This is a genomic window from Sphingobacterium sp. G1-14, from assembly GCF_002196555.1.
GTDB lineage: Bacteria > Bacteroidota > Bacteroidia > Sphingobacteriales > Sphingobacteriaceae > Sphingobacterium > Sphingobacterium siyangense.
Genome location: NZ_CP021381.1, coordinates 5072365 through 5303050, shown reverse-complemented (window position 1 = coordinate 5303050; position 230686 = coordinate 5072365). Strand labels below are relative to the sequence as shown.

Sequence of the window (230686 nt, the reverse complement as noted above, 5' to 3'; positions counted from 1 at the left end):
ATCTTAATATTATGGAGAGTATCAAGCCCTTTGCACGTAGGATTATGATGGAGCGGCTCTCTCCAGAGGCAATCTTCAAAAAAGGAAAACATAAAGTTGAATCTTTTGCGCGCGATGTCGAAAAACTTCCTGAAGATATGCGCGCCCTTGTGCGCTTATTTCGAACAGGAAATTTTACACTCAACCATCGATTGATCAGTGCGCGATCTTTTAATGCTATTTTACGCAAGGGGGTCAATCGTATTGTCATCGGAATTATGTTTATGTCACTCAATTTACTAGGTGGGATGATTATTGTCGCACGCGTAGAACCACAGTGGTGGGGAATTCCCATTTTTGCCTGGATATGCCTTGGCTCAGCATGGGTCTTTGCCATATATTTATTTGTTGCTATGATCCGAGCAAAGGACAACGATTAACCGGGGTTAGAACGCATTTTCAGCCATGATGATTGGCTATGCATACATACACGCTATAAAATAAAAAATAAAAAGATATGGAAATCAATCTAAATGGGAAAAAAGCCCTGATCGGAGCGAGCTCTGCTGGTATAGGTGCAGGTATTGCCCAAGTGCTTGCCTCATGTGGCGTATCTGTAACATTGGCTTCCCGACAGGAGGAAAAGCTACAACGTACATGTGAAGGTCTTGATACCTCCAAAGGACAGGTGCACCAATATATCGTAGTGGACTACAATGATCACGAAGCATACAAAAAGCAGATAACACATTATTTTGAGTCGAATAAGGTGGATATTTTAATCAACAATTCGAATGGGCCTCAAGCAGGAACCATAGACCAAAAAAATCTGGCGGATTACCAGCATGCTTTTGAACTCTTATTTCAAAATCACTGTTACACGACCTCATGTGCGCTGCCTTATATGTTGGCAAATCGATACGGACGTATTATTAATGTGTCTTCTTCAACTGTGAAAGAACCGGTATCTAATTTAGTGTTGTCTAATACGATCCGTACAGCATTGCTTAGCTGGAGTAAATCGCTGGCAACGGATGTCGCTAAAGAAGGGGTGACGGTCAATAGCATCTTGACAGGCCTTTTTGATACGGACCGTATCCAGTCGCTAACCAACCTTGACGCTCAACGTATGGGTATATCCTACGAGGAAGCGCTACAATTGCGGTTGAAACAGGTTCCTGCGCAGCGTCTGGGTAAACCTGAAGAATACGGTTATCTCGTCGCTTTCCTTTGCTCCGAATATGCAAGTTATCTGACTGGAGCCAATATTCCTCTGGACGGCGGGATGTTAAAAGGCTTATAAAAAATGAGTTGCTCAATTACGTCAGGTCAAAGCCCTTGATTTGAGCATTCCATAGCTGATTGCTGTAGCCAGAGCTCGGTATAAAATTGCATAAAAAGGGGTGTCCAATCTGTTTGGACACCCCTTAATGTTAGTGTGATTTATTATTTTCAATTAGTTCAACACCAATTCGGTGTTGACAATGATGTCGACATCAGAAGCAACCGCTTCTACACCTGAAGGTAATTTATCATTGTATTTCATGCCGAAATCCTGACGGTTAATTTTTGTTTTAGCTGTAAATCCAGCACGTGTTTTTCCCCAAGGATCCGTAATGATTCCGCCATTTTGAGTCACATCGAAAGTTACTTTTTTCGTTACATCACGAATAGTCAAATCTGCTATCATAATATATTTTCCTTTTACTTTCGCATTTTTAAAACTGATAGACTTTAATGTCATTTTAGGGAATTTTTCCGCAGCAAAGAAATCATCGGTCTTCAAATGATTGTCACGGGCAGCTATACGTGTATCGATGCTGTTGACGTCGATAGAAAAATTAACTTTAGCATTGTTAAAGCCTGTTCCTGTTGCAGTTTCAACTGTACCTTCTACCTTTGTGAATTCACCATCAACAAAGCTGATTCCAAGGTGTTTTACATCGAATCTTGCATTTGTATGCGCAGGGTCTGCAGACCATTTTACTTGTGCTACAGCAACATTAACCATTAATACTGCTACAGCCAAAATTTGGAAAAATTTATTCATGTGTTTTCTTTTTATTTATCTAACCTTCAAAAGTTCAAAATGTTTGTTTGAACAAGCTTCTGCAAAGGTGGGATAAACTAACAACGAAAAAATTGATGTAGGTCAAGAATTTCGATTCGGCTTTAATATTTGTCTTTTTAGACGGCTTAAAAACTCTTGCGTGACGCCAAGATAGGATGCTAATTGCATATTGGAGATCCGCGGATAGATTTTAGGATACCTTTTGATGAAATCCAGATACCGCTCTTGTGCTGTAAAACCTATGCTCGAGATAATACGGTGCTGCGATGCTATTTGGGCACGTTGGGCCATTATCCTGGAGAGTTTCTCAAAGATTGGATGATCTTCGTAAAGTTTGTCTTTATTTTTTTTTGACAGTGTAAGTACCACAGCGTTTTCCAAAGCTTGGATATTTTGAAGCGCTGGCTCCTGATAATTAAAGCTGGCAATATCGCCGATCCACCAATCTTCAATTGCAAACTGTAGAATGTGTTCGATCCCATCCGCGGTGACATAGAATGATTTAAATAAACCGCTGATCACGTATGCTTCATGGTGGCACACCTCTCCGGCCCGGAGAAAGTATTCTTTTTTCTTTATTTTCCTTACCTGATAACGTGAAACGATGTCATTCAGTTCTTCCTCAGTGACATCAATGCGTTGTTTTACAAATTCCTTGAATTGTTCCATTTGGCTGTAAAATACGAAATTTTGCAATGCTAATTTAACAAGCTGTTTGATTCCTGTCAATCCTAAGTTAAAATAATTCAGTTGCTGGCTATTGCTTTTATTCAATTTGATCAAAACAGTGATGAAATCAACATTTTGGTGTAATATTTGACTGGATATTGCCGTAATTCAAATAGTTTCATCAATAATTGGTATCTTCTGTAGGATTTAAAATAATTTGATTGCTAAAACTATAAATATATCTCATGAAGTTTGTTGCACCCAATACTCTGGAAAACGATAAGGTTGTATTACGAATCATAGAACCAGCGGATTTTGATACGCTATATCAAGTTGCCAGAGATCCCTTGATCTGGGAACAGCATCCCAATAAGGACCGCTGGAAGGAAGATGTTTTTCGCCAATTTTTTGAAGGCGCCTTAGCAAGTAAGTCTGCTTATCTGATCTTGGATAAGGAAAGTGGTGCCTGCATCGGTAGTACGCGGTATTATGGCCTTGATGAGGCGGAAAAATCGATTTTTGTTGGGTATACGTTTTATGCCCGTGCATATTGGGGTGCAGGCATCAATCCATTGGTCAAAGAGATGATGTTTGATTTTGCCTTCAATTTTGTGGATCGAATTTACCTGCATGTGGGGGCTGAAAATTATCGTTCTCAGACAGCAGTTGAGCGCTTGGGCGCAATTAAAGTGGCTGAAAAGATGGTCAGCTATGTGAACGAACCTGAACGTAAAAATTTTGAATACGCACTGGAAAAATCGGCCTGGCGGCGAATCAAGAGATAAAGCCTTATTATCCCTTGATTCCGCTGAGTATACTGCCTATAATGACTGTTAATACAATCAATGTGATAATAATGTAAAGCCTGTCCTTCTCGATGACAAACCCAAATAACGAGCCGATCACGCGTACAATAGGGGTGCAAATCAATAGAAGTACACCTAACTGTATAACCTGTGGAATATTTCGGCTAAAGGCCCCGGTAATAATTCCGGTAATTGTTGTGTTGGAATTCCCCTCACCGACAAAATCTCTGTAATTCGGTACGGTATCCTGTCCATGAACAATGAGGTAGAAGATACCGCCAAGGATAAGAATAGAGGAGGCGAGTATAACGCCAATACGTAAAATTTGCCCTACCAAAAGTGAGATGTCCTTGTCTCCCCAATAGTGTTTCGAAAATACTTGTTTCATTTTGAGTAGTTATGTCCTTCATCGTCTAGCGGAAGGACGTTACAAACCTAAAATTCTAAATCGTGTAAACTACCGTTTTTAGAATTTATGCTGGAATCCGTTGAAGATCATTTCCAAGGCCACCAATGTAATGGCGACGGCGAAAATAATGCGTAAAGTCTTCGGATTCATGCGTTTTAAGAGCTTGGATCCGGTAATGGCGCCGCATAATACGCCTAGGATAACTGGAAAAGCAATACCTGGATCCATATAGCCTCTTTGTAAATAGACCACTGCAGAAGCCGCTGCGGTGACACCGATCATAAAGTTGCTTGTTGTGGTACTGACTTTAAATGGAATTTTCATCATGCTGTCCATTGCTAGTACTTTAAGGGAACCGGAACCAATGCCCAATAATCCAGAAAGTATTCCTGCAACCCCCATCAAAGAGAAGCCTCCGGCTATGTTGGTAAGTTTGTATGGAATTAATTTGCCATCAGCAGGATAGGTACTGTTCAGCTTCAATTTTTCTGCCAGGACCGAACCGCCGGAAAGTGCGTGTTCGTTTTTCTTACGTACCGTCATAGCCGCAGAGAAGATAAGTACAACACCAAAGATGATTGCAATGGTATTCGTAGGCATATAAATGGCAATAACAGCGCCGATCACTGCTCCAATGGTAGTTGCAATTTCAAGAAACATCCCGAGCCGGATGTTGGTGATGCCTTCCTTGACGTAGGCTGTAGCTGCACCGGATGAAGTCGCTATGGAAGCCAGCAAGGCAGCTCCAATGGCATAACGGATGTCGACATGAAACAGCAGAGTCAATAAAGGGATGACAACGACCCCTCCGCCTAAGCCTGTCAGAGATCCTAAGAGTCCTGCTACAAAAGCACCCAGGAGAAGGATGATTGTAAAGGTGAGAATAGTCATAAATATTTGTTTGTTTGTGTGATCCAAAAAGCAGCTTCCGCTTAATGGAAGGTAATTTGTTGTAAACTTAAGGGCTTTTTATTGTTTTTGAAATTTTTAAGCCGGAATAGATACAAATGTTACATCAAAAGTATCATCAAAAAAATGATACTGCCCTGCCGCTTCTCAGCGTGGGGCAGTATCGATGACCTTTTAATGGTCTAAGTATATCGTATATAAAATATGGACAACATTATTCAGCGATTGTTTGTTGTACCTTTTCTTTTCTGTTGAAGATATCGTAGATGATTGGAAATACCAACAACGTTAATATCGTCGCTGAGATTAGTCCGCCAATGATGACGATCGCCAAAGGTTTTTGTGATTCCGAACCTATACCGGTCGATAATGCAGCCGGCAATAATCCGATGGAAGCCATTAGAGCTGTCATGACCACAGGTCGTGTTCGCGATTTTACACCTTTATAAATTGATTGGTCATTGGGTAGACCTTCCTTCTTGTTCTGATGGAATTCCGAGATCAGGATAACTCCATTCTGGATACATATCCCGAATAATGCAATCATACCTACTCCAGCCGAAATTCCAAAATTCATACCTGTAACGTGTAAGGCAATAATTCCACCGATAAGTGCAAAAGGAACGTTGGCCAATACGAGCAGCGAATCCTTGATATTCCCGAATAGAATAAACAATAGGAAGAAGATGACGATCAAACTGATTGGTACCACCTGTGCTAAACGGTGTGTAGCACGCTGCTGATTTTCAAATTGTCCAGTCCAGCCAATGGAATATCCTTCCGGAAGCTTAATTTTACTTACTTTTTGTTGTGCTTCAGCAATGGTGCTTCCTAAGTCACGGTCGCGGATGGAAAATTTGATGCCGATATAGCGTTTGATGTTGTCGCGATAGATAAAAGCAGCACCATTATCTTTTTCAATGGTCGCGATACTTTTCAAAGGGATTAATGTACCATCACCACATGGAACCATCAGCTGTGCAATATCTTTTTCTGTTTTCCGATATTCGGGTGCATAGCGTAGGCGAATGTTAAATTTGCGTTCACCATCGTACAAAATGGAAGCGGTCTTTCCGCCGAAGGCCATTTCGAGTACCGCCTGTGCATCTGCCGGTAGAACGTTGAAAGCTGCCATACGGGTCCGGTCCAATACCACACTCACTTCGGGCTGACCAATATTGAGAATAATACCAGGTTCTTTAATGCCTTGAATACCTTTGACCTGTGCATAAACTTCTTTCGCCAGGCGGTCTAAGGTTGCGAGGTTATCGCCAAAGATCTTGATGCCGTTTTCGGCTTTGAAACCAGCAACTGCTTCGGCAACATTATCCGAAATAGGCTGTGAATAGTTATAGGTAATACCCTGAAATTGTTTGAGTTTATGGTCCATCTCTTCGATCAGCTGATCCATGGTGATTTTACGGGTCCATTCCTCTTTAGGTTTTAGGGCCACAGCAAACTGAACAAAGCCAAAGCCATTGGGGTCGGTACCATCGTTGCTCCGTCCTGTTTGCGACAGTACGCCGGTGACTTCAGGAAAGGTTTCCAAAGTACTCTTTAACAGTTTGGTTGTTTTAACCGATTCACGTAAAGAAGTGCTCATAGGCATCTCGGCAGTAACCCAAAGAGACCCTTCATTTAATGTCGGTAAAAATTCTGTTCCTAAAAATTTTGCAGAAAATAAGACTGCAGCTAGTAAAGTAATCGCAACGATCATACTCAGACGCTTGTTTCGGAATGTAAATCCAAAACCCTTGGCGACAATTCTATTCCAGAATTCAACAAATGGATTGTGTCTTTCTTTCACATTTTTATTGAGCAGAATATGCGATAAAGCGGGAACGAGTGTCAAGGTAAACAGTAATGCACCCAGTAAAGCAAAACCCAGGGTAAAGGCCAGTGGAGAGAACATTTTTCCTTCTACTTTTTGGAAGGAGAATATGGGCATCAATGAGGTGATGATAATCAGCTTGGAGAAAAAGATTGCTTTCCCCAAGCCTGTTCCTGTCTGTTTGATCCAACCTGCTTTGGCCATTTTGTTGAATTTCTCCATGCCCAGCTTATGGGCTTGGTGGTCCAACATGACAAATATCCCTTCAACCATGACGACTGCACCGTCGATGATAATACCAAAGTCTACAGCGCCTAGAGAAAGCAAGTTGGCACTCATGCCTGCTAGTTTAAGGCATAGAAAGGCAAAAAGTAATGCGAGCGGTATGATAATGGAAACGATGACCGTAGTGCGCCAATCTGCCATAAAAAGCAATACCATTAAGGTGACGAGCACAATACCCTCAATTAAGTTATGCATAACGGTATGGGTCGTGAAATCCATGAGATTGTCACGGTCATAGAAGGTTTGCATTTTGACATCCTTGGGAAGGATTTTGTTGTTAAGCTCGTCTATTTTCGCTTTTACAGCAGTTAAAACCTCTCTTGGATTTTCGCCTTTCCGCATTACGATGGTTCCTGCTACCACATCATCATTTTTACCAAAACCGGCTTGGCCCACGCGGGGCATCGCGCTTTCTCTTACTTCGGCTACATTTTTAACAAAGACAGGATTTCCTTTTTGGTTGATTACAGTGATGTTTTCGATATCATTGATTGAGTTGACCAAACCAATACCGCGTACGACGTAGGACTGGCCACTTTTTTCGATGACATCTCCACCGACATTCAGGTTACTTTTGCTGACAGCATCAAATACCTGCAAAGGGGTCAGATTAAATTTGTCTAGTTTGATAGGGTCAGTACTGATTTCGTAAACCAAATCCTGTCCGCCAAAAACGTTGATATCTGCTACACCTGGAACACCGCGTAAAGCGCGGTCAATGACCCAGGTCTGCAAAGTAAGGAGGTCGCGTGAATTACGTTGATCGCTATGTAATGTATAACGGAATATCTCTCCTGTAGGGCCATAAGGGGGCTGTACTTCAGGGTCGACATTGTCGGGCAAGCTTACAGATCGCATGAGGTTGTTGACCTGGTTGCGGGCAAAAGTGTCGTCAACACCATCATCAAAGATGATTTTAACAATGGAGAGGCCAAACATGGTGGTGCTCCGTATACTTGTTCTCTTTTGAACTGGACTCATGCCTAGTTCGATTGGTGTCGTTACAAAACGTTCGACTTCCTCGGCACTTCTTCCATTCCATTGGGTAATGATGGTTATTTGTGTATTGGTTACATCAGGAAATGCCTCAATAGGCATGCTTTTAAAGCTAATGAAACCAGCAATAGCCAAAATACCGACCCAAATAAAGGTAAATGCTTTATTTTTAATGGAAAAGGCAATGATATTTTTAATGAATTTGTTCATTCGTGTAAATGCTAAGACGGATTAATTATTCAGTGCTCTATAGATCAAAAGTTTATTGTTGACAACAACTTTTTCACCTTCCTGTAGTCCCGTAGCCATATAGGTTGTTCCTTCGTTTTGTTTGATCGGCAGTATTTCGCGAATCTTAATATCATTTTGGGATTTATAGATTAATACGAAATATTTGTTTTGATCGAAAATAACCGCATCAGAAGGAACTGCGAGTGCTTCCGTATTGGAGCGATGCAATACTTTAATGGTCGCTTTACTATCCGGAATAAGTAAACCATCCTTATTGTCTAGCACCACCCGTGCCTGCATTGAATTCGTCTGCGGATCGATGATCTTAAAGATTTTATCGATACTGCCCTGGAATTTTTTGTCCGGGTAGCTCAGGGTAGACACCATAGCGGGCATACCCATACTAATCTTGTCGATATCCGTTTCGTTGACATTAAGAATTGCCCATACATCTTTTGTATTGGCCACATCAAAGATGTTGTCGCTGCGGTCACTACGCAACTGCATGTCCTTATTGATGTTCTTTTGGACGATGTAACCATCGATTGGAGATACGACCGAATAAATATTGCCTGTACGGACATTGTAAATCTGACTGACAGCCTCTGAACGGCGTAGCTGCTCTTTGGCTTTGGTTAATTGTCCTTTTGCCTCCAGCATGTCTTTATCTGTGCTCAATTTTCCGTTATACATATCTTCAGCTACACGGTAGTTTTTCTCGGCGAGTAATACATCGGTTTTGGCATCCGAAAGATCCTTTTGTATACCAGCGACTTCCGTACTTCTGATTGTTGCCAATACCTGACCTTTATGGACATAATCACCCAAAGAAACATTCACGGAGACAACATTCCCTCCAACGAGTGGGAAAATATCGATGTAATTGTTTTGATCGGCCGATATCTTTCCAAAAAAGTTGAGTTCTTCGGTCACATTTTCTTTTTTTACCGTAGCAAAACTTGTCGATTTAAGCATCGTCTCACTAATTTCGAAACCTTTGACAATGGTTGCATTATCTGTTTCTTTATGATTTTGGCAAGAGTAAAGTAGCACTATTGCCACAGTGGCTATAAGAAATTTTTTAGTTGACATGAGTTGAATTGAATAGAGAAGTTTGAGCCAGGTAGTTTAATTGTTCGGCGTTGAGAATAATTTCCTTTTTCATATCGTATAACTTAAGAATAGATATGCGATAGCTGTCCATAAAATCAGTGAACTCAACTAAAGAAATATTCCCTTTTTTAAAATTATTGAATATGCCATCATAGACCACAGCGATGTTGTGAAGGTCGTCTGAAGTAATGGTAAAATATTGATTATATTGATTTTCCCATGACTGATAGTTGGAACGGATCTGTGACTCCAATAGCTGCCGTTGGACTTCAATATTTTTCTTTGCCTCTTCTTCGGCGTATTTCGCTTTGATAACATTTCCTTTATTTTGTTTCCACAACGGGATCGGAATGGCGGCTGTAACATTGACTTCATTGTGGAATACCCCCCCGTTCTGGCTGTAGGAAAGGCCAAGGTTAATATCAGGTGTATTTAAAGACTGTTGCCATTTTGTAAATAACTGTGAGCTTTCAGCAGTCTTTAAGGCAAATTGATAATCGGCATTGTTTTCCAAGGCCAATTGATAGATTTTGTCCAAAGGCATTGTTGGTTTTACGGCAAGTTCCTGATCTGCTTCTCGATCTGTTAACTTCGGTAATACATCTTCCTGACTGGAAATAAGCACACGTAATTGCTGCTGTAGATTGATGCTATTATTGATCGCTGTCGTTTTTTCGTTGTTGAGATCGATGGCCATTGTTTGAAGACGAACTTGATCTTTCAAAGAAACGTTCCCCTTTTTTCCTTGCTCTTTATAAGCTGCAAGCAGATTATTTAGGTAATCCAACTGAATTTTAATATCTGCCAACTTATGTTGCTCAAAGTAAAGAGAATAGAAGGTTGTACGCAGTTGCGCGCGAAGGCTCGCCAGTAATTGACTGAACTGCAACTTAGCAAGTTCAACATTTGATTTGGCAAATTCCACTTCATTCTTCTTTTTTCCACCGAGATAAATCAATTGGGATACGCTTGCTTCCTTGGATTGACCAATATGAAATGTTTGTTTGTTCTGTGGGTCATAGGCATTGGCAGACAGCTGCAACTGTGGTAGATCCCATATTTTGGCCTGTATAACGTCAGCCTCTGCTTGGCTGATGTCATATTGTTGCGCGAGCAAGGAGAGGTTACTTTTGATAAAGGCTTCTTCGCATTCCTGCAGGGTCATCTGTTGTCCCAAGATCTCACTTTGCTTAGTCCCAAATGTACTTTCATGAATGCTCGTATAAACAGCTTGTGGTGGTTTTTGTTGAGCAAAAGTCATGCTATTGAAAAGCAATAAAAATATAAGGGGTGTCTTTGTCATATGTTTCAAATCTTATGTAACAAAATAACTGGTCTAAGATTAAAGACCCCTTAATAAATGCTTAAAAAAAGCTTAAAAAAGCATGTTTGTCAGATGGGTGGATAGGTATTAATGGGTATAGTAAATATATGTTCTTGTTGCTAAGAGACTTGACATAGTCTGTCTAAATCAGGTAACTATACTTCGCGGTTAGGAAACAATTTAAATAATAATACAAAAGTATGCGTAGATTGTTTTAGATCTGCCTGATATGCTATTGTTGCTTGATGCGATTGCATGATACGCTGAACGATACGTAGCCCTAAGCCTGATCCTGTTGTTTCATTTGCATTTTCACCGCGGCTGAACGCATCAAAAATCCGCTTTTGGTCGATTGTACTTAAAGCCGGGCCAGTATTGCTGACAAGTACCTTGAGTTCGAAGGTTGATTCTAGAATCATCACTTTTACCTCCCTGGTATCGGAGTAGAGCGCGGCATTTTTAAATAAATTCACAAAAGCAATTTCAATCAATTGTGCGGAACAGAAAATACTAAGTTTTGGATCTTCGATCCCACCAATTGAAAAATCCAGTTGCAGGTCGGGGAATACCTTGGCTACTTTTTCATAGGCCATAAAGATAATTTCATCGATCCGCTCTTCCTTATAGGTCATTTTCAAACGCTCGGAGTCGAACTTTGAAAGTAACATCAGCGAATCGGTTACCTCCGAAAGATGTAAGGTTTCCTTGGATATGTTACGTAAAACCTGCTTTACGTCTTCACTCAGCTGATTTTGATGATAAAGGTTCTCCAGCTGAAAGGACATTCGGGCAAGCGGTGTTCGCAGCTCGTGGGAGGCGCTGGAATTAAATTCTTTCTGCGATTCGAAAGCAGCCGAAAGTCGCAGCAGCATGGTATTAAATGCTCGGGTTAGTACAGCAATCTCATCGGTATGACCGGTATACTCGACGGGTTTGGTAAGTTTACTAGCATTAATCTGCGTAATATTATCTTTTAATTTATCGAGTGGGATCAATAGGCGCTGGATGAGGTTATAACTAAATATCCAGACCAGAACAGCGCTCAGGACAAATAATATCGTTAGGACGAGCGCTAGATGGTCCATTTTTTCATTTCCGGAGTAATCCTGTGCTTTTACGATAATATAATAAGGTAAACCGTTGATGCGATAATATTTGGCCAGTGTTTCATATTGGTCCTGATAGTAGAAGATCTGTTTTTCCTGATTTAGCCGATTGACAATCGAAGCATTCCAGGTAATGGTCTGATCCTTTACGGTACTGAAGACGAGCTGTTTGTTTTTGTCAAGGATGATAACATCTTCATAGAAAAGGCCATCTTCGTCATCGTGAAAATAGTTTTTGTAAGACTGGCGGTTGAAATAGGGGTTACTGGCGATATAATGGGAAATATTGTCCAATTTATCAATCAGTCGCTGGCGAAATTGATCTTTCCGAAAATCGAAACTAGCATAGTAGATAATCAACATCGCCATACCGAAAAGGACGGAGAATGCAATGCTAAAGCTAATCGCTATTTTCTTCTTTAAATTCATTTTTCTGCCGATAGGTAATAACCAAAGCCAGGTCTTGTATGGATCAGTTTATTCTCAAAGTTTTTATCAATCTTCTTACGCAAAAAGTTGATATAAACTTCAATTGTATTCTGTGTTGTCTGAAATTGATTTTGCCATACTTCCTCCGATATATGTTGCTTGGACAGGGGGCGGCCCTTTGCCTGTGCTAAGATAAGCAGCAGCTGAAATTCCTTTTGAGTAAGATTAATTTCTTCATTTGCACGTAATACACGGGCCTCATCAGGATAAATGATCAGATCATCGACTACCAGTGTTTTTGTTTCATTGCTTTCGCTATGTTGTTGCCGACGCAATAGGGAATAGATGCGCATCAGCAATTCATCTAAGACGAAAGGTTTAACCAAATAGTCATCAGCAGCCCGTAGAAATGCCTCCTTTTTATCATCTATATCATCGTATGCCGAGAGAATAATAATTGGTGTAAAGGCGTCATGGCTTCTTATCTTTTTACAGATTTCCAATCCATTGATTTTGGGGACATTGATGTCCAATAGATAAAAACCATATTTCTTCTGGTGTGTTTTGGCCAAAAAATCGATTCCATCAAAGGCTTGATCACAGGTAAAGCCCTGGCTTAATAGAAAAGATCGGATCTCTTTAGAGAGTACCTTGTCGTCTTCGAGCAGCAAAATGTCCACCATATTTATATCTGTTGTCTTTTCGTAAAAATAAACAAATTTTTGTCATCCAATCAAAGAGATGTTTTCTTCGTACTTAATTTGGTAACATAAGATTTACACGAAGAAATATGAAACAAAAAGAAATCTAAGTAGATTCAAATCGAAATTATAAATAAGTGTTATGGAAACCAGAAGAGAATTCTTACGAAAGACCCTACTATTTTCAGGAGCAGCAGGTATTGCCAGCTTCATGCCCGCATCGATCCAGAAAGCCTTTGCCATAGACCCTGACCCAGGAAGTAGTTTTTTAGATGCCGAACATATCGTCATCCTGATGCAGGAGAACCGATCCTTTGATCATACGCTAGGTAGTCTTTCGGGAGTTCGGGGTTTCAATGATCCACGTTCGATACGTTTACCGAACGGTTTACCCGTATGGTATCAAACGGATAAAGAGGGAAAAACGTATGCTCCTTTCCGATTAAACCTGAAGGAAAGTAAAGTGACCTGGATGGGTTCTCTTCCACATAGTCGTGCAAGCCAGGTGGATGCCTTTAACCAAGGTCGTTACGATCATTGGCTGTTATCGAAGCAATCAGGGAATAAACAATATGCGGCTATGCCCTTAACATTGGGGTATTTTACACGCGAAGATTTGCCTTTTCATTACGCCTTAGCGGATGCTTTTACAGTATGTGATCAGAATTTTTGCTCGGGTATGACCAGCACTACGCCTAACCGTTCCTTTTTCTGGACGGGTAAGATTACAGAGATGAAAGATGGTCTGCAAAAAGCGAATATTCGGAATGATGACTTTGGCTATGGTAAAATGACCTGGGAAACTTTTCCGGAATTGCTTGAAAAGAATGGCATTAACTGGCGTTTTTATCAAAATGAGACAAGCTGTGGCGGCGGGTTTTCCGGACAGGAAAGGGCATGGCTATCCAATTTTGGGTGTAATCTGCTGGAGTTTTTTCAGGCTTATCAAGTTAAATTTAAGGAGAACTATATCAAAAGCCTAGAAACACAGGTTCGGGATTTGCCCATGCAGATTTCCAAGTTGGAAGAGAAGTCTCCTTCTTCCGAAGAACAAGCCGAAAAGATACGCGCTGATATTCGCAAAAAAAGTGAGGCACTTGAGCGAGCGGAGACCGAACTAAAGGAATTCAATCCAAACAATTATAAAAAGCTAAGTGATTTTACGAAATCATTAAATGAGCGGGCGTTTACGGTAAACAAAGGGGACAACAATTACAGGTCGCTTGATACGTTACATTTTAAGGCACAGGGGAAAAAAGCTGCGCTGGAAGTCCCAAAAGGCGATATTCTTTATCAATTTCGCAAAGACGTTGATACTGGTAAATTGCCTGAGGTATCCTGGTTGGCCGGCCCACAGAATTTCTCGGACCACCCGAGTGCGCCCTGGTATGGAGCTTGGTATGTATCTGAAGTTTTAGATATCTTAACAAAGAACCCTGAGGTTTGGAAAAAAACTATTTTTATCATTACCTATGATGAAAACGATGGTTACTATGATCATGTTAAACCTTTCCTTGTACCTGATTTAAAGAAGAAAGATACAGGGGCATGTTCTCCTGGGATCGATACGGAGGTGGAGATGGTTCGTTTAGAAAATGAGCTAAAACAGGGGATTCCTAAAAAACAGGCACGCGAAGGGGCTGTGGGCCTAGGTTTTCGTGTTCCCATGTATATTGCGTCGCCTTGGTCACGAGGTGGTAAGGTCTGCTCTCAGGTATTTGATCATACGTCTACTTTGCAATTTTTGGAATCTTTCTTTAACAAAAAGCTGAACAAGAATATGCATTTGGAAAACATCAGTGCATGGCGTAGAACAATCTGTGGTGATTTGACAACCGCTTTTACACCTTTTACTCAGCAAAAGGAACAACTCCCTTTTCTTGATAGGAATCAGTATATCGAAACGATATACAATGCGCAGTTCAAAGATGATCCGCGAGGCTTTGTTGAGGTCAAAGATCCTGATCTCGCGACTAAAAACGGATGGATTCCGGGATTTGACCGAATACAGGAGCGGGGGATTCGTAAATCTTTGCCATTGCCTTATGCGCATGATGCGGTGGGCTTTGTGAAAGACGGCGTGTTTCATCTAACGATGACTGTAGACAGCAAGTTTTTCGGAAAAAGGACCGCAGGTACAGCCTTCAACGTTTATAGTCCGTTGGAATATCGTGATGAACAGGGGCAAAGTGAAACTTACCGTAATTGGAATTTTGCGGTGAAGGCCGGTGATCGTTTGGCATATCAGTGGGACCTGGCACGATTTGAAGGAGATCGCTATGCGTTTGAATTGCACGGTCCAAATGGTTTTTATCGAAAATTTTCTGGACAAAAAGGAACAGCAGCACTAGAGGCTACCGTTTCTCCGGAACTGAAAGCGCTAACTCAGGCAGCGACAGGGAAATTGCAGCTGAGACTCAGGAACAAGAGTGACCAGCGGGTAACGGTAGTTGTCGAGAGCCTTAGCTATGGAAAATATGCCATAACGAAAGAAATAGCTCCTGCCGAAGAAGTTCCATTGATCCTGGATGTTGAAAGTCAAGGAAATTGGTATGATATTGCTGTACGAATCAAGGGAGACAGCAGTTTCGTCATTCAGCTCGCAGGGCGATTGGAAACAGGTGTTGAGTGTACAACTGATCCATTATTAGCATAATCTGTACTGTTTCAGCAAGGATGGCGGTCAATTCTTATTGAATGGGTTCCCTGCTGTTGCTATATATCTATCAATAGTATCCGCTTGACCTTATTTACACGCGAACAAATAAGGTCTCCGGATAGTTTGTTTCTATATAACGACGAAGATACAACTCCGTATCAGTACTTATGGTGCAGTCTTTATGAACGGGGAATGTATTGTAAACCAAGGTATGTAGATTGATCTTGCGCCTGGTGATCGCTTCCAGACTAAGTAAGGTATGATTGATACTCCCTAATTTTCCAGAGGTGACAAAAATAAGTGGATACTGCATTTCTTGGATGTAATCGATAATCAGATAATCTTCTCTTAATGGAACCATCAATCCACCTGCACCCTCAATAAGAACAGCGTCGTAGCGTTGGCTTAATGTTAAGCTAGCCTGTCTGATCTTTTTAAAGTCAATTTCACGATTATCGAGACGTGCTGCTAGATGAGGGGAGGCGGGGTAGGTGAAAATCTCCGGCATCGTAATTTTCTGGTGATCTTCTGCTGTTAATGGGATTTCCATGAGTTGGCGATGGAGGACGATGTCTTCAGAAATAGTTGTATTTCCAGTTTGTACAAGCTTTTGGGTAATGGTGCGTATACCGCTTGTATTCCATTTTTTCGCGAGGAGGCCAGTCGCATAACTTTTTCCGATCCCGGTATCTATGCCGGAAACAAAATAGATATTTTCATTCATCGCTGTATTTCTTTTGTAGGTTGTTCGATTGTTTGTAATTCGAGTGCTCAGCTGTTATTTTTTTGCAATAATATAGATGGGATGGTAGGTTAGGGATACGCCCTCTTCTGTCCCATAGTGCGATGTATACTTATCACAGAAAGCCCGAAGTTTGCCTTTTGTCCACCGGTGATTTTTTATTCCCGTTACCCCTGTTTGTTTCAGGTGAACAAGAACTTGTAGTGGGCTTTCAAAGTTCAGTTTCAAATGTTCTTCTTGTGCAACGAGGATCTTATAATTCAACGCTAAAAGTTCTGCGATAAGTTCCGATTTGGATCGATAGGTTAGTCCAACATGTGCCGTTGCATTGACCTCGTGCATATTGTCATGTCCAAAAGTGCTGAAGGCAAGGATACCGGAATCCGGAAGGGATCCATAACAGCTTTCAAAGAAAGCGCGAGGATTGTTGAACCACTGAATCGTAGAACAGGACGCGATTAGATTGATGTCTTTGGGAAAAGCATGAGTTTCTGCATCAGCACAGATGAACGTGTGCGACGATGTCAAAATATCCATTACTTGGGGCATCATTTCTGGACAGATATCATTTAAAACCATTTTTTTTGGTTTGATATGCTGTAAGATTAACCGCGAAAAAAGCCCTGTTCCACAGCCAATTTCCAATACTTTTTGTGGTCTTAGCTGTATGTTCTCCTGCATCAACCTGATCATTTTTTTTGCTATTTCGTATTGGGCGATCGCTGCCGACTGATAGTTAGATGCCGCTTTAGCGAAACGGGACCTAATCCTTTGTTTGTCCATCATGATGATCATCTTAAAAGGTGCTTAAATAATTGTTCGGGATAATGAGTAGCATCGATTATCGTATATGCAGTACCGGGCCAGGCGCATTTTTGATTCTCTAAGTTGAAGATTCGATCTTCTTTGCCAATATATATCTGATGCCATTGGAATGCTGCTGCTGATTTTGCACCAGCTGTTTTTTCAATCGCGATGAGCTCTGAACGGAGGTCTTCGATGTCGCGTTGGGGGGCTCTTTCAAGAAAGTAGTTAAAAAGGGCCTTGGAACCACACATGCGTAATCTGAATTTTTCCAACGTTTTATTGCTCAGTGTATCCAATGTTCCTTTAAATAACTGGCTAGGAATTCCTTTTTCGTCATCTATTGGAAATGGTGTTCCATTGATTGCAGTACATGTGCTGATGGGGTAATTGCTGTTTTGAAGTTCGGGCAGTACCATTGATGCCGCCCATACCCCCATAGACCAGGCGAAAACCTCAATTTCCTGGTAACCTGCCAGTAGACTTTTGTCTAACAGTAAATCCGAATAACTATGGGCAACAATAAGATCTTTGCCGACTGGGGAATAGTGCAAAAAAGGATGTTCATCCATGCCCCAGCCTGCAAAGAATAACAGTAGTTTTTCGTTGGATTTTACCTGAAGATGCTGCCCTGGCAAGTTATCGACCGGAGTGACTCTTTTAGGAGCGATTCTTTTAAGTATCATAAGCTTGCTGCGAGTTGTTTGATCATGGACGATGTCATTGTTGCTGTCAATGAAATTCGGATTCTTGACGTTCCTTCTGGTACTGTGGGCGGGCGTATGGGAAGCACGTAAAATCCCTTTCGCTGCAGGTCTTCTGCTTTCAGTACCGTTTCCTTGTTATTACCGATAATGACCGGTAGAATATGACTCTCTGACGGACAATTAAAGCCTTTGGCAATTATGTGCTGTTTGAGCAATAGGCTATTTTTGTGCAGCTGTTGGCGCCGGTCTGTAAAGTCACTTAAGCGTTCCAAAATAAACACAGTCCATAATAGATTGATTGGAGGCAACGCTGTTGTAAAAAGTAGTGTACGTGCCTTATTGATCAAATAATTTCGGATTGGTTCCTTACATAGCAGGTAGCCACCAACCGATGCTAAAGCTTTTCCGAAAGTGCCTGTCAGGAAATCAATATCGGCAATACATTGCTGTTCTTCTGCGCAACCAAGTCCCTGTATTCCGCGTACCCCTACGGCGTGAGCTTCATCGACATAAAGTAAGGTATTGGGGAAACGTTGTTTTAGACTGACCAGATAGTTGAGGTCCGTGCAATCACCATCCATGCTAAAAATACTTTCTGTAACGATGATGACGCATGTGAAGCGATGGGCATATTTTGTCAATAATTGCGTTAAGTGCGTATAATCGGAATGCCGGTACCTGTAGCAGGCTGCATTGGATAGTCGGATGCCATCAATTAGGCTTGCGTGCACACCCTTATCGGCGAGAATTAATGTCTGTGTATCACAAACTGCAGGAAGTATGCCTACATTCATGTGGTAGCCGCTGTTAAAGACCAATGCACTCTCCGTACCGAACATTCGGCACAGCTTTGTTTCCAATTGCGTATAGCGTGCATGGTTTCCTGTGAGTAGACGCGAAGAGGAAGCGCTGAATACAGCATTATCCTTTGTCACCGAGTTTAGGAATTCTTGACGAAGTATCTGATCTGTCGCAAGTCCAAGATAATCGTTCGATGAGAGGTTGTAATGCTCTTTAACATGCTCCTGTGCTGTGTTATCCTGTTGTGTGATAAGGAGAAGTTTTCGTTTATTCCCTTGTTTTTCAAGGGCGAATAATTCATCTTCAATGCGCTGGATTAGACTATTTTCAATCATTGGACTGTGCTGATTACGGCTAGCAATGCCTGTGTTAACTTGTGAAGCTCACCTTCATTTATGATAAAAGGGGGCATGATATAAATCAGTTTTCCGAATGGCCTTACCCAAATTCCCTCTTCGATAAACCGCTGTTGTATGCTGGAGAGATCGACGGAGTTTTTCATCTCGATGACTGCAATTGCACCTAGAATTCTGAGCTCCTCGACTTGGGGCAGCGCTGTTGCAGCGCTAAGTTCCCGTCTCAATTGTTCTTCGATTAACGTTACTTTCGCTTTCCAGTCCGTTGCCAATAGTAATTTGATGGAAGCGTGGGCTACTGCGCAAGCCAAGGGGTTTGCCATAAAAGTTGGCCCGTGCATAAACGTACCTGGTGTACCGTTGGAGATTGTATTCGCAACATGATCTGAGGTGATCACGGCGGATAGCGTCATGTAGCCACCGGTCAAGGCTTTGCCGATACACATGATATCGGGCACTATTCCGGCATGCTCCCAGGCAAAGAGCTTGCCCGTGCGCCCAAATCCGGTAGCAATCTCATCAAAGATTAAAAGAAGTTGATTTTCTTTGCAGAGATGTGCTGCCTGACGCAAGTACTCCGGATGGTAAAAACGCATGCCACCGGCTCCCTGGACGATAGGTTCAAGGATGAGAGCGGCCAATTCGTCCTTGTGTGAGCAGATCAGGTCTGCCAAGGGTTGGATGTCATTGGCATCCCATTCTTGCTCAAACGCTATTTTTGGGGCAGGGGCAAAATAGCGTTTGGGTAAAGCATTGTCAAAGATGCGGTGCATGCCAGTAATGGGGTCACAGACCGACATCGCGTTCCAGGTATCACCATGGTACCCCGAACGAATCGTGACAAAGTTTTTCTTATTGGTCTTTTTTTGTGAGACCCAGTATTGAATAGCCATTTTAAGTGCAACTTCTACCGCAACAGAACCCGAATCGGCATAAAATATTTTGTTGAGTGAAGTAGGGGTGATGTCAAGTAGTATTTTACCGAGAGCAATTGCTGGTTCGTGCGTAAGTCCACCAAACATCATGTGTGACATGCTGCTGAGCTGTGCTGTGACCGCAGCGTTAAGGACGGGGTGATTGTAACCATGGATGGCGCACCACCAAGAGGACATACCATCTATAAGCTGCTGTCCATTTTCCAACTCGATTATACAACCATCTGCCCGTTTAACCTTGTAGGCAGGTAAGGGATTTGTCATGGTGGTATACGGATGCCATAGATGCTTTTTATCAAAATCATCGATAAGGTCGTGATGGTTGATTTCTTCTCTTTCCATGATGGTCTGCCGAATTATTTTTGTTATTTGTTTTGCTGCTTAGCGATATTGCGCTGGATTTTATGTTCGGGTCTTGACCATTTTGGTCTTTCACCAAGATCATGGTAATGCGCCATCTCAGTTGCGATGGTTTCGGGTTGATTTTTTTTCTCGAATGGCTGTTGTGGCACCAAACCTAATGTTTTAAACATGTCCATGTCTTCATTGACATCGGGATTGGGCGTGGTGAGGAGTTTGTCGCCTGAGAAAATCGAGTTAGCTCCTGCGAAAAAGCATAAAGCTTGCCCTTCTTTACTCATGTTGGTACGTCCTGCAGAAAGGCGAACTTGTGTGGTGGGCAATAAAATTCGGGCTGTAGCCACCATGCGTACCATTTCCCATATCGAAACTGTTTCCATGACTTCCATTGGAGTACCGCTTACAGGAACGAGCGCATTGATCGGTACCGATTCGGGTTGTGGAATGAGTGAAGCAAGTGTGATCAACATCGCGGCACGGTCGTCTATACTTTCTCCCATTCCAATAATACCACCACTACATACGGTTATGTTTGTTTTACGTACATTTTCGATCGTTTGAAGGCGATCATCATAGCTTCTGGTCGAGATAATTTCCTTATAGTAATCGGCAGAGGAATCGAGGTTGTGGTTGTAGGCGTATAGTCCAGCTTCTGAAAGGCGTTGTGCTTGGTTTTCGGTCAGCATTCCTAGCGTGCAGCAGACTTCCATGTCAAGTCTATTCAGTGTTCGGACCATATCAAGTACATGGTCAAACTCAGGGCCATCTTTAACATTGCGCCAGGCGGCCCCCATACAGATCCTTGAGCTACCTCCAGCTTTGGCTGCCAGTGCCTGCTCTGTTACCTGCTCTAAGCTCATCAAGCCTTCCGCTTTTACATTCGTATGGTAACGTGCAGCCTGGGGACAATAGGCACAGTCTTCGGGGCACCCACCTGTTTTTATTGATATCAATGTGGACACTTGTACTTTGTTGGGGTCGTGATATTTCCGATGTATTGATGCCGCATCATAAAGCAGGTCCATTATTGGTTTGTTGTATAAAGCGACAACTTCTTCCTGCGTCCATTTTGGTTTTGTTTCCATATTAATGCTAAGTTTTTATGCTAAAATCAAATCTATTTTACTTAATGACCATTCGGATTTCGTAATTCAATGCGATTATTTTTTCATGATGATTGCAAAGATTATAGTTTAAATGATAACTTTGGTAGTCCGAAATAAACATAATGAGTAGTCCGGTTAGTATAGGTTTTCATTCCATTATTAAGATAGATCGCCGGAAGGAAGATGCCATCTATCTACAGATCGTTTATCAATTTATCCATGCTGTCAAGCGAAATCTATTGGAAGAAGGGGATCTGTTGCCCGGAAGCCGGAAAATTGCTGAAGAACTGAACGTGCACCGAAAAACCATTGTAGCCGCTTTAGCGGAATTGCAGGAACAGGGCTGGGTGAAAATTTTGGCTAATCGCGGGACTTTTGTGAAAAATCCCGAGCTTATCGGTACTTCCGGGTCGGCGATTGAAGCATTTAGACAGCCACCTGATTTTGCACCTTACTTTTTTAGAAAGGAACTCATATTGGATATGCCTATTTCAGAGGTTCCCGAAAGGTACTATTTTACGGATGGAACACCGGATTATAATGTCATTGGAGCGGAGGAACTGGTGCGTTTTTATGCATCCATGGTGAAACGGAAAAAGAAAAGTGATGATTTTCCGACGACGACTGAAGGAAATTTGTTTTTTAGGGATCAGTTAAGCTATTATCTGAATTTAACAAGAGGGTTTCATCTTTCCCGGAATTTCGTGTTGCCGATTGCCAGCCGGGAACAGATTTTTTCAATTTTATCCCGATTATTGATCCGGCCCGACGATATTGTATTGGTAGAAAATTTAAGTTATTTTTTACCTAACATGATCTTTAGTCAAGCTGGGGCCAAGCTAAAAACCATTCCCGTAGATGCGGAGGGGATGATTGTAGATAAGATCGGAGACCAATTTAGACCCGGAGAAATCAGGTGTGTTTACCTCAATACCAGGTGTCAGTATCCAACGACGGTTAACCTTTCCGAGCGAAGGAAAATTCAACTGTTACAGTTGGCCGAGCAGTATAACTTTATCATTATTGAGGATGATGTGGATTTTGAGTCTTCCTTTTTTAAGGAGAAAGGTGAATCACTTTTCCGGAAAAATGGCGGCAACCGTGTGATTTATACAGGTGCTTTCGGTAGTTTCTTTGACCCTGGTTTCCAAATGAATTTTTTGATCGCACCTCAGGATCTGTTGGAAGAGGGAAAAAAGTATTTGAACATCTTCGGAAAGCCGAATTTTATGATCGAGAAGACATTGGGCGAGATTATCCACCAGGGTGATATCTTTCGGTATCAGCGTAAATTTCAGAAAACAATTGCAGAGCGAAAAGAATTGTTTGCACAATTGCTGTTACGGCATTTTGAAGATAAAATCAGATTTGACGTCCCGGCTTCGGGACTGGCTTTTTGGATACAGTTTAATACAGTTGTTTCGCTGACAGCCTTGCAGGAGAAAGTGCGGTCGCAGGGACTGTTGTTGCCGAGTAATTGCCTTTATCAAAATAAAACGGTCACTGCATTGCGGTTGGGGTTTGCTCATCTTGACGAACAAAGTATGGTGGCGGCAATTTCTTTGTTGCGTGCAGCTTATGCCGATTTGGTCGAAAATATCGACTAGCTGCTTTGCAGTATATGGGTCAATTTGTTTTTGGCTTCTTGGTGGGGACCACAGAAATCCACAAAGTATCTGTGCTGCCATTGTTTACTTTTGGTAGCCTGTTTGTTTGTTGGGATGCTCCAATCTGGATAAATACGGAATCCGCGTTTGCCCATTTGAGAACCCGCTGTGAGGATTGTATGTTCAACTAACGCCTGTTTTGGAAAGACAAATAGGCCGCAATGCTGTTCCTGTTCAACCGAAATAAGATAATAATCGAAATGATCATCTGCAGTAAAAGGTATGGTCTGGCCATCGGTGTTGCGTTTCCAGAGTGCAACGAATAATCCTACTTTTTTTGGTGTTATCTTGGCCTTTCTAAATTTGAAGTGTTTGTTGCCCAGTTGAAAATTAACACCATAATAGGCCCTACCTGTTTGATCTTGTGATAGGTTAGAGCAATGGAGCATAAGTATGCTTTCGAGTTGATCTATCGCTTTCCTGATCATATGATCGGCGATCTGTGGGGTTGCCTGATCGTTAAGATTCATGTTGGGGGGTATAGATTAACTGAACAACTCCCGATTTGAATGTGACGCTTTGAACAAGTTTTAGGGATAGTCGTTCAGGTAAGTTTTCGAATAAAGGCTTGCCACTTCCCAGGGCAATAGGGTGAACGGAAATGCGATAGACGTCAACAAGGTTAGCTTGAATGAATGTTTTAATTAGACGCGCTCCACCATATAGCCAAATATCCTTTCCGGGCTGTGCTTTTATTTCCTGAACTTGTTTTGCGATGTCAGTCTGGATGAAAGTAGCGTTTTCATCTTGCCTTGCCTGACTAGAAAAAACATATTTTTTCTTCGCATGGACATTTTTCCAAAGATTTATTTCTGTTTCATCGGCCGTAGCGTGCGGCTGGAAATTACCCCAGGCATCATAGCTCACGCGGCCATAAAAGATGGTATCGATCGAAGCCAAAAAGCCATCGAAATCCATGTCATCATCCATAATACACCAGTCAACCTCTCCCTGTGAACCCTCAATAAAGCCATCTAGGGTCATGGCCAGATCCAATATTATCTTTCTCATGTGTGTGTTATTTGCTTTAAACCTGTTGCTTGTGTTCCCGTAAAATAGGAGCTGGGTTAGCTCAATATCGGATTGTCAGGATAACATAAAGATAGGGAAATAATAAGTTTTGGCCAAATTGGTGAAGAACGGAGCAAAGAAAAAGCCCAGCAAAGAATGTCTGGGCTTTGAGATTATATAAGGGGAATAATACTTGCTAAAAAAGTGAAGACCTAGTCTTCATCGGTGATAATATCATCACCATCTAATTCGAAACCTTCACCAAGGAAGGTATTCTCTAGTTCGAATAAATCTGAATCTTTAATCATTTTACTATTTTTTTGATATTCAAAGTTATCACCCTTATTTAAGCTAATCGTCAATATAAAATGAAGTTTGTGTTAAGCGATATTGTTATATTTTTTTGAGTACAACATCTAATTTTTCTGCCTGGATGATTCGGCTGAAAAACTCTTTTAAATCAAAATACTCTTCCGGCATAAACAAGGGTTTGTTTAATTGTGTTGCAGATTCTATTATCAGAACGTCCGGTGTTGTATTATTGATTTTGAAGATATACCGTGCCGCACGTTCAGGAAGAGCCATACTGATATTTTTTAACTTTCCTTCCGTTGGATATGCATAGCCTTTTGGTAGTTTGATTTCAATGTAGCACTCTTCTTGGACTAAAGAACCAAAGTCGATTGGGTAATTCCGCTCCGTTAGGTTGAAGGGGTTCTTGGACATTTTGGTGTCAATATAAGGATTGAATAGAAGTTGGTCATTTTGTAGGGTTGCAAAATTCTTAATCTCAATTTCAAACTCCTCCGTTAGTGGTTTGTCAAGAGATTCCCGATTCGATACTTTAAAACTGTTGATTTTGATGCGATTGTTTTCTTCATCTATTTTTTCATAGAATTCTTCTTCAGAATTACTTCCTTGAAGGCGCTCACGCATTTTGGAAGCGCCATAACCGTTACGTGAGGTAATCCATTTTCCTTTTAATGCACCATCTTCCGACAGTTCACCATAGAAGAAATTACTATAACTAGATGAAAGATTTGCCTCGAGTTTTACCCAGTCAGATTCGCCTTCGAGGGGAATTGATCTTCCCTGAAAATTGACACATTTCATCGGGATATTTCCAAACATCTCATAGGGAGAGGTTGCATCGAGCAGGTAGTAGTTTTCACCTATTTTTACCCGGGCAATAACGTGATTGAACTCTGATATCGCTGGTGCATAGAGTCCTGCATAGCCATTCTCACGTGTCGATAAAATAACAGGGATGGCATCTAGCTTCGCATAACGTAGGGCATTGACCAGTCCAAGGTTAATATCGGCGCTATTGCCTGTTCTTTTTTCGATGGCTTCTTTGATATTTTTTGCGTAGATTGAATGGCGGTTATTCCATTTTATTTGTTTCTGAAAATAGGTATACAGCCGTACCGCTTTTTCCAGATCATCTTTTGAATCCTGCAAGACGGGTTCTATGAATTCCTTCAGTGCCGTTTTTCGCTTTACTTGTCCACCAAAACTTTCGTCCTGTACGAGTTTATCCCTGACATTTTCCCACGTGAGCGAGAAGTCTTTTGTCGGTCCCATTGGAATGCTGTACCGACCAAGTTCGAAGAAAATGATTGATCTAAAATTTTTAGAAGAAGTCATGTAATCTTCGGTATGGAAAGCCGGGATATTTTCCATGGTATAAATGGTTTTATTGCCTAAGACTTCTCCAACTTGAGAATTTAGCCCCGTGTTGTAATTTTCAACCTTTCGGTCACTGACGGCTAATCCCCCCTTTAAATTGGCTTTATAATGAAAAACTTCGGGAATACGGGTGACGTATTGGCTATAAAGTTTCGGGAGATCTTCCTGAAATTCCCAAGCATTTAGGTTAAAGATAAATGGAGATTCTGTACGGTAACGGTATTCAATAATTGTACCTTCTTGGACCTGCGGAATGGCCGCTTTTGTTACCGCATAGTTTTCTGAGGCGTTTTCGTTAAAAATATTCGCTTTCGTCATCTCTGTTTCCACGACCTTATCACCGACGAGGTGATAGGATGCTCCCTTGATGTCCATAAGGACTTCGCGTTCGTTCCCACTTTTATATAAAGGGATGCTGAAATTAGCGTAATCATAAGCTTCCTTATTTAATATTTTAATGCGGACGTGTCTGAAAAATTGAACAACCGGACCTTTGTTTTTATCATAACTAACTTCGGCTGATCCATATTCACGTAAGACAAAGGCATTTGCTGCTGTATCTATTTTGTCAACAGTAATGGCAAAATCTTCCTTTTTTATTTTACCGAACGAAAAATCTTGTGCTTGTAGGGATATACCACTAAGCAAGAGGAGGCCAGTGAAAAAACTTTTCATAAAAAATGACTGTATGGTTAAGAATTATAACACTAAAGTATGAAATAATTTTAAATCCAAACCCTTATAAATAAAATTGATTGAAAAGATAAATGGATCGATAAATTTCGACTGCTTATTTGTCCAGATAGCGAGATAAACTTGTGTTGTAGTTTGATGAGATGCGTAAAGATAGCGTATTTACAAGGTGAATTCGAAGCTTAACGTGACATAGCGGTAGTCTTCGCCTCTCCATTTTGATCCCGAAAGTAGGATTTCTTTGGCTTTGGCATCGAGGTAATCATTTGCACTTTGGAGAACGCTGATATTTGTTGGGAATCCATCTTTATCGATATAGAAGCTTAAACGGACAGTGCCCTCATAACGGCTTTTAGCTGTTTTTTTCTTGATGTAATTGTTGAACGATCTCCAGCCCCAGATCGGTTCGGCACTTTTTGATTTGCGTGAAGACATCGTTGTGACGACGACTTCATCAAGTGTGGCGCCGGAAGGTTGCAGTTTGATCGTTGTATTTTTGCTGCGACGCATATTCAATGCAACCGAGTTGTAGCCCAGCGCCATGATGTCGACGAGTGAATCCATTGTACTGGCTTGGATGGTCGCTTGTCCCTGTGCGTCGGTATTCGTAGCAAACTTGCTATTGGGTTGAATGATTGTCACTCCCGAAATAGGTAAGCCTGTCTCTTTGTCCCGAATCGTAAGTTGTAGCGGTGTACCTTGTTGTTGTGGGATCGAAATACCTGGAGCCCTGCCTGCAAGTGCATTGTTTAAACTTGAGGTTCCTCGAATCATAATCGTTTGGGAAGCATCTTTTTTCTTTGCCATTGGCGCATAACCGATAACAATTGTACTGTCTGTAGGTCTTAATCCAAATACAGGGCGATTATTATTGAGACCTTCCTTCATTTCTTCCAGTGATTTTACACGTAGGGAGGGTTCCTGGGATAAAACGGTCACCTCTTCCAGTGGGTGCTGTTCATGAAGCCGCGGTCTGTTATTATCTGCTAATTGTGGCGAATGATCTTGAGATCCTATTTTTGATGCAATATCATCTGAAGGAATGATAGAATCTGCTGCTGTAACCTTTGTTTTGGGTTTTTCCTGTGTAACACTTACTTCAGCGGTACGCCTCGCTTCGGATGAATTTTTGTCCTGTTGACGGTAAAGAAGAAGACCAACCCCCAACACGATCACTGCTGCTGCAGCGATGCTAAGTCTCTTCCAATCAAAGACCTTTATTTTAGCGGAATTGTCTTTTTCAATACGTTGCGCAATTTGGTTGTTGATTGTTGTAATTACGGTTTTATTCTGATCCATTTCAATACCTATAAGAATATCCGCCAACATGGGGTCACGTTGCGCCTCCCGTTCAAGCGCATACATCTCCGTAGGAGATAGTTCGCCGTTGACGTATTTCTTTAAGTATGCTATGTCGTAATTACTGTTGCTCATTCCAAGCCTCCATGCAATTTTTTAAATTCCGTTTTCCATTCTGAATATAGCTTTTTACTTCGTTCAAGCTATAACCGGTAGATTCACTAATCTCTTTGTAACATTTTTCTTCCAAAAAGAAGAGTCTAACCGACTGTTGCTGTTTGTCTGGCAATTTTCCCAGACAGCCTTCCATGGCTGTTAGCTGTTCTTCTTTTTCATCATATTGTTCATACTGATGCATGTCTCCCGGAAATTTCACAAATTCATCCAAAGAAATTTGAGTTTTGTTCTTTTGAGACCTCAAATACATCAGACAATGGTTCTTGCTTAATACATAAAGCCACCTTGGGAAGTCCTTGATTTCTTGTTTGTTGACTTTGTATATTAATTCTTCAAAGATATTCATGACAGCATCTTTACTCAATTCGGAATCTTGGAGATACCGTAAGCAAACATAGTATACCATCTCCGTATGTCGTTGGTATAGATCACCCAATACCTGGAGCTCCTTAGACTCCTGGTAGTGCAGCAAGAGCTCGTGGTCTTGTGCTGTATCTATTTTTGACGACTTGAATGCGAACATTTTATTGGTTAAAAATATTTTTTTTTTCTGGTTTATGGAAATTTAATATTTGAGGCATCCCTTGGCAAAAATGTAAAAGATATGAGAGCAATACTTTTTGTAATAGGCTTGTTGCTATCCTTAGGCGGATATGCCAAGCAAGGATATGAGGTTAGGGGGAAGGTTGTCGATGCGAATACAGGAATGGCAATTGTGGGGGTACAGGTGAACAATGCTGCAACCAAAGCACATGTGCAGACCGATGACAAGGGAAACTATCGTATTCAAGTCCTTGATGGTAAAAACATCTTGATTTTTAGTTATATCGGATATCTTGAGCAGCGGATAGCGGTCAACCATCGGTCAAAGGTTGATGTGGCGTTGGTGCAGCAAAATAATGCGCTGGATGAGGTTGTGGTGACCGGATATGAGCACAAGGCGAAGCGTCAGACGGCATCGGTGATGAATGTTAATGCAGCTTTGTCTGGGCAAGTATCGGGTTTGTATATTAGAGGAACGGCGTATGTGCCTAATCAGAACCAAGAATCTTATCAAAAGTTGAAGGAAAATAGCTTTATCAATCCACGTAAAGAGCCTTTATCGACCTTTGCAGCCGATGTTGATGCTGCTTCCTATAGTAATGTGCGTCGATTTATCAATTCGGGAACTCTGCCTGAAAAAGACGCAGTACGGGTTGAAGAGATGATCAATTACTTTCAGTATCAAGTGGCTGGACCTAAAAATGGTGAACCTGTAAATATCGTCACCGAATTGACGAAGGCACCCTGGAATACAACGCATCAGCTCATGCGCGTCACGTTAAAGGCGAAAGATATTCCGACGGAGAATCTTAAAGCTTCCAATTTGGTGTTTTTGATCGATGTGTCGGGATCAATGATGGGACCGGGGCGTCTACCTTTGGTGAAAGCTTCGCTGAAAATGTTGGTCGATCAGCTTCGTGCTGTGGACCATGTAGCCATTGTAACCTATGCTGGATCGGCAGGGGTAAAACTGGAGAGTACGCCCGGTGATGAAAAGATGAAAATAAAATCGGCTATTGAGGAGCTGGAAGCCGGTGGAAGTACCGCCGGTGCTGCAGGAATTAAGAAGGCTTATGAAATTGCGAAGCAACAATTTATCAAAGGAGGAAACAACCGGATCATTTTGGCTAGTGACGGCGATTTCAATGTTGGGGAGAGTAGTGACGAATCGATGGAAGAATTAATTTCCAAAGAAAGTAAATCGGGGGTTTTCCTCACAGTATTGGGGTATGGCATGGGAAATCTGAAGGACAGTAAGATGGAAATCCTTGCCGACAAAGGGCATGGGAATTATGCCTATATAGACAATATTTCTGAAGCACGAAAAGCGATGGTAACCGAATTTGGGGGAACTTTGTTTACCGTTGCTAAAGATGTCAAGATTCAGGTCGAATTTAATCCCAGTTATGTGCAGGCATACCGTTTAGTGGGATACGAAAACCGCTTGCTGGAGGCTGAGGATTTTAATAATGATCAAAAGATGGGTGGTGACATGGGCGTAGGACATGTGGTGACAGCCTTATATGAAATTGTACCCGTCGGTGTAGCGTCGGGGGGGATCGGGACGGTAGATCCCTTAAAATATCAACAGCAAGCGGATCAGGCAGCCGGACGGAGAAATGCTGAACTGGCAACAGTTAAATTTCGGTATAAGGAGCCTGAACGGGAGAAAAGCAAGTTGCAGCAAAAGGTGGTTGGAACTTCTGTTACGGAATTGAACAGTGTGAGTGAAGATTTACGATTCGTAACTGCGGTAGCGGAACTAGGTCTATTACTTCGTGATTCTGATTTTAAGCAAAAGGCCAATTTTGATCAGCTCATAGCGCGAGCAAAAGCTTCTAAAGGCAAAGATGAGGAAGGTTATCGTGCTGAATTTATCCGTATTGCAGAAAATGCCCGGGATTTATCGAGATCGAAAGAATAAATAAAAATGACTAAATAAGGATTTTCTGTAGCAGCAATCGAAATGCTGCTGCTGGAAATAGTTTAGTTTGTGGAACAATAGCCAAAAAAGTAAATAAAATCTATATTTTTAGGTCATCAATAAAAGGAACGTATTTTGCTTCTGCTGATTGTCGTTACGTGATATTTGGTAAGTAAGTACAATCCGAGCGATAGGTTGTTGCGGTGTATGGAAATAAAAAATGCTAGATAAATGAAGAATTTTTTCTTGTGCTTTCTTTTGGCTATTGGTATTACAGTACCATCGGTAGCCCAAAATGCGAGCTTGAATAAACAACAGACCATGGCTTATATTAATAAGCTATATAAGGTTGCTTACCATTATAAGGATACAAAAATTGATACGGTGACAGTAGACGGGAAAGTGTTAACAGTCTTTCTTTCCAGTGGCCAGCATTTTCGAAGTGATATTGCCAAATCAGATGTACTTGTCATCGCAAGAGTAAAATCAGGTTATCAAATTCGATTTAAGTCCTCGCCAAGTACGGATGAAATTTTATGGGCAATCCAGACGGAAGAAGATGCCAAACGTCTGAAAAATGCGTTGGAGCATCTGATTAAAATCGTAAAAACCGAAAAAAAGACCGATCCTTTTGGTAGTTAAGTCATATAGCCGAGCTGATCCGATCGGTAATAGAATGTTCGGCAAGGTATGAGCTTGCCGAACTGAATAGAGAAAGTAGTAGGGCTTGCACATGGATATGTGTTGAGGATTGCTGAGGGGGTAACCAAATGCCTACTAGATATAAAGACGATTGGCTTCATGGCCGAAATTGATGTGGCTGTTGAAACCATCGATTGTAAATCACATCGTTTATACTAATTTAAGGTGTTTACATAAATTCAGGGTTAAAATGTTGTTATCTTATTGTAATTAAGTGTGTTGTGTACTTGTTTTCGAGTGACCTTATTTCTCCTTTTGATGAATTTATTTCCCAGGAGCACCTTCATCCTCTTTCCAAGCTTATATTTCCGAGATAGCTGCTATTCATGCTTCGATTAGTCCCGTCAGCTGCAATAAAACCTAGATATAGATGATATGTATCACTTTGGGTTAGGTTCGGTATTTGAATAGATTCTTGTAAATCCATAATGTAATTATTAAGTAAAACACCTTGTGAAGCGTTTATTGGATTCTCAGGAATGAGAAGTACCAAGGTTCGGAAATCTGTCAGATCTTCATGCAAGAGTTTTTCGGAGTTTTTAAGTTCCCAAGTGATATGGATAGTTTCGTTCAACAATTGAAATGTTGCCCCTGTAATCTCTTCGTCCAACCCTCGGCTTAGGGCAATCTTTTCATAATCGATATGAAAACCTTCATCGTCTTTTTGCATGGCATGGTGAAGGTTGTAGGACATTGCAGCATTATAAGCTGTCATATTCTTGGTGTAGGTTGAAAAGCCGAGCCGTATGACTTTCGTGTAAGGGCTTAAGAATTGTTGCATAAGTCCAAATTTGTTTCGGTTGTTTACTTCCTTTTCAGAAAGTGCTCTTTTTTTATTCACTCTCGGAAGAGATCTAACATAATTGATCTCTTTCCACTTACAAAAAACTACTGGTCCCACTTTGCCTGAGGGAGGACCGTTTACACCCTGTGTTACATTTGCCATAATATCAAATTAAATGTGTAGGGCTACTAACACAGAACGAATAGATAAGTTTAGTTTAATACATGGAATAATTGTAAATAACATGTTACATGATAGGGGACTAATAGGCAGTTAAGACGGCTTTATCCGAATGAGGTCCCTATAAGGTCCCTATAAAGTCCCTATCAAATCCCTTTTAGAGAATTATTTTTTTGAGATGAGATCGCTTGTTGCTTACTTAATGGTTTGCACAAAAAAAGCAGATCCGAGGAGTGATCTGCTTTGACTGATATATATTAGAAGTTGGCTGCTGCGTTAACCTAGTAGTACGGTAAATAGTGGGATCACATATTTTGGGGCCCGTTCGTTTTGTTACAGCTTTTGGAAATATTTTTAGAGCTTATTATGGTTATTGGTAGGTAGGGGCATTCTACCTAACATGTTAGATGTCTGCGAAAAAATCCTTATTTTTACCGATAAAATCACATCGAATTGACACATCAGGAAAAGTCGAGCCAGATTAGGAGGGAAATAAATCTTTCCTATCAACAGCTTAAAGGAATGTACCCCATCTTAAAAAGTCAGAACAGTATCGGAATGGCCATATTTGCACTAGCGATCCTGGCCATTGTTGTTGTATCGATAGCTTGGTCTCGCGCTCTTGTTCCGGCTTGGCTTATGATTGTCAGTAATGCCTTTTTTATGGGTGTTTTACATGAAATAGAACATGATCTGATTCATTGGCTTTATTTTAAAAGACAAAAAGTGGTTCATCATTTTATGCTTTTTAGTGTATGGATATTACGCCCACTGACTGTCAATCCCTGGATACGCAGGACCTTGCATCATCATCATCATAAATTTTCGGGTACATTACATGATGTTGAGGAACGCAGTGTGACGAATGGCGAGCAGTGGTCGATCAAACGTTTGGTAACAACGGCCGATGTTGTATTGGGCGGGCTCTTTCGGCTGCATCGTATGTTTAATGATATGGACAAAGAGGTGAAAAATGGGAATCTAAAATTGGAGACTTCTTCAAAACTAAAACGGATTATGTTTTTAAGCATTGTTCCAGTGACTATTTTTGCACATGTGATCTTATATTTCTTCTTTGCAGACCTATTATTTGATTGGTTAAGAGTGGTTTTTGGAGTGAATTTGAGTTTTCCACACTATGTTGATAACATGTTGATAAGTTTGCGTTGGATCATTTATGTTATTCTATTACCAAACTTATTACGCCAATTTTGTTTACATTTTATTACGTCAAACATGCATTATTTTGGCGATGTCGAAGCTGGAAATGTTATTGAGCAAACGCAGGTATTGACAGTTTGGTGGACTTTTCCGATGCAATTGTTTTGTTTCTTTTTTGGCTGGACACATAGCATCCATCATTTTGTTGTCAATGAAACATTTTACGTACGTCATATGGGTCGTAAGAAAGCACAAGAAATCTTACGGAAGTATGGGGTTCGTTTTAATGATTTGGGAACATTTAGAAGGGCAAACCGTTTTCGTGAACTTTCCAACAAAAAAGTTTAATAATTTTTTTACCTTTTTTTACGATAGGTTTTATAGTTACCGTGCTGCTGATAGACAAGAGTTCCTTCTTCACAATAGTTTGATAGGTAAACAGAGAATTTATTGCTTTGGCTCTTGTCAATACCCAATTGGACCAATACCTCCGAAACACGTCGTGCTGAGTAGAAAAAATCCGAATGATAGACGAGGTCATCCAGTTTTTTGCTTAGCGTGATTCTTTCCTGTGCATCGGGAGGTAGGGAGTAAGGAGAATTAAAGACAATATCATGCTGAAAAAATATCGTTGGTTGAATTTCCAGGCTACGACATAGGGTTAAAAAATTTGTGAGCGTTAAGTCTTTTCCCTTTTCTATGCCATTGAGTGTTCCTGTTGAAATGCCCGTTAGATGGGATAGATCCCGCAATGAATAATATAGATCATTTCGTTTCGCGCGAAAGCGTAAACCAATTGTTTCCAGTAATGCTTTGTCTTCATCCGTCATACAACGAATTGAATGACAATTTGCGCAAAATATAGTTTATTATTTTATTTAAAAATTTGTGTTTGTTGTTTTTTGTTTTATATTTGTTTTAACAGATATTTTTAATCTGGAATAAGGTATGTTTCGTGAAAGTCTATATTGGTTTAAATATCGGATAGGAATAAATCTTTCTCTCGATTAGTAAATAGACTCTACGTCACCGTCCTGTGTAAAATAACCAAAATGATCATTCATCATATAAACATGGGCAAATGAAAAACAAAATAATTTAAGAGCATAGTGTCATTTGGCCTGGCTTCGGTTTCCAAGAATCCGTCAAGTTCCACCGGAGCTAAGGTAAATGGCATAGCACGTCAGCACGATGGCCAGTTCTATGGTCAGTTTCTACCAGATCGTGTATGGCGAAACAAGTCGGCTTGCCCAGCTTCGGTTTCCAAGAATCCGTCAAGTTCCGCCGGAGCTGTGGTGAGTTGCATATTATCGTCCACTCATAAAATAATAAATCAGATAAAATACGATCAATACACAGACTGCGATGATAAGTGTACGTTTTAAATTTCGTCCAGCGGGTTCATCATCTTTTTCCTCAATGGCAACCTCAGGTAATTTCTCCTCCTGTTTTTGGTCGTTATGCTCGGGGATGTCATATTTATTTTCCATGATTCAATTTGTTTGTTATCATAAGTAGAACAGCGGTGGACTGTAAATCGTTGAGTTAGGCCAATTTTTAATTCATATAAAAGACCTGTTTTGTGGCACTGAGCGCGCGATGTGAATAAATAAAACGGTAAAGCATTGTGTTTTTTCGAGTATTTGCATACATTGCGGCTATATTTAACGCGATAAACCTAAACAACCTGTAAACGCTGCGTTTACAAATAATTTTGCGTTGAACGAAGTCTATAATAAATAATTGAGCACTAAATGAAAAGAAGAACTCTTATCGGAACATTGGTAGCTGGATGTATGATGTTGGCTGTTAATCCAACATTTGCACAACAGAAAGCTGCAAAAAAGGAAATTGGTCTACAGTTATATTCTGTACGTGAAGAAATCGGGAAAAACCCGAATTTCGACCAGATTCTACAAAAGATCTCAGCATTGGGTTATACAGGAGTAGAAGCCGCTGGATACAAGGATGGTAAATTATATAACCTGAGCCCACAAGAGTTTAAGGCAAAAGTAGAAAAAGCTGGAATGAAAGTAATTTCATCACACGCAACGAAGACTTTATCAGAAAAGGAGCTTGCCTCTGGAGATTTTACGGAATCGCTAAAATGGTGGGACGAATGTATTGCTACACATAAGGCAGCGGGAATGAAATATATTGTTACGCCGTGGATGGATGTGCCTAAAACACTTAAGGATCTGGAAACGCAATGTCGCTACCTTGATGCTGTGGGTGCGAAATGCCGTCAGCAAGGAATCGTATACGGATACCACAACCACTCGCATGAGTTTAGAAAAGTGGAAGATAAAGTGATGTACGATTATATGATAGAGCATACAAATCCTGAGCATGTATTTTTTGAGATGGATGTGTATTGGGCCGTAATGGGACAAGTTAGTCCTGTTGATTATTTCAATAAATATGCCGGCAGATTCAAGGCTTTGCACATTAAGGATCATCGTGAGATTGGTCAAAGTGGTATGGTCGGTTTTGATGCAATTTTTAACAATTCAAAAGTTGCTGGCCTGCAATATATTTTTGTTGAGCTGGAAGAAACACGTAACGATATTTACACCGGTTTACAACAAAGCATTGATTATCTAAAAAAAGCTTCTTTTGTAAAGGCTAGCTACTTAAAATAGCCCGAAATCGGGAGAAAATTGACCCAGTTGAGACAATTCTCCGTTTGATAGATTTATTATTTTTCGTTAACTTGAATGTAATAAAAAGGGATTTTTTATTGAATTAAATTAGACCATATGAAACGGATTATTGTTGCCACAGACTATGCTGAAGAGGCCGAACATGCCTTAAAGTTTATTATGGAAGTTTTCGCAGGAAAAGAATACGAGCTCGTTTTATTTTCTCTTCAAAATCCTTCCATCCATGCGATGAACGCTCGACTTTCTCCCGATTCTATGTTCAAGATTTTTGAACATCAAAGTAAGGTTTTACGACGTAAAGCCGAGGCTATTACTGCCGAAAGTGGTGTTTTGACTATTCCTTATCTGGCAGCAGGCTTGTTTTATGATCAGATTACCAAGTGCATCCATGAGACGAATGCCGATTTGTTGGTGATGGGAATGGCCAAACGTTCCTTTGACCAAGATATGCTTGGCAATACGACCACGGCAGCCATTAGTAAGTTAAAAATACCAATCCTTTCAGTTCCGCTTGGCGCAAAATTTACGGGTTTGGAGCATATTCTTTTTGCCTGTGATATTGTTCGTGGTGTGCAAAAGGAAATTCTTGAAAAAGTAAAGGATTTTGCAGCTGAATTTGATGCGGTATTAGAGGTTCTCAACATTCGTAAGACAGTGGAGCAGCTAAATGAGGAAAAAGGAAAAGAAACACGGGAAACCATCAACGACGTGATGGGAATCGTAAGTTATTACTACAAAAATGTAACGTCCAATGAGGTCGTAAAAGCTATCCGGGACGAGGTAAAAGAAAGCAGTACGGATCTGTTGGTTATGATCCCCTATAGGTACGGTTTTTGGAGCTCATTGACCCATCGAAGTAAGACGCGTATGATGGCCTCGGGGCTGGATGTTCCTTTGCTGACAATCTCGATCTAATTCTTTTTAACTATAAAAGCCCAGGTGAGCTGAGATCAACTGGGCTTTATCTTGATTGTACTTATTGAAATAGCGGGAGTATCTTATCCCAAATTTGCTGGTAGGCTTTATTGTTCCGGACGATTCCCTTATCTTCATCATAATAATTAGGTGCGTCAAAACTCCCGCCTTTACGCCTTTGTATTGAAAATATATTTAGAACTATTTTTGATCTTTTAGCTTGTAAAGGGCTGATCAGGAAGTTGAAAATTAATTTTTCTCCTTCTTTATTGCTTAGGAGATTATTGTTTTCAAGATATGTACTGGTTTGAATAAATCCCGAAGGCCGATCGAGCTGTACAATAAAATAACCACCATCCTGAAGCACTTGTATTATCTTGCTGTATGCCGAATCACTTGCGATCGGGATAGTTTTAGTACGGTCTGGATTTTGTGCCAACAGGGGGCTGGAAAAAATAAATACATAAGCAATCAACATCAAGGAGAATTGGATTAAATGTTTCATATTACCGAATTATAGATCTTATCAAGTTAATACTTTAATTTAACAATTTTATTTTTGGCGACAGCTTAGGTAGTCATGCTATTATTTAATTCGTATACCTAATATTTTTAGACTACGTTCTTCCTGATCTAAGGTTGCTATATTGGGTAGGTTAGCCCATTCCGTGAAACCCATTTTTTCAAATAATGCAATGCTTGGAAGATTGTGTGCAAAGATAAATCCCAATAAGGTATGTACGCCTAAATCTGGAGCTTTATCAATGCAGTACTGGAGAATCTGTTTACCCAGGCCTCGACCACGCTGCTGTTCATCCAAATAGATACTGATTTCTACTGTTGCGTCATAAGCTGGACGACCATAGAAAGATTGAAAACTTACCCAACCAAGTATCTGGTTATTTTCATCTTCTATCAGCCACAGAGGTCTTTTCGAAGCGTTATGTTCGTCAAACCATTTTTGTCTACTGGTAACAGATACCGGGGCAGTGTCTGCAGTAACCATGCGGGAGGCTATTGTAGAGTTGTATATTTCTACTATGCGTGGTAAATCATGTTGTGCTGCGTCGCGAAATTTTAATTGATTCATGGTTTGTACTGTTTAATTGTTGTTTGGACGACTCTGATATGCTGCCCGAAGATAGCTTGTGTTGCGAATAGCAAGCAGATAAAAAGAATGAATTTCATGGCGATCGGCTATGTATTAAATCTGTTTTTGTCAAACTTAGATAAATTGCTTTTTATATGCAATACAATTACCCTTCATAAAGGTAACAATTCATACATGTGAGACATTTCTTGTTGTGCTTCTGGCTGGTTTATATCGATCACAGGGGTAAATTACACGATTTCTGTGTTTTATGAGTAAAATTTACACTAATTTGAACAAATATTTCACTATATAGTGTTATTTTTTTCTCATCTTAGATCATTCAACGAAGAGACATCAGCGTTATTGATGATAGATCTTAGCGAAATAGCTTGTCTTTTCGTTTAGTTATACAGGAACTTTTCTAAGCAGGAATTTTTCACCGAGTTCCGGTCGCCATAAAATCACTAAAAAATTAGCTAAGAAGGATCTAGGGAAGAGATTGGCTAGCAGCTATGCTGTTAGCTACTTTTTTGAATACAACGAATCAATTATGAACGCATTGCAAGCTGTACCTAAAATCCGAATCCGTTCAATGGATGTTATGCGTGGTTTCACGCTGTTCTTGATGCTATTTGTCAATGACTTGTTTATTCCAGGTGTACCTAAATGGCTGGTTCATTCGGAAGCAGAAGAGGACGGAATGGGATTGGCGGATTGGGTATTTCCGGGATTTCTTTTTATGGTTGGAATGGCAGTGCCTTATGCTGTTGCGGCCAGGGAAAAGATGGGTTCATCGACAAAGGTCATTTTTGTTCATATTCTGTTCAGAACATTGAGTTTATTGCTTATTGGTGTATTGATATTGAATGGTTCGCGAGTTGATCCACAGCTGACGGGGATGTCACATTTGTTGTGGTTGGCACTGCTATATGTATTCGTTTTTCTGATTTGGAATCATTATCCGAAGGACATGCAATATCAGTCCATTTATAAGGGGCTGCGTGCAGTTGGTATCATGGGGATCATTTATCTCCTGTATATTTTCAAAGCGTCGGATGGAAAAGGCTTGGAAGTAGGGTGGTGGGGGATTTTAGGGCTGATTGGATGGGGATATTTTGCCGCGGCTTCTATTTTCTTATTGAGCAGGGGAAAGATAATTGTGGTTGTATGTGGTTGGTTGGTGTTTTTGGTACTCAATATGCTGAGCCAAATGGGATTTAAAGTTGAATTCCCTGGTGCCGGAAGATATTTACATGTTCTTCTAGCTGGCAATATACCCTGTATTGTGCTGTCCGGAACAACCATAGGGATGCTTATGAAACGTTATGCGGCAAATCCGCGGATATTGTTGCGTTTTTTGCTGATTATTGGTTTGATTTGGCTAGTTGCAGGTTTTGTATTGCGTTTTTGGTTTATTTTATCCAAAATCCATGGTACGCCGAGCTGGGCATTGGTTTGTTGCGGGATTAGCGTATTGCTTTTGATACCACTTTATTATTTCATTGATGTGAAAGGCTACCATCGCGGGATAAGATTGTTTGAGGAGGCCGGAAAGAACTCATTAACGACCTATCTTGCTCCTGATCTGATCTACTTTGTCTGTTGGGGTTTTCATCTTCCACTGTTCTTTTATAAGCAATCGGATTATATGAGCTTAGCTATTGCCGGTTCATTGTTTTGGGCTTTAGCCATGTTGTGGTATGCAATCTTGCTAAAGAAGCTACATATTTATCTGAAACTTTAGTTAGCGAGTAAGCATCAAATGTGAATGCTTTACGGATTATATTTTAGGACGATCAATATCATCTAGAAACAAAATAAGAAGCTATTATGGAATGTAAATTGAAATCAATATTTAGTCAGACCTTCACTGTTCTGTTATTGACTTTATTGTTGTATCCTAGTGTAAGTTGTGCACGAGCGAAAAACAAAAAAGTTGTTATCGCCTATGTCACTTCCTGGTCTAAAGTGATGCCTGATCCGACTTATCTGACGCATATCAATTATGCTTTTGCACATGTCAGCGACAGCTTTGACGGCCTACGTATAGATAATGAATCCAGATTGAAGGCTATTACGGATCTTAAGAAAACACATCCACATCTCAAGGTATTGCTGTCCGTTGGCGGCTGGGGAAGCGGTCGGTTTAGCGAAATGGCTGCTAATGAATCTAATCGGCAAAAGTTTGCCAAAGACTGCTGGCGTGTGATGAGGGAGTTTAATCTTGATGGTATTGATATCGACTGGGAATATCCAACGAATTCTTCTGCAGGGATCTCGTCTTCTTTAGCGGATACGGAGAATTTCACCTTGCTCATGCACGATATCCGCAAGGCTATTGGTAAGAAGAAACTGTTGACTTTGGCTTCTGTTGCGAACGGTAAGTATATTGCTTTTGACAAGATTAAGAATGATGTGGATTTTGTGAATATTATGACTTATGATTCGGGTCATCCGCCTTATCATCACGCGAGTTTGCACCGTTCACCTTTATCTGGACATACAACTTGTGTGGAGGCCGTTAAGGCTCATATCGAAGGCGGTATGCCTGTTGAAAAATTGGTGCTGGGAATTCCATTCTATGGTCGAGGTAATAAAACTGAAGTCAAGGGTTTTATCGATTATAAAGATCTGCTTTCACTTCAGGGCTTTGAGCAGAAATGGGACGATGAGGCTAAAGCGCATTATCTTGTCAACGATAAAGGGGATTTTGTACTGACTTATGAAACGCCAGAATCGATTGCACTTAAATGCGATTATGTACACACGACAGGACTACTCGGTGCGATGTACTGGGAATATGCGGGAGATACAGCAGGAGGTGTCTTACGGGATGCCGTCTACAAAGGTATTCTAGAATAAACAAAAAAGCCTAACTCACGTTAGGCTTTTTTGTTTGTGGAGCTGGAGAGATTCGAACTCTCGTCCAGTCATGGTACTGTATACGCTTTCTACATGTTTAGCTTCTCTTTAATTGTCGAGCGAGGGAAGGTGAGTCGCTTACCTATACCGTACGCCGTAGTTGCTGTTTCTCACAAGTGCTTAGCAACATCACACTTGCCAGTTCTATTGTTCGATGCCCCGAATGTTAAACCAAAGAACAGGATCTAACGGGACAAATAGCTATGTTAAGTCTAACTTAAGCAGCTAAGGCGTAGTTTTCTTCGCCAGTTATAATTCTGAAAGTTCAGATTAAAGTGCTCTACTAACAACGCACTACATGCTTACATAACCGTCTCCATCCTGTCAATTCCGGTCAACCCCAATTATGTCTTACAAAGGTACTATTTTTTTGCTTAATCAGCAAGATGTGTCGTGTTCTGACCTAATGTCTCGCTATTTGGTTGGAAACAAATGAGATAGTTTCTGTATTTGCCTGATGAAAGCATGAGAATGGCAAAAGTTCATGATAGCGTCCAAACCAGAGGTACATTCAAATAACTGTTTGCACCTAATTGTTTGCACAGAAATTTATCGGTGAACAACAAAGTTATGGTTGAAAAAAAGCTGGATATAAAATCCAGCTTTTTTATTATTTGATCAATCCAATTATTTGATCAATCCAGCTCTTTTCAACAAAGGTTCTACCGAAGGTTCTTGTCCGCGGAAACGTTTGTAAAGGACCATTGGATGTTCGGTACCACCTTTTGAAAGTATATTATCCTTGAATTTGGCCGCGATCTCCTTGTTGAAGATGCCGTTTTGTTTAAAGTAGTCAAATGCATCGGCATCCAGTACTTCGGCCCATTTGTAGCTGTAATAGCCCGAAGAATAACCGCCATTGAAAATATGGGAGAAGGCTGTGCTCATGGCATTTTCCTTGACATCAGGATAGAGTTTTGTCGAGGCAAACTGTTCATCTTCGAATGCTTTCAGATCCGAGATCGCGGTTGGATCCTGTCCATGCCAGCCCATATCCAATAGACCAAAGCTCAATTGGCGCATTGTTGCCATACCCTCAAGAAATGAAGCGCTTTCGCGGATCTTTTCGACAAGTTCAATCGGGATCACTTCGCCAGTTTCATAGTGTTTGGCAAATAGCTCAAGAGCTTCTTTTTCGTAGCACCAGTTTTCCATCACTTGACTCGGTAGCTCGACAAAATCCCAATATACAGAGGTTCCAGATAGTGTAGGATAAGTGCTATCAGCCAACATACCATGTAGGGCATGTCCAAATTCGTGAAATAATGTGGTCACTTCCTGAAAGGTCAACAGCGAAGGTTTTGAAGCTGTAGGACGCGTAAAATTGCAAACAATGGAGACATGCGGACGTTCTTGTTTACCCTGTTGAATGTACTGTGGTTTGAAAGAGGTCATCCAGGCCCCATTTCTCTTTCCTTTACGCGGGAAGAAATCGGCATAGAAGATAGCGACTAATTCACCGTTGTCTTTACTGACCTCAAATGTTTGTACTTCTTCGTGGTAGGTATCTATTGTATCAACTGCCTTGAAGTTGATGCCAAACAAGCGATGGGCTACTTCAAATGCACCTTGTAAGACATTTTCAAGTTTGAAATAAGGTTTGAGCTTTTCATCGTCCAGATTAAAGCGTTCTTGTTTCAGCTTTTCGGCATAATAGGCGCCATCCCATTTTTCCAATTGGTCTATGCCATGCATATTTTTTGCAAATTGGGATAATTCTGCAAATTCTTTCACTGCTGCTGGTTTCGCTTTTCCAAGTAGGTCGTTTAGGAATTCGGTGACTTTGCTTGGATTTTGTGCCATACGTTCGGCAAGGACAAAGTCTGCATGGGTGGCGTATCCTAATAATTTGGCCCGTTCGAAGCGAAGTTTTACAATTTTAAGGACATTGTCCACGTTGTTGTGCTCGTTGTCCTGAAAAGCTTTACGGCCTGCGGCGAGGGTAATTTCTTTGCGAAGTTCTCGATTGTCGGCATAAGTGACAAAAGGAAGATAGCTCGGGAAATCCAGAGTAAAAAGCCAGCCTTCTTTTTCGTTGGCTTTAGCCAAAGCATGTGCAGCTTCTACAGCACCCTCTGGAAGTCCGGCAAGATCTTTTTCGTCTGTTACCAACAGCTGATAGGCATTGGTTTCGGCCAGGACATTCTCCCCGAATTTCAATTTTAAAAGTGATAGCTCGGCATCTATTTCGCGGAGCTTTTCTTTCTGTTCATCATTTAAAAGTGCGCCGTTGCGTACAAAATCCTTATAGGATTTTTCCAATAAGGTGGTTTGCTCTGCCGTCAATGTCAGTTGATCCTTCTGATCGTATACAGCCTTAACCCTTTTGAAAAGATCGAAATTTAAGGTGATATCATTGCCTAAAGCAGATAGTTTTGGGGCGACGTCCTGTGCGATCTTTTCGAGATCAGCATTGGTTTCAGCGGAATGGAGATTGAAAAAGATATTGGACAAACGATCTAGTGTCTGTCCAGAGTAGGACATAGCAGCGATGGTATTGTCGAAAGTTGCCGTTTCGGGATTGTTGACGATAGCATCGACTTCATCTTTTGTCTTCTGAATAGCTTCATCAAATGCGGGAATATAATCTTCGTTTTTTATCTGTGAAAACGGAGCCGTGTCGTGCTGCGTTTTAAATTTTTCTGTTAAAATACTCATAGGAGTAAATGTAATAAATATTTATTTCAAGCGATAACATCTGCTTAAATTATGGGGCTGAGATGATATTTGACCGAATAGGCGTTTAGACTGCGCCGAAAATTTAGGAGGAAAATTAGAACTGCATAAAAAAAGAGCTCAGAGGAGCTCTTTTTTATATTTGGATAAGAGATTAGGCCAGTTTTCCTAATGCTTCTTTGATTCTTTTTAAAGCTTCGATCAAACTTTCGTCTGAGGCTGCATAAGACAAGCGGATGTAATTGTCGTTACCGAATGAATCTCCACCTACTGTAGCTACGTGACCAACATTCAATAAGTACAATGCCAAATCAGATGAGTTTTTAATGACATTACCATCTTGGTCTTTTTTACCAAAGAACGAAGAGATTTCTGGGAAGAAATAGAATGCACCCTCTGGAAGATTTGTTCTTACGCCAGGGATTTCAGTCAATAGATCGTATACCAATTGGCGACGACGAGCGAAAGCTTCTTTCATTTTGTTGACAGATTCTAATCCTTGTTCATAAGCGACGATACCCGCACGTTGAGAAATTGAACATGTACCTGAGGTTGTCTGTCCTTGTAATTTATCATTCGCGGCAGCAATGGTTTTGTTGGCAGCGATATAACCTAAACGCCATCCCGTCATTGCAAATGCTTTTGAAAAGCCATTGATGATAATTACTCTATCTTTGATGCTTTCAAATTGTGCGATGGATTCGTGTTTGTCTACAAAATTGATATGTTCGTAGATTTCATCGGATAAGATAAATACCTGTGGATGTTTTTCGAAAACTTCAGCTAATGCAGCCAATTCATCTTTGCTGTAAACTGTTCCTGTGGGGTTGTTTGGCGAAGAGAACATAAACAATTTGGTTTTTGGTGTAATTGCCGCTTCCAATTGTGCTGGTGTAATCTTAAAGTTATTGTCGATCTCTGTATTGATAAATACCGATTTTCCTTCCGCTAAAACGACCATTTCGGAGTATGATACCCAATATGGTGTTGGGATAATTACCTCATCACCCGGGTTGATCAAAGTCAAAATTACATTAGACAGGGATTGTTTCGCACCTGTAGAAACAACAATTTGAGAAATATCATAATCTAAATTGTTTTCTGTCTTCAACTTGTTTACAATTGCCTGGCGCAATTCAGGGTATCCCGGTACCGGCGAATAACGCGTCCAGTTTTCATCTAGGGCTTTCTTCGCTGCATCTTTTACATGCTCAGGGGTGTTGAAATCAGGTTCACCTACGCTAAGGCTAATTACATTAACGCCTTTTGCTGCTAATTCGCGGCCCAACTTGGTCATTTTAAGTGTAGCCGATTCGGACAAATTATTTATCCTGTCTGATAAGTATGATGATGTGCTCATGGTAAGACAAAGATATTATATACGTTGCAAATAATCTTCTTTATTTTTGAGAATTTACAAAGAAAAGTAGCTCTTTTATTGAGCTTTTTTAATAAAAGGGCTGTTGAAGCGATTTAGCACAGTTATTTAATTGATCCCTGACGTTGGATGTTCAAAACTAATCGTTCTGATTTGTCGTTATATCTTTACCTTTGCGCTCACAAAAATGCTGGCTAGTCCTCATTTCATCATTAGCTCATAGAAGGTTTCATATAGAAGATAAGCATCATGTCAAGACAAAGAAGATTGGTTTTATTATCGCTTTTTACGGGAATAGGTTTGATGATTGTGAAGTTTTTTGCCTACTTTTTAACGGACTCCAGTGCAATCTTTACAGATGCGGCAGAGAGTATCGTTAATGTGATTGCTTCGGGTTTTGCATTTTATAGTATTTATCTTTCGGCGCAGCCTAAGGATGAGAATCATCCCTACGGGCATGGTAAAGTGGAATTCTTTTCGGTGTTTTTAGAAGGTGGACTTATTTTTATTGCTGGCGCCATTATCTTAGCCAAGGCTTGTTACAATCTTTTCTTTCCTGCAGCGTTAACACACCTTGAACAAGGGATTTATCTGATCGGTATTACATCTGTGATAAATTTTGCAGTAGGATTCTATATCATGAAGCGTGGACGTGCATTGGGGTCTATTACCTTGGTGGCGGATGGAAAACATCTGCAGGTAGATGCCTATAGTACGGTCGGATTGATACTGGGTTTATTATTGATGAGACTGACAGGTTTCCAATGGATCGATGTGGTCATTTCAATTGTACTGGGGCTTTTTATCCTCTTCAATGGTTATAAGCTACTTCGCCAATCGATCGGTGGATTGATGGATGAATCGGATACAGCGCTCGTACAGGATGTCGTCGAAATCTTGGAGCGCAATCGGAAAGATGAATGGATTGATGTTCATAATCTTCGTGTACAGCGCTATGGGAACGAACTCCATGTAGATTGCCATCTCACACTACCCCGTTACCTTGACTTGATCCAGGTGCATGATGAAATTTCTGCTGTAGATAAGATTGTCAATAAGGAAATGTCGGTACGGACCGAATTTTTCGTTCATGCGGATCCTTGTCTTCCACAGTGCTGCCAATATTGTCAGGTCGGCAATTGTCCAATTCGTTCGGAGCAATTTCGGGAACGAATTTCTTGGGACACAGACAATGTTACACGAAATCAGAAACATTTTTTATATGCTATTGCTGAATAGCGAATGCAGTTTCTACCGTTCTTAACAGGAATAGTGTCTAGTCTGATTTCTTCGCGTATAGTAAACTAAAAAAAAGCTAGTTTATATAAATATATATAAAAAAAGGTATCTTTGCCTTTTAGCAAAAGAGTTTAAAAATCCTATATGAAGCACATTCGTAATTTCTGTATTATTGCGCATATTGACCATGGCAAAAGTACTTTGGCAGACCGCCTTTTAGAGTATACCAATACCATCAGTCAGCGTGAGGCACAGGCACAATTACTTGATAATATGGATTTGGAACGTGAACGTGGTATTACGATCAAGAGTCACGCCATCCAAATGAATTATAAAAGAGATGGTCAAGAATATATCTTGAACCTGATTGATACCCCGGGACACGTGGATTTTTCTTATGAGGTGTCGCGTTCAATTGCTGCCTGCGAGGGCGCTTTATTGATCGTTGATGCATCTCAAGGTATTCAGGCGCAAACGATTTCAAATTTATATCTAGCGTTGGAACATGATTTGGAAATCATCCCAATTCTTAACAAAATGGACCTTCCTGGTGCTATGCCGGAAGAAGTCAAAGATCAGATTGTGGATTTGATCGGTGGTGACCGCAATGCGATTATTCCTGCATCTGGTAAAACAGGTCTTGGTGTTCCAGATATTTTGGAAGCTATTGTGGACCGTATTCCACATCCAGTGGGTGATCCTGATGGACCTTTGCAAGCCTTGATTTTTGACTCTGTTTTCAACTCATTCCGTGGTATCATGGCTTATTTTAAAGTTGAAAATGGTGAAATCCGCAAAGGCGACCGCGTGAAATTTGTTGCTACTGGGAAAGAATATTTTGCCGATGAAATTGGTACACTGAAGTTGAATCAAGTACCCAAAGAAGTCATTAAGACCGGTGATGTAGGTTATATTATCTCTGGTATCAAGGAGGCACGTGAAGTGAAAGTAGGAGATACCATTACGCATAAAGATCGTCCTTGTTCTGAGGCTATCCAAGGGTTTGAAGAGGTGAAACCGATGGTCTTTGCGGGTATTTATCCTGTAGATACGGAGGATTACGAGGAGTTGCGTGAATCGATGCACCGTTTGCAGCTAAACGATGCTTCTTTGGTGTTTGAACCAGAGTCGTCGGCAGCCTTGGGTTTCGGTTTCCGTTGTGGTTTCTTGGGTATGCTTCACATGGAGATTATTCAAGAGCGCCTAGAGCGCGAGTTTGATATGACGGTGATCACGACAGTTCCCAACGTATCCTATAAGGCCTATTTGACCAAAGATAAAGAGGAAGTGATCGTACATAATCCTTCAGATCTACCGGATCCAAGTAAATTGGATTCAATCGAAGAGCCATATATCAAAGCTAATATTATTACGAAATCGGATTTCGTTGGACCAATTATGTCACTTTGTATCCAGAAACGCGGTACGATCATGAACCAGCATTATTTGACTTCAGATCGTGTTGAATTGGTTTTTGAAATGCCAATGGGAGAAATTGTATTTGACTTTTATGATAAATTGAAAACAATCTCTAAAGGATACGCTTCATTTGATTACCACCAGATTGGTTATCGCAAGTCAGATTTGGTAAAACTGGATATTCGATTGAACGATGAACCTGTAGATGCCTTATCATCGTTGATACATCGGAGCAACGCGTATGATTTTGGTAAAAAGATCTGTGAAAAACTAAAAGAACTATTACCACGTCAACAATTTGAAATTCGTATCCAGGCGTCAATCGGTGCAAAGATTATTGCCCGGGAGACGATCTCAGCTTTACGTAAAGATGTTACGGCAAAATGTTATGGTGGTGATATCTCCCGGAAGCGTAAGCTTTTGGAAAAACAAAAGAAAGGTAAGAAACGCATGCGTCAGGTTGGGAACGTAGAGATTCCGCAATCTGCATTTATGGCGGTATTGAAATTAGATTAATCAAAATAACACAATAATAAAGGAGCTCTTGGGCTCCTTTTAAATACAATAAAATCTCCTAAACATGAATCTATTAGATGGTAAACTAGTTTCCGAAAAAATTAAAGAGCAAATTGCGTTAGATGCGGCTGAATTTACTACACAGACTGGTCGTAAGCCTCATCTGGTTGCTATCCTTGTGGGGAATGATGGTGGTAGCGAAACCTATGTAGCTAGCAAAATGCGCAACTGTCAACTGGTTGGCTTTGAATCAACAAACATTCGTTATGATGAAAACATAACAGAGGATGAATTGATCGCTAAGGTCAAAGAAATCAATCAGGATGAGTCTATCGATGGTTTGATTGTGCAGTTGCCTTTACCAAAACATATTGATCCGGATAAAGTTACCGAAGCAATTGATTACCGCAAAGATGTGGATGGTTTCCATCCGATCAACCTCGGACGTATGCAACGTAATCTTCCTTGTTTTATTCCAGCTACGCCATATGGTATTATGTTGATGTTGGATTATTATAAGATCGATACAGCAGGCAAGCACGCCGTAGTGGTTGGAAGAAGCAATATCGTAGGATCGCCAATGAGTATCTTACTGGCTCGTAATTCCAATCCAGGTAATTGTACTGTGACATTAACACATAGTCGCACAAAAGACCTTAAAACAGAGGTTTTGCGTGGTGATATCGTTGTTGCGGCAATCGGGAAGAAAAATTTTGTTACAGCAGACATGGTTAAAGATGGGGCAGTAGTAATTGATGTCGGTATTAATAGAGAAACTTCTACAGCAACGAAATCTGGTTTTAAGCTATATGGGGATGTTGATTTTGAAAATGTTGCTCCTAAAGCATCCTGGATTACACCTGTACCGGGGGGGGTTGGTTTAATGACGATCGTCGGTTTGTTGAAAAATACACTGGAAGCTGCGAAAGGAACGATCTATCCGAAGCAATAATTTTGTCTATTTGGCATAGAAGTTGTAAATTGATGTATGCGTGCTCTGATGGGCCGTTGAAAACTACACTCATAAATCAATTTATAATGAAGAAAATTGCACTTTTAGCAGTCGTAGCAGGAGCATTGGTCATGTCTTCTTGCAACAATTCGGAGAAAAAAGACACTACAGCGACAGATTCGGCAAAAACAGTCGGTGAGCATGTAGATGCCGCAATCGCAGATTTAAAAAATGCGGAAGAAAATGCTCGTTTGAAAGCAGAACAAGCGAAAAAGGATTTGGATGAAGCTATCGCGAAAGGCGATAAAGCCGCTGAAGAAAAAGCTCGCGTTGCCTCTGAAGAAGCCAATACTGCCTGGGAAAAAACAAAAGATGCATTGCGTAATGCTGGAGAGGATGTAAAAGAGGGATTGAAAGACGCAAAAGATGCGACAGTGGATGCGACAAACACGGCTGTTGATAAAACAAAAGATGCTGCAAAAAATGTCGCTGAAGGTACGAAGAAAGTTGCAAATGATGTTGCTACCGGAACCAAGGAGGCTGCTAAAGATGTAAAAGATGCTTCCAAAAAAGTAGGTGACGATATTAGTCGGAAAGCTAAAAATGTAGGTGAAGCGTTGAAAAATTAGTTGACGTATTTCATTTGAACGATAGGGAAGGGGAGCACTTTTTTGAGTGCCCCCCTTTTTTATATCACATCTTTATATCATTGACTTAAATAGGTTTATTGGTAATAATCCCATAACAATTTGGAAAGCTTACGGGTAAGTTCCTCTGCTTCATTTGTTTTACCCCAGCTTTTGTCTACATTGTTCTTGGTGAAAATACTGAAAACGTAATCTCCTTTCGGCGCATTGACCAAAATGACCTCATTGCGTACGTCATCTAAAGAACCTGTTTTTGAAGCTGTTTTGACAGTGGATGGGATTTGCGATAGCCCTCTTTCATCATAGAACATGTTGCCCATAAAACGATACATCTGATCCGAAGATTTTGGGGATACAACTTTGCCTTGTCGGATCAGTGTGACCAAGTCGGCCATCTCTTTCGGTGTAGTCTGGCCCCAACCATATCTTTCCCAATCTGGCTTCCGTCCCTCTGTCTGCGAGTTGACACGCGTCTGGGCCAGTTGAAGATCGCTCATTAATTTATTGATCGCGACACCTCCTCCCGCAAGTTTTTGATTCCAAATGCTGGTTACATTATCACTATAAGATAGCATAAGCGCAACCAAGGTTTTCAGATCAACTTGTGTACTGTCCTTAAAAAATTGCATCAGCCCTGAGCCGCCATATCGTTGACTAGCACGGTAGAGCAGTTGCTGATCAAGTTGTAGTTCACCTTTTTCAATTTTATCAAAGATGCCGACTAAAATGGGTATTTTGACAATGCTTGCCGTCGGGAAAATGCTGTCGCCCTGGATGTTGACTTCTTTGTTTTTTTTGAGATGGTGTACATAAATGCCGACATCGCCTTGAAAACCCTGAATCAGCTGTTTAATCTGTGATTCGAGTTTTTTATCGGTAGTGGCTTTTTGACCAAAGGATGTTAATGATAAGAATAGTAACGCAAATGATAGGAATATTTTGTGCATTGTGAAGATATAATATATGTTAAATGTGGTGGATAATAGTTATTTTTATTGTTTATAGGGCTTAAGTTATGAAATATCCATGATTCGTACGCACAGACATCGATGAAAAATAAACTGGATATTCTAGCACGGACATTGAATGACTGATTTTTGACTATGAAATTATTTATGATTTTGATCGGTTGTAAACCGAAAAATAGACGGACAGAACAGCATGACATTTTCTTTGGTATTGGTAATGAGCTCAAGGATTTTGTCGATCCCATTAAAGATTTTTGGCCAGAGGCTGACGGTAAAATTCACATTGATGCGTACCGTATTGTCCATAAGATTGGGGAATATGAGATCAAGGTTACTGAAAGGGGGAATGAACAGGCTATTGATTCGGAATTGAAGTTGTTTTTTGTCAATTTAGGTGGCTACAAACCGAATGAATTTGACGAGTTCCATTACAAAGAACTTATTGTAGCATCTAGTTTGGCCAAGGCGACTGAAAAGGCAAAACGCACTGTTTTTTGGAAGCACCACAGTTCGGCACATATCGATGATAAGTACGGTTTGGATGTTGATGATATTTATGAGATAGAAGATTTGCTATTACCTCATGATAAAGAGCTGTATAGTATTCAAATTACGCCAAAGATCGGTCTAGAAGAAGATACCATTGCGAATGGATATTTTAAACTGAATGCGCTGTAATAAGAATGTGTTATTGGATTTCTTAAACATAAAAAAGGCTTCTTTATTAAGAAGCCTTTTTTATGTTTAACCAACCTTTTGTTGGTTCTGATGTTGTTTTCTAATGACACTATGTTTTTTGCCGTATACAAAGTAAATCAATAAGCCTATAGCAAGCCAGACGGCTAAACGCTCCCAGCTTTCAATTGGCAATGAAGCCATCATTAAAATACAGACCAAGATACCCATGATTGGAACGAAAGGAACCAATGGTGTTTTAAATGGGCGTTCCAAATTAGGATCTGTTTTACGCAGTACTAGAATACCTACACATACGAGAGTGAAGGCAAATAGGGTACCAATACTTACCATATGGCCAAGGTCAGAAACTGGAACGAAACCTGCGAATATACTTACAAATACCATGAAAATAGCATTTGTTTTCCAAGGAGTCTGTCTTTTGGATAAGTCTGAAAATATCTTTGGAAGCAAACCATCTTTACTCATCGAATAAAATACGCGGCTCTGACCAAGTAACATCACGAGAATAACTGAAGTGTATCCTGCAATAATCGTAATAATCAACGCTGTATTTAAGAAATGATATCCAGTTTTTGCAAAAGCTGTCGCAACAGGTTTTGCGTCACCTTTGAACATCGTATAGTTTTCGATGCCTGTCATTACGTAAGAGAATAAAACGTACAAAAGTGTACAGATTATTAACGAGCCGATGATACCGATTGGCATACCTTTTTTTGGATCTTTCGCTTCCTGGGCAGCTGTACTCACTGCGTCAAAGCCGATGAATGCAAAAAAGACAACCCCAGCAGCGCGCAATACACCACTGATACCAAAGTGACCGAAGTCATCACTCTTTAAAAATGACCAGAAGCTTTGTTGTCCACTTTTTACAAGCTCTTCACCTGCATTTACAGGGATAAATGGATCGTGGTTTGCAGGATTGATAAAGCTCCATCCCAAGGCGATAAAAATCAATACAACACCGACTTTTAGGATAACCAATATATTGTTTACACGGGATGATTCCTGTGTACCACGCATGAGCAATAGCGACAGTAAACAAACAATAATGATAGCAGGTAAGTTGACCACTCCACCTTCCCAAGGGCCTTTGAGTAGGGTATCGGGGAGCTGGATATGGAATATCATCAGGAGCTGGTTGAAATATTGGGACCAGCTGACGGCTACTGTAGCTCCTGCCAGTGCGTATTCTAGGACGAGATCCCAGCCGATAATCCAGGCGACAAATTCACCCATTGTGGCGTAGGAATATGTGTAAGCACTTCCGGCAACAGGAATCATAGAGGCAAATTCGGCATAACAAAGACCTGCGAACCCACAGCCTACTGCTGCGATAATGAAAGATAGGATAACAGCTGGCCCTGCATTTTCAGCAGCAGCAATCCCTGTTAGGGAGAAAAGTCCTGCCCCAATGATGGCCCCGACCCCGAGGGCGATAAGGCCCGAGCTGGACAGTGTCCTCTTTAGCGTGTGTTCTCCATTTTCATTTGCTTCAGCAATGAGTTGAGGAATCGATTTTTTAAATAGCATAGGATTAATTCTTTACGATTATTTAGCTTTTCAATTGTTTAATTAATGTCAAATATAAATGATCTCAATGAAAAAAGGGAAGATTGCTCCTCCCTTTTGTAATAAAATCTGAATCAAATGCTTGTTTGGGTACTAATACGCTGCTGTAAAGCGTTTATTGAGGAATTGTTTGTTCTCAATTTCGTCTGCTATTGCTACAGCAAGATCCTCTACTGATAATCTAGAACGACCTTCCTGATCAAATACGGGAGCATCAAGGCCTGTGCGGTATTTTCCGGTACGTGTTCCACCAGCATGGGAATTCATTTCTATAGCGGGACTAAACATGGTCCAGGTAAGTTGATCTTCTTTCTGGATGGTATTCAGATAATCTGCTGCAGCTAATGCCCCAGGTTTAATTTCTTTGGGAAAATCCGGTGAATCGACCAGTCTATTTCCATCAATCAATAAACTTCCTGCACCACCAATAACAATGAAACGATTGATACCGGCATCTTTAACAGCCTGTTGGATGGCCAATGCACCTTTTGTAAAATCCTCATAAAGATTAGGGTTGGTCCATCCGGCATTAAAAGCTGAAACAACAACATCAACACCTTTTAGGGCAGAAACCAATTGATTATTATCATTGATATCTACTTGGAGTTTGGTTACTTTTTCACTCGATGGAATATTTTCGATGTGGCGGGCGATGGCGACTACGTCATAGTTACGGTCTACCAATTCTTTTACGAGATGAGATCCTACGTATCCTGTGGATCCAATTACTGCTACTTTCATGCTTCCTTTAATTAAATGTTTTGCTAAAATCAGCCAGGGTTATCTTTTCCAAACGCTGTACAATATCAGTGTCGACTTCCTGATACAGATCCTGGAGTTTGGAGTTGATATTTTTGCCAACAACACAGGCAGGATTGGGACTGTTAAATTTCCCGCCGAAATCGGTTTGCTTGGTGCTGATATAAATATCAGCCAAGGTAATCGTTGGATTCTCGGGATTTATACGAATACCGCCGCCCTTACCTTCTTTACTCGTTAGTAAAGATGCTGTTTTGAGAGATGCAATTTCTTTGCGAACCACACTTGCATTGACTTGGATGCTTGACGCAATATATTCAGAAGAAAGCCATTGATTTGACTCTTCTAACTGTGCCAGAACCATAATGTGTAATGCTGTTGCGAACCTCAAGTTGTGTAACATCCTCTGCTGATTTTTCTAAATTATAACACAAAGTAACAGAAAAGGTTTTAAACTGAAATAAAAATTATTACAGTTTAAAACCTTCTGACAATCACGTGATAAAAGTGTTTGTTTTTTATTTTTTCTCGTTAAATTTTTTATAGCTATCCATGATATAGACTTTCAGAGTCTCTTGGCTGCTGTTTTGAATAAATTTATAGGAAGGTCTAAATCTTTCCTTAAACAGGGCTAGATCCGAACCATTGAGCGGAGTCAATTCTTTGATCAGATTTTCGGTGAATTTGCGATCAACTGCTCTTTTCTCACGTTCATCGACTAAGAGTTTATAATTTGAACGTGCTTGTTTTCCCTCTTTGCTAAATATACGGCTTGGAGAAATTCGTACTCCGCCGCGGTTTTGACTTGCGTCGGAATACTTTCCTAAAGTCTTCTCGCGCTGGATTTCAGCAGCAAGTCTACTGTCTGTCATCCTTTCTACGACAACTTCACTGAGTTCGATAACATTATTCATTCTGTTCAAATAGATTCTGCGTAAGCTCGTATCATAAATGAAAACAGTATCTTGTTCATATCCCACAGCCTTGATTAACAAAAGGTCGTTAACATTGGCGTCAATTGCAAAGGAGCCATCTCTATTGGTCTGTACTTCAGCCTTGGTTCTTAAATTTTGAATTTGTGCAGCCTCAATTTTCTCACCGCTGACAAGTTCCATAATAATCCCCTTGGTTTTTTCCTGTGCAACAAGATGTCCACTCATTAGTGTAATAAGTAAGCAGCTTAGAATCGTTTGTAAGATTTTCATGTGAATAAATATAGTTATGTATTTTCAATCTATGAATGAACAGGGTATTTGCCGTTTTGTTTACGCCGTACGTTCATGATCGTTCTCTAGCCAAAAATAACGAATAGATTTTGAAAATCTGCTAATTTGCTTTCCACGAATTATTGTCTGGGTTCTTGTCCGGCATGACCATGTCAGGATCTAACTGTACAGATTGCAGTGGCTCTGTGGTCGGAATTTTAAATTGCCATACGTCGTTTCTTTCCCAGATTTCCACTGGTAGTTTTTTTCGAATCTTCTTGCCCGATACGGTTGTAGCTTCAACAATAACTGGCATCGGTAATTTTTCGAGATTTTCCACGGTGACAAGTGCGCCAAATTTTGGCTCGTTGTTGACATAGGATACTGATTTTATACCTTGGTCCATTTGCCAGTTGTTGACAAACCACCCGCGCCAGAACCAGTTTAGGTTTTCACCAGCACCATTTTCAATGGCTTTGAAGAAATCCTCCGGAGTAGGGTGTTTGTAAGCCCATTCTTGGATATACTTTTTAAAGGCGTAATCGAAACGTTCAGGACCGATGATTTCGTTTCGCAATAATTTCAGTCCATAAGCTGGCTTATAGTAGACCAAAGCACCAATATTACGTTCTTTCATGTTTTGCGGGGTACTCATGATCGGTTCAAGATTACGGGCAGTAAAGATGTACGATCTGCTCGCCTGATTACGGTAATATTCGCCATTGTTGAATTCTTTTGTTGCGAGTTCGTTAATAAATGTATTGAACCCTTCATCCATCCAGCCATATTCACGTTCGTTGGATGCGACAATCATTGGGAACCAATTGTGACCAAACTCGTGGTTGGTAACACCCCAAAGAGATCCTGCTTTGGCCTGATTGCCACAGAACGACAAAGCTGGATATTCCATTCCACCGACATTGGAGGCTACATTGACCGCTACAGGGTAAGGATACTCAAACCAGCTTTTTGAATAGATTTCAATTGCAGCTTTGGTGTATTCTGTCGAGCGTTCCCAGGCATTGTTACTGTTACTTTCAATTGGATAGGCAGACAAAGCGAGGGATTTTTTTCCACTCGGTAGATTGATCTTCGCGCCATCTAATATAAATGCCGTAGAGGATGCCCAAGCAATGTCTTGCGCATTATTAAGTTGATATTTCCAGGTTAAGGTTTTCTTGTCAGGCCTGGAGTTTTTTGCGTTAACTTCTTCGGCGGAGCGGATGATCACGGTTTCGTCGCTGCGTTGTGCCTGTTGATATCGCTTGAGTTGTTCAGCTGTAAATACTTCCTGTGGGTTTAACAATTCGCCACCCAATACAACCATGTGGTTTGCCGGAGTAGTGATCTCAACCTGGTAATTTCCGAATTCACGATAGAATTCTCCCGGCCCTGTATAAGGAAGGGTATTCCAACCTCTAATGTCGTCATAGACACACAGTCTTGGGAACCATTGTGCAATGGCATAGATTTTTCCGTTTTTTGTGTCAAGTATACCTGTACGGTCCGCACCGTATTTAGGAACTGTGTATTGGTATTTAATCTTAAAAGTTATTTTTCCGCCCTTGCTCTTTAACGCAGCAGGAAGTCGAAGCTGCATGCGGGTATCGTTAATAATATGTTCGATCGTATTTCCGTTTACATCCGTAACAGATTGTATCTGATATCCACCATCAAAAGTTGAGTTGCCATCACCGTAACGGCTGTTGGTCAAGGGGGAGATCAATTGACCGCGGCCATGTTGTGAAAACATATTTTGATCTAATTGTAACCACAGATAGTTCATATTGTCTGGACTATTGTTGCTATAGGTAATCTCGACAGATCCTGTAATTTGATCATTTTGATCGTTCAGGGAAGCCTGAATTTTATAGTCGGCTGCATTTTGCCAGTAGGCAGGGCCCGGTTTTCCGGCTGCGGAACGATATTCATTGCCATTATTTTTAAAAAACAAGGGTGCAAAGGCCTCTGTATAGCTGTAATTGGATGTTTTCTCCTGTGCAAAGGCTGGGTAAGCATAGCTCAACGCAACAAGGCTTAAAGAAGCCAGTGCAATTCTTTTCATCATACGTCTACTTAAATTATGTTTATTTGCTCCAATATACAATGAAAAGTACATTGAGCCAAAAAAAACGCAAACGACGTTTTATAATAAAAGGGATAGAAAGTGACCTTAAAGGTTTATTTTGGATAATTGGAGGCTTTTTAGAACCTCCATTCCGGGAAGCATTGTGGAACTATTTTAAATTTGTTACGTACTCTGCTTCATTAAAACCGAGTAATATACCTTTGTTGTATTCAATAACAGGACGTTTAATCATACTTGTATTTTCCTGAAGTACTTTATTGGCACTATCACTGTCAATGACTTGCTCTTGAGTTTCCGGAGATAACTTTTTCCATGTAGTTCCCTTTTTATTCACTAGAGCCTGCCAGTCTACTTGTTTTTCCCATTCTTTTAATTTATCCACACTGACGCCTTCTTTTTTGAAGTCATGAAATTGAAAGGGAACATTATTGTCTTCCAACCATGTAAGTGCTTTTTTTACTGTGTTACAATTTTTGATACCGTATACCTGTAGCATAATAGTGACAATTTGGTGAATCCAAATTTAATCAATCCCGATACAATTTTTAAAATAATTCATATTTCTATGGTGTCTTATCTGTGATTTAAGGATAATTGTGGATATTTTGTTGTCAATGCCATTGAAAAAAGGAGTAATCGGAAGTTCCTATTCAATTGAACAATCAGGGTTTTATGATTTGTTAACATTCTATATCCCATGTGAAATGATAGTGTATTTAGTACACTATAAAAATTAGGAAGTAATAATAATTTTTAATAATTTAGTAGCTTCAAGTTTAATGAAAGATTAAAATAAATCAATAACAGAAATATGAGCCTAAAAGATTTTAAAGGTGTATTGACAGGAGATCAAGTACAAGAGTTGTTTGAGGTTGCGAAGAAACATAAGTTTGCTTTGCCTGCGGTAAACATTATCGGAACAAACTCTATCAATGCGGTTATGGAAACTGCGAAAGCAGTAAATTCTCCTGTAATTATTCAATTGTCAAATGGTGGAGCGCAATTCTACGCTGGTAAAACCTTGAACAACGATAATTTACAAGCTTGCGTATTGGGAGCGGTATCTGCAGCACAACATGTTCATTTATTAGCTGAGCATTATGGTGTAGCAGTTATTCTGCATACAGATCACGCAGCTAAGAAACTTTTACCTTGGATCGACGGTTTGTTGGACGCTGGCGAGAAATTCTTTGCGCAACATGGAAAACCATTGTTCTCTTCTCACATGTTGGATTTATCGGAAGAGCCAATTGAAGAAAATATTGAGATTTCCGCTAAATACTTAGCGCGTATGAAACCACTTGGTATGACAGTGGAGATCGAGCTGGGTGTTACAGGTGGTGAAGAAGACGGTGTTGACAACTCGGATGTGGATAGCTCAAAACTGTATACCCAACCAGAAGAGGTTGCCTACGCTTTTGAAGAATTGTCTAAAGTATCTGACAAATTTACAGTGGCAGCTGCATTTGGTAATGTTCATGGTGTTTACAAACCAGGTAATGTGAAATTGCAACCAGTTATATTACATAATTCTCAAGAATATATTCGTGAGAAATATAATCTTACTGCTGAGAAGCCCGTAAACTTCGTATTCCACGGTGGTTCTGGTTCTTCTCCGGAAGAAATTGCAGAAGCGATTTCATACGGTGCGATCAAAATGAACATTGATACGGATATGCAATGGGCTTTCTGGGATGGTGTAAGAGCTTATGAAGCGAAAAACCATGATTATTTGCAAGGTCAGATCGGTAATCCAGAAGGAGCTGATTCTCCAAATAAAAAATATTACGATCCACGCGTTTGGTTACGTAAAGGTGAAGAAACGTTTGTTGCTCGTCTGAAAGAAGCATTCGCTGATTTGAATGCAGTAGACGTTAATAGCAAACTATAAGCATAGGTTGAAAAAATAGATCATAAAGGCGCCCTTAGATAGGGCGCCTTTTTTATGTCAAAATAGGTTAAAAATATTGTTCTTAATAGGAATTGGCTTATTTTTTGACGAACTACAATAAAAAGTCAAGTAAATATGAAATTTTTAGGAGTCAGTGTAATTCTTTTATTAATTGCCCAAATGGGGTTTGGGCAGGTGAAGCAAAATGTTGGCGATTTTTCTTCGGTTGTAGCGACGGACAAGATTCAGGTGGAGCTGATTAAATCCGACGAGTCCTTGGTGACGTTTGAAGGACAGAACCATGAGAATGTTAAGGTCGTCAACACAAATGGATCGTTGGTTTTGAAAATGAATACGTTGAATATGCTGCAAGGGGGGAATATCTCTGTGAAGGTATATTACAAGAGTTTGAACAATGTAGAAGCAAAAAAAGGAGCCAAGGTATTTGCAACTACAAATAATCCAGTTGCTGCTGACCACTTAAAAGTTTATGCTTCAGAAGGTGGTCTGGTCGATCTCTATACAGCGGTAAAAACAGCTGAAATTAAAGTGACCTCAGGGGCTACAATCGCTTTGTATGGAAAGGCAAATAAACAGGAGATCATTTCAAACTTTGGCGGCAAATATGAAGGAAAAGATTTTAAGACGAGTATCACGACGGTCACTGTGAATGGTGGCGGTAAAGCAGATGTTTATGTTACTGATTCCATCGAAACCAAAACACGTGGTGGCGGTGTCATTGATGTCTATGGAAAACCAGAACAACGTGTAGAAAAGAAAATGGCCGGAGGAACAGTCAACTTTAAATAAGTAAACTGTCTTGGATTTGTCAATTTTAGTGCGAGTTCATTTTAGTTGATTTTATAGAAAAGAGTGGAAATTTGAGGTAATAGATGAAATAAAAAGGGTTTAGCTTGATTGGGGTAATGATTATTGTTTAACCTTTTTATTAAAAAGGTCAGTTATTTTGTTTTTCTCATCAGAAACCTTCTTCATTTGTGCTTAAAATACTTATTTTTGTGAGGGAATAATAAAAATAGTATTATGGCAAAGCGTAATTATGTTTCAAATTCTACGGAATCTACGCGCATGTTCAAGAATGACTTTTTAGAGTCTTTGACGAAAGTGCATTGGAGTGTACCTTTGATTTTCTATGTACCCGTGGTTGTTTTCTTTTCGTATAAAGCGCTAGTTTGGGGAGACATTTCCTTTTTAACCTACATTGGGTATTTTATTTTTGGTTTAGCTTTTTGGACTGCTTTTGAATATGCGTTACATCGTTGGGTGTTTCATTTTCATCCGACATCGGAATGGGGAAAGCGAATCGCTTTTATTTTCCATGGTGTGCATCATGATTACCCAAGAGACCGTATGCGTTTGGTGATGCCGTTGTCAGCGAGTATTCCACTAGCTCTTTTGGTCTATCTTGGTTTTACATTGTTTTTTTCGAATGAGTTTATCTTAGCCTGTTTTTTCTCAGGTTTTATGGTTGGGTATTTGATCTATGACGAATGTCATTATGCGATGCACCATGCTAATTTTAAAAGCGGTATTTTCAAACGGATCAAGCAGCACCATATGTTGCACCATTATTCTGATCCAGAAAAGGGTTTTGGAGTGAGTTCATCCTTATGGGATGAAATTTTACGCTCAGGTTTCGAAGAAAAGGAATCCAAAAAAGATTCTACTTCCTTAAAGGAAGAAAAAGCATAAATTGAATCACATCAACTAAAAAAGCCCTGGAAGTTTCCAAGGGCTTTTTTTATGGATTAATTTTTCTTTTTATTTAACAATGCCATCAAGTAGATTTTGTAGACTAACTTTAGATCAATGGTTTCTTGTTGGGGTTGGCGTGCAGATATTCCAGTTTGAACTGAAACATTTGGGCCATTTTCTGCGCACGCCATTTGGCTTCTTCGGCCTTTTGTCCACTGTATAAGCCATCTACTGTTGCTTCGAATAATTTGAGCCATTGACCAAAATGTTGCGCATCAATGGGTAAATTAATATGAGGTGGAAAGGGGCTGCCAAAATAACGATGTTCATCCAGTAGGATAGTCTGCCAGAAACTATACATCTTTTCAAGATGCATTGCCCAATTGTCTTGGATTCTTTCTTTAAAAATAGGTCCGAGCAAAGTATCGTTACGTATCGTCGTATAAAATTGATCTACTAATACTTTAATGTCATCGAGTGTTTGAATATCTTGTTTCATCGCGTATGATCTAAGCTCATGAATAAAGACCTATAGCTGAATCAAAAGCTTCTTCATGATGTTTATCTAGATTAAATGTAGTGACATTTATGGAGAATCGCATCACTTGGATGTAAAGATGTCTCGTTGAAATATTGTAATTCTCTTTTATTGTCAGTAAATTGACTCAATACTAAGGGAAAAACATATGGGAAAATACGTTCTTTTAATCCTATTATCGATGGGATTTTATGCTGTTGAGGCGCAGGTTACAACAATTTCGATCAATAAGGAAAATTTTCAATCTTCTGGTTTTCCATTTAAGGGGAAGCGTGTGTTACAAGTGGAACGCATTCAAACTCCAAAAGAAGATAATTATATAGTGTTTTCAAAAGAGGAACGGGGTGCCGATCCCGACAAACTTTATGTACAACAATTTCAGCAGATCGAAGGAATGTGGCAGCTTGTGGCTGATGAATTGATATCCGAAGAAGGGATCGTTACGTCGATTTGGGAATCTCGAAAGGCATTTTTTGATGCCGATAAGGATGGTAAATTGGATGCATTATTTATCTATTCAAGGCATCCCAAGGATGACCTAAAAAAGCAGCTTAGCTGTATTGGTCTAGTTCTTTATAAGAATAAGTTTTACCGTCTCCGTGCGGAGGAAGTAGATGGTTATAGTCAAACAACGTTTTCCGATAATTATGCGTCCCTACCGGTTGAGGTAAAAGAAAATGTGGAACGTTATTGGAACAATCTGGATAAAAGATAATTTACCGTACTGGGCTGGAATCTACCGAAAGATCGATCATACGACCTTTCGGTAAACTTGTTACTGTCTATTTTCATCAGATAGAAATCATTCCCATGTTTTTTGATGACAATAATTGATTTTACCTATGAAAAGCTCGTTCAATAGGTTGTTACAATGTATGGATAGGGCATCGCTCAAATCAATGTTACTGGATTATAGCGAGCAATTGCTTTTCTTCTTCGATTTGCGTTTTACTGATCACATAACGTGCGATATGTTGGCCCTTCATTTGATCTATCGTCTGAATAATATCTTTTGTGCGCGCTTCTTTGCTAGGCTTGATCAGTACAATCATGTCCTTTGTATTGGGCATAGTGCTTATCTTAGCTTTTAACTGTGCAATAACGCCTGAGAGCCCTTTCTCGATATCTACCGGTACTTTTGAAGAGCTGATCGGTTTTTTGAAATCCCCATGATACCACATGAATTTTCCTTCGCCAAGAATGAGCGTCGCCGTGCGGTTTTCATCAATAAGAACCGAACTTTCTACATCTGATTTACTTTTGTCCGGCATGGCGATATCCATTGCAGATGGTTTATTTAATGTTGTGGTCAACATAAAGAATGTAATGAGAAGAAATGCGAGGTCTACCATGGCTGTTAAATCTACTTTAGGAGCCATTTTTCTGCTTCTTATTTTTTTCTTTCCCGTTTCTTGCGTTTTTTGGTTTAATTCTGCCATGATCGTCATTTTTAGGTTAACACGTTGTTGTTACTCACTATTATGATGTCAGAGAAGAATGGATTCCACAGTATTTTTTTTAAAACTGCGGTTTTTCTCAAGTATTTTCTGTGTTTTTTTCTTAATTGTTGATAATCAGTTTTTTTACGTTATGTTTTAGTTTGTTCGTTGTTTATCCGATTTGACCAATTCACTGGTCATTTTGTCCTTTCAATCAATTTAGGGCGCTTGCTAGGCTGTAGAAGTTTTTCTAATGGTGTGCAAAAAAGCCCTTCAATGCTGAAAGGCTTTTCTTGCGGAGTGGTGGGTAAGTTACTTAGCAACCGCCTTGGCTAGGGATGCGTTTATAAATTATTTTGTTATCTCTTTGTACATAGTCGCCCGCTACTATTGGGTACGAATACTTAGGTGCGTACATGACACTACGACCTTTTATCGTTATTTTGTCGTTTACCTTCAGACTTTTCAATTGTTGAAATTCATTAGAATTTTCCAGACCAAAACTTAGAATATAGTCTTCACGATTAATCCTAACCATTACTCCGAAACCTAACTGTGCACCTAGTGGAAGGTAAAGAGAAGTTACAACCGCCTCTATGTCGGTAGAATTCTTTATTTGATTCTTTATTTTCCCAGCATTGTCAAGTACTTTTATCCCTCCGGAAGATTCTTTCCATTTTTTGAATTTTATACCATTGGGGCTCGCTTCCCATTTATTTATTTCGGCGGTCATTTCAGTAGGAGTGCGTGAATTCGGGGCCGTTTTTTTTAAGGTTTCATTTTTGATTTCGCGATTGGCAAAGGCCAAGCCGCTTCCTATAGCGAGCGGTAAAACCAATACGTAGATAATTTTTTTCATATTTTTAAAAGTTTAATGAACATTAGATTTATCCCAGTAAATTAGATCCGTTCAAACTTTTTTTCTCGTATCTGTTTTAGAGTGATGTAACAAAATTACTTTTATGATACTTATATAGAGGTGTTTAGATTGTAAATAGTGATGTAATCTTTGTAAATAAATTGTAAATCGTATGTCTGAAAGCCGAAATATTTTCTCAGGGAACCGCAAGTACTTGTATGGCGGCATAATACTCTTGTTTATTGCGATGGCCTTTGTTGCTTTTGATATGACTGGCACAGACGATTTTGATAGCGCTAGGAGGGAAGTTTTGCTTAGGAGGATAGGAGATGAACTGCTTACGCAGTCGGGAGACAGTAGATCAAGGGTACTTCCGGTAGAAAAGATTCAAGAAAATGAATATCGGATCAGGTTTGAGAATGAAATCACCTTTAAACCAGACTCATTGGTGAGTACTATTCAGCGGCTGTTGGTCAATGATCCTCTTGCCCGTGATTATGTCGTTAATGTACTCAACTGTGGCAATTCGAGTGTAGCTTATGGATATGCTATTTCCCATAATAAAAAAGATGATATTATTGCTTGTAGAGGTAGAGTGCAACCTAAAGGATGTTACATGATCAATATTAAATTTAAACCGAGCGGGATAAATACAGCAGCGAATAACTATTTTCTTGGTATCGTGTTGTTTTTAGCATTTGCTGGATTCTTTTTTTTGAAATCGGATCGGAGGCGAAGCATTGTGTTAGACGATCAAAATAACAGTATTTTAACCTTTGGGGCCGTTTTGTTTAATCCGCAGGAGCGAGAAATGATCATTAATGAAAACACCATAGATCTCACTGGAACGGAAACCCGTTTGTTACATATTTTCGCCTTGTCTCCTAACCAAACGATAGCGCGAACACGGCTGCAAAAAGAAATTTGGGAAGATGAGGGAATTATTGTTGGACGCAGTTTAGATATGTTTATATCAAAACTTAGAAAAAAATTGGAGTTTGATCCGAATATCAAAATTACGGTTATACGTGGTAAAGGATATAAACTTGAGGTAAGTTCTTAAGAAGAGTAAGGAGATAAATTTGGCTAAAATGCAAAAAGCCTTTCATTTCTGAAAGGCTTTTTCTGCGGAGAGTGAGGGATTCGAACCCCCGAACCTGTGACAGTTAACGGTTTTCAAGACCGCCGCATTCGACCACTCTGCCAACTCTCCGCGACAAAAGTAGAAATTTTGTGTAGAATTACAAAACTTATTTTACATTTTTCTTTGTTTAAAAGCAGTTTTAGCACTCTTAAATAGAAATGTAGCTGAATACCAGTTGGTTATTTTTAGGGGTTGACCATCTTCCGATGTCATATTGGAGATAGCGGACTCTGCCCTGGACGATATGTCCGCTTTAGATGGGATCATAATCTTGTTTTAGGTTATTTATTGCAATTAAAAATGTAATCATGAACGTATTCTTAAGGAGCAAACATGATCCGATTTTTCAATTCCCGAACTGTCGTTCTAACTCCTGTAATTCAAAAATAACTTCGTTGATTGATCGGTCAATTTTAGCGAGTTGTCTTTTACCCAGATAAAAGTAGGAAAATAGAATCCAGCTATAGGTTGGAAGGTAAGTCAGTAAATAATAGTGGAAACTAGCACCCGCTAGGATTTCCCGAAGATAGATCGAGATCGCTATACCGAGAAGTAGATGATAAATCGGCATATTCCAATGAATTCTTTTCTTTCGAAAGGAGTCAAACTCTTGCCACTGTTGTAAATGCTCGGTAGGTAAAGCTGCTTCGTTGATCTGTTTGACTTTACGTGCAGTGGTCAACATTAAGTATGCCTGTATAAAACAAAGGAACGATACGATAAACATCGCTGTGTACAATGTGAGCGTTTTATGCCTAAAATCAAGGAAATATGCCAGAGCAAGAATAATTAATCCTGTTGCAAGCAATAAAACAGCACCGGCTATTTCTTTCCTTATTAATTCTTGACGAAAGTTTTTGGCCTTATTCAGGTGTTTTGGGGGCAAGATATTTTGTTTGCTATCCTGTTTCCAAAGATGTTGTAAATCGTTAAAGTCTTGCATATTTATGGAAAATTTCGGTTAATTCCTTTTTAATTCTATGGATTTTTACACGGAGATTATTCTCTGTAATTCCCGTAATTTCTGCTATTTGCTCATAAGGTTTTTCATCTAATACCAATGTGATCAGTACTCTATCAGCTTCTTTCAGCTTGCTGATACATTTGTACAGCAGATCAATCTGCTGTATTTTTTCATTCGATGAATCCTCTGGTATATCGATGCAGCTTGTGTCGGTCATTTTTTTTAAATGCTGATGTTTTTTTCGCATACTCGTCAAGCAATTATTGATCGCTATTCTGTAGATCCAGGTGCTTAATTTGGCATCGTTGCGAAAACTGTCGAGTTTTTTCCATACAGTAATGAAGGTCTCTTGGATTAAATCTTCTGCATTATCTCGGTCTCCGGTATAACTGAGGCATAACTTGCGGATGGCCGGCGCATATTCTTTGTAAATAATCTCAAAGTTTTCTTTGTTGGTCATCGGGTTATTTTAAAAATGTGTCTAGTTCTTTAAAAAACCAAATTGGCTGATCATACATAATAAAATGCTTACTGTTGGTATTGTGTAAAGTTAGCTTTTTTACATACTTATATTGCTCGGAAAGAATCTGTTGTGATTTTTCCAGCGTTTCGTACTTACTACCTAGCACCAAAACGGGTATCGTAATTTTAGCAAGATCCTGGCGGATATCCGTCGTCATCATTTCATAAAACGCAGATGCTAATGTAACTCTATCGCTTTGTACTTGCCATTCGGCTATTGTTTTGGCTTTTATAGAATCAGTTACCAGCTGTCGTGCTATATTTTCAGCATACGCACTAAGTTGTTGGTTTCCCATCGAAGTAAATTGTGCGATAAGTGCATCTTTATCGACAAACTTTTTCACTTCCTCTACACTTGTATTTGGGTTCTGCATGCCCGGGTAGAACGGTACTCCGTCCACAACGATAACTTTTTGAAATAGGGAGGGGGCAGTGCTTGCGATCCAGAGACTCAAAAAGCCGCCTAAACTATGGCCTAGAAGAATCGGATTTTGCAATTTGTTTGCCTTTGTATATGCTATGATTTCATTGCGCATAGTCTCAAGCAATGCTTCTTTAATAGCTACTTGTCCTGCGAAGCCAGGAAGTGTAAGCACGTGACATTCGTATTTATCTTTTAAATGATTTACAGTTTCTGCCCATACGGTTCCACTACAACTATATCCTGGAATAAGAATGATCGGTGTTCCTTTTCCATAGATACTGACCCGAAAATCATATTTTTTTTGTGCAAATGCCGATCCGTAAATCATAAGTAAAAGTATTGAAATACCGACTTTGGTGAAATGGCATAAATAGTTCGGTAGATCTTTATTGATACGAAGAACAATAGTTTTCATAAGCATTGAATTTAAAATTAGTAATTATGGTTTTCTAGAATATTCTGCCTGTTAGATGTTATGAATTACAGATTATTACATAAAAGAATGAAAAAAGTGAAAAAGAGTGCATGTGTCCAGGAAGAGTTGTGTGAAATGTTGTTTTCTTGTAGGTAACGCTCTGATAATTCGAATGGAATGGTACTATAAGAAAATTGATCTTTTGATGGGAGAGAATTAAGGGGCAAAAGCAAAAAGCCTTTCATTTCTGAAAGGCTTTTTCTGCGGAGAGTGAGGGATTCGAACCCCCGAACCTGTGACAGTTAACGGTTTTCAAGACCGCCGCATTCGACCACTCTGCCAACTCTCCGCGACAAAAGTAGAAATTTCGAATAGATTTACAAAACTTATTTTCTAAAGCTAGTCTTAGCGTTTGAAAATGAGCTAGATTGTTTTTAAAAAAGTCTATGCAGGGATAATCTCATGGCAGTGTTTCCTGATGTTGGCCGCAATTTTGTCGATCGGTAAATCGTCCTGGTCGATACCAAATGGCTCTTCAATGGACTCACCAATTAATTCAAGAGATGCTAAAACATATAAGATAAATGGTACAGCAATCACAACAAAGTAACCGATGGAAAAAACGTAACCTACTGGAAGGGTCATGGTATAGAATATAATGAACTTCTTGATAAATGCACTATATGCTAATGGTATTGGGGTGTTTTTAATACGCTCACAAGCTCCACAAACATGTGTCATGGTAATAATTTCCTCATTAAGGATAATAAGCTGATCACCACTTATAGTTCCTTCTTTATATAGATCATTGATTTTGTGGAAGATCATGGTGGAAACTTGGTTCGGACCATGTTTTTTATTGTCCAAAGCCTTTAACTCAGGGTGTTCGTTTTCGTCGAGCATAAACTTGGTGTAATCCGATCTTAAAAAATCGTATAGTGTCTCTGCGAATAGGGGGATTGCCTTTCTGAAAAAACTACGATTCACTTTGTCATCTACATCCAGCATGGCATTTAGTTTGTACGAAAATGCTCTACTAACATTGGTCAATGTACCCCATTGTTTTCGGGCTTCCCACCAGCGGTCATAGGCCGTGTTTGTTCGGAATACCAGTAAAAGCGATATAACAAAACCGAGTAGGTTGTGGACAATGGTAATGTTTTTGACCCAGCTCTTTTCATTTAGTTTGAGGTATTCCAATTCAAGAAAGGCAATCATCCAGGAATAAAACGCTATCAAAACAAGAAATGGCAGTAACTTTTTGAAGGTATCTGATTTATGCAATTTGAAAGTTGCCGAAAGCCAGTCTTTGGGGTTGTATACGATCATACACAAAAATATAAATTGTTGCGAAAATTTTGCGAGTTAATTGCTATTGCCGTAACTTCATCGTGCTATGGCACAACAGCGATCAAAAAGAAAGAAAACAAGTACAAAAGGAAGTCAGGTTCGTGGAACAAAGTGGATTTGGATGATAGCAGGAATGCTGGTGCTTTTCCTCTGTCTTGTTGTGTGGCATTATCGGGCTGGAATTATATACTATTTTCGCGTGGCTACCTCCAAAGACAAGTCTCTGACGAAGGAAGCTAAATATGATATTCGTAATATTGAGATTATGAGCAAGCACGATGATAAGGTGTTTGGCATAGACGTGTCTACCTATCAGGAAGAAATAGATTGGCAAAAGGTAAGCACAATCAATGATCATTTTCCGATAGATTTTGTGTTTATCAGGGCGACAATGGGTGAAAAAGGAATTGATGATAAGTTTAGTCGAAATTGGAGTAAAACGGAAAATAGGGCAGTTTTGAGAGGCGCCTACCATTATTTTAGACCCAATGAGAACTCGGTCAAGCAAGCGAAGAATTTTATTCGGAAGGTTAAATTACAGTCTGGCGATCTTCCACCGGTCTTGGATATTGAGGAGCATCCAAAACAACAATCGATGGATAGCTTGAAAGTCGGGCTAAAACGTTGGCTTGAAGAAGTCGAAGCCCACTACAAAGTAAAACCCATTCTTTACTCCGGAGATAAGTTTTATAGTGACTTTTTGGAAAAGGAATTTGCAGCTTATACGTTGTGGATTGCAAATTATAACTTTTGGGTTGAGAACCCCAAAGACCATTGGGCTTTTTGGCAATTTTCTGAAAAAGGTACTGTCAGAGGGATTCAGGGCAATGTGGACTTAAATATATACAATGGTAAAATTGAGGAATTGGAAAAGCTGCTTATTCCTTTTAAATAGTAAAATATATGCGTAGAGTTTTTATCACATTATGTGGAGTCTGTATTGCTCTGTTCAATGGTCAAATGCAATTGTATGCAGCATCGAAGAGTCATCGGGTCGAGATGTCGCAACCCGCTTCAGATTTACCACGATTAACATTGAAAGAATTTAAAAAATTGCGTCGTGAAACAGCTATTCAAGTTCTTGATACGCGATCTGGCGATATATTCGTACGAGGATTTGTACCTAAATCAATAAATATAGGCTTTAAAGGTTCTTTTGATCACTTTTTGGCGCAAGTGTTTCCCAATAAAGCCCAAAAGCTTTTATTGATTACAGATATAGATAGTCAAGATACGGTTTATCATCATTTATTAAAGCTGGGTTATACCCATGTCATTGGGGTTTTGGAAGGCGGCATTGAAACTTGGAAAGCTAGTGAAGATGTAGTCTCGTTGCGTAATATCAGTGCAGGAGAATTCAGGAAAAGATCAGATCAAGGTCATATTGTGGATGTAAGAACAGATAAAGAATTTGGTAATGGACATATTGACAATGCAATGAATATTCCACTAACAGATTTCGTTAATTTTGGTTCTACGCTTAAAAAAGACAATCAACTGCTGTATGTACACTGTCAATCAGGTTATAGGAGTGCAGTAGCTGTATCTATTTTGAGTGCTAAAGGATTTAAACATATATGCAATATCCAAGGTGGGTATAAGGCATTGCAAGAAGAAGTAAAGGAGAATCAATAATGGCTACTTTTGACCAGATTATTCAATCAAATTCGCTGGTTTTGGTGGATTTTTTTGCGACGTGGTGCGGTCCCTGCCAGACTATGGCACCGATTTTACAGGATGTAAAGGAATTTTATCAAGAAGATTTGTCTATCATTAAGATTGACGTGGATAAGAATCCAAAAATTGCTTCGATTTATAAGGTAAGTGGCGTGCCTACTTTCGTGTTGTTCAAAAATGGCCAACAGGTATGGCGACAAAGCGGCATGATTCCCAAGATGGAATTACATAAATTGATCGATCAAGTAAAGTAAAAAATAAGGCGTTCAATCAAATTGAACGCCTTATTTTTTAATGATACTCTGGTGTTTTAATAGGTAGTGTTATATCGCACTAAAATATTAAAATTCATCGTCATCATCGAAGTCATCCAATCCTCCAATCGAGTCGATTTCAGGTAAATCGAAATCATCATCGAAATCATCATCATCGTCATCAGGACCGTTGAAAGATGCGAATTTTACTTCTTCAAGATCTTCGTTAGCTAAAGTTGCCGTGTTCATAAAATAATACTTTATTGTTTCTTATTCAATGTTGTAAAATTAGAGAAGAAAACTATTTTTTAAAACTTTTTTTAAAAAAAATATTAAGCTTTATTTTTCTGTTAATCAGTATGTTGAATTGTATTTTGAAAATAAAAATTTATTTTATTTTATTTATTCATTTGTTTCACCAATCGCATTGTCCTCGGTAACGATGTCTTTCAATTGAGGGAGATCTCTCACACCATTGATTCCGAAGTGATCCATGAACTGCTGGCTTGTTGCATAAAGTAATGGTTTTCCGATACTATCTGCTTTTCCCGCAATTTTGATCAGCTTCTTTTCCAGTAACCGTTGAATAGAGTAATCGCAGCTGACACCTCTAATCTGCTCCACTTCTAATTTTGTTATCGGTTGTCTGTAGGCAATGATTGCGAGGGTTTCTAGCGCTGATTGACTTAGTTTTCGCTTGTTATTGTGATTTTGGAGCTGTTGTATCGATTCATGGTAAACAGCTTTTGTCAAAAACTGATAGGCGTTGTTGATATAGCGTAATTCGAGTACATAGTCTTCGTCCTGGTACTTCGTTTCAATTTTTTTAATCAACTCACGTAGCTCTTCCCTGGATACTTCGATGGCTAAGGATTCCTGCAAAATCTGTTTAATATCGGCAAGATCTATTCCTTCCGCAGAAGCAAATATAATTGCTTCAATATTTCTTATGACGTCTTTCAATGTATCGTATTAATAGTTAATGACCTGTTCGACCATATGGGCTGGTAGCTCGCGGAACTCATACTTTTGTGTTCGCAGTTGTGGGCTGAATCCAGCTTCCAAAATAGCTTCCTGTATAGATTTTGATGTAAACCGATGTGGTGCACCAGCTGCCGAAACGACATTTTCTTCAATCATAATTGAGCCGAAGTCGTTCGCTCCAGCGTGCAGACATAATTGCGCTGTCCGCTTTCCGACGGTGAGCCAGGAAGCTTGTATATTTTTAATATTAGGAAGCATGATGCGACTTAAGGCAATCATGCGAATATATTCTTCGCTCGTTACATTATTGGTAATACCGCGCAGTCTTTTCAATAAGGTACCATCATCTTGGAAAGGCCAAGGGATAAACGCAATAAATCCATGGGATTCCTGAGGTTTTTCATCCTGTACTTCGCGAATCCATACCAAATGTTCAAAACGTTCTTCTATCGTTTCGATATGGCCAAACATCATGGTGGCAGAAGTTGGTAAATAAATTTTATGGGCTGCCCGCATAACATCTAGCCATTCTTTACCACCGCATTTTCCTTTTGATATAAGACGTCTCACACGATCATTGAGAATTTCAGCTCCCGCTCCAGGTAGCGAGTCTAGTCCTGCTTCTTTCAATTGCGTCAAAACTTCAATATGGCTCATGTTCTCCAATTTGGAAATATGCGCAATTTCAGGTGGACCGAGAGAATGTAGTTTTAGCGTAGGATAAAGTTCCTTTAATTGCTTGTAAAGGTTTTTGTAAAACTCAATACCTAAATCCGGGTGATGGCCACCTTGCAGCAGCAGTTGATCGCCACCGTATTTAAAAGTTTCCTCTATCTTTTGTTTGTAGCTTTCAATATCGGTAATGTAGCTATCTTCATGACCAGGGCGACGGAAAAAGTTGCAAAATTTGCAATTTGCAATACACACATTGGTGGTATTGACATTTCTGTCGATCTGCCAGGTTACTTTACCATGTGGCACTTGTATCTTACGCAATTCATTGGCTACGAAAGTCAAATCAGCTGTAGGTGCATTTTGATATAAAAAAACACCCTCTTCCTTGGATAGGAACTCAAATCGGAGCGCCCGTTCTAATAAATTACTTACATTCATCAACAACAAATATAAGGAGCTTTTAGCTTATTTGGACCTATTTGCGGAATATTTGACAATGCACACTGAATTTTGGGAAACGTTCCTGATATAAAAAACAAAAGGATGTACTTGTGTAACAATAGTATTGCATTTTAGCTTAGTGTATAAAATACAATAACTTGATTTATAGCGCTTTGTGAATTAATTAAGATTTTTCCTTTTTTTTTACATTTATTATTCTTTACATTTATTTAACAGATTTTAACATTTCTGGAAAAATAACCAAATTAGAAAAAAATGAATAACCAAGGGGCCTGAACCTGCCAATAATATAGCATTGTTGTCGTCAGACCTAAAAAAATGACCAAAAACTTAAATAACAACCAATATCAACTAAAACAACTAAAGCATAAACATAAATTTTTTTAAACCACCTATTTAGTAAAATTATGATGAAAAAAACGGACAAAAATTGCTGTTTTGATCTCATATTGGGCCAAAAGTTCAATAAGAGGTTTCTGATTATGAGTTCTCTTCTCATTGGAGGAGGAATGACCACTCATGGATTTGCCAGTGGATTAACTAGCCATGGCAAAGTTGAAGTCGTTTCATTAATCAAAACAAGGAGCGTACAACAGACGCCTATCAAAGGGGTTGTGAAGGATGCTGCTACAGGTCAAGGTATTACTGGTGTATCTGTGAAAGTCAAAGGGAGCAGTAACGGGACGTCGACCGGCGAGAATGGTGCATTTACCATTCAAGCAAAAGTGGGCGATGTGTTGATTATCAGTTATATTGGGTACAAAAGTACTGAAGTTGCTGTTTCTTCGAAAGCTGATCTTGCAATTTCCTTAAGCGGTTCAGAAGATGCCTTGGAAGAGGTTGTTGTCACAGGTTATTCGGCGCAGCGTAAGAAAGATTTAACTGGTGCTGTTGCCGTTGTCAATGTGAAGGAATTGAAAACTACCCCGGCAGCGAGTGCTGTTGAGGCGTTGCAAGGGCGGGCAACAGGGGTTCAGATCGTAGTAGATGGTGCCCCTGGTTCTACACCACAGATCAAAATTCGTGGTTACAGTACGATCAACAACAACGAGCCGCTTTACATCATTGATGGAGTGCCTTATGAAGGAAAGTTAAGCTGGTTGAATCAAAATGATATTGAGACGATGCAGGTCTTAAAAGATGCATCAGCAGCTTCAATTTATGGTTCACGTGCAAATAATGGTGTTGTCATCATTACCACAAAAATAGGTAAAAGCGGAAAACCTCAATTTAGCCTTGACTCTTATTATGGTGTGCAGGTTCCAAACAGTGGGCGTTTTCCAAAAATGTTGTCTCCGCAACAAACATTGGATATTGAAAACAGATTGGACGGCACAAACAATGTGATGCCTGATTACCTTATCGCTGGACCTAAAGTGGGCGGGAAAGATGTGATTACAGCTGCAGACGTGGATATGTCAAAATATAAGTACGATGCGAGTAGCCGAAGCGATTTTTATCAAATTACCAAAGCAAATAAGGCCGGAACCAACTGGTTTGATGCTTTATCCCAAAATGCCCCTACTCAGTCGCACCAACTTAGCGTTTTAGGAGGTGGTGAAGATGCTTCCTATGCGATTTCGGGTGGTTATCTGAAACAAAAAGGAACGATTATTCATACCGGTTTTGAAAAATATAATCTTCGTTCAAACACACGCTTCTCTGCCTTTAATAATAAACTACGTTTCGGCGAAAATATGCAATATAGTTTTACGGAAGGATTTGGTATGGGAGTAAATACCAATACTGCCGGGGACTATATCGGTGAAGGTAGTGCTTTAGGTTTTGCGTATCGTATTCATAATATCATTCCTGTATATGATGAGGGCGGAAATTTTGCAGGATCTGTTGGCGGACAGTATGGTAATGGAGAAAATCCTGTTGCTATCGCCTATCGTGCCAAGGATAATAAAAATAAGAGCAATATGTTTTTCGGGAATGTCTTTGGAGAATTTGATATTGTCTCAGGATTAACCTTCCGTAGCAGTTTTGGTATGAAGTATGAAAACTACAATGGTGTATCTTATACCTATCCAAACCCTGAGTTTACAGAAGGAAGTTTTAACAATGGAATTAATGAATTTTTTGGACTGAATAAAGAATGGACTTGGACAAATACTTTAAATTATAAAAAAACATTTAATGAGGCACATACGTTGAGCATTCTTGCTGGTACGGAAGCTATTCAGAATAGAAATAGGCAAATAAGGGGAAAAGGAAATGGCTTTTTTACAATGTCATCGCTTGATTACCTTTACTTGGATGCCGCTTCAACTGGTCGCGTCAGTGAAGGTAGCGGTTCTGTAGGCTCCTTGTTTTCGGTGTTTGGAAAGGTTGATTATTCCTACAAAGATCGGTATATCTTAAGCGCAACAGTGCGTCGTGACGGTTCTTCTAATTTTGGGCCGAACAATAAATATGGAACATTCCCTGGAGCGAGTGCTGCCTGGCGTTTGTCGGAGGAAGAATTCATGAAAGGTGTGTCATGGATCTCGGACCTAAAAATCAGAGCGGGTTATGGGGTGACGGGGAACCAACGTATTCCAGCCAATCAATATCTGAATCGCTATCAGGTCGCGATTAATTCATCTTCATATCCTATTGACGGAAGCTTGACTTCCGGTATGTGGCACAATGCCTACAGTAATCCGGACGTAAAATGGGAACAAGTATCTGCATTAAACATTGGGGTGGATTTTACCCTGGCACAAGGTGATTTTGATGGATCTTTTGATTGGTACAATAAAAAGACGAAAGACATGCTGTACCTATTGCCTTTACCTGCTGTTGCCGCAGGCCGGGCCGGATCGCCTTATGTAAATATTGGTGATATGCAAAATAAAGGTATCGAGTTTTCATTGAATTATCATTACGGTAGACGTCAAGAAAGTGCATTTAAATTGGATCTGTCCGCTACTATTTCACGTAACGTGAACAAGATTGTTTCTTTGGCACCATCAGTAACCCAACAAGTGTACGGTAGTTTTAGAAGTATGGAAACCTCCATCTTAAAACCTGGAGAACCTCTTGGTGCTTTCTATGGCTATAAAGTAATTGGTATTTATTCGGAAGCGGATATGAACAATGCAAGTGTCGCTAAATATGAGGATGGAAAGTCGAGAGCTGGTGGACTTAAATTTGAGGATGTCAATGGTGACGGCAAAATTGATGCAAGTGACCGTACCGTTATAGGTAGCCCACATCCTGACTTTGTGTATTCATTCAATATCAATGCGGCTTATAAAAACTTTGATTTTATGGCCTACTTCTATGGTTCAAAGGGTAATCAAAACTATGAAGCTACGAGATACTTTACAGATTTTGGTGTGTTTAGAGGTCAAAAAAGTACACGCGTATTGGAAGAATGGAGTCCAACGAATAGCGGTAGCATGATCCCTTCTCAAGTGAGAAATGCTTCACCCTATGAGTATGCTTCTTCGAGCTATTATGTACAGGATGCAAGTTTCTTGAAATTGAAAAATCTTCAAGTTGGCTATAACTTCGATACCAATCGTGTTTTTGGTAATAATACCGGTATCAAGAAACTCCGTGCTTATGTGGGGGTAACAAATCTGTTTACGATTACTAAATATGAGGGGCTTGATCCAGAAGTTACGGCTACTCCGTCGACTTACCCAGCCTTGGGTGTAGATTTTGGTGTGTATCCACAGGCTCGTCAATATATGTTGGGTGTTAGTCTAGGATTTTAAGGGTTTAGTGATTTAAGTTAAAATTTGATTGAAATGAAAAAAAGAAATATAATTACAGTTTTAGGTATATCATTGACTTTATTAGCCTCTTGTGGGAAATCTTTTTTGGAGCGTGATCCGCAAGCTGAATTGCCTGAGTCTCAGATTGTAAATTCAAAAGGTATAGAGGCCTCTCTTATCGGGGCGTATGGAATATTAAACGGCAATGTCAACGGTACCTGGGGGAATTACTCTTCGGCGCCTAGCCAATGGTTGTTTGGTGAAGTTGCTGGAGATAATGCACATAAAGGATCTGAGGCAACCGATCAACCGAACATGAATATGATCGAATTTCATACGCCAAATAGTTCGAACGACAACCTGAGTCAAATGTGGGAAGTTTATTATGAGGGCGTATTAAGGGCAAATAATACGTTGCGTATTCTGAAGGCTGACCAAGCAGGTGAAAAAACGGTAACGGCTGCACGTGCGAAGGAAATAGAAGGTGAGGCCCGAGTATTGCGAGCGCATTATTATTTTTATTTATGGCGTGTTTTCAAAAATCTAGCGTATGTTGATGAGAACACAACAGATGATGAGGCTAAAACGAAACCGAATAAGGATGATGTACTTCCGAAGATTATTGACGATTTAAAAGCAGGAATAGCGAATTTGCCAGCGACAAAAATCAATAGCCAGGCCGGACGTATGGATCAGAATATCGCGAAAGCTTATTTGGGTAAAGTTTACCTCTACCAGAAAAAATATGCGGATGCGTTAGTTTTGTTTAAGGAAGTTATAGGTGCAAAGGATCTACGTACGATGCCGTACCAAAATAACTTTGATGTACTTACAAAAGACGGCCCAGAGGCATTATTGGTATCGAAGCATGTGATTAATCCAGATGGATCTGGTGATAATGCCAATGTTGGTGATATGTTGTCTGGATTAAATGGAAGTAATCCTGTAGGTTGTTGTGGTTTCTATCAGCCGACCATTGATTTGGTTAATGCCTATAAAGTCGATGCAAATGGATTACCATTGTTAGATGGTTCTTATCGAAATAATCCATATAAATCAGATTTCGGTTTGTCCGATGACGCAAAGAAAACATATAAACTTGATGTTACGCTTCGTTTTGACCCACGTTTAGATTATACGGTTGGCCGTAGAGGTGTGAATTTCTATGATTATGGTGTCATGCCAGGTGATGCATGGATTCGTGAGGTGAGCTCGGGTGGACCATTTGTTGGTATAAAAACAATGATTCCGAAGAGTTTGCATGCAACACATACTGCGTCAGGAGCGGCATATATTACTGACTTGGATGTTAATATTATTCGTTTAGCTGATGTTGTTTTAATGGCAGCTGAATGTCAGGTTGAATTAGGCGATTTAGGTGCAGCAATGAATCTGGTAAATGCAGTTCGTGAGCGTGCGGCAAAATTACCTCCTAAAACGACTGGCGATAATGTAGCAGCGGCGGTATATGTTGTTAAACCTTATACTTCTTTCCCAGACCAAAATTATGCGCGCAAAGCTGTTCGTTTTGAACGTCGTTTAGAATTAGCGATGGAAGGACATCGTTTCTATGACCTTGTGCGTTGGGGGGAGGCGAAAACTGTATTGGAAAGCTACGCAACGTTTGAAGGCGGTTTTATGGCTCGCTATAAAGGCTTAAACTATAAACCTCAAAATGATTACTTCCCAATTCCACAATCGCAGATTGACAGAAGTGGTGGAGCTCTGACACAAAATCAAGGATATTAATTTTTGATAGTTTAAAAAGGAAAGGGAGAGACAATGTCTCTCCCTTTCCTTTTTATAGGATTTGTATCTGAATTTTGGCAATAGACGAAAGGGAGTTCTTGCAGTTTTTTGTATGTTTGAACTGATGGAAAAAATTTTAAGTGCATTGTTGCTGCTTTGGTTTGTGCCGGCGGCTACTTTTGTAGCGAAGGCTCAGAGCTTTGAGGATGTTTATCAGCTATTTCAAGAATCTAAAATATTAAATGATCATTTTGTTGGGTTTTCTTTGTATGACCTAAATGCCAATAAATATGTGATGGACATAAACGGCAATAAGCATTTTACACCGGCTTCCAATACAAAAATGTATACCACCTATGCTGCTCTAGCGCTATTGGGGGATTCAATACCTGGTTTGGAGTATGTGGAACGCGGAGACTCGCTGCTTATCTGGGGGACAGGTGATCCGACGTTTCTGCATAATCGGTTAGATACCCGGGTGGTGTATAACTTTTTGAAAAATACGAATAAACGCATTTTTGTTGTGCCAGGGACAATGAAGAATAAGTTCTTTGCACATGGTTGGGCTATGGAAGATTTTGAAGCTTACTATCAGCCTGAAATCAGTACATTTCCTATTTATGGTAATGTGGTCACCTTTCGACAAAAAGGTTATAATTATTTATCAACCTCTCCAGCGAGTTTTCAAAATTCACTGGATTTTTTGCCGGAACCTAAGGTAGGTGATTTTGAACTTTCCCGTTCATTTCGTGCAAATTCCTTTTGGATGTCCAAACGTCCCGTTCCGAGCGGTTATGTCAATGAAGTCCCATTTATCTATTCTGATAGCTTATTTATTAAATTATTGTCGGATAGTCTAGGTAAATCCGTGACCTTATTGTCTTATCAAAAACCAAGCAATACCAAGATACTCTATTCTGGCAGTACCAAAAATTTAATCCGTGAAATGATGTTGCCAAGTGATAATTTTATTGCTGAACAGTTTTTAATGATGTGTTCGTGGAAACAATTCGGCCAATTTGATACTTACTTGGTGCGGGATTGGATGAAGAATAACGTTTATAAATACTTTTCAGCTGAGGTTGCCATTTTTGATGGATCGGGCTTGTCGTCCTATAACAAGGTGACTCCGCAAAATAATGTCGATCTATTGGTCGTCTTGAAAAATAAGTTGCCGGATGAGAAGGAACGTTTTCGTCTTTTTCCGGCCGGAGGTGTAGATGGTACTCTGAAACGTACCTATAGCAAAGATCTCGGAGAACCGTTTGTTTTTGCTAAAACAGGAACGATTACATCTGTCTACAATCAAAGTGGTTATTTGATCACACGGACAGGAAGGCGCTTGGCATTTTCTTTTATGAACAATAATTATATAGATGATCGAGCAAGTGCAATTCGTAAAGAAATGGCTAAAATAATTACTTATATTCGTCAAACTTATTAAGCCAATTTAAATGGAAGCAATTGTAAAAAACAATAAAAAATTGATTCGTTCTTGGGCCATGTTCGATTGGGCCAATTCTGCTTACAACCTTGTTATTACTTCCACGATATTCCCTGTTTACTATACCGCAATTACTACAACAAAAGAGCATGGTGATGTTGTTAGTTTCTTTGGGATTGAAGTTGTCAATACCGCACTTTCCAATTTTTCTTTGGCCTTTGCCTATCTGTTGATGTCTTTTTCTTTGCCCTTTATTTCTTCGTACGCTGATGCAAAAGGAAAAAAGAAACAGATTATGAAATTCTTCACTTATGTTGGAGCAGTTGCATGTATGTGCTTATTTTTCTTCAAGCTTGAAACTTTGGAAATTGGTATCATCTGTTTTGTACTTGCAGCGATGGGGTATATTGGCGGTGTTTTGTTTAATAATTCCTATTTGCCGCTTTTGGCGACTGTCGATCAGCAAGATAAGGTGAGTGCGCAAGGTTTTGCTTATGGTTATATTGGCTGTGTCACTTTACAGATTCTTTGTTTTATAGTGGTGCTTAAACCTGAATGGTTTGGTATTACAGATGCTTCACTACCGGCCCGTATATCGTTTCTAATGGTCGGATTGTGGTGGCTTGGGTTTTCAATGATTCCTTTTAAATACCTGCCTAAAATCGATGCAACCGAGAATAACACAGGTAAGAGTTTTGTTCAGAATGTACGGGATGAATTCGGCCATGTTATCCAAAAGATCAAAGGTATTCCTGAAATAAAACAGTTTTTGCCGGCTTTTTTCTTTTATGCAATTGGTGTTCAGACTTTGATGATTGTCGCCTCTTCTTTTGGGGAGAAAATTTTGCATTTAGGCGCAGAAAGGTTGATAGCTACCATTCTTCTCATTCAACTTGTAGCTATCTTAGGTGCATTTTTAATGTCTTATTTATCTACGCTTTTTGGGAATATCAAGGTGTTGATCGTTGTGGTGATGATCTGGATCGTCATCTGTATTTCGGCCTTTTATTTATCTACCCCACTTCAGTTTTATATCATTGCTGCATTGGTCGGTTTAGTTATGGGCGGGATTCAGTCCTTATCGCGTTCGACCTATTCTAAATTAATTCCGACGGATATCAAAGATACGACTGCTTTTTTCTCTTTTTATGACGTCACAGAAAAAGTTGCCATTGTCATTGGATTATTCTCATTCGGGTTTATAGAACAGGTTACACATAATATTCGATATTCGGCATTGGTTCTTTCTTTATTTTTTGTAATTGGATTGTTACTTTTGATCCGGATATTAGTATCCAATAAATCTTAATTTTATTGATTGAATTGCATATGAAAGTAGAACTTTTTGTTCCTTGTTTTATAGATCAGCTTTACCCTGAGACCGCTTTTAATACGGTTCGTTTATTAGAAAAGGTCGGCTGCGAGGTTGTCTATAATCCTGAGCAGACATGCTGTGGCCAGCCTGCCTATAATGCTGGATTTTGGGATGATGCAAAACAGGTCGGACGGAAGTTTTTAGGTGATTTCTCGGGAGATCATGTGATTATTTCTCCTTCTGCGTCTTGTACTGGTATGGTACGACATGCTTATAATGATTTATTCGCAAATTCGGCAGATTCCCATCAATGCCATAAAATACAGCAACAGGTTATGGAAATCTCTGATTTTTTAGTAAACGTGCTAAAAAAAGAGTATTTTGGAGCTGAGCTTGAGGGTGTTGCGGTGTACCACGATTCTTGTTCGGCTTTGCGGGAGTGCAAGATAAAAGAGGAACCACGGAAATTATTGAGTAAGGTCTTAGGTTTGGAGATGGTGGAGGTGAAAGATAGCGAGACATGTTGTGGGTTTGGGGGTAGTTTTGCCGTTAAATTCGAAGGAATATCCGCGGCAATGGCTGAGCAAAAAGTGCGCAATGCACTTGATCTGAATGCGGATTATATTATTTCCACGGATTCATCTTGTTTGCTACAGCTTCAATCTTATATCGATAAACATAAATTACCCATTCAGACGATGCACCTCGTTGATGTGTTGACTACTGGCTGGGGAAATATTTAAATAACACATTAAATCTAAACACATGAATTCAAGAAGAGATTTTCTTAAAAACCTTGCACTAGCGTCTGCTGGTATAGCATTAGCTCCCTCTTTGGAGAGTTTTGCGGCAGCAAAGAAAGATTGGTTTGACATTTCCTTGGCTGAATGGTCATTGCATAAATCCTTGTTCAAGGGAGATTTGAACAATTTGGATTTTCCGGTATTAGCTGCCAAAAAATACGGTATCTATGGGGTGGAATATGTGAATCAGTTTTTTAAGGATAAGGCTAATGATAATAACTACCTTACTGAGCTAAATATGCGTGCAAAAGATAATGGTGTACGTAATGTACTCATTATGATTGATGGTGAGGGAAATCTCGGTGATGAAGATGAAACAAAGAGAAAACAAGCCGTGCAAAACCATTATAAGTGGATTTCTGCAGCTAATTTCTTAGGTTGTCATGCAATCCGTGTCAATGCGGCTGGAAAAGGGACTCCTGAGGAAGTTAGTAAACGTGTTGTCGAAAGTTTAACAGCGCTATCTGATATTGGTAAAAAAGCGGGGATTAGCATTATTGTAGAAAACCATGGTGGTATCTCTTCACATGGTGACTGGTTGGCTAATACATTAAAAGCAGTGGGTAGTAAATATTGTGGAAGTTTACCTGATCTTGGTAATTTCTATGAGTATGATCGTTATCAAGGTGTGACGGATCTAATGCCTTATGCACATGGTGTGAGTGCCAAAACACATGATTTTGATGCTAATGGAAATGAAACGCAAATTGACTATGAGCGTATGTTGAAGATTGTTAAAAAAGCAAAATTCAAAGGTTATGTGGGGATTGAATATGAGGGAAGTAAGTTGAGCGAAGAAGAGGGTATTTTTGCTACTAAAAAATTACTGGAACGTTTGCGCCCTTTGATCTAATATTTAACTAGTCGAGTTCTTTTCAGGAAATGGAAGGAACTCGACTAGTTAAATAGGTTTTAATTGAAGTATTGCTCGGATGCAACAACGAAAAAAACTGCAGTCCATTCGTTAGAAACCTATTAAAATCTTCACTATCTTGCTTGAGTATATGAAGACGGGTGAACAACCTCTTTCTTTGTGTAGAGGATCATCGGATTTTTCCGTTTACCGATGGTATATTTTATAAATGGAAATCGCACTACCTTATTTTGAAAAATAACGACTAAAAAAAAAACATGAATTTTGAAAAAAATGCTGTTCTTGAAACCCATTTGCAAAAAGTAGGGGCTGAACATGTATTGGTACAAGGGCATCCTGCCGGCTTGTTTGTATTATTCTTCACAGAGATGTGGGAGCGTTTTAGCTATTATGGTATGCGGGCGCTGTTGGTAAATTTTTTGGTTTCTACCATTGCCCAACAAGGATGGGGTTGGACCAACTCCGAGGCCATGAAGCTTTATGGTTTGTACACCGGGATGGTGTTTTTAACGCCACTGTTCGGTGGGATTATAGCCGATCGCCTAACAGGATATAAAAAATCCATTATGGTCGGAGCTATAATTATGACGCTGGGACATATCGCTATGGCTTTAGAGGGATTTAATAAAAGCTTCTTTTTGGCGGGTTTGGTGCTGATTGTTTTGGGAAATGGATTGTTCAAACCCAATATTTCTTCGATGGTAGGGAAATTATATCCGGATAAAGGAGGAAAAAAGGATGCTGGTTATACCATCTTTTATATGGGCATCAACGGGGGAGCGTTTTTAGGAATGATGCTGTGCGGTTATATTGGTGAGAAGATCGGCTGGCATTATGGCTTTGGGCTTGCCGGAGTATTTATGTTTTTGGGAATGTTGCAGTTCTATTTTGCACAACCCATTTTCGGAAAAATTGGAAATACACCCGAGAAACAAGACGAGTTAACCGATATTGCGGCCGGTCAAGAAGAAAATCCAAAGCATATTGTTCGTGATCGTTTGCTGGTAATAGCCATTTTTATGTTGTCAAGTATTGTTTTCCATTTAGCTTTTGAGCAAGCAGGTGGTTCGATGACGATCTTTGCAAAAAATTATACACAACGGGTATTGAGTGGAGAAGTGGCGGTTTTATTTAAATGGTTGGACGCTGCATTGACGGTTTTGCCGATTGTGGTAATTACTGGCGTACTGTTTGTTTTAGCGAAGAAAATCATACTAAAATACCCTATGATTATACTTTTTTCGAGTATTTCTTTTGTGATCATTTGGTCTTTGTGTCTTTGGAAAGTTTATCGGGAATATTATGGTATGAATTCCGAAGTTACGGTATCCTGGTTTCCGATGTTAAATTCTTTCTTTATCATTACCCTGGCCACATCATTTAGTAAGATATGGGAGAAAGTGTGGAATCCTTCTGGTCCGATTAAGTTTGCAATGGGACTGACATTGGTTGGAGTCGGTTTTGCAGCTTTATCTATTGGAAGCTCTGAGATTCCTACCGGTGCAAAGACGGCCTCTGTTAGTATGATCTGGCTGGTATTGGCGTACTTTTTTCATACAGTGGGCGAATTATGTATTGGTCCGGTCGGACTTTCTTATGTCAGTAAACTATCGCCAAAAAAATTCCTGGGGTTATTGTTTGGTTTTTGGTTTTGTGCCAATGCCATAGCTAATTTTATAGGGGGCTTTATTGGGTCATATATTGATAAGATTACAGAATCTCATTCGATGTCATATTTCTTTGCTGTATTTACAGTAATTCCTATGGTGGCTGCTGTATTTCTTATTCTGGCCAACAAAAAAATAAAAAAGATGATGCATGGAATTGATTAATTCATAGAAAAATAGTGTATCTTCAAGCGATTTTTATCAAAATAAAAACAAAACCTGAGTTATAAAACAATTATTGAAATTATATGAATCAAGAAAAAGATCAAGTTCTTGTAGCACATCTTGCTAAGCAGGGGATCGATGAAAAGATGGTAAATGGGCATCCTGCCGGATTATTTGTGCTATTCTTTACAGAGATGTGGGAGCGGTTTAGTTACTATGGTATGCGGGCATTGTTGACCTTATTTTTAATAAGTTCCCTTGCTGATGGGGGATGGGAATGGAGTAACGAACGTGCCATGAAACTTTACGGTTTGTATACTGGTTTTGTCTATTTAACACCATTGATCGGTGGAATGATTGCGGATAAGCTAACCGGTTTTAAGAAGGCGATTTTGATAGGCGCTTTGGTAATGACATTGGGGCACCTGTCTATGGCATTTGAGGGTGTGAATTCCAATTTCTTTTATCTGGGTCTTGTGTTAATGATTTTGGGTAACGGGATGTTTAAGCCTAATATTTCTTCTATGGTGGGAAATCTTTATCCAGATCAAAGTCCTAAAAAAGATGCAGGGTATACCATATTCTACATGGGCATCAATGCCGGGTCATTTTTGGGAATGCTTCTATGTGGGTATATCGGCGAAAAAATTGGTTGGCATTATGGTTTCGGGCTTGCCGGAGTATTTATGTTCTTTGGTATGTTGCAATTCTATTTTGGACAAAAGATCTTTGGAATTATCGGAGATTCACCCAAAGCACTTCAGGCTTACCATGAAAAAAAGATCAAAAATCACGAAGAGGAGGAAGAGGTCATTCCTGCACATGTTGTCCGTGATAGGTTAATCGTTGTCACCATATTTATGTTGGCTAGTGTGGTTTTCTTTCTGTCTTTTGAACAGGCGGGCGGATCCATGTCTATCTTTGCAAAGGATTATACACAAAGGGTCCTGTCTGGAAGTTCAGCAGTGACATTTAAATGGATTGATACTATTTTGACTATTGTGCCTATCGTTATTGTGACGATCGTTTTAACAGCATTGGCTAGAAAAATATATAAACAGTATCCATTGACTATTTTATTTACCGCTGTCTCATTTGGTATCATTTGGTGCTTAGGCTTATGGAAAGTATTTCGAGAAATTGGAATAACCGGATCGGAAGTTGGAGCCTCATGGTTTCAAATATTGAATGCATTTTTTATTATTTCACTTGCATCGTCATTTAGCAAATTCTGGGAGAAGGTCTGGAATCCTTCGGGACCAGTTAAGTTTGCACTAGGTTTAATATTGGTGGGAATTGGATTTGCAGCATTAGCCTATGGGGCGAGCGAGATTCCTCAAGGAGCAAAGACAGCGTCTGTGAGTATGATTTGGTTGGTGATCGCCTATTTCTTTCATTCAGCAGGGGAGCTTTGTCTTTCACCTGTTGGCTTGTCTTATGTTAGTAAGCTTTCCCCAAAGAAATTTTTAGGGCTTCTTTTCGGTTGCTGGTTCTGTGCTTCGGCAATTGCCAATTTTATCGGTGGATTTTTAGGCTCATACATTGATCGCATTACAGAAGAACATTCGATGTCCTATTTCTTTATGATATTTGCAATAGTTCCTGGGGTTACGGCATTGCTATTAATTGTCTTCAATCCAATATTGAAAAAAATGATGCATGGGATCAACTAATCAAGATCGGATAGTATCATAAAAATAAGGGCTAATCAGTGTATGTTTAGCCCTTATTTTTTTATACTTTATTGTTGATACTTATCTATGTTTATTCTTCAATTTTTAAAAGCAATTTATCGATGCGGTGTCCATCCATATCGAGCACCTCAAAAATTAGGTTTTTAAATCGCACGCGTTCACCTTCTTCGGGTACGTGATCTAATCTTAGGAACACGAGGCCTCCTACGGTGGTTACGTTATTGATCTCATCTTCGTCTTCTTCAGAAAGACCGATTTCAAATTCATCCAAAAGATCCTCGATCTGATATTGTCCGTCGACAACATAATCGCCGTTTTCCAATTGACGTATTGTCGGACGGGCACTTAGGTCGCTTTCTGTGATGTTGCCGACCAAATCGCCAACGATATCCCGTAACGTAATAATTCCCTGTGGTGAGCCATACTCATCAATGACAACCGCCTGATGTATACTGGAGGTACGCAAGGTATTCATAATGCTATAAGATGAACTGAATTCATTAACAAATTTGATCGGTAACATAAGTGTTCTGAGATCAAATGCTTCGTTCTGGAGGCATTGACGGAGTAATGATTTTACATGAACAACACCTTTGATATTGTCGAGACCACCTTCACAAACTGGGTAGATGGAATGATCGTTGTCCAAAATGATCTTTCTGTTTTCTTCAAAGGAATCTTCCAGATCCAAAAAAACAATGTTTTTGCGGTGAGTCATTAGGTTGACCGCTTTTTTGTCCCCTAAACTCAACAAACGGTCGACGATATCGTGCTCAATACCTTCGATGACGCCACTGTCAACACCTTCGTCTACTAATGCCTTAATTTCTTCTTCTGTGACACTATTGCCGCTGCTCTTGATATTGAGTATTTTGACAATAAACTCCGTCGACATACTGAGTAGCCATACAAATGGCCGAACGATTTTGCTAAGCAGGTTCATCGGGTAAGCAATCAGCATGGCGTACTTCTCCGGAATAGCCATACCGATACGTTTGGGGACCAGTTCACCAAGCACCAACGAAAAGTAGGTGATGATAAAGACGACAATGATGACGGCGAGCTGTTCGCTATAGGGGGCTATGATACTAGATTTATTAAAGATCTCTACCAGGTAAGATGAAATACTGCCGCCAGAAAAGAATCCGGTTAAGATGCCAATAAGGGTAATGCCTATTTGTACAGTGGATAGAAAGCTGTTGGGCGATTCTTTTAGGTTTAGCGCTATTTTTGCAGCGGCATTGTTTTTATCGCTTTCAGCCTGTAGCCTTGCCTTTCTGCTGGACACGATGGATATTTCTGATGCCGACAGTATTCCGTTTAGAATAATCAGGACTAAAATAATAATTGCTTCGGTAAGCATAATGAGTTGAAAAAGTTGTTTGCTAGGCTAATTTACGGAAAAGACCGGCCAAATAGTAGGATTATTATGATTATGTCAGGCATTCATAAAAAAAGCCGTATATCTTTCAATACGGCTTTTATGATAATAAGCGTGTTTTTTCAATTACATTCCACTGTCATCTAACATAAAGGTATTTTTCTTGGTTTTCCATTTTCCTTTTGTGAAATCAGGGAATTCCAACGTTTTATTTCCTTTTGCAATAGACTCGGTAGATAATGGGAATACAGCGCTCATGGTTACTGAATCATACACGTCAATTGGAGTCTGTACTTTTTGTTTTACAGCTTGAATGAACGCATTGAATACAAACCAGTCCATGCCACCATGGCCAGAACCGTTTGCTACCTCCTCATATTTTTGCCAAATTGGGTGATCGTATTTCTTTACCCATTCGTCTGCAGAATCCCAAGTGTGTGGTTTGGATTTACCCTCGATGTGAATACCTTTGGCAACATCCATCCAAATACCGTCTGTTCCCTGTACGCGGAAACCGATAGAGTAAGGTCTTGGTAAGTGTGTATCATGCGTTAATAACATGGTTTCTCCATTCGCACATTGTAACATCGTTTGAGTGATATCACCATTTTTGTAATTGATCTTACCGTTAGGATGTCCCGGGGAAACTTTATTGACATAGGCTGCCAATCCACGGGCTTTACTTGAGTACGAAGTGATATGAGTGAATCTGTTCCCCTTGTTGATATCTGCAAATTGCATAATTGGACCTAAACCGTGTGTAGGGTATAGATCACCATCTTGGTCGATATTGAACTGTGTACGCCATTGTGCCTCAGAAATTGCTTTCGGACCATATTCAACGCCATGGCCATAATAGGCTTTTCCGTCATTGAATAATACCTCGCGTAAATCGTGTTGATAACCGCCTTCCAGGTGCAACAATTCACCAAATAGTCCTTGTCTGTGCATATTCAATACAGCAAGTACATCACGACGGAATGCAACATTTTCTAGGGTCATGTAAGGTTTTCCAGTTTCTTCGGATGCTTTCACAATATCCCAGTGATCTTGTAGCGTTAAACCTGCAATAACCTCGCAACCCACGTATAGACCAGCTTTCATTGCGTCAATAGCTTGGTTTTTGTGGAATTGCCAAGGCGTTGCAATAATGACAGCATCTAATTTTTCATTGCTTAACATCTTTTTGTAAGCATCAACTCCACCAGTATACTCTTTTGGAAGTTTGGTGCCTTTTGCATTGAATTGTTTACGGCATTGTGCTAGAGATTCTTCCTGGGTGTCACAGACAGCCACAATTTCTAGATCATCTCTGTTTAGGGCAATTTGAACGTGATTACGTCCTCTAAGGCCTACGCCAATAAAACCGATTTTTATTTTCCCATTTGTTTGAGCAAATAATTCTGTACTTGAAAGGACACCGATTCCAGCTGTAGTGATGGCAGTCGATTTTATGAAATTTCTTCTATCCATTGTTTTGAGATATAAGGAGTTTGTATATTAGTTATTTACTTGTTTGAAAACAGTCCTTAAGACTGGCTACTATTAACAAATATATTATTTCATTTGGGATAAATGAAAGTGCAAACGTTTGCTTAATTTTATTAAATTTCATGCAAACGTTTGATTGAAATAAAAATTATCATTTATTAATTCAATTTGTGATATTGCAAGCACATTGATGATTTAAAAAACATAGTTTAATGTCTGATTTTAACCAATTAGTAGTAGAGAGCGCAGCAAAACAATTCACATTAGAAGGAGATATCATTTCAGTGCAACCGTTTGGTTCTGGTCATATCAATGATACTTATCGTGTAGTTACTACTGTAGATAGCGGTATATCGCATTTATTACAACGTATTAACCACCATGTTTTTCCGAACGTGGATGGATTAATGCATAATATTGAGATTGTCACCAAGCATCTTAGTAAGAAAGTTAAAGTCGCTGAAGGAAAAAGAATCAGCGATCATGTATTGACAATTGTTCCTACAAAAGATGGGAAATTATATATAAAAGATAGTCAGGATAATTATTGGCGCATGTTTATCCTCATAGAGGATACTAAAAGCTATGATATTGTAGAGACTGAGGTACAGGCAGCTGAGGGTGGTCGCGCTTTTGGTTTGTTTCAAAAGCAGCTCTCGGATTTAGATGCTTCATCGATCGTTGAGGTACTTCCTAACTTTCATAATATAGAGTTTAGACTCGAAAATCTTCGAAAAGCAATCGCTAAAGATGTCTGTCAACGCGTAGCGTCGGTGAAAGACAAATTGGATTTTATCTTTAGTCGTGAAGATCGAATGAAAACCATTCTTGAACTTGGTAGTAAGGGTGAGCTTCCGCTGCGTATTACACATAATGATACAAAGTTTAATAATGTGCTCTTAGATCGCCACGATAAGATGCAATGTGTCATCGATTTAGATACTGTCATGCCGGGTTATGTGGCATATGATTTTGGGGATGCTATTCGGACGATTATTAACCCCGTTGCCGAGGATGAGAAGGATGTTTCGAAAATTCTGCTAAATCTTGCTTTATATAAGGCATATGCCGAAGGTTATTTGGAGGAAGCTAATGACTTCTTGACAACTTTGGAGAAAGAAACATTAGTAGATGGAGCCTTCTTATTGCCATATATGCAAGGAGTACGTTTCTTAACGGACTATTTGGAAGGAGATCATTACTACAAGACTAAATATGAGGACCATAATCTGGTGCGTACAAATACGCAACTGAAATTGGTTGAAGAGATGGAAAAGAATGAAGCATTTATGCGGAAGGTAGTTTTTGATTGCATTTAACAATTTTATACCTTTAATCATATTGAGAAGCTTCCATCGCGTAGATGAAGCTTCTTTTTTCTGTAAAAAAAAATATTCGAATGAAAAAACTAACCATTTTGCCTATCGCAGCGGAGCTGGCCAATACACTAGATTATCATACTTTGTCGAAGCTCTTGAGCAATCTTGAATCGCATTCTTTGGAGTTTAATAATTGGAGCGAATCTTTCCCGTATAAACCTGAGGTACAATTTAAGATTGGCTACACCCGGGAGTATCTAGTGTTGCAGTACGATGTCGTCGAAGAACAACTTCGGGGTAATTATTCCGATACAAATCAAAATGTATGGGAAGATAGTTGTGTGGAGTTCTTTATTTCATTTGATGGACGCAAACATTATTATAACCTTGAATTTAATCTAATTGGAACGGGCTTGATCGGTTATGGCCCTGCCGAAAAGGCGAGTCGAAATCGGTTGGATAGTACAACGATAGAACAGGTGCGTACTTACTCTTTAATTGAGCGTAATGGTTCAGATAAGAGATGGAGTATGATTGAGGTAATTCCATTTGCTGTATTTCAGTTTGACGATCTTGTAGAGCTGAAGGGTAAACTGATACATGGGAATTTTTATAAATGTGGTGATCATCTCAAACAACCACATTTTATATCTTGGAATAAAATAGAAAACCCAACTCCTAACTTCCATCTCCCCGAGTTTTTTGGAGAAATGGTCTTTGGTTAGGAGTTGAGTAAAAAAGTTGATGCTTATTGGTAAACAGATTCTTTTTTGAATTTCTTTGCCAATAAAGCATATACTAATACACGGTATTTATTTTTATTGGATTTGCCAATAGCGGTAATCACTTCCTCTAGTGCCTTGTCTAAATCGGGCCCATCTTTTAGGCCTAATTTTTTGATCAAAAAATTTTGTTTGACACGGTTCAGTTCTTCGGGATCTGATGCAGCGACGGTTTCGGAGTCTGCATTGTAAATGGAAGGTCCTATTCCTTTTGTTACTTTTGCAATAAATGCTTCATCTAATGATAAGCCTAGCTTTTTTGATTCTGCAACATATGCAGCAATTTTTTCATCTAATTTGCTCATAATTATGTAAGTGATTTAATTGTAGTTAGTTAAGTTAGGTAAAAAAGTCGATAAACAAAATTATTCTTTGGGTTAGGATAAAGATTGTTACATTTGTACCCTTGATAAGTGCTGTTAACTAAAATGTGGAAAATTTCAACTAATTATTCTTCGTAATTGTTGTAAGTTACATTTTTATAAGTTATCTTTGCACCTCAATAATTGAATATACGTAATCATAATAATAATGAAAAAAGATTTGCATCCTTCAAATTACAGATTAGTTGTATTTAAAGATATGTCAAATGACTATGCTTTTATTACAAAATCTTGTGTTGATACTAAAGAAACTATCACATGGGAAGATGGTAATGAGTATCCAGTTGTAAAACTAGAGATCTCTCATACATCACACCCTTTCTATACAGGTAAAATGAAATTGGTTGATACTGCTGGTCGTATCGACAAATTCCGTAACCGTTACAACAAAAAATAATTGTAGCAGATCTGTATATTACAATATTAAGAACTCGATAAATATAATTTGTCGAGTTTTTTTTGTTATTTTTAATTTGTGAAAATCTTCTTTACAGATTGCTTTGATTCGATCCAATTGTTGGATAAGCTTAGCTCCCCATTAACTACTTTTGATAGAAAGAGTCTTTATCCATTTACTTTCGTGAAATCTTGCTTGGACCTTCGGGTTGGTATACTGACTTTACGGGAGAAATGGCTAAAATTAGCTTTAGCATTTGATGTACACTATATTGCCGCTCATTCGAACGAGGAGGGGATTATTTGGTTGTCTGAGAACGTTATCCCGTCAGTAGTATTATTGCAGGCTATACAGCGCTTGGGTGTAGGAGAGGTTATTTTACAGCGCGGATACGTTATCGCTTGTTGTTATGCGCGTATGGGCTCTTATCGTGTACAAGAGATTGATACGTCAGTGGATCTACTAAAGGGGGTAGAAGATCTGTTTTTGCTTACAGGAGCTGAAATAACACGTGATTTCAATCTTCTGGTACAAGATGTTCAGTCGTCCAGTATATCTGTGACGAATCAATTGTTAGGAAATGACCTTTATGTAGGCGCTCGTGTTAGCGTGGAATGTGCTACGATCAATACTCTACAAGGCCCCATATATATCGATGAAGATGTTACAATTATGGAGGGAGCGCATTTGCGTGGTCCATTATACCTTGGTAAGGGTGCCGTTGTGAAAATGGGCGCCACGATTTATGGCAATGTTTCGATAGGCAAGCAGAGTGTCATTGGGGGAGAGATCGGAAATTCGGTCATTGGTGATTTTTCGGCCAAGGGGCATCATGGTTATCTAGGGTGTTCAGTGATAGGGGATTGGTGTAACTTAGGGGCTGGTACCTCTAACTCCAATTTGAAGAATAACTTAAAGACCGTTTCAATTTACGATTATGCATTGGATGGTGTTCGGGATACAGGTCTGTTAAAATGCGGGGCCTTTATTGGAGACTATACACGCCTTGGTATCAATTCGGCTTTAAATACAGGGACGGTAATTGGAATTGCAAGCATGCTAGCAGATACAAGTTTTTATGCTAAATTTGTACCGTCATTTGCTTGGGTGTTCGACGGAGGTGTGCAAACTTATGAATTTGATAAGTTTATGGCATATTTGGAGACGCTGTATGCGTCAAAAGGGGAAGAGCTCACGGAGCAGATTAAAGATAAATTGAATCAACTTAACAAAAAATATAATTAAATCGTAAAATCATGCGTAAAAAAATCGTAGCTGGTAATTGGAAAATGAATTTAGACTATCAATCAGGATTGAGCTTGTTTTCTGAAATTATCAATATGGCCAAAGATGAAGTGATTGGAAACCAAGAATTGGTTGTTTGTAGCCCATTTATTCATTTGTCAAGCCTTGGGCAATTGTCGAAAAATGTTGCAAATGTAAATATCGGTGCACAGAATATTCACCAAGCTGAGTCCGGAGCCTATACAGGTGAGATTTCGGCTTCACAAGTGAAATCAGTAGGTGCTTCACATGTTATTTTGGGGCACTCTGAAAGACGTGCTTATTTTGGTGAGACTGATGCATTGTTGGCATCTAAAGTGGATATTGCATTAAAACATGATTTAACACCAATATTCTGTATTGGAGAAACAAGAGAAGAACGCGAATCTGGGGCTTTCTTTGATGTGATCAAAACACAATTGACAGATGGATTGTTCCACTTGTCTAAAGAAGCTTTTGCATCTGTAGTATTGGCATATGAACCAGTTTGGGCAATTGGTACTGGCTTGACAGCTAGCCCAGAGCAAGCACAGGAGGTTCATAAATTTATCCGCGAGGTGCTAGCTGATCAATATGGTCACGAGATTGCTGATAATACAAGTATTCTATATGGAGGGTCTTGTAATCCAGGTAATGCAAAAGATTTGTTTGCTCAAGCCGACATTGATGGTGGTTTGATAGGAGGGGCTTCTTTAAAATCGAGAGATTTTATTGATATCGCTAAAGTATTTAACGGCTAATTTTTAGAAATGAAATACGTAGAGGTTATCTTTCAAATGCGATCAGGTGAAGAATGGCAGAAGGATTTGTTGATATCTGATTTGGCTGATATTGGCTTTGATACTTTTGAGGATACCGAATCTGGATTTGCAGCTTATATTTCAGCTGCAAATCTTGACTTGCAAGCATTAGAAACTTTGATGCTTCAACCTTATGAAGGCCTAGAGGTCGATTATAAGATACAGGAAATAGAAAACCAGAATTGGAATAAATTGTGGGAAAGTAATTTCAACCCAATTGAGGTGGGGGGGCAATGCTATGTGCGTGCAACTTTTCATGAGGCAAAACCTGAGTTTCCCTATGAAATCATTATAGATCCGAAGATGTCTTTTGGCACTGGCCATCATCAAACAACTTCGATGATGCTTCAGTATATCTTGGAGAATGATTTTAATGGCAAGCAGGTTTTAGACATGGGCTGCGGTACAGGGATTCTAGCCATTTTGGCATCAAAAAAACGTGCGAATACTGTGTTGGCTGTGGATTATGATGAAATATGTGTCGAAAGTGTGATCGAAAATAGAGTGCTCAATCATGTTGAGCATATTGAGACGCTCTGTGGATCTTATGAAGTGTTAACAGGTCGGGGCTTTGATGTGATTTTGGCAAATATTAATCGTAACATTCTTTTAGAACAATTACCTCAGTATGCATCGAGCATTCGTACAGGGGGTGAGCTGTACCTAAGTGGTTTCTATGAGCAGGAAGATTTAGCAATCTTAAGCGATGCGGCGACGTCATTAGGTTTTGAGTTTATCTCCAATAAAGTTTTAAATAATTGGTGTGCAGCCAAGTTTGTGAAGCGATAATTTAGCTATGCGGATTCATTTTATAGCAATAGGTGGTAGTGTGATGCATAACCTTGCTATTTCATTGGCAAAACAAGGGCATCAAGTGACAGGTTCTGACGATCAGATCGTAGAACCTTCCCGTTCTCATTTGATTGAAGCAGGCTTGCTTCCTAATCAATTGGGCTGGTTTGAGGAAAAAGTTACGGAGGATATTGATGCTGTGATCTTGGGTGCTCATGCCCAGGTAGATAATCCTGAATTAAGGCGGGCGCAGGAATTAGGTCTTAAAATTTATTCTTTTCCAGAATTTATACAAGAGCTTTCGCAGGATAAAATCCGGGTGGTTATTGCTGGAAGTTACGGTAAGACGACCATAACGAGCATGGTGATGCATGTTATGCGATTTCTAGGAAAAGAATTTGACTATTTGGTAGGGGCTCAATTAAGAGGCTTTGATAAGTTGGTCGATATTACTAAGCATAATAAGATTATTATTATCGAAGGAGATGAATATGTTTCATCCAAGATTGATCCGAAGTCTAAGTTTTTGTATTATAAACCGAATATAGCCTTAATTTCGGGTATTGTATGGAATGAGTTTAACTCGAAAATATCACAAGAGGAATATATTAAACAATTTGAAGATTTTATTGACTCAATTCCGCCAAAAGGTACCTTAATTTATAATAAGGAAGATGTTGTGTTACAGAAGGTTCTCCAAGATACGAAAGATTGTAAGATCAATAGACATGGCTATAAGATTCCTGATTATACAATTAATAAGGGGGTAACCTATATCAATACACCGGATGGAGATGTTCCTTTGCAAGTGTTTGGTAAGCACAACCTATCTAATATTGCTGGAGCCTATACGATCTGCGAATGGTTGGGGATCAAAAAGAAAGAGTTCTTTGAGGCTATAAAAAGTTTTAATACTTCGATTCGTTATTTGGAGTTTGTTGCAAGCTCGGAAGGATCGGTAGTTTATCAGGATTATGCTTGTAATGCGGATAAAGTGAAGTCAAGTATTCACGCCGTGAAAGAGCAATTTCCTAATCAGAAATTGGTCACAATTATCGAATTAAACTCGTATGATAGTTTAGATTCTTCCTTTTTGTTACAATATGCAAACTCGATGAAAGAGTCGGATGTATCTGTGGTCTACGTGAATATAAATTCTTGTAAAGAACTTAATAAAGATATCGAAAGTGTCCCAAATAATATTAAGGATAATTTTAATAATCCTGATTTAGAGGTTGTTGTAAGTTTAGACGGACTCTATTCATTTTTAGATGGTGTCAAATCAAAGGGCTACAATTTACTTCTTATGAGTTTAAATAATTATAATGGGGTTAATTTGTCCGTGCTGGCTGATCGGTTTTTTAGAGATTTTTAGAGAAAAAATTATAATTTAATGTAAATTAAATTGTAATTTATTATTTTTGTTTAAAATATCTACCAGATGAATGCATTAGGAAAAAAAATCAGATTACTTAGACACCAAAAGGGGTGGAGTCAAGAGGATGTTGCAAAACGATTGGATATCTCAATCCCAGCATTTTCTAAAATTGAAACAGGGATTACAGATGTGAATTTGTCTCGCCTGAATCAAATCTCAAAATTATTCAATTTGACAGTTGTTCAACTTTTATCTACTTCTGATTCTGAAGAAGACAAAGAGTATGTAAATGAGGTGAATGCTTTGACGCAAAAATTACAACAACGCGATAGCGAAGTAATTGAATTGCAGAAAAAGGTTATTGATCTTTATGAGCAATTGCACAAAAGATAAGGCATATTAAAATTGTTACCGAAAAGGCAATCCAAAGGGTTGCCTTTTTTTGTTTATGCAACTTTATTTTGGTCAAAAGTGATTTTGTTTTTGTTTCTTTGTAAGTATTTTATCAAAAAAATAAAGGTTGATTATTTATGGGGAGATTAAACGGGGATATTACGACTAGCCCGTCGACTGATTTTTTTAAGTCAAATGTATTGGGACAGCGTTCAGGGCTCTTTGTCCTTTTCTTTACTGAAATGTGGGAACGTTTTTCGTTCTACGGGATGCGTGTACTCTTAATGCAGTTTTTAACTGCTGCAGTTATTCAAGGTAGTCCTTTCTCGGGATGGTCCTGGACTGCACAACAAGCTGGAGCACTTTATGGTACCTATGCCATGATGCTCTATTTAACTCCTATTATAGGAGGGATTATAGCGGATAAATATATTGGATCACGTAAAGCTGTGATCATCGGTTCGGCGATTATGACGCTTGGCCATGCTGCCATGGCCTTTGATACTTCGATTATGTTTTTCCTTGGTTTAGTGTGTCTAGTTATCGGAACGGGTTTCTTCAAGCCTAACATGCCATCTATCTTAGGTGAGATGTATAAAGATCTGCCAGAAAAAAAGGACGGCGCTTATACCATATTTTATATGGGGGTCAATGCCGGCGCTTTCTTTGGTATGATGCTATGTGGATATATTGCCGAAACTTATGGCTGGCATTGGGGATTCGGTTTGGCTGGTATCTTTATGCTTTTGGGAACACTGCAGTTTGTTTTTGCAAAACCACTCATGGGAAATCTTGGTGTTTTAAATAAGTCCACCTCTGGGGAGCATAAAGTTATCGCTGAGGATACGGATACAAGGAATCCATTTACCATACGGGATTATGTATTGATCGCGATAGTTTCTATTATTGGTTTTGTATACGCTTTTAATGACCCTTTATCGAAGAATGGTATTGTTGATGTATTTTCTCGTTTGGATACGCCATTTCTAAGAGGGCAGTATATAATGGTCATTGTGGCGTTGATTCTTTTCATATATCTTATTGTTACACGGATTATGCGTTATGATAAGGTTGTAAGGGATCGGATGTTCGCAGTTGTGCTGTTGGCTTTTTTCTTGGTCTTCTTTTTTATGAGCTTTGAGCAGGGGGCAACTTCATTAGTTCTTGTGGCTAGAGATAATATTGACAGATCACTTACTGGTGCTGCATTAACAACCTTTAATGTGGTAAATGGTTTATTGACGATTGTACCGCTTTCGATTATTTCTTGGGTTCTGATTAAATTGGCAAAAGTAACCTGGAACAAAATTGCCATTTCAAATATCGTATTATTTATCTGTTTTGGGTTGATTTGGGGAGCAGTAATCTGGATGTTGTACAATGAGTTCAATAAAGAAGCATCAGAAATCAAAGTTTCTTGGTTCTCTATCTTAAACTCATTTTTTATTATTGCACTTGCCTCTTCGGTATCCAAAATTTGGGAGTCGAAGTATAATCCATCAGCAGCCTTTAAATATGGCTTTGGTCTGATTTTGGTTGCGATAGGATTTTTCATTATTGGATTAGGATCAATAGGAATAAGCCAGGGTGCTAAAATCTCGATGGTATTTTTGGTGCTGACCTATTTGTTCCATACATTGGGTGAATTATTTATTTCACCTGTAGGCCTCTCTTATGTATCGAAATTGGTGCCGGCTCGCATGCTCGCATTTATGTTTGGAATCTGGTATTTGGCGATTGCTATTGCACAGAAGGTTGCAGCGGTATTGGGGGGACAAGTGGAGACCATTCAAGAGGAACACTCCTTGAGTTACTTCTTCTTCTTATTTACAGCAATTCCTGCCTTAGCAGGCCTGTTAGTAATGCTGTTTAATCCATTGATTAAACGATTGATGCACGGAATTAAATAACAAATATATAAGCTTCTTTTACGAAAGAAGCTTTTTTGATTAATATAAATTAGTATGGAGGTTAGTACAAGGGAATCGCTAGAAGAGATTCAAAATTTTGACGGAAAGTACCCAAAGCAAATCTGGAGTTTGTTTTTTTCCGAGATGTGGGAAAGATTCTGTTTCTATGGTATGCGCGGTATGTTGGTGTTCTTTATGATCACACAATTAAACTTTGCTGAAAAGGATGCCAATTTACAATATGGAGCGACACAGGCATTTGTTTATGCGTTTACATTCATAGGTGGGCTGTTTGCAGACAAAATTCTTGGTTTTAGAAAATCTTTATTTTGGGGTGGCTTATTGATGATCGTAGGGAGCTTATTTCTTGCTGCAGATCCGCATAAGTATTTCTTTTTTGGTTTATCATTTATCATAATAGGTACCGGTTTTTTTAAACCCAACATATCGACGATGGTAGGCGAGCTGTATAAAAAAGGTGATGTTCGTCGTGATGGTGGTTTTTCGTTGTTTTATGCGGGAATAAATTTAGGTGCATTCTTAGGCGGATATATCTGTGTTGCGATCGGTAAAGGATATATGCTGACGTCAATTATTTCAGAGGCACAGCGTTGGAATGTTGCTTTTGGTCTGGCGGCGGTAGGAATGTTGGTTAGTTTGGTGAATTTTCATTTCACTAAAAGACATTTGGGGCCAATTGGACTTCAGCCGGGTAACCCTGATGCGATTGTAAAAACAAAGGCATTACCAAAATGGGTAGAATATGCTGTATATATTGCCACGTTGATTTTTATCCCTATTATTCAGATCATGGTGTCAAAAACGCAGTATACAGACTATTTTATGTACACAATTGGCCCATTGACGCTGTTGTATCTTTTCTATGAAATGTCTAAAGTGACTGCTGAAGAGCGGAAGAAATTAATTGCTGCCCTGGTGTTTATTCTTTTCTCGATTATCTTTTGGGGAATATATGAGCAAAGTGGCGGTTCCTTAAGCATCTTTGCTGCTAAGCATTTGAATGATTCTTTATTGGGCGTTATGACGCTCGATCCAAATGGTGTTAACAATTCAGGTGGAGCGTTATTTATTATTGCATTAGCACCTCTTTTTGGCCTTTTTTGGATTTGGCTGGGCAAGCGTAAACTTGAGCCAAATACCATTATTAAGTTTGGTCTTGGTTTTGTTTTCTTGGGATTAGGTTATTATGTTCTATTTGCTACGCGTTTATTCGCTCACGATGGTATGACCTCATTGGATGTCTTTACCCTTGCGCTGCTTGTTATTACCGTTGGGGAGCTTTGTCTATCACCAATTGGTCTTTCCATTATGACGAAATTGTCTCCGGCGAGATTGCAAGGTATCATGATGGGAATGTGGTTCTTGGCGAGTGCTTACGGTCAGTATGTAGCAGGTTTGATCGGGGCTAGTATGGCCGAAGCTAAGGAAGGAAGTTCATTGGCGGATAAATTGGTGACTTATACGGAGAGTTATAAACAATTAGGCTTATATTCTTTGATTGCTGGTGTGGTGCTTATAGCCTTGTCGCCTGTTGTGCGTAAATTGATGGGTAACGTGAAATAAGCGTTAATAATTTTGACACAGTAAAGTTATTCTTTCAACATAAAAAAAGCTTGATTATTAAATCAAGCTTTTTTTTATATCAATAAATCCATTTGAATTTATAATCTTTTTCTGGAACCTTCATCCGATCAGCCAGTCTAGCCAAACGATCGGGTAGTTTTAGTAGATAATCTCTCGCTTTCTCGCCTTTATCATTCAGGCCAGTAACTTGATCTATTTTCCACTCACTATTCAGCTCTTTCAAGATATCCACGTAGTCCAAAGCAGTATATACTCCCAATCGTTGTGCCGCGTCCGAGAAATGTGCAAATGCTTCTCCTTGGGGCTCGCCTGCTTCTCTTAAGAACTGGGCTGGCATAACGATTTTTTTACGCATCATATCCTCAAATGCAATCATGACTTCACTCGGGTCTACTGTGATTGCTTTTGAAATAAAAGACATATAGGCTTTGGCATGGCGTGCTTCATCAGATGCGATGACACCACACATTTTTGCCAAAAGTTTATCACCGCTTTTTTTAGAAAGCCCAGATACACGACGGTGGGAAACGTTGGTTGCCAATTCCTGGAATGAAGTATAAATAAAATTCCGGTAAGGGTCTGCACCAGTACCGATATCAAAACCGTCTTGAATAAGATATTGCGTAGACATTTCAAATTGACGCATGTCTATTCTACCTGACAAATAAAGGTATTTGTTCAACAGGTCACCGTGGCGGTTTTCTTCAGCCGTCCAAGCGCGTACCCATTTCATCCATCCACCTTGTTCGTTTTTGTCAACATCTTCTACCATGGTCAACCATGATTCGTACGTTGGAAGGGCCTCTTCGGTGATGGTGTCTCCAACTAATACTGCGACCAAATCATAAGAGAGTTCTTTTGCACTTTCCTGCAACTCTTTTACTTCCTCAAAAAAAGTGTCCCTAGAAGAATCTGGAAGAAAATCGGCAGGTTGCCACATATCTTCAACAGGCTTCAGGTATTCGCTCATCTCATTGAGCATGAACGGTTCCAAATAGGCCATCACTTCTTTACGTGAGCCTTCTGGTAAATTTAGAGGTAATTCTTGCATATCATTACAAAGGTAACTAAATAGCATCAATAAATTATAAAAGCGAACTATAATTGTTTAAAATGCCAAAAATTACTTTTTTGGCTGAGGATACCTTGGAAAACCGACATTGATAATGACATAAAAAACAGATTGGCCAGCCTGTATTCGATAAAATACTATTAACTTTGTATAAATTATTTAGACGACGTTGGAAAAATTTAATATAGATAAAATACGTGCCGATTTTCCGATTCTGAAGAGAGAGGTCAATGGTAAACCATTGGTTTATTTGGATAACGGCGCGACAACACAGAAGCCGAGTTCTGTTATCAATTCGATTGTACATTATTATACAGATATGAATAGTAATGTGCATCGGGGCGTACATTATCTTAGTCAGATATCGACGGACGCTTTTGAGGTGACTCGGAAAAAAGTTCAGGCTTTCATCAATGCTGCTGAAGATAAGGAAATCATTATCACCAAAGGAACAACAGATGGAATTAATCTGATTGCAACTTGTTATGGCAGAGCTTTTATCCACGAAGGTGATGAGATTATTATCTCAGCGATGGAACACCATTCTAATATTGTGCCTTGGCAGATGCTTTGTGATGAAAAGGGCTGTAAAATTCGGGTTATTCCGATGAATGATAAAGGTGAGCTCGATATGGATGCCTACAGCAATTTGTTTAATGAGAAAACCAAATTAGTTGCTGTAACCTATGTTTCAAACTCCCTCGGGACAATCAATCCTGTGAGCGAGATGATTTCAATTGCTCACCGACATGGTGCTGTTGTGTTAGTTGATGCTGCACAGGCGGTTCAACATATACAGATTGATGTTCAAAAGCTTGATGTAGATTTTTTGGTATTCTCCGGGCATAAAATGTACGGCCCTACTGGAGTTGGGGTGTTATACGGTAAAGAGGACTTATTGAACGCGATGCCGCCTTATCAGGGGGGTGGAGATATGATTAAAGAGGTTACTTTTGAAAAAACGACCTATAACGAACTGCCCTTTAAATTTGAAGCCGGTACGCCCAATATTGAGGCCGGTATCTGTTTGAACGAGGCTATCGATTATATCAATTCAATAGGTCTGGAAAATATCGAGGCCTACGAACACGATTTGTTGCAGTACGCTACGGAGAAGTTGGCTGAAATTCCAGGTATGCGGTTTATCGGAACGGCCGAGAAGAAATGTTCCGTTATTTCATTTGTAATTGACGGCACGCATCCTTATGACGTTGGTGTGATCTTGGATAAATTAGGAATCGCTGTGCGTACAGGCCACCATTGTGCCCAACCTGTCATGGATAGGTTCGGTATCCCGGGAACTATTCGTGCTTCTTTAGCCGTATATAATACAAAAGAGGAAATAGATATTTTGGTCGCCGGTATCCAACGCGCGGTCAATATGTTGGTTTAATAAAAAATAGGTATGACCATTAATGAAATACAGGATGAATTAATTGAGGATTTTGCTTTCTTTACGGATTGGATGGAAAAATATGAGTACATCATCCAGCTGGGAAAAGAAGTGCCTCTAATTGATGAACAATACAAAACAGATGAATATATCATCAAAGGATGTCAGTCCAAAGTATGGCTTTTCCCGGAAATAAAGGACGGAAAAGTGTATTTTACGGCAGATAGCGATGCGATTATCACAAAAGGCTTGGTGAGTTTAATGGTCAAAGTGCTATCTGGACATAGCGCCAAGGAGATCGTTGATGCCGATTTATATTTTGTAGATAAAATAGGGTTAAAAGAACATTTGTCACCGACAAGGGCAAATGGTTTGCTATCCATGATTAAACAGATGAAATTGTACGCATTGGCATTGCAAGTGAAAGCTTAAAAGGGGATTATTCATCCCCTTTTCTTAATACTATTTTACATAGCTCTTATCCTCAGCTTGAGGTTCCTCTTGAAATTATCCTATGAGCTCCTGAATAATGATTTTTTTCATTTTCATGAGCGCTTCATTCGCCCCCGGTCGCTGTAGTAATGTTGCAATTTGTTCGGGTACGATCTGCCAGCTTACGCCGAATTCGTCTTTACACCAGCCACACATGCTCTCTTTACCTTTTTTCGTGATATTATTCCAGAAATAATCAATTTCCTGCTGATCTTTACAGAGGATAGTGAGTGAAATACCTTCGTTAAACGTGAAAGTTTGAGGAACTCCGCTATCCATTGCCATGAGCGTAAAATCCCGGACTAAAAATTGGGTATGTTGGATTGATCCGATATATTCACCTGCTGTGTATTTCATGATACCATTGCTTCGAAAATCATGAAATAATTCTGCATAAAATGCTAAAGCCTGTTCGCAATTTCCCTGTTGCTCTCCGCAATACATTAAGGTTGGTACAATTGCCTGTTGGTTGGTGTCGCTTAGTTTACCGAGGTATAATTGCCAATTGACACCAAACTTGTCGGCCAGCCAGCCGTAGTAAGGGCTCCAAGGGTAGGAGTTTAGTGGCATTAAGGTATTGCCGCCCTCAGAAAGTGAATTCCAGATACGGTCAATTTCCTCTTTGCTTTCGCAAATGGCCATAAATGATATGGAGGGGTTGGGTTTGAATATGGGACCTCCATTTATTCCAATAAATTTTACACCGTTTAGGACAGCTTCAACAACGATGGGAGAGCTATTACTAATACGGCTTTCGGGGAAGATACGACAGTAAAGATCAAAGGCTTCCTGCGCGTTTTGATTGAACCAAATGGATGGGATAATTGAATTATTCATCATTTTCTTTTTGTTTTAGCGTTCACCTATTTGTATTTGTCGTTCAAGCCCTTTTTAGCGAGGACCAACGGCTTAATTTTTTCAAGACGGGATTCTTTCGTTTTTTCTTGCTTGGCCTCATCGATGTACGCGATGTATTCTTTCTGTTTTCCTGGTGTTAAAGCCCGGAAACTTTCCCCGAAGGTCGGATCTGCCTGTAGCGCTTCTAATAATAGGCCAGTGGGGGGCTTCGCTGGAGATTTCGTTGGTTTGAGCTCTTTTCCCTCGTCAATGGTTTGGATGGATTCTTGGATATAGGCGGCTATTTTTTCGACATCCATATCCATAACGTCTTCAAAGCGCCATTGTCGTAATGCTTTCGTTTTTCCTTCGGAAGCACTGATGAGATGTTTATCCTGATCGGCTAAGAATACACCATTATAAAACCAAAGGGAAAAGAAATTTTTAAAGCCGCCCCAACCGATGACATTTTTTCCTTTATGAGTATAGATGTAACTCCCCCATTTGAATTCCTTTTTTAAGGAAGTTTGCCGGATGATTTGCTGCATGAGTTCTTCGGCCTCCTGCCAGTTCCCTCGGCTTTGGTACCAGTTAGGGCCTTGTTTGTCTTTAAGCTTATCAATATTAAAATTGACAATATCGGTAATTATTTGTGTTGGAATCGGTTGATCCAAGGGGATTTGTATCGCACCTTTTGTGGTTTTAAAATTTTTGAGTTCTGTAGCGAAGTGTGCAATAGCAGCTGGTCCTGGATAGAGGCCCAAATGGTTTTTGTTCATCGCAAAATGGATGATATTACCCTTGTATCTGAAGGTCGGCATTTGATAAGAGATCGTTTCATCTGCAGAAGGAGGGACTAAGCCAGCAATAAGCTGTCTCACCTTGATCAGATATTCTTTTTTCTCCTCTTCAAATTGATTGATATATTCGTCTATTGTTGCGATGCTCGTTGCCATAATTTGTGTTATTCTTTGATTCTCGTATACTTATTTTCAATAAACTGTATCGTTTCGGACATAAGCTGATGGAGTATCTCGATATTGATGTCGCTTAATTTCTTGATGTATATGCAGGCTTTGCCTATTTTGAATTTCCCTAGCTGATCGACCAAATGTCGGTGCTCATCGGCGCCGGTAAATACATAAAGGGAGATTGCTGATTTTCGGGGACTAAATCCGATCAAAGGAGCATAGCCTTCATGCCCACTTGCATAGGTATAATGATAGTTTCCAAATCCGATGATAGTTGGTCCGTACATTTTAGCCGGCTCACCCGTTGTGGTTTCCATAAGTTGTATTAGTGTTGCACTATCGATTTGTTTTTGTGGGTCGTCAACTGTTTTTATAAAGTCTTGGACAGATGCTTCGGTATATGCCGTTTTATTTTTTGCCATGTATAGTTGAAGTCTTTGCCGGATATTCGGATAACTTTAATTGGAATATATTGTGTTTGAAGTAATTCGATGAGCAGCTATTTTTAGATAGCACTATTTTTGGAACATAAAATCGAAAGCTCCAGTTCTCAGATTGATATCATATTCTAGATAGGCTTTCATACACGCTAAAAAGTTGGCCCAACCTTCTGTTTGTCGCATCATAATCAGAATTCCATCTGCATCGTTGTTCATTTCGTGTTCTGTAATCTTTATGACCGTCGCGTTTTCTCCGAATGTGGATAGTGTGATTTCTACCAGTTGATTGGGAAGTCCCCCGCTCCAGTCAAAAGAGATATAAGAATTGGGGCTGATGGTTTTTCCTGTCACGGGAAAACTGTCGGGAAATTCTGGAAATGTCCATTCTACCGTTTTATCTGTCTCTAGACGTCCAGTTGAAGATTTTATAAAATAGTGATTCATTTTATTAGGATCTACAATGGCCTCAAAAACTTCGTTGATTGGTTTCTGAATTTGGATGCTGGCTTTGGCGGTTAGTTTTTCCATATTAATTTAAAGTTTTAGACAAATATTCAATAAATACAGATAGCTTGTATCTGATTTTGTTAAAAATATTAAAAGATCTTTTGGTGACCATGGAGCAATCTATTGCTTAGATCACTGTTTATTTATTTTAAGATGTATATACGATATAAACATCCTATTAAAGAATAGGTTTTCTTTTTTGGGACTCGGATCAATATTTCCCCTAAAACGAACGAATTGTACACTTATAAAATGTAGTTTTAGATTATTTTTGATTATAGTTAAAATCGATCCTATATTCCTTCCATTAGGTCGCCAGGAACGATAATTCAATAAATTTAGAAAGGGTGTCTGTCTGAAATCTTTCAGGTTGGATTTGCCATCTTCATAAAACCAAAGTTATGTTTAAAATCAAGTGTTTTTTTCTTTTTATACTTTCTTCGGGAATATTGTTTTCGAGCGCACAGATTAAAAATGTAAATGAGGGCAATGAGGCTTCAAATATGTTTAATGATGCGACAGCACGTGATAAAAATGCGATTGTTGAAGCAGAAACTGGTTGGTGGAAACAAGCTGCATTAACTCGTGAACAACGCCTAGAAAAATGGAAGGTAGCCTCATTTGGGATGTTTGTTCATTGGGGTGTTTATTCTCAATATGGAAATATTTGGAAGGGGAGGCCGGGAGGGGGCTATGCGGAGCATCTGATGCGTGTGATGAAAATCCCACGTACTGAATACCTTGATTCTGCACGTAGATTTAATCCTTTAAAGTTTGATGCAGAGGAATGGGTATTGTTGGCAAAAAATGCAGGGATGAGATATTTTATCATCACGGCTAAGCATCATGATGGCTTTGCGATGTACCCTTCCGCATTTTCAAGTGATTATTCATTGTCAAGCACCGCATTTAAAAGGGACCCATTGGCGGAATTAGCAGTAGCCTGCCATAAACATGGGCTTTTGTTTGGATTCTATTACTCGCATGCTTTTGATTGGGAGCATCCGGATGCTCCGGGCAATGACTGGGATTACAGTAATCCAGGTGGGGATAAATTGTTGGGTGGTACAAATTGGTTTGACAAACATCCCGAATGGTTGACAAAGGCCAGGCATTATGTGGATCAAAAGGCGATTCCACAGATTGAGGAGCTTATTCAGCGCTATCATCCGGATTTGTTGTGGTTTGATACACCTCATAAGTTGCCGCTATCTGAAAACCTGAGAATTTTAAAAGCTATTCGAACAGCAGATCCGAATATCATAGTCAATGGTCGATTGGCCCGTACAGAGGAAAAGAATTATGGCGATTATCTGAATACGGCAGATCGACCTGAGGAGTATTATCCAGTTGCTTCTGGCGCTTATTGGGAGGCCATACCAACTACAAATGAATCTTATGGCTATTCGTCGACCGATAAGAGCCATAAACCGACCGCTCATTTTATCAAACTCTTAGCGAAGGCTAGGGCCATGGGTGGGAATATTCTAATGAATATTGGCCCAAAAGGTGACGGAAGCATCGACAGTGCTGACGTCGCAATTTTAAAGAGGTTAGGTCACTGGATGCGGGGGAGTAGTGAAAGTGTCATTGCTGTTGGACCATCTCGTTTACCTCGTCAGCCCTGGGGAGTCATTACACAGCGTAAAAATACCCTGTATTTACACGTTTTCGAACGTCCTCTACGGAATGATCTTATTGTCGGCGGACTGATTGCTAAGGTTAATTCTGTTTCGTTACTGTCGGGAGAAACGATCAGAAAATACAGATCCGAAAAAGATGGACTGCATATTCCTATAGATCAAATTACGTCTCAGGAGGATGACCTGGTTGTGGTGGTGCAATTGAAGGATACGATAACGAATCCAATAAATCCTGATTTAATGTATGTGGATCATAATATCAATAAAAACCGGCTACTGACCTTTTATGCAAAACAGATAGGTAGTCCGATGAAGTTTGGAGATGGTAAAAGGAATCGCTACTATGTGACGGGGTGGACTAGTTTAAATCAGGGTTTGAGATGGGAAACGAATGTGTTAAATGGCGGACGCTTCAAGGTGGCTATCCGGTATGTGAAAGATGTTGCAGGTACGGGAGGGAAGCTCGGCTTAAATTTAGGGGGGAAGAATACGGATTTTACAATAGATCCGTCGTCTGCTGTCAGTTTGCATGACAATCAACTTGAATTGGGTACGGTGCTATTACCAAAGGGCAAGCAAGTGATTGAATTACGTGCCCATACTATAGCGGGGGGCGAAATGGTGAAGTTTTTGGAAGTCATATTACTGCCCGAATAATTTGTATTGAGATCGGTGAGCATCTGTCGATCCTTTGTTTAAATCTATCTCGGTTTAATTTCCTCTAAGTCTCGCATACCAACTTATACCTAATAACAATTTTCAATCAATTTTTAGACAGTGATTGCTCAGTGATTATTCAGTCTATACTGAACTATCACTGAGCAATCACTGAACGAGCACTGAACAAGCACTGTAATAAAAGCGAATTTCGTCCCTACTTGATCCTAATTTGTGCAGCTAAAAATTAAAAAAGAAAAGGACTACGCTTAGATAACAAAACGATCGTTATTGTGGGGTAATAGAACATTTTGGGATGTAGATTAACATGTTCCGATCAAACCCTATCTACACTTCTTTCGGGTTCAAATACCGATAAAGCAAAAAAAGCTAATCGTAAGATTAGCTTTTCTTTTGTGATCCCGCTGGGATTCGAACCCAGGACCCATACATTAAAAGTGTATTGCTCTACCAGCTGAGCTACGGAATCCTTTCTGTTTTTGAAAGTGATGCAAAGGTAGAAAAATAAGTTATTTGCGCAAAATGTTTTTGTCTTTTTTATTGATTAAAGTTGTAACTATTTAAAAATTACCGAATTATTTTTTATTAAAAAAGTCTTTTAGAAACTTGTGGATAGGATTGATTTGTATGGAGGCTGTTTTTTGGAACGAGGAGGTGTATTTTTAATGCAGGATAACCATAAAAAAAGTCAGCTAACTGCTGACTTTTTTATTTTTTAGGGTTGTATTGCTAACATTATTCAGTTACCACACCCATTTTGCTAAACTTATCAATTCTTTCAGTAACTAATGTATCGCTATCTTTAGCCGTCAATTCAGCAAGATCTTTCAACAGCTGGCTTTTTAGATTAGCCGCTGCTGCCGCGGGATCTTGGTGAGCACCACCTAGCGGTTCAGGGATAATACCATCAATCAAGCCGTTGCCCAACATGTCTTCTGAAGTCAATTTTAATGCCTCAGCGGCTTTTTCTTTATGATCCCAGCTTCTCCATAGGATAGAAGAACAAGATTCAGGCGATATGACCGAATACCAGGTATGTTCCATCATGTAGACTCTGTTTCCAACGCCAATACCCAAAGCTCCACCTGAAGCTCCTTCACCAATAACAACGCAAATGATTGGAACTTTCAATACAGCCATCTCCATGAGGTTGCGTGCAATCGCTTCACCCTGTCCGCGTTCTTCAGCTTCAAGTCCTGGATAAGCACCCATCGTATCAATTAAAGTGATCACAGGTTTATTGAACTTTTCAGCCATTTTCATTAAACGTAGGGCCTTTCGGTAGCCTTCAGGATTGGCCATTCCAAAGTTGTGGTATTGACGCTCTTTGGTGTTTTTACCTTTTTGATGACCGATGATCATAACGGCATTACCATCAATAGAAGCCATACCACCGACAATCGCTTTATCATCCTTAACGGTTCTGTCACCATGCAACTCGATAAATTCGTCGCAGATAGCTTCTATATAATCATAAGTCTGAGGGCGATCCGGATGGCGTGACATTTGAACGTTCTGCCAGCCTGTTAAATTGCCGTATATTTCTTTTTCAGTAGAAGCAAGCTTTTCTTCAAGCTCACGAACGGTTGCGCTCATGTCAACTTGAGTTTTTTCGGCAACTTGAGTTACCTTTTCAATTTGCAATTGCAAGTCTGCAATTGGCTTTTCAAAATCAAACGTGGTTTTCATATATCTATTTTATGAAAATATTCAGAGGGCTAATTTAGCGCATTTTTTCTGAAATTAAAATTAGGGAGGATAATATCATTGGAATTCCTTTGTTACATTTGCGTTATAATCGTACTGGTGGCTTAGTTTTTGATTGTAGGCCTGTGAAAAATGTTGACTTATGCTGAAAAAATATTTTTACTTTCTTTTGTTACTGATCTTACCTACACTTGTTCGATCAGAAAGTTATCCTGAGGTTTTATTTGACAATAGTGTTATCAACGGGAGTTATGCTAAGAGTATCGCTCATTATACTGGTGAATCATGGATCCAAAATGTGAGCTATAGCCTACCGGTTTCCGATAGTTTGTTTTTTACGCCAGGCAATTCGCTTTCTTTGCGGTACGTTTCTTCTCCTAATGGTAAATGGGAGGCAAGTATTTTAAACGATAAACAGAAATTTCCCTATTTAATTGCTAAGGATGATCAGCTAACTTTTAAGCTTTTTATTCAAAGCAATACTGAAAAGGGACAATTGCCAAAAGTCACCTTACAGCAAAATGATACAAGGACAAATGCTGTGGATATCGCAAATTATATCGATGATTTTGCTTATGATACCTGGCTTAATGTTTCCATTCCAGTCGCCAAATGTGTAGGAATTTCATTAGGGAAGCCTGTTTCGGCTTTAATTCTTGAACAGAATGGAACTGCACTGCAGACAAATCAATTATTTATCGATCAAATAGAGTTTTTGCCCAAAAACTATCCAAAGGTAAGACTGTCATCAGCAGCTATCTTATCTAAGATCAGTTCCGTGGATAAACAAGTCGAGTTGGTCTGGCAATTGCCGCTAACACCAAGTATTCGCTACGTGAAAATCTATCGTTCGGAAGATAAACTCAATTTTCAGCCGATAGCAATTTTACCCATCTATGTACAGAAGTCGCTAGATAGGGTAAATGAATATAACAAATCTTATTATTATAAGATCGCTTGGGTAGACTATAATTATGTTGAATCTCCTTTTTCTGAGGTTAGGGAGGTACAGACAAAAAAAGGTACGGATACGGAGATGTTGAATTTTATCCGGAATGCTCATGTAAATTATTTTATAGACAACTATGATGTGAATAGTGGTATGTTTCTGCCTGATCGAGGCAATAGGCAGGCTATTGTATCTACAAATGAAACTGGCTATGCGATCTTGGGCCTACTTGTGGCAGGAGAGAATAACTTGATCTCGCGACAAGCTCTTTTAGTCAGGTTAACACGGATTGTAAAATTTTTGAGCAGTGCACAACAACATCAAGGGGTCTTTACAGCGCTTTACGATGGCCGGTCGGGGGTGCCTTATTATCGCGATTCAATTCCAACGTACGATTTGCGCGGAACCTCCCATATCATGGAATCGCTTTTAATCGCCCGGCAATATTTTTCTAAAGAAGATCCCGAGGAACAGACGTTGAGAAATAATATTACGAAGCTCTGGGAACGCATAAATTGGAACTATTTTACCGACGCACAGAATCCTGATGTACTCTGGAATAAGTGGTCGCCTGTAGACAGTACAGCTAGATCGAGGCCTTTGGGGGGATTTAACGAGAGTTTGGGTACCTATTTACTAGCGATGTCTTCACCTACCCACCCTTTAGCTATTTCAGCTTATATCAATGGATTTGCAACCAAACATCAAGGCAACGAATTGTATTTTGGGGATGACTCCAGTGATTTGGCTCCTGAACTCAAAATGAAATTAAATGATTCTTTGGCGCTTTCAATAAGTGCAAACCCTTTAATTGGCGATAGGGGAAATGCCGGAATTTCGATCTACTCCGACGACAAAGTTATTTTTGCCAAGAGTATTGCAGGCGGCAGTTTAAATGAATCATTGATGTCTGTCTATCGTCCCTTTTTGATTATGGATCCTAAAGGGAAAGTAGATGACTTTGTAGATTACAAAAAATATTTATCGAATTATATTCTTGCCTATAAACGGAGAGATAATGAAATGAGTATAGGGACACGATTTACCGATATTTGGGGAGTGGAAAATGTGGAAGATACCTATCAGGGGTATTTGGTGAATCCTGCAATAGCTATTGCAGCTTACCCATTTGAAAAGGAGATTGGTCTAAAAGCATTACGTAAATTTTACGAAGAATACGCTGATGTGTTATTTACACAATATGGTTTCAGAAGCTGGATTGATATTAAAAACAACGATGTTTCTGAAAGTTATCGTGCGAGGAATCAGGCAACGATTGCTGTGATGATCGAGAATGCAAATTCAGGCATGATTTGGAAATTGTATGAGAATATTCCTGAGGTAAAAAAGACTTTAGAAAAAGTATATACCAAGAAATAGATTTGTTACGTTAGATATGACGTAGAAGGGATGTCATATTGGACTTTTTTCGCTATATTTACTTGCTTAAATCGATATTAAATACGTTAGAAACGACATGCTTAGAAAAATTAATTTGGGAATTTTAACCTTATGTGCAAGTTTATCGTTATTTTCCTGTAAACAACAAGCTATTGTAGTCAATCCAGGTGCAGTTGTAACAAAAGATGGAACTGATGATGGTTTGAAAAATGTGAAGAAGGATTTTAATGACGCGAAAAGAACTGATGAAGGGATTAAGTTTAGTATATCGTCTGATTTATTGTTTCCAACAAACTCTTCTTACCTATCTGAGAAGGCAAAAACTGAAGTTAGTAAATTGGCGTTGATCTTGAAGGAAAGTAATAATAAGATCAAAGTTGATGGGTATACTGATGCTACAGGTACTGTTGAGTATAATCAGTGGCTTTCCGATAAAAGAGCGGCGTCTGTTAAGAAGTTCTTGGTAGATTCTGGGGTTGCTGAATCGCGCATCACGGCAAAAGGTTTCGGTCAATCAAATCCAGTTGGAGATAATAAAAGTCCGGAAGGACGTCAAAAAAATAGAAGAGTGGAAGTTACTATTTTAGATAAAAAATAGTTTATCAGACCAATTCTTAATATAAAAAAAGCGAGATATTTAAGATATCTCGCTTTTTTTATGCAGTTATATGGCGGTTTTACACCGCTGTATATGGTCTCCCAAAACAAGGTGTTTTAAAACAGGAGACATCGGAATGGGGCCTGTTCTGCAGAAATTGTTTTCGATAAAATCCGGGCCTAAGACAAATAGCGTTGAAAAAGATGAATTTAGAGGAAGAAAATAATAGACAGAAGCCAATTTTTCGGGAAGCCATGTGGTTTTGGTTTGAGTTAGGTTGGATAAGTTTTGGTGGAACAACCGGCCATGTGACCATTATGCACGATTTTTTGGTCGAAAAAAAAAGATGGGTAAGTAACAGGAAGTTTTTTCAGGCACTTAATGCATGTATGTTGTTGCCGGGACCGGAAGCGCATCAATTGACGATTTATTTAGGATGGAAGTTGCACGGCATAAAAGGTGGTGTGTTGGCCGGGGTATTTTTTATTGTTCCCTCACTTCTTATTATATGCGGACTCAGTACACTATATGCGCACTATGGCAACACCGCATTGCTTATTGCTTTATTTTCGGGTTTAAAACCTGCAGTTCTTGCGATCATTATATTTGCAACCTTTCGGGTGGGGCAGAAATCTCTTGTCAGTACATGGCATTATTTGGTAGCATTGGCCGCTTTTCTTCTATCGTATTTTGCTGGGGTTCCAATGCCCTGGATTATTATGGGTGTGATCGCTGTTGGTCTATTACTATATGCAATCTTGTCAAAAACTTCCAAAATTGATGCTAATCGTGAAAATGAAGACAAGCAGTTCGAATCTACTTATTATGTCAATACGCTCGAAACACTTCCTTCGGTATCCTACCGTCGTATTTCTCTTCAGGTGTTGCTGTTTTTCTTACTATGGTTGATTCCGTTGAGCATTTTGCTGTTTTTTACCATCGACACGGAATTTTGGAAGACACTTTCTTTTTTATTTACAAAGTCTGCGTATTTGACGATTGGAGGTTCTTATACAGTCATTCCCTATGTTGCAGCTCTTGTGACAGAGAAATTGTTTTGGCTTTCGAAGAGCCAGATGATCGATGGATTTGCTCTTGCAGAGACGACCCCGGGGCCTTTAGTGGTTGTTTTGGCCTATGTTGGTTTTATGGCTGGCTTCAATCATTTTCATCAGTCCTATTCCATGGCCGCAATAGGTTTGATCACTACAGCATATTTTACCTTTTTGCCAAACTTTGCCTTGATTTTTGTTGGGGCACCACTGATTGAACGGACCCAAAAAAATACATGTATACAATTTATCCTATCTTTAGTGACTGCATCCGTAGTTGGTGTAATCGTTAATTTAGCCTGTTATTTAGGTATAGGGATTCTATTTCCAAGTGGTGTCAGTTCTTGGTATGCCATTGAGCCGATGGCTCTGGTTTGGGTGCTATTTTCACTTTTTCTTTTATTCAAGTATAAAATAGGCATGTTGAAACTTATATTGTTGAGTTTGGCCTACGGCTTTCTCTTATTTTTATGGCGATAAAATAAAATGTCCATTGGCTGATGAGCTTCGCAAGCAAGTTTATTAAAGATTGAAGGGCGTTTTGTGAATTTGATAGGGCCATTCGAGGTAATATACGCGCATAAACAAGAAAAGCCCATCGTTAGATGAGCTTTCTTGTACCTAGGGCGGGAATCGAACCCGCACTCCCTTAACGGGAACAGGATTTTAAGTCCTGCGTGTCTACCAGTTCCACCACCTAGGCAGGTGAGCGAAAAACGAGATTCGAACTCGCGACCCCAACCTTGGCAAGGTTGTGCTCTACCAGCTGAGCTATTTTCGCATTGGAATTTTATTTCAATTTTTAAAAGAACCTTGCGTTCCTTTTTGGTGATGCAAATATAGAGCGAAAATTCAATATTGCAAAATATTTATTTACTTTCTTTCTGTGTTTTTTATAACTCCTTTGAATTCAGTGTAGAAAAAATTAAATCACTTTCAAATCCGCGGGATAGTGCAAACTGATAAACTTTGTTTTTAACTGCATAGTGGTTCTTACCACTAATTTCACGGAGTTTTTTGTCAATGATATGATTTAAGATTTGTTCATATTCATCTGGATCGATTTGCTTAAATGCAATTTTTATCAATTGTTCGGATACCCTTTTTGCTTTGAGTGCCTGCTTGATTTTTACTTTACCCCAGCCTTTCATGCGGAGTTTTCCGTTACAGTAGGCAATAGCAAAGCGTTCTTCATTTAAAAAATTATCGCTGATCAAATTGGCCAATACATTTTCGACTTCTACTTCATTCAGTCCCCAGCTGTAGAGCTTATCGCGTACTTCTTGCTGTGCGCGTTCTTGATAGACGCAATAGCTTTCCGCTTTCAACTGCGCCTGATGCTGCGTTAATATCTTCTTGTTTCTTTTTTCTTCGTCAAACATATTGTCAAAATTTCAAAAATAATATGAAATAACTAAAAAAATGTTCAGTTTTGACACAATCAAAATATATCAGGAGAATGTACAAAATATCGGAAATCGCCCAGATTTTACATCCCAATCGCACATTTATCACGGATCCCAATTCTTTTGTCCAGCATTTATTTTATGACAGCCGTAAAATTGCTCAGGCGGACAACGGGATTTTTTTTGCACTTCAGAAGAACAGAGATGGTCATCGGTATATCCGGGAAGCCTACGAAAAAGGAGTTCGTAATTTTGTGCTTCAGGCCGATGAGGGACAGGAAATGGAGCTTTTGGAAGCTAATATTCTTTGGGTAGCGGATAGTTTAGTTGCTATGCAGGAGCTGGCAACTTTTCATCGTCAGAAATTTGATTCTCCTGTCATTGGAATTACTGGGAGCAATGGCAAAACGATTGTAAAAGAGTGGCTTTTCCAGCTTATGTCTCCTGAATATAAGATTTACCGAAGTCCTAAGAGCTATAATTCTCAACTTGGTGTGGCGTTGTCCTTGTGGGGGTTATCCGATCAGTATAATCTTGCGCTAATCGAAGCGGGGATTTCAGAAAAGGGGGAAATGCTGCGCCTTGAGCAGATGATAAAACCAACTATAGGACTATTGACCAACATCGGTGTTGCCCATAAAGCTGGTTTTAAATCTAAGGAGGAAAAGATTTATGAAAAGCTCGAGCTTTTTAAAAATGTTGAAACCATGATTTTTCCAAACAGTTACCTCGAAAATATTCAATTGCCTTATAGGCCACGAAAATTTTCTTGGGGGCTTGATGAGGGCCTTTCTTTGGAAGTGTATTCCATCAAACAGGTTAACGACCGATTTACTATGGTCACGTTCTATTATACCGGTCGCACCTTTGCTGTTGAAGTGCCGTTTGTGGATAAAGGAAATGTTGAGAACGCGATAAATTGTGTAGCGGTGATGCTACGTTTTGGTTATGAAAATGAAGTGATCGCATCGAGGATTAAAGAGTTGCAGCCAGTGGCGATGCGTCTTGAGTTAAAAAAAGGAAAAAAGAATAGCTCAATTATCGATGACTCGTATAGTAATGATCTAGATGCGCTGCAGATAGCCCTGGAGTTTTTAAATCAGCAAGGACAGCATCCGTTCAAGATGTTGATATTGTCGGATATCCCTGGTGTCCATATCGAAGATGAAAAAAGTTTGTCCAAGCTGAAACGTTTGCTTCGTGAGTATCGTTTGGATAAATTGATATTGATAGGTGAAGTGTTGCCTAAAGTGGCAGCACAATTTGAAGTGCCTTCTATTTCATATAGCGATACAACTGCTTTCTTGGCCGATATTAGGTCGCTTTCTTTTGAAAATGCCACGGTATTATTGAAAGGAGGACGTGAGTTTCATTTTGAACGTATCAGTCAGCTTTTAGTTGCAAAATCGCATGATACCGTGCTTGAAATCAATTTGAATGCACTCGAGAATAATTTGAACGTATATCGACAGCTCCTGCCGAAACAAGTGAAACTGATGACCATGGTCAAAGCTTTTTCTTATGGTAGTGGAAGCTTCGAGATCGCAAATCTTTTGCAATTCAATCGGGTGGATTATCTGACGGTTGCTTTTGCGGATGAGGGAGTTGATTTGCGTGGTGCAGGCATAAAATTACCTATTGTAGTGATGAGTCCTGATGAAAGTTCTTTTGAGTCCATTGTTCAGTATAACCTTGAACCGGAAATTTATAGCTTTAGAATATTGTTCTCCTTTTTGAATTTTCTGAAAACGAAACAAATAGCTTCTTTTCCGATTCATATTAAGATAGATACAGGTATGCATCGGTTGGGTTTTATGCCTGACGAGGTCGATCGTTTAATAGCTGTGTTAGGTGCGGAAGCGGTTTTAGAGGTTAAATCTGCATTTTCCCACTTAGCGTCTGCAGGTAATGAAAAGGATCGGGAATTTACACAGCGACAAATTGATCTGCTGGATGAGTTTACAAAGCGTCTCGAAAGTGGTATAGGATATTCTTTTCTACGTCATATTGCAGCAACATCGGGTATTGAATTGTGGCCGAATGCGTATTTTGATATGGTGAGGTTGGGGATAGGTCTCTATGGTATCGATATTGAGCGCCATGATTTACCCATTAGGGAGGCGAGTACCTTGAAAACGAATGTGACACAAATTAAATACCTCCCAGCAGGTGAAACCGTAGGTTATAATAGGCACGGCGTCCTGTATAGAGACAGTAAGATTGCGACAATTAAAATTGGTTATGCAGACGGTTACGATAGGCGTTTTGGTAACGGTGTCGGTAAAATGTTGATAAACGGTTTTTTAGTCCCTACTATAGGTGATATATGTATGGATATGTGTATGTTGGACGTAACGGATGTGGAAGTTGGAGAGGAAGATGAAGTTATCGTTTACCCTGATATAAAGTCAGCGGCGAAGACTATAGGGACGATTCCCTATGAACTGCTGACGAGTATTTCCCAACGCGTAAAAAGAGTATATTTTTATGAATAATAAAGGATATTCTGCATTTTTGAATAATATTTGATTTTCAATTCATGTTTAGCAAATTAATCAGAGGATTTATTAATTATTTGATACGAGGTGTCCTGGTAGTGGTTCCTCTAGCTGGTGCAATTTTTTTAATAGTTTGGATTGTTGCATCAGTTGATTCGGCATTGAATCTAACTGAACATTTTTTGGAGGATGATAGGGGGCACCCCTTGTATATTCCAGGAATAGGTATTCTGACCGTTATTTTGGTATTGGTTCTGGCGGGGCTTATTTTTACAAATTTTGTGACAGACCCCATTAAAGTGTGGATTAATCATCAGATCCAGCGGATTCCACTTTTAAATACATTATATTCTTCGATTAAAGATTTTACGGAGGCCTTTGTTGGTGATGCAAAGAAATTTAATGAACCTGTCCTGGTGACGGTGAATGAGTTTGGTCTGAAAAAGATAGGTTTCTTAACGCAGCATGATTTAAAAAGCATTGGGCTTGAAGAAGAAGTTATGGTGTATTTTCCATATTCCTACTCTTTTGCAGGGCAGGTTGTCATTATCAGTGCAGATAAGGTGAAAAAATTAGATATGTCTCCAACAGATGCCATGAAACTCGTTGTTTCCGGTGGTGTGAGCGGGATAGCCCATTAGTCGGCTTTCATATCGGTTAAGTAAAAATGCTGGAAGTCGTTGTATGATTTCCAGCATTTTTATTTTTGCCTATTGTGTCTTTCAACGTGTGCGACTTTTTCAATTTATACGTCCACGTTGTTATCGGTTCAGGATATTGTTATTGATTTTTTTTCTGTCCTAAAGTCGGATTTACTGGTGGGATTGGAATATAGCCGTCATCGCCAGGTACTTTTGGAAATTCGTGATTTTCCCATTTTTCGCGCGCTATTTTTAAAGTTTCAATGTCTGAAGCGACGAAGTTCCAGTCGATATATCGTTGTTCAGGAAAAGGTTCACCACCAAAAATGTAAACTGAAGTACCCGCCTTCATTTCGAATTCACATAGTTTTGCATCCTTGGCAACTAAAATCTGTTTTGGACCGAATTCCTGGCCTTCCGCATGAACAGTTCCATGAAGGATATATAATCCACTTTCGCCATATAGGTAATCGCCCAGTTTGATGGTCGCATCTTGTTCTGCTTTGATTTCAATAAGATATAATGGACTATATACCGGAACCTCGGAACGATGGTTTTTAATTTCACCTGCAATTAAACGATAAGATACACCCTCTTCGGTCCAATGTGGAAGCTGTGGTTCTTCTATGTGAACAAAATTAGGTTCCATTTTTTCGAGTTCTTTTGGTAGGGCCACCCAAATCTGCAGCCCATGTAGGTCGTGCGGGGTAGATCTCAGCTGTTCGGGAGTTCTTTCGGAATGTGTGACACCCTTACCTGCCGTCATCCAATTGACTGCTCCAGGTTTGATCTCCACGGCATTTCCTAAGCTGTCACGGTGCATAATGCTACCTTCGAATAGATAAGTCAATGTGGATAACCCGATATGCGGATGTGGTGCAATATCCATAAAGTGCGGTTCGGCAATGTTATCAGGTCCCATGTGGTCGATAAAAATAAAAGGGCCGACCATACGTTTCTGCCTGAAAGGCAGAAGTCGCCCAACTAAGAAATTGCCTATGTCAGCGGCTCTTTCTTCAATAACTATTGCAATATTTGACATAATGTTTCCTTATTTTTGTGTTTCTAATCTACAGCAATTTAAGAAATGTCGAGTATAATCAATCGTTTTTTGGGTAAAAAGAGTGTAAGAAATGAAGAGCTTTTAGCACTGGCGGATAGGTTGTCTTTTAGGAACAGTCAGCTGGACAGTTTTTTGATAGGGCATTTTATACAACGTGACAAAATAGATTCAGCGGACTATTTTGCTTTTCAAGAGCAGTTGCTTAAGCTTCATGTTGACCGATTTGAGGCTATGCAGGTGGAGCTTAACTTGTTGAACCAATATTTGCAGTTGGCTGAGCGTTTTCTTCCAGCAGGTTTTTCAGTCAAATGGGAAAATAAGCTACAGTTTCAGGATGAAATTATGTTGCCGTCGCTTATTCTTTTTCCTGTGGTACAGCATGCTGTTGAAAATGGTTATAATACGATGTCTTCTCATCCAGTTCGGATCCGGTTATCGGGCTCATCCAAACTGATTATGCTGGAAGTTAGCTATCGCGTGAACCATTACCTGGAAAGTCAGTTTAGTAGCACATTGATACGTGATTTTCGACACCGATTGGACTATCTTTTTCCGGAAAAACATAATTTGCTGATGAATAGCAACAGCAATACTTCTCGAATAACTTTAACTATCCAACTTTAGATGATATTGAAGTGTTTTAATGCATTCCAGATACCATTTTCATCAACGCTGTCTGTTATATAATCTGCAATTTCTTTTACCTCGGGATTTGCATTACCCATAGCAATTCCAATATGGGTGTGCGCTAGCATTGTAATATCATTTCCGCCGTCGCCAAATGACATGGTTTCTTCCAAGCTGAAGTTGAAATGATCTAAAAAAACATCTATTCCAATTTTTTTGCTTTGCCCCATCGGATTGACATCAGCAAAAACGGGCGTCCATCTCGACGCAACTGAATTTGGCATCACATTTTCCATAAATTCAGCTTCTTCTTCAGGATTGATGAAAACATTGACCTGCATAACTGAGTCAAGATCAAAATCCTTTTCGTAATCCCGAACTGGTGGGGTGGGGACATTGACCTGCTGGTACATTTGGAATACCTCCGGTGTAACCTGGTTCAAGGAAATTTCTTTTTCAGACATGAATGAAAAAGTCAGGTCTTCACGCTTTTTAGCATAATCCAATAAGGAGCGAATGTCTTTTTGAGGAATGTTATTTTTATAAATTACGTCCTGTTCCTTCGTGACGCAATACCCGCCATTGAAGGTGATATATCCATCAAAATCGAGGTAACGAATATGCCCCAGCTGATTGTAGGATCTTCCTGTTGAAACAAATACCTTGATGTTTTTTTCTTTTAATAATTGAAATGCTTGTTGAGTAGATTCGGGAACTTGATGTGTTTTGAAACTTAGCAAAGTTCCATCGATGTCAAAAAAGATAGCTTTAATCATGGATTTTTGGGTCAAAATCAAATATACTAAATACTTGGGATAGTGTAACTATTACAATATTAAATTTGAGGTGTTTTATCGCCCATAGGCTTATCTCGTTTTTAATTGTATTGAGGATAAGTATGCCCAAATGGAAAACAGTCGGTCTGTAGATGCTAAGTTGCGGTTTTAGATGAGAATTTTTACCACACTGGGGAGAGAGCAATAAATATCAACCGCATAATTAGAAGGAAATAAAATCGGAGATACAAGGGGATTAATAGGGAGATTATAGGGGTTCATCCGAATGAGGTCCGAATGAGGTCCCTATAAAGTCCCTATGAAGTACGTGTTAAAAAAACTGGTAATTTGAAGTTGGTATACTGTTAGATCTTTTGATATACATGATAAAAAAGAGCTCGAGGGCTTGATGATTTGGCCTGATATTGACTTTTTCGATGCAAATAAAAAGAGAAAGATAAAGGAGTTTATGATACTGTTTCTTGTTAAAGCGAAACAACTGCAAGATATCGTGTAACGCCAGATTTTCTTTAGTGGATTTTCGCAAAAATCTGACACAATCTTCTCTAATAATTTCGTAAATTTCAAGTTCAAAAAAATGTAAATTGTCTTGCATTTAATGTATTGTATTAAAGAGGGTTAGAATTTTATGTATATTATTTTCGATACGGAAACGACGGGTTTGCCTAAGCGTTGGGACGCACCAATTACCGATACGGACAATTGGCCTCGCTGTATTCAATTGGCTTGGCAGATCCATGATGAGATGGGAAATTTGGTCGAACATCACGATTTCTTGATTAAGCCAGATGGATTTGATATACCCTATGACTCTGAAAAAATACACGGCATATCGACTGCATTGGCCGAAGAACAGGGATTGCCGCTTCAGGAGGTCCTAGAGAAATTTAATGTGGCATTGAATAAAGCCAAGTTTGTTGTTGGACAAAATATTGGTTTTGATTTGAATATCATGGGCTGTGAATTTTACCGTTATGGTGTTGCGTCCAATATGGCTAATATGCCTGTATTGGATACCTGTACGGAAGTAACAGCTGAACTGCTGAAAATTCCAGGCGGTCGCGGTGGGCGTTTTAAATTACCCAATTTGACCGAGCTGCATTCTTATTTATTCGGGGTGCCGTTTGCTGAGGCACATAATGCAACAGCCGACGTTGAGGCGACAACACGTTGTTTTCTGGAGCTTGTCAGAAGAGAGGTATTCACTGCCGAAGAACTTCAGGTCGATACGGGCTACTTTGTCGATTTTAAAACCAACAACCCGGGGCCTATACCCACTGTTGGACTGAAACATATCAACCTAAAAGCAGCTTCTGATGAAATTAGAAAACGGTCTCAGCCAGATGAAGTCAAGGTTGTCGTTGATGCGGACGCGTTAGCAGCTTTAAAGGATGCCAAATTTGCCCATTTACATAACCACTCTCAGTTTTCGATCCTGCAGTCGACGATGTCGTACGATAAGTTAGTTTCGGCAGCGGTCAAGGATAATATGCCTGCTGTTGCGTTAACGGATCACGGAAATATGATGGGGGCTTTTGAGTTTGTTTCTCGTGTTATAGGCCATAATAAAGAAGTTGAAGCACAAAATGCGGAGGCAGTTGAGAATGGAGAGGAGCCTACTGGTCAGCTTTTAAAGCCAATTGTTGGTTGTGAGTTTTTTGTTTGTGAAAACCACAAAGATAAGTCCAGGAAGGATAATGGTTATCAGATTGTGTTATTGGCGAAAAATAAACGCGGGTACCATAATCTGGCTAAACTGGCTTCTTTTGCTTATACGTCTGGGTTCTATTATGTTCCGCGGATTGATAAAGATCTTATTCTTCAATACAAGGAAGATGTTATTGCGCTGTCAGGTAACTTACAGGGGGAGGTGCCGAATAAAATACTGAATATTGGTGAGAGCCAGGCCGAAGAAGCTTTGCTGTGGTGGAAAGAACAATTTGGGGATGATTTTTACCTGGAATTGATGCGTCATGGTCAGGAAGATGAGGATCGTGTGAACCAAACGTTGCTGAAGTTTTCCCGTAAATATGAGGTTAAAGTTGTTGCGACCAATAATACATATTATGAGAAGAAAGGCGATGCGCATGCACATGATATTTTGCTGTGTGTGAAAGATGGTGAGAAGCTCTCAACGCCTAAAGGTAGGGGACGAGGGTTTCGTTTTGGTTTACCGAATCAGGAGTATTATTTCAAGTCTTCAGACGAAATGAAGACTTTGTTTAATGATCTGCCTGAAGCGATTCTAAATATTCAGGAGATTGTCGATAAGGTAGAGATATTTAAGTTAAACCGCGATGTCCTTTTGCCTAAATTTGATATACCCGAAGAATTTCAGGTGGAAGCCGATCTTGAAGATGGTGGAAAACGTGGTGAAAATAAATACCTGGCCCATCTTTGTTATGTGGGGGCGGAGAAACGCTATGAAGAAATTACGACTGATATTCGGGAGCGCCTAGACTTTGAGTTGGCTACCATCGAGAAAACGGGGTATCCGGGTTACTTTTTGATTGTTCAAGATTTTATTGCGGCAGCCCGAGATATGGGAGTTTCCGTGGGGCCAGGACGGGGATCTGCTGCTGGTTCGGCGGTAGCCTATTGTTTGGGAATTACCAATATCGATCCGATTAAATATGACTTGCTTTTTGAGCGTTTCTTGAATCCCGACCGTGTGTCAATGCCGGATATCGATATCGATTTTGATGACGAGGGGCGTGGTCGTGTCATGCAATATGTAATCAATAAATATGGCGCTAGTCAGGTTGCCCAGATTATTACCTATGGTACAATGGCAGCGAAGTCATCCATCAAAGATACAGCGCGTGTATTGGACTTACCTTTGGGTGATGCCAATGAGATTGCCAAGCTGATTCCGAATCTTAAATTATCCAAGATTTTTACTTTAGATGATGCCGGCTTAAAGGAAAAGCTGAGAACTGAGGAAATTGAAGCTGTTAATCGGTTGAAATCTATTGCTGATGGTGCTGGATTGGAGGCTGAAACGATCAGACAGGCCCGGGTTTTGGAGGGTTCTGTCCGAAATACAGGTATCCATGCCTGTGGTGTTATTATTACGCCAGACGATATTACTAATTTCGTTCCTGTTTCTTTGGCAAAAGACTCGGATCTTTATGTGACGCAGTTCGATAACCACGTTGTTGAAAGTGCCGGTTTGCTGAAAATGGACTTTTTGGGTTTAAAGACACTTACACTGATTAAAGATACAGTCGAAAATGTCAAATTAAGCCATGGTATCGTGCTGGATCCGGATCAATTTCCGATCGACGATGAGCTTACTTATGAGCTCTTTCAACGTGGAGAGACCATCGGGGTGTTTCAGTATGAATCTCCTGGAATGCAGAAATACATGCGGGACCTTAAGCCGACGGTATTTGCCGATTTGATTGCGATGAATGCACTTTATCGCCCGGGTCCAATAGAGTATATTCCAAGTTTTATTAAGCGTAAGCATGGTATAGATCCTATTGTTTACGATTTGGATGCCTGTGAGGAATATTTGAAAGAAACGTATGGAATTACGGTATACCAGGAGCAGGTAATGCTTTTGTCTCAAAAGTTAGCTGGATTTTCGAAAGGTGATGCCGACGTTTTGCGTAAGGCTATGGGTAAGAAGCAAAAGGCGGTACTGGATAAGATGAAGCCTAAGTTTGTTTCACAGGCAGAGGAGAAAGGACATAATGCAAAAGTTTTGGAGAAGATCTGGACCGACTGGGAAGCTTTTGCAAGTTATGCATTTAATAAATCCCATTCTACCTGTTATGCTTGGGTTGCTTATCAAACAGCCTATTTGAAAGCGCATTTTCCAGCGGAATATATGGCTGCGGTACTTTCTAACAATATGAATGACATCAAGCAGGTGACGTTCTTTATGGAGGAATGTAAGCGTATGGGACTAGAGGTGCTTGGTCCTGATGTGAATGAATCCTATTATAAGTTTACGGTAAATGAGTCTGGAGCTATTCGTTTTGGGATAGGTGCAGTTAAAGGTGTCGGGGCAGGAGCAGTAGATGCTATCGTGCAAACTCGACAATCAGGATTGTATAAATCTGTTTTCGATATGGCCAAACGGATTGATCTTCGTGCGGTCAATAAGAAAGCTTTCGAGAGTCTGGCTTATGCTGGTGGTTTTGATAGTTTCGATAATACGCATCGTGCACAGTATTTTCATTCGGATGAAAGTTCTACAGGAATGGAAAAGGCGATACGATTCGGCCAGCGTTTTAAAGAAAATGAAAGTTCGGCCCAGGCGAGCTTGTTTGGTGTAGGTGGTGCTGCAGAATTGCCGGAACCTGTTTTGGCACCCTGTCCGCAATGGGGATTGATTGAAAAGCTTAAATATGAAAAAGATGTTATCGGTATTTATTTGACCAGTCACCCCTTAGATACATACCGCTTTGAGATAGAACATTTTTGTCAGAATTCGGTTTCGGATTTGGCATTGATCAACAAAGTTAAGGCGGCAGAGGTCGATGAAGAGACTTTGCTTGAGTTTAATCGAATCAAGAATAAAGAATTGGTGATCGGTGGTATTATCGCATCGGCAAACCATCGATTAACGAAGACTGGTAAACCTTTTGCGTCGTTTATCATAGAAGATTATAGTGATTCTTATGATATGGCAGTTTTTGGCGAAGAGTACGTCAAGTTAAAGGGCTATTTGCAAGAAGGCTATTTTGTACAATTGCGGGGTTTGGTACAGGAGCGTTTCAGGCAGGTTGGAAATTGGGGCTTTGAGCTGCGCAGTGTACAGTTACTTTCGGATCTTCGTGAGAAGATGGCGAAGAGTTTTACGATCAATATTCCTTTACCTAAGTTGAATGAAGCATTTCTTGACGGAATCAAAGATATACTGGCGCAAAATGAGATTGAGGGGGTTGTGCCAAATTGTCAATTAAAGTTTAAAATTTGGGATCCCCAAGATGAAATATCTGTCGAAATGCCAGCTAAAAGTCTGAAAATAAACCTAACAAATGAATTTTTGGACTGTATAGATAAGTTTGAAGGGATAAATTACCGATTGAATTAGTTTGGATTGGAATTTGTGTAATTAAGATTACAAATACATTGGTAGTTGTTACTATCTTTGTTTATTGATTTTAGCAATTAAATAGTATTAAAGATATAACTTCGGTTTATAAAATTAAAAGATTATGGCATTAGAAATTACAGATAGCAACTTTGAAGAAGTTGTCTTAAAAGCAGACAAACCAGTATTAATTGATTTTTGGGCAGAATGGTGTGGTCCTTGCCGTATGGTAGGTCCTGTGGTTGAAGAACTGGCTAAGGATTATGAAGGTAAAGCTGTTGTAGGAAAAGTAAATGTGGATGAAAATCCAGAGATTTCTGTTCGTTATGGCATTCGTAATATTCCAGCTTTATTGTTCTTTAAAAATGGAGAAATTGTTGATAAACAAATTGGAGCTGTTCCAAAATCAGTATTGAACGAGAAATTAGAAAAACAATTAGCATAACTTAGTTAAATGACAAAAAAAGCCTGGAATATTCTATTTCAGGCTTTTTTTGTTTTTAAAATCCAATTTTTTTGATTTTATTTCGACTTTTAGTTGTTTTGTGTATATATTTTATTTGTTTTGATGTGTTTTGTTTCTATATTTTATTTATTTTGGTGTATTTTATGCTTTTGTTTTGTTTTTTAGTAGTTTAATGTGTTGTATTTTTTGTGTTTTTGTGTTTTAATATGGTTTTATTGTTAGTTTTTATGTATTTGTGTTTAATTTTTTATAAAAAATCAATTTTATTTGCAAAAACCAATATTTTTTGCTTCTTTTGAGTATTGAAATTGGTTTTCGAAAAGAATTTGTTTCGATTTTTTTGATTTTGATATTGTTTTTTTTGACTCGATGATTTAGGAGTTATTTTTTTGAAAAAAAATAGAAATTGACAAAGATTTTCCCTTTCAAATACCCTAGATTATGCCTCGCGTTGCTCTCCGTAACGCGAGTTTTTTTTTGGCTAAAGTATGGGTAAAAACAAAAGCGGCTATCCGAAAGGATAGCCGCTTTTTATTATTGACTAAATAAACTGAATTATTCAGCAATTACTTCGAAAGGAACTTGAACTTTCACTTCTTTGTGTAAGTTTAAGTTTGCGATGTATTCACCTAATTCTTTAGGTTCTACTTCGAAAGTGATACGACGACGATCTACATCAAAACCTTTTGCTTTCAACGCATCAGCAATTTGAATGCTGTTTACTTTACCAAAGATTTTACCAGATTCACCTGCTTTAGCACCGATTGAAAGTTTAATAGCTTCCAATTTACCAGCTAATTCAGTAGCGTCTTTTTTGATTTTTTCTTGTTTGAACTGAGCTTGTTTGATGTTCTCAGCTAAAACTTTCTTTGCAGATTCAGTCGCTTGGATAGCAAATCCTTGCGGGATTAAGTAGTTACGACCGAAACCTGGCTTTACATTAACGATATCGTTTTGCTCACCTAAGCCTTTGATATCTTGTTTTAAAATTACTTCCATTTTCTATCGTCCTCCTTATTTAATTGCATCAGCTAAGTAAGGTAATAAGCCGATGTGACGAGCACGTTTAACAGCTTGAGCTACTTTACGTTGAAATTTCAAAGATGTACCAGTTAAACGACGAGGTAAGATTTTACCTTGATCATTTACAAATTTCATCAAGAAGTTAGCATCTTTATAATCGATATATTTGATACCATTCTTTTTGAAACGACAGTATTTTTTACGGTTGTCCTCTACTTTAGGAGCAGTTACGTATTGGATATTTTCGTTAGCCATTAGTTTGCGCCCTCCTCAGTTTTAGTTTCAGCTTTTTTGTTGAATGCACCGCTACGTTTTTTCTCGTTGTATGCTTTAGCATGTTTGTCTAAGCTTACAGTCAAGAAACGCATAATGCGCTCATCACGTTTGTATTCAACCTCTAATTTATTGATTAATTCACCTGGAGCCTTGAATTCAGTTAAGTGATAAAATCCAGTAGTTTTTTTCTGGATTGGATACGCTAATTTTTTCAAACCCCAATTGTCTTCAGCGACAATCTCGGCTCCGCCTTCTGTTAAGATGTTTTTGAATTTTGCGATTACTTCTTTCGCAGCATCATCAGAAAGCAACGGGGTAAGAACGATTACAGATTCGTACTGTTGCATTGTGTTAATTAATTTTGTTATTTAAAATTCCACTTTTGTGGAAGTGCAAAGGTAGTTATTATATTGTTATGTTGCAAAGCTTTGAAATAAAAAAGTTTAGATCCTTTGGAGGGATCTAAACTTTTCTCAACCGAACTAGGCTATATTTTAGTTCAATTTCTTTAATTCTTCTTTGATAGCTGCCTGTATTTTCTCGCTAACAGGGACTAAAGGAAGTCGTAATTGATCTTTTCCGATCCCCAATTCCTGTAAAATATATTTTACACCAGCAGGGTTTCCTTCAATAAAACACAGATCTGTAATGTCAAGGAGTTCATTATGGATCGATCTAGCTTCCGCATAATTGCCTTCAGCGCATAACTTAGCTAATGTGGCAACCTTTTTCGGTAATGCGTTTCCGATCACTGAAATGATACCAGCAGCTCCAAGAGACATCATCGGCAAGGTAACCGGATCATCTCCGGAGATCAATAGAAATCCCGTAGGTTTATCCCGTAGAATTTCGCTGAATTGCGCAAAATTTCCAGAAGCTTCTTTGATGGCTACGATATTGGAAAAATCATTGGCTAGTCGTAATGTTGTCTGTGCTGTTATATTGCTGCCCGTACGCCCAGGCACATTGTATAAAATAACCGGAAGTGGAGAGGCGTTTGAAACAGCCTTGTAATGCTGGTAAATGCCTTCTTGTGTTGGTTTGTTATAATAAGGAGATACAGATAGAATTGCACAGAAGCCTGTTGGATTAAAGTTTTTAATTTGTTCCACAATTTCGGCTGTATTATTACCGCCAATTCCAGCAACCAAAGGAAGTCTACCGTTCACGCGCTTGACAGTAAAATCCCAGATACGCTTTCGTTCATCATTGGTTAAAGTGGCAACTTCTCCAGTTGTACCTAAAGAAACCAAATAATCCATACCTTCGTTGATTTGCAAGTCAATTAGCTGACCTAATGCTTCGAAATCAACAGATTCATCTGAGTTAAAAGGAGTGACCAATGCTACTCCTGCGCCGTGAAGCTCGTTCATCTTGTTTTTGTATTTATATAAATTTAATTAAAAAAACTTACTTGGGATTAATGAGTTCAAATAGTTCTTTATCATTAATCATCGGGATACCCAATTTTTCTGCCTTCGCTAGTTTGGACGGTCCCATTTTATCTCCCGCTACGAGGTAGCTTAATTTGGCAGAAATGGAAGATAACATCTTTCCGCCATTGCTTTCAATTACTGCTGCTAGCTCTTCACGTGAATGGTCTGCAAATACACCAGAAATCAGGAAGGTTTTCCCTTCAAGTGAATTGCTCGCAAGGATGATCTCCTTTTCCTCAATTTCGAAATTTAAGCCATAATTTCTCAGTGCAACAATCTGTTGTTGATGAATTGGATTGTCTAAGTATTCTTTGACACTCTCCGCAATACGGCGTCCAATGTCTTGTACTCCTTCGATTTCCTCTGTCGAGGCTTGTGCGAGTGCATCAATATTTTTGAAATGCTGGGCTAATTTTTTTGCAATCGTCTCGCCGACATGACGTATTCCAAGCGAAAATAAGACTTTTTCAAAAGGTTTTTCTTTGGATTTTTCGATGCCGTTGAGCATGTTATCGATTGATTTTTGACCGAAACGTTCCAGTTGTTGCAGGTCATCTTGATGGTCTTTTAGGCCATAGATGTCAACGATATTGCGTAACAAACCTTTCTTGAAGAAAGTATCCACGGTCTCGTCCCCCATTCCCTCGATGTCCATCATTTTTCGTCCGATAAAATGCTGCATTTTGCCAACAATTTGTGGCGGGCATCCAGTTTCATTAGGGCAATAGTGTACGGCTTCCCCTTCTTGTCGTATAAGTGCTGTGTCGCATTCCGGACAAGATGTGGGGTAGACAAAACTTGTCGATCCTGCTAATCTTTTCTCGAGGTTTACCCCAATTATTTTAGGTATAATTTCGCCCCCTTTTTCTACAAAGACAGTGTCATCTTCGTGTAGGTCGAGACGTGCGATTTCATTTGCATTGTGTAAAGAAGCGCGTTTTACCGTTGTGCCTGCCAGTTGTACAGGTTGAAGATTGGCAACAGGTGTAACAGCGCCGGTACGTCCAACTTGATAACTAATCGAGTTCAATGTGGTTTCTACACGCTCTGCTTTGAATTTATAGGATATTGCCCAACGTGGATTTTTGGCAGTAAAGCCAAGTTCCTCCTGTTGTGCGTAATCATTTACTTTAATAACAATTCCATCAATTTCATAACCTAGGTTATGACGTTCGACATCCCAGTAGTCAATAAATGCAAAAACATCGGTTAATGTGCTGCATTTTCTGCTATGCTCGCTGACGTGAAATCCCCAGTCTTTGACATGGTTTAAGCTATTCCAATGGTCGTGAAATAGATTTGTTCTGTTGTCGCAGTACAAAAAGTAAAGGAAACAGTCCAATGGGCGTTTTGCAACTTCAGCAGAATCTTGGAGTTTGATGGTTCCAGAAGCGAAATTTCTTGGGTTGGCATAAGTTTGCTCCTCATTATCGGCTCGTTCCTTATTCAGGCGGAGAAAAGCTGATTTGTGCATAAATATTTCACCTCGTATTTCGAATTGATCTGGATAATCTCCTTCTTTGAGTTTGATCGGGATAGAACGAATGGTTTTAACATTGTTTGTGACAACATCGCCTTGTGTACCATCACCGCGCGTAACGGCTTTACTTAGTAGGCCATTTTCATAAGTCAAGCTGATGGATAAACCGTCAAATTTTAATTCACAAACATATTCGAACTGATCGCCGATGATTTTGCGGATTCGCTGGTCGAAGTCAAGTAACTCCTCCTGATTGTATGTGTTGCCCAATGAAAGCATTGGCCAGCGGTGCTTTTCCGTTTGAAATCGGGAGGTAATGTCTCCACCAACACGCTGTGTAGGGGAGTTGGGGTCGGCAAAGTTGGGATATTGAGCTTCCAGCGCTTCGAGTTCCTTTAATTTAAGGTCGAAGTCGTAGTCCGAAATAACACTGTTCGCCAATACATAGTATTGATAGTTATAATGGTTGAGCTCTGCCGTTAAGTCTTTTATCTTTTTTTCAATATCCATCACCAACATTTTGCAAAATTACAAATAAAAAGTACGTTTAAATAAAATAAATAAAGAATCTTGTCGTAATGACTGCTTTATTTTGAAAATGCGTTTTTCTGCATTTTATGTTACAGGGAAATAATACGCTATTTGAAATCCTCTGGATTTAGCTGAGAAAATTTATGTTTGTTATTTGTGTAAAAATCAATGATAATCGATTTTGTGTACTGTCCTTTTGTATTTTCTTTCACCTTGTATTTTTTTCGTTTTTTAGCATTTTTGAAAATATTCAAGAAGAAATACTGATGTGCACGACTGATTGCCCAGGCATCCTTGGGTTTCCTGTCGATCAGAAACTTAGCAAGGGCTGCAAGGTCAAACCAAAGCCTGATGAAAATAATCCATATTGCTTTGCCTAGCGGCAGGTTTTTTTGCAGCATGACCATGTTATTCCTAAAATTGAGGTAAGTCTTTTTGGGATTACTTGCATTGAGGGTTCCCCCACCAACATGATAAACAATAGATTTAGGACAATAGCCTATGCCATAGCCCATTTTCTTTAATCGCCAACATAGATCGATTTCCTCCATATGAGCAAAGAAATCTTCGTCAAGGCCATCTGCCTCTTTCCAGGCGTCAGAGCGAATAAAAAGTGCCGCTCCAGATGCCCAGAAAATCTCGGATTCATTATCGTACTGTCCCGCATCATCTTCTACTTCATGTAAGATTCTACCTTTACAGAAAGGAAAGCCAAAGTAATCCAGATACCCACCGGCCGCTCCGGCATGTTCGAACTTCTGCTTGTCATGAAATGAACGTATTTTGGGCTGTGCTGCTGCCAGGGAAGGGTTTCTTTCCAAGTATTCAATCACTGGCTCAATCCAGTTTTGGCTCACTTCAACATCCGAATTGAGAAGTACATAGTAATCAGCATCTACACGCTGCAGTATTTTGTTATAACCTCCCGCGAAGCCATAGTTTTTGTCATTTTCAAGGATAGTAATCGTCGGATAGTACTGTTTCACAAATGAAATTGAATCATCATCGGAGGCATTGTCTCCAATGACAAATTCGACATTCGGATACGAACTGTTATATACGGATGGTAAAAATTTTTCCAGGAAAAATCGGCCATTCCAATTGAGGATAACGACAGCTACTTTTGGTAATTTACTCATTTTCTACGTTTTCTTTTCCAACGATTATGTGACCATAGCCAATATTCTGGGTTTTCACGAATAAGCTGTTCCGCAAATTGATTGTGTATATCGGTAATTTCATGCTCTCCAAAGCCACTTGGATCTTCGATTAAAGTAACGAATTTACAGAAATATTGCCCTCTTTTGGGCTTTCTTCCGATATAGCAATAGACCACAGGCGCTTTACTTATTCTAGACAGTCTTTCAGCTCCTGTATAGACCAATGTTTCCTGATTTAGCCAATTAATAAAATAATCGGAATCCGAATACAGCGGTGTTTGATCGGCAACGAGTATACTGATATTGGGCTGGCCTTTCAACTTTACGATATGGCGGAGTATTTGTTTCATTGGTACCATTTCGGCGCCAAACCTTCCTCGCATATCATTGTACACTGTGTCAATATCTTTGTTATTGAGTGGTTTGTATACAATCAGCGTAGGAAAGTTTGTAATTAAGCTCAAACGGTGAATACCCAGCTCCCAATTGGCATAATGTGAGGTCACCCCGATTACGTTTTTGCCCGCTTCGAGGTGTTTAGTCAATTCTTCTACATTTTCCAAAGTCATCTTTTTCTTGACTTCCTCAGCTGTAATCGTTTTCAATTTGATCGATTCGACAAGGAGATCCGGGAAAAAACGATAAAACTTTTTGGCAATTACCAGACGTTCTTTATCCGTTTTTTCTGGAAAAGCATTTTTTAAGTTCTGAAATACAATATTCTTCCTATATCCAATAATATAGTAGAGTATGTAATAAAGCCCATCGGAGATCAAATATAGAAACCAATAGGGGAGAAGAGAGATGATATAGATTAATGCGTTTAACGCTTTTTGTTTCATGCTATAGCTAAAATTCCCAGTGTTCTTTACAAATATCCTTAATTTAAGTTATTTTTGCGTCACTTATAACAAAAATCATCAGTTTTTATGGAATCGCAGTTATTACTTCCGGCATGTTATCTTCCACCAATATCCTATTTTCATACGATACAAGAGCATAATCTTCCTTTGGTCATCGAGAAATATGAGCATTTTCAAAAGCAGAGTTATCGTACGCGAGCACGCATTGCTTCAGCAAATGGTGTGCAGGATTTGATCGTACCCATTCAACATGGCAATAAAGAACGTGTTCCTATGAAAGATATTCGGATAAGCTATGAGTTTGACTGGCAGCGTTTACATTGGCTAAGTATTCAGACAGCTTACCGTAGCTCTGCATATTTTGAATATTATGAAGATGATTTTATACGGTTCTATGAGGAAAAGTTTGCGTATTTGGTAGACTTTAATGTTGCTCAGTTAGAACTCATTCTAAAATCGATCAAACTTAAACGAGCAATAGGGTTTACAGAAGAGTATGTTGCTGCGCCTTCGGAAATGATCGATTTCCGTAACCTGATTCATCCTAAAAAAGAAAGTGTATTGCGTGATCCAAAAGAATATTATCAGGTTTTTTCTGATAAAAATGGCTTTTATCCCGATTTAAGCATTATTGATTTGCTATTCAATCAAGGACCACAATCAAAAAGTTACCTGTAGCCTGACGGTTTTTTTGAACAAAATGCGTTTAATATTGTTGTTATTCAATATTGAACGCATTTAAATGAAACATTTCTTTTTTACTTTTCTTCTTTTTTCTTTGTGTTGGACTTTCGCGCGGGCTCAGGGCGGTGTTGATACGATACATTATCGAAAAGTTTACTATTGGGGTACAACGGGAATGGGCTTTCCGATCGGAAAAACCAAAGATATACTTTCGCCAAAGTTTTCTGGTAGTATTGGTTTGGATATCTCCCTGAAAAATCCAATGTTTTTCGTATCCCCCACACTTTATACACTTTCATTCAAGTATAAGCAGCGATTGGTCAATCCGAATTTTGAGTATCGTATCGAAGATGCAAATACCAATTTCTATACCCTTTCATTTTCGGGGGGCATTAGGAAGCAGATGCGATTATTGAATATCTATGGTTTTGTAGGTCCCGGTGTAGGATTGACGAGTGAGCCAAGGGCGAATGTACTCGCAGACCAAAAGCTTATTAAGATGGAAAATAAAAATCACCTGAATTTCTCCAGCAAAATAGGTGCTGGGGCAGATTATAAATTTAACGGTTTCTTTTTAGGGCTTGAGCTTGGTTATCTCCATAATTTTAGGAAGATTCAGGACACTCCTGTGAATATTTTTACCGTCATGGTTGGATTAAAATCCGATATTACACAAATTGGGGATAAAGTCATCAATGTCATTGGCATCGATGGTTACATTAGCGGTAAAAAAGAGAAAAAATAGACGGCTTATTTTAAGACCTGAATGGTGTCTCCAACATGTGCTTCGGCGTCGCTGCCTGTTTTTTTAACTTTTTCCGTTTGTTCAACCGCTACTGCAAATGTGGACGGAATAATGCCTGCACCAAATTTGATCGCATAAAATTTGGTGAATTCTGCGCCAAAATACAATATTGCAGCCGAATAGTAGATCCATAATAACATAACAATTATTGATCCCGCAGCTCCGTAAAAGCTGGCTGTGGAGGAAAGATTCAGATAGATTGAAATGCCGTACCTGCCTAACATAAAGAGTAAGCCTGTAAAGATAGCTCCGCCAAGCATGTCCCTGAATTTTACTTTAGCATCCGGAAGGAAGGAAAAGATAAAGCCAAATAAAATGACAATGACCGAAAATGTGATGCCCGTATTCACCCATGAAATGAGTGCAATCGGAATAAAAGGAAAATAAGTCATGACTAAATTGGTCACGGCAACAATAACTCCGTTGATCATGAGTGAGGCAATTAGCAAAAAACCAAGGGCAATCACGATGGAAAAAGAAATCAGCCTGTTGATGATTAATTTTAGCCATCCCTTTTTTGGTTTCGGTTTTACTTTCCAGATATTGTTTATTGAGTCCTGTATATCAACGAATAAGGTTGTGGAGGATAGAATCAATGTAACGATACCAATCGTGATCCCCATATTAGATTTATTCTCGAAAGTTATTTTTTGAAGATAGGACTGGATCTGTGTGGTTACATCCTGACCAAAAAGAACCATGACTTCCTCCAGCACCTGATCCTGCGCTGAAGATCCACTTTGAAGATGTTCTCCATAGAAAAATCCGATACACCAGATAACAATCATAAGAAGTGGGCCGATGGAGAAGACGGTATAATAAGCCAATGAAGCACTCTTCTTCATACATTTGTCATCATTGAATCCATTAAAGGCATCAACTAAGACATGCCAAACGTTTTTCCAGTAGGCGAGTGTAAATAAATCTCGTAATGTAACGTGCTTCATAATAAGATGATCAGCTCCAATAATCGTGCAAATTGTTACTCTTGGTTTTGTTCCTGATACAATTTGTCGATTGCGGCTTCGTTCTCTTTTAAAATAATTTTTCGTTTTAGACTCAATTTTGGCGTCAATTGACCGTCGTTGATTGTCCATTCCTTTGGAAGAAGAATAAATTTCTTGACAATTTCCCAATGTCCAAAGTTAGTGGATAATCGGTTAATTTCTTCTTGATATTTTTGGATTACTTCCGGATTTTTGATGATTTCTTCGTTTGAACCGCCGGTAATACCTTTTTGGTTTGCCCATTTGGACAGCACATCAAATGCAGGAACAATCAAGGCGCCGGGAAATTTTCTATTTTCTCCAAAAACCATGACCTGTCCGATTAATGTAGACTCCATGAGTTTGTTTTCAATGGATTGGGGCGCGATATATTTACCACCTGCAGTCTTAAACATTTCCTTTTTTCGATCGGTTATTTTTAGGAAACCATCGGATGTAATTTCTCCAATATCGCCCGTCTTGAAAAAACCATTATCGTCAAAAGCTTCTTTTGTGGCTTCTTCATTTTTATAATAGCCTGTCGTGATACTAGGGCCCTTGACAAGAATCTCACCGTCTGAAGCAATTTTAACTTCTAAGTTTTTCAGGGGTTTGCCTACAGTCCCAAATTTCAACCCATTGGGTAAGTAGGAGTTTACAGCAATAACCGGAGATGTTTCAGTCAGGCCGTACCCCTCAAGTACTTTAAGTCCAGCGGCCCAGAATACACGCGCTAAACGCTCTTGAAGAGCTGCACCACCGGATACAATGATCTTAATATTTCCGCCAAGAGCTTCTTGCCATTTCGAAAATATCAGTTTTCTAGCGATCGCAAGTTTTAGATTGTAAAGTGGTCCATTATGCGCTGGTTCTTGAAATTTCAAGCCAAGATCAACAGCCCAGAAGAAAATTTTCTTTTTTAATCCAGTTAAGGCTTTCCCTTTTTCAATAATCTTATCGTATACTTTCTCCAGGACACGGGGTACGGTGGTGAATACATCCGGTTTGACATCGTTGATATCGGCAACAACATTGTCTAAGGTCTCTGAAAAATAGATCTGGATTCCTTTCGAATAGTACATATATACCACCATGCGTTCAAAAATATGGCATAGCGGAAGAAAGCTAAGTGCCGTTTTGAAATCCGATCGGATGAGATGATTGCATGCCAAGACGTTGCTGTATACGTTTTTGTGAGACAGGTATACGCCTTTAGGGCGCCCTGTTGTACCTGAAGTGTAGATCAGTGTTAATAGATCTTCTTCTGTAACAGCCTCTCGAAGTGGAGCCAGGTCGGTTGTGTCATCTTTTGCTGTTTCGATGAATGTTTTTAGCTGCGTATAATTTTCAATGGCATCAAATGTATACAGTTGTGGGTTTATACCGTGTTCCTTGATGGCTTGTTCAATACGGTCCGTCAATTCTCTGTTGCTGACAAATAGTACGTTGACATCCGAGTCATTTACAATAAACGAAAGATCCTGTGCGGATAAAGTGGGATAGAGGGGAACAGTTGCAAGACCGATTTGATTGCAGGCAAAATCAACTAAATTCCACTCGGGTCTGTTGCCGGACATGATTCCTACCCGATCACCTTTTTTGAGGCCTAATTGCAGTAACGCCCTGCTTAAGGTGTCAATTGCGTCGGTGTATTCTTTGGTAGAATATGTCTTCCACTGGCCATTTCCATCTCGCCCTGCCACCATGATGTCCTTTGCGTATTTTTCTTTATATAAGGTTATAAAGTCAAAAATTCTGCCCATATCACTTGAGTTTATTTGGTTACTACTACATGCTGTATTGACCTAAATATACAGAAATAAAGTTGGATAATTTGGGATTATTGTCATAACAAATTAAACATTGTTTCGTTATAGCTGTAATGGATATTTACCCTATCGAAAAGGTCCTTCGTAGGGGAAGTTCTGGTAAATAGTTTTTTATGTGCACTGCAATTATATTGCATATAAAAAGCAATTTATCTATGTTTGGAAAAATGTAAAGCAAAAAAAGCGTACGATTTTTATGAAAAAAATATTTTTGGCTGTCGGTGGAATGCTGATGTTTGGAGCATTATCCAATAGAGCTATGGCTCAGTTGGACAATAGGGGTGCTATTGGTGGACGTTTCGGGTCTGCTCAGGGAATTACATATCGTCACACGCTTAACTCGGACCATGCATTGGAAGGAATTATGAGTATTCAGAGCAATTCTGATTTTCGCCGTTTCCGCGTTGTGGGCTTATATGAAATCTATAAACCATTGACTGCTGGGTTTAATTGGTATTATGGTTTTGGTGGTAGTATCGGTTCTTATAAGGAGAAAGACAAAATTATCGAGGGTCAGCGTCATTCATTTGATTCACAGCTTAATCTGAGTATTGACGGTATCGTAGGTATTGAATATAATATTCCGCAGGCACCGTTTCAAATCTCATTGGATGTAAAACCTTATTTCGATTTTCTAAACGAATCCAGTATCAAATTATTTGATCCGATCGGTTTTTCGGTAAGATATAAATTTTAAAAAAAGAATAGCGGGATTTCCCGCTATTCTTTTTTTAATGATAATACTTCCGTGTTAAGCCATCCAGATTTTACCTAGCAATTCCTGTAGAAAGGTTTGTTCTTTGAGCGGACGGATTTCGTATATCTTTTTATTGCTCTTTTTGATTTGAACAGGGATTTCCCGCACTAAACCATCTCGTGCCACCAGGAAGTTTAATATCTCCCCCTCTTTGGCATGTTGAACAATGAAATCAATTTCCTTGTCCTTAACATCGAGCCTGTTACTATTAATTGCAATCAGTTCGTCTTTTACACTTAATCCGGCATCATATGCACCAGAATCTTTTTCCACTGTCGCTACCGAAATTAGCCCATCCACTTTATTGGTTGTAATGCCTAGTGTCAACGTGTTGTTATTAACATTGGTATCAACAATTTCATAACCAACGAGATTAAAATAATCGTTGTATTCCAGTTCTCCGTCCTGATGAGCAGCATTGAAAATATCATCCAGCGAAGTGCCTGCGATACGTTCAGCAAGGCTTCTCAATTCGTTTTCTTCAAATCCACGATCAAGTTTTAGGTAGAACTCCTCATAAGCCTCGCGGATAACATCATCCAATTTTAGCCTACCTTCTGTAGCGGCAATAATTTTAATATCCAACAATGCTGTCAGCATTGCACCTTTGTTGTAATAGGAAATTCCTGAATTCATCGAATTTTCATCAGGCCGATAATATTTAATCCAGGTATCGAAACTTGAGGCTGCTGCAGACTGTATCGTATGCCCTGGACGGTTTAATACAATGTTGAAATCGTTAGCTAGCAAAGCGAGATACTCTTTTTCATCATAGAATCCACAGCGTTTAATAATTAAATTATCATAGTACGAAGTGAATCCTTCCATGATCCAGAGGCCTGTGGTATAGTTTTCGGCATCGTAATTAAACGGTCCTAATGCTTTTGGACGTAAGCGTTTCACATTCCATAGGTGAAAATACTCATGTGCAACGAGACTCAAATAGTTTTTGTAGCTGGTCTCATTTAGATAGGCATTTCTCGAGGCTCCCAATACTGTTGAATTGAGATGTTCTAGACCTCCACCTCCAGATTGGTAGTTGTGGGTAATAATGACATATCGCTCATTGGGGTTCGAACCCCAGATGCGGGTTTCTTCTTCGACGATACGTGTGATATCTTTCGTCAGGCGTTCTTTATCATAGCTGCCACCTCCGACCATGGCGCATTCATGTTCGACACCGGCAGCCTGGAATTTCCAGACATCCTGATTACCAGCTTCGATGGGCGTATCGTATAATACGTCAAAATTTGGCGCATAAAACTTGCATTCTCCAATTTGTTCGAGTCCAGTTGATATACTTGCCCAAGAATCTTTTAGTGCTATGCTGATTGTCGAAGGATTGTTTATACGGCCATCGATATGAAAGAAAGTTGCCGTAGGTACAATAAAAGCATGGTCACTATCGAAAAAGTTGGTACGCACAGAAACTTCAAAACCGTATATGGCGTAGATTACTTCGATCTGATCCAAAGATTCTGTGGGTATTCGCCAGGTGTTCTTTGAAACTTTCTGGTAGGCAATTGTATTTCCTGCTTTGTCAAATGATCGGAATCGTTCAACGTTTTTAGCATATTCACGAATTAAATAAGATCCAGGAGACCAGACCGGCATTTTTAGATCGACATAAGGCTGGTTGAGCTTTGCGATGCTCATTTTTACTTCGATATAATGAGCTTGTGCTTCTGAAAATGATACCTCAAAATGTATTTCGGGTATACTGAAATGGTCACTGTCCATGAAAGATGATTTTAGTATGAGCTTACAAAATTAAAAGTATCGTACGCTTAACCAAACAAAAAAATAGATTGTTGGTTCTACAATTATGAATCAGCGTGCCCCATCATTGTTCCTTCAGTAGAAAAAGAACAATGACGGGAAGCAGCTAATAGTACCCTCCAATATACATAAATTTATTTAAGAAATGAGGTGTAAATCGATAGGCATAATAGCTGCTTTGGATGAAATACCCGTTTTTATTGGGCTGGGGAGATGAAGCAAAAAATCTGTTTTTTATCAGAATTTTTGCTAAGTTTGATACAGTAGTTTATAGGGGGAAAATAATCAAGAATTTGTATGATCTTAGTTGTTGATAGCGGCTCTTCAAAGTCGGATTGGAAGTTGGAATTGCCAGATAGTGCGCCTATCTCATTCAGTACAAATGGACTCAATCCTTTTTTTGTGAATGAAAAGGAAATCACACGTGTTATTAAGGAGATACCCGAAATTATTCCCTACGCCGATGAAGTTACTGAGTTGTATTTTTTTGGTGCAGGATGCATTACGCCTGATCGTCGGGAAATGGTTTCAAATGCATTGACACCCTTATTCGAAAATGCTTACATTTCTGTTGAGAATGATCTTTTTGGTAGTGCCTTAGCGACCTGTGGTAATAAAAAAGGTTATGTAGCGACATTAGGGACAGGGTCTGATTTGAGTTTTTTTGACGGAGAGGAGCTGATGCCATCGCATAATGGAAATGGCTATGTATTAGGTGATGAGGGGTCAGGGGCATATTTCGGGAAAAATCTTGTTAGACTTTTTCTATATGGCCGTATGCCGAAAGATCTGAATGAAAAATTTGCGAACAAATACAGAATAAATAAAGAGATCGTCATCAAAAATGTTTATCAAAAAGAACGTCCCAATGCTTTCTTAGCATCGTTTGCGCCGTTCATGTCCGATAATATTACCCATCCCTTTATTATTGATCTGGTAAAGAGTGGATTCGAAGAATTTGTTCAAGCTTCGATTTTGACCTATCCGGACTATAATAAATATGCATGTCACTTTGTAGGTTCTATTGCTTATAGTTTTGATTTAATTTTACGGGAAGTCTGTGAAACACATCAGATAAAGGTAGGTACTATTTTAAAATCTCCTATCAACGAGCTTTTTGATGCGGTACTGGAAAGAGAGAGTAATTCATTGTTAAGTCTTTAAAATAATTAGATATGATTATTGCAACTATTATGGTGTATATGTCAATGTTATTTGGCAATCCCAATTTTTATGATTTTAAGTTTACGACACTTGATGGGCAAGAAGTGAAAATGTCCGATTTCAAGGGAAAGAAAATATTGATCGTGAATACTGCCTCAAAATGCGGTTTCACAAAACAGTACAAAGATCTGGAGGAATTGCACAAAACCTTTGGCGATAAGCTCATCATTATTGGCTTTCCGGCAAATAATTTTGGACAACAGGAACCGGGTTCAAATGCGCAGATTCAAGAGTTTTGTGAACAAAATTATGGTGTTGATTTTCTAATGGCCGAAAAGATCGATGTAAAAGGAGATCAAATATCACCCTTGTTTAAGTATTTGACCGCTCAGGAGAACCCCGATTTTAAAGGTGAAATCAAATGGAACTTTGAAAAGTTTTTGATTGATGAGAACGGTAAACTTGTACATCGTTTCCGTTCAGCGACCAATCCGCTGGATCCGGCTATTGTAAACTGGGTAGAAAACAAGAAATAGTAAAAATAACAAAATAAAAAAGCTGCAAAATCTGCAGCTTTTTTATTTTGTTTATTGTCCAGTCGATCCGAGGGCCTCTGGTTTTCCCATAAAGCTTAGCGACAAGGTTATAGTTTATGGGTTGGCTTTTGTTTACTTGATGTAAGCTGTTACCTATTTGATATATGCATCGTACAAGGCTCCTATACAATCTTTAAGCAAAGGGTTGAAGTCATCGCTATCGGGAATATTGCAGCCATTGGTTATCACAATAAACCCATATTTTTTCTTTGGATTGAAAAACAGCGCACTATAAAGCCCATATGCCGAACCGGTATGTCCTGTCAGGTTAACACCGGGGACAATTTTTGCATTGTTCATAATCGCTAATCCATAGCCTGATTCTTTATTTACAGCCGTCTGCATAATCTTCGCATATTTTTTACTGATGATGTTTTTTCCCTGACTATGGCCGTAGTTCATGTGCATCATCATGTATCTGGCTAAATCTAAGGCAGATATTTTCATTCCACCTGTCGGAGAAAGCACAGGAGTGCTATAGCCCAGGATGTATTGATTGAGTTCTTCCCGACGTGGATTATAGGCACTGGGCTCTTCATGGGGATTTCCCTTTTCATCAAAGGCGTATAACGAAACCAATCTTTTCTGATCCAAGGAGTCTATACAGTAACCACCATATAAGTTGAGCGGTTTGAGGATATGGTTAACAATGTAGCTGTCGACACGTGTATTGGTCAGTTTCTCGAGAACGGCACCGGCCATATTAAAGTTGAGATTACAATATTGGTATTGTGTGCCGGGTTCATAAAGATTGTATGAATCTTTCCAGTTTGGGTTTTTGGATGGATTGATGACATCTAGGTTGAAGTAACCGTTTTTATCATTGACGCTGGACGTATGCGAAAGGATCATCCGGAGTGTTATTTTTTTTCCTGGATAATTGGGGTTTCTGATTGGAAAACCGATCAGATCTCCGAAGTCGTCGTCTAACTTGCATCGGCCATCTGCTATTAATTGCATTAATGATGTTGCAGTGAATGACTTTGAAATAGAAGCAATTCTAAAGAGGTCATTCTCTCCGAGAGCCGTTTTGGTTTCCAAGTTTTTGTAACCATAATTTTTGTGATACTCAATTTTATTGTTTTTGACGACGACCACACTGAGCCCGACAGCATTATACCGACGCATAATTGCTGTGAGATCATGATCAACCTGTGTTTGCTGACCCAACAAAAATGTGGGAAAGAATAAAAAAATAAAAGCGGAGAGTAGGAGCTTATGCGTTCTCATTGAATTGATTAGTTAGGATGTTAGTTATGGCATAAATGTAAGGAAATCCTTACGATTAATAGAAATAGTTACAGTGAATCCTTGCAACATATAATAGATGCTACGAAGTTGAATCATTCATCTATTATAATAAGCTATTTTTATTTAAAACTATTCTAAACAATAAAATAATATCGTATGTTTGCGCCGACAAATAATTTTTACGAACTCACAATTTATTAACATGAAAAGAACTTTTCTGGGACTTGTTTTAAGTCTGGGATTGGTAGGAGCAATTCATTTGGATGCATCGGCGCAAAGTAAGGGGATACATGGCCGTGTTAAAACCAAAGATGGTGCACCAATTGAATCGGCAACAGTAACCATAGTTTCTTTAGGTAGGTCTACTTCGACTTCCGGTGATGGAAGCTTCCATTTTTCTAATCTTCCAGATGGAACCTATACTATTCGGATTAAAAGTATCGGAAATGGAGCTGAGGAGCGTACCATCGAGGTTAAAAATGGAAAGGCGACAGCCATTAATGTTTCTTTGAATATTTCTGAATCTCAATTGGAACAAGTGGAAGTGGTGGGCTACAACTCGCATAACAGTAAAACAGTTAATGTCGGTAAAGCAGGTATTATTGATCGGGATTTGCCGCAGAGTGTACAAATTATAAACGAACAGGTTATTGCAGATCAACAGGTTAATCGCCTGAGTGATGCGCTAAAAAATGCAAACGGTGTCGCTATGGGAGCGAATCGCGGTGGGGTCAACGAAAATTTTTACGCAAGGGGCTATAGCTTAGGCGGGAATAATATATTTAAAAATGGTGCGCGAACCAACAATGGAGGTTCGATTGAGGCGAGCACCTTGGAATCTGTAGAGATTTTAAAAGGAAGTTCTGCTTTGTTATATGGCGGTGTATCTGGTGGGGCCGTTGTAAATCTGGTTACGAAAAAGCCTAAATTTTATTATGGAGGCGAGGCTTCAATGCGCGTAGGAAGTTATGACTTCTATAAACCAACAGTGGATGTGTATGGTCCAATTTCCAATAAGGTTGCATTCCGCGTTATCGGAACTTATGAAAAAGCGGGTAGCTTTAGGGATCAAGTCACATCAAAACGTACTTATGTAAATCCTTCTGTTTTATATAAAATATCTGATAAAACTGATCTCAACTTTACATTCGATTACTTAAAAAGTGATTTTACTCCAGACTTTGGAATGGGGACCGTGGATGGAAAGTTGAACAATGAAGTTGGCAGAAACACTTTTATGAATGTGCCTTTTGCTTTCAACAGAACAAATACCTCAAACGGCCAGATCAATTTGAACCATAAGTTTAATGATTCATGGAATTTAAACGCAATAGCAAGTTACCAAACGTACGATCGTGATTATTATGGATCAGATCGGATTCAAGCGAATAAAAATGGAATTGCTCCGCGGAGTTTAACCCGATCCAAATCAAATGAGTTTACGGCCAACCAGCAATTGAATCTAACGGGAACTGTAAAAACAGGATCCATCAAGCATAAGATCCTGGTGGGAGCAGATGCCGATCAATCGCATTCAAATGCGTATGCCTATAAAATTGATGCATCTAAAAATGTGGGCGGTGTATACGATTCTATTTATGTCTTTAATCCCTCACAAACTGCGCAGCATTTGGTTTCGGGAAATGGACTTCGAACAGATATGCCACAAGCGGATTTATTGACCAAAACAACAACGGATATCTTCCGTTATGGTGCTTTTTTTCAGGACTTAATAGAAGTTACTGAACAATTTAAAGTATTGGCTGGGATTCGCTATACGTATCAGCGTACACCGAATTCGGAAAAGTATACTTATGCGACGAATCAATCGGAAGAGATTATTAATCTAGATGGTCAGAAAAATCCGATCGGCGCAAAAGTGGACAAAGCATGGTCACCTAAATTTGGATTGATCTATCAGCCGATCCGCTCATCAAGTGTCTATGTTACTTATGCAAATAACTTTACATCGAATTCGGGATACGATGTAAATTATCAACCCTTGGCTCCCTCCATCATCGATCAGTACGAAGCAGGTGTGAAAAATGACTTTTTCAATGGTAGGTTATCCGCAAATGTTGCTTGGTATAGAATTAATAACAATCGCTTTGCCCAACAATTATTGGTACTCCCGGGTGGAACAAGCAATAGCGATGCAAATATGAAAGAATTTTCTGGAAAGACGGCTTCAAGCGGATTGGAAGTTGATGTTACCGGAACTTTACTTCCAGGATTGAATGTTATCGCCGGTTATTCCTATAATTATATGCGTTATACCGAAACCAATCCAATTTCAAGTTATACAACCATCGTTGATGGTAAGGAGAAAGTGACTGAAATCTCTGGAAACGAAGAAAATGTACGTTTGGTAGGAACTACAGCACATACGGCTAATGGAACCGTGTTTTATACCATTCAAAACGGGGCTGTTAAGGGGCTGAAGTTAGGTTTTTCCGCATTTTATACAGGTAGACGTAATGCAGGTTGGAATAATACAAAGATCAACGTACGCGATGGTCTTAATCGTCTGATCTCCGTTAGTCCATTTACAACCATAGATTTCTCCGCTGGTTATGCTTATAAAAACTGGAGTATTTTGGGTAAATTATCCAATATCACCAACGCGTTTAACTATTATATCCATGAAAACTATAGTGTGAATCCGATTCCACCGCGTAGTTTTATGGCAACTTTAGCGTATAAATTTGAGAAGAGGTAATATCGCTCTTCAACCCATAAAAAAACGGAGTCAGCAACATGCTGACTCCGTTTTTTTATACTGGAATTTCAATCGATGCCACTTTAGGACGCATTAAAATCAAGATACTCTTTCTGGATACAGGCTATAAATTCGCCTAATGCACTGTTTTTACTTTTTATATTAGAGACCAGGATCACTTCTGTTTTGCTATCCATATCCTCAAGCTTCATGATTTTTAGGTTTAAATGCGGGTATTGTTTGATAGTGGACGCAGGGACGACTGCCATGCCCAAGCCTTGTGACACCAACTCAAGGATGGAAGACATCGAATTGCTCTGATGTACAATTTTGGGTTCGAATCCCATGCGGTTACAGGTATTAATAACAAGTCGGTGATATTCCGATGCGTATTTCTGATTGAAAGAAATGAAACTTTCATTAAAAAAGTTGATCGCATTAAATTTCACCTGTGAATGACCTACAATAACCATAGGGTCTTCGAAAAGGGGAGTGGTAAGCAATTCACTTGAATAAATTGGAGCACGCATAATACCCAGATCCAATTTTCCGTTTTCGAGTGCTAATTTTTGTTTCTGCGTCGATGTTTCGAAAAGACTAACTCTTAAGTATGGAAATTTCAATTGAATTTGCTTTAATACCGTAGCAAGCATTTTCTTAGGTGTCGAACTAATATAGCCCAGTTTGAATTCTCCTGAGATATTGTTGTGGATCTGTTTGGTGATCGTTTTGCTGTGTTCGATATTTTGTAGGATCTCCACAACCTCCTCCAAAAAGTATTTACCTGCTTCCGTTAGCTCGACGCGTTTGTTGGTTCGGAAGAAAAGAATAACACCTAATTCGTCTTCTAGATCTTTAATCTGCCGGCTTAATGGGGGCTGGGACATAAATAAGCGTTCTGCTGCTCGGCCAAAATGAAGCTCTTCGGCTACTGTTTTGAAATAAATGAGATGTCGGATTTCCATCGATACTTTTTTGGTATGAATTGATGACAAAATAAATATTTTTAATGAATTCCAGTTAGTCCTACCTTTAAATTATTAAAAATTAATGGATGAAATACCGCCGATCAGACAGTTTAAGATACTGCTGTGCGGGGGAATCTATCTGAACTTTAGAGAATAAACAATTTACAGATGAACAAAGCGACGCTACAAGAGATTGAAACACGGTTTGACAACGATGTCGAGCGGTTCTCAAATTTAGAAACAGGTCAAGCAACCACATTGGATGCGGTATGGAACATGGAGCTTATTACGGATGCCATTGTCAGTCTTTATCCAAACGCTCAAAATATATTGGACATTGGATGCGGAGCTGGCAATTACGACGTAAAACTATTGCAAAAATTGGAGTCTAATCCAAATGTTAGTCTGTTGGACCTGAGCCAGCCAATGTTAAATAGAGCAAGGGAACGCGTTGGAAAATTAACCAAGGGAGAAATTCAGTTGATTAAAGGCGACTTTCGTGCCGCAGCTTTAGAGGAAAACAAATTTGATGTCATTATCGCAACATCCGTTTTACATCATCTTCGAGATGATAAAGATTGGGAAAATGCGTTTAGCAAGCTGTTCCGCTTATTAAGAACCGGAGGAAGTCTGTGGATTTTTGATTTGATTGAGCAAAATAATGAACAGCTTCAAAAATTAATTTACAGGGAAAAATATGGTGAATACTTAACTAACCTTAAGGATGAGCAGTATCGTGATCATGTTTTTGACTATATCGAACACGAGGATACACCAAGATCGCTGATCTATCAACTAAACTTATTGACACAAGTTGGCTTTAAAAATGTTGATGTTCTACACAAAAATCTTTGTTTTGCTTCTTATATGGGATTCAAATAGGGGCTGGAAAACGAGTGTCAAATAAATAAGGCGATACGGGGAGTATCGCCATAAAATCACACTAACTATTAAAAAACCTATAGGACTAGGAATTTACAAATTCAATAAACCAATGTATGTATCCATCCCACGCTTCTCTACTTTTATTCCTCGTCACATGCGAGATGTCAAATAAATAATAAAATGTAATTATTAAGGTCAATACTTTAAAAAAATCAAGTATTTCCATTGGTTTACGTAAAGATATGTCTTTATTTTTTAAATACAAATAAAAATGATGAAAATTGAAAAATTATTATTATTTGACTGTTTTTAAGAATTCTTCCCAGGCGATTTGATCTGTTTTGAAGGTCAAATCTGCCGTTAAAACCGATTCAATTGGTACCCATCGAAAAGATTGGAGCTTATTATCTTCAGGTCTCTGATCAGGATCGAAATCAAAAGCTTTGGTAGTCGTTCTGATCTGAATAGCTGAGGTATTCTTTACCTGATAGTAAATCGATATGATTTGGCTATCGTTAAAGCTTGATTTCTCATAAAAGTCTGTGGTATAAATATGTTTAACCACAGCAATGTCAAAATCACATTCTTCCTGATACTCCCGGATCAAAGCATCCAATAAGCCTTCCCCGTATTCTAAGCCCCCACCAGGGAATTTGGTAAATGAAACATTTTCCGTTCTTTCGTCGCTGATCAATACCTCTTGATTTTCATTGATCAATATTCCGTACACTCTTACGTTAAATGGAAACATGGGTTAATTATGTTTGTATATATTTAGTTTCTGTTTTTTTACAGTGGCATAAAACCATTGTCTACTGCAAATTCATCCAATCCGATATAGGAATAATGTCTGGGAAGAAACCAGCCTATTGCTTCCATGATATTGGTAAATTCTTTTTCAGTCCTGAATTGATTTGCAACGATATTGAATGCCAAATCTTGTGAAGCATTTTCTTCATCTTTATAATTACGGGCTAGGAGCATAACCTTTGTGTTCTTTACGCCATAATAATCCAAAAATTCACGTAATTGGGTGCGGACAGCCTGTGGAAGAATTGTCTCGGCAGGTTGCCCCACTAATATTTCTTCATCTTTGCCGATAATCGTCTGTTCATTTTTCTTAGAGAAAACACTATCATCTGTATAAAACTCTCCGTTTAAAAAGTAGTTAACTAAGTCGCCATAGGTGAATACCCAATCTGGGTTTTCATTTTGTGTATTGATAGCAATACCAAAACCTTTTGGCAACACGAAATCCTTTAGCCGATTTTTAATGACAAAAGCCTGAAAGTTCTGATCCTTCGGAACACTTTCAAGTTGAAAATAGGGAAATCCGTCAGGCCCAACAACCACTTCTGTTTCTGCTAATTTTAAGGTACATTCAGCAATATTAGCCAGAAATATATCACGCCACTCTTCATTCCGCTCTTCAAAGGGAACTTCCATCAGGCTATTTATTATAATCGTTTTTTCAAGGTCTCCCAATCGATTATCATTCGCATTGTTGCTATCGTCAAATAAATGTATTGTATTCATCTCGGATTGTGATTTTTTGATTTGCTGGTAAAAGTAAAAGAATATTTATTAATTAACGACGTTTTCTAGATTTCGAGGCACCTTTTCGTTGATTGTTTTGGCTACTGGAAAGCATTTTCTCCCAGCTCAATAAATAAGGATGTTGATCATCAATTTTAATTTGCCGTTTTAAGGATAACTGTAATTTTATCCACTTTTCATTGTCCTCTGCATCGCAAAAGGTAAACGCCTTTCCCGTCGCTTCCGAACGGCCTGTTCGCCCAATTCGATGCGTATAGAGCTCAGGGCTATCCGGAATCTCGTAGTTTATGATAGCCTCTAGGTCTGGAAAATCTACACCTCGAGCCAAGAGGTCCGTCGCAATTAATACACGTATCTCTTTTTGTCTGAACTTATCAATAATCTCTTCTCGTTTTTGCTGTGATTTATCGCCATATAATGCCGAGCAAGAAATGCCGTGTCGATCTAGATCTGTTGCGATCCGTTCTACTGCATGAACTGTTCGCGTGAAAACAATTACCTGCCACGAGACACGGTTCTCAAGGAGATAACGGAGAAGATTCTTTTTATCATTTTTATCGACATAGAGTACAGATTCTTCTATTTGGCCTTTTTTGGTCTTTGCTTCTAGGTTGATCTCGACAGGGTTACTTAATCTCTTTCGAACAATTTTTTCGATTTCCAGGGTTTTCGTTGCCGAACTGAAAATGGTTTGTCTCTCAGCGGGCAATGTGCCGATAATTTTATTGAGTTCTTTCGTGAAACCGAGATCCAACAATTGATCGAATTCGTCGATCACCAATGTATCTATCGTTTTTAGATCGATAATACCTTGTTCAATAAAATCCAACAAGCGTCCTGGAGTAGCGAGGATCATCTGGGCTTTCGGATAAACTTCAAGTTGACTTTCATAAGTTCCCCCACCATAGAAACTAGCGATAGTCAAATCCATACCATCGATAAGGCCTGATATGCGCTGTTTGGTCTGTATACAGAGTTCCCGTGTAGGAAGGAGTATAAGGACCGATAAGTGGTCTGCGGTAATCTTGGTTCGTAAGCGCTGAATAATAGGGATGGCGAAAGCCTCCGTTTTACCCGTGCCGGTTGGGGCAATCGCCAAACAGTCTCTACCATCCAAAATGGCAGGGATAGCTATTTCTTGAATAGGTGTAAGCGAAGAAAGCTTTTGTTTTTCAAGATTAGCGACAAGGATTTTATCGAGTTTAAGTGCTGAAAAATTCAAAATAATGAATGTAAAACCCAAAAATAAAAATTTAAAAGGACAATGGTGTTTTTGCCTGCTTATAGGAATTAAAAATCTGTAAAAATTAGGATTTTTTGTCAAAAAGTACTAATTTGAGAAATTAGAATATTCTATTTCAAATCTGAGTTATTGATTATCAATTTATTTGATAAACACCAATTATATAGAATAATATTTTTGTTAAATTTGTTGAAACAAAAAAGAATATGTTTGATACTGCATTTGACCAAAACAATGAATCTATTTCCACTTTGAGCTTTGACGAGTTCAAAAAGATTATTGTGAATGATTATCGAACTGCCTTAGAAAGTCGTTACGTGAGTTTATTGGGACGTAAAGAAGTGCTTACAGGTAAGGCTAAGTTTGGTATTTTTGGCGATGGAAAAGAATTGGCACAAATCGCGATGGCTAAAGTTTTCAGAAATGGGGACTGGCGGTCGGGATATTACCGTGACCAAACATTTATATTTGCTTCTGGCATCAGTGATGTCTACCATTTTTTCTCTCAATTATATGCCCATCCCGATGTCGAGGCAGATCCTTCTTCTGCAGGAAGGCAAATGAACTGCCATTTTTCGACTCGTGTTGTGGACGACCAAGGGAACTGGTTGGATCAAATGGTTCAGAAAAACTCGTTTTCAGATATTTCGACCACCGGTGGTCAGATGGCAAGATTGCTGGGCTTGGGCTTGGCTTCTAAGTTGTATAAGCAGAATAGAAATTTAGACTACCTATCTTATTTTTCAAATAGAGGAAATGAAGTTGCATTCTGCACTATCGGAAATGCAGCGACTTCTGAAGGTGTATTTTTTGAAGTTATTAATGCCGTAGGTGTTCACCAGATTCCAACAGTGATTTCTATTTGGGATGATGGATATGGGATATCTGTGCCCAATGAAATTCAGACAACAAAGGGAGATATCTCAGAAGTCCTCAAAGGTTTTCAGAAGGAAGAACTGACAAACGGAATTGAGATATTCAAAGTGAGAGGATGGGATTATGCGGGTTTATGTGAAACGTACGAACAGGCTGCCCATATTGCGCGCGAGAAACATATTCCATGTTTGATTCATGTGACCGAATTGACGCAGCCTCAAGGACATTCTTCTTCAGGTTCACACGAACGGTATAAATCGCAAGATAGATTACAATGGGAAACTGACTTCGATTGTCTAGCGAAAATGAAAGAATGGATCTTAAGTTCTGGTATTGCTACCATAGAGGAATTGGATCAATTGGATCAACATGCCAAAGACCATGTTCGTCAAGAACAAAAACGAGCTTGGGCCGATTATATTAAAACGTTGAGTATTGAAGCTAGGGAAGCCATTGATTTACTTCAGGGTATTCCAAATGAGCGGGCTGATTTTGCGTCAAAGAAATTACAATCGATGGTTGAGCCTTCTTTGAAAGAGGTTTACGGCCAGGTTCGCAAGGTATTGCACGAGCTTAAAGGTCAGCATAGTGATGGGCGCCAGCAATTGTTAAATTGGTATAAAGAGAAGCAGGAACTGAATGAGAAACGTTATAATTCGAAATTATTTACAGATGGTGTAGATTCACCTGCTCATGTGACGGTCGTACCTGCAGTCTATAGTGAAGAAGCTAAAGTGGTCGATGGACGTGAGGTTTTGAATCTATGTTTTGAAGAGAACTTTAGACGTGACGAAAGACTATTAGCATTTGGAGAGGATGTCGGTAAGATTGGAGATGTGAATCAAGGTTTTGCAGGTTTACAAGAAAAGCTTGGTGTGCATCGCGTGTTTGATACCGGTATTCGGGAGAATTCAATTATAGGAAAAGGATTGGGTTTGGCAATCCGTGGACTTCGTCCAATTGCTGAGATCCAATACCTGGATTACCTAATCTATGGAATTACGGTAGCAAGTGATGATTTGGCAAGTTTAAGTTACCGCACCTTTGCTGGTCAGAAAGCACCATTAATTATTCGTACACGTGGCCATCGATTGGAAGGTATATGGCATTCGGGCTCACCTATGTCGGTAATTTTAGGATCCTTGAGAGGTTTGCATGTATGTGTGCCGCGTAATATGACACAGGCAGCAGGCATGTATAATACGTTGTTCCGCTCTGACGAACCGGCTATTGTTGTCGAATGTCTGAATGGGTATCGTCTAAAAGAGCGTCTACCAGAAAACGTCGGTGAATTTACGGTACCAATCGGTTATGCCGAATGTGTTAAAGAGGGAAGCGATATTACTGTAGTATCCTATGGTTCAACGTTACGTGTTGTTGAAGAAGCGGCTGTGGAACTGGAGCGCTTGGGGATATTCATCGAAATTATTGATGCACAGACATTGCAGCCTTTTGACAAAGGAAAACTTTGCGCCGAATCGCTGAAGAAAACAAATAAACTACTTATTGTAGATGAGGATGTACCTGGTGGGGCTTCAGCTTTCATCTTACAAGAGATCTTAGAGAAACAAAATGGCTACTATCTATTGGATAGTCAGCCGAGAACACTGACTGCAAAAGCACATCGCCCACCATATGGTTCCGACGGGGATTATTTCTCGAAGCCATCTTCTGACGATGTTGTCGAGACAGTGTATGCAATTATGCATGAAGCTAATCCAGAAAAATATCCATCTATGTTTTAATAGATGGATACTTTTTTGCTTGACTAAGCTAAATATTCCAACGGGTGGGATGATTCTTTTCTTAATTGAATATACTCGCAGCACCAATCATAGCTGCTTTTTCACCAAGTATTGCGGTGTAAATTTGAAATCTTTCAAATTCTTTTCGGTCACCAATGAAAATAGGTAGCGCCTTAGCGATATTGCCACCGATTATAAATATTTCAGAAGAATGTTTCTCTGCGAAGAACTGCATAAAATCAAAGAGATGTTTAGCATACTCATCTTTGATGACTTGAAATTCCTCAGTTTCCCGATGATTATCTAAAATCTCCTTAAGTCCCGTAACATCTTTTCCTGCTACTTCTTTGAAACGTTTGACGAACCACCGTGTGACAAGAAATTCTTCGAAAATACAATCTTCATAAGGGCTGTTCCATAGGGCGGCATCAAAGGCCTTCTCACCTTTATTCCATACCGCAGATCCAAGTCCAGTACCCAACGTAATTCCTAATATCCGGTTGTTTGTTTGCAAGTTCTGTACGAATATTTCACCTTGTAGGAAGGCTGCTGCGTCATTGATAAAGTGAATAGACGTAGGCGAAAGTCCCAATTCTTCAGCTAAAAGAGTTTTGACATCTTTATTGTAAAGATTGTCGTACTTGCTTTGTCCCTGTATTTTAGATATTCCATTTTCGTAGTCAAAGGGGCCCGGCATAGCAATGCCGATGAACTGAATTGGAGCAGGAGAAGTGGCGATGATATCGCGTATAGCTGATGCCCAGGTTTGTAAAATCGTTTTAGCATCTCCTTGAGAAAAAACGTGGTTTCTGGCCACGTTTTCTAAGTATATATTCCATTGTTTTGTGTCAATGATACAGGCAGAAATATGTGTGCCTCCAATATCAACACCTACGACATAATTATCTTGCAGCATGTTTGTAACTTTGATTTTTAAGTAGATGATCCGCGATTACAAGTGCTGCCATAGCTTCCACAATAATTACTGCTCTCGAAACAACACAAGGGTCATGTCTTCCCTTGCCACTTGCAATAGCAGGGTTGCCATGGATATCCACTGTTTCTTGATCTCTCATGATAGTGGCAACAGGCTTAAATGCTACTTTAAAAGTAATATCCATACCATTTGAAATCCCTCCCTGAATCCCTCCAGAGAAGTTGGTATGTGTGTGCACTCGATTTAAATCATGGTCATCTGCTACAAATATATCATTATGTTCGGAACCTCGCAACTCCGAACCTGCAAAACCTGAACCATATTCAAAACCATGTACAGCATTGATGCTCATCATTGCTTTTGCAAGGTCTGCATGGAGCTTATCAAAGACCGGGTCGCCTAAACCAACAGGGACATGTCTGATGACAGCCGAAATACGTCCGCCAACCGTGTCACCCGCTTTTCTGACCGAGTCGATAAACTCAACCATTTCATTTGCTGTTGCTGGATCTGCACAACGTGCAATGTTAGCTTCCCGTAATTCAAGCAAAGCTTTTAGATCTTTGGTATCTACATTTGGTGCCTCGATGGTGCCTACCCCCGAAACGTGGGCAAAGATTTCTATGCCAAATTGATTCAGGAAGCTTTTTGCTACTGCACCTGCAGCAACACGGGCAGCGGTTTCCCTCGCCGAAGACCGTCCACCACCTCGATAGTCACGGATACCATATTTCATCTGATAGGTGAAATCAGCATGGGAAGGTCTGAAGATATCTTTGATATGTGTGTAATCTTTCGAACGCTGGTCTTCATTTGGAATAACAATTGCTATTGGTGTTCCCGTTGATTTCCCCTCGAATACGCCAGATAAAATCTGTGCGGTATCACTTTCTTTTCTTTGTGTCGTGATCTTAGATTGACCTGGTTTACGTTTATCGAGCTCAGACTGGATAAATTCCTCGTCTATTGTTATATTTGAAGGGCAACCATCAATAATTACACCTATAGCTTTGCCGTGTGATTCGCCAAAAGTGCTAATTCTGAATAAATCGCCAAATGAATTTCCTGCCATAAAAATTAAATTTCAATAAACTTAGATAAATTTGCCTTTAAATGCAATTCTAAAGCACCAGACTGACTACAAATTTATGGATCTGTAACTCGTATATGGCCTAATAGATTACATCACAATTTTCTGTCCCAGGCTAAAGGCTATCTGGGAGATTGAATAATAAAACAGAGATTAATGTTAATGTTAATCCCTGTTTTTAATATGTTAGTCAATTACAAAAGCTTGCGCTTGTAAATGTTTCCAAAAATCAGGATATGATTTTTCTACAACTTGAGGTTCAGCAATCTTGATTTGGTCAAAAACTAAAGCCAGCGGCGCAAATGCCATCGCCATACGGTGATCCTCGTAAGTGTCGAAGGTCACATCTTCAGGCTGATATACCTGTGCTGTTTTCAGGTGATAAGTATCACCATCTTCGATCAATTCAGCACCGAACTTTGCGATTTCTGTCTGTAACGCAGCGATACGGTCGGTCTCCTTAATCTTTAGGGTTTCTAGGCCTGTAAAGGAAACATCACGTTTTAAAGCCGCTGCGACAACGACTACTGTTTGCGCGAGATCAGGACATTCTTTAAAGTCGAACAACGTTTTGTCTGAATTGATTTCTTTTTTATTTAAATGCAATCCATCCGATTCAAAGCTCGAATAAACACCAAAATGCGCCATAATGTCTGTGATGGCAATATCGCCCTGTAAACTATGTTGTCTTAGTCCGGGCAATACAATCGATGCAGTTGCATCGGCAAGTGCTACAATAGCATACCAGTAGGATGCTGCGCTCCAATCTGGCTCGACATATATGGTTTGCTTTTCAAATTCTTGCGGTGCAATTTTAATCGCGTTCTCCGTCCATTCATGTTGGATCCCGACACTTTTAAGCATATCTAAGGTCATGGATACATAAGGTCTGGAAGTTAATTCGCCTTCAATCTCTAACGTAAGTCCCTTTTTTAATGCCGGAGCAATTAATAGCAAGGCCGATATGTATTGACTGCTGATATTTCCTTTGATCTTAACACGGTCTTTTCCTTGAAATAATCCACCTTCAATCTTCAAAGGAGGGTACCCTGCCTTTTTTTCATAATGGATTTCGGCGCCAATTTCTTTCATGGCATCAACCAATATTCCGATTGGACGCTGTTGCATACGCTCTGTCCCCGTCAGGATGAAATTGCCTTTAACAAGGTTGAGGTAAGCTGTAAGGAAGCGCATTGCCGTTCCCGCAGGACCTATGTCAATCGTATTATAACCGGGTTGCGGTTCTGATGCGATTTGCAATACGCGGTTTAGGGTAACTGTATCTGCAGCCTCAGAGAGGTTGGCTATTTCAACTTGTCCTTTACTTAACGATTGGATAATAAGAGCACGGTTGCTCTCAGATTTTGAACCTGTGAGTTGGACCGTGCCCTGTATCTTTTTTGAAGGATGCGTCAGCGTGATGACTTGTTGATTCATTATGCTTCTGCTGTTGGTTGCTCCTGAGTATTCATGACCGCATTTTGTTTGCGGATAGATTCGTTGTGAATTAATTCCAGGAATTTCGTCGCAAATTCGCTACCCAAAGAAAGCGCTTCCGCTAATTTTGTGCGTTTTTGAACAATTTCATCCCAACGGTTAACTTGCAAAATTGTCACGTTGTTATCGCGTTTGTATTCCCCAATTTTCTCAGCTATTTTCATGCGTTCACCAATTTTTTGGATGATCAAATCATCTAATTTGTCGATGTTGCTACGCAATTCTGCTAATTTATCTTCGAATGAAGGATTGTCAGAAGCTGCTTTACGTAACGTCAAGTGGTCGATCAACTCGGCCAATGCAGCTGGCGTTACTTGTTGTTTTGCGTCAGTCCAAGCGACAGATGGATCAATATGTGATTCGATAATCAATCCTTGCATATCCATATCCATTGCTTTTTGTGCGATGTATGGTAACAATTCGCGGTTTCCACAAATGTGACTTGGGTCGTTGATGATCGGTAGATTAGGACAAGCAGTTTTTAACTGAATCGCTAAATCCCACATCGGTTCATTACGGAATGCTGTTTTCTCGTAAGAAGAGAAACCTCTATGAATAGCACCTAATTTTTTGATACCAGCACGGTTGATACGTTCCAATGCACCGATCCACAACGATAAATCTGGGTTTACAGGGTTTTTAACAAATACTGGAATATCTACACCTTGTAAAGCATCAGCAATTTCTTGCACGGTAAATGGATTGGCAGTTGAACGTGCACCTACCCATAGTACATCCACACCAGCAGCCAAAGCTTCTTCCACGTGTTTTGCAGTAGCAACTTCAGTAGCTGTTAATAAACCTGTTTCTTCTTTCGCTCTTTTCAACCACTCCAAACCAATTGAACCGATACCTTCAAATTCTCCCGGACGAGTACGTGGCTTCCAGATACCAGCACGTAAAATATTTACTTTTCCGGTATTTGCCAACAAATGTGCTGTCGATACCAGCTGCTCTTCTGTTTCTGCACTACAAGGGCCTGCGATAATTAAAGGTTTGTCTCCTGTGTCCAACCAAGATTTTAAAGGAGTGATGTCTAATGTATTTTTCATGTTAAGTTTGATTATCTATTTTAATATTGTATGCGTAAATTGTTAATTATAGTTTTTCGTTTTTGACATACTCGCCCATAATATTGAAATTGACACTATGTTTGAGTACTTTACGTATTGCTGCTTCGTAGTCTGTTTGTTTTTTCCATTCTACGTCAACGAAAAAATCATATTCATTGCGTTTTCCGATTACCGGCATTGACTGAATTTTGCTCAAATTGATATTCTGTTCGGCAAAGCATTGTAAAATAGTCGCCAGAGATCCTACTGTATTTCCTGTTTGGAATGATAATGATGCTTTATTGGCATTCTTATGTTCGACAACTTCATTAGATAATACGAGGAAACGCGTTGCGTTCTTTTTATTGGTTTCGATTCTCTTTTCTAATATTTCAAGACCATAGATTTCAGCGGCCAATGTCCCAGCAATTGCGGCAGTATCCGTTAATTTTCGCTCCGCAATCATTTTTGCAGTTGCAGCGGTATCAGATCCCTCGGTTATACGTACACCTTCAAGTTCAGAAAGAAATTCTTCACATTGGCGAATGGCAATTGGATGCGATTCGATGTGTTTAATATCCTTTAATTTAACGCCTGGCAGTACCATGAGATTCTGTTGGATGTTTAGGTAAACTTCCCCAGTGATATGGAACTTGTAATCTCTTAATAAATTATAATTCGGTAATAGACTTCCCGCAATTGAATTTTCGATCGCCATAACGATATAGTCGACTTTTCTTTGCTTCAGCAATTCACAAGTTTTTTTAAATGAATCACATTCTACAATTTCAACTTCTCTTCCGAAAAATTTAAATGCGGCCTCTTCATGAAATGAAGCCTTTGCTCCCTGTATTGCAATTTTTAAACTCATTGTTTTTTTGTTCGCTATGTTGTCTCCAAAAAAAAGAGTCCCGATCATTTGAACCGGGACTCTTCTTGTTTGTATTTTTTATGATTTATACACAATCTAGTCCCGGCTCTTATTTTTAAAATAAAAGAAGTTAAAATAGAAATATGTATACGTTCTGTTCATCCTGTTGTTGTTTGACATTTCAAATGTACGAATGTTTTTGAAATATCAAAGGAAAAAATAATTTTTTATTATAAATATTGAGTTAATTTAATGATTTTTTTATGTGTTTTTATGTGATTTTTTTGATTAATTTTTAGTGATTTATTTGTAATGTTTTTAAAGTGTTTATTTTGCTTTAATGTTGGTATTATGTTGTTGTTTAGTTATTTAAGTTTTTGTTTTGTTGTTTTTCTTTTATAATAAATTATGTTTTAGTGTTATTTTTTATGTTGAAAATAGCTGTATTTTTATGTGGTTTTTTTACTGTTTTTTTATATTAAATTTATGTGTTTTTAGTATTAATATTTCCGTTTTTTTTGACTGTTTTGTTAAAAAAGTATTTTACTACCTTTGGGCAAACGCTGGATTTTATGCTAAAACGAAGTAATTTTTATGTATGTGTATGTATGATCTGTTTTTTATTGACAGGTTTTACTTTTAAAGGAGAGGAAAAAGACGCGAAGGTAAAGCGCGTTATCGATGGTGATACCTTTGTCATTGAAAATGGAACCTCAAAAGGGGAGAAAGTTAGGTTGATAGGGGTAGATGCCCCGGAAACGAGACGGACAGCACGTAAGGAAATCGGTTACTATGGTCAAGAAGCAAAGCAGTACTTAACGGCAATGTTGAATGGAAAAAGTGTAAAGTTAGTCTTTGACGTTGGAAAACGGGATCGGTATGGAAGACTTCTTGCCTATGTGTATATTGGAAAGAAATTCGTCAATCGGGATTTGGTTGAACAGGGTTATGCAGTATCCTATACGCTAGCACCAAATGTACAATATGCAGATTTATTTGTAAAATTGGAACGTCAGGCTCGTCAGGAGAAACGTGGCCTTTGGAAATAAATGAATTTTGAATCATGATTTTTGTTTTATTAAGTGTCATCTGCAGCGTAACCGTTGCTGTTTTATTAAAATTGGCAAAACAAAATGGAGTCGAAACCAAACAAGTTATCGTTTGGAATTACCCCATGGCGGTTGCACTGACCTATTTTGTATTGCAACCAGATCTAAAATCGCTCGTTTGGGATGCTATGCCGGTTGCGTTGTATACGAGTCTGGCGATACTACTTCCAGGGATGTTTGTTTTTATAGCTTTGTCCATTCGCTATAGTGGTTTGGTCAAGACAGAGATTGCACAACGCCTATCGTTGTTTATTCCCCTGCTTGCATCATTTTTCTTCTTTCATGAAAAAATGGAGGGACATAAGATGCTCGGAATAGCCCTTGGTTTATTAGCCATCTTATGTTCTATTGGCTGGCAAAAAAATCAGCACAATAGCTCGATGGCTGATAGTCGTTATAAAGCGCTTTATCCATTATTGGTATTTATCGGTATGGGTATAATTGATATCCTCTTCAAACAGGTCGCCTTGCATGTTATTATACCTTATATCAGTTCCATGTTTATTATCTTTGTGATGGCGATGTTTATTGCAATGGTGCTATTGCTGTATTTCCTTTTTGTGGAAAAGCAACGTTTTTCAAGGCAAGCTGTGGGATATGGATTGGTTTTGGGAGTATTTAACTTCTGTAATATCCTATTCTATATGAAAGCACATCGTGCCCTACCAGACAATCCATCAGTCGTATTTACTGGGATGAATATTGGTGTGATCTCATTGGGCGCTCTAATTGGCGTCTTATTTTTTAAAGAAAGGTTATCATTATTGAATTATTTAGGCATAGCGCTTTCTATTGTTTCAGTTTTAATCATAGCATATCTATGAGTTTATTTGAAGATACTTACCGGACTATTGATGCAAAATACGAGGGAATTTTTAGGGATAAGGGCAGTAAATTTATTGCTTATGCTTTTCCATTTAAATCCGAAGACCAATTAAAAGATCTGATCTTGGAAGTGAAAGCGATTCATCCGAAAGCTAGACACCATTGTTGGGCTTATCGTCTCACGCCAGATCGTGCTGTTTTTCGTGTGAATGATGATGGAGAACCGTCGGGGACAGCAGGACGCCCAATTTTGAACGTTCTCCTGTCGATGGATGTAACCAATGTTATCGTGATTGTCGTTCGCTATTTCGGTGGTACATTATTGGGTGTCCCAGGCTTGATTAATGCCTACAAATCAGCAACCCAAGATGCTTTGACCCAAGCAGAAATTATCGAGCGTACAGTGAATGACCATTATGGTATTACCTTCGATTACCTCCATATGAATGATATTATGCGGATCATAAAGGAAGAGGGCGTCGAAGTTGAAAAGCAGGAATTTGATAATCAGTGTTATTTGGAGTTTGAAGTCCGAAAAATGCAAGTCAATCGAGTTGTTGATCGGTTTTCCAAAATAGAAGGTTGTCAGTTAACTTATTTATATACGATATGATCAACGAATCGGAATTGATTTTAAACGCAGATGGCAGTATATATCATCTGAATTTGTTGCCGGAAGATCTGGCAAGTACAGTAATTACGGTCGGTGATCCAGACCGTGTAGCGAAAGTCTCGAAACACTTTGATCGTATTGAACTCAAAAAAGGGAAGCGTGAGTTTATTACGCATACCGGCTATCTGGGAAATAAACGGTTGACGGTAATCTCAACAGGTATAGGTACTGATAATATAGATATTGTATTGAATGAACTGGATGCGCTGGCGAATATTGATTTTGCCAATAGAACCGTAAAGACTTCGCTGACTTCATTGGATATTATTCGCATTGGAACTTCTGGAGCGGTACAACAAGATGTTGAGATGGGAACTATTTTGGCCTCTGCGTATGGAATAGGTCTTGATGCATTGATGAACTATTATCAGGGATCTTACGACGGCAAGGAGCAGGCGCTTCAGGTTGAGCTAGCCGAATATTTTTCCGCATTAAACTTAAAGCCCTACGTTGCAAAAGCTGGCGCAAGCCTTCTGGATCGAATTGCCTTTGATTTACCGAAGGGAGTCACGTTGACTGCGCCCGGATTTTATGCTCCACAGGGAAGGACTGTCCGATCAACTAATACGATTCCCAATTTTATAGACTTGATAAAGTCCTTTCAATATAAAGATCAGCGTTTCACCAATTTGGAAATGGAAACAGCTGGTATTTATGCATTGGCTAACATGTTTGGACATCAGGCTTTATCCATCAATGCAATTTTGGCAAGTAGGGTAGATGGTCGGTTTTCTTCCGCACCTGAAGAAGTTGTTGATAAAGCTATACAGCTCGTTTTGGAGCGTATTTAACCGTTTGTCTGTGCTAGGCAAGGGAGTCTTTGTTTTTTTTCTCAATTGATGCAGTAAAAGAGTTGAGAAGAACTAAATAGGGGTACAAATAGAAAAGCAGTTGTTTTTAGACAACTCCTTTTCTATTTGAATCAAATTTAAGCATGATAAACAGTAAAATGGTGAAACTCCATAAGGATGAACCACCGTAACTGATAAAAGGCAGCGGAATCCCGATAACCGGAACAATACCTATTGTCATACCGATATTGATAAATAAGTGAAAAAAGAGGATGGACGCGACACCGTATGCATATATCCTGGCGAAGGCTGAACGCTGTCGTTCGGCGATATGAATAATACGTAGCAGTAGGATGAGATAGATAAGTAATAAAGTAACCGATCCAACAAATCCCCACTCTTCTCCAACGGTGCAGAAAATAAAGTCCGTACTCTGCTCAGGTACAAAGTTGTATTTTGTCTGCGTTCCTTGTAGGTAGCCTTTGCCGAGAAGCTGCCCCGATCCAATTGCAATCTTCGACTGATTCAAATTATATCCTTTGCCTTTAGGGTCTTCCATTTTGCCTAGGATAATGTCAATACGGTCACGTTGATGGGGTTGTAGCACATGTGCATAAACCAAGTCCACACAGAGAACAAATACCGCACAGGCTGCAAAAAGTATACTTAGATTGATAATGTATTTTCTTCTCTTACGGTAGTTCCACATGACAAGGCCAATGAGCAATGCTAAAATCAAGATAAGAATCCAAGGATTGACCAATAAAGAAAGAACAAAAAGTAAAATGCATAGCCCGCCAAATATAAGCAGTTCATTATTAACATAGCCCTCGCGGTAGAATACAAAAATCAACGAAAAGAAGGCAAGGGCAGATCCCGTATCGGGTTGTAACATAACCAAAAATACAGGAAATAAGACAATACCGGCACCCATGGCCAGTGTCTGCATGGTCGGCGCTTTGTTACTTTGAGAACTTAGAAAGTTAGCCAAGAGCAGACAGGTTGAAAGTTTTGCAAATTCGGAAGGCTGTAAGCGGAAAAAACCTAAGTCAATCCAGGCCTGGTTTCCGCCGACATTTCGCCCTACAACGAGCACAATGACAAGCAGGACAGCTGTTATACCATAAAATATCGGTGAGGCGGAACTGAAAAATTTCGCGTCTATGATCAGAATGGATACCCCTAGAATAATTGCGGAAACAAGATATAAAGACTGTTTTCCATAATTGGTTCCTAAGGTAAAGAAATTGGGTAGATCAGGATTGAATACAGCCGCACGGATATTGAATAAGCCAATTAAGCATAGCGCAAGCCAAAGCGTGATGGTTAGCCAGTCTATCTTTCCAAAGAAACTAGTTTTTTGATTATTCATATCTTCTCTTTATCTCGCTATGGTGAACAATTGTTTCCTTTGGTTTTGTTAAGGCTGCCAACTGACGTTTCGATTTTAACGTGTCGGTTTTAGATTTGACCGAGTCCGTCTTTTTTACATCTTTAGCCTTTGGATCGACAACCTTTTTTGGTGCAGGAAGAAAATTCGCTTTATAAATGCGGTCCTGAATATATTTTGGTGCAGTTATCGTGTCTTTGAGGTATTTCTCAACCATCATACTTGCGATAGGTCCTGCCCAGGTTCCACCGTAACCAGCATTTTCAACAAAGACAGCAATGGCAATTTTAGGATTTTCTCGAGGTGCAAAAGCAAAGAAAACGGCATGGTTTTCTCCGTGTGGGTTTTGTGCTGTACCTGTTTTTCCGCACATTTCGATGCCTGGGATACGATTGGCCCAAGCGGTACCTTCGGGTGTATTGACAGCATCACTCATCCCTTGGATAACAACAGGATAATACCGCTCATCCACGCCGGCACTGACTTTTTCGGTGAATTCCTTCTTGGCAATTTTCTGTGCGCCAATACCTTTAATCAGATGAGGTCTGTAATAAAAACCTTTGTTGGCAACGATAGCCATAATATTGGCCATTTGCAAGGGCGTTATACCCATTTCTCCTTGTCCAATAGATAAGGAGATATTGAAACTTGAACGCCATTTATCGTTACCATAGCGTTTGGTATAAAAATCTGATGTAGGTAGTAAACCTGGTTTTTCACCCGGCAGATCAATGCCTAGTTTATGGCCAATTCCAAACTGTGTTACTGCATTGCGCCATAGATCGTAGGCCTTAGGTCCCGAAAGCCCACGTCCGTCGATCATCTTAGCATAGGTAAATCCATAGTAGGTATTACATGATACAGCTACAGATCGCTGTAATGTAGTTGATCCATGATAGTGCGTACAGCCCATCCAGCCGCGTCCACCACCATAGCTATATCCATGCGGGCAGAAAAATACCGTATTGCGATCAATAACACCAGCCTGCTGCGCAGTCAGTGCTGAAACAACCTTAAATACAGAGCCTGGGGGGTAAGAGGCTTGAATAGGACGGTTAAAAAGCGGTTTGGTGTCGTCTTTCAATAATTTCATATAATTATTGCCAGACTGTCTGCCGACCATCATGTTTGGATTGTAACTCGGGCTACTTACATATGCCAATATTTCACCTGTTGCAGGTTCAATAGCGACAATGGACCCCAATTTATTTTTCATGAGGTTTTCCCCTAGAATCTGGAGGTCCTTATCCAAAGAGGAAACCAGTCCTTCCCCTGCGACAGCAAGTGTATCGTATTTCCCCTCCATAAATACCCCTTTCGGGCGGTTCAGCGCATCAACCATTAAGTTGTTGACACCACGTTTTCCGCGAATAAGGTCTTCATAAGAACGTTCTACACCACTGCGACCAATATAGTCACCACTACGATAAAACCCGTTGGAGCGTTCAATATCTTTATCATTTACCTCACTTACATAACCCAAAAATTGAGCCGCTATGCTATCGGGATAACTTCTGATTGTTCTTTTTTGGACATAGAAACCACGAAATTGATATTGGTATTCCTGATATTGGGCCCATGTCCGTACAGAAAGCTGTTTTTCAAAAATGGATGCACGGTAAGGGGAGTGTACTCTTGCCTTTTCCATCCGTTTAATAAAGCCTTCCTTGTCAATGTCTATCAATTTGCAAAACAAAGCGGTGTCGATTTCTTTCACCTCACGTGGAGTAACCATAAGGTCATATACCGGTTCGTTTTGAACTAATACCTTTCCCTTTCGGTCCAATATAACCCCTCTGGCCGGGTACACAATGACCTTGCGCATGACATTGCTGTTTGCGGAATGTATATAGGAATCGTCTATGATCTGTAAATAGAATAAGCGGGCCACCAAGGTCAATGTGATAGCAATAAAGATTCCCGAAACGACGTACTTACGCGCAAAAAAACTGTTCATAGAAATGAATTTCTATCCATCGATCTACTACAACCGATCTTTCTTTTTGTAGAATAATATGCTAAATAATAGCATGATAATTACTGTAAATATACAACTTAAAACTATACTCAATAAGGTGTATTGGATGTGCTGGAAGGAAAAAGATTCCAAGAGATACAAAAATGTATGATGGATCAATGTTCCGAAAAAGATGTAGGAAAAGAACCAGCGAATATTCATGAACCCCAACATCGGGGTAAAAAAAGATTCACGTTCTTCAACTTCGAGCGTAATTTTCATGAAGAAAATACGGAAGGCGGCCAATGCAACACAGGCTGCGGTATTGACACCAAGGGTATCATAAAATGAATCTACGGTAAGCCCCGTAAGAAATGCGATCAAATACACCAGGAAATTAGGTGTTCCTGTCGGAAGTAAAAAAATAAATAAGATATAAGGAAATGCAGCGACCAGATTGTAATAACCGATATTTTGAAATAGGAAAACTTGCATGCCTATCAAAACGATAAATCGAATAATATTAAATATTAAAATCCTAGCCATTGTCCTTTGTCGATTCTTCTAGTGTCTTTAATTCTTTATTTAACAGGTCTTTTACAACGTAGACATGTTGCAAATTGGAGAAATTGGTGCTCAACAATAATCTAAGATCCAAAAAAGCATCTCCTGAAGAAATACCTGTCTGAATGACCGTTCCGACAAAAATTCCTTTTGGAAAATGTCCTGAATATCCGGAGGTATACACTTTATCTCCTTTGTTGACTTTGATGTGGTTTGGAATTTCCTTGACCATTGCCGCGCGGTAATCCATGCTATTGCCCCATACCAACGAGCCGAAGACCTCGGTGTGGCCCAGTGTAACGGATATACGCGTATCTGGATGCAATAGGGATTGAACGGTAGAGAAGTTAGGGGAAACATTCAATACAATACCAACTACCCCGTTGGGAGCGATAACACCCATACCTCGCTCTATACCATCTTTACTGCCTTTATCGAGTGTAATCGTATTTGCCTTTTGGTGAATGCTATTGTTGATGACATTCGCAATAATAAATTCGTAACGCCCAAACTCACTGCTATCGATTGCTGGGACAGGACCAATCTTGATGCTGTCAGTTGATCGATAGGCTTGTAAGTCCTTTCTTAATTGTGCATTTTCCTTTGCAAGTGCATCATTAGTCTCCCCGAGGTGCAGATAGCTTTTCCAGGAATTGACCTTTGCATACAGGCCTCCGATGATACTATTTGAAGAATTTAAAACAGAATTACGTTGGAAAGAATTGTTGGTGATCACCAAAAATAACGAGAATCCAAAAAATAGGATAAACCAGAAGAATGCATTGTATCGTCTCAGGAATAACCAAAGGTTTCTCATTTTTTAATGTGGGTATTTAATAAGCAAGCGATATAATAGTTTTGCATATTATATCGCTCTTTAATAAAATATTGTTATTAATTATCGAACGTTATGATTGCATCAAGAATTTAAATCGTCCAATATTCTTAAGTGCAATACCAGTTCCTCTTACGACAGCACGTAATGGATCTTCGGCAATATGTACTGGAAGTTTAGTTTTCGCTTGTATACGACGGTCCAAACCGCGCAATAACGCACCACCACCGGTAAGATAAATACCTGTTTGATAAATATCCGCTGATAATTCTGGTGGAGTGATTTCAAGTGCTTTTAAGATCGCCTCTTCAATTTTTGAAATGGACTTATCTAGACAATGTGCTATTTCGGTGTAAGAAACAGTAATTTGCTTAGGAACACCTGTCATCAAATCACGGCCTTGAACAGCGAAATCTGCCGGTGGTTCCTGCAACTCTGGTAGAGCAGCACCCACTTCAATTTTGATTTTTTCAGCCGTACGTTCACCGATCATGATGTTATGTTGTCTTCTGATGTATTGAACGATGTCAGAGTCGAAGTTATCACCAGCAACACGAATGGACTGGTCACATACAATACCCGATAAAGCGATGACAGCAATTTCAGTGGTACCACCACCGATATCGATAATCATATTACCCATTGGTTCTTCCACATCAATTCCGATTCCTACAGCAGCAGCCATGGGTTCGTGAATTAAATAGACTTCTTTGGCACCCGCAATTTCTGCTGAATCGCGGACAGCTCTTTTCTCTACTTCCGTAATACCGGAAGGAATACAAACAACCATACGTAGGGAAGGGAAAAACCAGCTCTTACCATTGTTTACCAATTTTACCATACCTCTGATAAGGTGTTCAGCTGCCGTAAAATCAGCGATTACTCCATCACGTAAAGGACGTACTGTCTTTATATTGTCGTGTGTTTTACCCTCCATTTGCATGGCCTGGCGACCAATGGCGATCACTTTGTTTGTGGTGCGGTCAAATGCAACAATAGAAGGTTCATCCACTACTACTTTGTCATTATGAATTATTAGGGTATTTGCAGTACCCAAGTCAATCGCAACTTCTTGCGTAAACCAATTAAATAAGCCCATCTGCTAATCCTTAAGCTATTTTAAAATAATATGCAAACCTACACAAAAAAAATTAATCTTTTTGAGGTTATACATCAAAAAAAAACTACATTCTGAAAGTAAATTCTATCTGGAAAAAACTGTCTTTAAATTTAACGAATATAATCTGTAATTCTTACGTCCCAGGTGAAGTTATTTTTAATTGGATACGGTGTTAAAAAAGAATTAAGCCGGTGTTTTTGAAATCATTGACCGCGAGAAGAAAGAATCCAATCGGGAAAAGGTGGTTTTGACAACTATCTGGAGAGGGCTGTTGTTTCGAAGTGTTTCTACAGTCTGTTATTACATGTTTTTAGCGAGTGGATTAAACAGGTAAAATAGGGGGAAAAAAACAGCGCCATTATCGTTTGGGATAATGGCGCTGTCGGGGTATTGAAATAGTTTATCTAAACTCCAATTGAAAGTTATTGGGCTGTTTCAGCCTGTTGTTCTTCCGGAGTCGGCTCATCATATTTGTGGAAGATCAAACGCACACCACTGTTTTTGGTGAAAAATTTGACCGACCAGTTTACGAATGTGATCAATTTATTTCTGAATCCATAGATGGACATCAAGTGGACAAACATCCAGGTCATCCAGCCAAAGAATCCATTGAAATGGATTTTTCCCATGTCAACGACAGCTTTATTACGACCTACCGTAGCCATGGATCCTTTGTCGAAATAGTTGAATTTCTCTGTTGGTTGATTGGACATTGTTTGAAGAATGTGTTTGGCAACATATGCCCCCTGCTGTTGCGCTACCGGTGCAACACCAGGTAAGCCGCGAGGAAGGTCATCTGTGATAAATGCCGAAACATCACCAATGGCATAAACACCTGGCATATCGATAACACGACATTGATCGTCTGTCTGTATACGGTTACCACGTTGGATAATCTCCTTTTTGAAACCATTTGGATATTGACCAGCTACACCTGCTCCCCAGATAACCGTTTTTGTTTCAATGCTTCTGCCATCGGCGAAAGTAATTGAATTGCCATCATATCCTGTTACCTGAACATTCAATAATACTTCTACACCTAAATCTTTGAGGTACTTTTCTGAATCTTTAGAAGATTTTTCAGATAAGTTAGCCAACACTTTTGGAAGTCCTTCAACCAGGTAAACCGACATCTCAGATTTTTTCAATTCTGGATAATCCTTCTCAAGAACATTGTTTTTGATCTCTGCGATTGCCCCCGAAAGTTCTACACCTGTTGGACCACCCCCAACAATTACAAAATTCAAATTAGCTTTACGATCAGCAGGGTTTTCTATACGTACTGCTTCTTCGAGGTTCTGTAAAACATAGCTTCGAATATTTAATGCTTCTTGTATGTTTTTCATCGGCAAAGCATATTTTGTGATTTGTTGATTGCCGAAGAAGTTCGTCGTAGCACCTGTAGCAACAATTAAATAATCATAGTCAAAATCACCAACATCTGTTCTTACAATCTTAGCCTCGTTGTCAACGCTTTTTACGTCAGCAAGTCTAAAATGAAAGTTGTCTTGGCCTTTGAACATTTTGCGGACAGGGAAGGAGATAGAGTCCGCTGAAAGAGTACCCGTGGCAACTTGGTACATCAATGGTTGAAAAGTATGAAAGTTATTTCTGTCCAGCAACAGAACTTCAACTTCCTTATTTTTAAGCTTTTTAGCAACTTCAATTCCTCCAAATCCAGCACCAATAATGATTACTCTTGGGAATTTTCTATTTGAACTATTGCTTGGCATATTTTTAATAGTTTGTTGTAAAAATTCGGTACAATCGAATTAAGCTGCAAATATCTTAAATTTTGACTCAAAAAGCTAAAAAATATTTATTTATTGTGCTGATATGTTGTGAATTTTATTGTAAAGTAGCTAATTCTTTCAATAATATGTTTTGTACTTATTTGATTTTTAGTTCTTTATGGTGGATATTGCTATCTCAAAAAAAAATCGATTAATAGTGTTATCATTGTGTATTTTATACACAATGATAACACTATTGTAGCGCGCCTTTTATCTTGATTTTCATACCGTTGTTGTTATTGTGCAGATAAAGCTGACAGGCAAGGCGGCTTTGATCATCGGCATCCGGAAGCGTGTCCAGCATGTCGAGCTCCTGATCACTCGCTGAAAGAAGCGTATCTAGGCCTTCGACAACTTCGACATGACAGGTGGCGCACAGCGCCATACCTCCACAAGTGGCCAGAATTTCATATTCGGATGCCTTTAAAATCTCCATGAGTGAAAGATTGATATCGGTGGGAACTTCCATTGTATTTTCGGTCCCATCACGATCAATAACAGTGACTTGAATTAAATTATCGTCCATGGCTAGAATGTATTTATACCGTTTACAGTGGTGTATTTGAATGTCAATTTTTGATCTGGGTAGACAAATTTAAAAGCACTCTGACACATCAGGGCAGCCTCATGGTACCCGCAAAGAATGAGTTTCAGTTTGCCTGGATAGGTGTTGATGTCTCCAATAGCATAGATCCGCTCGATATTGGTTGAGTAATCAAACGTATTGACCTCTATCGCATTTTTATCGATATTTAATCCCCAATCTGCGATTGGACCAAGCTTCGGCGTAAGACCATATAAAGGAATAAAATAGTCTGCATCTGTTGCCGTGACTTCTTTTTCTTTATTTGTTGTTTCAACATGGGACAAGTAGTCATTGCCATGAATATTGGTCAGATTGTGGGACAATAATAAGTTGATCTTACCCTGTTGGGCCAATTTGAAAACCTTCTCAGCCGAATCCGGAGCGCCTCTGAAGGAGTCACTTCGGTGGATTAAAGTGACCTGTTGCGCAATATCTGCGAGATGGAAGGTCCAATCGAGCGCGGAATCACCGCCACCTGCAATGACGATTTTTTTATCCCGGTACTTGGCTGGGTCTTTTACCATATAATCTACGCCTTTTCCTTCAAAGAGATGAAGATTCGGAATTTCGGGCTTGCGTGGTTCAAAGCAACCTAAGCCCCCGGCGATGACAATGACCTGTGTATGAACCATCGTATGATCATTGGTTTCTACAATAAAAGAACCGTCGTCCTGTTTTGTTATATGTTCCACACGCTCGCCTAAGGTGAATGTGGGGTCAAAGGGTTTAATCTGTTCAAGCTGTTTATCGATCAATTCCTGCGCAGTGATACTTGGATAACCAGGAATGTCGTAGATAGGCTTATGGGGGTAGATCTCCGAAAGTTGACCGCCCACTTGGGGTAACACATCAATCAAATGGCAGCGCATTTTTAAAAGCCCAGCTTCAAAAACTGCGAATAGGCCAACAGGTCCTGCTCCGATGATACAGATATCCGTATTTATCATAGCTATTCTATATTTAAATTGTTATATATTGTATTCAAAATTCTTGTGAAAGCTTCGAAATCTTCGTCCGCTAGATTTTCCCAGGCCTTCATACGAATCTCCGTAACAATTGGCGTAAGCGATGCTACTTTTAATTTTCCTTCTTCTGTCAAATGGAGGTATAGACTCCGACGGTCTGTTTCGTCAGTGATCCGCTCAGCCAGATTCTTTTTAAGAAGGATATCTACGATCCGTGTCAGTGTGGGCTGGTCTTTTCCGCAGCGCTTTGCCAGTTCTTTTTGTGAAAGTTGATCTGTTTCGTATAAAGCCTTTAAAACGGTCCATTGGTCTACAGTAATATCAAATCCTTTCTCGGCAAAAGAAGATTGGGCGAACTGTTTTACTTTCTTGGCTGTTTGATCCAAGATGAAGGAGTAGCGGTCAAATTTTTCGTTTAGCATACAAATATTTAGTGCAACAAATATATTTAAAATATTTAGTGTGACAAGTAATTTGAATGCAATAAAAAAGGGCGTTCATTTGAACGCCCTTTTTTATTTTATCAATATCAGCTATTATGGTCTTACGACTTCAGCTTTTTTAGCAGTATTACCTTCTGCCAAATGCTTCCCTTTACGTAAGTCATATACTGAAGGTGCAGCTAAGATAATAGATGAATATGTACCTACGATAACACCGATTAAGATCGCGAATGAGAATCCACGGATAACTTCACCACCAAAGATAAACAATACAGCAAGAACAAACACGATTGTCAATGATGTGATAATTGTTCTACTTAATGTCGAGTTGATCGCATGGTTTACGACATCGCCAAGATCTTCATTATGTGCATTTGGTTTCGATACGAATTCACGTAAACGGTCAAATACAACCACTGTATCATTCACCGAGTAAGCAATTACAGTTAATATCGCTGCTACAAAGTGTTGGTCAATATCAAGTGAGAATGGTACGATACCATCCAAGATAGAGAATAATCCCAATAAAATGATCGCATCGTGAATTGTTGCAATAGCTGCTCCAACTGAATATTCCCATTTATGGAAACGGATCAAGATGTAAGCTGCAACAATGATGATGGAGAAAATTGCTGAGCTGGTTGCTCTAGATTTGATATCGGTAGCGATACTTGGTCCAACTTTTTGAGACGAAAGAATCTCATGTTTATTGGAAGCATCTACTTTCGATAGACCTTGGTTTAATTTGTCCAATACTTCTTTATCAGCAGTGTCCGAAGTTTCTTCAATATGGTAAGTTGTTGTAATACGCAATTGATTGGCTGCACCGAATACTTTTACCTCTGTTGTTTTCTTGAAGATATCGTCCAAGTTTGTACGTACAGCTTCTAAGTCCACAGGTTTATCATAACGAACAGTATAAGTACGTCCACCTTGGAAATCCACACCTAAACTGAATCCTTTTGTGAAAATTGATGCAGCAGAAATTAACACAGCAACGATTGAAATCGCGTAAAAGATTTTACGTTTCTGCACGAATTTGAAGTTTGCGTTATGCAAAGTGTTTGCAGACCAAGGGAAAGAGACTTTGATTTTGAAATCTTTCGCCAACATCCATTCAAAGATAACACGTGTAACTAAGATCGCAGTAAACAATGAAGTAATAATACCCACCATTAACGTTGTTGCGAAACCTAAGATCGGACCACTACCAAATAAAAATAGGATAATACCAATTAAGAAGGTTGTGATCTGCGAATCCAGGATGGACGGTAAAGCATGTTTGTAACCATCAGCAACAGCCTGACGGATCGATTTTCCTAAGCCCAGTTCTTCACGGATACGTTCATAAATCAAAACGTTTGCATCGACAGCAGTACCCATTGTCAATACGATACCGGCAATACCAGGTAGGGTCAGTACAGCATTTAAGGATGCCAATACCCCCATAATGATAAATACGTTTAACAATACCGCGATGTTTGCTACGATACCCGCCGTATTGTAGTAAGCGATCATAAAGATCATTACCACGATAATACCGATAACAGCAGAATTTACACCGGCATCGATGGCAGCCTGACCCAAAGTAGGACCCACAACAGCTTCTTCAACGATTTTAGCCGTTGTAGGAAGACGACCTGCCTTCAATACGTTCGCCAAATCTTTGGTATCTTCTACCGTAAAGGATCCAGATATTGATGAGCTACCATTTGGAATTTCACCGTTTACAGAAGGAGCAGAATAAACTACATTATCAAGAACGATAGCAATCGCATCTCTGTTTTGAGCTGCTTTTGCTGTAATTTTCTTCCATTGATGAGCACCTTCACTGTTCATTTGCATACCAACCACAGGTTGATTTTTCTCATCAAAGTTTGCTGTTGCGTCAGTGATCACATCACCCGTCAATACAGCACCATTGTCCTGTCCAGACCCTTTAATGGCGTATAATGATAGTTGCTCAGGTGTTTTTTGCTCTGGTTTAACAGACCATAAAAGCTTTAAGTTTCCAGGAAGTATTGATTTCACCTCAGGACGTTGCAAGTAAGCATTTACTTTTGCCGTATCTTTTAATGAAGCAATACCGACCATTGAACCTGGCATAAGTGCCATTTGTTGGTTTTCGCCCATGTAAACAGCTGGACGTAATACTTCAAATAATGGATTTTTCTGACCTAGATTTACAGCAGCACTGTCTTTCTTAGCATCTTTTTTACCACCGGTTAGATTAGACAATAAATCATCTGATTTTTTGCTTGTATCTGCAGCAGCATTTGTCGTAGCAGCTGGAGCAGCTTTTAACGTTGATGCTAAAGTTTTGTCGATATTTTCCAGTATTGGATAAACTTCCTGGTTTGTATATGTTTCGTAGAATTCCAATTTAGCTGAACCTTGTAATAGGTTACGAACACGGCTTTCATCTTTCACACCAGGTAATTCGATCAAAATACGGTTTGTACCTTGTTGAATTTGAATGTTTGGAGATGCAACGCCAAATTTATCGATACGTGTACGAAGTACTTTGTATGAGTTTTGGATGGCATTGTCTGCTTCTTTTTGAAGGAATGATTCAACTTTGGAGTCTGAATCACCAGGTTTAATTAGAGCAGCGTTATCTTTTGTTGAAAAGAATGTCGAAAGCGGAGTTGTAGCACCGATGGATTTGTATTCTTCCATAAATAAAGCAACGACTGTTTTTGCACTCGTTTTGCTTTTTGCTACTGCTTGCTCCAACGCTTTGTTGAATTTCTCATCTTTTGGATTATTCGCCAAATTGCGGATCAATTCGTCCAATGAGATTTCCATGGTCACGTTCATACCACCTTTCAAATCCAATCCCAAAGCGAGTTCATTTGCTTTGGCTTCCCGATAGGTGTATTTTGCAAAACCTAAATTGTACACTACTTCACCGGCCATTGAGTCGAGATAGCTCTTCTCTTTCGCCAAGTCTCCTTTGGCAAAATTCTCAGCATCTCGCTCCACATTGCGGGTCACCCAAGTAAATGATAGGGAGTATAGACACGCTAATGACACCACTATCACTAAAAGTTTAATCAGCCCTTTACCTTGCATCGTCTGTTATAATTGTATTAATTTTAATGTTAAATACTGTTTATGTAATTGATAATTAGTTCTCGTTAAATCACATTTTACCAAGAATGGCAAAGGTATAAAATTTTTGTAGAATGAAAAGTTTTATTTACGCCAATCAGGTCAACGGCATAAAAATAGGAGAATTGAGCAAAAAAAGAAATATTTATTGATTTTATTTATAAAAAAAGGCCCTGCTCAAAATAGAGAAGGACCTTTTACTGTTTAGTTGTTTATCTTATCTCAATGTGTATTTGATACCGAATGAGAATGTAGATGCGTCAAAATCAGAACCATGATTTAACGTCCAGTTTGGTTTCCAATCGGCATGAAGACCGATAGGAGCCGATGGAATTTTAAACTCAAGACCCAACTGCGGTCTCAACCCTACATACGTAATGTTATCTCCAGCGTCAACAAATGTCAATTGTGCACCAACACCAGCATACCAGCCTAATCCAGGAGCTCCACGGAACGGTCTAGCATGTTGCCAGTCAGCCCCTACAGCAACGACGTGGTCATCAAACATTACCTGCGCTTGACCATTGTTTGCGCCACCCATAGATTGTTTGTATTGAACCCCCCAGAGGTCTCCAATTGATCCGTCGAAAACTACACCGATTGCAGCGCGTTGCGGAGACTGAGCTTTCGCTTCCTGTGCGCCAAATGCTAATGCTGCAACGGCAGCTAATGAGAGTAATGTCTTTTTCATAATTATCTTATCTTTATATTTTCATTAATTAAAATAACTTTTCGTGTTACCAAAAGCAAATAGCCTGCCAAAAAATGATAAAGGCTGGGACGTACCCGAACTGAATGCTTAATTCATCACGTTTCTAATTTGTCTTCCGATTGTAATTTGTATCTTTTATTTTTTATTATTGCTTATTTTTCTTAAATTTGCCTGGCAAATAGAAAACCCAATACATATTTGCCATGCAATTAGATCCACAAAAATTCGTAGCAGAAGGTCTCACTTACGACGACGTCTTATTAATTCCAGCTTATTCTGAAATTTTACCCCGTGACGTTGATACGAGCACTTCGCTAACAAAAAAAATCAAATTAAATATTCCATTGGTTTCTGCAGCAATGGATACGGTAACCGGTGCTGATTTGGCGATTGCGATTGCTCAAGCTGGCGGTATTGGTATGTTACATAAGAACATGACGATTGCAGAACAAGCTGCTGAAGTACGCAAAGTAAAACGTTCGGAGAGCGGAATGATTCAGGATCCAGTAACGTTATTGGCAACAGCAACTGTGGGTGATGCCTTCAATATTATGAAGGAGCACAAAATCGGTGGAATTCCTGTTGTGAACGAAAAAGGCCAATTGGTTGGTATTGTAACGAATCGTGATCTTCGTTTCCAAAAAGATATGAGTCGTCCAATCAACGAATTGATGACCAAGGAAAATCTTGTTGTTGCTCCCGAAGGAACGGATTTGGTGAAAGCGGAAGAGATTCTTCAAAACGAAAAAATCGAAAAACTTCCTGTAGTTAATGAAGAAGGTATTTTGAAAGGCTTGATTACCTTTAAAGATATCCAAAAATATAAACATTATCCCAATGCTGCCAAAGATAGCCATGGCCGTTTATTGGTTGGTGCGGCAGTAGGTGTTACACCAGATACCCTTGACCGCGTTGAGGCTTTGGTGAAAGCAGGTGTGGATGTGGTTACAATCGATACGGCACACGGGCATTCTAAAGGTGTAATCGATAAGTTGAAATTGGTGAAATCGCAGTTCCCTGAGCTACAGGTAATCGTTGGAAATATTGCGACCGGTGCAGCAGCAACAGCTTTGGCTGAAGCAGGTGCAGATGCCGTAAAAGTAGGTATCGGACCGGGCTCAATTTGTACAACCCGTATTATTGCTGGTGTTGGTGTTCCTCAGCTTTATGCTGTATATGAAGTTGCCAAAGCACTTAAAGGAACTGGCGTGCCATTGATCGCAGATGGTGGTATCAAACAAACCGGTGATATTGCAAAAGCAATTGCAGCCGGGGCAAGTACAATTATGGCTGGCTCTTTATTCGCTGGTGTGGAAGAAGCTCCGGGTGAAACAATTATCTATGAGGGACGTAAGTTTAAATCTTACCGCGGTATGGGCTCAATTGAAGCCATGGAAAAAGGATCTAAAGATCGTTATTTCCAAGACGTAGAAGATGATATCAAAAAATTGGTTCCTGAAGGTATCGTTGGGCGTGTTCCTTACAAAGGTACATTGGCTGAGGTCGTTTATCAATATATTGGCGGATTACGCGCTTCTATGGGATACTGTGGTGCTGCAACAATTGAAAAATTACAGGAAGCACAATTTGTCCGTATTACAGGAGCAGGGTTGAGAGAGTCCCATCCACATAATATTTCCATTACGAAGGAAGCACCAAATTATAACAGCAGAGGCTAGATGTTGCTTGGATGATATAAAAACCGATAATCTTGATTATCGGTTTTTTTTGTGTAAAAATATTAGCAAGATAGCCCCAGTGATCAATAGGAAATTTGTACTTTTATACCCTATTCTCAGGTTTTAAAATTTAAGGAGTTAATTTGGATTATTTAGCGGGTTTAAACCCTTCACAACGAGGAGCCGTAGAGCAAACAGAAGGTCCTGTGATGATTGTTGCGGGAGCTGGTTCAGGAAAAACACGGGTAATTACCTATCGTGTAGCACACTTGATTCGAAAAGGTGTTGATCCATTCAATATCTTGGTATTAACATTTACCAACAAGGCCGCCAAAGAGATGCGCGCACGTATCGTTTCTGTTGTTGGAAGCGAAGCGAAAAATATTTGGATGGGAACATTCCACTCGGTATTCGCAAAGATACTCCGTGTCGAAGCAGAATTGATCGGTTATCCCAGAAACTTTACCATCTACGATACGGACGATACCAAAAGTTTGTTGCGTGCCATTTTAAAGGAAATGAATCTCGATGATAAGCTGTATAATGTCAATCATGTGTATGGACGTATCTCACAGGCAAAAAACAACTTGATCTCACCGCAGGAATATAATAAGAATGAAGCCATACTGGCCGAAGATATTTCCAATGGTCGTGGTCAATTGGGGCAGATTTATATGACCTATGCACAACGCTGTTACCGTGCTGGAGCAATGGATTTTGATGACCTCTTGTTTAAAACAAATGTCTTGTTAAACAAGCATCCAGAGGTATTGCATAAATATCAGCATCAATTTCGCTATCTGATGGTCGATGAGTACCAGGATACCAACTTCTCCCAATACCTTATTGTCAAACGCCTGGCAGCAGTCAACGAAAATATCTGCGTGGTTGGGGATGATGCACAATCGATCTATGCATTTCGTGGTGCAAATATTCAGAATATCCTGAATTTCCAAAAGGATTATCCAGATGTGAAGATCTTTAAACTGGAGCAGAATTATCGATCGACTAAGATGATCGTGAATGCGGCCAATTCGGTGATTGCGAATAATCAGAATCAATTGGAAAAAAATGTTTTCTCGGATAATGAAGAGGGCGAAAAGATCAAGGTTTCACGTGCTTTCTCTGACAATGAGGAAGGTAAGATCGTTGCTGACCAGATCATTGAAGAGAAATCGTTAAAAGGACTTAATTATAAAGATTTTGCTATTCTGTATCGTACCAACGCCCAATCCAGGGCAATGGAGGAGGCCTTACGCAAAATTAATATCCCCTATAAAATATACGGGGGTACTTCTTTCTATCAACGGAAAGAAATTAAAGATCTGATCGCGTATTTCAGACTTACCTTCAACCCAAATGATGAGGAAGCACTAAAGCGTGTTATCAATTATCCACGTAGAGGGATCGGGGATACGACGATAGAGAAGATCATGATCGCTGCAGATCAGAATCAATACCGTATATGGGATGTTGTTGCAAATGCAGCCCAGTTTCTAGACGGACGTAGTGCAACTTCCGTCGGTGGTTTTGCACAGATGATACAGAGTTTTCAGGCTCTTGCCAAAAACAATAACGCATTTGATACGGCAATGCATATTGCGCAGCACTGTGGTATTCTGAAAGAATTGTATGAAGACAAATCGGTAGAGGGGTTGGCGCGTTACGAAAATATCCAGGAACTCCTCAATGGTATCAAGGAATTTTCGGAACGGGAAGATATCGAAGAGCGTGGACTTGATGTCTATATGCAGGATATCGCGCTGTTGACAAACGACGATAATGATAAAGATCCAAATGCTGATACTGTATCATTGATGACCATTCACTCTTCCAAAGGATTGGAATTTCCGATTGTTTTCATTGTAGGCTTAGAAGAAAACCTATTTCCTTCCCAGTTGTCGTTGAATTCCAGGTCGGAATTGGAAGAGGAACGAAGACTTTTTTATGTCGCTGTTACGAGAGCTGAAAAAAAATTACTACTTTCGTATGCTACTTCGCGATATCGTTGGGGAACGCTGAATAACTGCGAACCCAGTCGCTTCTTGGATGAATTGAATCCGGCATGTCTTGCATTGGATTTTAAACCACGACAAACTTCTGCCTCAGCCGGAAGTTTTCAAGGCGAACGAATTGCATGGCAACAAAAGGATAGTGATGATACGTTTTCTAAACCTAAGCCTAAGCCGATGGTTAAAACGACATCAATACTACCGAAAGCCCACAAACCTACTGCGGGTTTTGCTCCTTCAGATACATCAAATCTTCAAGTCGGCATGGAAGTTGAACATGAACGTTTTGGATTTGGGAAAGTAGTTAATCTCGAAGGAAACAAAGGAGATATAAAAGCAACTATTTTCTTTAAAGAGTTGGGACAGAAACAATTGTTGCTTAAATTTGCAAAACTTAGAATAATTCAATAATAAAATACCAAAACGGCATCTTGATCGTTTAATTAGGTACTTATATTAGCTATATGAACTTTGACTACAACAGCACTAGACCAAAATTGATCCTTGCAGAATATGGTCGCAATGTGCAAAATATGGTAGATTACATCTGTACTTTACCCACAAAGGAAGAAAGAAATAAACATGCGCAGATTGTAATCGATATGATGGGGGTATTGAACCCACATTTGAGAGACGTGTCTGATTTTAAACATAAACTGTGGGATCACCTACAGATTATCTCTGATTTTAAATTGGATATTGACTCACCTTATCCAATTGCTACAGCGAAAAGTGTGAAACACGAAGTTGAGCATTTGGGCTATCCGCAGCATTCCATTAGATTCAAGCACTATGGTTTTACCGTAGAGAAAATGATTGAAAAGGCTTTATTGGCTAATGACGAGGCTAAAAGAGAGCAGATGGTTATCGGTATCGCCAATTTTATGAAAATGGCTTACCTGACCTGGAATAAGGATTCTGTTTCGGATGAGTTGATCATCCAGGATCTCAAAGAGTTGTCAGGTTATCAATTGACCTTACCAGAAGGTACCGTATTGACCAAACTTGACTTTAAAACTCCGCCTCCGGGAAATCGCGTTAAAGGTCCGGCTAACAGTAACTCAGGCGGAAATAATAACAATAACAATAATAATAATTCCGGTCACCAGTCGAAAGGTGGAGGCAAGCCTCGTATGACAAGTAACAACAACAATAATACGAAGCGCAATAACTACGGAAGCAATAACAACAGCTACAGTAGGGATAACAATAACAACAGCTACGGTAGGGACAACAATAACAACAATAACAGAAACAGAAAGCCGCAGGGTAATTATAATAATAAACGAGGCTAGTTCTTAAAGATTTTGTTTAAAGAAGCAGGCAATTGCGAAGTGATTAACAGATTTCTTTACAATTGCCTTCTTTTTTTAAGAATCGCGCTGTTTTATAAAAAAACAAGGTTCTTTGGTCTCCGATCCCTGTATGTTAGGCGGAAGGCTAAATATCCCAAGGCTAATACAAGAACCGGGATAAGATACTAAGAAGATATCACTTATATATAAATGAACGCATTTGAAATAATCGGTGGAAAACCGTTAAAGGGAGAGATTATTCCTCAAGGAGCAAAAAATGAGGCCTTACAGATCCTTTCTGCAGTTTTACTGACAGAAGAACCTATGACCATCAGTAATATCCCAGATATTAAGGATGTCAATAAGTTGATCGATCTATTGGCTGCTTTAGGTGTTAAAATTGATCGCATAGATAAGGACACATACGTTTTTGAAGCTAAAGATATAAATATAGACTATTTCCAGTCACCTGAATTTAAAGAAAAAGGTGGTGGATTGCGTGGCTCTATCATGATTGTCGGTCCTTTGTTGGCTCGATTCGGAAAAGCCGCTATTCCGAAACCGGGGGGTGATAAAATCGGACGTAGACGATTAGATACCCACTTTTTGGGTTTTGAAAAATTGGGTGCTAAGTTTGTGTACGATGCGACTACCCATTTTTTTAACGTTGATGCAACGGAGTTAAAAGGAAGTTATATCCTTTTGGACGAAGCTTCTGTAACGGGTACGGCGAATATCGTGATGGCTGCTGTATTGGCAAAAGGGACAACAACGATATACAACGCTGCTTGTGAGCCTTATTTACAACAACTATGTAAGATGTTGAATCGCATGGGGGCTAAAATATCCGGTATTGGATCTAATTTGTTGACCATCGAAGGAGTAGAGCGTCTGGGGGGAACTTCACACCGCATGTTGCCTGATATGATTGAAATAGGTTCTTTCATCGGCCTTGCAGCAATGACAGGTTCAGAAATCACCATTAAAGATGTCTGTTTCGAAGAACTTGGCGTTATTCCATCTGTATTTTCGCGCTTAGGCATCAAGTTTGAATTACGCGGTGATGATATTTTTATTCCGGCGCAAGAATCGTATGAAATCGATACATTTATCGATGGATCTATCCTGACGATTTCAGATGCACCTTGGCCAGGTTTTACGCCCGATTTATTAAGTATAGTACTTGTTGTGGCGACTCAGGCAAAAGGAAACGTATTGATCCACCAAAAAATGTTCGAGAGCCGTTTGTTCTTCGTGGACAAATTGATCGATATGGGGGCTCAGATTATCTTGTGCGATCCGCACCGCGCAACCGTTATTGGACTGAATAAATCACACCACCTGAGAGGTATTGAGATGACTTCGCCAGATATTCGTGCCGGGGTTTCTTTATTGATTGCAGCCCTATCTGCTAAAGGAAAATCTGTGATCCACAATATCGAACAGATTGAACGTGGCTATCAAGATATCGAAGAACGCTTGCGTAAATTAGGAGCCGATATTAAACGTATCGATGCCGAACCAAAAGGTCATTAATTAAAGAGAATAGCCTATGTGCTAGTGTAAGATAAAAAAAGCTCCGGATATAAATTCTGGGGCTTTTTTTGTGATATCTGCGTCAAATAAGGTAAATTTGTCTATACTACATTTAAACAGCTATAGATATGAAAAAATATCTAAAAAAGTACGCCTTAGTTTTCCCATTATTAGGCATAGTACTTCTTTTTCACAATTGTCAATCCTCTACACCTAAAGAGGTTAAGCTACATGAAGAATCAAATACAACAACGGATATCCGCTCTTCTAAACGGATCAATGCTGCGGTAATCGTACAAAAAGTTACTTTTCCCAATATGCCTTTTGCTGAACTAATCAGGTTGATGAATCTGACCAAAGATAGTTCACCTGCTGCATTGTGGAAGGCAATATCCACGCTACCCCAGGCGGAACAAATGAAGAAAGATAGCTTTGATATTGAAAATCCCCTGCAGCGTATGGAGCTGATGCTTGCCCCTTTACGTAAGATGGAAATTAAATTTGATCAACAACAAGCGAAATCTGATGCTGCGGGCCTGACGTACCGCCTGGAAAATTATGTGAATTATAGCAAAGGTTCAGGCGAGGCTTTTTTAGCAAATAGTGGCAACGAGACTATCAATGTAGGACTGAACTATCCAGAAGGGAAACTTAATGGATTGGCGAAAGTGCAGATACGAATAAATCCCAAAGAGTATATGATCGATAAGACCGGGAAAACAAAAGTAATTGCCGGAATTACCTGTCAGCAGGCCATTTACAATAAAATTGATGCAATGGATAAAACGCTCCCTAAATTTGTCGTTTGGAAGAGTCCACGGATCCCGAAAGGAATCAATCTGCTGCACCCTTATGTGTTTGATGAAAACGAAGGGATTCTTGAAATTGATGCCTATCTCAATGAAGATGAAAATTCCCTATTGCGCTTTACAACCACAGCTGTCGTCGAAAAGCAATTTGAACCCAAAGAATTTGAAGTTACAAAAGCACATGCTAAACTTGACGGGGCCAAAGATCAAAACAGCATCGAAAAAAATGTACTTGATGTCGTGTTTCATTAGAAAACACCATAAAAAAGGAGTTGATCACATGATCAACTCCTTTTTTATTTGGGATATATGTAAAAGTTTACATTAAAGGAGCAGGTGCTTCTTCTTCAAATAAAGGGAATTCCTTGATAATGTTATACCATGTGATAACCTTTTTAATATCCGAAGAATAAACACGTGATTCATCATGGCCAGGAGCTACTTCACGGAAGAAATCTCTTAATGTTGCGCCATCAGATTTTGTATCTGGCAGAGCGATGCCTTTCTCTTTGATTGTTTCAAAAATATTCAATAGACGAATTTCTTCTTCTTCACCATAGATGGTGATATCTTCCAAAGTCGCCATTTTTGTAGAAGATAAACTTACTACAGTTTTAATTTTTGCCTGATCAAGGGTTTCTAAAATAAAACCACCTTTATTTTGTCCAACCAATTTGAACAATCCTGGTTTACCAGTTACGGATACTAATGCTCTTAAATTCATTTTAATACTATTTAAATCTCCAAGAATTAATCTTCGATAACTTCAATTGATAAAATACGGTCACCTTGTCTGATATCGTCAACAATGTCTACGTTTTCGATAACTTTTCCAAAACAAGTATGGTTACGATCTAAGTGAGCAGTGTTGTTACGGCTATGACAGATGAAAAATTGAGAACCACCAGTATTACGGCCTGCATGAGCCATAGACAATACACCTCTATCGTGGTATTGGTTTTCGCCTGTTAATTCACAGTCAATTTTATAACCAGGGCCACCCGTTCCAGGGATTCCTGCAGCTCCTTCACGTGAATTTGGACATCCACCTTGGATAACGAAATCAGGGATCACACGGTGAAATGCCAATCCATCATAATATCCTGATTTAGCAAGTTTGATAAAATTGGCTACTGTATTTGGAGCATCAGCTGTGTAGAACTCCACAGTCATGTCGCCTTTTTCTGTTTTAATAATCGCTTTACTCATATTCAAAAATTTTTATGAAATACAAAGATAACGTTTCAGAGTGAAATGTGAAGTAAATCCCGATTGCCAATTTTTTTTAATTGATAGATTGTGTATTTCTCAGGATATTAAGTAACAGTATTTTTGTATATTTATGTACGCTAGCCAATTATAATTAACTGTAGATGTCAAATCCGTACAAACTAGTCATTCGGGAGTGGGCAGAGGCCGATCGTCCGAGAGAGAAACTATTGAGCCAGGGCCGTAGGGCGCTTACCGACGCCGAATTACTGGCTATTTTAATCGGGTCTGGTTCCAAAAATGAAAGTGCTGTTGAATTATGCCGGCGCATATTGGCCGATGTCAATAACAACCTGCAGACGCTTTCGATGATGGAGGTTTCAGAACTGAGCATGTATAAAGGGATAGGCGAGGCAAAAGCCATCGCTATTCTTGCCGCATTGGAGCTCGCACGCCGGAAAAACGACCTGCCCGTAGAAGAGCGTAAGCTCGTAAATAGCAGCCGCTTCGTTTACAACTTTATGAAACCCATACTTCAGGATCTGCCCCATGAAGAGTTTTGGACTCTGTATCTCAATACGGGGTATAAAATATTAGACAAACAACTGATCGGACGCGGCGGTAATGATTTTACGCCAGTCGATGTCCGGATTATATTACGATCTGCACTTAGCCTTAAAGCACATGCAATTATATTAGTTCATAATCACCCCTCGGGCACCTTGTATCCAAGCAATGCTGACAAAATTCTGACGCAAAAAATTGTTGAAGCCTCTAAAATTATGGATATTAGAGTTGCCGATCATTTAATCTTTACCGATAACGGATATTATAGTTTTAAAGATGAGGGTATAATCGACTAGTTACAGCAATTCTTAGTATGAACAAAAACAGTATTGATAGATTCACAGACAGGGTTGTCGATTACGAGAAATTTAGACCATGTTACCCAAAAGAGATTATTCAGGTGCTTAAAGAACAAATAGGGCTGGATAAAAAATGGTTGGTTGCCGATATCGGTAGTGGTACAGGGCTATCTACGCAACTTTTTCTCGAAAATGGGAATGACGTTTTTGCTGTTGAACCCAATCGGGAAATGCGTGAATCTTTACTGCATCATTTTAAAACCTATCGGAATTTAATCGCGCTGAATGCGACTGCCGAAGATACATCTATTGAGTCTGGATGCGTAGATCTCATTTTTGCAGGGCAATCGTTTCATTGGTTTGACCGGGAAGCATGTAAGAGGGAGTTCGCTCGCATTCTCACAGAAAATGGACGTATTGTACTGGTCTGGAACCAGCGTGATCCCGGCGACGCTTTTCAACAGGAGTACGAAGATTTTCTGCTCAGTCATATACCAAGTTATCAATCTGTCAGCCACAAAAATATCAGTGATGATGATCTCAAACAATTTTTTGGATCACGTTCAATGACCAAGGTAACCTTACCAAATCAACAGATATTGGACCTTCGGTCGTTTTTGGGAAGAGTACGTTCATCATCCTATTTTCCCAAAGAGCAGGCTGAAAACAAAACGCTCTATGACGATCTCCGTACACTTTTCGATAAGTACGCAATCTCTGAGCGTATCGTATTCAAGTATATAACCGAAATTTATATCAGTTAACTAAGAAATAGGAATTTGCAAAGCTTCTTTCGTTGCATTTTTTCTCTTCCAGTCGAAAACTCTTCGTATAGGCGAAGAATGAAAAGGGAAGATTAAGATGAATAACGTTAGGATTACCCCAATAATAAATAGCCCGGAGTAGGCGTCGCGTATGGATAGTAGCGAGGCTTGGACTTGGACCGATTTCATTATATTTCCTCTTTGTAGCACCAAGCTATTTGTTCGATCGATTATACCAGCAAGATTATTGGCATTAAGGATCTGTAGGTGGTAATACCAATTAGTAATGATGTTTGACCAGACTACAGGCACCAAAAATGAACGTGTAAGAATCAAAAATACTAAGCCAGAGAGGTAATATTTGCTGGGAATGTTACCGGCCATATATACGCCTATTCCAATGTAGGAAGTGATCACGCCCATTCCTCTTAATGTCAAAGGGAGATAGAACAAAGCCGTGTTTGTTTGTTGGTCGATAATCCTTGCAAAGAAAAAGCAAGATAGGGCATAACACGCTGCGGAGAATGCCAAAATGAACTTGCATTTTTTTGTTATTTTGAAATAAATATAAGCGATTACTGCGCCGATCATATAACCAGGAATTACATAGGTATTTATTTCGGCGACTTCCAAGGGGTTTGTACCAAGCGTAATTCCCAAAAGGGAGGAGTACAGCGAGGTCGAGCTATAAAAAATGCCGAAAATAAAAATTATTCCAATGGAGATAGGCAGAATCCGTGTTGAAAAGGCTTCAAAATTTAAGAGTGATTTTCGGATTAGTACACTTCTATTTATAAAAAGTATAAAAAAACAGAGCGATGCGATTCCGGTGACCAAAATAAACCTGGAATGAAACCAATTTTGTGTCAGACCATATGTGCTGAAATAGGCAAAATTCAATAATGAAATACAAAGTAAAATACTTCCAAACCAGTCATATTGATACAGCGGTACCTTTTTAAAATCTGACGATTTCATAAAGATGATGCAGATTAACAACGCTACTGCAAGTAGTATATTTTGAAATAAAAAGACAGTTTCCCAATAGAAACGTGTTGCAAATAGAACAGATATATAACTTGCCAAGGCAGGAATGATCATTGTCATGGGGTAGTAGACTGCATATAATTGATACCGTTCTCCACGTGGCATGAGAAAAGGGATCATTTCCCCAATGATAGCCATCGTGACAATAATCTTGGCACTCCCAATAAAAAATGTGGCCATACAGATGTTAACACCATTATTAGCATGTTCCAAAACCGCATTGGAAGCGAGGATAATGAAGATAGATACAATTAATATCGTCTTTTTGGAAAATAATTTCAACAACCTAAATACCAGTGGTATGGCACATACCATTCCCGCATAATAACAATATGTAGCCATACTCAGATCTGCGGTGATACCGGCGTATCCATTCATGACATACGTGTTAATGGATGTTGGGATTCCATTATTGAACGAAAATAAAATATTGAGTACAAACAGAAAGAACAATTCCCAACCTGAACTCAACCAATCTCTGAATATACGATCTTTCATGATTATTTAATACGTATGATAGCATTCATACCTACGCGAAGCATGGCGAGATCTTTTGGGGTATTGGATGCTGTAAAATTAATTCTAACCGGAATGCGCTGTTGTACCTTAACAAAGTTCCCCGTAGAATTGTCAACCGGAACAGCAGAATACTTAGATCCTGTTGCTTCGGATATGGCGGCTACTTCACCTTCAAATGTCTTCCCGGCCAATGCATCAATTTCAATGTTGACTTTTGCCCCGAGGGCAATATTTTTTAGTTGACTTTCGGTATAATTTGCGGTAATCCATTTCTGCTCATCACGTACAATATTGACCAATGGCGTACCGTTTTGCACCAATTGGCCCTCTTCTATCGTCCGCCGTCCCAATACACCGTCGTACGGTGCAGTGATAACCGTATACGAAAGGTTTAACTTGGCTAGATCAATCGCAGATTCGGCCTTTAGTAAGGAGGCATCATTGATTGACAGCTTCTGTTCAGACTCATGTGTGTTAAGTTTCGATACACGCTCTTGCGCCAAAAGTGCCTTATATTTGGCTAACATGGCCTCATAATCTGCTTTTACCTGATCGAATTGATATTGCGTTACTGCTTCATCTTTCACGAGACTCTGGTAACGCCTATAATTCAATTCCATATTATCTAGCCGGGCTCTCATCTCATCGATATTGGCATTTGCTATCGCAGTACTGTTGCCGGCAATGGCAATTCCAGATTGCGATATTGTTTTACTTGCTTTGGCATCGGCAAGAGTGGCTTGTGCATTTTGTAATAAAATTCTGTACTCAGCATCATCAATAATGACGAGTGTATCGCCTTTGTGAACTTTTTGATGCTCATCAAATCGAATTGTTTTGATATAACCGCTGATACGCGAATTTATAGGGGTAATATGGGCATCTACCTGGGCATCATCTGTATAAACAGATTCGTTGATGTGGAAAAAGACTAAGATACCCCAGATAATTGTAACCACAATGACGACTGCAGATAGGATGTTGATGATCCATATCTTCCGCCTTCGTTTTATTTCTTTCTCACTTAATGTTGAATTGCTCATGACTCAATTACTTATCTTCTTTTTTTCTGAAAATCAAGGCTCCCGATACTATTGCTTATCAATAATTGCGGTCAATTTTTCGAGAGTTTCTGTAATTTCCAATACTTTTTTTTCTGATATCTCCTGCAGGATCACACGGTAGAGGTCTTGTTGGACAGGGTCTAATAATGTCCTATATTCGTCTCCCTTTACCGTTAATTCGATTAAATTATTTCGTCTGTCATTGGGATCGCTGACGCGTCTAACCAGATCCCGTTTACAAAGATTATCGATCAGCGGAGTGACACTTGCTTTGTTCTTCTGTATTGCTGTGGCTATATCTTGCTGATTCATTTGCTCCTTCTTCCACAGTGCTGCCAATACTTGTAACATTTCATAGGTGATATCCAATTGCTGTTCCTTTATTTTCTGGATATAGTATTGTTTTAAGCTCGTTCGCAAGGCAATGATACTATCCACTAAGGGTTTTACTGGATTCATGGATTCGTTTTTCATAGTACAAAGTTAAACATAAAACAGTTAAATATCAAACTAATTTATTTTAGTTAAAAATGTGTTAAAGATGAGTGCTTTAGAGAGAGATGGCATTTTATTTGGAAGCACTTAAACGAAAGGAAAAAAAGATATGTTAAGAGTTGAATTAATCTTCTTTAGACGTTGCCTACTGCCACTGCTGATTTTAGGAGGTGGGATAAGTGTTGTAAGGGCACAGCAAATGCATGCTTTTAATAACTTAGAAACCGATTATCATTTTATATATCGGTGGGTAGATCCATTCTTCCCTTTAAGCCCACAGGTCGATGTGATGACCTTGGACGTTGCGCCGATTGATAAAGAGCCCGAGCAGCAGGAGAAAATAAAAACGTCAACGGGAAAACAGCGTTTTACCGGCAGGGTGAGTGAGCGCGTATATGAAGGTTCGGAAGTAATCGTTAGCCCTGGAGAATCGGTTGGCAATATAACCTACAGCTCCACTAGCTCCCCCACCCGGTATCGTGTTGCCATTGATCGACGCAGTAATGAGCACTACCATGGAAAGCCCGTATTTATAGATGCAAAGGGGGTAAAATATATAATTGATTCGAAATTTAGAAAACAAGTTGTCGAATAATTCCTTGGCTAAGTTAAAAATTTGTTAAACATATTTTTTCAGGTAATTAAATCGAAATATGGCATTTGTATTGTACTTTTATTTACAATTATTTAAATAACAATTGAGTTATGAAAGCAATAAATCGTTTCAAAAAAATCACAGCTGCATTAGCTTTGATCGCTGCAGTGGGATTGGGACAATCCTATGCACAAACGGCTCCTAAAAAAATGGAAAAAGAAGCCAAAAAGTCTGAACAAAAAGCAAAAGAAGTAAAGACTAAAGCCAACGAGGCCGAAACGAAAACGAAGGCAGCGCCGGTGAAAGCTACTGCGAAGAAGGAAGCTGCTGTCAAGGAAAAGTCAGCGCAGACAAAAAAGATGGCTGATACAAAAACAGCGCCAGCAGCACCAATGGAAGCGAAGGAAAAAGCCGTGAAAAAAGAAAGTGCTAAAGCTGAAAAACAAGCCGCTGCTGTTAAAAAGGATGCCGTAGCTACAGCTGATAAAGCAACAAGTGAAAAATATAATGGACATACAGTTTATCTCGGTCCCAAAGGTGGCAAATATTATATCAACGGAAATGGTAACAAAACGTACATTTCTGACAAAAAGTAAAGAGCAGCTGAAAACGAATTATATCAAAAAAGGGGACGTCGATCTGGACTGCCCCCAAAAGATTGGACAAATTTAGTTAATTAGATTTGTAATAATGAGCTCGATATTCTGTCGGGCTCATTCCATTTAAATTTAGTTTTATCCGTTGATTATTGTAATAGGATATATAATCTTCTATTTCGCTTTTTAACTTCTCTGTTGATTCATATTGTTTTAGATAGAACAGCTCTGATTTTAAAGTTCCAAAGAAATTTTCAATTACAGCATTATCAAGGCAATTTCCTTTTCTGGACATGCTTTGAGTGATTCCGTTTTCTTTGAGCCACTGTTGATACTTCTGCATTTGATATTGCCATCCCTGATCTGAATGTAAAATCAACTGTGAGGATACTTTTGCAAAAGGAAGTGATTTTTTCAACATGTCCATTACCGCCTTGAACACCGGTCTGTCAGTAAGCTCATAACTGATAATTTCCTGATTGAACAGATCAATGATCGGGGTAAGGTAGAGCTTTCTTCCCCTGACTTTGAACTCTGTAACATCAGTAGCCCATTTTTGGGCTGGGCTGTCAGCCTTGAATTCCCTGTTAAGGATATTGGGAGCTATCTTGCCCAGGTCACCCCGGTAGGACCGGTATTTTTTCACCCTGATCAGGCTCTTCAGCTTCATTTCTCCCATCAGCCTAAGCACGGTCTTATGGTTGATACCCTCTCCATGTCGTCTGAGCATCAGTACGATACGGCGATAGCCAAAGCGCCCCTTATGGTCATGGTATATCCTGCTGATCAGGTTCCTTACCCGTTCATACCTGTCCGGTTGTCCTGATTTCCCGGAGTAATAATAAAAAGTACTCCTTGCCATTTTAACACAGCTCAACATGGTATCCAGGTCGAATTGATGCCTTAGCTCCATTATGGCTTGCGCTTGTTTTCTTCTTGAGCTAAGGCTTGGAGCTTTTTTAGCAAAGCATTTTCCGCCCGTAAATACTCTTTCTCCTGCAAAAGTTCCTCTTCACGCGTGAGTGGTTTATTCGTTTTCCTGACCTTTCGCTTGATCTGTTGGTTTGATTTCTTAGTCATAGGTTGTCTTCCTTTAGCCCGCGGCTCCAATCCTGCCGGACCAAACTCATCCAGTCTTTTCTGCCAGTTGATAATGTGGTCATCCGAGGAAAGGTCGAAGCGCACGCGAGCCTCTTTCAAAGATAAACTTTCTTCACGGATTGCGTTAAGGACTGACAACTTAAAAGACGGGCTAAAGATCCTTTTCCCTTTTCTGGGAAGAAGTCCTGCAGATCCATGATACTTATATATCCTATACCAGGTATCAAGTAACGAATAGGCGATTCCTAATTCTCTGCCAAGAGATTTTGCAGAGCGATAATGCTCATCCATCTGTTTAACACAGCTCAGCTTAAATTCAAAGCTGTGCTTCTTTTTCTTATTCATAAAAAATGCCCCCAGAAAGTGTCTAACTTTTTGGGGGCACTGCAATCGATGTCCCCTTTTTTGATTTCAATAGTTTAGCGTAGCAAATTCATTAAATAGCTTTTGTTGAGATAAAAGACATCTAAACTTCCGCCGTCATCCAGAATACTGTTGCTAATCTCCTTTTTATGTTGCTGTAAGGTCTGAATTTTATCTTCGACCGTGTTAGGGCTGATTAATCGGACTGCGGTGACCGTCTTTTGTTGCCCCATGCGATAGATCCTATCGATCGCCTGTTGTTCAACAGCAGGATTCCACCAGGGGTCTACCAGGTACACGACATCGGCTGCGGTAAGATTAAGTCCGGTACCACCGGCTTTTAGACTAACCAGAAAAACGGGGATATCCTTGTCGGATTGAAAATCACTAACCAATTTACCTCGATTTTTGGATTGGCCTGTGAGCATTAACGCGCGAATACCCTGTTTATCCAAAGCCTCTTTAATCAGGTTGAGCATACTGACAAACTGTGAAAACACGATCATTTTGTGCTGGTCTTTTTTATGCTGAATTTGCTCGATAAGCATTTCAATTTTGGCAGAGTCCGCAGCGCTAGTCAGATCCTCATTTTGGAGCAGTTTGCTTGAATTACATATCTGTCGCAATTTTGTTAGACCTTTTAGGACATGCATGGGGCTTTTCTTGATTTCATCGCCATCTTTGGCAGAGATAAAATCTCGAAACTCTTTTTCATAAAGATCATAAATTCGCCGTTGGGCAGTTTTCATCTCACAGTAAAGGACCAGTTCATTTTTTGTAGGAAGATCACGTAATACATCCTGTTTTGTTCTACGGAGAATGAAAGGCTTTATTTTCTCTTTCAGCATTTTTTTTCTCTTGCGGTCATGGAAAGCATCAATAGGAGTCGTATAGACATCTTTGAAATATTTTTTGCTTCCTAGTAGACCCGGCACAATAAAGGAAAGCTGGGCATAAAGATCCATCGTATTATTCTCGATAGGAGTTCCTGTTAAAATAATGCGATTTCTTGATTTTAATAAATTTACCGTTTTGTATCGCTGGGAATCCGGGTTTTTGATTTGCTGCGATTCGTCCAATATGACATAATTGAAGGTTATTTTTTTTAGCGTATTAATATCCGTCAGCAGGTTGTGATAAGAAACTAAAACAAGGTCATATTGTTCAAACTGCATCCCTTTTTCTATTCTATTTGGACCATCTAAAACCAACGTTTGGAAAGATGGAAGGAATTGCTGGATTTCATGCCGCCAATTAAAAATTAAGGTCGTGGGAAGTACAAGTAATGTTGGTGCAGATTGTCCCTTTGCTTTTTGAGTAGCCAGAAAGGCTAATATTTGGATCGTTTTGCCAAGTCCCATGTCATCGGCAAGACAGCCACCAAAATTAAGCCCATCCAAGAAATGCAGCCATTGTAGCCCTTGTTGCTGATAAGGGCGTAAGTTTCCGACAAAAGTTGGTGGTATCTGGACCTCGGATAGCGAAGAAAAATTAGCGAGCTGCTTTCTCAACGTGCTGAGCTCCGCCAACACGATAGGGTCTAGCTCCGCCTGATCAAATAGTTGATCGATTTCATTGAATTTGTATTTTGGAATTTCAATGAAATCATCAGCTATCGATTCTGCTGCATTAAAATAGGCTTCAAATTTATCGAGCCACTGTTGCGGTAAAATGCCCTGGGTGCCGTCATCCAAGGTGATGAATTGCGAGCGGTTCCGTACTGCCTTTTCAAGTTTTTTTAGGGAGACACTTTTGGGGCCAAATTTGACCTGTATATTGGCGTTGAACCAATTTTGTCCACTGAGGACCTCCACATGTATTTTTCCCTTAAAACGGCTTAATTTATTTCCACGTAACGTATTAAATCCGATGATCTGTATACCCTGATGTTGCCACTCCTCAAAAGCATCCAGAAACCAGTTACTGTCCAGAAAGTATTTGCGATGCAAATAAAAATGCTGAAAGCTTCCTTCATCCATTTGCTCCTGAAAATAGGGATGCTGCTTCAGTAACAGGGAAATAACTTTTGTTTCAGCTTCACGTTTCCGATCGACCAAAAATTGTGTACCCTTGCTGTCTGTACCAAATATATTCCGCTTACTTAAAATAGGAATTTCGACCTCACCATAACGCATGACAGGAATAAGGTTGACAAAATCTTCCGATTCTTCGAGAAACAAAAGTGGCTGCATGTCCTGATAATACAGATTTTCCTTCAACTGTGGCTTGCTTGCTTTGGGAATATCTTTAAAATTTAACTCCACGGAATGTGCTATCTGTTCCAAAAACAACCTGTTGAATTCTTCGAACTTACGCTGATGGATCAACAATTGCTCACCTTTGTTGCCAAACAAACGGATCAACTTGAGGTGAAACCTATTTTCAATCAGAAAAAGCTGATTTTTGATGAGAATGAAATGGTCCAAAAGAACGACTAAATCCTGTAAATTGTAGGCTATCGTATGAATATGAATTTCTCCTTGAATGGTATAAAACGCACCTTTTTTTGAAATAAAGAGCTTAATATCACCTTTGTTTAGGTTAAATTGAACAGTCGATAAGGTGGAGGCTGTTATATTGTCGGATTTTTCATAGTCATGCAGATAAAAATCGAGGTGTAATGGGTTTTTTGCAACCGCCTTCAGACTGGAGCTGATTTCGATATCCTGTTGTACAGCTTGAGAAAATTGGTAAACAGCGGTGTAAAATTGCATTTCCTCAATCGAGCTGCTTTGCCAGATACGTGACTGGCTCTCACTGGCGGAAATCGGGTTTTTAGGTAGGCCGGATTTCGTCATTGGAGCTTGGCACAGGAGTATTTGTAGATTTTTGTAATACCGGTTGCGCGTTAACACCACAAAATGCTGCTGCTTTTCGGCTGTCGTCTTGGCCTTTGGGGCAAGAGATTCCTCCACTAGATCAAAGTCATCAATGGAGGTTAGCTGTTTGTCTTTTAATAGAAACTCCAGCTTCCCTGCTTTGATCTGGGCTGAAAAATAGTTTTCTAAAGACGATTCCTTTTCCAGTCCATATTGTGCCGCAACCTTCTTGAGTAGATGCTGATAGCGGTTGTGATCAAAAAATGCCAGCCAATTCTCCTGTGTAAATAGTTTACCTAAAGCCGCCTTTTGATGACGGCAGAATCCTGTTTGTGGACAATTGCAAAAGACGGCTGTTGTGGGCAACGTATGGATGATCATCACTTCAAAATCGGTATAATTCTCCAGTACCTGAAAAGTTGCCTGATTGACCTCCATTTCCATCGCATTGACCTGAAAATGGGCCAGTGTCAGGTCCATCCAAGGAAAATAAGAATAACGGCTCACCTTGGTGAAATCGATATCGGTCAATGTATACTGATGGAAGTCCATAATGCTTGGTTAAAAATTAAAACTCATTCCGCCATAATAATTACGTAAAGGGGCAGGATTAAAATACCGTCCTCCAAAAGCATTGATATCGTTTCCAAGACTATATTTTTCATTGAGTAGATTGTCGGCCCCAACAAAAAATCTAATTTTATGCTGTGAACAGACAGATTTGCTCCAGGATAATTTGCCTTGTAAAAGATGATACCGTTTGGCATAAACAGTGTTTGCGTCATCCAGTGGTATTGCTGCTGTTAAATTGGAAAGAAGATCCAACTGGAATTCATCCGGGAAAAGTATATTCAACGAATTTACCCATACCGTTTTAGGAACCGCAGGAAGTTTATTGTTCTTATAGTTTTTGTCGCCTACCTGATAGGTTTTGAAACTGTAGTCATTGAGGGAAAAATTACTGGTCAGCTGTAGGCTACGGACCGTACCGGTTGTTTGAGGCCTGATCAAATACATGAATAGCGATGCTTCCAATCCCTTTTGGTTTATTTTACCCGCATTTTGAAAATATTCAGCACCATTATCCCGTACCTGTCGGATGATGGCATTGTTCATTTGATAAGTGTAGGCCGCTGCATCTAAAATAATCCGGCGATTCCACAAATGCCAACGAAGCCCAAATTCATGGTTTGTACCTGTTTCTGGTTTCAGCATCGTATTAATTGTATTGTCTGACGAACGGACTTCAGCAACAGTTGGTGCAGAGAAACCTTTAGAAATCGATGCTCTAAGTGCAAGCATTGGAGTGATCAAATAGGATAGTGCTGCTCGTGGCATCCATGTACTCCCGAAATCAATATTTTCTTTGTTTTCTTGTGCGACAGGATAACGTTGCTGGTAGCCAATTTTATTCTCATTTAATCCGAGCGACAGCTCTACCTGGAGACGCTCTAGCCATTCCAGTTGGGTGCGTGCAAAAAATGATTGCTGACTGTTTTCCAATTTGTCCTTGGCCTGAGGATCGGTAGCGACACCTTGGGCGTTGTCATAATTGTCAATAGCATACCAACCCTTTTGCGCTTCCAAGCCCAGTTGGACTTCATATTTTAAATCTTGGCTCAACAAATCCACATAAGATAAATACAGGCGCGTTCCTAAATTCTTTTCATCTCTTTTCTCGTAATTGGTGATGAAGGGATTTTTGATCTGATTGGATGAGCCAAATACACTGGCGAATAAGGTCATCTTAGAACTGAGATGCGTCTGGTTGCTCAGTCCACCAAAGAATGTTTTATCGTAGATTGCTGCTTTTTGTTCAGCAGCACCAGGATTTGGTCCGCCCTTAGGCCGGGCCTGCCTGCGGTCGCTCTCCATTTGTGCTGCGGTGAGCCCTCCCGGAGTTTGGTAACCGAGATCCGAATAGAAACCGGTGAATTTTAATTCGGATGTTTTTGCATATTGCCAATTGTAATTGAGTTGGATATTCTTTTTGTTTAAGGCTGAATTCTGGCGATAACCGTCACTTCTTGTCCAACTTTGATTGATAGCAAGTTGCTGAGTCTGGTTGATGGGTAATATTGCATTGAACTGTTCCTGGAAAAGACCGTAGGAGCCCCCCGTTAATTGGAGGTTGACTTCAGGTTTGTCAGATCGATCAAATCCTTTACTATAAAAGGAGAGTACACCGCCTGAATTGGCCCCATAGATCGATCCATCTGGACCTTTCAATACATTTATCTGCCCTATTGCGGATGGATCTATCAAGTTAAGGTAGGTGTTCCCGCCTGCGTCAGTAAAAGGAAAGTCGTCCAGATATATTTTGACATTGCGAACACCAAAAGGTGAACGGACCATACTCCCACGGAGTGCTAGCCGGTAACTCCCAGGGGAACGTTCTTCCATGCGTAAACCCGGCACCCTGTTCATTGCTGAAACAAAGGAGGGCGACTGCTGGGATTGGATCATTTGGCTGCTTAACACAGCCGCAGAAGATGTCAATCGCAATAGCGGTTGTTTATTGAAGTAGGCTTTAACTTCGACTTGTTCTAGCCGATTAGTCGTAGTATCCACTTCCTGCGCATATAATTTGCTACATAAACCAAGGGTAGCAAGTAGGTAATATCTTTTCATCGTTAAGGTTTGGTCGGCTTAGTCTGCAAATTCCTGACTGAAATAAATTTCAAAAATCTGCTTTTTCTTATTGTATTTTAGGCATTGAAAATTCGCATATACGGAGCTGGTCGGTACACAAAGACTGTTGGCCATGGCTTCTTTTGAGAATTTTTTGTTCAGACATCCCTGCTGCAAATCAAAGTTTTTGTTCGTCGAAATATCGGTCACATCAAAGGAATTGTCGTCAATCAGGTAATTTGAATTGTTTAATCGAATATAATCCTCTTGATCAATCAGTTCGGAAGCAACGAGATAATCGAGCGATCCAAAGCTGGATGAACAATCCAAATTTTGAAGGGTATTGACAACTTTTAACTCTTTATACAGTGTGTTGTATGTATTGCTTTTATGATCGAATAAGGTGATCTCGATGGGATGATTACCTTTGTTGTATACCGTATACCCAAGGTCACCGGGGCCATTTTCGAAGATATTCCCTTTCGCGATCGCTAAAACAGCCAAGTTAGGATGCCCAAGAAAATAATCTTTCTGGTCTGCACTTAGTGTTGTCGTTAACTTCTGGTGCAGTTTATCGAAGAGGCCGGCGTCGTTCATTTTCATTAACTGCTGCGCTTGTTCCTTTATTCTGTCTGCAAAACGCGGGCTATCGTAGCTCGAAGTATCCGATGGGAGTGGTGGTGATGCAGGAGGGACTACCTGTTCTTTCTTTTGTTCGTCATTTTTCGTTGTTTTTGACGTCTTTGTCTGATGACAGGAAACAAGAGCTGATAATAATACAATGTATAGAAAAAAGGTTTTTAAATTCATGATGAAATATCGTCAATGCCAATTCAGTCACTCTTCGTGAATAGAAAGAGCAACAACATCGGCTAATTTAGTTATTTTATGGCAAACAAAGCTGTCGCAATCTGGAATTAGAAAGCTTCATTCAGCCCCAAAAAGAAACCACGGGAACCATATTTTCCAAAGGCATAGTCCAGACATAGATTTGTGCGTGTTGCTTTGTTAAAGAGTACCCGTAATCCGGCACCACCCCCAGGTTGCCACCTTTCAAAAAGTTTGGTGCCCAGTTCGTCGCTGGCAGTCTGTAGGTTAAAAAAAGCAGCTCCGCTCAAAAAGCGATTCTTTAAAATTGGGAAGCGGTATTCTGTTTCGGCATAACCGAAAGAAATTCCTTTGAAATAACCAATGGTGTAACCGCGGCCGCTTCTGACGGCTACGTCTCTTCCCGTTCCGGGGAGATCAAAATAGGGGAGTGTACCACCGAGTTTATAGGAGCCCCAATACCAGAAGGCAAGTACATGAGCCGGGTCGGACTGAGATAAACTAAAGTATTTTCGAAAGTCGGTGGTAAGCTGTACAGCACTTTTGCTACTGCCCAACAGCGTTGTGTTCCATCGCACACCGATATCCGAATAGATACCCTTGTAAGGCCTATTGGGGTTGTCTCTTGTCATGTATTGCATATTGAGCAATAGTCCATTGGAATTATAACTGTCGGGCTCGAAGCCATGTTTTTCGGTGTAGATGGTATTGGGAGTAATGTTGCCATTGGGGCCGCTGCTGGTTATTTTTCGTCGTAAGTCAAACGCCAATCCGGCTCCAACAAATAGTCCGTCGGCGATTCGTTTATAGACTTTTTCATTAAATGTAAACGCGTTATATTTTGCTCCGTATTTCTTATGGTCGGGGTTGGCAAGGATCTCTTCATCGGCATTGTTCCATTTTCCATGGGGAGTCATGCCCAAACCCGCATCTAAAGCGACCATTTTGACAAGTGCAAAAGCGCCCTGAAAATTTAGTTTATTGTTGGGGGTAAAGATATTATGGCTAATATAGAAGACCATGATGTTTTTTGTGGTGATTGAGGCGGATGTCGCTGCGATCGACATGGTCGTTGTTTTGGGGTCACCCAATACTTTCCCCGCGACAGCCTTGATTCCGATCTGACCACCAATGGTTGGGTTGTAGGCAATGTTGGGCATTAAGGTGATGGGAGAGCGTTTACTCGCATGTTCCTTTTTTCGTTTGGGATGGATTATTCTTCCGATTAGATCCGATATATCGTATTGACTGGCCAAGGCCGAGTCACGCTGATGTTTGTACTGTGCAAGAGAGTCTGTTTTTGCATCGGTTTGGGCAGCGAGCAGCGTAGGGATTGAAATTAAAAGTATTCCTAAAAAAGCATGTCGGAAGAAATCGTTAAAACGTAAAAGTTGATGCATACATTCGGGTCTATCTTAAAACTAAACGTCAAAAAAAATAAAATGTTTTCTCAAGTACTCGGAGCCTGTCTTTTTTTGATCTCTGAACAAATGCAAATGTGGTATTGTGTTGAAGAAGTTTATTTTTCTTGCGAAGCAGGAGAATTAAACTTGCAAATCACAGCAAATTTATCTTAGTTTGATTATTTAAACTAGGATATGATAGGACGCACTATATTTAATTATGGATTGACTTTGCTTTTATTGACAGGGGTAGCTCATGCGCAAGAACTGTATACCCCAAGAAATATTCAGCAAGCGATCGAGAAGGGAACCCGTACCAAAACGGGTCTACCAGGGAAAAACTATTGGCAGAATTTTGGTAAGTATGATGTGCGGGTGCAATTGGATCCGGCTACAAAGATGGTGAGTGGAACAGAGACTATTCTGTACACAAACAATAGTCCCGATACATTGAAACGCTTGGCTATCCGATTTGTGAACAATGTGCACAAACCTAATGCGGTACGTGCTGCATACGCTTCGGACGACTACCTGACTTCGGGCCTAAAGATTAAATCGTTTAAACTGAATGGTCAAGTTTACGACGTAAACAGCAAGGACTGGGGAACGGTGAAGTTAGGTGATTTTGGGCAGAAAATCCTTCCGGGAAGGACTGCAACATTGGACATTAGCTGGGAATATCCGTTATCTGTCGAAAGCGACCGTGAAGGGCTGTTGAATGCTTCCACCTTTTATTGTGCTTACGCTTATCCGCGTGTGTCTGTATACGACGATTATAATGGTTGGGATCTTCTGGAACATAATGGCCGACAAGAATTCTACAATGGTTTCAACGATTATCAATTTGAGATATCTGTTCCGAAGAACTTTGTTGTTTGGGCGACAGGTGAATTGACAAATGCGGCTGATGTACTGCAGAAACCTATTCTGGACCGTTTCGAAAAATCAAAAGTCAGCGATACGCCAATACATATCGCGACAGATGCCGAAATGAAAGCGGGGAAAGTGACAACACAAGAAGCCTGGAATAAGTGGAAATTTAAAGCAACCTATGTGCCTGATTTTTGTTTCAGTGTGAGTGATAATTATATCTGGGATGGCGGGAGTGTAGATTTGGGAAGTAAGCGCGTGAGTGTGCAGTCAAGCTATGTCGCTGGAACAGCAGATTTTGAACAATACATTGGTTGGCAGCAATATTGCATTGACTGGTTTTCTAAAAATTGGCCTGGTGTCACCTATCCGTACCCAACAATGACAGCCGTTCAGGGGTTTGCAGATATGGAATATCCGATGATGATTAACGATTCGAGTGTCCCAGATAATCTCGTGGATGCACGGCAAACAGCAGACCATGAAATTGCACATACCTATTTCCCTTTTTACATGGGTATCAATGAGACGCGATACGGTTATATGGATGAAGGCTGGGCTACTGCATTGGAATTCTGGATTGGAAATGCGGAGATTGGTGCCGAAAAAAATAAAGAACTTTTCAAAGATGCCCGTGTAAAGCGCTATATCTTTGACCCCTCTACCGAAGAAGACCAACCCTTGATTACCATGACCTCTCAGTTGAGTGGTTTAGGGTACGGCAACAATGCCTACATCAAGGCCGCATTGTCTTATATTGCGTTACGGGATTACCTGGGTGATGAACTGTTTAAAAAAGCACTACACCATTACATGGAGCTATGGCATGGAAAACATCCGACGCCTTGGGACTTCTTTTATAGCATCAATGCTGGAGCTGGGCAGAATTTAAACTGGTATTGGAAAAATTGGTATTTCACCAATAATTACATTGACCTTAAGGTGAATGGTTTTAAACAGCTTGCTGGTAAAAATACACTGACGATCACCAATATCGGGGGATTTGCAATTCCGTTTGATGTGTTGATTACCTATACGGATGGATCGGTGGAGACAAAACATCAAACTCCGTCAATTTGGCAACACAATGAAAAACAGGTAATCCTGACTTGGACTTCGACTAAAAAGGTGAAAAATATTACCTTGGACGGTGGCATTTTTATGGATTACACAGCCAAGGACAACAGCTGGGACGTTATTAAATAACCCGATCGATCGTGTCAGCCTTTATGTTTGAAAAGGTTGACACGATTGGTGACTGAATGCTGTTGAAGTCTGCCTACAACTAGGTGTCCATTCCTGTAAGCCTTACCCTGGGGCTGTAAGATTACAGCTGATCGATGCATCGAAATGTCAGATTAATTCGTGCACTGAACACCTTTTTTGTCGGTGGAAGCCGATGCAACCAATACGTTTGTGTAAGACCTTTCATCACCAATAAACTTCCATGGCCCAAGATGATGTCTATTTTTTCTTTGCTCGTTTTATGTTTAAAGGCAAACTTTCGTTCAGCACCAAAGCTTAAAGAAGCAATTGCTCCATTTTTTTTGAGGTCTTTTTCACCGTCACTGTGCCAGGCCATTCCTTCGTCGCCATTGTGATAAAGATTCAACAGGCAGGAATTATACGTCTCCTGTGTTTGTTGTTCGGCAATCTTTTTCAGTTCAAGAAGTTCCTTTGTCCAGGGAAGCGCCCTTTTAGTGGTGTTGGAATAGCTATATTCGAAAGCCTGGTCGCCATACCAAGCCACTTTTCGTTTGGTGACGATTTCGTTTCCAAAAATAATGGCACGGTCATTTACCCATTCGATCGAGTCCATGAGTCTATCAAAATAGTGGTTTGCTTCCTGTGGAGGTAGTATTTTACCATAATAATTGACAGTCCCATCGTAAGGGAGTAGATTTCTATTGCCATCGAAGAGATTGTCGAAAAGTTCCATGTTATCGTATTGTGTGTGTTTACTAAATAGCCGTATGCAAAGTCTCCCATCCGATCATCGCTGTTTTCCGCATTGGATCCCATCGGTAACCACCAAATATACCGCTGTTTTGTATAACACGATGACAGGGGATAAGGTAAGCTATCGGATTGCTTCCAACAGCTGTGCCGACAGCACGGGAAGCCTTGGGGTTTCCGATTTGAGAAGCGATAGCACCGTAAGTGCTTAAGTTACCCATAGGGATTTTTAATAAAGCTTCCCAGACTTTCAATTGAAAATCAGTGCCTTTTAAATGTAATTTTACCTGACGGATATCTTTATCTTGGGGATTTAATGCGCTGAGTGCATTCTCATGCATGCTGTTCCCCTGTTGTAGGTATGTTGCGTTCGGAAATCGTTGCTGAAGAGCGTCAAAAGCTGTTATGTTATCATCCGCGTAGGCAATATGACAAATACCTTTTGAGGTGGATGCAATTAGCATTGTGCCGAATAAGCTCTGATAATACGCGTAGGAAATCAATAAATTGGAGCCTTCATTTTTATATTCAGCGGGAGTCATCCCCTCAATGTTGATAAATAGTTCATGAAGTCTACTGCTGCTGGAAAGGCCAAGCTGGAATGTTGTTTCAGCAATGTTATTTTCCTTGAGCAATGATTTTGCATAATTTATACTTACGTACTGTAAGAATTTCTTGGGACTTGTACCTGCCCATGCGGTAAACATGCGTTGAAAATGAGCTTCACTCATGTAAACATGAGAAGCGATCTGACCCAATGTAGGTTGAGACTTAAAGTTTTCCTGTAAGAAATGTATGGCCTTGGCGATACGTTGAAAATCTACTTCTTGTTGAATAGTCATGATTGTTCATTTAATTTATACAAAGTTGCTAATAAGAAGAAGTCTTTAAAATCCGATTTATGCTAAATTACATGTTGGATGAAGGAGATTTGTCCGAATGACCTAAGGATTTATCTGGTGCGACCAGATCACGGATCAGTTGTTTGAGTTCTTTTATTTCGGGGAATCGACCGGCTCTTTTTCGATCGAATATCTCCTTATCCGCTACCCGTACTGTATAACGGCCTGCAATTTCGCTGGGGACCAGCATCACTCCATGGATCTCATCGGTGAACGAACTCAGTACCTCCTGCGCCATATAGGCGGCGCGCAGCATCCAATTGCATTTTGGACAATATTCAATTTCAATAACAGGTTTTGTTGCCATGAGTTAAGTTCAAGTACGTTGTTTTGTTTCAAACAAATTTATCAATCCTAGCGCTGCAATCCTAACGCTTTTTGTCATGGAAATTTCGAGATTATTTCCGACTCAGCGGAGTACTGTATACAACAAGCCCATTCCATTGGCCTTTTTCTCGGTTAATGGAATGGGCTGGTATTGTTGGATATTCCTGATAGGTATGCTGGAGGCTTAACCGATTTTCAAAGAGGTCATGGTCAGTGATCCAGCCACTGAATTGTCGTTGAAGAGAAACAACTCATCATTTTTCTCCTGTAAACCCAAGGTATAGATTAAAGGGAGGTAATGTTCAGGAGTTGGAATTGCCAAGTCGAACTCTTTGCCCTGTTTTCTGAAATCTATGAGCGCCTGATGATTACCATTCTGAATAAATTTCTTCATTTTTTCATTGGCTATAGTAGCCCACTCATACGCATAGCCTGCCGTATCGAGTTTGTCCCAGGCGACCATCCGTAAGTTGTGCACCATATTGCCGCTACCGATAATGAGTACCCCCTTTTTTCTTAGCGCGTTTAATTGCTGTGCAATTTCATAATGGTATGCTGCAGATTGTGTGTAATCGATGCTCATTTGAATAATAGGCACGTCTGCATCAGGGTATAGATGTTTGACGACAGACCATGATCCATGGTCCAGCCCCCATTTGTCGTCGAGATGAACCTCTGTTTTGCTGACGATATGCTGTGTTTCTAAAGCGAGCGCCGGGCTGCCTGGAGCTGGGTATTGGACATCAAATAATGCCTGAGGAAAACCGCCAAAGTCATGAATGGTGGCGGGATGCTCCATCGCTGTGACAAATGTTCCACGTGTTTCCCAGTGTGCCGAGACAACAAGAATCGCCTTCGGTTTTTCGAAAGTTTGGCCAATTTTTTTGAATCCCCGGACAAATTCGTTGTCCTCTATGGCGTTCATGGGACTTCCATGTCCTAAAAATAAGACCGGAAATTTGTCCGTTGCCTCCAGTTCCTCGGAAAATTTATATAAAGAGTTTGCTTTATGAGCTACTCCAGCTAATGGTAATGTTGCCATAATTTTAATAAAATCCTTTCTACGCATTTGATATGATGTGGCTGCGTCAATTTTTATTACAAAGGTAGGGGATGGGCTTAGCTAGGCGGTATCATTATCCTGTCAATCTGTTGTACTATTCGGAAATCTGTTATACGCTATTCGGAAATAAGTTTTTGGATTTCATTTCTAAATTCCGAAGGCGTCATGCCTGCTTTCTTTTTGAAGACATTGGTAAAGTAGGCTTTATCTTGGTAACCGAGTTCAAAACCAATTTCCGAGATCGTTTTAGTCGTTGTCAACAGGAGGTTTTTTGCTTCAATAAGTTTCCGTGTTTCGATAATCTCAGAAACGCTTTGTTGTAATATGCTCTGACAAATTAAATTTAGGTTTCGTGTCGACATAAAAAGCTTCTCCGCGTAAAAATTAACGCCTTCAGGACGGCGGTAGTTCTCTTCCAGTATAGATAGAAAGCTTGTGAACGTTGTACTCTGATTTTTCAATTGCTGTTGGCTGTCTGGAAATTGCCTTTTTCGTTCAGATTCAATCATAGTAAAGATGGTGCTCAATAGCTGCTTGATAACCGCATAATCTACGCTAGTTTGTAAGCATTCCTGTTGCATTAGCTCACACAAGACTATCAATCTCCCGAAGCAGTTGGGGCTGGCGAAGGTCAATGTCGCATTTTCATGAAAGTGGGCGTAGAGCTGGAAAGTCGTTTCGGGGATAAATTCACTTTTAAATCGAATGACCCAAAATTCAATGTTATTATTATGCAAAAGAGGTTTGACGCGGTGGGTTTTGCCCTGAGTGACAAAACTTATAAATGGAGCGGTGTAGGTTTTTGTTTTAAAATCGATAAAATGTTCGAGCTTTCCTGCCACACCAATAATCAATTCCTCGAAATCATGTTGATGTATTTCGTTTTTGGATTGTTGTATGCGCAGTGCCTCATCGGCGTCAACTTTGTAAATTTTGAAAAGTCCGTTCAAAATAAGGAAGATTTTAATTTGCTATTTACGAATATACGGTTTCAGTTACATATTGTTTGTCAAAGACCATTTGGCTTTTCATATTGCTATTTTCGCTTGTTTCAGCGGCAGTTTTGACAAAAGGGGAGGTCTGTTGTTACCCCGCTTAGGCTCAAATTGTATACTGATTTGTAATTAACAGCATTATAACACCGTTTTAACAGGGGGTTAATAGAGGTTATACCCCCGCTAACCCCCTGTTAACCCCCTGTAATACCCCTGTAATACCCCTATTAATTATTAACAAAAGTTGAACGAAATTAGTAATAGATCCATTGCGAAGCCTGCCTCCATACGCTATATGATGACCTGGGGTTCTCCGAAGGCCCAATCTTGCGGCTGGATCAGCCATTTCAGCCTTCCGATCACCTGTTTTACAAAAAGAATCTCGCACCGTTACAGGCAGTTAAGGATAAAATGAAAATAATAAGAACAAAAGGCTTGGAAGTTTGTTAGTAAACTCCCTATCTTTGCACCACTCCGCAAGGGAGGGACGGTTACCTCGAAAGAGGGAATCCTGAAAAAAGAAGGGTTTAACGAGAGTTAAACGCGGAAATCGAAAAAAGAGAAAAGAAAAAAAAACTTCAAAAAGTTTTTGGAAGTTCAGAAAAGATTTCTACCTTTGCAGTCCCAACGGAAACGAAGGGAAAAACAAAACGATAAAGAGGGGCGCAATGCCTATCGGAATAAAGCGGATACGGAAGTTGAAGCGGCAAAAGTTCTTTAAGAAAACACAATCATGTAAGCGTGACGAGTAGACAAACGAAAGTCATGAACAAATTCAAGTAATTCGTTCAATTCGATCCAAGATCAGAGATATAAAAAAAGAATTCTGATTATGTAAATAGTTGGAATCAAAAACTTCATTTTACAATGGAGAGTTTGATCCTGGCTCAGGATGAACGCTAGCGGCAGGCCTAATACATGCAAGTCGGACGGGATCCGTCGGAGAGCTTGCTCGAAGACGGTGAGAGTGGCGCACGGGTGCGTAACGCGTGAGCAACCTACCTCTATCAGGGGGATAGCCTCTCGAAAGAGAGATTAACACCGCATAACATATCTGACCGGCATCGGTTAGCTATTAAATATTTATAGGATAGAGATGGGCTCGCGTGACATTAGCTAGTTGGTAGGGTAACGGCTTACCAAGGCGACGATGTCTAGGGGCTCTGAGAGGAGAATCCCCCACACTGGTACTGAGACACGGACCAGACTCCTACGGGAGGCAGCAGTAAGGAATATTGGTCAATGGGCGGAAGCCTGAACCAGCCATGCCGCGTGCAGGATGACTGCCCTATGGGTTGTAAACTGCTTTTGTCCAGGAATAAACCTCTTTACGAGTAGAGAGCTGAATGTACTGGAAGAATAAGGATCGGCTAACTCCGTGCCAGCAGCCGCGGTAATACGGAGGATCCGAGCGTTATCCGGATTTATTGGGTTTAAAGGGTGCGTAGGCGGCCTATTAAGTCAGGGGTGAAATACGGTGGCTCAACCATCGCAGTGCCTTTGATACTGATGGGCTTGAATCCATTTGAAGTGGGCGGAATAAGACAAGTAGCGGTGAAATGCATAGATATGTCTTAGAACTCCGATTGCGAAGGCAGCTCACTAAGCTGGTATTGACGCTGATGCACGAAAGCGTGGGGATCGAACAGGATTAGATACCCTGGTAGTCCACGCCCTAAACGATGATAACTCGATGTTGGCGATAGACAGCCAGCGTCCCAGCGAAAGCGTTAAGTTATCCACCTGGGGAGTACGCCCGCAAGGGTGAAACTCAAAGGAATTGACGGGGGCCCGCACAAGCGGAGGAGCATGTGGTTTAATTCGATGATACGCGAGGAACCTTACCCGGGCTTGAAAGTTAGTGAAGAGTGCAGAGACGCACTCGTCCTTCGGGACACGAAACTAGGTGCTGCATGGCTGTCGTCAGCTCGTGCCGTGAGGTGTTGGGTTAAGTCCCGCAACGAGCGCAACCCCTATGTTTAGTTGCCAGCATGTAATGGTGGGGACTCTAAACAGACTGCCTGTGCAAACAGAGAGGAAGGTGGGGACGACGTCAAGTCATCATGGCCCTTACGTCCGGGGCTACACACGTGCTACAATGGATGGTACAGCGGGCAGCTACATAGCAATATGATGCTAATCTCTAAAAGCCATTCACAGTTCGGATTGGGGTCTGCAACTCGACCCCATGAAGTTGGATTCGCTAGTAATCGCGTATCAGCAATGACGCGGTGAATACGTTCCCGGGCCTTGTACACACCGCCCGTCAAGCCATGAAAGTTGGGGGTACCTAAAGCATGTTACCGAAAGGAGCGTGTTAGGGTAAAACCGATAATTGGGGCTAAGTCGTAACAAGGTAGCCGTACCGGAAGGTGCGGCTGGAATACCTCCTTTCTAGAGTATCGAAGATCGGTGCTCGTCACGTTACATATGATTGCAGGAAGAAAAAACATCAGAAGAAAGTGCCCGCCCCTAAGGGAGCAGGACCGAGAGAAAGAGATGAACAAGATAAGCTAGTCCCGTAGCTCAGTTGGTTAGAGCACTACACTGATAATGTAGGGGTCAGCAGTTCAAATCTGCTCGGGACTACGAAAACGAATGGGGAATTAGCTCAGCTGGCTAGAGCACCTGCCTTGCACGCAGGGGGTCAACGGTTCGAATCCGTTATTCTCCACATCTCCGGTGAAGTATATAAAGATATACTTCAGGATACCGGAAAAAGAGTTCTTTGACATATTGAAAGAGAAAAAAAATTACAAGAGAAGACAACAGTATAGAGACAATACGTGTATGTGTCTGAAGTAAGGGAGAGACCCTCGGTGAATGCCGGACGATCCCGAACCTAGCATATGTGTATATATATCAAAAGCAGCCGCATAGTAGCAAAAGGCTATGCCGGTGAAGAAAGTAAATAAGGGCACACGGGGGATGCCTAGGCTCTCAGAGGCGAAGAAGGACGTGATAAGCTGCGATAAGCTTTGGGGATTGGCAAATGCGACTTGATCCAGAGATTTCCGAATGGGGCAACCTGACTATTTGAAGAATAGTCGTATAAAACGCGAACGCGCTGAACTGAAACATCTAAGTAGGCGTAGGAGAAGAAAATAACAATGATTTCCCAAGTAGTGGCGAGCGAACGGGAAAGAGCCCAAACCGATCATGTTACGGCATGGTCGGGGTTGTAGGACCACGACATTGTACAGCGCTATGAACTGGAAGCAGGTGGGAAACTGCGCAATAAGGGTGAGAGCCCCGTACAGGTAAAGAATGTTGACATAGTGGTATCCTGAGTACCGCGGGACCGGAGAAATCCTGTGGGAATCCACCAGCACCATCTGGTAAGGCTAAATACTCCTGAGAGACCGATAGTGAACCAGTACCGTGAGGGAAAGGTGAAAAGAACCCCGAACAGGGGAGTGAAAAGAACCTGAAACCGTGTGCTTACAAGCGGTTGGAGCAGGCAGGTCCTGTGACAGCGTGCCTTTTGCATAATGAGCCTACGAGTTACTCTTGTCTGGCAAGGTTAAGTCCTTCAGGGACGCAGCCGAAGCGAAAGCGAGTCTTAATAGGGCGCATAGTCAGATGAGGTAGACGCGAAACCTTGTGATCTACCCTTGGGCAGGTTGAAGTTGCAGTAACATGTAATGGAGGACCGAACCGATAAACGTTGAAAAGTTTCCGGATGACCTGAGGGTAGGGGTGAAAGGCCAATCAAACTGGGAAATAGCTCGTACTCCCCGAAATGTTTTTAGGAACAGCGTCGGCGTAGAGTTTGATAGAGGTAGAGCTACCGATTGGGTGCGGGGGAGTCAAATCCTACCAAATCCAGACGAACTCCGAATGCTATCAAATATAGCCGGCAGTGAGGCTTTGGGTGCTAAGGTCCAAGGCCGAGAGGGAAAGAACCCAGACCATCAGCTAAGGTCCCCAAATTCGTTCTAAGTTGAACTAACGAGGTCCGGTTGCCCAGACAGCTAGGATGTTGGCTTGGAAGCAGCCATTCATTTAAAGAGTGCGTAACAGCTCACTAGTCGAGCGGCCGGGCGTGGATAATAAACGGGCATCAAGAACGGTACCGAAGCTATGGATTTGCATTGAAAGATATGCATCTGGTAGGGGAGCATTCCATCGCCGGGGAAGCAGTTTGGCAATGAACTGTGGAGGTTATGGAAAAGCAAATGTAGGCATAAGTAACGATAAGGCGGGTGAGAAACCCGCCCACCGAAAGACCAAGGTTTCCTGATCAACGTTAATCGGATCAGGGTCAGTCGGGACCTAAGGCGCACCCGAAGGGGGCAAGCCGATGGACAACTGGTTAATATTCCAGTACTCTTCATAACTGCGATGTGGTGACGGAGTAGTGACACTGCCGCGAACTGACGGAATAGTTCGTTGAAAGGCGTAGGTATAGGGACGGTAGGCAAATCCGCCGACCCTGCTGAAACCCAATAGTACAGCAAAGCTCCGGTGGCGCTGATAGAGCAGGTAAACAGACTTCCAAGAAAACCCGCTAAGCTTCAGGTTATGAAGACCCGTACCGCAAACCGACACAGGTGGTCGAGGAGAGAATCCTAAGGTGCTCGAGTGAGTCATGGCTAAGGAACTCGGCAAAATGGCCCTGTAACTTCGGGAGAAGGGGCGCTGTCTCGTAAGAGCAGCCGCAGTGAAAAGGCCCAGGCGACTGTTTAACAAAAACATATGGCTTTGCAAAATCGCAAGATGAAGTATAAGGCCTGACACCTGCCCGGTGCTGGAAGGTTAAGAGGGGATGTCATCGCAAGAGAAGCATTGAATCGAAGCCCCAGTAAACGGCGGCCGTAACTATAACGGTCCTAAGGTAGCGAAATTCCTTGTCGGGTAAGTTCCGACCTGCACGAATGGTGTAACGATCTGGGCGCTGTCTCAGCCATGAGCTCGGTGAAATTGTGGTATCGGTGAAGACGCCGATTACCCGCAACGGGACGGAAAGACCCCATGCACCTTCACTATAGCTTAACATTGAGATTGGGTACAGGATGTGTAGGATAGGCGGGAGATGTTGAAGTGGCTTCGCCAGGAGTCATGGAATCAACCTTGAAATACCGCCCTTTCTGTATTCGGTTTCTAACTCGGCAATGCCGAGGACATTGTTTGGTGGGTAGTTTGACTGGGGTGGTCGCCTCCAAAAAGGTAACGGAGGCTTTCAAAGGTAAGCTCAGTACGCTTGGTAACCGTACGTGGAGTGCAATGGCATAAGCTTGCTTGACTGTGAGACCGACAAGTCGAACAGGGTCGAAAGACGGACATAGTGATCCGGTGGTTCTGTATGGAAGGGCCATCGCTCAAAGGATAAAAGGTACGCTGGGGATAACAGGCTGATCTCCCCCAAGAGCTCATATCGACGGGGAGGTTTGGCACCTCGATGTCGGCTCGTCACATCCTGGGGCTGGAGAAGGTCCCAAGGGTTGGGCTGTTCGCCCATTAAAGTGGCACGCGAGCTGGGTTCAGAACGTCGCGAGACAGTTCGGTCCCTATCTGTTGTGGGCGTTGGAAGTTTGAGTGGATCTGACCTTAGTACGAGAGGACCGGGTTGGACAGACCTCTGGTGAACCTGTTATGCCGCCAGGTGTACGGCAGGGTAGCTACGTCTGGAATAGATAAGCGCTGAAAGCATCTAAGTGCGAAACTAGCCACGAGATGAGACTTCCTTATAGGGTCGTAGAAGATGACTACGTTGATAGGCCATAGGTGTAAAGGTTGAGAGACCAAAGCCAAGTGGTACTAATAGCCCGAAGCTTTCTCAAGCAGACAGACACTGTTGTCTTCCTCTTTAATTTTTAAGAAACAAACAGGAAACGTAACTCTTTCAATAGCTATGTCAGTTGGCATGAATCACATGATAAGAATATCATAGATCATCCAATAAAGATTTTTAGGTGCCTATATCGGCGGTGTCTACCTCTTCCCATTCCGAACAGAGCAGTCAAGCCCGCCAGAGCCGATGGTATTGCCGTAACAGGTGGGAGAGTAGGTCGGTGCCTTTTTTTACACGGAAGCCCTTGCTGGAAACAGTCAAGGGCTTCTTTCGTTTAAGTACTTCCGTATTTCCATGTACAGGCTATTGCATATCCTCCGCCTAGTGGTTATCGCAGCACAGGACCGTCGGTGAGCCTGCTCCATCGGAAGCTGTTCCGCAACCGCCGCTAGCCTGCAACATTATTATTGGACAATCGTTTGCATTCCATAATCTCTTTTTTACTTCGATTTACTATTGTATTATTGTTAAGTTAATTTAATGCATTATAAATCATACGCATGAAGATATCTTTTTGGAGCACAAAAGCACAAGTCAGTTTACTGATGGGATTGGCTTCTCCTTTTATTTTTCAACCCACTCGAGTTGACGCTAAAGTAAGTACGATCAAATATTATAGTACAATAGGTCGCGATCAAGGCAACCGTATTATCACGATTCAGAAAATTAATCCGACAACAGTCGAGATAGTATACGATAATGGTCAACGTCTGACTTTAGATTTCTACGGTAATCATATTTTTAGGATGTTCCAGGATGTTCATGGCGGTATTATCCGTGATCCCGAAGCAAAACCCGAAGCAAAAATATTGGTAGAGCAACCTCGGAAAACGGTCACTGGGCTTGAGGTAAAGGATGAAGGTAATAAGGTCAGCATCTCCACTAACGATATTCTTTTTTCAATGGATAAACAGACTTCTCAGTTTAGTATCCTCAATCGGAAAAGCAATAAAATTGTCGTTGAAAGCTTAAAGCCAATTGTTTTCGAAGAGAAACAAGTAAGCGTTGAATTGAAGGAAAATGCGGATGAATACTTTTTTGGTGGCGGCGTTCAAAACGGGCGTTTTTCACATAAGGGAAAAGTGATTGCAATCGAAAATCAGAACAGCTGGACCGATGGTGGTGTTGCCTCTCCAAGCCCTTATTACTGGTCAACCAAAGGGTATGGTTTTATGTGGCATACCTTTAAGAAGGGAAGTTATACCTTTGGAGCCAAAACCCCTGGGACAGTAAAATTGGCGCATGATACAGATTATCTAGATGTCTTTTTTATGATTAATGACGGGATAGTACCTTTGCTCAACGATTTCTATCAATTGACGGGCAACCCAATTCTTCTACCGAAATTTGGTTTGTATGAGGGGCATCTTAATGCCTATAACCGCGATTTTTGGAAAGAAGATGAAAAGGGAATTCTATTTGAAGACGGCAAACGCTATAAAGAAAGTCAAAAGGACAATGGCGGAATCAAAGAATCGCTGAACGGTGAGAAAAACAATTATCAGTTTTCGGCCCGCGCTGTAATAGACCGGTATAAAGCACATGATATGCCTTTGGGCTGGATTCTTCCAAATGATGGCTATGGTGCTGGCTATGGCCAAACGGAATCTTTAGATGGAAATATCCAAAATTTGAAAGAGTTTGGTGATTATGCACGTAAGAATGGAGTAGAAATCGGTTTATGGACACAGTCTGATCTCCATCCGAAAGATAGTATAAGTGCATTACTGCAACGTGATATTGTAAAAGAGGTTCGGGATGCGGGTGTACGAGTCCTAAAAACGGATGTGGCCTGGGTTGGTCCAGGATACTCCTTTGGTCTCAATGGGGTCGCCGATGTGGGACATACTATACCTTACTATGGTAACAACGCTCGTCCATTTATTATTTCATTGGATGGTTGGGCAGGCACACAGCGCTATGCCGGTATCTGGTCGGGCGACCAGACTGGAGGCGTATGGGAGTATATTCGATTCCATATACCAACATATATTGGCTCGGGACTTTCAGGTCAGCCCAATATTACCTCCGATATGGACGGGATCTTTGGTGGTAAAAATTTTAAGGTCAATATTCGTGATTTTCAATGGAAGACCTGGACACCAATGGAACTCAATATGGATGGCTGGGGATCGAACGAGAAATACCCACATGCTTTGGGGGAGCCAGCTACTTCTATCAATCGTCTGTATCTGAAATTGAAATCTCAGTTGGTTCCCTATAGCTATAGTGTTGCGAAACAAGCAGTAGATGGACTGCCCATCATTCGTGCTATGTTTTTAGAGCAAGCAAATAGTTATACGCTTGGAAAAGCAACGCAATACCAGTACCTCTATGGTCCAAATTTCCTTGTAGCACCGATTTACCAAGAAACACATGTGGATGAGAAGGGAAATGATATGCGCAATGGTATCTACCTGCCGGATGGTGAATGGATTGATTATTTTACGGGTGAAAAATACAAGGGAGGGCGTATTATCAATAACTTTAATGTGCCTATTTGGAAGCTGCCCGTTTTCGTGAAAAATGGAGCCATTATTCCGGTGACCAATCCAAATAATAATGTGCTGGAAATCAAAAAAGATCAACGTATTTATGAAGTATATCCTTATGGGAACTCCAGTTTCCTGGAATATGATGATGATGGAGAGACAGAGGCTTATCGTTATGGTAAGGGCGCAAATACATCCATAACTTCACAGTTAAACAACAATAAAGTTGTTTTTGCGATTGCTCCAACGCAAGGCGAATTTGACGGCTTTGAGAAAATGAAGTCTACGGAAATTCGTTTCAACGTTAGCAAAGCACCGAAGAAATTGACGGTAAAGGTCAATGGGAAAAATAGCAAACTTAAAGAAGTGAATAGCATAGATGCGTTTAATACTTCTGAAAATGTATATTTCTACGACGCACAACCAAACCTGAATCAGTTTGCAACCAAGGGATCTGAATTTGAAAAAGTACCTTTGGTGAAAAATCCGATGTTGCTGGTACGACTAGCCAAACAGGATGTCTCATCGACCGCAATAGAAGTACAATTGGAGGGTTTCGAATTTGCTCCTGTTGACAACTATCTGGCTCAGACTGGTGCTTTGACTTCGCCCAAAGCTATTATCACAGATCAACATACACAAGCATATACCTTAACGCCAACCTGGGAAAAGGTTGCAAATGCTGATTATTATGAAATTGAATTCAATAATCTGATCTATTCGACCATCAAAGACAGTCAATTGCTATTCGAAGGATTGGCCGCGGAAACGGATTACCAGTTTAAAATTAGAGCTGTCAATAAATCTGGTGTTTCAGATTGGAGTACATTTGCCGCAAAGACAAAGGCAAACCCGTTGGAATTTGCCATTGAAGGAATCAAAGCAGAGACTTCTGTGGATAACCAAGGCGGAAATGGTATCAATAAATTGTTCAATTATGATGAGGGGGATATGTGGCATACAAAATGGGGACAGACTGCGGTTCCGTTTGATATGACCTTAGATCTAAAATCCGTTAATCAATTGGATAAGTTTGAGTATCTTCCAAGAACCGATGGCGGAAATGGCATCATTTTAAAAGGAAAAGTATTCTATAGCAACGATAAGGACACCTGGACGGAAGCTGGTAGTTTTGACTGGAAACGTGATGGCGAAATGAAACGTTTTGATTTTGGAACCCATCCGGTGGCTCGATTTATCAAAATTTCAGTTTCTGAAGCTGTTGGAGGTTTCGGTTCAGGAAGAGAATTATATGTGTTTAAAGTACCAGGATCGTCAAGCTACTTACCGGGCGATATTAATAATGACCGATTGATCGATCATAATGACTTGACTTCCTATATTAACTATACGGGATTGCGACTGGGAGATGGAGATTTCGAAGGTTATGTCAGCAATGGCGATGTCAATAAAAATAATCTGATTGACGCTTATGATATTTCCAATGTTGCTGTTGTCATAGAAGGTGGTGCAAAACCAAATAAAGAAGAAAAGGTCAGTGGTAAATTAAAATTGATTCCCTCAAAAACGACCTTAAAATCGGGAGATATTGTGGAGATCAGTGTTAGTGGAGAGAATCTTAAAGCTGTCAATGCACTTAGTTTTGCTCTTCCTTACAATCAGGGTGATTTTGAATATGTCGGTATTGAGTCCGTACATTTAAAAGAGATGAACAATTATAGCAACGATCGTCTTCACACCAATGGAAGTAAGGCTCTGTATGCTACTTTTGTTAATCTGGGCAACAAGGAGACTTTGAATGGCTCTGAAGTTTTATTTAAGATCAAATTGAAAGCAAAACGTAATGTCAACTTCAATCTGAAAGCAATAGATGGGATTTTGGTTGATAAAAAGCTGAATTCCGTTACTTTCTAAAATATAAATAGCCTTAACAAAAAGGGGAGCCTCATTGGACTGCCCCCAAAAGATTGGACAAATTTAGTTAATTAGATTTGTAATAATGAGCTCGATATTCTGTCGGGCTCATTCCATTTAAATTTAGTTTTATCCGTTGATTATTGTAATAGGATATATAATCTTCTATTTCGCTTTTTAACTTCTCTGTTGATTCATATTGTTTTAGATAGAACAGCTCTGATTTTAAAGTTCCAAAGAAATTTTCAATTACAGCATTATCAAGGCAATTTCCTTTTCTGGACATGCTTTGAGTGATTCCGTTTTCTTTGAGCCACTGTTGATACTTCTGCATTTGATATTGCCATCCCTGATCTGAATGTAAAATCAACTGTGAGGATACTTTTGCAAAAGGAAGTGATTTTTTCAACATGTCCATTACCGCCTTGAACACCGGTCTGTCAGTAAGCTCATAACTGATAATTTCCTGATTGAACAGATCAATGATCGGGGTAAGGTAGAGCTTTCTTCCCCTGACTTTGAACTCTGTAACATCAGTAGCCCATTTTTGGGCTGGGCTGTCAGCCTTGAATTCCCTGTTAAGGATATTGGGAGCTATCTTGCCCAGGTCACCCCGGTAGGACCGGTATTTTTTCACCCTGATCAGGCTCTTCAGCTTCATTTCTCCCATCAGCCTAAGCACGGTCTTATGGTTGATACCCTCTCCATGTCGTCTGAGCATCAGTACGATACGGCGATAGCCAAAGCGCCCCTTATGGTCATGGTATATCCTGCTGATCAGGTTCCTTACCCGTTCATACCTGTCCGGTTGTCCTGATTTCCCGGAGTAATAATAAAAAGTACTCCTTGCCATTTTAACACAGCTCAACATGGTATCCAGGTCGAATTGATGCCTTAGCTCCATTATGGCTTGCGCTTGTTTTCTTCTTGAGCTAAGGCTTGGAGCTTTTTTAGCAAAGCATTTTCCGCCCGTAAATACTCTTTCTCCTGCAAAAGTTCCTCTTCACGCGTGAGTGGTTTATTCGTTTTCCTGACCTTTCGCTTGATCTGTTGGTTTGATTTCTTAGTCATAGGTTGTCTTCCTTTAGCCCGCGGCTCCAATCCTGCCGGACCAAACTCATCCAGTCTTTTCTGCCAGTTGATAATGTGGTCATCCGAGGAAAGGTCGAAGCGCACGCGAGCCTCTTTCAAAGATAAACTTTCTTCACGGATTGCGTTAAGGACTGACAACTTAAAAGACGGGCTAAAGATCCTTTTCCCTTTTCTGGGAAGAAGTCCTGCAGATCCATGATACTTATATATCCTATACCAGGTATCAAGTAACGAATAGGCGATTCCTAATTCTCTGCCAAGAGATTTTGCAGAGCGATAATGCTCATCCATCTGTTTAACACAGCTCAGCTTAAATTCAAAGCTGTGCTTCTTTTTCTTATTCATAAAAAATGCCCCCAGAAAGTGTCTAACTTTTTGGGGGCACTGCACATAGGCTCCCCTTTTTTTGTTAATTGATGTCTAAATAGTGCATCTAATTAGTCCAATATCATACTGAGATCCATCAGTAGGATTTCAGTATCTGCTGAGGTCACTTTCAGGTTAATTTCAGCGACATCCCATATTCCAAAGCCATCTCTGCTTTCTAATTCTTGTCCTTCGACAGTAACACTACCTTTTATTACAAAAACATATACACCATTTCCTGCCTTTTTGATCTGGTATTTTGTTTGGACGTCCTTGTCAAAATGCCCCATGGAAAACCAGGTATCCTGATGGATCCATACACCCTCGTCTTCTGGATTTGGAGAAAGAATTTGCTGGAATTTATTCTGTCTTTGTGTTATATCCAATGTAATTTGATCGTATCGGGGGCTCACATTCCGTTGATTAGGGTACACCCAAATTTGAAGAAACTTGACTACCTGATCGGTGTTTTTATTATATTCACTGTGTATGATACCCGTTCCGGCGCTCATCACCTGAATATCTCCCTTCCGGATAATAGCTTTGTTACCCATGCTGTCTTCATGTTGCAAATCACCTTCCAAAGGGATACTGATGATTTCCATATTGTCGTGAGGGTGTTTGCCAAAACCTCTTCCTTCAGCCACCATATCATCATTTAGCACACGTAACACACCAAAGTGCATACGTTCGGGGTTGTGATAATTGGCGAAGCTAAACGTATGATTGCTATCTAACCAGCCATGATTTGCATGACCGCGTGTAGCCGCTTTGTGGAGGACACTATGGTTTTCCAATTTGTCTGAATTATAGTTTACAGCTTCGGCATCCAGCGTTTCAAGCGGTTCTATCTCGTCAATATCATTCTTCAAGATATCAGCTGAAGACACTGTTGATGCAAATATCCCGGAACCTAAAAGTCCCTTTTTTATAAAGTTCTGTCTGTTCATGATCTTATTATTTAGTATCCAAAATTAGCCTATTAGCCGCCGATTTCTATTGATCTAGTTCAATAAAGAAAGAGTTTTAACGGTTTTCGGTTGTTTTTCTAGGACGCTATTGCCCGTGCTTTATTAAACGGAGAGTAAGTCTGGAAAAAGACTATAGACTTCATTTTTTAGAAGTCCACTTCCACCGCCATAATGTTTGATCAGACCAATCGGATAAGTGAGCCGCGTAAGGTGATCTGTTATTATACGCTCTTCCTGAGGAGAGAGTCCTGAACTCAATAACAAAACATCTACAGGGACGTCAATAAGCTGTTTTTTACAGGCATCCAAATCGTATTGTATCGTTGCATTCCAGTTGGGCGTGTTTTCAATGATTCTCTTGAGCGTGAGGAGAATTTCTTCATTTTTACCAAATATGAGAAAGGTTAATATTTTCATGATGTTCTTGTTTAAGGATTTGTCCTGATGAGCGTATTGACAATGGCATTACCCTTTAAAATTTTTGAAATGGGACATTCTTCGGCAATTTGTTGCAGGCGTTCTCGGGTATCCTCTGCTAAGATTTGTCCAAAAGCTATCTCGCGATCAAAATATGTAACCACCTGTCCTTTTTCAATTTTGAGGTACATATTTGAACTGACTGAAATTTCTGGAATATCAAGCCCTTTTTTATCGATGTACATGCGTAAAGTAGCTAAGGTACAAGATACAAGCGATGAGATGAGAAGGGTGTAGGGGTCAGGACCAAGATCTTTGCCACCAAGTTTTTCAGGTTCATCCGTAATAAATTCTCCATTTCTCCATTGTATTGTGGTCTTATATTTCTGCTCAGTAATATGGCCAAGGATAGGGTTTTCCAATATATATTTCATACGGATTATTCTTTTGTTTGTAATACAACAAAAATAAGCCTGAATTGATTCATTTCCATTGATGTAGTTCAATAAATATAGTCATATTGTCTCCTGATATTTTTTTATTGGCTGATAAGATTGATGGATTTCCGCTGATGAATACAGCTTATCGTTACAGAAAAAATAAAGATTGGAGTAAGTTGAATCACATAAATTTTCTTACTTTTAACAATCAAATTCGCTCAATTTTTTAAAGGATTTTAATTTAATATTTCGGTTATGATGAAGAGATTTTTACTTGTCGGACTTTTTGCTGGTATAACCCATTTTATGGCTTTCTCGCAATCTCATGAACTACGTGTGGGTGTCACCTCCGGTGTGTCCAATTTTACGGGATCGGGAACGGAAGCAAAGAGTACGTTGAATGGATCTACACAACAGGACTATTATACCAATAATCCTTATGGAAAAAAATATGGAATCAATATTGGAGGCGCTTTAAACTACCGTTATGTTTTTGCCAACAACCTAATATTAGGTTTAGAGGGTGCATATGAACGATTGCAGACAAAGATTGATTTGGAAGGCAATGAGTTTATGAATGGAAGCCGTGGTCAGACCCGTCTAAATCAACAATTTATCAATTTTAATCCTTTTGTTGGCTATCGTGTCTTTTTTGAACCGATGACAATGGATATTCAGTTGGGTATGGATATTGCCAAAACGCTGAGTATCAAAGAAAATGGTAGCATTGAAGATAAACAGGGGAATAAAACAAGTTTTGATCGTGATAGAGGCAAGGTTATCGATTTGGATCTACGCCCTCGTTTACAGTTTAATGTAAATTATGACCGTTATACCGTGTTTGCCGGTTATTCATGGGGATTGAAGGATTATAACAACGGGATGCTTGGTGCTGATCCCGGTGTGGCACGATTAAATGTATTCCGCTTAGGCCTGCAGTATCAGCTATTAACTCCGATCTTCAAAAATGACTAAAGGCAGGTTAGAAGCATTCAGTGATGGCGTTTTGGCCATCATTATAACGATTATGGTACTTGAATTAAAAGTACCTGAAGGATTTACTTTTGCGAGCCTTAAACCATTATATCCTAAAATTATCTCCTATATCGTTAGTTTTGTTTACGTTGGACTGTACTGGAATAATCACCATCATCTCTTTCAAATTGTTCGAAAAGTAAATGGAAAAGTTCTTTGGAGCAATTTGAATTTATTGTTTTGGCTATCATTAATGCCGGTTACAACAAATTGGATTGGTGAGTCACATTTTGAAAGGGATCCTATTATCGCTTATGGCTTTGTCCTGATCATGTGTTCCATATCATATAATATCGTTGAATATTTTGTGATTCAAATCGAAGGGGAAGAATCTGCACTGAAAAAAGCGGTTAAATCGAAGGTTAAGGAAAATATTTCTACAGCGCTGTATTTTTTGGGGATAGGACTGTCTTTTATTAATCCCTATATCAGTTTGCTCATGTATGGAACAGTCGCTATTATGTGGCTTATACCTGACCGCCGTATTGAGGAAGAAATGCGGAATCAATAGTTTTGCTGTTCCAGGGCTTTCAGGATGAACTGAACGCGATCGTTTACCGTTGTTTTTGGAACCTCAATGGTTTCATAACCGAGTTGTGTATAGGTCTCTTTCATTATCTTGAAAGTGTTTTCGGCCTCCCGCCAAGTTTGTTTCCGCTCGTTGTCATTCGCATAGATCTCTGCCCAAGGCGGTAAGATAAATACTTTTTTATGATAACGTCGACCTTTTGCTTCGTGAAGCAGTTCTTCTTCGATTGAAAGACCTTCCATCGCAATATATGCCAATGTATCTGGAATTCCGCGGTCAAAAAAAATGTAGTTTTGGTGATCTTGCCTCACCTGCATCAAATAGCTGGCTGACGAAGCGGCCAACATGAGTTTGGCATAGCGAGTTTTATTTTTCCAGGGTAGACCATCAGCATCGGCTTCCAATTGTTCTCGGATGATGCGCCGTGCATCCTCTTCCACAATGCTGAATCCCTGCTTATGTAATTCATTTAATAAGGTTGTTTTACCGACTCCAGGTCCTCCCGTCAGAACGATAAAATAATGTGTTTGATCCATAATGATTAAAATGAAATGTTTCCCGAAATGGAGAAAATTGGGGTAATGGCTGATTGTTGGCTACGATTTTAAAAATTAGCTGTATTGTTTTGCGATTTTCTTTTCGGGTTCGACGTAGAATGTATATAAGAAAAATAAAAATATATATTCTAGTGGTTTCATCAAAATATAAGTCACATTTGATGCGCTGCTGGAATTAATTTTGACGGAGATATTAAAACCATATTTATCGTAGCAATATCTGACATAGCGATGTAATGCTGGTGATAAATCGCTTAATATTTCTTCGAATGCGTTGGCCACCTGAAGCTGTCTATTGACAATGATCGTGTTGCCATGTCTTGTACCTAGCCGTAGGGGTTTAACAAGAGCGGGATCTCCTTTTGCCGCAACTGTACAGAGGTAATGGCCCTGATGATCGAGGATAGGAGGGTGCATTTTTTGTGAAAAAGCCCAAGTAGTTGTTTCTGTGAAAACTTTCACCATTGAATCCCGATCCTGCCCCAATAGGACAAGGATGATAGTTAGTAGGAGAAAGACTGGAACAAGTAAAATAAGAGCCCATGTCGGATAATTCAGCTTTGAGGAAAGCAGGTTATTGATTTTATTGAGCGTGCTGTTGGCATAGCTTCTGTTCATAGCGTAACCCCGCTCTTCAACGATGATTTTACGGATTAGCCCAATGCCCATAATCAAGCAGCATATTGGCGTGAAAATAAAGAATAAAGTTCCTTCGTTGCCAACATACATATCCAATGTGGACGTATCGTGGTGACTGACCTGAACGAGCACAAACAGACTGATAATATTACCTATCATTAACATAATCAGCATCAGAACAAGAGGAATAGGAGGAATTTTTCGTCCCTTGAGCCAAATCGCTATTGCTGAAATATTAAATGCAATAAAATAAAATGATAGCGATACAAGGTGTTTTCCGCCGAAGGGAATATAACAATCACCATCTACGGGATCTACGGCTTGATTATATTGACTCGAGTGGAATAATAGCCCTACCCCGCTTATCATTAATGAAATCAGGTAGCCGATGATAATGGCATACTCAGCAATTGTTATTTTCCGTTGTTGTTTTTTGACAGCCGAACGAAGCAGATATACAATCCCGAACAGCGTAAGAATAATAAGGAGAAAAATGAAGATCATAATGGGGTGAGCAGTTATAATTCTAAGATGAATATCGTCAAATCATTTGTTTAATTCAGACGCAAGGCGATCAATTGTTTTTGAAATATATCCGTATAACAGATTGAAATCAATATTATTGACGTGTTTAATGGGTCGGAATTCAAGATTTCTTCAACAGTGTAGATGCTATTAAAGGTAGCTATAGTGCCAATGTCCAGCAAAGACCAGCGTCTAATTTTTACCGAATAATCTGCTCCAAAAATTCTTTTTTTTGCTGCTTTGAGAGCTGTCTGTGGTTTCAAAATGTTTAGGGTCTGCATGGATTGTCTCTGTTTTGACATTTGGTAAAATCTCATTTTCTGGAAGTCCATTGCGTTGTTCTATTTCCTGGATCTGTTTTAATGCTGTTGTCTGATATAAAAGTGGTCCTTCTTTGTCGCAGTTAAAAAGGTTGGAGTAACTTTTTGATTCATTCAGATCAAAAGGTTGTGGTTCTACAACTTCTGTAGCTTCCAAGAGACCAAGGTTACGATCTTTGGCATATTGCAGTGCATTGAGGAAAATAGAAATACGGTTATCAGAAAATAGCGTATCTAATTCAGCCTTGATCGTCGGGTCACTTTGGTAATCTATCAACAATTGCGCGACTTTTTCTGCGGGGATAAAGACACCGGAACAATAATTTTCTACAAGCCTATTTTCGATATTATTGGTTAGAAATTCTTGTTGAACAAATTGTTCCCACTGTTTGTAATAGCTGGATAAATGGTCATTTTTGGAGAAGGACAGGGCTCCACCTCGAACATAGAAGTATTTTTCGAAAAAACCTTGGACAACAGCAATGAAAAAACCATGGGTTTTGTCAAAATAATCATTTTTGTCGGTTTCCCGGCCCGCATTTAAGGTGTCTTGGTATTTGGTTTTATAGAAGTCTTCTAGTTGGTGAATCGCAGAAACTTCCTCAATCTTTTCGGGATTTTTGAGCAAGTCAAAATACCAAGTTTCTATCTGCTGTTCTGAGATGGGGTGGTAACTAATATCATAGCCCATAATGACTGTTTTTAATCTCTTATGTTGTAATTGCTAATATATTAAAAATTAACATTTTGTGCAATATAAATCGCTCCGATATCGTGCTTTTTTGCCTAAAAGGAAGGGTTGATAACAATTTTATAAAGCAGGAGGGCGGGGGGCAACATGTTTGCCTATTTCATGATAATTAATTACTTTGGTCACAAACAGAATTTATATATGAAGCACTTACTATTTATTATTTTTATGTCGATGAGCTTATTTTTTACAGCTTGTCAATCCCCAAGTCCAGAGACTTTTTTCGGAAAAGTTGTTTTAAACACAAATCTTGTAGCAGATTTTGCCCCTGAACGCTATGGCAAACAGCTTGAGCAGGAGACCATAGAATTTGCGGATATGCCCTCCAGCAAGAAAGTAGGCGATGAAGCTCAAAAATCTGTCGGGATCAAAATTCAGGTTGTCGAAAAGGCCTTAAAGGATATTAAGGAACTGAATGTTTCCGATGCCGATGCAAAAGCACTGAAAGAGCAGTCTATTGCATTATTCGAAAAAGTGTTGCCTGTCTATAAAAATGAATATACCGCTTATGCAAAGTTATGTGACGGTAAAGGTTCGGCTGAAGAAAAGCAGGCATTACTCCAAAAGATCGAAAAAAACGATATGCCTTCCATTAACGAGGTGTTTGACAACGTATATGCTTTAGGAAAAGCTTATGCTGAAAAACATAACCTGAATGTTAACTGGGGAAATTAAGCAGATGAAGGAAACAAGCTTATACAGAAATAAAAAGAAAACAAGTCAGCTACTGTCAATTTCCGGAGGCCTATGTTTGTTGCTTCTGATCGTTTTATTGTACAGTATCGGTTTATTTGATGGCGTATTTAAAGCCAAACCGACAGTTTTCTCTGCAGGAGCATTGCTAGTGCTTTTAATTTTATTGTTTTCCAGCCTACTGAGCCTTCGGGATAAAACAGCGCAAATTGTTTTGAACGACCGCTATTTTCTTGGAAAGACAACACCAGTATCGAAAGCTTTTGGCCAAGGCGACTGGCAGGATGTCAAAAGCATCGACTTACAAAAAGTCGGTGGTGATACGATGGTCATTGTTACATTGGGTAATCCCCCTAAATATAAAAAGCAGCTTTCGTCGCTATTGTGGAAAATGGCTTATCAAGAATCCACTCAAGAACTGTGTATCATGTATTCGTCCTCAACTATTGATTTGGAGCCCTCGGAGCTATACCAACTTTTTGTATCCTATTGGAAAGGAGCAAAAGTAATCGATCAATAGCAAACAATTAGGCCATTGTAGACTTTATAGCATCGATCTTCTGTTGGATGATCTCTTTTTCCAATGTTGTTTTAGCCAGGATTTTTGCTTTGTTAAAGTTTGCGATGGCTTTGTTTTTGTCCAGTTCCTTATAGAGTTCTCCCAGCAGCACAAAATAAAAATGATTGTCTTCTAGTTGTAAGGTTTTTACTTCGACTAATGCAGCTTTAACACCTTTTACTTTATACAGTGCAAATATTCTATTCAATGCAGCTGCCGGGGAATAATTGACAACTAATAAACGGTCATACCATTGCAGTATTTCGGCCCATTTTTCTGGACTGTCTTCCTTTATACAATGGCATTGCGCAATCTTAGCCTCCAGATGGTAGGATGTGAGTTCGCCGCCCGATGCAGCGTTCTTGAGAAAATGAAGCCCTTGATGTATGAGTTCTTGATTCCAGCGTTCCTCATCCTGTTGCTCATACAAAATGAAATCACCTTCATTGGTCAGCCTTGCCTCGAAACGGGAGGAATGAAAACAAATCAGCGCAATAAGCGCATTGGTCTTAGGTGTATTTGTTTTCTCATAAGTCGAAAGCATTAGCGCAAGGCGTAAAGCTTCAATACAGAGCTCCTTTCTTAAAATTTGATTTTGGGTTTTAGAATAATACCCTTCATTAAATAAGAGGTAAATAATATGGAGTACGTTATCGAGGCGTTTAATAATTTCTGCTTCGGAGGGCAGTTCGAGTTCGATTTTTTCTGAACGTAGTTTTTCCTTTGCTCTGAATAGGCGCTTATTGATGGTTTCTTTGTTGGAAAGAAATGCTTCGGCAATTTCGTCTATACCAAAACCACAGAGGATTCTAAGGGCAAGACCTATTTGAGCCTCACTTGCAATTGCTGGCGTGCAGATTGCAAACAGCATTTTTAATTGGCTGTCTTTGATATTTTCCTGAGAGAAATTAAAGTCGTCGAAGGTTTCCGCTTCCAGCTCGCTCTGTCGCACTGCAGGGATGATTTTATCTTTAAATATTTTATTTCTTCGAAACTGGGCCAACGTCTTTTGTTTTGCAACCGTGTACAGCCAAGCCGTAGGATTTGCAGGAACGCCTTTGGTCTGCCAAGATTCTGTGGCCAATAAGAAAGTTTCGCTGACGATATCTTCAGCGATTTCGATGTATTGAAGACCAAAACTTTTACTGATGACAGCGACTATTTTGGTAAATTCTTGCTGGAAAAGCTCTTTTAGAAAATCCGGATCCATAAGTCTAAAATAGGGGCGGCTGTGCGCGTGTACAGCTGCCCCGTATATGATTAGTTGAGCAGTGCACGTATCTCTACACTACCATTAAATTCGAGTACAGGACAGCCATGGGCCAAGGTTGTGGCTTCGTCAAGATCGTCTGCTGCGACGACAATAAAACCGCCGAGTCTTTCCCTAATCTCCACAAAAGGTCCATCCGTAACGATACCGCCTGGCTTTAATACCTTTCCGGCTGGCTCAAGACGGGAGCCATGATCCTTCAGTTTACCTTGCGCATCGATGTCACTGATCCAGTCGTACCATCTTTTGTTTACAGCTTTTGCTTCTTCTTGTGTCAGTTGACTTGGTTCATTGGCCCCCTGACGAAATAATAAGATGAAATCTTTCATTTTTATGGTTTAATTTATCGTATAAATATCGACCTCCTGTTTATGAGGTTGGCTGTACTTTGTGCTGCCCAACTTTGTAGCTTCCTGCTTGTGTGCGGAAGGAAATATTGATCCTGTTATAGGAATTGATTGCTGTAATGGCCAAGGTCAGGTCGATAAGTTCTTCTTCCGAAAATACAGTAGTTGCTTTCGTATAAACCTCGTCCGAAACATCACCATGCGTAATTTTGGTCACGGCTTCGGCCCATTCCAGCCCAGCACGTTCACGTTCGCTATACAGAGGTGCTTCCCGCCAGGCATCCAATAAGAACAATCGTTGTGGTTGATCTCCAGTCGCCAGTAGATCTTTTGAATGCATGTCAAGACAATATGCACAGCCATTGATTTGTGATACACGGAAATAAATAAGATGCAAAAGCTCTTGTTCTATCGAACACTTGCTCAGATATGTACCTATTCCATACATTGATTTCATGGCGTTTTGCCCTTTTGCGAAAAAATTGATGCGTTGTTTCATTTTTTTATTGTTTTTAGTGTAACTGATTTACACCACAACAATGCTTGAAGTTAAAGAAATTGGACAGCTTGATCTGTAAATTTTAGACTTAAATTATAAGTAACTGTATTACAGTTTTTTAATTTGATTATTTCTCTAATAAAATTCTAATAATTTTCTAAAAGATCTCTAACGGATCATGGAGGTAGGAATGCGCACCTTTGCAGGCAAAGGAGGACAAAGAGATGAGTGTTTTTGAATTTGCCATACGATTATTTGCAGCCTTGCTTTTAGGAGCTGCTGTGGGAGTAGAGCGCCAATGGCGCCAGAAAAATGCGGGGCTTCGGACAAATACCTTAGTTTCGTTGGGAGCAGCAGCTTTTGTGCTGCTTTCCATAGAAATTGGCGGTGATGCTACCGGACGGATTGCTTCTTATGTGGTCAGCGGAATTGGTTTTCTTGGCGCTGGTGTGATTATGAAGGACGGTTTGAATGTGCATGGTCTAAACACGGCGGCGACGATTTGGTGTTCGGCTGCAGTAGGGGCGCTCTGTGGTCTAGGTTTGCATGCCCAAGCATTTGTGGTTGCGTTGGCTATTATTCTTACACACCTGATCTTTCGCCCAATCGGGCAAAAAATGGCCTTCTTGACTTTTAATAAATCTGCAGCATCACAAACCGAATATCTACTGACCATAGGCTGTGGGATAGACATCGAAAATCATATTCGTGTTTTACTGATGCAGATGCTGAGCAGTAACGAAAAACTGTTGTTGTCCTCGCTTTCGAGTGACGATACCCTCGCTACAAACGGCGTTGTCATTAGGGCCATCGTTAGAGCCATCGGTCAGCAAGATAGTCTTATCGAACGGATGGCTAGTCGATTGACCATCGAGGAAAGAGTAACAAAAATAAGCTGGGAAATTATAGGTACAGAGTCGGACCTGTAATAAGAATCGGATCTATAATAAGAACGGGATATACGGAAATTAACATGAAAGGGGCTATAGGGTTATGATTAAAATGAACAATAAAACAACAAAGAATCCATTGCACAATATGATCAGTTCCAATGGAATGAATGTGGGGACCGTGACCAAGTTGCAGGGGGTGGCCAGTCAGGATGAAAAACTTGCCTGCGCGATGTTAGAAACGAGCAGAGAGGGGATTACAGATGAAATGGCTAAGGAACGTCAACAGAAATTTGGATTAAATGAGGTGAAACATCAAAAGGCCCCAAAGTGGTATGTGCAGCTATTGAAATCTTTTGCCAACCCCTTTATATATATTCTGTTATTGATTGCCACTGTTTCCTTTATCATCGATGTAGGGCTTCCAGAGGTTGGCGAACGAGATTATAAAACAGTTGTTGTGGTGTCCATTATGATTTTGGTCAGTGCGCTGCTTCGTTTTGTACAGGAGTATCGAAGTAATGCCGCGGCAGAAAAATTAAAAAGTATGGTCAAAACTACGGCAACAGTATTGCGGAAATTTAAAGGGAAAAGAGAGATTCCTATTGTCGAACTGGTGCCGGGAGATATTGTATACCTTTCTGCTGGGGATATGATACCTGCAGATTGCCGTATTGTTCAGAGTAAGGATCTTTTTGTGAGTGAAAGTATGCTGACTGGAGAGGCGCTTCCGGTAGAGAAGAATTATTTGCCTATCCGGAATGCGGCGGAAAAATCACCTATTGAACTTTGTAATATTTGTTTTATGGGGACCAATGTTGTTAGTGGATCGGCGATAGCCGTGATTGTAACGACAGGAAGTTACACCTATTTTGGGAGTATCAGCAAATCGATTACCGGCGAACGTCCCGAAACAAGTTTTGATAAGGGTATAAATAAGGTGAGTTTCTTATTGATCCGTTTTATGCTGGTCATGGTTCCGCTGATCTTCTTGATCAATGGGTTGATGAAAGGGAACTGGACAGAAGCGCTACTGTTTGCCATTGCTGTCGCTGTAGGTTTAACTCCCGAAATGCTGCCCATGATTGTCACCGCTAACCTAGCAAAGGGTGCTGTCAATATGAGCAAGCGTAAAGTCATTGTCAAGCGGTTAAATTCTATCCAGAATATAGGTGCCATGGATATTCTGTGCACCGACAAAACAGGGACGTTGACATTGGACAAGATCGTCATGGAAAAACATCTTAATGTGTATGGGGTCGAAGATGATGAGGTGCTCAAATGGGCCTATCTTAATAGTTTTCATCAGACTGGTCTCAAGAATTTGATGGATAAGGCTGTGTTGGAACATGCCGAATTGCACGATTACTTGAAAGTGGAGGATCAATATCTGAAAATTGACGAGATTCCATTTGATTTTCAGCGGCGACGGATGTCTGTGGTCCTCAAACAGCATAATGGCAAACATCTACTGATCTGTAAAGGGGCTGTAGAGGAAATGCTTGAGCTTTGTACACACGCTTTTGATCCGGGAGATGACCGTAGCCTGCATGTCGAAAATGACCGTACTGTACCGATGGACGATACGATGCGTAAAATTGTATTGAAAACCTCGAAAAAGATGAATGAGGAGGGATTACGTGTTTTATTGGTTGCCATCCGCGAATTTGAAGGTGCTCACCCCTTGACCTATGCTGTTGCAGATGAAGCGAAATTGACGTTGACGGGATTTATCGGCTTTTTGGATCCGGCCAAACCCTCTTCACAGCCGGCCATTGAATCCTTACAAAAATTGGGAATCGGGATCAAAGTGTTGACAGGAGATAATGAGATTATCACACGCAAAATTTGTATGGATGTCGGCATTCCGGTTGATCGGATTGTCAATGGAAATGAATTAGATAGCATTCCGGACACCGAGTTAAATCAATATGTTGATGAGGTATCGGTATTTGCAAAGTTGAGCCCTCTTCAAAAAGTTCGTGTTGTAAAAGCATTGCGGGATAAAGGACATACGGTTGGCTTTATGGGCGATGGTATCAATGATGCGGCGGCACTTAAGGAGGCTGATGTGGGTATCAGTGTAGATACGGCTGTTGACATTACCAAAGAAAGTGCAGATATCATTCTGCTGGAAAAAGATCTTATGGTGCTGCGCAAAGGGGTTATTTATGGACGTCGAACTTTTGGAAATATCATTAAATATATCAAGATGACGGCAAGCAGCAATTTCGGCAATATGTTCAGTATGCTTGGGGCCAGTGCTTTTCTTCCCTTTCTACCGATGCTGCCGGTGCATCTGCTTATTCAAAATCTACTCTACGATATATCGCAGGTATCTATTCCTTGGGACAGCATGGATGAGGAATTTATCGTCGAGCCAAAGAAATGGGATGCTGGTAGTGTCTCTAAGTTTATGTTATTTATTGGCCCTATAAGTTCATTGTTAGATTTCGCCACTTTTGCGGTATTGTTTTTCGTGTTCAAGGCCAATACGGTATCGGATCAAACACTCTTTCAGACTGGTTGGTTTGTAGAGGGATTGCTTTCACAAACATTAATTATTCATATGATAAGGACCAAGAAAATACCCTTTATTCAAAGTTGGGCTGCTGCACCGGTTGTTGCCTTGACGAGTTTAATTATGATTATTGGTGTCGTTTTGCCGTTTACGCCATTTGCCGCTGCCTTAAAAATGGAAGCACTGCCTCTGACTTATTTTCCATGGCTTATCGGCATTTTGGTCTGCTATTGTTTACTTACACAGTGGGTCAAAAATTGGTTTATCCAAAAATTTCATACCTGGTTATAGTTTTAAATTATTGGAGTAAAATGCTGAAATTCATCAACAATAATGTTAATTTTAGACAAATTACTCCAATGAAACTTATAACATATACCCTTGCTATCGCTGGATTGGGTCTGATGGCTTCCTGTGGATCGGGAACTCATAACAGACAATCTGCTGCTGATACTGCTGTGAATGAAAAATTTAAATCGTATGAAGACCGTTTTATTCAGCAGCTTTGGAAAGAAAATCCGGAATGGGCTACCCAAGTAGGGTTCCATCAGTATGATTCCTTGTTGACAATTCCGGATGCCAATACGCGAAAACTACGTATGGAGTTTTCAAAGCGACATTTGGACAGCCTCAAAAGTTTTGATCTGAGCACCTTGAATCTTTCTCAGCAAACAGATTATCATCTGATTCAAAACTATCTTGAATCCAATGTGTGGTCTATTGAGAAAGAGCGCGCGTATGAGTGGAATCCTTCTTCGTACAATGTTGGGGGGACGATCGCTTTTATGCTTGCTGAGAATTATGCACCATTATCGACCCGACTTAAAGCTATTTATCAACGTTTGACGAAGATTCCAGCCTATTATGAGGCCGCGAAAGGACAGCTTAAAAATCCGGCCTTGGTATTGACCGATTTGGCAATTCAACAGAATTTGGGCGGTTTATCTGTTTTTGAAAGCGATTTACGGGATTCACTGAAAAAATCCGATCTGCCGGCTTCAGAAAAGGAGGCCATCCAGAAGGCTTCGCAACAAGCTATTGCGGCGATCAACGGATATGTTCAATTTTTAAAAGTGACACCTAATCCTTCTCCGCGAAGTTTTAGATTAGGAAAAGAACTTTACGACAAGAAATTTGATTTCGATATCCAATCGGGTTCAACGGCCGAACAGATTTATCAGGCTGCTCTAGCAAGAAAAAGCTATTTACATGGTGAGATGTATAAAATCAGCAAAGAGCTGTGGCCTAAATATTTTGGAAAATCATCCTTGCCGTCAGATAGTTTGCTTGTCATTCGAAAGATGATCGACACCCTGTCTGTCAAACATGTTAAAGCAGAAGAGTTTCAATCCGCTATCGAAGCACAGATACCGAAGCTGGTTGCGTTTGTCAAACAAAAGGATTTATTGTACATCGATGATAGCAAGCCGCTTGTGGTGCGCAAAGAGCCTGCTTATATGGCTGGTGTTGCGGGAGCTTCAATCAGTGCACCTGGTCCATACGATAAAGGTGGGAATACCTATTACAATGTGGGCAGTCTAACAGGCTGGACCAAAGAGGCAACAGAGAGTTACCTTCGGGAGTATAACCATTACATTTTACAGATACTGAATATACACG

Annotated in this window: 197 protein-coding genes, 7 tRNA genes, 3 rRNA genes and 1 other RNA gene (2 of these 208 running past the window's edge); 90 read left to right on the top strand and 118 right to left on the bottom strand. The window is 39.8% G+C overall.

Annotation, left to right across the window (positions count from 1 at the left end):
- Both CBM24_RS22900 and CBM24_RS22895 read left to right on the top strand, forming a co-directional pair.
- On the top strand, nt 1-419 hold the final stretch of the coding sequence (locus CBM24_RS22900) for an ABC1 kinase family protein (RefSeq protein ID WP_088162868.1). It extends 1234 nt beyond the left edge of the window; 419 of the gene's 1653 nt are visible here — the last part of the coding sequence; its start codon lies beyond the left edge, outside the window; it ends in the stop codon at nt 417-419.
- 77 nt (nt 420-496) lie between these two features.
- Nucleotides 497-1282: an SDR family oxidoreductase gene (locus tag CBM24_RS22895; protein WP_088162867.1), complete on the top strand. Its 786-nt coding sequence runs from the start codon at nt 497-499 to the stop codon at nt 1280-1282.
- Nucleotides 1283-1435: 153 nt separating this feature from the next.
- Here the strand turns inward: CBM24_RS22895 and CBM24_RS22890 are convergent, their stop codons facing one another.
- Entirely contained in the window at nt 1436-2029 is a 594-nt protein-coding gene (locus tag CBM24_RS22890; protein WP_088162866.1) for a YceI family protein, read from the bottom strand.
- Nucleotides 2030-2131: 102 nt separating this feature from the next.
- Nucleotides 2132-2824 (bottom strand): Crp/Fnr family transcriptional regulator, encoded by a 693-nt coding sequence (locus CBM24_RS22885; RefSeq protein ID WP_157698575.1) that lies wholly within the window; start codon nt 2822-2824, stop codon nt 2132-2134.
- A gap of 140 nt (nt 2825-2964) precedes the next feature.
- Here CBM24_RS22885 and CBM24_RS22880 point away from each other — a divergent pair, with 140 nt between their 5' ends.
- Entirely contained in the window at nt 2965-3504 is a 540-nt protein-coding gene (locus tag CBM24_RS22880) for a GNAT family N-acetyltransferase (protein ID WP_088162864.1), read from the top strand.
- A 7-nt stretch (nt 3505-3511) separates the two neighbouring features.
- Here the strand turns inward: CBM24_RS22880 and CBM24_RS22875 are convergent, their stop codons facing one another.
- From CBM24_RS22875 to CBM24_RS22845, 7 genes are all read right to left on the bottom strand, one after another.
- Nucleotides 3512-3913: a DUF1634 domain-containing protein gene (locus CBM24_RS22875; protein ID WP_088162863.1), complete on the bottom strand. Its 402-nt coding sequence runs from the start codon at nt 3911-3913 to the stop codon at nt 3512-3514.
- A gap of 78 nt (nt 3914-3991) precedes the next feature.
- Nucleotides 3992-4825: a sulfite exporter TauE/SafE family protein gene (locus tag CBM24_RS22870; protein ID WP_088162862.1), complete on the bottom strand. Its 834-nt coding sequence runs from the start codon at nt 4823-4825 to the stop codon at nt 3992-3994.
- A gap of 232 nt (nt 4826-5057) precedes the next feature.
- Nucleotides 5058-8165, bottom strand: a complete 3108-nt coding sequence (locus CBM24_RS22865) for an efflux RND transporter permease subunit (protein ID WP_088162861.1) — start codon at nt 8163-8165, stop codon at nt 5058-5060.
- Between the two features lie 21 nt (nt 8166-8186).
- Nucleotides 8187-9278 (bottom strand): efflux RND transporter periplasmic adaptor subunit, encoded by a 1092-nt coding sequence (locus tag CBM24_RS22860; protein WP_088162860.1) that lies wholly within the window; start codon nt 9276-9278, stop codon nt 8187-8189.
- Nucleotides 9268-10602, bottom strand: a complete 1335-nt coding sequence (locus tag CBM24_RS22855) for a TolC family protein (RefSeq protein ID WP_198385986.1) — start codon at nt 10600-10602, stop codon at nt 9268-9270. The genes CBM24_RS22860 and CBM24_RS22855 overlap by 11 nt, the downstream gene beginning before the upstream one ends.
- Before the next feature lie 176 nt (nt 10603-10778).
- Nucleotides 10779-12158 carry a sensor histidine kinase gene (locus CBM24_RS22850; protein WP_088162859.1) on the bottom strand — a complete coding sequence of 460 codons (1380 nt, stop codon included), beginning with the start codon at nt 12156-12158 and terminating at the stop codon, nt 10779-10781.
- Complete coding sequence (locus CBM24_RS22845) at nt 12155-12841, bottom strand: response regulator transcription factor (RefSeq protein WP_198385985.1); 687 nt, start codon at nt 12839-12841, stop codon at nt 12155-12157. Before CBM24_RS22845 ends, CBM24_RS22850 begins: the two co-directional genes overlap by 4 nt.
- 160 nt (nt 12842-13001) lie before the next feature.
- Here CBM24_RS22845 and CBM24_RS22840 point away from each other — a divergent pair, with 160 nt between their 5' ends.
- A complete protein-coding gene (locus tag CBM24_RS22840; protein ID WP_088162858.1) occupies nt 13002-15515 on the top strand; it encodes a phosphocholine-specific phospholipase C in 2514 nt (837 codons plus the stop codon).
- Between the two features lie 94 nt (nt 15516-15609).
- Here the strand turns inward: CBM24_RS22840 and bioD are convergent, their stop codons facing one another.
- The 6 genes from bioD to bioB are packed head-to-tail and all read right to left on the bottom strand — an operon-like array spanning nt 15610 to nt 21308.
- Nucleotides 15610-16242 carry a dethiobiotin synthase gene (gene bioD, locus CBM24_RS22835; RefSeq protein WP_088162857.1) on the bottom strand — a complete coding sequence of 211 codons (633 nt, stop codon included), beginning with the start codon at nt 16240-16242 and terminating at the stop codon, nt 15610-15612.
- A gap of 54 nt (nt 16243-16296) precedes the next feature.
- Nucleotides 16297-17046 (bottom strand): malonyl-ACP O-methyltransferase BioC, encoded by a 750-nt coding sequence (gene bioC, locus CBM24_RS22830; protein WP_157698574.1) that lies wholly within the window; start codon nt 17044-17046, stop codon nt 16297-16299.
- Nucleotides 17047-17051: 5 nt separating this feature from the next.
- Complete coding sequence (locus CBM24_RS22825) at nt 17052-17750, bottom strand: pimeloyl-ACP methyl esterase BioG family protein (protein WP_088162855.1); 699 nt, start codon at nt 17748-17750, stop codon at nt 17052-17054.
- Complete coding sequence (locus tag CBM24_RS22820; protein ID WP_088162854.1) at nt 17747-18907, bottom strand: 8-amino-7-oxononanoate synthase; 1161 nt, start codon at nt 18905-18907, stop codon at nt 17747-17749. The genes CBM24_RS22825 and CBM24_RS22820 overlap by 4 nt, the downstream gene beginning before the upstream one ends.
- Nucleotides 18904-20205 (bottom strand): adenosylmethionine--8-amino-7-oxononanoate transaminase, encoded by a 1302-nt coding sequence (gene bioA / locus CBM24_RS22815; RefSeq protein WP_232475609.1) that lies wholly within the window; start codon nt 20203-20205, stop codon nt 18904-18906. The genes CBM24_RS22820 and bioA overlap by 4 nt, the downstream gene beginning before the upstream one ends.
- A gap of 23 nt (nt 20206-20228) precedes the next feature.
- On the bottom strand, nt 20229-21308 hold the full coding sequence (bioB, locus tag CBM24_RS22810; RefSeq protein ID WP_088162853.1) for a biotin synthase BioB: 1080 nt from the start codon (nt 21306-21308) through the stop codon (nt 20229-20231).
- Between the two features lie 143 nt (nt 21309-21451).
- Here bioB and CBM24_RS22805 point away from each other — a divergent pair, with 143 nt between their 5' ends.
- The gene (locus CBM24_RS22805) at nt 21452-22936 is read left to right on the top strand and encodes a PLP-dependent aminotransferase family protein (RefSeq protein ID WP_088162852.1); all 1485 of its coding nucleotides are present in this window, start codon (nt 21452-21454) and stop codon (nt 22934-22936) included.
- Here the strand turns inward: CBM24_RS22805 and CBM24_RS22800 are convergent.
- The 5 genes from CBM24_RS22800 to CBM24_RS22780 all read right to left on the bottom strand — a co-directional run bounded on the left by CBM24_RS22800 (nt 22933) and on the right by CBM24_RS22780 (nt 28388).
- On the bottom strand, nt 22933-23466 hold the full coding sequence (locus CBM24_RS22800) for a MepB family protein (RefSeq protein ID WP_088162851.1): 534 nt from the start codon (nt 23464-23466) through the stop codon (nt 22933-22935). The two genes, CBM24_RS22805 and CBM24_RS22800, sit on opposite strands and share 4 nt — an antisense overlap.
- Nucleotides 23456-24007, bottom strand: coding sequence for a dihydrofolate reductase family protein (locus CBM24_RS22795; RefSeq protein ID WP_088162850.1), 552 nt, complete (start codon nt 24005-24007; stop codon nt 23456-23458). The genes CBM24_RS22800 and CBM24_RS22795 overlap by 11 nt, the downstream gene beginning before the upstream one ends.
- A 393-nt stretch (nt 24008-24400) precedes the next feature.
- Nucleotides 24401-26371 carry a DUF3857 domain-containing protein gene (locus CBM24_RS22790; RefSeq protein ID WP_088162849.1) on the bottom strand — a complete coding sequence of 657 codons (1971 nt, stop codon included), beginning with the start codon at nt 26369-26371 and terminating at the stop codon, nt 24401-24403.
- A gap of 180 nt (nt 26372-26551) precedes the next feature.
- On the bottom strand, nt 26552-27823 hold the full coding sequence (locus CBM24_RS22785) for a carboxypeptidase-like regulatory domain-containing protein (protein WP_088162848.1): 1272 nt from the start codon (nt 27821-27823) through the stop codon (nt 26552-26554).
- Complete coding sequence (locus tag CBM24_RS22780) at nt 27810-28388, bottom strand: RNA polymerase sigma factor (protein WP_088162847.1); 579 nt, start codon at nt 28386-28388, stop codon at nt 27810-27812. The genes CBM24_RS22785 and CBM24_RS22780 overlap by 14 nt, the downstream gene beginning before the upstream one ends.
- Before the next feature lie 81 nt (nt 28389-28469).
- Between CBM24_RS22780 and CBM24_RS22775 the strand changes: the two genes are divergently transcribed.
- Together CBM24_RS22775 and CBM24_RS22770 are read left to right on the top strand one after the other, a co-directional pair.
- Nucleotides 28470-30332 (top strand): vWA domain-containing protein, encoded by a 1863-nt coding sequence (locus tag CBM24_RS22775; RefSeq protein WP_088162846.1) that lies wholly within the window; start codon nt 28470-28472, stop codon nt 30330-30332.
- A gap of 231 nt (nt 30333-30563) precedes the next feature.
- A complete protein-coding gene (locus CBM24_RS22770; RefSeq protein ID WP_075994065.1) occupies nt 30564-30974 on the top strand; it encodes a hypothetical protein in 411 nt (136 codons plus the stop codon).
- A gap of 343 nt (nt 30975-31317) precedes the next feature.
- Here CBM24_RS22770 and CBM24_RS22765 read toward each other — a convergent pair whose 3' ends face one another.
- Nucleotides 31318-31980 (bottom strand): DUF6266 family protein, encoded by a 663-nt coding sequence (locus CBM24_RS22765; protein ID WP_088162844.1) that lies wholly within the window; start codon nt 31978-31980, stop codon nt 31318-31320.
- Nucleotides 31981-32451: 471 nt separating this feature from the next.
- On the opposite strand from CBM24_RS22765, the gene CBM24_RS22760 reads away from it, so the two are divergent.
- Nucleotides 32452-33507: a fatty acid desaturase gene (locus CBM24_RS22760; protein WP_088162843.1), complete on the top strand. Its 1056-nt coding sequence runs from the start codon at nt 32452-32454 to the stop codon at nt 33505-33507.
- A gap of 8 nt (nt 33508-33515) precedes the next feature.
- On the opposite strand, the gene CBM24_RS22755 is transcribed toward CBM24_RS22760, so the two are convergent.
- Both CBM24_RS22755 and CBM24_RS22750 read right to left on the bottom strand, forming a co-directional pair.
- Nucleotides 33516-33989, bottom strand: a complete 474-nt coding sequence (locus CBM24_RS22755) for a helix-turn-helix domain-containing protein (RefSeq protein WP_075994063.1) — start codon at nt 33987-33989, stop codon at nt 33516-33518.
- 477 nt (nt 33990-34466) lie between these two features.
- Nucleotides 34467-34649 carry a hypothetical protein gene (locus tag CBM24_RS22750; RefSeq protein ID WP_088162842.1) on the bottom strand — a complete coding sequence of 61 codons (183 nt, stop codon included), beginning with the start codon at nt 34647-34649 and terminating at the stop codon, nt 34467-34469.
- A gap of 264 nt (nt 34650-34913) precedes the next feature.
- Between CBM24_RS22750 and CBM24_RS22745 the strand changes: the two genes are divergently transcribed.
- Entirely contained in the window at nt 34914-35801 is an 888-nt protein-coding gene (locus CBM24_RS22745; RefSeq protein WP_088162841.1) for a sugar phosphate isomerase/epimerase family protein, read from the top strand.
- A gap of 117 nt (nt 35802-35918) precedes the next feature.
- The gene (locus CBM24_RS22740; RefSeq protein WP_088162840.1) at nt 35919-36737 is read left to right on the top strand and encodes a universal stress protein; all 819 of its coding nucleotides are present in this window, start codon (nt 35919-35921) and stop codon (nt 36735-36737) included.
- A gap of 61 nt (nt 36738-36798) precedes the next feature.
- Here the strand turns inward: CBM24_RS22740 and CBM24_RS22735 are convergent, their stop codons facing one another.
- Both CBM24_RS22735 and CBM24_RS22730 read right to left on the bottom strand, forming a co-directional pair.
- Nucleotides 36799-37242, bottom strand: a complete 444-nt coding sequence (locus CBM24_RS22735; protein WP_157626209.1) for a hypothetical protein — start codon at nt 37240-37242, stop codon at nt 36799-36801.
- An 81-nt stretch (nt 37243-37323) separates the two neighbouring features.
- The gene (locus CBM24_RS22730) at nt 37324-37827 is read right to left on the bottom strand and encodes a GNAT family N-acetyltransferase (RefSeq protein WP_088162839.1); all 504 of its coding nucleotides are present in this window, start codon (nt 37825-37827) and stop codon (nt 37324-37326) included.
- Between the two features lie 553 nt (nt 37828-38380).
- Between CBM24_RS22730 and CBM24_RS22725 the strand changes: the two genes are divergently transcribed.
- Nucleotides 38381-39574, top strand: coding sequence for a DUF5009 domain-containing protein (locus CBM24_RS22725; RefSeq protein WP_088162838.1), 1194 nt, complete (start codon nt 38381-38383; stop codon nt 39572-39574).
- 86 nt (nt 39575-39660) lie between these two features.
- A complete protein-coding gene (locus tag CBM24_RS22720; protein ID WP_198385984.1) occupies nt 39661-40692 on the top strand; it encodes a glycoside hydrolase family 18 protein in 1032 nt (343 codons plus the stop codon).
- Nucleotides 40693-40726: 34 nt separating this feature from the next.
- On the opposite strand, the gene ssrA is transcribed toward CBM24_RS22720, so the two are convergent.
- From ssrA to CBM24_RS22705, 3 genes are all read right to left on the bottom strand, one after another.
- Nucleotides 40727-41094: a transfer-messenger RNA gene (gene ssrA / locus CBM24_RS22715) on the bottom strand.
- 285 nt (nt 41095-41379) lie between these two features.
- A complete protein-coding gene (locus tag CBM24_RS22710; protein ID WP_088162837.1) occupies nt 41380-43410 on the bottom strand; it encodes a M3 family metallopeptidase in 2031 nt (676 codons plus the stop codon).
- 172 nt (nt 43411-43582) lie between these two features.
- Entirely contained in the window at nt 43583-44788 is a 1206-nt protein-coding gene (locus tag CBM24_RS22705; RefSeq protein ID WP_232475608.1) for a pyridoxal phosphate-dependent aminotransferase, read from the bottom strand.
- 267 nt (nt 44789-45055) lie between these two features.
- Here CBM24_RS22705 and CBM24_RS22700 point away from each other — a divergent pair, with 267 nt between their 5' ends.
- From CBM24_RS22700 to CBM24_RS22685, 4 genes are all read left to right on the top strand, one after another.
- The gene (locus CBM24_RS22700) at nt 45056-46045 is read left to right on the top strand and encodes a cation diffusion facilitator family transporter (protein ID WP_088162836.1); all 990 of its coding nucleotides are present in this window, start codon (nt 45056-45058) and stop codon (nt 46043-46045) included.
- Nucleotides 46046-46189: 144 nt separating this feature from the next.
- The gene (lepA, locus tag CBM24_RS22695) at nt 46190-47980 is read left to right on the top strand and encodes a translation elongation factor 4 (RefSeq protein WP_088162835.1); all 1791 of its coding nucleotides are present in this window, start codon (nt 46190-46192) and stop codon (nt 47978-47980) included.
- Between the two features lie 64 nt (nt 47981-48044).
- Complete coding sequence (locus CBM24_RS22690) at nt 48045-48932, top strand: bifunctional 5,10-methylenetetrahydrofolate dehydrogenase/5,10-methenyltetrahydrofolate cyclohydrolase (RefSeq protein WP_088162834.1); 888 nt, start codon at nt 48045-48047, stop codon at nt 48930-48932.
- An 86-nt stretch (nt 48933-49018) separates the two neighbouring features.
- Nucleotides 49019-49561, top strand: a complete 543-nt coding sequence (locus tag CBM24_RS22685; RefSeq protein ID WP_088162833.1) for a hypothetical protein — start codon at nt 49019-49021, stop codon at nt 49559-49561.
- A 95-nt stretch (nt 49562-49656) separates the two neighbouring features.
- On the opposite strand, the gene CBM24_RS22680 is transcribed toward CBM24_RS22685, so the two are convergent.
- Nucleotides 49657-50526 (bottom strand): serine hydrolase, encoded by an 870-nt coding sequence (locus CBM24_RS22680; protein ID WP_088162832.1) that lies wholly within the window; start codon nt 50524-50526, stop codon nt 49657-49659.
- Between the two features lie 156 nt (nt 50527-50682).
- Between CBM24_RS22680 and CBM24_RS22675 the strand changes: the two genes are divergently transcribed.
- Nucleotides 50683-51225 carry a DUF1543 domain-containing protein gene (locus CBM24_RS22675; protein ID WP_198385983.1) on the top strand — a complete coding sequence of 181 codons (543 nt, stop codon included), beginning with the start codon at nt 50683-50685 and terminating at the stop codon, nt 51223-51225.
- Between the two features lie 66 nt (nt 51226-51291).
- On the opposite strand, the gene CBM24_RS22670 is transcribed toward CBM24_RS22675, so the two are convergent.
- From CBM24_RS22670 to CBM24_RS22645, 6 genes are all read right to left on the bottom strand, one after another.
- Entirely contained in the window at nt 51292-52776 is a 1485-nt protein-coding gene (locus CBM24_RS22670) for an amino acid permease (protein ID WP_075994050.1), read from the bottom strand.
- A 132-nt stretch (nt 52777-52908) separates the two neighbouring features.
- On the bottom strand, nt 52909-53556 hold the full coding sequence (locus tag CBM24_RS22665) for an NAD(P)-dependent oxidoreductase (RefSeq protein ID WP_075994049.1): 648 nt from the start codon (nt 53554-53556) through the stop codon (nt 52909-52911).
- Between the two features lie 7 nt (nt 53557-53563).
- A complete protein-coding gene (locus tag CBM24_RS22660) occupies nt 53564-53977 on the bottom strand; it encodes an Rrf2 family transcriptional regulator (protein WP_088162831.1) in 414 nt (137 codons plus the stop codon).
- A gap of 115 nt (nt 53978-54092) precedes the next feature.
- Nucleotides 54093-54779: a carboxypeptidase-like regulatory domain-containing protein gene (locus CBM24_RS22655; protein ID WP_075994047.1), complete on the bottom strand. Its 687-nt coding sequence runs from the start codon at nt 54777-54779 to the stop codon at nt 54093-54095.
- Between the two features lie 121 nt (nt 54780-54900).
- Nucleotides 54901-56847, bottom strand: a complete 1947-nt coding sequence (locus CBM24_RS22650) for a M1 family metallopeptidase (RefSeq protein ID WP_232475607.1) — start codon at nt 56845-56847, stop codon at nt 54901-54903.
- A 169-nt stretch (nt 56848-57016) separates the two neighbouring features.
- Nucleotides 57017-57364: an ArsC family reductase gene (locus CBM24_RS22645; protein ID WP_088162829.1), complete on the bottom strand. Its 348-nt coding sequence runs from the start codon at nt 57362-57364 to the stop codon at nt 57017-57019.
- A gap of 315 nt (nt 57365-57679) precedes the next feature.
- On the opposite strand from CBM24_RS22645, the gene fbaA reads away from it, so the two are divergent.
- The 3 genes from fbaA to CBM24_RS22630 all read left to right on the top strand — a co-directional run bounded on the left by fbaA (nt 57680) and on the right by CBM24_RS22630 (nt 60472).
- The gene (gene fbaA, locus CBM24_RS22640; RefSeq protein WP_046672381.1) at nt 57680-58759 is read left to right on the top strand and encodes a class II fructose-bisphosphate aldolase; all 1080 of its coding nucleotides are present in this window, start codon (nt 57680-57682) and stop codon (nt 58757-58759) included.
- A 135-nt stretch (nt 58760-58894) separates the two neighbouring features.
- Nucleotides 58895-59569 (top strand): head GIN domain-containing protein, encoded by a 675-nt coding sequence (locus CBM24_RS22635; protein WP_088162828.1) that lies wholly within the window; start codon nt 58895-58897, stop codon nt 59567-59569.
- 234 nt (nt 59570-59803) lie between these two features.
- Nucleotides 59804-60472, top strand: a complete 669-nt coding sequence (locus tag CBM24_RS22630; RefSeq protein ID WP_232475606.1) for a sterol desaturase family protein — start codon at nt 59804-59806, stop codon at nt 60470-60472.
- Nucleotides 60473-60581: 109 nt separating this feature from the next.
- Here the strand turns inward: CBM24_RS22630 and CBM24_RS22625 are convergent, their stop codons facing one another.
- Nucleotides 60582-60974 (bottom strand): group III truncated hemoglobin, encoded by a 393-nt coding sequence (locus CBM24_RS22625; RefSeq protein WP_088162827.1) that lies wholly within the window; start codon nt 60972-60974, stop codon nt 60582-60584.
- A gap of 187 nt (nt 60975-61161) precedes the next feature.
- Between CBM24_RS22625 and CBM24_RS22620 the strand changes: the two genes are divergently transcribed.
- The gene (locus CBM24_RS22620) at nt 61162-61728 is read left to right on the top strand and encodes a hypothetical protein (protein ID WP_088162826.1); all 567 of its coding nucleotides are present in this window, start codon (nt 61162-61164) and stop codon (nt 61726-61728) included.
- 187 nt (nt 61729-61915) lie between these two features.
- On the opposite strand, the gene CBM24_RS22615 is transcribed toward CBM24_RS22620, so the two are convergent.
- A complete protein-coding gene (locus CBM24_RS22615; RefSeq protein ID WP_088163745.1) occupies nt 61916-62452 on the bottom strand; it encodes an ExbD/TolR family protein in 537 nt (178 codons plus the stop codon).
- A 316-nt stretch (nt 62453-62768) separates the two neighbouring features.
- On the bottom strand, nt 62769-63311 hold the full coding sequence (locus CBM24_RS22610; RefSeq protein WP_088162825.1) for a hypothetical protein: 543 nt from the start codon (nt 63309-63311) through the stop codon (nt 62769-62771).
- A gap of 172 nt (nt 63312-63483) precedes the next feature.
- Between CBM24_RS22610 and CBM24_RS22605 the strand changes: the two genes are divergently transcribed.
- On the top strand, nt 63484-64374 hold the full coding sequence (locus CBM24_RS22605) for a winged helix-turn-helix domain-containing protein (RefSeq protein WP_088162824.1): 891 nt from the start codon (nt 63484-63486) through the stop codon (nt 64372-64374).
- A gap of 65 nt (nt 64375-64439) precedes the next feature.
- Here CBM24_RS22605 and CBM24_RS22600 read toward each other — a convergent pair.
- The 6 genes from CBM24_RS22600 to CBM24_RS22575 form a co-directional block, all read right to left on the bottom strand.
- Nucleotides 64440-64524: transfer RNA gene (locus CBM24_RS22600), tRNA-Ser, on the bottom strand.
- 277 nt (nt 64525-64801) lie between these two features.
- Nucleotides 64802-65398 carry a hypothetical protein gene (locus CBM24_RS22595; protein ID WP_088162823.1) on the bottom strand — a complete coding sequence of 199 codons (597 nt, stop codon included), beginning with the start codon at nt 65396-65398 and terminating at the stop codon, nt 64802-64804.
- Nucleotides 65385-65879 carry an RNA polymerase sigma factor gene (locus CBM24_RS22590; RefSeq protein ID WP_088162822.1) on the bottom strand — a complete coding sequence of 165 codons (495 nt, stop codon included), beginning with the start codon at nt 65877-65879 and terminating at the stop codon, nt 65385-65387. The genes CBM24_RS22595 and CBM24_RS22590 overlap by 14 nt, the downstream gene beginning before the upstream one ends.
- 4 nt (nt 65880-65883) lie before the next feature.
- The gene (locus CBM24_RS22585) at nt 65884-66780 is read right to left on the bottom strand and encodes an alpha/beta fold hydrolase (protein WP_157698573.1); all 897 of its coding nucleotides are present in this window, start codon (nt 66778-66780) and stop codon (nt 65884-65886) included.
- A 264-nt stretch (nt 66781-67044) separates the two neighbouring features.
- A tRNA-Ser gene (locus CBM24_RS22580) sits at nt 67045-67129 on the bottom strand.
- Between the two features lie 95 nt (nt 67130-67224).
- Complete coding sequence (locus tag CBM24_RS22575; RefSeq protein ID WP_075994039.1) at nt 67225-68109, bottom strand: bestrophin family protein; 885 nt, start codon at nt 68107-68109, stop codon at nt 67225-67227.
- A 67-nt stretch (nt 68110-68176) separates the two neighbouring features.
- Between CBM24_RS22575 and CBM24_RS22570 the strand changes: the two genes are divergently transcribed.
- The 3 genes from CBM24_RS22570 to trxA (CBM24_RS22560) are packed head-to-tail and all read left to right on the top strand — an operon-like array spanning nt 68177 to nt 70061.
- Nucleotides 68177-69025, top strand: coding sequence for a glycoside hydrolase family 25 protein (locus CBM24_RS22570; protein ID WP_088162820.1), 849 nt, complete (start codon nt 68177-68179; stop codon nt 69023-69025).
- An 8-nt stretch (nt 69026-69033) separates the two neighbouring features.
- The gene (locus tag CBM24_RS22565; protein ID WP_088162819.1) at nt 69034-69765 is read left to right on the top strand and encodes a rhodanese-like domain-containing protein; all 732 of its coding nucleotides are present in this window, start codon (nt 69034-69036) and stop codon (nt 69763-69765) included.
- Entirely contained in the window at nt 69765-70061 is a 297-nt protein-coding gene (gene trxA, locus CBM24_RS22560) for a thioredoxin (protein WP_088162818.1), read from the top strand. Before CBM24_RS22565 ends, trxA (CBM24_RS22560) begins: the two co-directional genes overlap by 1 nt.
- Nucleotides 70062-70148: 87 nt before the next feature.
- Here the strand turns inward: trxA (CBM24_RS22560) and CBM24_RS27640 are convergent, their stop codons facing one another.
- The 3 genes from CBM24_RS27640 to mqnC all read right to left on the bottom strand — a co-directional run bounded on the left by CBM24_RS27640 (nt 70149) and on the right by mqnC (nt 72158).
- The gene (locus CBM24_RS27640; RefSeq protein WP_167450446.1) at nt 70149-70310 is read right to left on the bottom strand and encodes a hypothetical protein; all 162 of its coding nucleotides are present in this window, start codon (nt 70308-70310) and stop codon (nt 70149-70151) included.
- Between the two features lie 153 nt (nt 70311-70463).
- Complete coding sequence (gene scpB / locus CBM24_RS22555; protein ID WP_075994035.1) at nt 70464-71024, bottom strand: SMC-Scp complex subunit ScpB; 561 nt, start codon at nt 71022-71024, stop codon at nt 70464-70466.
- A 9-nt stretch (nt 71025-71033) separates the two neighbouring features.
- Complete coding sequence (gene mqnC / locus CBM24_RS22550; protein ID WP_088162817.1) at nt 71034-72158, bottom strand: cyclic dehypoxanthinyl futalosine synthase; 1125 nt, start codon at nt 72156-72158, stop codon at nt 71034-71036.
- Nucleotides 72159-72589: 431 nt separating this feature from the next.
- Between mqnC and CBM24_RS22545 the strand changes: the two genes are divergently transcribed.
- The 8 genes from CBM24_RS22545 (at nt 72590) to CBM24_RS22510 (ending at nt 85582) form a co-directional block, all read left to right on the top strand.
- A complete protein-coding gene (locus CBM24_RS22545) occupies nt 72590-75892 on the top strand; it encodes a SusC/RagA family TonB-linked outer membrane protein (RefSeq protein ID WP_232475605.1) in 3303 nt (1100 codons plus the stop codon).
- A 33-nt stretch (nt 75893-75925) separates the two neighbouring features.
- A complete protein-coding gene (locus CBM24_RS22540) occupies nt 75926-77641 on the top strand; it encodes a RagB/SusD family nutrient uptake outer membrane protein (protein ID WP_075994033.1) in 1716 nt (571 codons plus the stop codon).
- 124 nt (nt 77642-77765) lie between these two features.
- Entirely contained in the window at nt 77766-79085 is a 1320-nt protein-coding gene (locus CBM24_RS22535) for a D-alanyl-D-alanine carboxypeptidase (protein WP_232475604.1), read from the top strand.
- 10 nt (nt 79086-79095) lie between these two features.
- Nucleotides 79096-80394, top strand: coding sequence for an MFS transporter (locus CBM24_RS22530; protein WP_088162815.1), 1299 nt, complete (start codon nt 79096-79098; stop codon nt 80392-80394).
- Nucleotides 80395-80414: 20 nt separating this feature from the next.
- A complete protein-coding gene (locus CBM24_RS22525) occupies nt 80415-81143 on the top strand; it encodes a (Fe-S)-binding protein (RefSeq protein ID WP_070566110.1) in 729 nt (242 codons plus the stop codon).
- Between the two features lie 22 nt (nt 81144-81165).
- Nucleotides 81166-82056 carry a TIM barrel protein gene (locus CBM24_RS22520; protein ID WP_088162814.1) on the top strand — a complete coding sequence of 297 codons (891 nt, stop codon included), beginning with the start codon at nt 81166-81168 and terminating at the stop codon, nt 82054-82056.
- Between the two features lie 278 nt (nt 82057-82334).
- Entirely contained in the window at nt 82335-83909 is a 1575-nt protein-coding gene (locus tag CBM24_RS22515; protein ID WP_088162813.1) for a peptide MFS transporter, read from the top strand.
- Between the two features lie 83 nt (nt 83910-83992).
- Nucleotides 83993-85582, top strand: coding sequence for a peptide MFS transporter (locus CBM24_RS22510; RefSeq protein ID WP_088162812.1), 1590 nt, complete (start codon nt 83993-83995; stop codon nt 85580-85582).
- Nucleotides 85583-85673: 91 nt separating this feature from the next.
- Here CBM24_RS22510 and CBM24_RS22505 read toward each other — a convergent pair whose 3' ends face one another.
- Both CBM24_RS22505 and CBM24_RS22500 read right to left on the bottom strand, forming a co-directional pair.
- Complete coding sequence (locus CBM24_RS22505) at nt 85674-86966, bottom strand: hemolysin family protein (protein WP_088162811.1); 1293 nt, start codon at nt 86964-86966, stop codon at nt 85674-85676.
- Between the two features lie 144 nt (nt 86967-87110).
- Nucleotides 87111-88457 carry a Gfo/Idh/MocA family protein gene (locus CBM24_RS22500; protein ID WP_075994028.1) on the bottom strand — a complete coding sequence of 449 codons (1347 nt, stop codon included), beginning with the start codon at nt 88455-88457 and terminating at the stop codon, nt 87111-87113.
- Between the two features lie 230 nt (nt 88458-88687).
- Here CBM24_RS22500 and CBM24_RS22495 point away from each other — a divergent pair, with 230 nt between their 5' ends.
- Both CBM24_RS22495 and CBM24_RS22490 read left to right on the top strand, forming a co-directional pair.
- Entirely contained in the window at nt 88688-89794 is a 1107-nt protein-coding gene (locus CBM24_RS22495) for a phosphotransferase enzyme family protein (protein WP_088162810.1), read from the top strand.
- A gap of 80 nt (nt 89795-89874) precedes the next feature.
- On the top strand, nt 89875-90519 hold the full coding sequence (locus CBM24_RS22490) for a carbohydrate-binding family 9-like protein (RefSeq protein ID WP_145328726.1): 645 nt from the start codon (nt 89875-89877) through the stop codon (nt 90517-90519).
- A gap of 23 nt (nt 90520-90542) precedes the next feature.
- On the opposite strand, the gene CBM24_RS22485 is transcribed toward CBM24_RS22490, so the two are convergent.
- Entirely contained in the window at nt 90543-90881 is a 339-nt protein-coding gene (locus CBM24_RS22485) for a DUF2853 family protein (protein ID WP_088162808.1), read from the bottom strand.
- Between the two features lie 226 nt (nt 90882-91107).
- On the opposite strand from CBM24_RS22485, the gene CBM24_RS22480 reads away from it, so the two are divergent.
- The 8 genes from CBM24_RS22480 to CBM24_RS22445 all read left to right on the top strand — a co-directional run bounded on the left by CBM24_RS22480 (nt 91108) and on the right by CBM24_RS22445 (nt 99497).
- Nucleotides 91108-91356, top strand: a complete 249-nt coding sequence (locus tag CBM24_RS22480) for a type B 50S ribosomal protein L31 (RefSeq protein WP_046671774.1) — start codon at nt 91108-91110, stop codon at nt 91354-91356.
- 78 nt (nt 91357-91434) lie between these two features.
- A complete protein-coding gene (locus tag CBM24_RS22475; RefSeq protein ID WP_088162807.1) occupies nt 91435-92601 on the top strand; it encodes a putative sugar nucleotidyl transferase in 1167 nt (388 codons plus the stop codon).
- An 11-nt stretch (nt 92602-92612) separates the two neighbouring features.
- The gene (gene tpiA, locus CBM24_RS22470; RefSeq protein ID WP_088162806.1) at nt 92613-93380 is read left to right on the top strand and encodes a triose-phosphate isomerase; all 768 of its coding nucleotides are present in this window, start codon (nt 92613-92615) and stop codon (nt 93378-93380) included.
- Between the two features lie 9 nt (nt 93381-93389).
- Entirely contained in the window at nt 93390-94229 is an 840-nt protein-coding gene (gene prmA, locus CBM24_RS22465) for a 50S ribosomal protein L11 methyltransferase (RefSeq protein WP_088162805.1), read from the top strand.
- A 7-nt stretch (nt 94230-94236) separates the two neighbouring features.
- Nucleotides 94237-95607: a Mur ligase domain-containing protein gene (locus CBM24_RS22460; RefSeq protein WP_088162804.1), complete on the top strand. Its 1371-nt coding sequence runs from the start codon at nt 94237-94239 to the stop codon at nt 95605-95607.
- Nucleotides 95608-95673: 66 nt separating this feature from the next.
- Complete coding sequence (locus CBM24_RS22455) at nt 95674-96003, top strand: helix-turn-helix domain-containing protein (RefSeq protein WP_046671770.1); 330 nt, start codon at nt 95674-95676, stop codon at nt 96001-96003.
- Nucleotides 96004-96140: 137 nt separating this feature from the next.
- Nucleotides 96141-97913: a peptide MFS transporter gene (locus CBM24_RS22450; RefSeq protein ID WP_088162803.1), complete on the top strand. Its 1773-nt coding sequence runs from the start codon at nt 96141-96143 to the stop codon at nt 97911-97913.
- 54 nt (nt 97914-97967) lie between these two features.
- Nucleotides 97968-99497 carry a peptide MFS transporter gene (locus CBM24_RS22445; protein ID WP_088162802.1) on the top strand — a complete coding sequence of 510 codons (1530 nt, stop codon included), beginning with the start codon at nt 97968-97970 and terminating at the stop codon, nt 99495-99497.
- A 79-nt stretch (nt 99498-99576) separates the two neighbouring features.
- Here the strand turns inward: CBM24_RS22445 and CBM24_RS22440 are convergent, their stop codons facing one another.
- Nucleotides 99577-100569: an acyl-ACP desaturase gene (locus CBM24_RS22440; protein ID WP_075994021.1), complete on the bottom strand. Its 993-nt coding sequence runs from the start codon at nt 100567-100569 to the stop codon at nt 99577-99579.
- A 190-nt stretch (nt 100570-100759) separates the two neighbouring features.
- On the opposite strand from CBM24_RS22440, the gene CBM24_RS22435 reads away from it, so the two are divergent.
- Both CBM24_RS22435 and CBM24_RS22430 read left to right on the top strand, forming a co-directional pair.
- Nucleotides 100760-101983 carry a cysteine desulfurase gene (locus CBM24_RS22435; protein WP_088162801.1) on the top strand — a complete coding sequence of 408 codons (1224 nt, stop codon included), beginning with the start codon at nt 100760-100762 and terminating at the stop codon, nt 101981-101983.
- Between the two features lie 12 nt (nt 101984-101995).
- The gene (locus CBM24_RS22430; protein WP_075994020.1) at nt 101996-102415 is read left to right on the top strand and encodes a SufE family protein; all 420 of its coding nucleotides are present in this window, start codon (nt 101996-101998) and stop codon (nt 102413-102415) included.
- A gap of 75 nt (nt 102416-102490) precedes the next feature.
- Here the strand turns inward: CBM24_RS22430 and CBM24_RS22425 are convergent, their stop codons facing one another.
- The 4 genes from CBM24_RS22425 to CBM24_RS22405 all read right to left on the bottom strand — a co-directional run bounded on the left by CBM24_RS22425 (nt 102491) and on the right by CBM24_RS22405 (nt 105251).
- Nucleotides 102491-103315, bottom strand: a complete 825-nt coding sequence (locus tag CBM24_RS22425) for a VOC family protein (RefSeq protein ID WP_088162800.1) — start codon at nt 103313-103315, stop codon at nt 102491-102493.
- A gap of 23 nt (nt 103316-103338) precedes the next feature.
- Nucleotides 103339-104268 (bottom strand): DUF1801 domain-containing protein, encoded by a 930-nt coding sequence (locus tag CBM24_RS27635; RefSeq protein ID WP_198385982.1) that lies wholly within the window; start codon nt 104266-104268, stop codon nt 103339-103341.
- An 8-nt stretch (nt 104269-104276) separates the two neighbouring features.
- Nucleotides 104277-104705 (bottom strand): DUF1801 domain-containing protein, encoded by a 429-nt coding sequence (locus CBM24_RS22410; protein ID WP_088162799.1) that lies wholly within the window; start codon nt 104703-104705, stop codon nt 104277-104279.
- Nucleotides 104706-104798: 93 nt separating this feature from the next.
- Nucleotides 104799-105251 (bottom strand): SRPBCC domain-containing protein, encoded by a 453-nt coding sequence (locus tag CBM24_RS22405; protein ID WP_075994018.1) that lies wholly within the window; start codon nt 105249-105251, stop codon nt 104799-104801.
- A 380-nt stretch (nt 105252-105631) separates the two neighbouring features.
- Here CBM24_RS22405 and CBM24_RS22400 point away from each other — a divergent pair, with 380 nt between their 5' ends.
- Entirely contained in the window at nt 105632-107530 is a 1899-nt protein-coding gene (locus CBM24_RS22400; RefSeq protein ID WP_088162798.1) for an alpha-L-fucosidase, read from the top strand.
- A gap of 417 nt (nt 107531-107947) precedes the next feature.
- On the opposite strand, the gene CBM24_RS22395 is transcribed toward CBM24_RS22400, so the two are convergent.
- A tRNA-Lys gene (locus CBM24_RS22395) sits at nt 107948-108020 on the bottom strand.
- Nucleotides 108021-108286: 266 nt separating this feature from the next.
- A complete protein-coding gene (locus CBM24_RS22390; protein WP_046671762.1) occupies nt 108287-109240 on the bottom strand; it encodes an acetyl-CoA carboxylase carboxyltransferase subunit alpha in 954 nt (317 codons plus the stop codon).
- A 160-nt stretch (nt 109241-109400) separates the two neighbouring features.
- On the opposite strand from CBM24_RS22390, the gene CBM24_RS22385 reads away from it, so the two are divergent.
- The 3 genes from CBM24_RS22385 (at nt 109401) to chrA (ending at nt 113738) form a co-directional block, all read left to right on the top strand.
- A complete protein-coding gene (locus CBM24_RS22385) occupies nt 109401-111587 on the top strand; it encodes a glucoamylase family protein (RefSeq protein ID WP_088162797.1) in 2187 nt (728 codons plus the stop codon).
- Between the two features lie 97 nt (nt 111588-111684).
- Complete coding sequence (locus tag CBM24_RS22380; RefSeq protein ID WP_075994015.1) at nt 111685-112206, top strand: OmpA family protein; 522 nt, start codon at nt 111685-111687, stop codon at nt 112204-112206.
- A gap of 203 nt (nt 112207-112409) precedes the next feature.
- Nucleotides 112410-113738, top strand: a complete 1329-nt coding sequence (gene chrA / locus CBM24_RS22375; protein ID WP_088163739.1) for a chromate efflux transporter — start codon at nt 112410-112412, stop codon at nt 113736-113738.
- A gap of 138 nt (nt 113739-113876) precedes the next feature.
- On the opposite strand, the gene CBM24_RS22370 is transcribed toward chrA, so the two are convergent.
- The 3 genes from CBM24_RS22370 to CBM24_RS22360 form a co-directional block, all read right to left on the bottom strand.
- Nucleotides 113877-113961: transfer RNA gene (locus CBM24_RS22370), tRNA-Leu, on the bottom strand.
- A 5-nt stretch (nt 113962-113966) separates the two neighbouring features.
- Nucleotides 113967-114039, bottom strand: a tRNA-Gly gene (locus CBM24_RS22365).
- A 112-nt stretch (nt 114040-114151) separates the two neighbouring features.
- Entirely contained in the window at nt 114152-114640 is a 489-nt protein-coding gene (locus CBM24_RS22360) for a regulatory protein RecX (RefSeq protein ID WP_088162796.1), read from the bottom strand.
- Nucleotides 114641-114717: 77 nt separating this feature from the next.
- On the opposite strand from CBM24_RS22360, the gene CBM24_RS22355 reads away from it, so the two are divergent.
- Together CBM24_RS22355 and CBM24_RS22350 are read left to right on the top strand one after the other, a co-directional pair.
- Entirely contained in the window at nt 114718-117159 is a 2442-nt protein-coding gene (locus CBM24_RS22355; protein ID WP_088162795.1) for a bifunctional UDP-N-acetylmuramoyl-tripeptide:D-alanyl-D-alanine ligase/alanine racemase, read from the top strand.
- A gap of 44 nt (nt 117160-117203) precedes the next feature.
- A complete protein-coding gene (locus CBM24_RS22350) occupies nt 117204-117803 on the top strand; it encodes a DUF502 domain-containing protein (RefSeq protein WP_088162794.1) in 600 nt (199 codons plus the stop codon).
- A 139-nt stretch (nt 117804-117942) separates the two neighbouring features.
- Here the strand turns inward: CBM24_RS22350 and CBM24_RS22345 are convergent, their stop codons facing one another.
- Nucleotides 117943-118845 carry a pirin family protein gene (locus tag CBM24_RS22345; RefSeq protein ID WP_088162793.1) on the bottom strand — a complete coding sequence of 301 codons (903 nt, stop codon included), beginning with the start codon at nt 118843-118845 and terminating at the stop codon, nt 117943-117945.
- A 45-nt stretch (nt 118846-118890) separates the two neighbouring features.
- Here CBM24_RS22345 and CBM24_RS22340 point away from each other — a divergent pair, with 45 nt between their 5' ends.
- A complete protein-coding gene (locus CBM24_RS22340; protein ID WP_088162792.1) occupies nt 118891-119490 on the top strand; it encodes a hypothetical protein in 600 nt (199 codons plus the stop codon).
- Here CBM24_RS22340 and CBM24_RS22335 read toward each other — a convergent pair.
- A complete protein-coding gene (locus CBM24_RS22335) occupies nt 119487-120269 on the bottom strand; it encodes a Cof-type HAD-IIB family hydrolase (RefSeq protein ID WP_088162791.1) in 783 nt (260 codons plus the stop codon). The genes CBM24_RS22340 and CBM24_RS22335 overlap by 4 nt on opposite strands.
- 649 nt (nt 120270-120918) lie before the next feature.
- On the opposite strand from CBM24_RS22335, the gene dnaE reads away from it, so the two are divergent.
- Together dnaE and trxA (CBM24_RS22320) are read left to right on the top strand one after the other, a co-directional pair.
- Nucleotides 120919-125337, top strand: a complete 4419-nt coding sequence (gene dnaE, locus CBM24_RS22325; protein ID WP_088162789.1) for a DNA polymerase III subunit alpha — start codon at nt 120919-120921, stop codon at nt 125335-125337.
- Between the two features lie 124 nt (nt 125338-125461).
- The gene (gene trxA, locus CBM24_RS22320) at nt 125462-125782 is read left to right on the top strand and encodes a thioredoxin (protein ID WP_046671752.1); all 321 of its coding nucleotides are present in this window, start codon (nt 125462-125464) and stop codon (nt 125780-125782) included.
- Nucleotides 125783-126358: 576 nt separating this feature from the next.
- On the opposite strand, the gene rplI is transcribed toward trxA (CBM24_RS22320), so the two are convergent.
- The 7 genes from rplI to CBM24_RS22285 all read right to left on the bottom strand — a co-directional run bounded on the left by rplI (nt 126359) and on the right by CBM24_RS22285 (nt 132551).
- Nucleotides 126359-126802 carry a 50S ribosomal protein L9 gene (gene rplI / locus CBM24_RS22315; RefSeq protein ID WP_046671751.1) on the bottom strand — a complete coding sequence of 148 codons (444 nt, stop codon included), beginning with the start codon at nt 126800-126802 and terminating at the stop codon, nt 126359-126361.
- 15 nt (nt 126803-126817) lie between these two features.
- Nucleotides 126818-127081, bottom strand: coding sequence for a 30S ribosomal protein S18 (rpsR, locus tag CBM24_RS22310; RefSeq protein ID WP_028071347.1), 264 nt, complete (start codon nt 127079-127081; stop codon nt 126818-126820).
- Nucleotides 127081-127449 (bottom strand): 30S ribosomal protein S6, encoded by a 369-nt coding sequence (rpsF, locus tag CBM24_RS22305; RefSeq protein ID WP_046671750.1) that lies wholly within the window; start codon nt 127447-127449, stop codon nt 127081-127083. Before rpsF ends, rpsR begins: the two co-directional genes overlap by 1 nt.
- A gap of 147 nt (nt 127450-127596) precedes the next feature.
- On the bottom strand, nt 127597-128475 hold the full coding sequence (dapA, locus tag CBM24_RS22300; RefSeq protein WP_088162788.1) for a 4-hydroxy-tetrahydrodipicolinate synthase: 879 nt from the start codon (nt 128473-128475) through the stop codon (nt 127597-127599).
- A 37-nt stretch (nt 128476-128512) separates the two neighbouring features.
- Entirely contained in the window at nt 128513-130537 is a 2025-nt protein-coding gene (gene ligA, locus CBM24_RS22295; RefSeq protein WP_088162787.1) for an NAD-dependent DNA ligase LigA, read from the bottom strand.
- Between the two features lie 119 nt (nt 130538-130656).
- The gene (locus CBM24_RS22290) at nt 130657-131688 is read right to left on the bottom strand and encodes a glycosyltransferase family 2 protein (RefSeq protein WP_075994004.1); all 1032 of its coding nucleotides are present in this window, start codon (nt 131686-131688) and stop codon (nt 130657-130659) included.
- Complete coding sequence (locus CBM24_RS22285; RefSeq protein WP_088162786.1) at nt 131685-132551, bottom strand: lysophospholipid acyltransferase family protein; 867 nt, start codon at nt 132549-132551, stop codon at nt 131685-131687. Before CBM24_RS22285 ends, CBM24_RS22290 begins: the two co-directional genes overlap by 4 nt.
- A gap of 87 nt (nt 132552-132638) precedes the next feature.
- Here CBM24_RS22285 and CBM24_RS22280 point away from each other — a divergent pair, with 87 nt between their 5' ends.
- Nucleotides 132639-133250 carry a WbqC family protein gene (locus CBM24_RS22280; protein ID WP_088162785.1) on the top strand — a complete coding sequence of 204 codons (612 nt, stop codon included), beginning with the start codon at nt 132639-132641 and terminating at the stop codon, nt 133248-133250.
- A 64-nt stretch (nt 133251-133314) separates the two neighbouring features.
- Nucleotides 133315-134001: a hypothetical protein gene (locus tag CBM24_RS22275; protein ID WP_088162784.1), complete on the top strand. Its 687-nt coding sequence runs from the start codon at nt 133315-133317 to the stop codon at nt 133999-134001.
- 5 nt (nt 134002-134006) lie between these two features.
- Here CBM24_RS22275 and CBM24_RS22270 read toward each other — a convergent pair whose 3' ends face one another.
- Both CBM24_RS22270 and CBM24_RS22265 read right to left on the bottom strand, forming a co-directional pair.
- Nucleotides 134007-135008, bottom strand: coding sequence for a YihY/virulence factor BrkB family protein (locus CBM24_RS22270; RefSeq protein ID WP_088162783.1), 1002 nt, complete (start codon nt 135006-135008; stop codon nt 134007-134009).
- 35 nt (nt 135009-135043) lie between these two features.
- A complete protein-coding gene (locus CBM24_RS22265) occupies nt 135044-136810 on the bottom strand; it encodes an AMP-dependent synthetase/ligase (RefSeq protein ID WP_088162782.1) in 1767 nt (588 codons plus the stop codon).
- 262 nt (nt 136811-137072) lie between these two features.
- Here CBM24_RS22265 and CBM24_RS22260 point away from each other — a divergent pair, with 262 nt between their 5' ends.
- Nucleotides 137073-137573, top strand: coding sequence for a hypothetical protein (locus CBM24_RS22260; protein WP_088163737.1), 501 nt, complete (start codon nt 137073-137075; stop codon nt 137571-137573).
- A gap of 54 nt (nt 137574-137627) precedes the next feature.
- Here CBM24_RS22260 and CBM24_RS22255 read toward each other — a convergent pair whose 3' ends face one another.
- On the bottom strand, nt 137628-139373 hold the full coding sequence (locus tag CBM24_RS22255) for a M61 family metallopeptidase (RefSeq protein WP_088162781.1): 1746 nt from the start codon (nt 139371-139373) through the stop codon (nt 137628-137630).
- Between the two features lie 336 nt (nt 139374-139709).
- Between CBM24_RS22255 and CBM24_RS22250 the strand changes: the two genes are divergently transcribed.
- The gene (locus CBM24_RS22250) at nt 139710-140576 is read left to right on the top strand and encodes an N-acetylglucosamine kinase (RefSeq protein WP_088162780.1); all 867 of its coding nucleotides are present in this window, start codon (nt 139710-139712) and stop codon (nt 140574-140576) included.
- 11 nt (nt 140577-140587) lie between these two features.
- Complete coding sequence (locus tag CBM24_RS22245) at nt 140588-141112, top strand: glutathione peroxidase (protein ID WP_088162779.1); 525 nt, start codon at nt 140588-140590, stop codon at nt 141110-141112.
- A 153-nt stretch (nt 141113-141265) separates the two neighbouring features.
- Here CBM24_RS22245 and CBM24_RS22240 read toward each other — a convergent pair whose 3' ends face one another.
- Nucleotides 141266-142402 carry a serine hydrolase domain-containing protein gene (locus CBM24_RS22240; RefSeq protein WP_088162778.1) on the bottom strand — a complete coding sequence of 379 codons (1137 nt, stop codon included), beginning with the start codon at nt 142400-142402 and terminating at the stop codon, nt 141266-141268.
- Nucleotides 142403-142625: 223 nt separating this feature from the next.
- Between CBM24_RS22240 and CBM24_RS22235 the strand changes: the two genes are divergently transcribed.
- The gene (locus CBM24_RS22235) at nt 142626-145142 is read left to right on the top strand and encodes a TonB-dependent receptor (RefSeq protein ID WP_088162777.1); all 2517 of its coding nucleotides are present in this window, start codon (nt 142626-142628) and stop codon (nt 145140-145142) included.
- An 83-nt stretch (nt 145143-145225) separates the two neighbouring features.
- On the opposite strand, the gene CBM24_RS22230 is transcribed toward CBM24_RS22235, so the two are convergent.
- Nucleotides 145226-146137: a LysR family transcriptional regulator gene (locus CBM24_RS22230; protein ID WP_232475603.1), complete on the bottom strand. Its 912-nt coding sequence runs from the start codon at nt 146135-146137 to the stop codon at nt 145226-145228.
- A gap of 141 nt (nt 146138-146278) precedes the next feature.
- Here CBM24_RS22230 and CBM24_RS22225 point away from each other — a divergent pair, with 141 nt between their 5' ends.
- Entirely contained in the window at nt 146279-146992 is a 714-nt protein-coding gene (locus tag CBM24_RS22225) for a class I SAM-dependent methyltransferase (protein WP_075993992.1), read from the top strand.
- A 298-nt stretch (nt 146993-147290) separates the two neighbouring features.
- On the opposite strand, the gene CBM24_RS22220 is transcribed toward CBM24_RS22225, so the two are convergent.
- The 3 genes from CBM24_RS22220 to CBM24_RS22210 are packed head-to-tail and all read right to left on the bottom strand — an operon-like array spanning nt 147291 to nt 149795.
- Nucleotides 147291-147746, bottom strand: a complete 456-nt coding sequence (locus CBM24_RS22220; protein WP_075993991.1) for an NUDIX domain-containing protein — start codon at nt 147744-147746, stop codon at nt 147291-147293.
- A gap of 38 nt (nt 147747-147784) precedes the next feature.
- Nucleotides 147785-148531 (bottom strand): hypothetical protein, encoded by a 747-nt coding sequence (locus CBM24_RS22215; protein WP_088162775.1) that lies wholly within the window; start codon nt 148529-148531, stop codon nt 147785-147787.
- Nucleotides 148532-148583: 52 nt separating this feature from the next.
- Nucleotides 148584-149795, bottom strand: a complete 1212-nt coding sequence (locus tag CBM24_RS22210) for a DEAD/DEAH box helicase (protein ID WP_198385981.1) — start codon at nt 149793-149795, stop codon at nt 148584-148586.
- A gap of 206 nt (nt 149796-150001) precedes the next feature.
- On the opposite strand from CBM24_RS22210, the gene CBM24_RS22205 reads away from it, so the two are divergent.
- Complete coding sequence (locus CBM24_RS22205; RefSeq protein ID WP_088162773.1) at nt 150002-152416, top strand: thiamine pyrophosphate-dependent enzyme; 2415 nt, start codon at nt 150002-150004, stop codon at nt 152414-152416.
- A 61-nt stretch (nt 152417-152477) separates the two neighbouring features.
- Here CBM24_RS22205 and CBM24_RS22200 read toward each other — a convergent pair whose 3' ends face one another.
- From CBM24_RS22200 to CBM24_RS22180, 5 genes are all read right to left on the bottom strand, one after another.
- Nucleotides 152478-153332 (bottom strand): ROK family protein, encoded by an 855-nt coding sequence (locus CBM24_RS22200; RefSeq protein ID WP_088162772.1) that lies wholly within the window; start codon nt 153330-153332, stop codon nt 152478-152480.
- On the bottom strand, nt 153319-154425 hold the full coding sequence (gene aroC, locus CBM24_RS22195; RefSeq protein WP_075993987.1) for a chorismate synthase: 1107 nt from the start codon (nt 154423-154425) through the stop codon (nt 153319-153321). Before aroC ends, CBM24_RS22200 begins: the two co-directional genes overlap by 14 nt.
- Nucleotides 154426-154629: 204 nt before the next feature.
- Nucleotides 154630-155880 (bottom strand): 3-phosphoshikimate 1-carboxyvinyltransferase, encoded by a 1251-nt coding sequence (gene aroA / locus CBM24_RS22190; protein ID WP_088162771.1) that lies wholly within the window; start codon nt 155878-155880, stop codon nt 154630-154632.
- Nucleotides 155880-156992: a chorismate mutase gene (locus tag CBM24_RS22185; protein WP_046671824.1), complete on the bottom strand. Its 1113-nt coding sequence runs from the start codon at nt 156990-156992 to the stop codon at nt 155880-155882. Before CBM24_RS22185 ends, aroA begins: the two co-directional genes overlap by 1 nt.
- 46 nt (nt 156993-157038) lie before the next feature.
- Nucleotides 157039-157863 carry a prephenate dehydratase gene (locus CBM24_RS22180; protein ID WP_046671823.1) on the bottom strand — a complete coding sequence of 275 codons (825 nt, stop codon included), beginning with the start codon at nt 157861-157863 and terminating at the stop codon, nt 157039-157041.
- Nucleotides 157864-158471: 608 nt separating this feature from the next.
- On the opposite strand from CBM24_RS22180, the gene CBM24_RS22175 reads away from it, so the two are divergent.
- Genes CBM24_RS22175 through CBM24_RS22160 form a run of 4 tightly spaced genes read left to right on the top strand, consistent with a single transcriptional unit; the run spans nt 158472 to nt 161261 of the window.
- Nucleotides 158472-158912, top strand: coding sequence for a thermonuclease family protein (locus tag CBM24_RS22175; RefSeq protein ID WP_075994949.1), 441 nt, complete (start codon nt 158472-158474; stop codon nt 158910-158912).
- 14 nt (nt 158913-158926) lie between these two features.
- Nucleotides 158927-159796, top strand: coding sequence for an EamA family transporter (locus tag CBM24_RS22170; protein WP_088162770.1), 870 nt, complete (start codon nt 158927-158929; stop codon nt 159794-159796).
- The gene (locus tag CBM24_RS22165; RefSeq protein WP_088162769.1) at nt 159793-160410 is read left to right on the top strand and encodes an IMPACT family protein; all 618 of its coding nucleotides are present in this window, start codon (nt 159793-159795) and stop codon (nt 160408-160410) included. The genes CBM24_RS22170 and CBM24_RS22165 overlap by 4 nt, the downstream gene beginning before the upstream one ends.
- On the top strand, nt 160407-161261 hold the full coding sequence (locus CBM24_RS22160; RefSeq protein ID WP_088162768.1) for a nucleoside phosphorylase: 855 nt from the start codon (nt 160407-160409) through the stop codon (nt 161259-161261). Before CBM24_RS22165 ends, CBM24_RS22160 begins: the two co-directional genes overlap by 4 nt.
- Nucleotides 161262-161367: 106 nt before the next feature.
- Here CBM24_RS22160 and rodA read toward each other — a convergent pair whose 3' ends face one another.
- The 11 genes from rodA to CBM24_RS22105 all read right to left on the bottom strand — a co-directional run bounded on the left by rodA (nt 161368) and on the right by CBM24_RS22105 (nt 174719).
- Nucleotides 161368-162633, bottom strand: coding sequence for a rod shape-determining protein RodA (rodA, locus tag CBM24_RS22155; protein ID WP_088162767.1), 1266 nt, complete (start codon nt 162631-162633; stop codon nt 161368-161370).
- Nucleotides 162626-164608 carry a penicillin-binding protein 2 gene (mrdA, locus tag CBM24_RS22150; protein ID WP_088162766.1) on the bottom strand — a complete coding sequence of 661 codons (1983 nt, stop codon included), beginning with the start codon at nt 164606-164608 and terminating at the stop codon, nt 162626-162628. The genes rodA and mrdA overlap by 8 nt, the downstream gene beginning before the upstream one ends.
- Before the next feature lie 27 nt (nt 164609-164635).
- Entirely contained in the window at nt 164636-165154 is a 519-nt protein-coding gene (locus tag CBM24_RS22145) for a hypothetical protein (protein ID WP_046671817.1), read from the bottom strand.
- Nucleotides 165147-165989, bottom strand: coding sequence for a rod shape-determining protein MreC (gene mreC, locus CBM24_RS22140; RefSeq protein WP_075993981.1), 843 nt, complete (start codon nt 165987-165989; stop codon nt 165147-165149). The genes CBM24_RS22145 and mreC overlap by 8 nt, the downstream gene beginning before the upstream one ends.
- A 91-nt stretch (nt 165990-166080) precedes the next feature.
- Complete coding sequence (locus CBM24_RS22135; protein WP_046671815.1) at nt 166081-167106, bottom strand: rod shape-determining protein; 1026 nt, start codon at nt 167104-167106, stop codon at nt 166081-166083.
- 443 nt (nt 167107-167549) lie between these two features.
- A complete protein-coding gene (locus tag CBM24_RS22130; RefSeq protein ID WP_088162765.1) occupies nt 167550-168860 on the bottom strand; it encodes an NAD(P)/FAD-dependent oxidoreductase in 1311 nt (436 codons plus the stop codon).
- Between the two features lie 253 nt (nt 168861-169113).
- Nucleotides 169114-169446, bottom strand: coding sequence for a 2Fe-2S iron-sulfur cluster-binding protein (locus CBM24_RS22125; protein WP_088162764.1), 333 nt, complete (start codon nt 169444-169446; stop codon nt 169114-169116).
- 2 nt (nt 169447-169448) lie between these two features.
- A complete protein-coding gene (locus CBM24_RS22120) occupies nt 169449-170453 on the bottom strand; it encodes an NAD(P)/FAD-dependent oxidoreductase (protein ID WP_088162763.1) in 1005 nt (334 codons plus the stop codon).
- Nucleotides 170454-170455: 2 nt separating this feature from the next.
- Nucleotides 170456-170893, bottom strand: coding sequence for a MarR family winged helix-turn-helix transcriptional regulator (locus CBM24_RS22115; RefSeq protein WP_075993977.1), 438 nt, complete (start codon nt 170891-170893; stop codon nt 170456-170458).
- Between the two features lie 114 nt (nt 170894-171007).
- Complete coding sequence (gene secDF, locus CBM24_RS22110) at nt 171008-173989, bottom strand: protein translocase subunit SecDF (RefSeq protein ID WP_088162762.1); 2982 nt, start codon at nt 173987-173989, stop codon at nt 171008-171010.
- A 256-nt stretch (nt 173990-174245) separates the two neighbouring features.
- Nucleotides 174246-174719: a hypothetical protein gene (locus CBM24_RS22105; protein WP_088162761.1), complete on the bottom strand. Its 474-nt coding sequence runs from the start codon at nt 174717-174719 to the stop codon at nt 174246-174248.
- 224 nt (nt 174720-174943) lie between these two features.
- Between CBM24_RS22105 and guaB the strand changes: the two genes are divergently transcribed.
- The 5 genes from guaB (at nt 174944) to CBM24_RS22080 (ending at nt 182323) form a co-directional block, all read left to right on the top strand.
- Complete coding sequence (gene guaB, locus CBM24_RS22100; protein WP_075993975.1) at nt 174944-176419, top strand: IMP dehydrogenase; 1476 nt, start codon at nt 174944-174946, stop codon at nt 176417-176419.
- Nucleotides 176420-176562: 143 nt separating this feature from the next.
- Nucleotides 176563-178842 carry an ATP-dependent helicase gene (locus CBM24_RS22095; protein ID WP_070565989.1) on the top strand — a complete coding sequence of 760 codons (2280 nt, stop codon included), beginning with the start codon at nt 176563-176565 and terminating at the stop codon, nt 178840-178842.
- 53 nt (nt 178843-178895) lie between these two features.
- On the top strand, nt 178896-179726 hold the full coding sequence (locus CBM24_RS22090) for a DUF4290 domain-containing protein (RefSeq protein ID WP_070565986.1): 831 nt from the start codon (nt 178896-178898) through the stop codon (nt 179724-179726).
- A gap of 210 nt (nt 179727-179936) precedes the next feature.
- Nucleotides 179937-181262 carry a UDP-N-acetylglucosamine 1-carboxyvinyltransferase gene (murA, locus tag CBM24_RS22085; protein WP_070565984.1) on the top strand — a complete coding sequence of 442 codons (1326 nt, stop codon included), beginning with the start codon at nt 179937-179939 and terminating at the stop codon, nt 181260-181262.
- 128 nt (nt 181263-181390) lie between these two features.
- Complete coding sequence (locus CBM24_RS22080) at nt 181391-182323, top strand: hypothetical protein (protein WP_088162760.1); 933 nt, start codon at nt 181391-181393, stop codon at nt 182321-182323.
- 67 nt (nt 182324-182390) lie between these two features.
- On the opposite strand, the gene CBM24_RS22075 is transcribed toward CBM24_RS22080, so the two are convergent.
- Nucleotides 182391-182795: a DUF5606 domain-containing protein gene (locus CBM24_RS22075; RefSeq protein ID WP_075993972.1), complete on the bottom strand. Its 405-nt coding sequence runs from the start codon at nt 182793-182795 to the stop codon at nt 182391-182393.
- A 26-nt stretch (nt 182796-182821) separates the two neighbouring features.
- Nucleotides 182822-183280, bottom strand: coding sequence for a peptidylprolyl isomerase (locus tag CBM24_RS22070; protein ID WP_046671802.1), 459 nt, complete (start codon nt 183278-183280; stop codon nt 182822-182824).
- A gap of 164 nt (nt 183281-183444) precedes the next feature.
- Between CBM24_RS22070 and radC the strand changes: the two genes are divergently transcribed.
- Nucleotides 183445-184143, top strand: a complete 699-nt coding sequence (radC, locus tag CBM24_RS22065) for a RadC family protein (protein ID WP_088162759.1) — start codon at nt 183445-183447, stop codon at nt 184141-184143.
- A gap of 17 nt (nt 184144-184160) precedes the next feature.
- Nucleotides 184161-184910, top strand: a complete 750-nt coding sequence (locus CBM24_RS22060; RefSeq protein ID WP_088162758.1) for a class I SAM-dependent methyltransferase — start codon at nt 184161-184163, stop codon at nt 184908-184910.
- On the opposite strand, the gene CBM24_RS22055 is transcribed toward CBM24_RS22060, so the two are convergent.
- The 3 genes from CBM24_RS22055 to CBM24_RS22045 are packed head-to-tail and all read right to left on the bottom strand — an operon-like array spanning nt 184911 to nt 188014.
- On the bottom strand, nt 184911-186455 hold the full coding sequence (locus tag CBM24_RS22055) for an MFS transporter (RefSeq protein WP_088162757.1): 1545 nt from the start codon (nt 186453-186455) through the stop codon (nt 184911-184913). It abuts the gene before it with no gap.
- 2 nt (nt 186456-186457) lie between these two features.
- Nucleotides 186458-187519, bottom strand: a complete 1062-nt coding sequence (locus CBM24_RS22050) for an HlyD family secretion protein (RefSeq protein WP_088162756.1) — start codon at nt 187517-187519, stop codon at nt 186458-186460.
- Between the two features lie 48 nt (nt 187520-187567).
- Complete coding sequence (locus CBM24_RS22045; protein WP_088162755.1) at nt 187568-188014, bottom strand: MarR family winged helix-turn-helix transcriptional regulator; 447 nt, start codon at nt 188012-188014, stop codon at nt 187568-187570.
- A gap of 130 nt (nt 188015-188144) precedes the next feature.
- Here CBM24_RS22045 and CBM24_RS22040 point away from each other — a divergent pair, with 130 nt between their 5' ends.
- Entirely contained in the window at nt 188145-188630 is a 486-nt protein-coding gene (locus CBM24_RS22040) for a hypothetical protein (protein ID WP_157698572.1), read from the top strand.
- Nucleotides 188631-188740: 110 nt separating this feature from the next.
- Nucleotides 188741-189226, top strand: a complete 486-nt coding sequence (locus CBM24_RS22035) for a hypothetical protein (protein WP_088162753.1) — start codon at nt 188741-188743, stop codon at nt 189224-189226.
- Nucleotides 189227-189302: 76 nt separating this feature from the next.
- Here the strand turns inward: CBM24_RS22035 and CBM24_RS28150 are convergent.
- The 5 genes from CBM24_RS28150 to CBM24_RS22005 form a co-directional block, all read right to left on the bottom strand.
- Nucleotides 189303-190672, bottom strand: a protein-coding gene (locus CBM24_RS28150; RefSeq protein ID WP_410528349.1) for an IS3 family transposase whose coding sequence is annotated in 2 segments (ribosomal slippage) — nt 189303-190177 and nt 190177-190672 — 1371 coding nt in all. Because the reading frame shifts where the segments join, the coding sequence is not laid out codon by codon here.
- Nucleotides 190673-190746: 74 nt separating this feature from the next.
- The gene (locus CBM24_RS22020; protein ID WP_088162752.1) at nt 190747-194061 is read right to left on the bottom strand and encodes a DEAD/DEAH box helicase; all 3315 of its coding nucleotides are present in this window, start codon (nt 194059-194061) and stop codon (nt 190747-190749) included.
- A gap of 9 nt (nt 194062-194070) precedes the next feature.
- Nucleotides 194071-196140, bottom strand: a complete 2070-nt coding sequence (locus CBM24_RS22015; RefSeq protein WP_088162751.1) for a TonB-dependent receptor — start codon at nt 196138-196140, stop codon at nt 194071-194073.
- An 18-nt stretch (nt 196141-196158) separates the two neighbouring features.
- Entirely contained in the window at nt 196159-196950 is a 792-nt protein-coding gene (locus tag CBM24_RS22010) for a hypothetical protein (RefSeq protein ID WP_088162750.1), read from the bottom strand.
- Nucleotides 196951-197057: 107 nt separating this feature from the next.
- Nucleotides 197058-198368 carry a BamA/TamA family outer membrane protein gene (locus tag CBM24_RS22005; protein WP_088162749.1) on the bottom strand — a complete coding sequence of 437 codons (1311 nt, stop codon included), beginning with the start codon at nt 198366-198368 and terminating at the stop codon, nt 197058-197060.
- A gap of 198 nt (nt 198369-198566) precedes the next feature.
- Between CBM24_RS22005 and CBM24_RS22000 the strand changes: the two genes are divergently transcribed.
- Nucleotides 198567-200447: a M1 family metallopeptidase gene (locus CBM24_RS22000; RefSeq protein ID WP_088162748.1), complete on the top strand. Its 1881-nt coding sequence runs from the start codon at nt 198567-198569 to the stop codon at nt 200445-200447.
- A gap of 121 nt (nt 200448-200568) precedes the next feature.
- On the opposite strand, the gene CBM24_RS21995 is transcribed toward CBM24_RS22000, so the two are convergent.
- The 5 genes from CBM24_RS21995 to CBM24_RS21975 all read right to left on the bottom strand — a co-directional run bounded on the left by CBM24_RS21995 (nt 200569) and on the right by CBM24_RS21975 (nt 204439).
- Nucleotides 200569-201180 carry an alpha-ketoglutarate-dependent dioxygenase AlkB family protein gene (locus CBM24_RS21995; protein ID WP_075993961.1) on the bottom strand — a complete coding sequence of 204 codons (612 nt, stop codon included), beginning with the start codon at nt 201178-201180 and terminating at the stop codon, nt 200569-200571.
- 22 nt (nt 201181-201202) lie between these two features.
- Nucleotides 201203-202039, bottom strand: coding sequence for a methylated-DNA--[protein]-cysteine S-methyltransferase (locus CBM24_RS21990; protein ID WP_167512264.1), 837 nt, complete (start codon nt 202037-202039; stop codon nt 201203-201205).
- 67 nt (nt 202040-202106) lie between these two features.
- A complete protein-coding gene (locus CBM24_RS21985; RefSeq protein ID WP_075993960.1) occupies nt 202107-202406 on the bottom strand; it encodes a SelT/SelW/SelH family protein in 300 nt (99 codons plus the stop codon).
- 204 nt (nt 202407-202610) lie between these two features.
- On the bottom strand, nt 202611-203468 hold the full coding sequence (ygiD, locus tag CBM24_RS21980; protein ID WP_198385980.1) for a 4,5-DOPA dioxygenase extradiol: 858 nt from the start codon (nt 203466-203468) through the stop codon (nt 202611-202613).
- A 137-nt stretch (nt 203469-203605) separates the two neighbouring features.
- On the bottom strand, nt 203606-204439 hold the full coding sequence (locus tag CBM24_RS21975) for a helix-turn-helix transcriptional regulator (protein WP_088162746.1): 834 nt from the start codon (nt 204437-204439) through the stop codon (nt 203606-203608).
- Between the two features lie 634 nt (nt 204440-205073).
- Between CBM24_RS21975 and CBM24_RS27960 the strand changes: the two genes are divergently transcribed.
- From CBM24_RS27960 to CBM24_RS21945, 7 genes are all read left to right on the top strand, one after another.
- Nucleotides 205074-205205 (top strand): hypothetical protein, encoded by a 132-nt coding sequence (locus tag CBM24_RS27960; RefSeq protein ID WP_262507971.1) that lies wholly within the window; start codon nt 205074-205076, stop codon nt 205203-205205.
- 143 nt (nt 205206-205348) lie between these two features.
- Nucleotides 205349-206878 (top strand): 16S ribosomal RNA (locus CBM24_RS21970).
- A 121-nt stretch (nt 206879-206999) separates the two neighbouring features.
- A tRNA-Ile gene (locus CBM24_RS21965) sits at nt 207000-207073 on the top strand.
- Nucleotides 207074-207084: 11 nt separating this feature from the next.
- A tRNA-Ala gene (locus CBM24_RS21960) sits at nt 207085-207158 on the top strand.
- Nucleotides 207159-207385: 227 nt separating this feature from the next.
- Nucleotides 207386-210267: ribosomal RNA gene (locus CBM24_RS21955) — 23S ribosomal RNA — on the top strand.
- A 128-nt stretch (nt 210268-210395) separates the two neighbouring features.
- Nucleotides 210396-210507 (top strand): 5S ribosomal RNA (rrf, locus tag CBM24_RS21950).
- The 16S, 23S and 5S rRNA genes sit together here with 2 tRNA genes alongside, the layout of an rRNA operon.
- A gap of 271 nt (nt 210508-210778) precedes the next feature.
- Nucleotides 210779-214645 carry a TIM-barrel domain-containing protein gene (locus tag CBM24_RS21945; RefSeq protein ID WP_088162745.1) on the top strand — a complete coding sequence of 1289 codons (3867 nt, stop codon included), beginning with the start codon at nt 210779-210781 and terminating at the stop codon, nt 214643-214645.
- 67 nt (nt 214646-214712) lie between these two features.
- Here the strand turns inward: CBM24_RS21945 and CBM24_RS28145 are convergent.
- From CBM24_RS28145 to CBM24_RS21920, 4 genes are all read right to left on the bottom strand, one after another.
- Nucleotides 214713-216082 (bottom strand): IS3 family transposase gene (locus tag CBM24_RS28145; RefSeq protein WP_410528349.1). Its coding sequence is split into 2 segments (ribosomal slippage): nt 214713-215587 and nt 215587-216082, totalling 1371 coding nucleotides; the frame shifts between segments, so codons are not numbered across the junction.
- Between the two features lie 92 nt (nt 216083-216174).
- Nucleotides 216175-217053, bottom strand: coding sequence for a pirin family protein (locus tag CBM24_RS21930; RefSeq protein WP_088162744.1), 879 nt, complete (start codon nt 217051-217053; stop codon nt 216175-216177).
- A 123-nt stretch (nt 217054-217176) separates the two neighbouring features.
- Nucleotides 217177-217491, bottom strand: a complete 315-nt coding sequence (locus CBM24_RS21925; RefSeq protein WP_088162743.1) for a hypothetical protein — start codon at nt 217489-217491, stop codon at nt 217177-217179.
- Nucleotides 217492-217502: 11 nt separating this feature from the next.
- Complete coding sequence (locus CBM24_RS21920) at nt 217503-217925, bottom strand: OsmC family protein (RefSeq protein ID WP_075993955.1); 423 nt, start codon at nt 217923-217925, stop codon at nt 217503-217505.
- A gap of 261 nt (nt 217926-218186) precedes the next feature.
- On the opposite strand from CBM24_RS21920, the gene CBM24_RS21915 reads away from it, so the two are divergent.
- Nucleotides 218187-218906, top strand: a complete 720-nt coding sequence (locus CBM24_RS21915) for an outer membrane beta-barrel protein (protein ID WP_145330102.1) — start codon at nt 218187-218189, stop codon at nt 218904-218906.
- Nucleotides 218899-219477, top strand: a complete 579-nt coding sequence (locus CBM24_RS21910) for a TMEM175 family protein (RefSeq protein WP_075993953.1) — start codon at nt 218899-218901, stop codon at nt 219475-219477. The genes CBM24_RS21915 and CBM24_RS21910 overlap by 8 nt, the downstream gene beginning before the upstream one ends.
- On the opposite strand, the gene CBM24_RS21905 is transcribed toward CBM24_RS21910, so the two are convergent.
- From CBM24_RS21905 to CBM24_RS21895, 3 genes are all read right to left on the bottom strand, one after another.
- A complete protein-coding gene (locus CBM24_RS21905; protein ID WP_088162742.1) occupies nt 219471-220031 on the bottom strand; it encodes an AAA family ATPase in 561 nt (186 codons plus the stop codon). The two genes, CBM24_RS21910 and CBM24_RS21905, sit on opposite strands and share 7 nt — an antisense overlap.
- A gap of 75 nt (nt 220032-220106) precedes the next feature.
- Nucleotides 220107-221195 carry a DUF6688 family protein gene (locus CBM24_RS21900; protein ID WP_088162741.1) on the bottom strand — a complete coding sequence of 363 codons (1089 nt, stop codon included), beginning with the start codon at nt 221193-221195 and terminating at the stop codon, nt 220107-220109.
- A gap of 213 nt (nt 221196-221408) precedes the next feature.
- Nucleotides 221409-222227 carry a hypothetical protein gene (locus tag CBM24_RS21895; RefSeq protein WP_088162740.1) on the bottom strand — a complete coding sequence of 273 codons (819 nt, stop codon included), beginning with the start codon at nt 222225-222227 and terminating at the stop codon, nt 221409-221411.
- Nucleotides 222228-222428: 201 nt separating this feature from the next.
- On the opposite strand from CBM24_RS21895, the gene CBM24_RS21890 reads away from it, so the two are divergent.
- Nucleotides 222429-222962, top strand: a complete 534-nt coding sequence (locus tag CBM24_RS21890) for a hypothetical protein (protein ID WP_157698571.1) — start codon at nt 222429-222431, stop codon at nt 222960-222962.
- Complete coding sequence (locus tag CBM24_RS21885; RefSeq protein WP_088162738.1) at nt 222943-223500, top strand: hypothetical protein; 558 nt, start codon at nt 222943-222945, stop codon at nt 223498-223500. The genes CBM24_RS21890 and CBM24_RS21885 overlap by 20 nt, the downstream gene beginning before the upstream one ends.
- A gap of 7 nt (nt 223501-223507) precedes the next feature.
- On the opposite strand, the gene CBM24_RS21880 is transcribed toward CBM24_RS21885, so the two are convergent.
- From CBM24_RS21880 to CBM24_RS21870, 3 genes are read right to left on the bottom strand one after another with little or no spacing between them, the layout of a single operon-like run.
- Nucleotides 223508-224749 carry an RNA polymerase sigma factor gene (locus CBM24_RS21880; protein ID WP_088162737.1) on the bottom strand — a complete coding sequence of 414 codons (1242 nt, stop codon included), beginning with the start codon at nt 224747-224749 and terminating at the stop codon, nt 223508-223510.
- A gap of 50 nt (nt 224750-224799) precedes the next feature.
- Nucleotides 224800-225138, bottom strand: coding sequence for a YciI family protein (locus CBM24_RS21875; RefSeq protein ID WP_088162736.1), 339 nt, complete (start codon nt 225136-225138; stop codon nt 224800-224802).
- 40 nt (nt 225139-225178) lie between these two features.
- Entirely contained in the window at nt 225179-225655 is a 477-nt protein-coding gene (locus tag CBM24_RS21870) for a carboxymuconolactone decarboxylase family protein (RefSeq protein WP_088162735.1), read from the bottom strand.
- 224 nt (nt 225656-225879) lie between these two features.
- Between CBM24_RS21870 and CBM24_RS21865 the strand changes: the two genes are divergently transcribed.
- The 3 genes from CBM24_RS21865 to CBM24_RS21855 all read left to right on the top strand — a co-directional run.
- Nucleotides 225880-226584 carry an MgtC/SapB family protein gene (locus CBM24_RS21865; RefSeq protein WP_088162734.1) on the top strand — a complete coding sequence of 235 codons (705 nt, stop codon included), beginning with the start codon at nt 225880-225882 and terminating at the stop codon, nt 226582-226584.
- A gap of 73 nt (nt 226585-226657) precedes the next feature.
- Complete coding sequence (gene mgtA / locus CBM24_RS21860; protein ID WP_198385979.1) at nt 226658-229357, top strand: magnesium-translocating P-type ATPase; 2700 nt, start codon at nt 226658-226660, stop codon at nt 229355-229357.
- Nucleotides 229358-229425: 68 nt separating this feature from the next.
- Nucleotides 229426-230686, top strand: partial view of a DUF885 domain-containing protein gene (locus tag CBM24_RS21855; RefSeq protein WP_075994945.1) — the 5' portion only. The gene runs 494 nt beyond the window's last position; 1261 of the gene's 1755 nt are visible here — the first part of the coding sequence; its start codon is at nt 229426-229428; its stop codon lies beyond the right edge, outside the window.

What these genes read in the sequence shown, in the direction of transcription:
- CBM24_RS22895 (WP_088162867.1), top strand. Translation starts at nt 497, where the DNA reads ATGGAAATCAATCTAAATGGGAAAAAAGCCCTGATCGGAGCGAGCTCT.
- CBM24_RS22890 (WP_088162866.1), bottom strand. Translation starts at nt 2,029, where the DNA reads ATGAATAAATTTTTCCAAATTTTGGCTGTAGCAGTATTAATGGTTAAT.
- CBM24_RS22880 (WP_088162864.1), top strand. Translation starts at nt 2,965, where the DNA reads ATGAAGTTTGTTGCACCCAATACTCTGGAAAACGATAAGGTTGTATTA.
- CBM24_RS22875 (WP_088162863.1), bottom strand. Translation starts at nt 3,913, where the DNA reads ATGAAACAAGTATTTTCGAAACACTATTGGGGAGACAAGGACATCTCA.
- CBM24_RS22870 (WP_088162862.1), bottom strand. Translation starts at nt 4,825, where the DNA reads ATGACTATTCTCACCTTTACAATCATCCTTCTCCTGGGTGCTTTTGTA.
- CBM24_RS22865 (WP_088162861.1), bottom strand. Translation starts at nt 8,165, where the DNA reads ATGAACAAATTCATTAAAAATATCATTGCCTTTTCCATTAAAAATAAA.
- CBM24_RS22860 (WP_088162860.1), bottom strand. Translation starts at nt 9,278, where the DNA reads ATGTCAACTAAAAAATTTCTTATAGCCACTGTGGCAATAGTGCTACTT.
- CBM24_RS22855 (WP_198385986.1), bottom strand. Translation starts at nt 10,602, where the DNA reads ATGACAAAGACACCCCTTATATTTTTATTGCTTTTCAATAGCATGACT.
- CBM24_RS22850 (WP_088162859.1), bottom strand. Translation starts at nt 12,158, where the DNA reads ATGAATTTAAAGAAGAAAATAGCGATTAGCTTTAGCATTGCATTCTCC.
- CBM24_RS22845 (WP_198385985.1), bottom strand. Translation starts at nt 12,841, where the DNA reads ATGGTGGACATTTTGCTGCTCGAAGACGACAAGGTACTCTCTAAAGAG.
- CBM24_RS22840 (WP_088162858.1), top strand. Translation starts at nt 13,002, where the DNA reads ATGGAAACCAGAAGAGAATTCTTACGAAAGACCCTACTATTTTCAGGA.
- bioD (WP_088162857.1), bottom strand. Translation starts at nt 16,242, where the DNA reads ATGAATGAAAATATCTATTTTGTTTCCGGCATAGATACCGGGATCGGA.
- bioC (WP_157698574.1), bottom strand. Translation starts at nt 17,046, where the DNA reads ATGATGGACAAACAAAGGATTAGGTCCCGTTTCGCTAAAGCGGCATCT.
- CBM24_RS22825 (WP_088162855.1), bottom strand. Translation starts at nt 17,750, where the DNA reads ATGATACTTAAAAGAATCGCTCCTAAAAGAGTCACTCCGGTCGATAAC.
- CBM24_RS22820 (WP_088162854.1), bottom strand. Translation starts at nt 18,907, where the DNA reads ATGATTGAAAATAGTCTAATCCAGCGCATTGAAGATGAATTATTCGCC.
- bioA (WP_232475609.1), bottom strand. Translation starts at nt 20,205, where the DNA reads ATGGAAAGAGAAGAAATCAACCATCACGACCTTATCGATGATTTTGAT.
- bioB (WP_088162853.1), bottom strand. Translation starts at nt 21,308, where the DNA reads ATGGAAACAAAACCAAAATGGACGCAGGAAGAAGTTGTCGCTTTATAC.
- CBM24_RS22805 (WP_088162852.1), top strand. Translation starts at nt 21,452, where the DNA reads ATGAGTAGTCCGGTTAGTATAGGTTTTCATTCCATTATTAAGATAGAT.
- CBM24_RS22800 (WP_088162851.1), bottom strand. Translation starts at nt 23,466, where the DNA reads ATGAATCTTAACGATCAGGCAACCCCACAGATCGCCGATCATATGATC.
- CBM24_RS22795 (WP_088162850.1), bottom strand. Translation starts at nt 24,007, where the DNA reads ATGAGAAAGATAATATTGGATCTGGCCATGACCCTAGATGGCTTTATT.
- CBM24_RS22790 (WP_088162849.1), bottom strand. Translation starts at nt 26,371, where the DNA reads ATGAAAAGTTTTTTCACTGGCCTCCTCTTGCTTAGTGGTATATCCCTA.
- CBM24_RS22785 (WP_088162848.1), bottom strand. Translation starts at nt 27,823, where the DNA reads ATGAGCAACAGTAATTACGACATAGCATACTTAAAGAAATACGTCAAC.
- CBM24_RS22780 (WP_088162847.1), bottom strand. Translation starts at nt 28,388, where the DNA reads ATGTTCGCATTCAAGTCGTCAAAAATAGATACAGCACAAGACCACGAG.
- CBM24_RS22775 (WP_088162846.1), top strand. Translation starts at nt 28,470, where the DNA reads ATGAGAGCAATACTTTTTGTAATAGGCTTGTTGCTATCCTTAGGCGGA.
- CBM24_RS22770 (WP_075994065.1), top strand. Translation starts at nt 30,564, where the DNA reads ATGAAGAATTTTTTCTTGTGCTTTCTTTTGGCTATTGGTATTACAGTA.
- CBM24_RS22765 (WP_088162844.1), bottom strand. Translation starts at nt 31,980, where the DNA reads ATGGCAAATGTAACACAGGGTGTAAACGGTCCTCCCTCAGGCAAAGTG.
- CBM24_RS22755 (WP_075994063.1), bottom strand. Translation starts at nt 33,989, where the DNA reads ATGACGGATGAAGACAAAGCATTACTGGAAACAATTGGTTTACGCTTT.
- CBM24_RS22750 (WP_088162842.1), bottom strand. Translation starts at nt 34,649, where the DNA reads ATGGAAAATAAATATGACATCCCCGAGCATAACGACCAAAAACAGGAG.
- CBM24_RS22745 (WP_088162841.1), top strand. Translation starts at nt 34,914, where the DNA reads ATGAAAAGAAGAACTCTTATCGGAACATTGGTAGCTGGATGTATGATG.
- CBM24_RS22740 (WP_088162840.1), top strand. Translation starts at nt 35,919, where the DNA reads ATGAAACGGATTATTGTTGCCACAGACTATGCTGAAGAGGCCGAACAT.
- CBM24_RS22735 (WP_157626209.1), bottom strand. Translation starts at nt 37,242, where the DNA reads ATGAAACATTTAATCCAATTCTCCTTGATGTTGATTGCTTATGTATTT.
- CBM24_RS22730 (WP_088162839.1), bottom strand. Translation starts at nt 37,827, where the DNA reads ATGAATCAATTAAAATTTCGCGACGCAGCACAACATGATTTACCACGC.
- CBM24_RS22725 (WP_088162838.1), top strand. Translation starts at nt 38,381, where the DNA reads ATGAACGCATTGCAAGCTGTACCTAAAATCCGAATCCGTTCAATGGAT.
- CBM24_RS22720 (WP_198385984.1), top strand. Translation starts at nt 39,661, where the DNA reads ATGGAATGTAAATTGAAATCAATATTTAGTCAGACCTTCACTGTTCTG.
- CBM24_RS22710 (WP_088162837.1), bottom strand. Translation starts at nt 43,410, where the DNA reads ATGAGTATTTTAACAGAAAAATTTAAAACGCAGCACGACACGGCTCCG.
- CBM24_RS22705 (WP_232475608.1), bottom strand. Translation starts at nt 44,788, where the DNA reads ATGAGCACATCATCATACTTATCAGACAGGATAAATAATTTGTCCGAA.
- CBM24_RS22700 (WP_088162836.1), top strand. Translation starts at nt 45,056, where the DNA reads ATGTCAAGACAAAGAAGATTGGTTTTATTATCGCTTTTTACGGGAATA.
- lepA (WP_088162835.1), top strand. Translation starts at nt 46,190, where the DNA reads ATGAAGCACATTCGTAATTTCTGTATTATTGCGCATATTGACCATGGC.
- CBM24_RS22690 (WP_088162834.1), top strand. Translation starts at nt 48,045, where the DNA reads ATGAATCTATTAGATGGTAAACTAGTTTCCGAAAAAATTAAAGAGCAA.
- CBM24_RS22685 (WP_088162833.1), top strand. Translation starts at nt 49,019, where the DNA reads ATGAAGAAAATTGCACTTTTAGCAGTCGTAGCAGGAGCATTGGTCATG.
- CBM24_RS22680 (WP_088162832.1), bottom strand. Translation starts at nt 50,526, where the DNA reads ATGCACAAAATATTCCTATCATTTGCGTTACTATTCTTATCATTAACA.
- CBM24_RS22675 (WP_198385983.1), top strand. Translation starts at nt 50,683, where the DNA reads ATGAAATTATTTATGATTTTGATCGGTTGTAAACCGAAAAATAGACGG.
- CBM24_RS22670 (WP_075994050.1), bottom strand. Translation starts at nt 52,776, where the DNA reads ATGCTATTTAAAAAATCGATTCCTCAACTCATTGCTGAAGCAAATGAA.
- CBM24_RS22665 (WP_075994049.1), bottom strand. Translation starts at nt 53,556, where the DNA reads ATGAAAGTAGCAGTAATTGGATCCACAGGATACGTAGGATCTCATCTC.
- CBM24_RS22660 (WP_088162831.1), bottom strand. Translation starts at nt 53,977, where the DNA reads ATGTTACACAACTTGAGGTTCGCAACAGCATTACACATTATGGTTCTG.
- CBM24_RS22655 (WP_075994047.1), bottom strand. Translation starts at nt 54,779, where the DNA reads ATGAAAATCTTACAAACGATTCTAAGCTGCTTACTTATTACACTAATG.
- CBM24_RS22650 (WP_232475607.1), bottom strand. Translation starts at nt 56,847, where the DNA reads ATGATGAAAAGAATTGCACTGGCTTCTTTAAGCCTTGTTGCGTTGAGC.
- CBM24_RS22645 (WP_088162829.1), bottom strand. Translation starts at nt 57,364, where the DNA reads ATGCTACAGGTATACGGTATCAAAAATTGTAACACAGTAAAAAAAGCA.
- fbaA (WP_046672381.1), top strand. Translation starts at nt 57,680, where the DNA reads ATGAGCCTAAAAGATTTTAAAGGTGTATTGACAGGAGATCAAGTACAA.
- CBM24_RS22635 (WP_088162828.1), top strand. Translation starts at nt 58,895, where the DNA reads ATGAAATTTTTAGGAGTCAGTGTAATTCTTTTATTAATTGCCCAAATG.
- CBM24_RS22630 (WP_232475606.1), top strand. Translation starts at nt 59,804, where the DNA reads ATGGCAAAGCGTAATTATGTTTCAAATTCTACGGAATCTACGCGCATG.
- CBM24_RS22625 (WP_088162827.1), bottom strand. Translation starts at nt 60,974, where the DNA reads ATGAAACAAGATATTCAAACACTCGATGACATTAAAGTATTAGTAGAT.
- CBM24_RS22620 (WP_088162826.1), top strand. Translation starts at nt 61,162, where the DNA reads ATGGGAAAATACGTTCTTTTAATCCTATTATCGATGGGATTTTATGCT.
- CBM24_RS22615 (WP_088163745.1), bottom strand. Translation starts at nt 62,452, where the DNA reads ATGGCAGAATTAAACCAAAAAACGCAAGAAACGGGAAAGAAAAAAATA.
- CBM24_RS22610 (WP_088162825.1), bottom strand. Translation starts at nt 63,311, where the DNA reads ATGAAAAAAATTATCTACGTATTGGTTTTACCGCTCGCTATAGGAAGC.
- CBM24_RS22605 (WP_088162824.1), top strand. Translation starts at nt 63,484, where the DNA reads ATGTCTGAAAGCCGAAATATTTTCTCAGGGAACCGCAAGTACTTGTAT.
- CBM24_RS22595 (WP_088162823.1), bottom strand. Translation starts at nt 65,398, where the DNA reads ATGCAAGACTTTAACGATTTACAACATCTTTGGAAACAGGATAGCAAA.
- CBM24_RS22590 (WP_088162822.1), bottom strand. Translation starts at nt 65,879, where the DNA reads ATGACCAACAAAGAAAACTTTGAGATTATTTACAAAGAATATGCGCCG.
- CBM24_RS22585 (WP_157698573.1), bottom strand. Translation starts at nt 66,780, where the DNA reads ATGAAAACTATTGTTCTTCGTATCAATAAAGATCTACCGAACTATTTA.
- CBM24_RS22575 (WP_075994039.1), bottom strand. Translation starts at nt 68,109, where the DNA reads ATGATCGTATACAACCCCAAAGACTGGCTTTCGGCAACTTTCAAATTG.
- CBM24_RS22570 (WP_088162820.1), top strand. Translation starts at nt 68,177, where the DNA reads ATGGCACAACAGCGATCAAAAAGAAAGAAAACAAGTACAAAAGGAAGT.
- CBM24_RS22565 (WP_088162819.1), top strand. Translation starts at nt 69,034, where the DNA reads ATGCGTAGAGTTTTTATCACATTATGTGGAGTCTGTATTGCTCTGTTC.
- trxA (WP_088162818.1), top strand. Translation starts at nt 69,765, where the DNA reads ATGGCTACTTTTGACCAGATTATTCAATCAAATTCGCTGGTTTTGGTG.
- CBM24_RS27640 (WP_167450446.1), bottom strand. Translation starts at nt 70,310, where the DNA reads ATGAACACGGCAACTTTAGCTAACGAAGATCTTGAAGAAGTAAAATTC.
- mqnC (WP_088162817.1), bottom strand. Translation starts at nt 72,158, where the DNA reads ATGAATGTAAGTAATTTATTAGAACGGGCGCTCCGATTTGAGTTCCTA.
- CBM24_RS22545 (WP_232475605.1), top strand. Translation starts at nt 72,590, where the DNA reads ATGATGAAAAAAACGGACAAAAATTGCTGTTTTGATCTCATATTGGGC.
- CBM24_RS22540 (WP_075994033.1), top strand. Translation starts at nt 75,926, where the DNA reads ATGAAAAAAAGAAATATAATTACAGTTTTAGGTATATCATTGACTTTA.
- CBM24_RS22535 (WP_232475604.1), top strand. Translation starts at nt 77,766, where the DNA reads ATGGAAAAAATTTTAAGTGCATTGTTGCTGCTTTGGTTTGTGCCGGCG.
- CBM24_RS22530 (WP_088162815.1), top strand. Translation starts at nt 79,096, where the DNA reads ATGGAAGCAATTGTAAAAAACAATAAAAAATTGATTCGTTCTTGGGCC.
- CBM24_RS22525 (WP_070566110.1), top strand. Translation starts at nt 80,415, where the DNA reads ATGAAAGTAGAACTTTTTGTTCCTTGTTTTATAGATCAGCTTTACCCT.
- CBM24_RS22520 (WP_088162814.1), top strand. Translation starts at nt 81,166, where the DNA reads ATGAATTCAAGAAGAGATTTTCTTAAAAACCTTGCACTAGCGTCTGCT.
- CBM24_RS22515 (WP_088162813.1), top strand. Translation starts at nt 82,335, where the DNA reads ATGAATTTTGAAAAAAATGCTGTTCTTGAAACCCATTTGCAAAAAGTA.
- CBM24_RS22510 (WP_088162812.1), top strand. Translation starts at nt 83,993, where the DNA reads ATGAATCAAGAAAAAGATCAAGTTCTTGTAGCACATCTTGCTAAGCAG.
- CBM24_RS22505 (WP_088162811.1), bottom strand. Translation starts at nt 86,966, where the DNA reads ATGCTTACCGAAGCAATTATTATTTTAGTCCTGATTATTCTAAACGGA.
- CBM24_RS22500 (WP_075994028.1), bottom strand. Translation starts at nt 88,457, where the DNA reads ATGGATAGAAGAAATTTCATAAAATCGACTGCCATCACTACAGCTGGA.
- CBM24_RS22495 (WP_088162810.1), top strand. Translation starts at nt 88,688, where the DNA reads ATGTCTGATTTTAACCAATTAGTAGTAGAGAGCGCAGCAAAACAATTC.
- CBM24_RS22490 (WP_145328726.1), top strand. Translation starts at nt 89,875, where the DNA reads ATGAAAAAACTAACCATTTTGCCTATCGCAGCGGAGCTGGCCAATACA.
- CBM24_RS22485 (WP_088162808.1), bottom strand. Translation starts at nt 90,881, where the DNA reads ATGAGCAAATTAGATGAAAAAATTGCTGCATATGTTGCAGAATCAAAA.
- CBM24_RS22480 (WP_046671774.1), top strand. Translation starts at nt 91,108, where the DNA reads ATGAAAAAAGATTTGCATCCTTCAAATTACAGATTAGTTGTATTTAAA.
- tpiA (WP_088162806.1), top strand. Translation starts at nt 92,613, where the DNA reads ATGCGTAAAAAAATCGTAGCTGGTAATTGGAAAATGAATTTAGACTAT.
- prmA (WP_088162805.1), top strand. Translation starts at nt 93,390, where the DNA reads ATGAAATACGTAGAGGTTATCTTTCAAATGCGATCAGGTGAAGAATGG.
- CBM24_RS22460 (WP_088162804.1), top strand. Translation starts at nt 94,237, where the DNA reads ATGCGGATTCATTTTATAGCAATAGGTGGTAGTGTGATGCATAACCTT.
- CBM24_RS22455 (WP_046671770.1), top strand. Translation starts at nt 95,674, where the DNA reads ATGAATGCATTAGGAAAAAAAATCAGATTACTTAGACACCAAAAGGGG.
- CBM24_RS22450 (WP_088162803.1), top strand. Translation starts at nt 96,141, where the DNA reads ATGGGGAGATTAAACGGGGATATTACGACTAGCCCGTCGACTGATTTT.
- CBM24_RS22445 (WP_088162802.1), top strand. Translation starts at nt 97,968, where the DNA reads ATGGAGGTTAGTACAAGGGAATCGCTAGAAGAGATTCAAAATTTTGAC.
- CBM24_RS22440 (WP_075994021.1), bottom strand. Translation starts at nt 100,569, where the DNA reads ATGCAAGAATTACCTCTAAATTTACCAGAAGGCTCACGTAAAGAAGTG.
- CBM24_RS22430 (WP_075994020.1), top strand. Translation starts at nt 101,996, where the DNA reads ATGACCATTAATGAAATACAGGATGAATTAATTGAGGATTTTGCTTTC.
- CBM24_RS22425 (WP_088162800.1), bottom strand. Translation starts at nt 103,315, where the DNA reads ATGATGAATAATTCAATTATCCCATCCATTTGGTTCAATCAAAACGCG.
- CBM24_RS27635 (WP_198385982.1), bottom strand. Translation starts at nt 104,268, where the DNA reads ATGGCAACGAGCATCGCAACAATAGACGAATATATCAATCAATTTGAA.
- CBM24_RS22410 (WP_088162799.1), bottom strand. Translation starts at nt 104,705, where the DNA reads ATGGCAAAAAATAAAACGGCATATACCGAAGCATCTGTCCAAGACTTT.
- CBM24_RS22405 (WP_075994018.1), bottom strand. Translation starts at nt 105,251, where the DNA reads ATGGAAAAACTAACCGCCAAAGCCAGCATCCAAATTCAGAAACCAATC.
- CBM24_RS22400 (WP_088162798.1), top strand. Translation starts at nt 105,632, where the DNA reads ATGTTTAAAATCAAGTGTTTTTTTCTTTTTATACTTTCTTCGGGAATA.
- CBM24_RS22390 (WP_046671762.1), bottom strand. Translation starts at nt 109,240, where the DNA reads ATGAAAACCACGTTTGATTTTGAAAAGCCAATTGCAGACTTGCAATTG.
- CBM24_RS22385 (WP_088162797.1), top strand. Translation starts at nt 109,401, where the DNA reads ATGCTGAAAAAATATTTTTACTTTCTTTTGTTACTGATCTTACCTACA.
- CBM24_RS22380 (WP_075994015.1), top strand. Translation starts at nt 111,685, where the DNA reads ATGCTTAGAAAAATTAATTTGGGAATTTTAACCTTATGTGCAAGTTTA.
- chrA (WP_088163739.1), top strand. Translation starts at nt 112,410, where the DNA reads ATGAATTTAGAGGAAGAAAATAATAGACAGAAGCCAATTTTTCGGGAA.
- CBM24_RS22360 (WP_088162796.1), bottom strand. Translation starts at nt 114,640, where the DNA reads ATGTTTGACGAAGAAAAAAGAAACAAGAAGATATTAACGCAGCATCAG.
- CBM24_RS22355 (WP_088162795.1), top strand. Translation starts at nt 114,718, where the DNA reads ATGTACAAAATATCGGAAATCGCCCAGATTTTACATCCCAATCGCACA.
- CBM24_RS22350 (WP_088162794.1), top strand. Translation starts at nt 117,204, where the DNA reads ATGTTTAGCAAATTAATCAGAGGATTTATTAATTATTTGATACGAGGT.
- CBM24_RS22345 (WP_088162793.1), bottom strand. Translation starts at nt 118,845, where the DNA reads ATGTCAAATATTGCAATAGTTATTGAAGAAAGAGCCGCTGACATAGGC.
- CBM24_RS22340 (WP_088162792.1), top strand. Translation starts at nt 118,891, where the DNA reads ATGTCGAGTATAATCAATCGTTTTTTGGGTAAAAAGAGTGTAAGAAAT.
- CBM24_RS22335 (WP_088162791.1), bottom strand. Translation starts at nt 120,269, where the DNA reads ATGATTAAAGCTATCTTTTTTGACATCGATGGAACTTTGCTAAGTTTC.
- dnaE (WP_088162789.1), top strand. Translation starts at nt 120,919, where the DNA reads ATGTATATTATTTTCGATACGGAAACGACGGGTTTGCCTAAGCGTTGG.
- trxA (WP_046671752.1), top strand. Translation starts at nt 125,462, where the DNA reads ATGGCATTAGAAATTACAGATAGCAACTTTGAAGAAGTTGTCTTAAAA.
- rplI (WP_046671751.1), bottom strand. Translation starts at nt 126,802, where the DNA reads ATGGAAGTAATTTTAAAACAAGATATCAAAGGCTTAGGTGAGCAAAAC.
- rpsR (WP_028071347.1), bottom strand. Translation starts at nt 127,081, where the DNA reads ATGGCTAACGAAAATATCCAATACGTAACTGCTCCTAAAGTAGAGGAC.
- rpsF (WP_046671750.1), bottom strand. Translation starts at nt 127,449, where the DNA reads ATGCAACAGTACGAATCTGTAATCGTTCTTACCCCGTTGCTTTCTGAT.
- dapA (WP_088162788.1), bottom strand. Translation starts at nt 128,475, where the DNA reads ATGAACGAGCTTCACGGCGCAGGAGTAGCATTGGTCACTCCTTTTAAC.
- ligA (WP_088162787.1), bottom strand. Translation starts at nt 130,537, where the DNA reads ATGTTGGTGATGGATATTGAAAAAAAGATAAAAGACTTAACGGCAGAG.
- CBM24_RS22290 (WP_075994004.1), bottom strand. Translation starts at nt 131,688, where the DNA reads ATGAGTAAATTACCAAAAGTAGCTGTCGTTATCCTCAATTGGAATGGC.
- CBM24_RS22285 (WP_088162786.1), bottom strand. Translation starts at nt 132,551, where the DNA reads ATGAAACAAAAAGCGTTAAACGCATTAATCTATATCATCTCTCTTCTC.
- CBM24_RS22280 (WP_088162785.1), top strand. Translation starts at nt 132,639, where the DNA reads ATGGAATCGCAGTTATTACTTCCGGCATGTTATCTTCCACCAATATCC.
- CBM24_RS22275 (WP_088162784.1), top strand. Translation starts at nt 133,315, where the DNA reads ATGAAACATTTCTTTTTTACTTTTCTTCTTTTTTCTTTGTGTTGGACT.
- CBM24_RS22270 (WP_088162783.1), bottom strand. Translation starts at nt 135,008, where the DNA reads ATGAAGCACGTTACATTACGAGATTTATTTACACTCGCCTACTGGAAA.
- CBM24_RS22265 (WP_088162782.1), bottom strand. Translation starts at nt 136,810, where the DNA reads ATGGGCAGAATTTTTGACTTTATAACCTTATATAAAGAAAAATACGCA.
- CBM24_RS22260 (WP_088163737.1), top strand. Translation starts at nt 137,073, where the DNA reads ATGAAAAAAATATTTTTGGCTGTCGGTGGAATGCTGATGTTTGGAGCA.
- CBM24_RS22255 (WP_088162781.1), bottom strand. Translation starts at nt 139,373, where the DNA reads ATGGACAGTGACCATTTCAGTATACCCGAAATACATTTTGAGGTATCA.
- CBM24_RS22250 (WP_088162780.1), top strand. Translation starts at nt 139,710, where the DNA reads ATGATCTTAGTTGTTGATAGCGGCTCTTCAAAGTCGGATTGGAAGTTG.
- CBM24_RS22245 (WP_088162779.1), top strand. Translation starts at nt 140,588, where the DNA reads ATGATTATTGCAACTATTATGGTGTATATGTCAATGTTATTTGGCAAT.
- CBM24_RS22240 (WP_088162778.1), bottom strand. Translation starts at nt 142,402, where the DNA reads ATGAGAACGCATAAGCTCCTACTCTCCGCTTTTATTTTTTTATTCTTT.
- CBM24_RS22235 (WP_088162777.1), top strand. Translation starts at nt 142,626, where the DNA reads ATGAAAAGAACTTTTCTGGGACTTGTTTTAAGTCTGGGATTGGTAGGA.
- CBM24_RS22225 (WP_075993992.1), top strand. Translation starts at nt 146,279, where the DNA reads ATGAACAAAGCGACGCTACAAGAGATTGAAACACGGTTTGACAACGAT.
- CBM24_RS22220 (WP_075993991.1), bottom strand. Translation starts at nt 147,746, where the DNA reads ATGTTTCCATTTAACGTAAGAGTGTACGGAATATTGATCAATGAAAAT.
- CBM24_RS22215 (WP_088162775.1), bottom strand. Translation starts at nt 148,531, where the DNA reads ATGAATACAATACATTTATTTGACGATAGCAACAATGCGAATGATAAT.
- CBM24_RS22205 (WP_088162773.1), top strand. Translation starts at nt 150,002, where the DNA reads ATGTTTGATACTGCATTTGACCAAAACAATGAATCTATTTCCACTTTG.
- CBM24_RS22200 (WP_088162772.1), bottom strand. Translation starts at nt 153,332, where the DNA reads ATGCTGCAAGATAATTATGTCGTAGGTGTTGATATTGGAGGCACACAT.
- aroC (WP_075993987.1), bottom strand. Translation starts at nt 154,425, where the DNA reads ATGGCAGGAAATTCATTTGGCGATTTATTCAGAATTAGCACTTTTGGC.
- aroA (WP_088162771.1), bottom strand. Translation starts at nt 155,880, where the DNA reads ATGAATCAACAAGTCATCACGCTGACGCATCCTTCAAAAAAGATACAG.
- CBM24_RS22185 (WP_046671824.1), bottom strand. Translation starts at nt 156,992, where the DNA reads ATGAAAAATACATTAGACATCACTCCTTTAAAATCTTGGTTGGACACA.
- CBM24_RS22180 (WP_046671823.1), bottom strand. Translation starts at nt 157,863, where the DNA reads ATGAGTTTAAAAATTGCAATACAGGGAGCAAAGGCTTCATTTCATGAA.
- CBM24_RS22175 (WP_075994949.1), top strand. Translation starts at nt 158,472, where the DNA reads ATGATCTGTTTTTTATTGACAGGTTTTACTTTTAAAGGAGAGGAAAAA.
- CBM24_RS22170 (WP_088162770.1), top strand. Translation starts at nt 158,927, where the DNA reads ATGATTTTTGTTTTATTAAGTGTCATCTGCAGCGTAACCGTTGCTGTT.
- CBM24_RS22165 (WP_088162769.1), top strand. Translation starts at nt 159,793, where the DNA reads ATGAGTTTATTTGAAGATACTTACCGGACTATTGATGCAAAATACGAG.
- CBM24_RS22160 (WP_088162768.1), top strand. Translation starts at nt 160,407, where the DNA reads ATGATCAACGAATCGGAATTGATTTTAAACGCAGATGGCAGTATATAT.
- rodA (WP_088162767.1), bottom strand. Translation starts at nt 162,633, where the DNA reads ATGAATAATCAAAAAACTAGTTTCTTTGGAAAGATAGACTGGCTAACC.
- mrdA (WP_088162766.1), bottom strand. Translation starts at nt 164,608, where the DNA reads ATGAACAGTTTTTTTGCGCGTAAGTACGTCGTTTCGGGAATCTTTATT.
- CBM24_RS22145 (WP_046671817.1), bottom strand. Translation starts at nt 165,154, where the DNA reads ATGGCTAGGATTTTAATATTTAATATTATTCGATTTATCGTTTTGATA.
- mreC (WP_075993981.1), bottom strand. Translation starts at nt 165,989, where the DNA reads ATGAGAAACCTTTGGTTATTCCTGAGACGATACAATGCATTCTTCTGG.
- CBM24_RS22135 (WP_046671815.1), bottom strand. Translation starts at nt 167,106, where the DNA reads ATGGGCTTATTTAATTGGTTTACGCAAGAAGTTGCGATTGACTTGGGT.
- CBM24_RS22130 (WP_088162765.1), bottom strand. Translation starts at nt 168,860, where the DNA reads ATGCCAAGCAATAGTTCAAATAGAAAATTCCCAAGAGTAATCATTATT.
- CBM24_RS22125 (WP_088162764.1), bottom strand. Translation starts at nt 169,446, where the DNA reads ATGGACGATAATTTAATTCAAGTCACTGTTATTGATCGTGATGGGACC.
- CBM24_RS22120 (WP_088162763.1), bottom strand. Translation starts at nt 170,453, where the DNA reads ATGATAAATACGGATATCTGTATCATCGGAGCAGGACCTGTTGGCCTA.
- CBM24_RS22115 (WP_075993977.1), bottom strand. Translation starts at nt 170,893, where the DNA reads ATGCTAAACGAAAAATTTGACCGCTACTCCTTCATCTTGGATCAAACA.
- secDF (WP_088162762.1), bottom strand. Translation starts at nt 173,989, where the DNA reads ATGCAAGGTAAAGGGCTGATTAAACTTTTAGTGATAGTGGTGTCATTA.
- CBM24_RS22105 (WP_088162761.1), bottom strand. Translation starts at nt 174,719, where the DNA reads ATGAAAAAGACATTACTCTCATTAGCTGCCGTTGCAGCATTAGCATTT.
- guaB (WP_075993975.1), top strand. Translation starts at nt 174,944, where the DNA reads ATGCAATTAGATCCACAAAAATTCGTAGCAGAAGGTCTCACTTACGAC.
- CBM24_RS22090 (WP_070565986.1), top strand. Translation starts at nt 178,896, where the DNA reads ATGAACTTTGACTACAACAGCACTAGACCAAAATTGATCCTTGCAGAA.
- murA (WP_070565984.1), top strand. Translation starts at nt 179,937, where the DNA reads ATGAACGCATTTGAAATAATCGGTGGAAAACCGTTAAAGGGAGAGATT.
- CBM24_RS22080 (WP_088162760.1), top strand. Translation starts at nt 181,391, where the DNA reads ATGAAAAAATATCTAAAAAAGTACGCCTTAGTTTTCCCATTATTAGGC.
- CBM24_RS22075 (WP_075993972.1), bottom strand. Translation starts at nt 182,795, where the DNA reads ATGAATTTAAGAGCATTAGTATCCGTAACTGGTAAACCAGGATTGTTC.
- CBM24_RS22070 (WP_046671802.1), bottom strand. Translation starts at nt 183,280, where the DNA reads ATGAGTAAAGCGATTATTAAAACAGAAAAAGGCGACATGACTGTGGAG.
- radC (WP_088162759.1), top strand. Translation starts at nt 183,445, where the DNA reads ATGTCAAATCCGTACAAACTAGTCATTCGGGAGTGGGCAGAGGCCGAT.
- CBM24_RS22060 (WP_088162758.1), top strand. Translation starts at nt 184,161, where the DNA reads ATGAACAAAAACAGTATTGATAGATTCACAGACAGGGTTGTCGATTAC.
- CBM24_RS22055 (WP_088162757.1), bottom strand. Translation starts at nt 186,455, where the DNA reads ATGAAAGATCGTATATTCAGAGATTGGTTGAGTTCAGGTTGGGAATTG.
- CBM24_RS22050 (WP_088162756.1), bottom strand. Translation starts at nt 187,519, where the DNA reads ATGAGCAATTCAACATTAAGTGAGAAAGAAATAAAACGAAGGCGGAAG.
- CBM24_RS22045 (WP_088162755.1), bottom strand. Translation starts at nt 188,014, where the DNA reads ATGAAAAACGAATCCATGAATCCAGTAAAACCCTTAGTGGATAGTATC.
- CBM24_RS22040 (WP_157698572.1), top strand. Translation starts at nt 188,145, where the DNA reads ATGTTAAGAGTTGAATTAATCTTCTTTAGACGTTGCCTACTGCCACTG.
- CBM24_RS22035 (WP_088162753.1), top strand. Translation starts at nt 188,741, where the DNA reads ATGAAAGCAATAAATCGTTTCAAAAAAATCACAGCTGCATTAGCTTTG.
- CBM24_RS22020 (WP_088162752.1), bottom strand. Translation starts at nt 194,061, where the DNA reads ATGGACTTCCATCAGTATACATTGACCGATATCGATTTCACCAAGGTG.
- CBM24_RS22015 (WP_088162751.1), bottom strand. Translation starts at nt 196,140, where the DNA reads ATGAAAAGATATTACCTACTTGCTACCCTTGGTTTATGTAGCAAATTA.
- CBM24_RS22010 (WP_088162750.1), bottom strand. Translation starts at nt 196,950, where the DNA reads ATGAATTTAAAAACCTTTTTTCTATACATTGTATTATTATCAGCTCTT.
- CBM24_RS22005 (WP_088162749.1), bottom strand. Translation starts at nt 198,368, where the DNA reads ATGCATCAACTTTTACGTTTTAACGATTTCTTCCGACATGCTTTTTTA.
- CBM24_RS22000 (WP_088162748.1), top strand. Translation starts at nt 198,567, where the DNA reads ATGATAGGACGCACTATATTTAATTATGGATTGACTTTGCTTTTATTG.
- CBM24_RS21995 (WP_075993961.1), bottom strand. Translation starts at nt 201,180, where the DNA reads ATGGAACTTTTCGACAATCTCTTCGATGGCAATAGAAATCTACTCCCT.
- CBM24_RS21990 (WP_167512264.1), bottom strand. Translation starts at nt 202,039, where the DNA reads ATGACTATTCAACAAGAAGTAGATTTTCAACGTATCGCCAAGGCCATA.
- CBM24_RS21985 (WP_075993960.1), bottom strand. Translation starts at nt 202,406, where the DNA reads ATGGCAACAAAACCTGTTATTGAAATTGAATATTGTCCAAAATGCAAT.
- ygiD (WP_198385980.1), bottom strand. Translation starts at nt 203,468, where the DNA reads ATGGCAACATTACCATTAGCTGGAGTAGCTCATAAAGCAAACTCTTTA.
- CBM24_RS21945 (WP_088162745.1), top strand. Translation starts at nt 210,779, where the DNA reads ATGAAGATATCTTTTTGGAGCACAAAAGCACAAGTCAGTTTACTGATG.
- CBM24_RS21930 (WP_088162744.1), bottom strand. Translation starts at nt 217,053, where the DNA reads ATGAACAGACAGAACTTTATAAAAAAGGGACTTTTAGGTTCCGGGATA.
- CBM24_RS21925 (WP_088162743.1), bottom strand. Translation starts at nt 217,491, where the DNA reads ATGAAAATATTAACCTTTCTCATATTTGGTAAAAATGAAGAAATTCTC.
- CBM24_RS21920 (WP_075993955.1), bottom strand. Translation starts at nt 217,925, where the DNA reads ATGAAATATATATTGGAAAACCCTATCCTTGGCCATATTACTGAGCAG.
- CBM24_RS21915 (WP_145330102.1), top strand. Translation starts at nt 218,187, where the DNA reads ATGATGAAGAGATTTTTACTTGTCGGACTTTTTGCTGGTATAACCCAT.
- CBM24_RS21910 (WP_075993953.1), top strand. Translation starts at nt 218,899, where the DNA reads ATGACTAAAGGCAGGTTAGAAGCATTCAGTGATGGCGTTTTGGCCATC.
- CBM24_RS21905 (WP_088162742.1), bottom strand. Translation starts at nt 220,031, where the DNA reads ATGGATCAAACACATTATTTTATCGTTCTGACGGGAGGACCTGGAGTC.
- CBM24_RS21900 (WP_088162741.1), bottom strand. Translation starts at nt 221,195, where the DNA reads ATGATCTTCATTTTTCTCCTTATTATTCTTACGCTGTTCGGGATTGTA.
- CBM24_RS21895 (WP_088162740.1), bottom strand. Translation starts at nt 222,227, where the DNA reads ATGGGCTATGATATTAGTTACCACCCCATCTCAGAACAGCAGATAGAA.
- CBM24_RS21890 (WP_157698571.1), top strand. Translation starts at nt 222,429, where the DNA reads ATGAAGCACTTACTATTTATTATTTTTATGTCGATGAGCTTATTTTTT.
- CBM24_RS21885 (WP_088162738.1), top strand. Translation starts at nt 222,943, where the DNA reads ATGTTAACTGGGGAAATTAAGCAGATGAAGGAAACAAGCTTATACAGA.
- CBM24_RS21880 (WP_088162737.1), bottom strand. Translation starts at nt 224,749, where the DNA reads ATGGATCCGGATTTTCTAAAAGAGCTTTTCCAGCAAGAATTTACCAAA.
- CBM24_RS21875 (WP_088162736.1), bottom strand. Translation starts at nt 225,138, where the DNA reads ATGAAAGATTTCATCTTATTATTTCGTCAGGGGGCCAATGAACCAAGT.
- CBM24_RS21870 (WP_088162735.1), bottom strand. Translation starts at nt 225,655, where the DNA reads ATGAAACAACGCATCAATTTTTTCGCAAAAGGGCAAAACGCCATGAAA.
- CBM24_RS21865 (WP_088162734.1), top strand. Translation starts at nt 225,880, where the DNA reads ATGAGTGTTTTTGAATTTGCCATACGATTATTTGCAGCCTTGCTTTTA.
- mgtA (WP_198385979.1), top strand. Translation starts at nt 226,658, where the DNA reads ATGAACAATAAAACAACAAAGAATCCATTGCACAATATGATCAGTTCC.